The 230,686-nt window shown below is 52.4% G+C and carries 207 protein-coding genes, 5 tRNA genes, 1 other RNA gene and 6 pseudogenes (1 of these 219 running past the window's edge); 107 read left to right on the top strand and 112 right to left on the bottom strand.

Annotation, left to right across the window (positions count from 1 at the left end; genetic code table 11):
* A protein-coding gene (treB, locus tag HVX64_RS20120; protein WP_044253231.1) for a PTS trehalose transporter subunit IIBC crosses the window boundary here: on the bottom strand, positions 1-24 show its 5' portion. 1,395 nt of this gene lie to the left of the window's left edge; only the first 24 of its 1,419 coding nucleotides appear in the window; it begins with the start codon at positions 22-24; its stop codon lies beyond the left edge, outside the window.
* 145 nt (positions 25-169) lie between these two features.
* A complete protein-coding gene (gene treR, locus HVX64_RS20115) occupies positions 170-1,117 on the bottom strand; it encodes a trehalose operon repressor TreR (RefSeq protein WP_044253234.1) in 948 nt (315 codons plus the stop codon).
* 466 nt (positions 1,118-1,583) lie between these two features.
* On the opposite strand from treR, the gene mgtA reads away from it, so the two are divergent.
* From mgtA to HVX64_RS20085, 5 genes are all read left to right on the top strand, one after another.
* Positions 1,584-4,292 (top strand): magnesium-translocating P-type ATPase, encoded by a 2,709-nt coding sequence (gene mgtA, locus HVX64_RS20105; protein ID WP_181825148.1) that lies wholly within the window; start codon positions 1,584-1,586, stop codon positions 4,290-4,292.
* Between the two features lie 8 nt (positions 4,293-4,300).
* Positions 4,301-4,465: a hypothetical protein gene (locus tag HVX64_RS20100; protein WP_154299464.1), complete on the top strand. Its 165-nt coding sequence runs from the start codon at positions 4,301-4,303 to the stop codon at positions 4,463-4,465.
* A 183-nt stretch (positions 4,466-4,648) separates the two neighbouring features.
* A complete protein-coding gene (locus tag HVX64_RS20095) occupies positions 4,649-5,626 on the top strand; it encodes a TRAP transporter substrate-binding protein (protein ID WP_042999234.1) in 978 nt (325 codons plus the stop codon).
* 61 nt (positions 5,627-5,687) lie between these two features.
* Positions 5,688-6,197: a TRAP transporter small permease gene (locus HVX64_RS20090; RefSeq protein ID WP_044253240.1), complete on the top strand. Its 510-nt coding sequence runs from the start codon at positions 5,688-5,690 to the stop codon at positions 6,195-6,197.
* 30 nt (positions 6,198-6,227) lie between these two features.
* The gene (locus HVX64_RS20085; RefSeq protein ID WP_042999236.1) at positions 6,228-7,514 is read left to right on the top strand and encodes a TRAP transporter large permease; all 1,287 of its coding nucleotides are present in this window, start codon (positions 6,228-6,230) and stop codon (positions 7,512-7,514) included.
* 52 nt (positions 7,515-7,566) lie between these two features.
* Here HVX64_RS20085 and ridA read toward each other — a convergent pair whose 3' ends face one another.
* The 10 genes and pseudogenes from ridA to arcA form a co-directional block, all read right to left on the bottom strand.
* A complete protein-coding gene (ridA, locus tag HVX64_RS20080) occupies positions 7,567-7,953 on the bottom strand; it encodes a 2-iminobutanoate/2-iminopropanoate deaminase (protein WP_042999238.1) in 387 nt (128 codons plus the stop codon).
* Between the two features lie 76 nt (positions 7,954-8,029).
* Positions 8,030-8,491: an aspartate carbamoyltransferase regulatory subunit gene (gene pyrI, locus HVX64_RS20075; RefSeq protein ID WP_042999239.1), complete on the bottom strand. Its 462-nt coding sequence runs from the start codon at positions 8,489-8,491 to the stop codon at positions 8,030-8,032.
* 14 nt (positions 8,492-8,505) lie between these two features.
* The gene (gene pyrB, locus HVX64_RS20070; RefSeq protein WP_042999240.1) at positions 8,506-9,441 is read right to left on the bottom strand and encodes an aspartate carbamoyltransferase; all 936 of its coding nucleotides are present in this window, start codon (positions 9,439-9,441) and stop codon (positions 8,506-8,508) included.
* Positions 9,442-9,443: 2 nt separating this feature from the next.
* Positions 9,444-9,579, bottom strand: a pseudogene (gene pyrL / locus HVX64_RS20065) (pyr operon leader peptide).
* A gap of 98 nt (positions 9,580-9,677) precedes the next feature.
* Positions 9,678-10,157, bottom strand: a complete 480-nt coding sequence (locus tag HVX64_RS20060; RefSeq protein ID WP_043001817.1) for an ArgR family transcriptional regulator — start codon at positions 10,155-10,157, stop codon at positions 9,678-9,680.
* Positions 10,158-10,408: 251 nt separating this feature from the next.
* Positions 10,409-11,884, bottom strand: coding sequence for an arginine-ornithine antiporter (gene arcD / locus HVX64_RS20055; RefSeq protein ID WP_044253243.1), 1,476 nt, complete (start codon positions 11,882-11,884; stop codon positions 10,409-10,411).
* Positions 11,885-11,918: 34 nt separating this feature from the next.
* On the bottom strand, positions 11,919-12,998 hold the full coding sequence (locus HVX64_RS20050; RefSeq protein WP_042999242.1) for an alanine/ornithine racemase family PLP-dependent enzyme: 1,080 nt from the start codon (positions 12,996-12,998) through the stop codon (positions 11,919-11,921).
* A 65-nt stretch (positions 12,999-13,063) separates the two neighbouring features.
* The gene (argF, locus tag HVX64_RS20045) at positions 13,064-14,080 is read right to left on the bottom strand and encodes an ornithine carbamoyltransferase (protein WP_044253245.1); all 1,017 of its coding nucleotides are present in this window, start codon (positions 14,078-14,080) and stop codon (positions 13,064-13,066) included.
* Positions 14,081-14,190: 110 nt separating this feature from the next.
* Positions 14,191-15,123, bottom strand: coding sequence for a carbamate kinase (arcC, locus tag HVX64_RS20040; protein WP_044253248.1), 933 nt, complete (start codon positions 15,121-15,123; stop codon positions 14,191-14,193).
* Between the two features lie 10 nt (positions 15,124-15,133).
* Complete coding sequence (gene arcA, locus HVX64_RS20035) at positions 15,134-16,354, bottom strand: arginine deiminase (protein WP_042999245.1); 1,221 nt, start codon at positions 16,352-16,354, stop codon at positions 15,134-15,136.
* A gap of 677 nt (positions 16,355-17,031) precedes the next feature.
* Between arcA and HVX64_RS20030 the strand changes: the two genes are divergently transcribed.
* From HVX64_RS20030 to HVX64_RS20020, 3 genes are all read left to right on the top strand, one after another.
* Positions 17,032-17,484, top strand: coding sequence for a YhcH/YjgK/YiaL family protein (locus tag HVX64_RS20030; protein WP_042999246.1), 453 nt, complete (start codon positions 17,032-17,034; stop codon positions 17,482-17,484).
* A gap of 470 nt (positions 17,485-17,954) precedes the next feature.
* A complete protein-coding gene (locus tag HVX64_RS20025; protein WP_042999247.1) occupies positions 17,955-19,055 on the top strand; it encodes a NapC/NirT family cytochrome c in 1,101 nt (366 codons plus the stop codon).
* A 27-nt stretch (positions 19,056-19,082) separates the two neighbouring features.
* Positions 19,083-21,530, top strand: a complete 2,448-nt coding sequence (locus HVX64_RS20020) for a molybdopterin guanine dinucleotide-containing S/N-oxide reductase (RefSeq protein ID WP_044253251.1) — start codon at positions 19,083-19,085, stop codon at positions 21,528-21,530.
* 95 nt (positions 21,531-21,625) lie between these two features.
* Here the strand turns inward: HVX64_RS20020 and argF (HVX64_RS20015) are convergent, their stop codons facing one another.
* Positions 21,626-22,630, bottom strand: a complete 1,005-nt coding sequence (gene argF, locus HVX64_RS20015) for an ornithine carbamoyltransferase (RefSeq protein WP_044253254.1) — start codon at positions 22,628-22,630, stop codon at positions 21,626-21,628.
* Positions 22,631-22,793: 163 nt separating this feature from the next.
* Between argF (HVX64_RS20015) and rraB the strand changes: the two genes are divergently transcribed.
* The 3 genes from rraB to HVX64_RS20000 all read left to right on the top strand — a co-directional run bounded on the left by rraB (position 22,794) and on the right by HVX64_RS20000 (position 24,963).
* Positions 22,794-23,219, top strand: coding sequence for a ribonuclease E inhibitor RraB (gene rraB, locus HVX64_RS20010; protein WP_042999249.1), 426 nt, complete (start codon positions 22,794-22,796; stop codon positions 23,217-23,219).
* A 61-nt stretch (positions 23,220-23,280) separates the two neighbouring features.
* On the top strand, positions 23,281-24,045 hold the full coding sequence (miaE, locus tag HVX64_RS20005) for a tRNA isopentenyl-2-thiomethyl-A-37 hydroxylase MiaE (protein ID WP_042999250.1): 765 nt from the start codon (positions 23,281-23,283) through the stop codon (positions 24,043-24,045).
* An 87-nt stretch (positions 24,046-24,132) separates the two neighbouring features.
* Positions 24,133-24,963, top strand: a complete 831-nt coding sequence (locus HVX64_RS20000; RefSeq protein WP_044253257.1) for a hypothetical protein — start codon at positions 24,133-24,135, stop codon at positions 24,961-24,963.
* Positions 24,964-24,969: 6 nt separating this feature from the next.
* Here HVX64_RS20000 and HVX64_RS19995 read toward each other — a convergent pair whose 3' ends face one another.
* Complete coding sequence (locus HVX64_RS19995; protein WP_044253259.1) at positions 24,970-25,467, bottom strand: GNAT family N-acetyltransferase; 498 nt, start codon at positions 25,465-25,467, stop codon at positions 24,970-24,972.
* A 190-nt stretch (positions 25,468-25,657) separates the two neighbouring features.
* Between HVX64_RS19995 and HVX64_RS19990 the strand changes: the two genes are divergently transcribed.
* On the top strand, positions 25,658-26,857 hold the full coding sequence (locus tag HVX64_RS19990; protein ID WP_044253261.1) for a DUF898 family protein: 1,200 nt from the start codon (positions 25,658-25,660) through the stop codon (positions 26,855-26,857).
* A 54-nt stretch (positions 26,858-26,911) separates the two neighbouring features.
* On the opposite strand, the gene HVX64_RS19985 is transcribed toward HVX64_RS19990, so the two are convergent.
* From HVX64_RS19985 to pepA, 3 genes are all read right to left on the bottom strand, one after another.
* Complete coding sequence (locus HVX64_RS19985; protein WP_042999254.1) at positions 26,912-29,767, bottom strand: valine--tRNA ligase; 2,856 nt, start codon at positions 29,765-29,767, stop codon at positions 26,912-26,914.
* Positions 29,767-30,210 (bottom strand): DNA polymerase III subunit chi, encoded by a 444-nt coding sequence (gene holC, locus HVX64_RS19980; protein ID WP_042999255.1) that lies wholly within the window; start codon positions 30,208-30,210, stop codon positions 29,767-29,769. Before holC ends, HVX64_RS19985 begins: the two co-directional genes overlap by 1 nt.
* 100 nt (positions 30,211-30,310) lie before the next feature.
* Positions 30,311-31,822, bottom strand: coding sequence for a leucyl aminopeptidase (gene pepA / locus HVX64_RS19975; RefSeq protein WP_044253264.1), 1,512 nt, complete (start codon positions 31,820-31,822; stop codon positions 30,311-30,313).
* A gap of 153 nt (positions 31,823-31,975) precedes the next feature.
* Here pepA and ytgA point away from each other — a divergent pair, with 153 nt between their 5' ends.
* The 3 genes from ytgA to lptG all read left to right on the top strand — a co-directional run bounded on the left by ytgA (position 31,976) and on the right by lptG (position 34,271).
* Positions 31,976-32,026, top strand: a complete 51-nt coding sequence (gene ytgA / locus HVX64_RS24010) for a protein YtgA (protein WP_211180521.1) — start codon at positions 31,976-31,978, stop codon at positions 32,024-32,026.
* A gap of 62 nt (positions 32,027-32,088) precedes the next feature.
* Positions 32,089-33,189, top strand: a complete 1,101-nt coding sequence (gene lptF / locus HVX64_RS19970) for an LPS export ABC transporter permease LptF (protein WP_042999257.1) — start codon at positions 32,089-32,091, stop codon at positions 33,187-33,189.
* Complete coding sequence (lptG, locus tag HVX64_RS19965) at positions 33,189-34,271, top strand: LPS export ABC transporter permease LptG (RefSeq protein WP_042999258.1); 1,083 nt, start codon at positions 33,189-33,191, stop codon at positions 34,269-34,271. The genes lptF and lptG overlap by 1 nt, the downstream gene beginning before the upstream one ends.
* A 63-nt stretch (positions 34,272-34,334) precedes the next feature.
* On the opposite strand, the gene HVX64_RS19960 is transcribed toward lptG, so the two are convergent.
* From HVX64_RS19960 to idnD, 5 genes are all read right to left on the bottom strand, one after another.
* Positions 34,335-35,837 (bottom strand): helicase HerA-like C-terminal domain-containing protein, encoded by a 1,503-nt coding sequence (locus tag HVX64_RS19960; RefSeq protein WP_044253268.1) that lies wholly within the window; start codon positions 35,835-35,837, stop codon positions 34,335-34,337.
* Positions 35,838-35,915: 78 nt separating this feature from the next.
* The gene (locus tag HVX64_RS19955; protein WP_042999260.1) at positions 35,916-36,914 is read right to left on the bottom strand and encodes a LacI family DNA-binding transcriptional regulator; all 999 of its coding nucleotides are present in this window, start codon (positions 36,912-36,914) and stop codon (positions 35,916-35,918) included.
* A gap of 57 nt (positions 36,915-36,971) precedes the next feature.
* Positions 36,972-38,291: a gnt-II system L-idonate transporter gene (idnT, locus tag HVX64_RS19950; protein WP_042999261.1), complete on the bottom strand. Its 1,320-nt coding sequence runs from the start codon at positions 38,289-38,291 to the stop codon at positions 36,972-36,974.
* 63 nt (positions 38,292-38,354) lie between these two features.
* Entirely contained in the window at positions 38,355-39,119 is a 765-nt protein-coding gene (gene idnO, locus HVX64_RS19945; RefSeq protein ID WP_042999262.1) for a gluconate 5-dehydrogenase, read from the bottom strand.
* 11 nt (positions 39,120-39,130) lie between these two features.
* The gene (gene idnD, locus HVX64_RS19940; RefSeq protein ID WP_042999263.1) at positions 39,131-40,174 is read right to left on the bottom strand and encodes an L-idonate 5-dehydrogenase; all 1,044 of its coding nucleotides are present in this window, start codon (positions 40,172-40,174) and stop codon (positions 39,131-39,133) included.
* 217 nt (positions 40,175-40,391) lie between these two features.
* Here idnD and idnK point away from each other — a divergent pair, with 217 nt between their 5' ends.
* A complete protein-coding gene (idnK, locus tag HVX64_RS19935; RefSeq protein WP_042999264.1) occupies positions 40,392-40,934 on the top strand; it encodes a gluconokinase in 543 nt (180 codons plus the stop codon).
* 24 nt (positions 40,935-40,958) lie between these two features.
* Here the strand turns inward: idnK and HVX64_RS19930 are convergent, their stop codons facing one another.
* On the bottom strand, positions 40,959-41,978 hold the full coding sequence (locus tag HVX64_RS19930; RefSeq protein WP_042999265.1) for an NAD(P)-dependent alcohol dehydrogenase: 1,020 nt from the start codon (positions 41,976-41,978) through the stop codon (positions 40,959-40,961).
* Between the two features lie 201 nt (positions 41,979-42,179).
* Between HVX64_RS19930 and HVX64_RS19925 the strand changes: the two genes are divergently transcribed.
* From HVX64_RS19925 to HVX64_RS19890, 8 genes and pseudogenes are all read left to right on the top strand, one after another.
* Positions 42,180-42,264, top strand: a tRNA-Leu gene (locus HVX64_RS19925).
* 198 nt (positions 42,265-42,462) lie between these two features.
* Entirely contained in the window at positions 42,463-43,722 is a 1,260-nt protein-coding gene (locus tag HVX64_RS19920) for an integrase arm-type DNA-binding domain-containing protein (protein ID WP_181825147.1), read from the top strand.
* Positions 43,723-43,970: 248 nt separating this feature from the next.
* A complete protein-coding gene (locus tag HVX64_RS19915) occupies positions 43,971-44,198 on the top strand; it encodes a helix-turn-helix transcriptional regulator (RefSeq protein WP_001608810.1) in 228 nt (75 codons plus the stop codon).
* On the top strand, positions 44,198-45,697 hold the full coding sequence (locus HVX64_RS19910; RefSeq protein ID WP_181825146.1) for a class I SAM-dependent DNA methyltransferase: 1,500 nt from the start codon (positions 44,198-44,200) through the stop codon (positions 45,695-45,697). The genes HVX64_RS19915 and HVX64_RS19910 overlap by 1 nt, the downstream gene beginning before the upstream one ends.
* 5 nt (positions 45,698-45,702) lie before the next feature.
* The gene (locus HVX64_RS19905; RefSeq protein WP_181825145.1) at positions 45,703-47,187 is read left to right on the top strand and encodes a class I SAM-dependent DNA methyltransferase; all 1,485 of its coding nucleotides are present in this window, start codon (positions 45,703-45,705) and stop codon (positions 47,185-47,187) included.
* A complete protein-coding gene (locus tag HVX64_RS19900) occupies positions 47,180-48,394 on the top strand; it encodes a restriction endonuclease subunit S (RefSeq protein WP_181825144.1) in 1,215 nt (404 codons plus the stop codon). The genes HVX64_RS19905 and HVX64_RS19900 overlap by 8 nt, the downstream gene beginning before the upstream one ends.
* Positions 48,394-51,456 (top strand): HsdR family type I site-specific deoxyribonuclease, encoded by a 3,063-nt coding sequence (locus HVX64_RS19895; protein ID WP_181825143.1) that lies wholly within the window; start codon positions 48,394-48,396, stop codon positions 51,454-51,456. Before HVX64_RS19900 ends, HVX64_RS19895 begins: the two co-directional genes overlap by 1 nt.
* 110 nt (positions 51,457-51,566) lie before the next feature.
* Positions 51,567-51,896 (top strand): annotated as a pseudogene (locus HVX64_RS19890) (transposase); the annotation flags it as partial.
* 14 nt (positions 51,897-51,910) lie between these two features.
* On the opposite strand, the pseudogene HVX64_RS24190 reads toward HVX64_RS19890, so the two are convergent.
* The 7 genes and pseudogenes from HVX64_RS24190 to HVX64_RS19860 all read right to left on the bottom strand — a co-directional run.
* A pseudogene (locus tag HVX64_RS24190) lies at positions 51,911-52,090 on the bottom strand (hypothetical protein); the annotation flags it as partial.
* Between the two features lie 12 nt (positions 52,091-52,102).
* The gene (locus tag HVX64_RS19885; protein ID WP_181825142.1) at positions 52,103-52,600 is read right to left on the bottom strand and encodes a restriction endonuclease; all 498 of its coding nucleotides are present in this window, start codon (positions 52,598-52,600) and stop codon (positions 52,103-52,105) included.
* Positions 52,601-53,755: 1,155 nt separating this feature from the next.
* Positions 53,756-54,160, bottom strand: coding sequence for a putative zinc ribbon protein (locus HVX64_RS19880; RefSeq protein ID WP_181825141.1), 405 nt, complete (start codon positions 54,158-54,160; stop codon positions 53,756-53,758).
* A 404-nt stretch (positions 54,161-54,564) separates the two neighbouring features.
* A complete protein-coding gene (locus HVX64_RS19875; protein WP_181825140.1) occupies positions 54,565-55,098 on the bottom strand; it encodes a secretoglobin family protein in 534 nt (177 codons plus the stop codon).
* A gap of 123 nt (positions 55,099-55,221) precedes the next feature.
* A complete protein-coding gene (locus tag HVX64_RS19870) occupies positions 55,222-55,794 on the bottom strand; it encodes a hypothetical protein (protein ID WP_181825139.1) in 573 nt (190 codons plus the stop codon).
* 62 nt (positions 55,795-55,856) lie between these two features.
* Positions 55,857-56,057 (bottom strand): annotated as a pseudogene (locus HVX64_RS19865) (AlpA family transcriptional regulator); the annotation flags it as partial.
* Between the two features lie 103 nt (positions 56,058-56,160).
* Positions 56,161-56,742 carry an inovirus-type Gp2 protein gene (locus tag HVX64_RS19860; protein WP_181825137.1) on the bottom strand — a complete coding sequence of 194 codons (582 nt, stop codon included), beginning with the start codon at positions 56,740-56,742 and terminating at the stop codon, positions 56,161-56,163.
* 378 nt (positions 56,743-57,120) lie between these two features.
* Between HVX64_RS19860 and HVX64_RS19855 the strand changes: the two genes are divergently transcribed.
* Complete coding sequence (locus tag HVX64_RS19855; protein WP_181825136.1) at positions 57,121-57,918, top strand: hypothetical protein; 798 nt, start codon at positions 57,121-57,123, stop codon at positions 57,916-57,918.
* 232 nt (positions 57,919-58,150) lie between these two features.
* Here the strand turns inward: HVX64_RS19855 and HVX64_RS19850 are convergent, their stop codons facing one another.
* A complete protein-coding gene (locus tag HVX64_RS19850; RefSeq protein ID WP_181825135.1) occupies positions 58,151-58,690 on the bottom strand; it encodes a cytochrome b in 540 nt (179 codons plus the stop codon).
* A 595-nt stretch (positions 58,691-59,285) separates the two neighbouring features.
* Here HVX64_RS19850 and HVX64_RS19845 point away from each other — a divergent pair.
* Positions 59,286-59,930 carry a hypothetical protein gene (locus tag HVX64_RS19845; RefSeq protein ID WP_181825134.1) on the top strand — a complete coding sequence of 215 codons (645 nt, stop codon included), beginning with the start codon at positions 59,286-59,288 and terminating at the stop codon, positions 59,928-59,930.
* A gap of 370 nt (positions 59,931-60,300) precedes the next feature.
* Here HVX64_RS19845 and HVX64_RS19840 read toward each other — a convergent pair whose 3' ends face one another.
* The 4 genes from HVX64_RS19840 to HVX64_RS19825 form a co-directional block, all read right to left on the bottom strand.
* Positions 60,301-60,924, bottom strand: a complete 624-nt coding sequence (locus HVX64_RS19840; RefSeq protein ID WP_181825133.1) for a DUF2971 domain-containing protein — start codon at positions 60,922-60,924, stop codon at positions 60,301-60,303.
* A gap of 213 nt (positions 60,925-61,137) precedes the next feature.
* The gene (locus tag HVX64_RS19835) at positions 61,138-61,683 is read right to left on the bottom strand and encodes a tyrosine-type recombinase/integrase (RefSeq protein WP_249418906.1); all 546 of its coding nucleotides are present in this window, start codon (positions 61,681-61,683) and stop codon (positions 61,138-61,140) included.
* A 176-nt stretch (positions 61,684-61,859) separates the two neighbouring features.
* On the bottom strand, positions 61,860-62,726 hold the full coding sequence (locus HVX64_RS24185; RefSeq protein WP_249418886.1) for a hypothetical protein: 867 nt from the start codon (positions 62,724-62,726) through the stop codon (positions 61,860-61,862).
* Between the two features lie 126 nt (positions 62,727-62,852).
* Positions 62,853-63,551, bottom strand: a complete 699-nt coding sequence (locus HVX64_RS19825) for a DUF4145 domain-containing protein (RefSeq protein ID WP_099144055.1) — start codon at positions 63,549-63,551, stop codon at positions 62,853-62,855.
* Between the two features lie 570 nt (positions 63,552-64,121).
* On the opposite strand from HVX64_RS19825, the gene HVX64_RS19820 reads away from it, so the two are divergent.
* Positions 64,122-65,024: a DUF5677 domain-containing protein gene (locus HVX64_RS19820; RefSeq protein WP_181825132.1), complete on the top strand. Its 903-nt coding sequence runs from the start codon at positions 64,122-64,124 to the stop codon at positions 65,022-65,024.
* Between the two features lie 293 nt (positions 65,025-65,317).
* Here HVX64_RS19820 and HVX64_RS19815 read toward each other — a convergent pair whose 3' ends face one another.
* Positions 65,318-67,474, bottom strand: a complete 2,157-nt coding sequence (locus HVX64_RS19815) for a hypothetical protein (RefSeq protein ID WP_181825131.1) — start codon at positions 67,472-67,474, stop codon at positions 65,318-65,320.
* A 383-nt stretch (positions 67,475-67,857) separates the two neighbouring features.
* Here HVX64_RS19815 and HVX64_RS19810 point away from each other — a divergent pair, with 383 nt between their 5' ends.
* From HVX64_RS19810 to HVX64_RS19765, 10 genes and pseudogenes are all read left to right on the top strand, one after another.
* Complete coding sequence (locus HVX64_RS19810; RefSeq protein WP_181825130.1) at positions 67,858-68,721, top strand: GTPase family protein; 864 nt, start codon at positions 67,858-67,860, stop codon at positions 68,719-68,721.
* A gap of 93 nt (positions 68,722-68,814) precedes the next feature.
* Positions 68,815-69,639, top strand: coding sequence for a DUF932 domain-containing protein (locus HVX64_RS19805; RefSeq protein WP_181825129.1), 825 nt, complete (start codon positions 68,815-68,817; stop codon positions 69,637-69,639).
* 208 nt (positions 69,640-69,847) lie between these two features.
* Positions 69,848-70,546, top strand: a complete 699-nt coding sequence (locus tag HVX64_RS19800; protein ID WP_181825128.1) for a DeoR family transcriptional regulator — start codon at positions 69,848-69,850, stop codon at positions 70,544-70,546.
* Positions 70,547-70,583: 37 nt separating this feature from the next.
* Positions 70,584-70,757, top strand: a pseudogene (locus tag HVX64_RS19795) (DUF4339 domain-containing protein); the annotation flags it as partial.
* 62 nt (positions 70,758-70,819) lie between these two features.
* Positions 70,820-71,728: an Ivy family c-type lysozyme inhibitor gene (locus HVX64_RS19790; protein ID WP_181825126.1), complete on the top strand. Its 909-nt coding sequence runs from the start codon at positions 70,820-70,822 to the stop codon at positions 71,726-71,728.
* 98 nt (positions 71,729-71,826) lie between these two features.
* Complete coding sequence (locus HVX64_RS19785; protein ID WP_181825125.1) at positions 71,827-72,063, top strand: DUF905 domain-containing protein; 237 nt, start codon at positions 71,827-71,829, stop codon at positions 72,061-72,063.
* Positions 72,064-72,148: 85 nt separating this feature from the next.
* Positions 72,149-72,607 (top strand): antirestriction protein, encoded by a 459-nt coding sequence (locus HVX64_RS19780; protein WP_181825124.1) that lies wholly within the window; start codon positions 72,149-72,151, stop codon positions 72,605-72,607.
* A 12-nt stretch (positions 72,608-72,619) separates the two neighbouring features.
* Complete coding sequence (gene radC / locus HVX64_RS19775) at positions 72,620-73,162, top strand: DNA repair protein RadC (RefSeq protein ID WP_181825123.1); 543 nt, start codon at positions 72,620-72,622, stop codon at positions 73,160-73,162.
* 10 nt (positions 73,163-73,172) lie between these two features.
* A complete protein-coding gene (locus HVX64_RS19770; RefSeq protein WP_181825122.1) occupies positions 73,173-73,514 on the top strand; it encodes a type IV toxin-antitoxin system YeeU family antitoxin in 342 nt (113 codons plus the stop codon).
* 20 nt (positions 73,515-73,534) lie between these two features.
* Complete coding sequence (locus HVX64_RS19765) at positions 73,535-73,876, top strand: TA system toxin CbtA family protein (protein ID WP_181825121.1); 342 nt, start codon at positions 73,535-73,537, stop codon at positions 73,874-73,876.
* A 191-nt stretch (positions 73,877-74,067) separates the two neighbouring features.
* Here the strand turns inward: HVX64_RS19765 and HVX64_RS19760 are convergent, their stop codons facing one another.
* From HVX64_RS19760 to lsrA, 8 genes are all read right to left on the bottom strand, one after another.
* Positions 74,068-76,101 carry a hypothetical protein gene (locus tag HVX64_RS19760; protein ID WP_181825120.1) on the bottom strand — a complete coding sequence of 678 codons (2,034 nt, stop codon included), beginning with the start codon at positions 76,099-76,101 and terminating at the stop codon, positions 74,068-74,070.
* A 602-nt stretch (positions 76,102-76,703) separates the two neighbouring features.
* Entirely contained in the window at positions 76,704-77,450 is a 747-nt protein-coding gene (locus tag HVX64_RS19755; RefSeq protein ID WP_044256838.1) for an epimerase, read from the bottom strand.
* 10 nt (positions 77,451-77,460) lie between these two features.
* Positions 77,461-77,751 carry a (4S)-4-hydroxy-5-phosphonooxypentane-2,3-dione isomerase gene (gene lsrG, locus HVX64_RS19750; protein ID WP_042999272.1) on the bottom strand — a complete coding sequence of 97 codons (291 nt, stop codon included), beginning with the start codon at positions 77,749-77,751 and terminating at the stop codon, positions 77,461-77,463.
* Positions 77,752-77,799: 48 nt separating this feature from the next.
* Positions 77,800-78,675 (bottom strand): 3-hydroxy-5-phosphonooxypentane-2,4-dione thiolase, encoded by an 876-nt coding sequence (gene lsrF / locus HVX64_RS19745; protein WP_000774153.1) that lies wholly within the window; start codon positions 78,673-78,675, stop codon positions 77,800-77,802.
* A gap of 28 nt (positions 78,676-78,703) precedes the next feature.
* A complete protein-coding gene (lsrB, locus tag HVX64_RS19740; RefSeq protein ID WP_000155278.1) occupies positions 78,704-79,726 on the bottom strand; it encodes an autoinducer 2 ABC transporter substrate-binding protein LsrB in 1,023 nt (340 codons plus the stop codon).
* Positions 79,727-79,752: 26 nt separating this feature from the next.
* Positions 79,753-80,751, bottom strand: coding sequence for an autoinducer 2 ABC transporter permease LsrD (gene lsrD / locus HVX64_RS19735; RefSeq protein ID WP_044256833.1), 999 nt, complete (start codon positions 80,749-80,751; stop codon positions 79,753-79,755).
* Positions 80,751-81,797, bottom strand: coding sequence for an autoinducer 2 ABC transporter permease LsrC (gene lsrC / locus HVX64_RS19730; RefSeq protein ID WP_044256831.1), 1,047 nt, complete (start codon positions 81,795-81,797; stop codon positions 80,751-80,753). Before lsrC ends, lsrD begins: the two co-directional genes overlap by 1 nt.
* Entirely contained in the window at positions 81,791-83,344 is a 1,554-nt protein-coding gene (lsrA, locus tag HVX64_RS19725) for an autoinducer 2 ABC transporter ATP-binding protein LsrA (protein ID WP_042999275.1), read from the bottom strand. The genes lsrC and lsrA overlap by 7 nt, the downstream gene beginning before the upstream one ends.
* Before the next feature lie 249 nt (positions 83,345-83,593).
* Here lsrA and lsrR point away from each other — a divergent pair, with 249 nt between their 5' ends.
* The 6 genes from lsrR to HVX64_RS19695 all read left to right on the top strand — a co-directional run bounded on the left by lsrR (position 83,594) and on the right by HVX64_RS19695 (position 92,163).
* On the top strand, positions 83,594-84,550 hold the full coding sequence (lsrR, locus tag HVX64_RS19720; RefSeq protein ID WP_044256874.1) for a transcriptional regulator LsrR: 957 nt from the start codon (positions 83,594-83,596) through the stop codon (positions 84,548-84,550).
* 108 nt (positions 84,551-84,658) lie between these two features.
* Positions 84,659-86,251, top strand: a complete 1,593-nt coding sequence (lsrK, locus tag HVX64_RS19715) for an autoinducer-2 kinase (protein ID WP_044256829.1) — start codon at positions 84,659-84,661, stop codon at positions 86,249-86,251.
* Between the two features lie 12 nt (positions 86,252-86,263).
* Positions 86,264-86,614 carry a cupin domain-containing protein gene (locus tag HVX64_RS19710; protein WP_042999277.1) on the top strand — a complete coding sequence of 117 codons (351 nt, stop codon included), beginning with the start codon at positions 86,264-86,266 and terminating at the stop codon, positions 86,612-86,614.
* A gap of 245 nt (positions 86,615-86,859) precedes the next feature.
* Positions 86,860-88,827 (top strand): YjhG/YagF family D-xylonate dehydratase, encoded by a 1,968-nt coding sequence (locus tag HVX64_RS19705; protein WP_044256827.1) that lies wholly within the window; start codon positions 86,860-86,862, stop codon positions 88,825-88,827.
* Positions 88,828-89,156: 329 nt separating this feature from the next.
* Positions 89,157-90,536 carry a glycoside-pentoside-hexuronide (GPH):cation symporter gene (locus HVX64_RS19700; RefSeq protein WP_181825119.1) on the top strand — a complete coding sequence of 460 codons (1,380 nt, stop codon included), beginning with the start codon at positions 89,157-89,159 and terminating at the stop codon, positions 90,534-90,536.
* Positions 90,537-90,546: 10 nt separating this feature from the next.
* On the top strand, positions 90,547-92,163 hold the full coding sequence (locus HVX64_RS19695) for a glycoside hydrolase family 43 protein (protein WP_044256824.1): 1,617 nt from the start codon (positions 90,547-90,549) through the stop codon (positions 92,161-92,163).
* Positions 92,164-92,175: 12 nt separating this feature from the next.
* Here HVX64_RS19695 and HVX64_RS19690 read toward each other — a convergent pair whose 3' ends face one another.
* From HVX64_RS19690 to HVX64_RS19680, 3 genes are all read right to left on the bottom strand, one after another.
* Positions 92,176-92,937 (bottom strand): IclR family transcriptional regulator, encoded by a 762-nt coding sequence (locus HVX64_RS19690; RefSeq protein WP_044264503.1) that lies wholly within the window; start codon positions 92,935-92,937, stop codon positions 92,176-92,178.
* A 207-nt stretch (positions 92,938-93,144) separates the two neighbouring features.
* A complete protein-coding gene (locus HVX64_RS19685) occupies positions 93,145-93,861 on the bottom strand; it encodes an SLATT domain-containing protein (RefSeq protein ID WP_052443875.1) in 717 nt (238 codons plus the stop codon).
* A 196-nt stretch (positions 93,862-94,057) separates the two neighbouring features.
* Positions 94,058-94,930, bottom strand: a complete 873-nt coding sequence (locus tag HVX64_RS19680) for a phosphorothioated DNA-binding restriction endonuclease (protein WP_044253836.1) — start codon at positions 94,928-94,930, stop codon at positions 94,058-94,060.
* A 141-nt stretch (positions 94,931-95,071) separates the two neighbouring features.
* Between HVX64_RS19680 and HVX64_RS19675 the strand changes: the two are divergent.
* Positions 95,072-95,708, top strand: a pseudogene (locus tag HVX64_RS19675) (HNH endonuclease).
* A 48-nt stretch (positions 95,709-95,756) separates the two neighbouring features.
* On the opposite strand, the gene HVX64_RS19670 reads toward HVX64_RS19675, so the two are convergent.
* Positions 95,757-97,670: a sigma-54-dependent Fis family transcriptional regulator gene (locus tag HVX64_RS19670; protein WP_044253839.1), complete on the bottom strand. Its 1,914-nt coding sequence runs from the start codon at positions 97,668-97,670 to the stop codon at positions 95,757-95,759.
* A gap of 235 nt (positions 97,671-97,905) precedes the next feature.
* On the opposite strand from HVX64_RS19670, the gene HVX64_RS19665 reads away from it, so the two are divergent.
* The 6 genes from HVX64_RS19665 (at position 97,906) to HVX64_RS19640 (ending at position 103,130) form a co-directional block, all read left to right on the top strand.
* A complete protein-coding gene (locus HVX64_RS19665) occupies positions 97,906-99,102 on the top strand; it encodes a CoA transferase (protein ID WP_044253842.1) in 1,197 nt (398 codons plus the stop codon).
* An 11-nt stretch (positions 99,103-99,113) separates the two neighbouring features.
* Positions 99,114-100,031 (top strand): hydroxymethylglutaryl-CoA lyase, encoded by a 918-nt coding sequence (locus HVX64_RS19660; protein ID WP_044253845.1) that lies wholly within the window; start codon positions 99,114-99,116, stop codon positions 100,029-100,031.
* Positions 100,032-100,051: 20 nt separating this feature from the next.
* Positions 100,052-101,401: an MFS transporter gene (locus tag HVX64_RS19655; protein ID WP_044253848.1), complete on the top strand. Its 1,350-nt coding sequence runs from the start codon at positions 100,052-100,054 to the stop codon at positions 101,399-101,401.
* A gap of 245 nt (positions 101,402-101,646) precedes the next feature.
* On the top strand, positions 101,647-102,066 hold the full coding sequence (locus tag HVX64_RS19650; protein WP_042999289.1) for a hypothetical protein: 420 nt from the start codon (positions 101,647-101,649) through the stop codon (positions 102,064-102,066).
* A gap of 618 nt (positions 102,067-102,684) precedes the next feature.
* Positions 102,685-102,885, top strand: coding sequence for a hypothetical protein (locus tag HVX64_RS19645; RefSeq protein ID WP_042999290.1), 201 nt, complete (start codon positions 102,685-102,687; stop codon positions 102,883-102,885).
* A 20-nt stretch (positions 102,886-102,905) separates the two neighbouring features.
* A complete protein-coding gene (locus HVX64_RS19640) occupies positions 102,906-103,130 on the top strand; it encodes a hypothetical protein (protein WP_042999291.1) in 225 nt (74 codons plus the stop codon).
* On the opposite strand, the gene HVX64_RS19635 is transcribed toward HVX64_RS19640, so the two are convergent.
* The 8 genes from HVX64_RS19635 to HVX64_RS19600 form a co-directional block, all read right to left on the bottom strand.
* Positions 103,114-104,313, bottom strand: coding sequence for an MFS transporter (locus HVX64_RS19635; RefSeq protein WP_044253851.1), 1,200 nt, complete (start codon positions 104,311-104,313; stop codon positions 103,114-103,116). The two genes, HVX64_RS19640 and HVX64_RS19635, sit on opposite strands and share 17 nt — an antisense overlap.
* Positions 104,314-104,391: 78 nt before the next feature.
* The gene (locus tag HVX64_RS19630; RefSeq protein WP_044253854.1) at positions 104,392-105,156 is read right to left on the bottom strand and encodes a YjiK family protein; all 765 of its coding nucleotides are present in this window, start codon (positions 105,154-105,156) and stop codon (positions 104,392-104,394) included.
* Positions 105,157-105,350: 194 nt separating this feature from the next.
* On the bottom strand, positions 105,351-105,626 hold the full coding sequence (locus tag HVX64_RS19625; RefSeq protein WP_044253858.1) for a DUF3343 domain-containing protein: 276 nt from the start codon (positions 105,624-105,626) through the stop codon (positions 105,351-105,353).
* Positions 105,623-106,390: a putative 2-hydroxyacyl-CoA dehydratase activator YjiL gene (gene yjiL, locus HVX64_RS19620; protein WP_042999295.1), complete on the bottom strand. Its 768-nt coding sequence runs from the start codon at positions 106,388-106,390 to the stop codon at positions 105,623-105,625. Before yjiL ends, HVX64_RS19625 begins: the two co-directional genes overlap by 4 nt.
* Positions 106,391-106,399: 9 nt before the next feature.
* Entirely contained in the window at positions 106,400-107,551 is a 1,152-nt protein-coding gene (locus tag HVX64_RS19615) for a double-cubane-cluster-containing anaerobic reductase (protein ID WP_042999296.1), read from the bottom strand.
* A 96-nt stretch (positions 107,552-107,647) separates the two neighbouring features.
* Complete coding sequence (locus HVX64_RS19610) at positions 107,648-107,887, bottom strand: DUF2164 domain-containing protein (protein ID WP_044253860.1); 240 nt, start codon at positions 107,885-107,887, stop codon at positions 107,648-107,650.
* Between the two features lie 9 nt (positions 107,888-107,896).
* Entirely contained in the window at positions 107,897-109,180 is a 1,284-nt protein-coding gene (locus tag HVX64_RS19605; RefSeq protein WP_044253863.1) for a DUF445 domain-containing protein, read from the bottom strand.
* A gap of 50 nt (positions 109,181-109,230) precedes the next feature.
* The gene (locus HVX64_RS19600; protein WP_042999299.1) at positions 109,231-110,157 is read right to left on the bottom strand and encodes a LysR family transcriptional regulator; all 927 of its coding nucleotides are present in this window, start codon (positions 110,155-110,157) and stop codon (positions 109,231-109,233) included.
* 224 nt (positions 110,158-110,381) lie between these two features.
* Between HVX64_RS19600 and HVX64_RS19595 the strand changes: the two genes are divergently transcribed.
* Together HVX64_RS19595 and metC are read left to right on the top strand one after the other, a co-directional pair.
* The gene (locus tag HVX64_RS19595) at positions 110,382-111,620 is read left to right on the top strand and encodes a dicarboxylate/amino acid:cation symporter (RefSeq protein ID WP_044253866.1); all 1,239 of its coding nucleotides are present in this window, start codon (positions 110,382-110,384) and stop codon (positions 111,618-111,620) included.
* A 25-nt stretch (positions 111,621-111,645) separates the two neighbouring features.
* Positions 111,646-112,836 carry a cystathionine beta-lyase gene (metC, locus tag HVX64_RS19590; RefSeq protein ID WP_042999301.1) on the top strand — a complete coding sequence of 397 codons (1,191 nt, stop codon included), beginning with the start codon at positions 111,646-111,648 and terminating at the stop codon, positions 112,834-112,836.
* Between the two features lie 30 nt (positions 112,837-112,866).
* Here metC and mdtM read toward each other — a convergent pair whose 3' ends face one another.
* The 4 genes from mdtM to HVX64_RS19570 all read right to left on the bottom strand — a co-directional run bounded on the left by mdtM (position 112,867) and on the right by HVX64_RS19570 (position 117,478).
* Complete coding sequence (gene mdtM / locus HVX64_RS19585; RefSeq protein WP_162178929.1) at positions 112,867-114,099, bottom strand: multidrug efflux MFS transporter MdtM; 1,233 nt, start codon at positions 114,097-114,099, stop codon at positions 112,867-112,869.
* Positions 114,100-114,424: 325 nt separating this feature from the next.
* Positions 114,425-115,066 (bottom strand): LysE family translocator, encoded by a 642-nt coding sequence (locus tag HVX64_RS19580; RefSeq protein ID WP_042999303.1) that lies wholly within the window; start codon positions 115,064-115,066, stop codon positions 114,425-114,427.
* 48 nt (positions 115,067-115,114) lie between these two features.
* Positions 115,115-115,930 carry an AraC family transcriptional regulator gene (locus HVX64_RS19575; RefSeq protein WP_044253872.1) on the bottom strand — a complete coding sequence of 272 codons (816 nt, stop codon included), beginning with the start codon at positions 115,928-115,930 and terminating at the stop codon, positions 115,115-115,117.
* A 135-nt stretch (positions 115,931-116,065) separates the two neighbouring features.
* A complete protein-coding gene (locus tag HVX64_RS19570; RefSeq protein ID WP_044253875.1) occupies positions 116,066-117,478 on the bottom strand; it encodes a PLP-dependent aminotransferase family protein in 1,413 nt (470 codons plus the stop codon).
* A gap of 177 nt (positions 117,479-117,655) precedes the next feature.
* On the opposite strand from HVX64_RS19570, the gene HVX64_RS19565 reads away from it, so the two are divergent.
* The 4 genes from HVX64_RS19565 to HVX64_RS19550 all read left to right on the top strand — a co-directional run bounded on the left by HVX64_RS19565 (position 117,656) and on the right by HVX64_RS19550 (position 120,558).
* Complete coding sequence (locus HVX64_RS19565) at positions 117,656-117,820, top strand: DUF1127 domain-containing protein (RefSeq protein ID WP_071888362.1); 165 nt, start codon at positions 117,656-117,658, stop codon at positions 117,818-117,820.
* A gap of 149 nt (positions 117,821-117,969) precedes the next feature.
* Positions 117,970-118,434, top strand: coding sequence for a MarR family transcriptional regulator (locus HVX64_RS19560; protein WP_042999305.1), 465 nt, complete (start codon positions 117,970-117,972; stop codon positions 118,432-118,434).
* Positions 118,435-118,439: 5 nt separating this feature from the next.
* Positions 118,440-119,507 carry an HlyD family secretion protein gene (locus HVX64_RS19555; RefSeq protein WP_044253878.1) on the top strand — a complete coding sequence of 356 codons (1,068 nt, stop codon included), beginning with the start codon at positions 118,440-118,442 and terminating at the stop codon, positions 119,505-119,507.
* Positions 119,497-120,558 carry a DUF2955 domain-containing protein gene (locus HVX64_RS19550; protein ID WP_042999307.1) on the top strand — a complete coding sequence of 354 codons (1,062 nt, stop codon included), beginning with the start codon at positions 119,497-119,499 and terminating at the stop codon, positions 120,556-120,558. The genes HVX64_RS19555 and HVX64_RS19550 overlap by 11 nt, the downstream gene beginning before the upstream one ends.
* 68 nt (positions 120,559-120,626) lie before the next feature.
* On the opposite strand, the gene yjiA is transcribed toward HVX64_RS19550, so the two are convergent.
* From yjiA to btsT, 3 genes are all read right to left on the bottom strand, one after another.
* Positions 120,627-121,586, bottom strand: coding sequence for a GTPase (gene yjiA / locus HVX64_RS19545; RefSeq protein WP_044253881.1), 960 nt, complete (start codon positions 121,584-121,586; stop codon positions 120,627-120,629).
* Between the two features lie 12 nt (positions 121,587-121,598).
* Positions 121,599-121,802 carry a YbdD/YjiX family protein gene (locus tag HVX64_RS19540; RefSeq protein ID WP_024130742.1) on the bottom strand — a complete coding sequence of 68 codons (204 nt, stop codon included), beginning with the start codon at positions 121,800-121,802 and terminating at the stop codon, positions 121,599-121,601.
* 107 nt (positions 121,803-121,909) lie between these two features.
* Positions 121,910-124,060, bottom strand: a complete 2,151-nt coding sequence (gene btsT, locus HVX64_RS19535) for a pyruvate/proton symporter BtsT (RefSeq protein ID WP_042321961.1) — start codon at positions 124,058-124,060, stop codon at positions 121,910-121,912.
* Positions 124,061-124,356: 296 nt separating this feature from the next.
* Here btsT and HVX64_RS19530 point away from each other — a divergent pair, with 296 nt between their 5' ends.
* Together HVX64_RS19530 and tsr are read left to right on the top strand one after the other, a co-directional pair.
* The gene (locus HVX64_RS19530; protein WP_044253886.1) at positions 124,357-125,364 is read left to right on the top strand and encodes an Ldh family oxidoreductase; all 1,008 of its coding nucleotides are present in this window, start codon (positions 124,357-124,359) and stop codon (positions 125,362-125,364) included.
* A 165-nt stretch (positions 125,365-125,529) separates the two neighbouring features.
* Positions 125,530-127,194, top strand: coding sequence for a methyl-accepting chemotaxis protein (tsr, locus tag HVX64_RS19525; protein ID WP_042999311.1), 1,665 nt, complete (start codon positions 125,530-125,532; stop codon positions 127,192-127,194).
* Here the strand turns inward: tsr and HVX64_RS19520 are convergent.
* The 5 genes from HVX64_RS19520 to HVX64_RS19500 all read right to left on the bottom strand — a co-directional run bounded on the left by HVX64_RS19520 (position 127,191) and on the right by HVX64_RS19500 (position 131,661).
* Positions 127,191-127,706, bottom strand: a complete 516-nt coding sequence (locus HVX64_RS19520; protein ID WP_044253888.1) for a GNAT family N-acetyltransferase — start codon at positions 127,704-127,706, stop codon at positions 127,191-127,193. The genes tsr and HVX64_RS19520 overlap by 4 nt on opposite strands.
* Positions 127,707-127,804: 98 nt before the next feature.
* Positions 127,805-129,076 carry a TRAP transporter large permease gene (locus HVX64_RS19515; RefSeq protein WP_044253891.1) on the bottom strand — a complete coding sequence of 424 codons (1,272 nt, stop codon included), beginning with the start codon at positions 129,074-129,076 and terminating at the stop codon, positions 127,805-127,807.
* A complete protein-coding gene (locus HVX64_RS19510) occupies positions 129,073-129,546 on the bottom strand; it encodes a TRAP transporter small permease (protein ID WP_042999314.1) in 474 nt (157 codons plus the stop codon). The genes HVX64_RS19515 and HVX64_RS19510 overlap by 4 nt, the downstream gene beginning before the upstream one ends.
* A 66-nt stretch (positions 129,547-129,612) precedes the next feature.
* Entirely contained in the window at positions 129,613-130,584 is a 972-nt protein-coding gene (locus HVX64_RS19505) for a C4-dicarboxylate TRAP transporter substrate-binding protein (RefSeq protein WP_042999315.1), read from the bottom strand.
* Positions 130,585-130,755: 171 nt separating this feature from the next.
* Positions 130,756-131,661 carry a GntR family transcriptional regulator gene (locus HVX64_RS19500; protein WP_042999316.1) on the bottom strand — a complete coding sequence of 302 codons (906 nt, stop codon included), beginning with the start codon at positions 131,659-131,661 and terminating at the stop codon, positions 130,756-130,758.
* Between the two features lie 139 nt (positions 131,662-131,800).
* Between HVX64_RS19500 and HVX64_RS19495 the strand changes: the two genes are divergently transcribed.
* Complete coding sequence (locus tag HVX64_RS19495; protein ID WP_044253894.1) at positions 131,801-132,823, top strand: zinc-binding alcohol dehydrogenase family protein; 1,023 nt, start codon at positions 131,801-131,803, stop codon at positions 132,821-132,823.
* Between the two features lie 57 nt (positions 132,824-132,880).
* On the opposite strand, the gene opgB is transcribed toward HVX64_RS19495, so the two are convergent.
* From opgB to HVX64_RS19465, 6 genes are all read right to left on the bottom strand, one after another.
* Complete coding sequence (gene opgB, locus HVX64_RS19490; protein WP_061069596.1) at positions 132,881-135,172, bottom strand: phosphatidylglycerol--membrane-oligosaccharide glycerophosphotransferase; 2,292 nt, start codon at positions 135,170-135,172, stop codon at positions 132,881-132,883.
* Positions 135,173-135,444: 272 nt separating this feature from the next.
* A complete protein-coding gene (locus tag HVX64_RS19485; protein WP_042999319.1) occupies positions 135,445-135,936 on the bottom strand; it encodes a DUF2501 domain-containing protein in 492 nt (163 codons plus the stop codon).
* Positions 135,937-135,996: 60 nt separating this feature from the next.
* Entirely contained in the window at positions 135,997-136,734 is a 738-nt protein-coding gene (gene dnaC / locus HVX64_RS19480; RefSeq protein ID WP_042321989.1) for a DNA replication protein DnaC, read from the bottom strand.
* Positions 136,735-136,736: 2 nt separating this feature from the next.
* Entirely contained in the window at positions 136,737-137,276 is a 540-nt protein-coding gene (dnaT, locus tag HVX64_RS19475) for a primosomal protein DnaT (protein ID WP_044253900.1), read from the bottom strand.
* Positions 137,277-137,372: 96 nt separating this feature from the next.
* Positions 137,373-137,846, bottom strand: coding sequence for a threonine/serine exporter (locus tag HVX64_RS19470; RefSeq protein ID WP_042999321.1), 474 nt, complete (start codon positions 137,844-137,846; stop codon positions 137,373-137,375).
* Positions 137,837-138,613 carry a threonine/serine exporter ThrE family protein gene (locus tag HVX64_RS19465; protein WP_042999322.1) on the bottom strand — a complete coding sequence of 259 codons (777 nt, stop codon included), beginning with the start codon at positions 138,611-138,613 and terminating at the stop codon, positions 137,837-137,839. The genes HVX64_RS19470 and HVX64_RS19465 overlap by 10 nt, the downstream gene beginning before the upstream one ends.
* Before the next feature lie 295 nt (positions 138,614-138,908).
* On the opposite strand from HVX64_RS19465, the gene pobA reads away from it, so the two are divergent.
* From pobA to bglJ, 4 genes are all read left to right on the top strand, one after another.
* Positions 138,909-140,096 (top strand): 4-hydroxybenzoate 3-monooxygenase, encoded by a 1,188-nt coding sequence (gene pobA, locus HVX64_RS19460; protein WP_044253903.1) that lies wholly within the window; start codon positions 138,909-138,911, stop codon positions 140,094-140,096.
* A 12-nt stretch (positions 140,097-140,108) separates the two neighbouring features.
* Entirely contained in the window at positions 140,109-140,984 is an 876-nt protein-coding gene (locus HVX64_RS19455) for a helix-turn-helix domain-containing protein (protein ID WP_042999324.1), read from the top strand.
* Between the two features lie 274 nt (positions 140,985-141,258).
* Positions 141,259-141,981, top strand: coding sequence for a LuxR C-terminal-related transcriptional regulator (locus HVX64_RS19450; RefSeq protein ID WP_044253906.1), 723 nt, complete (start codon positions 141,259-141,261; stop codon positions 141,979-141,981).
* Positions 141,942-142,574: a DNA-binding transcriptional activator BglJ gene (bglJ, locus tag HVX64_RS19445; RefSeq protein WP_044253909.1), complete on the top strand. Its 633-nt coding sequence runs from the start codon at positions 141,942-141,944 to the stop codon at positions 142,572-142,574. The genes HVX64_RS19450 and bglJ overlap by 40 nt, the downstream gene beginning before the upstream one ends.
* Before the next feature lie 26 nt (positions 142,575-142,600).
* Here bglJ and HVX64_RS19440 read toward each other — a convergent pair whose 3' ends face one another.
* Positions 142,601-143,059 (bottom strand): YbaK/EbsC family protein, encoded by a 459-nt coding sequence (locus HVX64_RS19440; protein WP_044253912.1) that lies wholly within the window; start codon positions 143,057-143,059, stop codon positions 142,601-142,603.
* A 235-nt stretch (positions 143,060-143,294) separates the two neighbouring features.
* Here HVX64_RS19440 and HVX64_RS19435 point away from each other — a divergent pair, with 235 nt between their 5' ends.
* Positions 143,295-144,641: a PTS sugar transporter subunit IIC gene (locus HVX64_RS19435; protein ID WP_044253915.1), complete on the top strand. Its 1,347-nt coding sequence runs from the start codon at positions 143,295-143,297 to the stop codon at positions 144,639-144,641.
* A 28-nt stretch (positions 144,642-144,669) separates the two neighbouring features.
* Here HVX64_RS19435 and fhuF read toward each other — a convergent pair whose 3' ends face one another.
* Entirely contained in the window at positions 144,670-145,458 is a 789-nt protein-coding gene (fhuF, locus tag HVX64_RS19430) for a siderophore-iron reductase FhuF (protein ID WP_044253918.1), read from the bottom strand.
* A gap of 112 nt (positions 145,459-145,570) precedes the next feature.
* Complete coding sequence (locus HVX64_RS19425; RefSeq protein ID WP_042999330.1) at positions 145,571-146,635, bottom strand: GGDEF domain-containing protein; 1,065 nt, start codon at positions 146,633-146,635, stop codon at positions 145,571-145,573.
* Between the two features lie 244 nt (positions 146,636-146,879).
* Between HVX64_RS19425 and HVX64_RS19420 the strand changes: the two genes are divergently transcribed.
* Entirely contained in the window at positions 146,880-147,116 is a 237-nt protein-coding gene (locus HVX64_RS19420) for a DUF1435 domain-containing protein (protein ID WP_080343205.1), read from the top strand.
* 25 nt (positions 147,117-147,141) lie between these two features.
* On the opposite strand, the gene HVX64_RS19415 is transcribed toward HVX64_RS19420, so the two are convergent.
* From HVX64_RS19415 to rsmC, 4 genes are all read right to left on the bottom strand, one after another.
* Positions 147,142-147,228 (bottom strand) — tRNA-Leu (locus HVX64_RS19415).
* Between the two features lie 31 nt (positions 147,229-147,259).
* Positions 147,260-147,346, bottom strand: a tRNA-Leu gene (locus HVX64_RS19410).
* 28 nt (positions 147,347-147,374) lie between these two features.
* Positions 147,375-147,461, bottom strand: a tRNA-Leu gene (locus HVX64_RS19405).
* Between the two features lie 297 nt (positions 147,462-147,758).
* A complete protein-coding gene (gene rsmC, locus HVX64_RS19400; protein WP_044253927.1) occupies positions 147,759-148,790 on the bottom strand; it encodes a 16S rRNA (guanine(1207)-N(2))-methyltransferase RsmC in 1,032 nt (343 codons plus the stop codon).
* Between the two features lie 102 nt (positions 148,791-148,892).
* Between rsmC and HVX64_RS19395 the strand changes: the two genes are divergently transcribed.
* From HVX64_RS19395 to HVX64_RS19360, 8 genes are all read left to right on the top strand, one after another.
* On the top strand, positions 148,893-149,306 hold the full coding sequence (locus tag HVX64_RS19395; protein WP_042999333.1) for a DNA polymerase III subunit psi: 414 nt from the start codon (positions 148,893-148,895) through the stop codon (positions 149,304-149,306).
* Positions 149,275-149,721 (top strand): ribosomal protein S18-alanine N-acetyltransferase, encoded by a 447-nt coding sequence (rimI, locus tag HVX64_RS19390; protein ID WP_044253929.1) that lies wholly within the window; start codon positions 149,275-149,277, stop codon positions 149,719-149,721. The genes HVX64_RS19395 and rimI overlap by 32 nt, the downstream gene beginning before the upstream one ends.
* Before the next feature lie 14 nt (positions 149,722-149,735).
* Positions 149,736-150,413, top strand: coding sequence for a pyrimidine 5'-nucleotidase (yjjG, locus tag HVX64_RS19385; RefSeq protein ID WP_044254277.1), 678 nt, complete (start codon positions 149,736-149,738; stop codon positions 150,411-150,413).
* 92 nt (positions 150,414-150,505) lie between these two features.
* Positions 150,506-152,095 (top strand): peptide chain release factor 3, encoded by a 1,590-nt coding sequence (gene prfC, locus HVX64_RS19380; RefSeq protein ID WP_044253949.1) that lies wholly within the window; start codon positions 150,506-150,508, stop codon positions 152,093-152,095.
* Between the two features lie 414 nt (positions 152,096-152,509).
* Positions 152,510-153,127, top strand: coding sequence for a molecular chaperone OsmY (gene osmY / locus HVX64_RS19375; RefSeq protein ID WP_042999335.1), 618 nt, complete (start codon positions 152,510-152,512; stop codon positions 153,125-153,127).
* Positions 153,128-153,258: 131 nt separating this feature from the next.
* Entirely contained in the window at positions 153,259-153,420 is a 162-nt protein-coding gene (locus HVX64_RS19370) for a DUF1328 family protein (protein ID WP_003019081.1), read from the top strand.
* 121 nt (positions 153,421-153,541) lie between these two features.
* Complete coding sequence (locus tag HVX64_RS19365; protein ID WP_044253954.1) at positions 153,542-154,615, top strand: patatin family protein; 1,074 nt, start codon at positions 153,542-153,544, stop codon at positions 154,613-154,615.
* Positions 154,612-155,394 (top strand): metal-dependent hydrolase, encoded by a 783-nt coding sequence (locus HVX64_RS19360; protein ID WP_044253956.1) that lies wholly within the window; start codon positions 154,612-154,614, stop codon positions 155,392-155,394. Before HVX64_RS19365 ends, HVX64_RS19360 begins: the two co-directional genes overlap by 4 nt.
* Here HVX64_RS19360 and HVX64_RS19355 read toward each other — a convergent pair.
* Both HVX64_RS19355 and HVX64_RS19350 read right to left on the bottom strand, forming a co-directional pair.
* Positions 155,383-156,246, bottom strand: a complete 864-nt coding sequence (locus HVX64_RS19355) for a YjjW family glycine radical enzyme activase (protein ID WP_044253959.1) — start codon at positions 156,244-156,246, stop codon at positions 155,383-155,385. The genes HVX64_RS19360 and HVX64_RS19355 overlap by 12 nt on opposite strands.
* The gene (locus tag HVX64_RS19350; RefSeq protein WP_181825118.1) at positions 156,218-157,768 is read right to left on the bottom strand and encodes a YjjI family glycine radical enzyme; all 1,551 of its coding nucleotides are present in this window, start codon (positions 157,766-157,768) and stop codon (positions 156,218-156,220) included. The genes HVX64_RS19355 and HVX64_RS19350 overlap by 29 nt, the downstream gene beginning before the upstream one ends.
* A 261-nt stretch (positions 157,769-158,029) precedes the next feature.
* Here HVX64_RS19350 and deoC point away from each other — a divergent pair, with 261 nt between their 5' ends.
* The 4 genes from deoC (at position 158,030) to deoD (ending at position 162,428) form a co-directional block, all read left to right on the top strand.
* Positions 158,030-158,809, top strand: a complete 780-nt coding sequence (gene deoC / locus HVX64_RS19345) for a deoxyribose-phosphate aldolase (protein ID WP_044253966.1) — start codon at positions 158,030-158,032, stop codon at positions 158,807-158,809.
* Positions 158,810-158,915: 106 nt separating this feature from the next.
* On the top strand, positions 158,916-160,238 hold the full coding sequence (deoA, locus tag HVX64_RS19340; protein ID WP_044253969.1) for a thymidine phosphorylase: 1,323 nt from the start codon (positions 158,916-158,918) through the stop codon (positions 160,236-160,238).
* 51 nt (positions 160,239-160,289) lie between these two features.
* Entirely contained in the window at positions 160,290-161,513 is a 1,224-nt protein-coding gene (gene deoB / locus HVX64_RS19335; RefSeq protein WP_044253972.1) for a phosphopentomutase, read from the top strand.
* Between the two features lie 195 nt (positions 161,514-161,708).
* Positions 161,709-162,428 carry a purine-nucleoside phosphorylase gene (deoD, locus tag HVX64_RS19330; protein ID WP_042999343.1) on the top strand — a complete coding sequence of 240 codons (720 nt, stop codon included), beginning with the start codon at positions 161,709-161,711 and terminating at the stop codon, positions 162,426-162,428.
* 81 nt (positions 162,429-162,509) lie between these two features.
* On the opposite strand, the gene lplA is transcribed toward deoD, so the two are convergent.
* Positions 162,510-163,526: a lipoate--protein ligase LplA gene (gene lplA, locus HVX64_RS19325; protein WP_044253975.1), complete on the bottom strand. Its 1,017-nt coding sequence runs from the start codon at positions 163,524-163,526 to the stop codon at positions 162,510-162,512.
* 1 nt (position 163,527) lies between these two features.
* Positions 163,528-164,196: a YtjB family periplasmic protein gene (locus tag HVX64_RS19320; protein WP_042999344.1), complete on the bottom strand. Its 669-nt coding sequence runs from the start codon at positions 164,194-164,196 to the stop codon at positions 163,528-163,530.
* A gap of 117 nt (positions 164,197-164,313) precedes the next feature.
* Between HVX64_RS19320 and serB the strand changes: the two genes are divergently transcribed.
* The 4 genes from serB to HVX64_RS19300 all read left to right on the top strand — a co-directional run bounded on the left by serB (position 164,314) and on the right by HVX64_RS19300 (position 168,929).
* Positions 164,314-165,282 carry a phosphoserine phosphatase gene (serB, locus tag HVX64_RS19315; RefSeq protein WP_042999345.1) on the top strand — a complete coding sequence of 323 codons (969 nt, stop codon included), beginning with the start codon at positions 164,314-164,316 and terminating at the stop codon, positions 165,280-165,282.
* Positions 165,283-165,371: 89 nt separating this feature from the next.
* On the top strand, positions 165,372-166,754 hold the full coding sequence (gene radA / locus HVX64_RS19310; RefSeq protein WP_044253979.1) for a DNA repair protein RadA: 1,383 nt from the start codon (positions 165,372-165,374) through the stop codon (positions 166,752-166,754).
* 21 nt (positions 166,755-166,775) lie between these two features.
* Positions 166,776-168,008 carry a multifunctional transcriptional regulator/nicotinamide-nucleotide adenylyltransferase/ribosylnicotinamide kinase NadR gene (gene nadR / locus HVX64_RS19305; RefSeq protein WP_042999347.1) on the top strand — a complete coding sequence of 411 codons (1,233 nt, stop codon included), beginning with the start codon at positions 166,776-166,778 and terminating at the stop codon, positions 168,006-168,008.
* Between the two features lie 21 nt (positions 168,009-168,029).
* The gene (locus HVX64_RS19300) at positions 168,030-168,929 is read left to right on the top strand and encodes a LysR family transcriptional regulator (RefSeq protein ID WP_044253982.1); all 900 of its coding nucleotides are present in this window, start codon (positions 168,030-168,032) and stop codon (positions 168,927-168,929) included.
* 7 nt (positions 168,930-168,936) lie between these two features.
* Here the strand turns inward: HVX64_RS19300 and argP are convergent, their stop codons facing one another.
* A complete protein-coding gene (argP, locus tag HVX64_RS19295) occupies positions 168,937-169,830 on the bottom strand; it encodes a DNA-binding transcriptional regulator ArgP (protein WP_042322080.1) in 894 nt (297 codons plus the stop codon).
* A 159-nt stretch (positions 169,831-169,989) separates the two neighbouring features.
* On the opposite strand from argP, the gene rpiA reads away from it, so the two are divergent.
* Both rpiA and serA read left to right on the top strand, forming a co-directional pair.
* Positions 169,990-170,649 carry a ribose-5-phosphate isomerase RpiA gene (rpiA, locus tag HVX64_RS19290; protein WP_042322083.1) on the top strand — a complete coding sequence of 220 codons (660 nt, stop codon included), beginning with the start codon at positions 169,990-169,992 and terminating at the stop codon, positions 170,647-170,649.
* Between the two features lie 267 nt (positions 170,650-170,916).
* A complete protein-coding gene (gene serA / locus HVX64_RS19285) occupies positions 170,917-172,149 on the top strand; it encodes a phosphoglycerate dehydrogenase (RefSeq protein WP_042999349.1) in 1,233 nt (410 codons plus the stop codon).
* Between the two features lie 394 nt (positions 172,150-172,543).
* Here the strand turns inward: serA and HVX64_RS19280 are convergent, their stop codons facing one another.
* The 3 genes from HVX64_RS19280 to zapA all read right to left on the bottom strand — a co-directional run bounded on the left by HVX64_RS19280 (position 172,544) and on the right by zapA (position 173,716).
* Entirely contained in the window at positions 172,544-173,140 is a 597-nt protein-coding gene (locus HVX64_RS19280) for a 5-formyltetrahydrofolate cyclo-ligase (RefSeq protein WP_044253985.1), read from the bottom strand.
* Between the two features lie 20 nt (positions 173,141-173,160).
* Positions 173,161-173,344, bottom strand: a non-coding RNA gene (ssrS, locus tag HVX64_RS19275) — 6S RNA.
* Between the two features lie 42 nt (positions 173,345-173,386).
* Entirely contained in the window at positions 173,387-173,716 is a 330-nt protein-coding gene (gene zapA / locus HVX64_RS19270; RefSeq protein WP_042999351.1) for a cell division protein ZapA, read from the bottom strand.
* 166 nt (positions 173,717-173,882) lie between these two features.
* On the opposite strand from zapA, the gene HVX64_RS19265 reads away from it, so the two are divergent.
* The 8 genes from HVX64_RS19265 to HVX64_RS19230 all read left to right on the top strand — a co-directional run bounded on the left by HVX64_RS19265 (position 173,883) and on the right by HVX64_RS19230 (position 184,058).
* The gene (locus HVX64_RS19265) at positions 173,883-174,461 is read left to right on the top strand and encodes a YecA family protein (RefSeq protein WP_125339144.1); all 579 of its coding nucleotides are present in this window, start codon (positions 173,883-173,885) and stop codon (positions 174,459-174,461) included.
* A 28-nt stretch (positions 174,462-174,489) separates the two neighbouring features.
* On the top strand, positions 174,490-175,806 hold the full coding sequence (gene pepP, locus HVX64_RS19260) for a Xaa-Pro aminopeptidase (protein WP_042999353.1): 1,317 nt from the start codon (positions 174,490-174,492) through the stop codon (positions 175,804-175,806).
* Positions 175,803-176,981 (top strand): 2-octaprenyl-6-methoxyphenyl hydroxylase, encoded by a 1,179-nt coding sequence (gene ubiH, locus HVX64_RS19255; protein WP_044253993.1) that lies wholly within the window; start codon positions 175,803-175,805, stop codon positions 176,979-176,981. The genes pepP and ubiH overlap by 4 nt, the downstream gene beginning before the upstream one ends.
* Before the next feature lie 88 nt (positions 176,982-177,069).
* Positions 177,070-178,272, top strand: coding sequence for an FAD-dependent 2-octaprenylphenol hydroxylase (ubiI, locus tag HVX64_RS19250; RefSeq protein ID WP_044253996.1), 1,203 nt, complete (start codon positions 177,070-177,072; stop codon positions 178,270-178,272).
* Between the two features lie 450 nt (positions 178,273-178,722).
* Positions 178,723-179,817, top strand: coding sequence for a glycine cleavage system aminomethyltransferase GcvT (gcvT, locus tag HVX64_RS19245; RefSeq protein WP_181825117.1), 1,095 nt, complete (start codon positions 178,723-178,725; stop codon positions 179,815-179,817).
* A 25-nt stretch (positions 179,818-179,842) separates the two neighbouring features.
* Positions 179,843-180,232 (top strand): glycine cleavage system protein GcvH, encoded by a 390-nt coding sequence (gene gcvH, locus HVX64_RS19240; RefSeq protein WP_042999357.1) that lies wholly within the window; start codon positions 179,843-179,845, stop codon positions 180,230-180,232.
* Between the two features lie 131 nt (positions 180,233-180,363).
* Positions 180,364-183,237: an aminomethyl-transferring glycine dehydrogenase gene (gene gcvP, locus HVX64_RS19235; RefSeq protein WP_044254003.1), complete on the top strand. Its 2,874-nt coding sequence runs from the start codon at positions 180,364-180,366 to the stop codon at positions 183,235-183,237.
* Positions 183,238-183,314: 77 nt separating this feature from the next.
* The gene (locus HVX64_RS19230) at positions 183,315-184,058 is read left to right on the top strand and encodes an SDR family oxidoreductase (RefSeq protein ID WP_042999359.1); all 744 of its coding nucleotides are present in this window, start codon (positions 183,315-183,317) and stop codon (positions 184,056-184,058) included.
* A 104-nt stretch (positions 184,059-184,162) separates the two neighbouring features.
* Here HVX64_RS19230 and bglA read toward each other — a convergent pair whose 3' ends face one another.
* On the bottom strand, positions 184,163-185,596 hold the full coding sequence (bglA, locus tag HVX64_RS19225) for a 6-phospho-beta-glucosidase BglA (protein WP_044254006.1): 1,434 nt from the start codon (positions 185,594-185,596) through the stop codon (positions 184,163-184,165).
* Positions 185,597-185,715: 119 nt separating this feature from the next.
* Positions 185,716-186,444, bottom strand: coding sequence for a MurR/RpiR family transcriptional regulator (locus tag HVX64_RS19220; RefSeq protein WP_044254008.1), 729 nt, complete (start codon positions 186,442-186,444; stop codon positions 185,716-185,718).
* A 52-nt stretch (positions 186,445-186,496) separates the two neighbouring features.
* Here HVX64_RS19220 and yqfB point away from each other — a divergent pair, with 52 nt between their 5' ends.
* Together yqfB and HVX64_RS19210 are read left to right on the top strand one after the other, a co-directional pair.
* Entirely contained in the window at positions 186,497-186,808 is a 312-nt protein-coding gene (gene yqfB, locus HVX64_RS19215; RefSeq protein WP_044254010.1) for a N(4)-acetylcytidine aminohydrolase, read from the top strand.
* 162 nt (positions 186,809-186,970) lie between these two features.
* A complete protein-coding gene (locus tag HVX64_RS19210; RefSeq protein ID WP_042999363.1) occupies positions 186,971-187,630 on the top strand; it encodes a hemolysin III family protein in 660 nt (219 codons plus the stop codon).
* An 80-nt stretch (positions 187,631-187,710) separates the two neighbouring features.
* Here the strand turns inward: HVX64_RS19210 and ygfZ are convergent, their stop codons facing one another.
* Positions 187,711-188,691, bottom strand: coding sequence for a tRNA-modifying protein YgfZ (gene ygfZ / locus HVX64_RS19205; protein ID WP_044254013.1), 981 nt, complete (start codon positions 188,689-188,691; stop codon positions 187,711-187,713).
* A gap of 256 nt (positions 188,692-188,947) precedes the next feature.
* Between ygfZ and sdhE the strand changes: the two genes are divergently transcribed.
* Both sdhE and HVX64_RS19195 read left to right on the top strand, forming a co-directional pair.
* The gene (sdhE, locus tag HVX64_RS19200; RefSeq protein WP_042322123.1) at positions 188,948-189,214 is read left to right on the top strand and encodes an FAD assembly factor SdhE; all 267 of its coding nucleotides are present in this window, start codon (positions 188,948-188,950) and stop codon (positions 189,212-189,214) included.
* Complete coding sequence (locus tag HVX64_RS19195) at positions 189,195-189,602, top strand: protein YgfX (RefSeq protein ID WP_044254016.1); 408 nt, start codon at positions 189,195-189,197, stop codon at positions 189,600-189,602. Before sdhE ends, HVX64_RS19195 begins: the two co-directional genes overlap by 20 nt.
* A gap of 100 nt (positions 189,603-189,702) precedes the next feature.
* Here the strand turns inward: HVX64_RS19195 and fldB are convergent, their stop codons facing one another.
* A complete protein-coding gene (fldB, locus tag HVX64_RS19190; RefSeq protein WP_044254018.1) occupies positions 189,703-190,224 on the bottom strand; it encodes a flavodoxin FldB in 522 nt (173 codons plus the stop codon).
* A 100-nt stretch (positions 190,225-190,324) separates the two neighbouring features.
* On the opposite strand from fldB, the gene xerD reads away from it, so the two are divergent.
* The 5 genes from xerD (at position 190,325) to lysS (ending at position 196,428) form a co-directional block, all read left to right on the top strand.
* Positions 190,325-191,221, top strand: coding sequence for a site-specific tyrosine recombinase XerD (gene xerD, locus HVX64_RS19185; protein ID WP_181825116.1), 897 nt, complete (start codon positions 190,325-190,327; stop codon positions 191,219-191,221).
* 23 nt (positions 191,222-191,244) lie between these two features.
* Entirely contained in the window at positions 191,245-191,958 is a 714-nt protein-coding gene (dsbC, locus tag HVX64_RS19180; protein ID WP_042999368.1) for a bifunctional protein-disulfide isomerase/oxidoreductase DsbC, read from the top strand.
* A gap of 5 nt (positions 191,959-191,963) precedes the next feature.
* Entirely contained in the window at positions 191,964-193,697 is a 1,734-nt protein-coding gene (gene recJ, locus HVX64_RS19175) for a single-stranded-DNA-specific exonuclease RecJ (RefSeq protein WP_042999369.1), read from the top strand.
* 105 nt (positions 193,698-193,802) lie between these two features.
* Positions 193,803-194,901, top strand: a protein-coding gene (gene prfB / locus HVX64_RS19170) for a peptide chain release factor 2 (protein WP_099433741.1) whose coding sequence is annotated in 2 segments (ribosomal slippage) — positions 193,803-193,877 and positions 193,879-194,901 — 1,098 coding nt in all. Because the reading frame shifts where the segments join, the coding sequence is not laid out codon by codon here.
* 9 nt (positions 194,902-194,910) lie between these two features.
* Positions 194,911-196,428 carry a lysine--tRNA ligase gene (gene lysS / locus HVX64_RS19165; RefSeq protein WP_044254020.1) on the top strand — a complete coding sequence of 506 codons (1,518 nt, stop codon included), beginning with the start codon at positions 194,911-194,913 and terminating at the stop codon, positions 196,426-196,428.
* Positions 196,429-196,478: 50 nt separating this feature from the next.
* On the opposite strand, the gene idi is transcribed toward lysS, so the two are convergent.
* The 11 genes from idi to mocA all read right to left on the bottom strand — a co-directional run bounded on the left by idi (position 196,479) and on the right by mocA (position 212,176).
* Complete coding sequence (gene idi / locus HVX64_RS19160; protein WP_181825115.1) at positions 196,479-197,027, bottom strand: isopentenyl-diphosphate Delta-isomerase; 549 nt, start codon at positions 197,025-197,027, stop codon at positions 196,479-196,481.
* 134 nt (positions 197,028-197,161) lie between these two features.
* Entirely contained in the window at positions 197,162-197,287 is a 126-nt protein-coding gene (locus HVX64_RS24180) for a hypothetical protein (protein ID WP_099433739.1), read from the bottom strand.
* Position 197,288: 1 nt separating this feature from the next.
* Positions 197,289-198,737 (bottom strand): nucleobase:cation symporter-2 family protein, encoded by a 1,449-nt coding sequence (locus tag HVX64_RS19155; RefSeq protein WP_044254026.1) that lies wholly within the window; start codon positions 198,735-198,737, stop codon positions 197,289-197,291.
* Between the two features lie 63 nt (positions 198,738-198,800).
* A complete protein-coding gene (gene ghxQ, locus HVX64_RS19150; protein WP_042999373.1) occupies positions 198,801-200,168 on the bottom strand; it encodes a guanine/hypoxanthine transporter GhxQ in 1,368 nt (455 codons plus the stop codon).
* A gap of 32 nt (positions 200,169-200,200) precedes the next feature.
* Positions 200,201-201,517, bottom strand: coding sequence for a guanine deaminase (gene guaD, locus HVX64_RS19145; RefSeq protein ID WP_044254031.1), 1,317 nt, complete (start codon positions 201,515-201,517; stop codon positions 200,201-200,203).
* A 17-nt stretch (positions 201,518-201,534) separates the two neighbouring features.
* Complete coding sequence (locus HVX64_RS19140; protein ID WP_042999375.1) at positions 201,535-202,935, bottom strand: NCS2 family protein; 1,401 nt, start codon at positions 202,933-202,935, stop codon at positions 201,535-201,537.
* 162 nt (positions 202,936-203,097) lie between these two features.
* The gene (locus tag HVX64_RS19135) at positions 203,098-205,968 is read right to left on the bottom strand and encodes a molybdopterin-dependent oxidoreductase Mo/Fe-S-binding subunit (protein WP_044254034.1); all 2,871 of its coding nucleotides are present in this window, start codon (positions 205,966-205,968) and stop codon (positions 203,098-203,100) included.
* Positions 205,965-206,744 carry a molybdopterin-dependent oxidoreductase FAD-binding subunit gene (ygfM, locus tag HVX64_RS19130; RefSeq protein WP_042999377.1) on the bottom strand — a complete coding sequence of 260 codons (780 nt, stop codon included), beginning with the start codon at positions 206,742-206,744 and terminating at the stop codon, positions 205,965-205,967. Before ygfM ends, HVX64_RS19135 begins: the two co-directional genes overlap by 4 nt.
* A gap of 45 nt (positions 206,745-206,789) precedes the next feature.
* Positions 206,790-208,118: a putative aminohydrolase SsnA gene (gene ssnA, locus HVX64_RS19125; protein ID WP_044254038.1), complete on the bottom strand. Its 1,329-nt coding sequence runs from the start codon at positions 208,116-208,118 to the stop codon at positions 206,790-206,792.
* A gap of 2 nt (positions 208,119-208,120) precedes the next feature.
* On the bottom strand, positions 208,121-211,225 hold the full coding sequence (gene ygfK / locus HVX64_RS19120) for a putative selenate reductase subunit YgfK (protein WP_044254041.1): 3,105 nt from the start codon (positions 211,223-211,225) through the stop codon (positions 208,121-208,123).
* 378 nt (positions 211,226-211,603) lie between these two features.
* Positions 211,604-212,176, bottom strand: coding sequence for a molybdenum cofactor cytidylyltransferase (gene mocA, locus HVX64_RS19115; RefSeq protein ID WP_044254043.1), 573 nt, complete (start codon positions 212,174-212,176; stop codon positions 211,604-211,606).
* 48 nt (positions 212,177-212,224) lie between these two features.
* On the opposite strand from mocA, the gene yqeC reads away from it, so the two are divergent.
* Positions 212,225-212,992: a selenium cofactor biosynthesis protein YqeC gene (gene yqeC / locus HVX64_RS19110; RefSeq protein ID WP_044254046.1), complete on the top strand. Its 768-nt coding sequence runs from the start codon at positions 212,225-212,227 to the stop codon at positions 212,990-212,992.
* 48 nt (positions 212,993-213,040) lie between these two features.
* On the top strand, positions 213,041-214,666 hold the full coding sequence (gene yqeB / locus HVX64_RS19105) for a selenium-dependent molybdenum cofactor biosynthesis protein YqeB (protein ID WP_044254048.1): 1,626 nt from the start codon (positions 213,041-213,043) through the stop codon (positions 214,664-214,666).
* 89 nt (positions 214,667-214,755) lie between these two features.
* Here yqeB and arcC (HVX64_RS19100) read toward each other — a convergent pair whose 3' ends face one another.
* From arcC (HVX64_RS19100) to ygeW, 5 genes are read right to left on the bottom strand one after another with little or no spacing between them, the layout of a single operon-like run.
* A complete protein-coding gene (gene arcC / locus HVX64_RS19100; protein WP_042999383.1) occupies positions 214,756-215,688 on the bottom strand; it encodes a carbamate kinase in 933 nt (310 codons plus the stop codon).
* 13 nt (positions 215,689-215,701) lie between these two features.
* Positions 215,702-217,108, bottom strand: coding sequence for a dihydropyrimidinase (gene hydA / locus HVX64_RS19095; RefSeq protein ID WP_044254051.1), 1,407 nt, complete (start codon positions 217,106-217,108; stop codon positions 215,702-215,704).
* A 48-nt stretch (positions 217,109-217,156) separates the two neighbouring features.
* A complete protein-coding gene (locus tag HVX64_RS19090; protein WP_042999385.1) occupies positions 217,157-218,368 on the bottom strand; it encodes a YgeY family selenium metabolism-linked hydrolase in 1,212 nt (403 codons plus the stop codon).
* 56 nt (positions 218,369-218,424) lie between these two features.
* On the bottom strand, positions 218,425-219,621 hold the full coding sequence (gene dpaL, locus HVX64_RS19085; RefSeq protein WP_044254053.1) for a diaminopropionate ammonia-lyase: 1,197 nt from the start codon (positions 219,619-219,621) through the stop codon (positions 218,425-218,427).
* A 56-nt stretch (positions 219,622-219,677) separates the two neighbouring features.
* A complete protein-coding gene (gene ygeW, locus HVX64_RS19080; protein ID WP_042999387.1) occupies positions 219,678-220,865 on the bottom strand; it encodes a knotted carbamoyltransferase YgeW in 1,188 nt (395 codons plus the stop codon).
* Positions 220,866-221,332: 467 nt separating this feature from the next.
* Between ygeW and HVX64_RS19075 the strand changes: the two genes are divergently transcribed.
* On the top strand, positions 221,333-223,111 hold the full coding sequence (locus tag HVX64_RS19075; RefSeq protein ID WP_042999388.1) for a sigma-54-dependent Fis family transcriptional regulator: 1,779 nt from the start codon (positions 221,333-221,335) through the stop codon (positions 223,109-223,111).
* Positions 223,112-223,199: 88 nt separating this feature from the next.
* Here HVX64_RS19075 and xdhC read toward each other — a convergent pair whose 3' ends face one another.
* From xdhC to xdhA, 3 genes are read right to left on the bottom strand one after another with little or no spacing between them, the layout of a single operon-like run.
* The gene (gene xdhC / locus HVX64_RS19070; RefSeq protein ID WP_042999389.1) at positions 223,200-223,679 is read right to left on the bottom strand and encodes a xanthine dehydrogenase iron sulfur-binding subunit XdhC; all 480 of its coding nucleotides are present in this window, start codon (positions 223,677-223,679) and stop codon (positions 223,200-223,202) included.
* The gene (xdhB, locus tag HVX64_RS19065) at positions 223,676-224,554 is read right to left on the bottom strand and encodes a xanthine dehydrogenase FAD-binding subunit XdhB (RefSeq protein WP_044254056.1); all 879 of its coding nucleotides are present in this window, start codon (positions 224,552-224,554) and stop codon (positions 223,676-223,678) included. The genes xdhC and xdhB overlap by 4 nt, the downstream gene beginning before the upstream one ends.
* 10 nt (positions 224,555-224,564) lie before the next feature.
* Positions 224,565-226,862 (bottom strand): xanthine dehydrogenase molybdenum-binding subunit XdhA, encoded by a 2,298-nt coding sequence (xdhA, locus tag HVX64_RS19060; protein ID WP_044254058.1) that lies wholly within the window; start codon positions 226,860-226,862, stop codon positions 224,565-224,567.
* 321 nt (positions 226,863-227,183) lie between these two features.
* Here xdhA and actS point away from each other — a divergent pair, with 321 nt between their 5' ends.
* From actS to HVX64_RS19040, 4 genes are all read left to right on the top strand, one after another.
* Positions 227,184-227,921 (top strand): amidase activator ActS, encoded by a 738-nt coding sequence (gene actS, locus HVX64_RS19055; protein ID WP_042999392.1) that lies wholly within the window; start codon positions 227,184-227,186, stop codon positions 227,919-227,921.
* Positions 227,922-228,000: 79 nt separating this feature from the next.
* Positions 228,001-228,074: transfer RNA gene (locus HVX64_RS19050), tRNA-Gly, on the top strand.
* 114 nt (positions 228,075-228,188) lie between these two features.
* Entirely contained in the window at positions 228,189-229,790 is a 1,602-nt protein-coding gene (locus HVX64_RS19045) for a site-specific integrase (RefSeq protein WP_181825114.1), read from the top strand.
* The gene (locus HVX64_RS19040) at positions 229,783-230,424 is read left to right on the top strand and encodes a DUF4145 domain-containing protein (RefSeq protein ID WP_021563833.1); all 642 of its coding nucleotides are present in this window, start codon (positions 229,783-229,785) and stop codon (positions 230,422-230,424) included. Before HVX64_RS19045 ends, HVX64_RS19040 begins: the two co-directional genes overlap by 8 nt.
* The last annotated feature ends 262 nt before the right edge of the window (positions 230,425-230,686 follow it).

Genomic DNA, 230,686 nt, shown 5'->3' with positions numbered 1-230,686 from the left:
ATCCGCTTGTTTAACTTTGCTCATCATGAAGCCTCGTGGCGATGACAGTGAAAAGGGGGGGTTATGCGATGGCCACAGAGTATATCCGGGATAAAAAATTAAAAATGGGAACGTTCCCGAAACGCAGCGAAGATCACAAATTATCGTTCAGAAAGCGATCAGCAATGCTTCAGGAAAGGGTGGAAGGAATGACGATCTGGCGCAGCTCGCTGCGTCCGTTGATCTGCTCGATCAACTGGGAGGCCGCCTGGCGTCCGGCTTCGGCATAACCGGGATCGACCGTGACGATCTCCGGATGCAGGAATTTCATCAGCGGCGTATTACCGACGCTCGCCAGTTGCAGATTATCGACCCGCTGTTCTTGCAAATACTTACTGGCACCGAGCGCGAGAGTATCCGTGGCGCAGACCAGCGCGGTAGTGTCTGGTGTAATGACGCTCGCGGCATGCTCATAGCCTTGCTTCATCGCCAGACCCGGCAGGGCCGCGACAGGATGTAACTTATGCTGTTTGCAAAACGCGATATAGGCGTCATGGCGGCGTTTCCCGGTGGTGACGTCACTGTGCGGCACACCGAGAAAGCTGATGTGGCGATGCCCCTGATCGTACAGACGTTGCATGAGGATTTTAATCGCCCCGTCGTCGTCGTAGCAGACGGAAGCAAAGCCTTTAGCATCACGAGCCAGCAGCACCAGCGATGCCTGCCACGGGGCGATCATCGTGTCCGTGATGCCGGTAAAACCGAACAGCACCACGCCGTCGATATTGCGGCGTTTCAGCATACCTAAGTGTTCTTCCACTTTTTCCGGGGAAAACTGACTTTCCATCATGATCGGATCGTAACCCTGCTCATAAAACACCGGCAGCATCGTCTGTACGGCAAGGTTTTCCGACAGGGAGTCGAGACGGGTCACAATGATGGCGACGACTTTATCGCTCTGGCCACGCATGGCGCGGGCTGAACGGGAAGGAGAAAATCCGTGCTGATTCATCACGGCTTCGACACGCTCGCGAGTCCGTTCACTGACGCCGCTTTCGTTGTTCAGCACACGGGAAACGGTGGATTTCCCCACGCCGCTTAAGCGGGCGATGTCTTTGATAGTCAGCCGATTTTGCATCCTGTTTTCCCGTGGTACGCAACAAAAGATGATAAGAGGGTAACTTTACTTATAGAAACCACAATGGGCAAAGTCTGGTTTATACACGTCATCCTTCACGCTGCTTTTGCGTTGGCGTCGTTCATTTTCTGCCGGGATGCGAACCGAATGTTTTTGTGTATATGTTTTGTTTAATTGCCGGGGGTTATTATAACGCCATAAATGCCACAATTATTATGATCTACAACTTATTATCTGTGAGCTAACTCATTCAATTACCGGAGGCTTTATGGATCCCGATCCCACCCCTCTCCCGACCTGGAGAACATACGCTTTCCGGTAAGCCTGCCTTTCGCTGTCTTACCGGTGATGTAAGACAGTGACGCATTAACGTCCCTGTTTAAAAATGATGTTACCTGTCAGGTAAGGTTTTGCCACGCCTGAAGGATATTTCTGCGCCTGTCTTATTGGCGCGGAGGGGCTGCCTATGTTTAAAAATATCACTCGCCAGCTGTTTGCCCGGCTTGGACGCCATTTGCCCGATCGCCTGGTGCACCGCGATCCATTACCTAATGCACAGTCGATTGCCAGCACCCCGATACCTTCTTCACTGAGTGAACACTGCCTGAAAGTGGCCGTGATGGATGAAAAGACGCTATGGAAAACGTTTAATGCGCATCCGGAAGGACTCAATGTGGCAGAGGTGAACGCCGCCCGCGAACAACACGGTGAAAACCTTCTGCCGACCCAGAAACCGTCACCGTGGTGGAAGCATCTGTGGACCTGTTATCGCAACCCGTTCAATATGTTGCTGACTCTTCTGGGCGCGATCTCGTATGCCACGGAAGATCTGTTCGCCGCCGGGGTGATCGCTCTGATGGTGGTGATTTCCACGCTGCTTAACTTTGTCCAGGAAGCGCGCTCCACCAAAGCGGTAGACGCGCTGAAAGCGATGGTCAGCAACACCGCGACGGTGCTGCGGGTCATCAATGAGAAAGGGGAAAACGGCTGGGTGGAGCTGCCTGGCGATCAACTGGTGCCCGGCGACATCATCAAGCTGTCGGCGGGGGACATGATCCCGGCCGATCTGCGGGTGATTCAGGCGCGAGACCTGTTTGTTGCTCAGGCGTCATTAACCGGCGAATCGCTGCCAGTGGAGAAAGTGGCGCACACCCGCGACGCCAGCCAAAGCAACCCGCTTGAGCGCGATACCCTGTGCTTTATGGGCACTAACGTGGTGAGCGGCACGGCGCAGGCGATGGTTATCGCCACCGGCACCCATACCTGGTTTGGTCAACTGGCGGGGCGCGTCAGCGAACAGGAAAGCGAGCAAAACGCGTTCCAGAAGGGGATCAGTCGCGTCAGTATGCTGTTGATTCGCTTTATGCTGGTGATGGCGCCAGTGGTGCTGCTCATTAACGGTTATACCAAAGGTGACTGGTGGGAAGCGGCGCTGTTTGCGCTCTCCGTCGCCGTAGGCCTGACGCCGGAAATGCTGCCGATGATTGTTACTTCGACGCTGGCACGCGGCGCGGTGAAACTGTCGAAGCAAAAAGTGATCGTCAAACATCTGGATGCCATTCAGAACTTCGGCGCGATGGACGTTCTGTGCACCGATAAAACCGGCACGCTGACCCAGGATAAAATCGTGCTGGAGAATCATACGGATATCTCCGGTAAGCCCAGTGAACGCGTTCTGCACGCGGCATGGCTGAACAGCCATTACCAGACCGGACTGAAAAATCTGCTGGATACCGCCGTGCTGGAAGGTGTGGATGAAGGCGCTGCGCGCACGTTGTCTACCCGCTGGCAGAAAATTGATGAGATTCCGTTTGATTTTGAGCGCCGCCGGATGTCGGTGGTGGTGGCAGAAGAGACGGATGTGCATCAACTGGTGTGCAAAGGCGCGTTGCAGGAGATCGTCAGCGTCTGTACGCAAGTACGTCATAACGGCGAAATTGTGCCGCTGGATGACAACATGCTGCGTCGAGTGAAGCGCGTGACTGATACGCTGAACCGTCAGGGGCTGCGCGTGGTCGCCGTGGCGACCAAATACCTGCCAGCGCGGGAAGGGGATTACCAGCGTATTGATGAATCCGATCTGATCCTTGAAGGTTACATCGCCTTCCTCGATCCGCCGAAGGAAACGACCGCACCGGCGCTGAAAGCGCTGAAAGCCAGTGGCATTACCGTGAAGATCCTGACCGGCGACAGCGAACTGGTCGCCGCGAAGGTATGCCATGAGGTAGGTCTGGATGCCGGAGAGGTGATTGTCGGAAATGATATCGAAGACATGAGCGACGACGCGCTGGCCGCGTTGGCTCAGCATACTACGCTGTTCGCACGCCTGACGCCGATGCATAAAGAGCGGATCGTCCGCCTCCTCAGACGTGAAGGGCACGTGGTGGGCTTTATGGGCGATGGAATTAACGACGCGCCAGCGCTACGTGCGGCGGATATTGGTATTTCGGTGGATGGCGCGGTCGATATCGCCCGTGAAGCGGCCGATATTATTCTGCTGGAAAAGAACCTGATGGTGCTGGAAGAAGGCGTAATTGAAGGGCGTCGTACGTTCTCCAATATGCTGAAGTATATCAAAATGACCGCCAGTTCTAACTTTGGTAACGTCTTTAGCGTGCTGGTGGCGAGCGCCTTTTTACCGTTCCTGCCCATGTTGCCGCTGCACTTGCTGATTCAGAACCTGCTGTACGATGTATCTCAGGTGGCGATCCCGTTTGATAACGTTGATGATGAGCAGATCCAGAAACCGCAGCGCTGGAATCCGGCGGATCTGGGCCGTTTTATGCTCTTTTTTGGCCCGATCAGCTCCATCTTCGACATTCTGACATTCTGCCTGATGTGGTGGGTATTCCACGCCAATGTGCCGGAAGCGCAAACGCTGTTCCAGTCTGGCTGGTTTGTGGTGGGGCTGCTGTCGCAAACGCTGATTGTGCATATGATTCGTACGCGCCGCGTGCCGTTTATTCAGAGTCGCGCTGCCTGGCCGCTGATGCTGATGACGCTGGTGGTAATGATTGTGGGAATTGCGCTACCGTTCTCACCGCTGGCAGGTTATCTGCAATTGCAGGCGTTACCGCTGAGTTATTTCCCCTGGTTAGTGGCGATTCTGGTGGGATATATGACGTTAACGCAATGGGTTAAAGGCTTCTATAGCCGCCGCTACGGCTGGCAGTAAACAAAATAATGGCTGCTTCGGCAGCCATTCTCTTTTTTATCGCGCAAGAATATATTCTTTCCCTTCGTCGTGTTTTATTTTTTTTGAAAAACCAAAGAGGTGTGGTCGATCACAATTTAAGCCCGCTTCAGGACATCTTTTTTCCAGGAAAAAGACCTTCATTGCAAAAATGAAACAGCGTGCTAAAAAAAATTCCATCCATCGTCATTTTATGAACATAATCATCGTAATACTTTGTTACACCGACGAGTCTGCCTGGGCAATGTCATTCCTTACTGTCCCTTTTAATTAAGGCGGCCCTCTATCCTGCAAGTCGTTTGTATTAATGAAAATTATAAACCTCTGGAGATGGAAAAATGAAACTGACCAAAACCTTGTTAAACCTGTGCGTGGGGACTGCTTTAGTGCTGGCAGCGCAGGCGGCGTCTGCGCAAACGCTGCGTGCGGCAGATGTTCATCCGGCGGATTATCCGAACGTAGTTGCTGTGAAGCATATGGGCGAAAAACTCAGCGCTGCGACCGACGGACGTCTGGATATTAAAACCTTCCCGGGCGGCGTACTGGGGGATGAAAAGCAGATGATTGAACAGGCGCAACTGGGTGCGATTGATATTATTCGCGTGTCGATGTCTCCGGTTGCCGCAATACTGCCAGAGATTAACGTCTTTACGCTGCCCTATATCTTCCGCGATGAAGATCACCTGCATAAGGTTCTGGACGGGGCAATTGGTCAGGAAATTGGTGACCGGCTGACCGCCAACAGCCAGTCCCGACTGGTGTTTCTCGGCTGGATGGATGCCGGAACGCGTAACCTGATTACCAAGGCTCCGGTGGTGAAACCGGAAGACCTGAAAGGGATGAAAATCCGTGTTCAGACCAGCCCGGTCTCGCTCGATACCTTAAAAGCGATGGGCGCGAATGCGATCGCCATGGGAACCAGTGAGGTGTTCAGCGGGATGCAGACCGGGGTTATTGATGGCACAGAAAATAACCCGCCGACCTTTGTCGCGCATAACTATCTGCCGGTCGCCAAAAATTACACCTGGAGTAAGCATTTCATTATTCCTGAACTGTTCCTGTTTTCAAAAGCCAAGTGGGACAAGCTGAAAAAAGAAGATCAGGAATTAATTATTAAACTGGCAAAAGAAGCGCAAATAGAACAACGCCAACTCTGGGAAGCCTATAATGCGAAATCACTGGAAACCATGAAAGCAAATGGGGTGAATTTCCATGACATCGATACGGATTATTTTTATAAAGCCACACAGCCCGTCCGGGATCAATACGGTAAAGACCACCAGGATTTGATCAAGCGAATTCAGGATGTGAAGTAATTCATCAGGCGGATGACGGAGGTCATCTGCCTGAATCGGTTATTCGTTCGAGGTGATGATTATGGGTGAAGGTTATTCATCGGTAATGGATGTGCTGTATCGAATTTCAATGTGGATTGCCGGGCTGGCTTTATTGGTGATGGTGGCGGTTATTCCCGTGGGGATATTCGCGCGCTACGTGATGAACAGCGCGCTGTCCTGGCCCGAGCCGATCGCCATATTGTGCATGGTGACGTTCACTTTTATTGGTGCGGCGGTCAGCTATCGTGCGGGTTCGCATATTGCGGTCAGCATGGTAACCGATCGTCTTGGTGAAATGGGGCGCCGGATCTGTTTTATCGGTGCCGATCTGATGTTGCTGGCGATCAGTATTTTTATTCTTTGGTACGGTTCGACGCTCTGTTATGAGTTGTGGCAACAACCCGTGGCAGAATTCCCAATTTTGACTGCCGGGGAAAACTATCTTCCGCTCCCTATCGGTTCGGCGATCATGCTGCTTTTCATCATCGAGAAGATCTGCCGTGGCGCTCAGTATCAACGTCCTGTGGTCTTGCTGGGTTCAACCAGTTGATGACCGAACCGACTTCATAGGGGAAAGCAAATGGATGCATTTATTCTCGTTTTTACGCTCGGCATCATGCTGGCGATTGGGGTGCCGGTGGCGTACGCGGTGGGGATCAGCGCGATCGTCGGGGCGTGGTATATCGATATCCCGCTGGAAGCGGTGATGATCCAGTTGACCAACGGCGTGAACAAATTCTCATTGTTGGCGATCCCGTTCTTTATTCTGGCCGGGGCCATTATGGCGGAAGGGGGCATTGCGCGCCGGTTAGTCAACTTTGCCTATATCTTTGTTGGCTTCATTCGCGGTGGTCTGTCGCTGGTGAACATTGTCGCATCAACCTTTTTTGGCGCGATCTCAGGATCGTCGGTGGCGGATACCGCATCGATCGGTTCAGTGATGATCCCTGAAATGGATAAGAAAGGTTATCCGCGAGACTTTGCCGCAGCGGTCACCGCCAGCGGTTCCGTGCAGGCAATCCTGACGCCGCCCAGCCATAACTCGGTGATCTACTCGCTGGCGACGGGCGGTACTGTGTCGATTGCCGCGCTGTTTATTGCCGGGATCCTGCCTGGGCTATTGCTGAGTTTTACCCTGATGGTAATGTGCGTGGGCTTTGCGCATAAGCGCGGCTACCCGAAAGGGGAGCGCGTGCCGTTCCGACAGGCATTGAAGATCTTTCTCGATACGCTGTGGGGGCTGATGACGGTCGTCATCATTATGGGCGGGATCCTTTCCGGTATTTTTACCGCGACGGAATCGGCGGCGATCGCCTGCCTGTGGGCGTTTTTCGTCACCATGTTTATCTACCGCGACTATAAGTGGTCTGAACTGCCGAAACTGATGTATCGCACTGTGAAGACCGTGACCATCGTGATGATCCTGATCGGTTTCGCGGCAGCGTTTGGCGCCATCATGACCTATATGCAACTGCCGATGCGCATTACCGAAGCGTTTACCAGTATCTCGGATAACAAGTATGTCATTCTGATGTGTATTAACATCATGCTGTTGCTGATTGGTACGCTGATGGACATGGCGCCGTTGATTCTGATCCTGACCCCTGTGCTGCTGCCGGTCACCAACGCCCTCGGCATTGATCCGGTTCATTTCGGGATGATTATGCTGGTGAACCTGGGAATTGGCCTGATCACACCGCCGGTAGGGTCGGTGCTGTTTGTTGCCAGTGCGGTGAGTAAACAGAAGATCGAGCAGGTGGTGAAGGCGATGCTACCGTTCTACGCGGTACTGTTCCTTGTGCTCTTGCTGGTGACTTATATCCCGGCGATTTCGCTGTTCCTGCCGAAATTCTTTGGCGTGATGTAAGGGGATGGCAGTGACGAAAATCCGGGCTGGTATGCCCGGATTTTTTTATCGCTTAACGACGAACGGCGATCGCTTCGATCTCGATCTTCACGTCTTTTGGCAGACGCGCGACTTCCACGCAGGAACGTGCCGGGAAGGTAGCGTTGTGTTCGGTGAAGAACGCTTCGTAAGTGGCGTTGACGGTCGCGAAATCGTTCAGATCTTTGACAAATACGGTTGTTTTCACGATGTCGCCTACTTTCAGGCCAGCGGCTTCAACGATAGCTTTCACGTTTTCCAGCGACTGACGCGCCTGCGCGGAGACGTCGTCCGACACGCTGCCGGTTTTCGGGTCAACCGGGATCTGACCGGAAGTGATGATCATGCTGCCCAGATCTACGCCCTGAACATATGGACCGATTGCTGCGGGTGCATTTTCCGTCGCGATAGTTTTGCTCATGATTTCTCCTGAAGTACAGCGGTTAATGAAATTTCTCTGGCATTATAGGGAGCCACGAATTTTTAACCAACTGCAATTAGTTGGCCAGCACCACATAATGAGAAAACTCTTTTTCGCAGTATTTGCATTTAAGCGCGATGTCATCCGCGCGTTTTTTCACTGAAAAACTGGAAGAAACCGGTTCAGCGTGGCTGATGCAGTTACTGTTCGGGCAGACCAGCACGCTGTCGATGTGGTCCGGCAGGCTTGGACGTGATTTACCCACCACGTCGTAGTTGTCGATACGGTTGACAGTGGCCTGTGGCGCATACAGTGACAGTTGATTAACCTGTTCGGCGGTCAGGAAGGTGTTCTCGATCTTAATCAGGTCTTTACGTCCCATTTCACCGGAAGGCAGATTAAGGCCGATAGTGATGCGCTGGTCGGTTTCGGTCAGCTTGAACAGAGTCAGCAATTTAAAGCCGATTTGCGCGGGAATATGGTCGATTACGGTGCCGCATTTGATCGCTTCAACCTGCAGTTTATTATCGTGTGTCATCTCGTTATCTCCCCTTACAGTGCCAAATCGCTAGTCAGAACCAGTGCCAGTAACGCCTGGCGCGCGAAAATCCCGTTGCCTGCCTGCTGGAAATACCAGGCGTGAGGCGTTTTATCCACGTCCGTGGCGATTTCATCTATACGCGGCAGCGGATGCAGTACCTTCATGTTTTCCCGTGCTCCCACCAGGTCGCTGGCGCGCAGGACAAACTGGGCCTTCACGTTGGCGTATTCTGAAGGGTCCAGACGCTCTTTCTGTACGCGGGTCATGTACAGAATATCTACCTCCGCCATCACCTCTTCGATAGAGGCGTGCAGGCTCCAGGCAATGCCTTTTTCGTCGAGCATATCAAGAATGTACTGCGGCATTGCCAGCGCATCCGGAGCGATGAAGTAGAAGCGGTTGCCGTCAAACTTCGCCAGCGCCTGCGTCAGGGAATGCACGGTACGGCCATATTTCAGGTCGCCGACCATCGCCACATGCAGGTTGTTCAGACGCCCCTGCGTTTCCTGAATGGTGAACAGATCCAGCAGCGTTTGTGTCGGATGTTGATTTGAACCGTCACCCGCGTTCAGTACCGGCACCTTACCGGAGAATTCGGTCGCCAGACGCGCCGCGCCTTCCTGTGGGTGACGCATCACGATCGCGTCAACATAAGTGCTGATCACAGAGATGGTATCTGCCAGCGTCTCACCTTTCTTACCCAGCGACGTGTTGGCGCTGTCGGAAAAGCCGACCACGCTGGCGCCCAGGCGGTGCATTGAGGTTTCAAACGACAGGCGGGTACGGGTCGAGGCTTCAAAGAAGCAACTGGCGATGACCTTGTGTTTGAGCAGCTCCGGTTGAGGGTTCGCTTTTAATTTCGCCGCCGTCGCCAGCACCAGATTGAGGTCGTCGCGACTGAGGTCGTTTATGGAAATGATGTGTTTTTGATATAGCGGGTTAGCCATGTTTATCTCCTGACGCCAGGGCAAAAAAAAAGCCCCTCATTTGAGGGGCTGGGAATAGGTGAGCAACGGAAAGAAAAACGGCAGGCCAGCGTCTGTTTTCAGACGCGGTAAGACAGAATGTCGTACACACTGGACCATACTTCCTCCCGGCAAATTGTCCGCGATTATACTCAGCTCCGTTTGTGGATCAAGCAAAAAATGCCGTTTTTATTCAACGCAAACGGTTTTAGTGAATATTAATTCATTTTTAGTAAGTAGTTAATCTGTTTGTGGACAAGGCCAGTGCGCTGCACCACCCGTGGCGCAACCCAGACAATACTGCTACCCGCTACCACACCCAGGATTTCCGGCAGGGCATGATAATCGAGGATCCGGGCGACGGCGCGGCCATAGCCTGCCGCCGTATGGATAAGGATAAATTCGCTGTTATGCTCCACGCTCACCACCATTTCAGAAATGGAACGGGCGGCATCGGGGGCTGGACGCAATTGCGGATTGACGGAATAAATTTTTTGTCCTTTCGTATTTCTAATTTTTATGACGCCAAGAATTTTCAGCAGGCGGGAAACCGTTGACTGGCTGATGGTTTCAAAGCCGTAGTTTTGCAGATCGCGGCGGATCTCCTCCTGTGAGAGATAGCTTTTTTCGCCAATCAGGCGCTGACAAACAGAGAGTTGTAGTTCTTCTTTTTCTGAAGCGGGTTGGTAAAGTTTCATCATCAGTTAGTCCAGTGTAATCAGCCGAAGATAACAACCTGTAGATCTGCCCAATGTTTCTATTTTTATTTGATGACGCACTAAGCAAATGTTCTCCATTTCAACCGGGATGTGTTTGATCGGCTTATTGAAATTTGACTGGAGCGCGCTTCAGCATCCTGACGGATGGCATCTGCATGAAAAAATATTCCACTTAGTCGTCTAAGGGAAGGCGGAGTTTTGCCGTTTCGTCTTCCCTGTGTGGACGTGCTTCAACTGAGCGTGAGCACGCCGGTCGCCAACAGATAGACCGCGTAGATCCCTGCGGCCACCACCATAATAGCCAGAACGATCTCTATTGGATTGAAAAGTCTTCCATTTTTCTCCTTCCGCGCCCAGACATAAAAAACGATACCGAGTGCGTAGAGGATCATCGACAGCAGCAGATATTCCATCCCGGCGGCATAGACCAGCCAGGCACCATAGAGTGTTGCCAGCGCGCCGATGATGATGTCGCGGGTGATGGAATGCTGTTCATCACGGTTATAACCGTCCTTCTGCCACGCCACTTTCAGGGCATACAAACCGCTGAGAAAATAGGGGATCAGGATCATTGAGGTGGCCAGCAGCAGCAGCGCAAGATACCCCGCCTGTTGGAAATGGGCGATGATCAGGAACAGTTGGGTCAGCCCATTGGTCAGCAGCAGCGCATTGACCGGCGCTTTGTTGGCATTTTCTTTGCCCAGGAATTTGGGCATGGTGCCGTCTTTACCGGCCATATACGCCGTTTCCGCAGACAATAACGTCCAGGCCAGCAGCGCGGCGCCGACGGAAACGATAAGACCGATATTCATCAGGGCTGCGCCCCACGGCCCGACCGCCGCTGCCAGTACGCCTGCAGTAGAAGGGTTCTTCAACTGTGCGAGTTCTGGCTGAGACAGAACGCCGAGCGACAGCACCGAGACGGCGACAAACAGCAGGATTGAGATGAAAAATCCAATCATGGTGGCTTTACCCACGTCTGATTTTTTCATCGCCCGGCCCGAGTACATGGCGGCGCCTTCAATACCGATGAAAACCCAGGTGGTGACCAGCATGATGTTTTTCACCTGGTCCATAACAGAGCCAAGCTGTTCATTGCCCCAGAATTCAATCTTAAAGGTGCGAACCTGAAAGGCGACGCTGACCAGCACAACAAACATGATCAGAGGAACCACTTTCGCGACCGTGCCGATCAGATTGAGCAGGGCGGCACCCTGTACGCCGCGACAGATCAGGAAATGCAGACTCCAGAGCAGAATTGATCCCACAATCAGCGCAGAAAGGGTGGTGCCGTCGCCAAAGAAACCGAGCGCGCTGAAGGAGCCGAGTGCGGAACAGATCACCACATAGTATGAAACGTTGCCGATCCACGCCGAGATCCAGTAACCCCAGGCGGAGTTAAAACCGATGTACTCGCCAAAACCCGCGCGGGCATAACCATACACGCCGCCTTCCACTTCGCTTTTACGGTGCGCCAGGGTCTGGAAGACAAAGGCGAGGGTTAACATGCCGATAAAGGTAATTCCCCAGCCGATCAGGATCGCGCCAGCGCCTGCTTTGGCCGCCATGTTCTGCGGCAGAGAGAATACCCCGGCGGCGATCAGCGCGCTGACCACAAGCGCCGTTAGCGCCGGAAGTTTGAGCTTACCTTCGGACTGGGAGGTCGAAGCGTCCGCAGCCGGTTTGCTGGTATCAAGAGTAGTCATGAAGAGAGTCCTCAATCTGACAGAAAGTGATTTTTTAGAAGTAGCTGTATTGTTTGCCGACGTATTCGGAGGTCATGCACTGCAAGACGCCGCTGTATCCCAGGGAGAAATAGACGATGTCGCCCACCTGATATCCCGATGCGGCGTGGGTGACGTCGAGGATCAGGTGATCGGAACTGGCGCCGAGCACTTTGACGCCGGGATCAAATGGCCGGAGCTGGGAGAAGGAGACGTCCTGTTCGCCGAGCGCGGCCAGCGCCCGGTGATGTACGCCAAGATCTTCGAATACCGGCTTTCTCCCCATGGCATCCAGCGCCGTGGAGTGTTGCGGAACGGAGGGCTTGTCTTTCAGCTCGATGATCTCCACGCCGAGCTTGATAGCGTCCTGGCGGGTGTCGGGGATTGGCTCGTCATTCAGGCCGAACCCCATGATCAGCGACGCGCCAAGTCGCAACTGGTTGACGCCCGTCGGCAGCCCACCGTTGATCAGCAGGAACAGGGCGGCGGAGCTGGCACCGGAAATCGTGCGCAGTGCAATACCCAACTCGTCTTCGATCTGATGGGCGAGATCGACCAGCGCCTGTTGGTTTTCGGTGGTGGGTTCCACTCCGCCGTAGCAGGCAAGATTGGCGCCCAGTCCTTCCAGCGTCAGCCCCGGCAGTTCTTTGTGTACCAGACGCGCAAGGCGTCGTGTCTCCAGCGGATCCACGCAGCCTTCGCGCAGATCGCCCAGGTCATGCATCAGAATGACCCGGTGCGTTTTGTTCTGCGCTATGGCTGCCGCAGAGAGCGCCTGCAACGTATGTTCTTCGGAGTTCAGCGAGATATCCGCATAGGCCACGATGTCGTGCGCAAGGCTTATCTGCGGCAGACGCAGCAGCAGTTTGTCGACGGGCAGATCGGCGATTTTTTTGAGATTCTGGATGCGGGAATCTGCAATCGTGCTGATTCCTGCATCAATCATGGCTCTGGCGACATTTGCCGCTTCGCAGCTCAGCTTATTGACGCCGACAGGCTCTACCCCGTGCTGGCGACATAGCGCAATCAGTGTCCGGGTGTTGTCACGAATGACCGAAAGATTAACGAAGAGGCAGGGAAAGTCCTGATTTCGCATAATGGGTCTCCTAACGTGGGCGCGGGTCAGGAAGGCACCCGCACCCGGTGCATTCGGTCCAGTCGCTATCGTGTGAGTGAGTTGCCGAGCGTCGCCACCATCACCGCTTTGATGGTGTGCATGCGGTTTTCCGCTTCGTCGAACACGATGGAGTGTGCGGATTCGAAAACGTCTTCCGTCACTTCCAGCCCTTTCAGGCCGTAGGCGGCTTCAATTTCACGACCCACTTTGGTGTGTTCGTTATGGAAGGCGGGCAGGCAGTGCATGAACTTCACGTTGGGGTTGCCGGTGGCGTCGATGACCTTCTGGTTGATCTGGTACGGCGTCATCAGGCTGACGCGCTCAGCCCAGGCCTCTTTCGGTTCACCCATGGAGACCCAGACGTCGGTGTACAGAAAATCAACGTCGTAGACGCCTTCTTCCACATCGTCCGTCAGCGTGATGCGTGCCCCGGTGGTGCTGGCGATGCTGCGGCATTGCGCAACCAGCGCTTCATCTGGCCAGAAGGATTTTGGCGCGACGAGGCGAATATCCATGCCCATCTTCGCGGCGCCGACCATCAGGGAATTGCCCATGTTGTTGCGCGCATCGCCAAGGTAGGCGAAGCTCAGTTCGGGCAGCGTTTTCCCCGGCGCGTGCTCCAGCATGGTCATCAGATCCGCGAGGATCTGCGTGGGATGGAATTCGTCGGTCAGACCGTTCCAAACCGGCACTCCGGCGTATTGCCCCAGTTCCTCAACGATCTGCTGACCGAACCCGCGGTATTCGATGCCGTCGTACATCCGGCCCAGTACACGAGCGGTATCTTTCATCGACTCTTTATGACCGATCTGCGAGCCGCTTGGGCCGAGGTAAGTGACCTGCGCGCCCTGGTCGAATGCCCCAACTTCAAAGGCACAGCGGGTGCGGGTGGAGGTTTTTTCGAATATCAGCGCAATGTTTTTCCCGATCAGCGTTTGCTGTTCGCGACCGGCTTTTTTCGCCGCTTTCAGTTCAATCGCCAGATCGATAAGGAACTGGATCTCCGCTGGCGTAAAGTCGAGAAGTTTCAAAAAGTTTCTATTTTTCAGTGAAATAGCCATCAATGTATCCTTGTTAAAATGAACTGCCTGATGACGCTGCGCTTATCAGGCCTACGGACGTGAATCGGTGTAGGCCGGATAAGGCGAGGCCGCCATCCGGCAAAAAAGCCTTAAGCGTCAACATCGGCGGTTTCGCGCCGAATCAGGGTGCCTTTATCGCCGGCGAGAATGGCCGGGCCATCGGCCAGCGAACCGATGCCCGCAATGCCGTGGCAGCGGCTGACAAAGTCGGCGCAGGCGCTGACTTTTGGCCCCATCGAACCGGCGTCAAATTGCATTTCGCTTAAGCGTTCCGGCGTCACCTGTGCCAGCGGACGTTGGGTCGGTTTGCCCCAGTCGAGGTACACCGCGTCGGCGTCGGTCAGGATCAGCAGCGCGTCAGCGTGGATCTGGCTGGCGAGCAGCGCGGCGGAAAGGTCTTTGTCGATCACCGCTTCCAGGCCGTGGTAACCGTCTGCTTTCTCGACGACCGGCACACCGCCGCCACCGTTACAGATGACCAGATGATCGCGGGCGATCAGCGCCTGGATGGCGTCGCTCTCTACGATGCGTTTTGGCTGTGGTGAAGGCACCACACGGCGGAACGCTTTGCCATCCGCTTTGAAGACCCAACCTTTTTCAGCCTGCAACGCGTCGGCCTGGGCAGGGTCATAAACCGGACCGATATACTTGGTCGGGTTATGAAAGGCCGGATCGTCAGGGGCCACTTCCACCTGCGTGAGCAGGACACTGATTTCGCGCTGCGGCAGTTGGTTCTTCAGCGCCTGTTGCAGCATGTAGCCGATCATTCCCTGGCTTTCTGCCCCGAGAATGTCCAGCGGGTAGGGGGTGACGCGGTCGTAGGCGCTGTTTTGCAATGCCAGCAGGCCCACCTGCGGCCCGTTGCCGTGAACCAGCACCACCCGCCATTGCTGTGTGAGTTGGGCGATGGTTTTCGCCGCCAGGACGATGTTCTTGCGCTGGATGTTGGCTTCCAGCGGTTCGCCGCGCTTGAGCAACGCATTGCCGCCGAGGGCAACAACCAGAGTCGGTTTGTTTTGCATGGTGGGTTCCTTAAATGCCATCGCGTTCCAGTGGGCAACTCATGCAGCGTGCGCCGCCGCGTCCGCGCCCCAGTTCATCGCCAGGGATTGGCAGCACGGTGATGCCGGCTTTGTCATATTTCTCGTTGGTCCAGATGTTGCGCTCGTAACCCACGACGACGCCGGGGCGCAGCGTGAGGACGTTGTTGGCGTCGTTCCACTGCTCACGCTCGGCTTCAAAGGCGTCGCCGCCGGTGGTAATCAGACGCACCTGATCGATGTCGAGCGCTTTCTCAATGGCGTTAATCAACGTGCGTTCTTCGGTACGTTTCAGGCCACCGCGCCCGTCTGGCGTTAAGGTCCAGCACTGCACGTCCTGGCGCACCACTTCCGGGTAGACGGAGAAGGTGTCGATATCGATGTGGGTCATGACGGTGTCGAGGTGCATACAGGAGCGGTGTTTGGGAAGCTCAACGGCAATCACCCGTTCGGCCTGACGATGGTTAAAAAGCGACTGGGCAAGGAACTCAATTCCCTGCGGCGTCGTGCGTTCAGACATGCCGATTAGCACCGCACCGCGCCCGATGACCAGCACATCGCCGCCTTCTAAGGTGGCATGGTCGTAATTGATATTCTCGTCGCCGAAATATTTAATAAAATCGCCGTCAGCAAATTGCGGATGCCAGCGATAGATGGCCCGCAGATTATTCGTTTCACGCTGGCGAGCCGGTTTGGCCATTGGGTTAATGGATACGCCGTTATATATCCAGCAGGAGGTATCGCGGGTAAATAAATGGTTTGGCAATGGCTTCATAATAAAGTCATTAATATCGTGGGTATCCACCACCATATTTTTAATTGAGGCGGGAATTTCACCGTAGGTGAGTCCTCCGCTTAAATGACGGGCCAGTTCCCGGTGCGGCATATCGGCCAGCCAGGCGCGGATGTCGGTGGCGAAAGTCGGGCCAAGTCGGTAATCCGAGATTTGCGTTTCCAGTAGCCAGCTTTTGGCATCCGCGATATCCAGAGTTTGTGTCAGTAAATCAGTCAGTAACAGAACTTCGATACCCTGCTCGCGTAACGTGTTGGCGAAAATATCATGCTCTTCACCTGCACGTTCGACGGACAGTACGTCATCAAACAGCAGCTCCTGGCAGTTAGACGGCGTGAGGCGTTTCAGGCTGAGATTAGGGCGATGCAACATCACACTGCGTAGTTGGCCGATTTCAGAACCGACATAATGTTTTTCCATTACGATACCTTTCACTCTATTTCAGGAATAAAAAGGGGGTGGCTGCGAATAATGAAAATGCTCGCAGTCATAACTGTTCCGATATTTTTCGAGAGGCATCATTGAATTATTTAGAAGTCAGGAATGTGATGAATTTCACATCCATTCGGTTATTTGTTTTTTCTTAATTAATATATGACGGAGGTCTGAGAAATAACAAAAATAAAAAGTCTTTACCTGAATTACTACGCATTTATACGTCAGATTATTCTTTTGTGTTAATTGTTTGTTGGCTAAAGCAAAGAATGATGCCAATGTAACATCATGATTTTTATAGACTAATAATAATTTACTGCATAGATATGCGTATTGTGAATTATATTATTTTCGCTATAAAGTAAATTGAGCAATAAATATGGCGATTGTCATTGATTAAGCAGTGGAAATGAATTGTGATCGACTAATGGTTTTTCTTGTAAACCATTATATAACAATAACTTGATAGCATTGTCTATTGGGTGTGTTTACATTTTATGCATTAAAGATGCATAGATCGCTGTTTAGCGTTAACAGACAGTCAACAACTTCAGCGATAAACATGCGCTGACGCAAAACTTTGCATGATAGCGATGGCACGCTCGGGTTTTTTTCCGTATAACAACTAAAATTGAAACGATGTTTTGAATGAGGGGTATGAGATGATCGTTGGTAATATTCACCATCTGCAATCCTGGCTTCCTGAAGAACTCCGCCAGGCGATTGAGTACATTAAGGCAAACGTCACCGAGGCGACGGAGAAGGGGAAACATGAGATTGACGGTAGCCGTCTGTTCTACCTGATTTCTGAAGATATGACCGAACCGTTCGAGAAGCGTCGTGCGGAGTATCACGCGCGCTATCTGGATATTCAGATCGTGCTGAAAGGGCAGGAAGGAATGACCTTCAGCGTACTGCCTGCCGGTAAACCGGATACCGACTGGCTGGCTGATAAAGACATCGCCTTTTTAGCGGAAGGGGAGCAGGAGAAAACATTGATCCTGAATGAAGGTGACTTTGTCGTCTTTTATCCGCAAGAAGTGCACAAACCGCTGTGCGCCGTCGGCACGCCTGCGCCGGTGCGTAAAGCGGTGGTTAAACTGCTGGTGGCTTAAACAGAAAGGCAGGCATTGCTCAGCCGCTCCGCGAATCGGAGCGGCTGTCCTTTTTATGATTTATCCTGCATTCGTCCGTAACGATCCTTGCGTCTGCGCATGCGGTAAAAATAATAAACTGCATTTATCTTCATTCAGATGTTAACCGAACGGTAAAAACGGTTTATTTCAGGCATTAATAGTGCACCGCGATCACATTATTTACTTATATATTTAAATATATAACGGTGGCTTGATTTTAGTTAGTCGTTATATATTTAATTTCATATCGCTATCGCCATAACTTCAGTCACAACATACCGTTAGCTGTAACCTTTCCTGTTAACTTTCAAAAACTCGATCAAAAGCACGTTTAACTCTTTCTGGTTAATAACACTTTTGTGTTACATCAATTCTTGTTGAAAAATCATCCAGCAAAATACATTACACAAAATTAAATATTAACTTTTGAATTAATTTCAGGGCAAGGTATGAATAAAAAATGGAAGTGGATAGCGGGTCTTGTATTCGTGGGCATTCTGCTGGGGGGAGCACTCGTGCTGTCATCTATGTGGATGATGCATAAAACGTCAGACACCTCGTTTTGTCTCTCCTGCCACACAATGCAAGCACCCTATGAAGAGTACCAGGGATCTGCGCACTTTATGAACCAAAAAGGTATCCGTGCGGAGTGCCGTGATTGCCACATTCCGCAATCGGGTATGGATTACCTGATCACCAAAGTTCGGGCCAGTAAGGATATCTGGCATGAGTTTGTCACCGGCAAAATTGATACACCGGAAAAATATGAGGCGCATCGCCTTGAGATGGCGGAGACCGTCTGGGAGCAGATGAAAGCTAACGATTCGGCGACCTGCCGCTCGTGCCATCAGTTTGACGCCATGGATCTTCAAAAGCAGAGTGCCGATGCACAGAAAATGCATGCGCTGGGTATTAAAGAAAAACAAACCTGTATTGATTGCCATAAAGGTATCGCGCACTTCCCGCCTGAAATCACCATTGACACCAAAGCGCATGATGCGCTGATGGAAAACGCACGCCAGACGCCGGTTGATGCGAAAGAAGTGTACCCCGTCGCGCCTGCCGCACTGGGTAACCTGGGCACAGTTTATCCGGCCACCAAACTGAACGTGGTGGGACATTCCGGCGATGCGCGGGAAGTGGAGATTATCGGTAGCCAAATGCAAGGCGCTGAACAGGTGATTTACTTCGCGGCGGGTCAGCGTTTGGTCCTTGCCACACTTACCGACGAAGGTCAAAAAGCGCTCAAAATCTCCAGCGACTGGGAAAAGGATCCCTACGGAAACGCATGGCGCAATGTGTCTCTACGCGCACCTCTGGCTGAACCCGCACTGAGTAAACCCGACGTGATCTGGGATTACGCCAAAACTCTCGACAAAACGTATTGTTCCGGATGTCATGCGCCGATTTCCTCCGAACATTACACCTTAAATGCCTGGCCTTCCGTAGCAAAAGGGATGGGCGCGAGAACGGATATTAGCGCCGAGGATTTAGACATCCTGACTCGCTGGTTCCAGTATCACGCCAAAGATTTTACCTCTAAGGAATAACTAACAATTACGATTAAAGGAAAACCTATGAACCTTACACGACGTAACTTTATTAAGTATGCTGGCGGTTCCGCTGGCGCGATGATGATTACCTCGGCAATCCCGATGCCAGCGTGGGCCGCAGACGCGCCGGGTAATGCCATCCTGACCGCAGGACGTTGGGGGGCGATGTACATCGACGTTAAAGACGGCAAAATTGTGTCGTCGCGCGGTGCGCTGGCGAAAACGATTCCCAACGATCTGCAAACTACCGCACCCGATCAGGCGCATACCCCGTGCCGTATTCAATCTCCGATGGTGCGTAAAGGCTTCCTCAATGCGCCGGGCAAACCGGATGGCAATCGTGGTAAAGACGAATTCGTCAAAGTGTCATGGGAAGACGCTCTGAAGCTCATCCACGAACAGCACTCCCGTATCCGTGCCGAGCATGGCCCATCTTCCATTTTTGCGGGATCTTATGGCTGGCGCTCCAGTGGTGTGCTGCATAAAGCGCAGACGCTGCTGCAGCGTTACATGAGCATGGCGGGCGGCTATACCGGGCATACCGGCGACTACTCCACTGGCGCGGCGCAGGTGATCATGCCGCACGTCGTCGGCTCGGTAGAAGTTTACGAACAGCAAACGGCATGGCCGCTGATCCTCGAACATAGTCAGGTGGTGGTCCTGTGGGGTCTTAACCCACTGAACACCCTGAAAATTGCCTGGACCAGTACGGATGAGCAAGGCCTCGAGTACTTCAATAAACTGAAAGCTTCCGGCAAAACTGTTATCGCCATCGATCCGCAACGCTCAGAAACTATCGATTTCTTCGGTGATAAAGCACAGTGGATTGCGCCGAATATGGGTACCGACGTGGCGCTGATGTTAGGTATTGCGTCCGTGCTGGTAGAAAAAGGACTGCATGACAAAGCCTTCCTCGATAAATACACCACTGGCTATGGCGAATTCGAAGCGTATCTGACGGGTAAAAACGACAACACGCCGAAAAATCCGGCCTGGGCCGAAAAAATATGCGGCGTTCCGGCGAAGCAAATGGAAATTCTGGCGGAAATCTTTGCCAAGAATAAAACCATGCTGATGGCGGGTTGGGGCATTCAGCGTCAGCAGTATGGTGAACAGCGCCACTGGATGCTGGTTACCCTGGCGGCGATGCTCGGCCAGATTGGTACCGAGGGCGGCGGTTTTGGTTTCTCTTACCATTACTCTAACGGCGGCAACCCAACTCGCAGTGGCGGAGTGCTGTCGGCCATTTCAGCGACAATCGCAGGCGGCTCGTCTGCTGGCAACGACTGGGCAACCTCCGATGCGGTTGAAGCGTTCCCGGTTGCGCGTATCGTTGAAGCCCTGGAAAACCCCGGCGGCAAATATCAACATAACGGTAAGGAACAAACCTTCCCCGATCTGCGCATGATCTGGTGGGCCGGCGGTGGCAACTTCACTCATCATCAGGATACCAACCGCCTGGTAAAAGCCTGGCAAAAACCGGAACTGGTGGTGATCTCCGAGTGCTACTGGACGGCTGCCGCCAAGCACGCGGATATTGTTCTGCCGATCACCACATCGTTTGAACGAAACGATCTGACCATGACCGGTGACTACAGCAACCAGCATCTGGTGCCGATGAAACAAGCCATCCCCCCACAGTTCGAAGCCCGCAATGATTTTGACGTGTTCGCGGATATGGCTGAGCTGCTGAAACCAGGCGGTAAAGCTGTTTATACCGAAGGCAAGAGCGAAATGGACTGGCTGCGCGAGTTCTACGACGTGGCGCAGAAAGGCGCGCGCCAGCAGCGCGTCAATATGCCGCAGTTCACCGCCTTCTGGGAAGCGAACAAGCTGATCGAAATGCGTAAGAACCCGAAAGAAGAAGTTTTCGTGCGCTATGCCGATTTCCGCAAGGACCCGGTGATGAACCCACTGGGTACGCCGAGCGGTAAAATCGAGATTTACTCGAAAACCATTGAAGGCTTCAACTATAAAGATTGCCCGGCGCATCCGACCTGGCTGGAACCAGACGAATGGGCTGGCAACGCTAAAGAGGGTGAACTGCAGCTGCTGACCGCGCACCCGGCGCACCGTTTACACAGTCAGCTTAACTATGCGTCGCTGCGCAAACAGTATGCGGTGGCCAACCGCGAGCCGTTATACATCCATCCAGAAGATGCGAAAAAACGTGGCATTGCCGACGGCGATTTGGTGCGTGTCTGGAACACGCGTGGCCAGGTGTTAACCGGCGCGAAGGTTACTGATGGCATCAAGCAAGGTGTGGTATGTATCCATGAAGGCGCATGGCCGGATCTGGATTACGCAGGTACCGGGATCTGTAAAAACGGTGGAGCTAACGTGCTTACCAAAGACATCCCGACCTCGCGTCTGGCGAATGGCTGCGCGGGCAACACTGCGCTGGTGATGGCGGAGAAATACACCGGACCGGAGCTGGAACTTACCGCATTTACGCCGCCAATGGGCGCATAATTCACGGTTGTAATACTGGGCGAAAACGGTGATTTTCGCCTCAGACAGGTGATGAACCCCACAGTGTTATGTGGGGTTTTTGTTTGCGAACAATATTACTGCGCCAGCGTCGCCACCATCACTGCTTTAATGGTGTGCATCCGGTTTTCAGCCTGGTCAAACACAATACTGGCCGGGGATTCAAACACCTCATCGGTGACTTCCATTCCGCCGTGCAGACCAAATTCCTCCGCCATTTTTTTACCGAGCGTGGTCTGATCGTCATGAAATGCGGGCAGGCAGTGCAGAAACTTCACCTGCGGATTCCCGGAAAGCGCCATCATTTGGCTGTTGACCTGATAGTCGCGCAGCATGGCGATACGTTCCGCCCACATCTCTTTCGGTTCGCCCATCGACACCCAGACATCGGTGTAGATAAAGTCCGCCCCTTTCACGCCCGCCGCGATATCTTCGGTGAGCGTAATGTTACCGCCATTTTTCTTCGCCATTGCGCTGCATTCTGCGACCAGCGACGCTTCCGGCCAGCAGCTTTTGGGGGCCACCAGACGCAGGTCCAGCCCGGTGAGCGCGGCGGCTTCCAGCATTGAGTTACCCATGTTATTGCGCGCATCGCCCGCGTAAACCAGCGTCATCTCGTTAAACGCTTTACCTGGTAGATGTTCCTGCATCGTCAGCAGGTCAGCCAGTAATTGCGTAGGATGGAACTCGTTGGTCAACCCATTCCATACCGGTACACCGGCATATTCGGCCAGCGTTTCGACCACTTCCTGACCGTAACCGCGATACTGAATGCCGTCATACATCCGGCCCAACACGCGCGCGGTGTCTTTAATTGACTCTTTATGCCCAATCTGGCTGCCGCTGGAACCGAGATAAGTGACGCGAGCCCCCTGGTCGTAAGCGGCAACTTCGAAAGAGCATCGTGTACGGGTCGAGTCTTTTTCGAAGATGAGCGCGATGTTTTTGCCAGTAAGCTTTTGTTCTTCTTTGCCATTTTTCTTATCAGCTTTCAGTTTTGCGGCAAGCTGGACGAGTGCGGTGAGTTCAGCAGGGGTGAAATCGAGTAACTTTAAAAAATGCTTCTGATAAAAACCTGACATAGTTCCCTCCTATGGCGAATGCCATCTATTGAATTAAAATTCAATTTATATGGATGATTATGCATTTGCAACCCCGTTTCACAAATCTTTTCTGGAAAGGTGGAGGCAATGACGGCGGTATGTGACAATAAGAGTATCGGCAGGACATTATGAGGAACGAGCCATGGCAAACCCGGAACTACTGGAAGAGCAGCGTGAAGAGACGCGCCTGATTATTGAAGAATTACTGGATGATGGTAGCGACCCGGACGCGCTGTACACCATCGAACACCACCTTTCCGCAGACGATTTCGAAACCCTGGAAAAAGCGGCGGTAGAAGCGTTTAAACTCGGCTATGAAGTCACTGAGCCAGAAGAGCTGGAAGTCGAAGAAGGCGACACTGTGATTTGCTGCGATATCCTCAGTGAATGTGCGCTGAAAGCTGACCTTATCGACGCGCAGGTTGAACAGTTGATGAACCTGGCCGAGAAATATGACGTCGAATACGATGGCTGGGGCACCTACTTTGAAGATCCGAACGGTGAAGACGGTGAAGAGGGCGACGACGAAGACTACGTCGACGAAGATGACGACGGCGTGCGTCACTAAGATTACCAGGCGTTAAAAAGTACGGCAGCGCCTGCTGTCGTACTCTTCCAACAGGTTACTCATGAACTACCCGCAAATACTTTCTCCGGTGCTTAACTTTCTGCACTGTCCGACCCCGCAGGCATGGATTGACCAGGCGCGCGATCCGCAAAACCTCCCTCTGCTGCTCACCGATCATCTGATATGCGAACTCAAGGCGGCGCAAACGGCGATGCTATTGGTGCGTAAGTATGTAGCGGATAAACCGGGTGCGGATGCGCTGCTCGCCTGGCTACAGCCGTATGAAGCCTTTGCCTTCCGGGAAGGGCCGGAACCGGACTTTGTTGCGCTCCATAAACAGATTGGTAAAAGCGTAATGCCGGAAACGGACGATCCGTGGGGCCGCCAGCTTATCGACAGCATGGTGTTGTTGATAAAGGAAGAATTGCACCATTTCTGGCAGGTGCGCGAAGCGATGCAGGCCCGCAACATTCCTTACGTGAAGATCACCGCCAGTCGCTACGCGAAAGGGATGCTGAAAGCGGTACGCACGCACGAGCCGCTGACGCTGATTGATAAGCTGATTTGCGGTGCTTACATCGAAGCGCGCTCCTGTGAACGCTTCGCCGCGCTGGCTCCGTTTCTCGATGACGATCTGCAAAAGTTCTATCTGTCGCTGCTGCGATCCGAAGCGCGCCACTATCAGGACTATCTGGCGCTGGCGCAACAGGTTTCGCAGGAAGATATTTCTCCCCGCGTCCGCTATTTTGGCGACGTGGAAGCGGCGCTGATCGTCTCGCCGGACAACGAGTTTCGCTTTCACAGCGGTGTCCCCGTCGCCTCTTAATTTCGGTAGTTCTGCCCGCCGCAAGGTGACATCCCGACGTGGGCAGTGAAAAATGTCTCTTTTTCAGGGCAAGGAATACCAATACCGATGAACTGGACACATGTACTTCTCGCAGGCTACGTCGGCGCGGTCATCGCCGCGGTGATAGGGCTCATGCGTAAAAAAGGCTGGGTAGGGAAGGCTTCTGGCGCGGTGCTGATGATTGTGGCGATCGTCGCGTGGAACCTGTTTGACGTGCACTACCTGATCCCGCGAGAAAAAGCGGCGTCCGGTCAGACGGAAGAGCAGCAGTTTGATGCCGCGCTACTGCAAATGCCGACGTTTCAGGTACTGAAGGAACAGGAGCCGGCATTTTGGGTCCATCTTCGCACCCAGGCGCTGCAGCTGAAAAATGAAGGCAAAACCGAACAACAAATAATCGATACCATTCAACCGCAGGTGCTGCAAATTCAGATGTCGCGTTTACAGCAGGCGCCGGACAGTAATGTCATTGACTATATGAAGATCAATCTCGAACAGACTGCGGCGGTGCAGAAAAAAGGCGACGATGAGTGTTTCCGCTTTCTCTTCCCTCAGGTCAAAGGCGGCATTAACCCGACGCGTCTGATCTCACCGGATATTCTGAAACGGCGTATGGAAGGTGATGCGGCGATGATGCGAGCGGCATACGGTCCTAATAAACACACGGTAACCGACACCGAGAAGCAGCAGGCCATGCAGGATCTGCAAAGCGTCGTACCAGTACTGGTGCAGCGCTACGGGCAGGATGTTCAGCTTATGGCTGAGCCGGAGAAGGGGATCGGGAAAGAAAAGGTCGTCTGCAATCTGGTGCAGGATATGTGGACGGAAGTGCTGAAATTGCCAGCCGCGCAGGCCGCTGGCGTGATTCGACTTTCGGTATCGCCTGAGATGCAATAGTCGGTATTACAGGGGTTTGAGCATCCGCACTTCGCAATCGACGTGCCCGGTGCAGCCAAGCGGTTCGCTGATATGCTCAAACCCTAAATGTTCGTACAGACCAATCGCCTCGCGTAAAAAGGCGGTCGTTTCCAGATAGCAATGTTTAAATCCCAGCGCGCGGGCGTGATCCATCGCCATCAGCGCCAGCTTTTTCGCCATGCCTTGTCCGCGCGCCACGGGCAAAAAGTACATTTTTTGCAGTTCGCAAATATCGGGTTCGCTACAGGTTAACGGCGCAATTCCGCCGCCCCCCACCACTTCGCCATTACGCTCCACCACCCAATATGCATGTCCTGGTTGCGAGTAGAGCTGATACAGCTCATCAAGATTTGGATCGGCAACGGTATAGCCTTTATCAGCGGTAAGGCCATATTCGGCGGAAACCTGACGGATAACGGCAGCGATGACCTGGTTATCCCTGGCCGTCAGGCGACGTAACGTGAGCGCGTCAAAAACATTCATTTTACTACCCGGTTAAACAATACTAATAATTTGAACTAATAGCATCCCCGGCCAGGTGATGCAAGCACCTTATAACATAGCGGGTGGATGTTATTTATGCAGATAATAAGGTAATATCTCTATTGGCTGGTATTCCTATTGCCTGCTAATAATGTGTATTTTTAAGGATGATTAACGACAGGGATTTATTATGCAGGAATATCTTATAAAAGAAGAGGCACCATCACACGCTTTTGAATTTCGTGGCGATGGCGGAAGTTATTTTCTTATTTGTCTGGTCAATTCGTTGCTGGTACTGGTGACATTAGGAATTTACCTGCCGTGGGCATTAATGAAATGCCGTCGCTATATTTATTCCAATATGACCTTAAATGGACAGCCGTTTAGCTGGAAGGTGACAGGTGGCGATGTGTTCCTGAGCTGGTTTATGCTGCTGGTGATTTATATTGCAGGCATGACATTGATAAGCATGGAATATTTTGTCATTGGCGCGGCCTTACTGGCAGCACTGATCTTAGCAATACCTGTCCTGGTGATGAAAAATCTGCAATATCAGGCAGTGAAGACCTCGTTAAATAGTATCCGTTTTGGTTTTCGTTTCTCTGCGCTTAAGGCATTCTGGAATATTCTGTGTCTGCCCGTGCTGTTGCTTATGGCGCTGGGGGGGGTGATATTTTGCCTGCTACAGGTGTGTCCAACAGAAAGCCCGGGAGAAGTGATTTTCACGGTAATCGTGCTGGGGCTGACGGGCCTTGCCGGCGTGGGAGTGGTCAGCGGGGTGACGTACAGTCGGTTGATGAGGATGGTGGGGGATGGCGGCCGCTTTGGTGTCCACGCATTCTCTGTGCAGATAAATGTCTGGCATTGTATTAAATCCGCGATTCTGGCCATGGCAGCGCTGCTGCCTTTTCTCGCCGTGGTCGGTTTTATCGCGATTGCGCTGTTTAAATCGATATACGAACTCGATGTGACGGGGATGGCGGAAGAGGAAATTGAAGCGTTAATACTCATCGAATATCAACGACAGATTGTGATAAGCCAGATTATCTATTATCTGGGCATTGCCATTTCAATGAGTTATTTGATTGTGGCGTTTCGTAATCACTTTCTGAATAACCTGCAACTCGCCGACGGACACATTCGTTTTCGTTCCACGCTGACTTTCCATGGCATGGTTTATCGCCTGGGGGGGTTATATGTGATTTCTGCTATCACTGGTGGGCTGGCGTATCCACTGCTGCGCATGTGGCTGATTACCTGGCTGGCGAAAAATACGTACGTGGTGGGCGATCTCGATACGTTACCACTTGCTGACAGCGATGAGCGCGTGGATAACGGTCTGGTATCGCGACTCTCACGCGGCGTAATGCCGACGCTCAATTTTATGTAGTGATAAAAAAGGCCGGAGCAAGCTCCGGCCTTTATACATTATCGCTTTCCGCGATTACAGCGCGGCGATAACCGCCTGCTGCTCAATCAGTTTCGCTTTCGCCTCGGCATAACCTTCCAGCTTCTCACGCTCTTTGGCGATCACCGCTTCCGGCGCACGCGCCACAAAGCCTTCGTTAGCGAGTTTGTTTTCGATACGGCTAATTTCGCCTTCGATTTTCGCCACTTCTTTTGCCAGACGCGCCAGTTCATCGTCTTTATTGATGAGACCCGCCATCGGGATCAGCAGTTCGGCGCCGTCGATGATTTTAGTCACGGAGACCGGACCCTTGTCATCAGCAGGCAGTACGGTGATGCTTTCCAGACGCGCCAGGTTCAGCAGGAAGCTGCGGTTGTCGTTTACGCGACGCATCGCGTCATCGCTGCAACCCCGCAGCAGCAGCTCAAGCGGTTTGCCCGGCGCAATGTTCATTTCCGCACGGATGTTACGTACGGCAACGATCGCCTGCTTCAGCCATTCGGTGTCCGCGAGTGCGGCTTCATCAACCTGTGCGGCGTTATATTCCGGGAACGGCTGCAGCATGATGGTGTCAGCGGTAATGCCGGCAATCACTTTCACACGCTGCCAGATGGTTTCAGTGATAAACGGGATGATCGGGTGCGCCAGGCGCAGCAGACCTTCCAGCACGGTCACCAGCGTATGGCGGGTGCCACGCAGTTCAGCTTCCGTTCCGCCGGTCATGACCGGTTTGGTCAGCTCCAGGTACCAGTCACAGAACTGGTTCCAGGTAAACTCATACAAAATACCCGCGGCGATATCGAAGCGGAAGTTATCCAGTGCTTCACGGTACGCTTTGGTGGTCTGGTTGAATTCCGCGAGGATCCAGCGGTCCGCCAGCGACAGAGTCATCTCGCCGCCGTTGAATCCGCAATCCTGTTCTTCGGTGTTCATCAGCACAAAACGGCTGGCGTTCCACAGCTTGTTACAGAAGTTACGGTAACCTTCCAGGCGCTTCATGTCCCAGTTGATGTCGCGACCGGTTGAAGCCAGCGCGGCGAGGGTGAAACGCAGGGCATCGGTGCCGTGCGGTTCAATGCCGTCCGGGAACTGTTTTTCGGTACGTTTGGCAATTTTTTCAGCCAGTTGTGGCTGCATCATGTTGCCGGTACGTTTTTCCAGCAGTTCCGGTAACGAAATACCGTCGACCATATCCAGCGGGTCAATTACGTTACCCTTGGACTTGGACATCTTCTGGCCTTCGTCGTCGCGGATCAGACCGGTCATGTAGACGGTTTTGAACGGAACCTGCGGCTTGCCATTTTCATCTTTGATGAAGTGCATGGTCATCATGATCATGCGGGCAATCCAGAAGAAGATGATGTCGAAGCCGGAAACCATCACGCTGGTTGGGTGGAACTGACGCAGCGCATCGGTGTTTTCCGGCCAGCCGAGGGTGGAGAAGGTCCACAGCGCGGAGGAGAACCAGGTATCCAGCACGTCGTCGTCCTGACGCAGGGCAACGTCTGCGCTCAGGTTGTTTTCCTTACGCACTTCGTCTTCGTTGCGACCCACATAGACGTTACCGTCGTTGTCGTACCATGCAGGAATACGGTGACCCCACCACAGCTGACGGGAAATACACCAGTCCTGAATATCGCGCATCCAGGAGAAATACATGTTTTCGTACTGCTTCGGCACGAACTGAATATCGCCGTTCTCAACGGCTTCTACCGCCGGTTTTGCCAGTACATCGGCACGGACGTACCACTGGTCGGTCAGCATCGGTTCGATGACCACGCCGCCACGGTCGCCGTACGGGACGGTCAGGTCGTGCGGTTTAATTTCTTCCAGCAGGCCCAGCGCGTCGATCGCCGCAACCACCGCTTTACGTGCGGCGAAGCGCTCCAGTTTCTGGAATTCCGCCGGAATTTCGTTGGAGTAGACGTCGGACTCATTGCCTTTGGTGTCGTACACTTCCGCCGTTTCGCGGATATCGCCATCAAAGGTGAAGATGTTGATCATTGGCAGGGCATGACGACGACCGACTTCGTAGTCGTTAAAGTCGTGCGCCGGGGTGATTTTCACGCAGCCGGTGCCTTTTTCCATGTCGGCGTGTTCATCACCGACGATCGGAATGCGGCGGTTCACCAGCGGCAACACCACGAATTTGCCAATCAGATCTTTATAACGCGGATCTTCCGGGTTAACGGCCACGCCGGTATCGCCCAGCAGGGTTTCCGGACGGGTGGTCGCCACCACCAGGTAATCTTTGCCGTCAGCCGTTTTTGCGCCGTCGGCCAGCGGGTAGCGGATGTGCCACATCGAGCCTTTAGACTCGCGGTTTTCTACTTCCAGATCGGAAATGGCGGTGCGCAGTTTTGGATCCCAGTTCACCAGGCGTTTGCCACGGTAAATCAGATCTTCTTTGTACAGGCGGACAAAGACTTCTTTCACGGCATTGGAAAGACCTTCGTCCATGGTGAAGCGCTCGCGCTCCCAGTCCACGGAGTTGCCGAGACGACGCATCTGACGGGTGATGGTACCGCCGGATTCCGCTTTCCACTGCCAGATTTTATCGATAAAGGCATCGCGACCGTAGTCGTGGCGGGTTTTTCCTTCTTCAGCGGCAATTTTACGCTCAACCACCATCTGGGTCGCGATACCGGCGTGATCGGTCCCGACCTGCCACAGGGTATTTTTCCCCTGCATGCGCTGATAGCGGATCAGCGTATCCATGATGGTTTGCTGGAAAGCATGACCCATATGCAAACTGCCGGTGACGTTCGGCGGCGGGATCATGATGCAGAAGGACTCTTTGCTTTCATCGCCGTTAGGCTTGAAGTAGCCCTGCTTTTCCCAGTGCTCGTAAAGCGGCTGTTCGATATCTTGGGGGTTGTATGTCTTTTCCATTATTTCCAGGTTGCCGTATTCAGGTTAAAACCAGCCACGCGGTAGGCTTTGTAGCGTTCGCGTGCCGATTGTTTCAGAGAATCTTCGTAAGGGACGAAGTCTATCACTTCTGTGAAAGCGGTGGCAAAATCTGCAAAGCCAACGCGCAGGCTGATGAGCAGATCGCGCGGACTGCTGTTGCGTTTTTCCGGCCAGGCGATTTCTACCGGCGCACCGCCGCGCGGCCCTTCACCGGCCAGATTGTGCGGGACGAAACGGTCAGCCGGTCTGGCCCATAGCGCCTCATCCAGGCGAATCGCCTGTTTTTCGTCTTCGCAGGCAATCAACACGCGTTTGCCGCTGCGCCAACGTTCTGCGGCAATCTCACACACCAGTTGCTCGACGGCGCTAAGGCCATCGTGTTGTGTGTCGTTGTCCAGAAGATAGAACGTTGCGTTTCTCATGGTATGGGGCTTCTTGTGGTGGATTTAAATGCGTTGTCTTCTTGCACACCGTAGGCCGGATAAGCGCAGCGCTTATCCGGCCTACGGGGCAATTTCAAACTTACTCTTCGCCGGAAAAACCGGCACGATTGAGCAGGAACTGCGACAACAGCGCCACCGGACGACCGGTTGCGCCTTTAGCTTTCCCGGAACGCCATGCGGTACCGGCGATGTCGAGGTGCGCCCAGTTGTACTTGCGGGTAAAGCGCGACAGGAAACAGCCTGCGGTGATTGCGCCGCCAGGACGGCCGCCGATATTCGCCATATCCGCGAAGTTGGATTCCAGCTGTTCCTGATACTCATCACCCAGCGGCAGACGCCATGCGCGGTCGCCCGCTTGTTCGGACGCGCCGATCAGCTCGTGCGCCAGCGGGTTATGGTTCGACATCAGACCGGTAATGTGGTGGCCCAGCGCAATCACGCAGGCGCCCGTCAGGGTCGCCACGTCGATTACCGCTTCTGGCTCGAAACGCTCAACGTAGGTTAAGACGTCGCAGAGTACCAGACGGCCTTCGGCATCGGTGTTCAGCACTTCAACCGTCTGACCGGACATGGTCGTCAGCACGTCGCCCGGACGATAGGCGCGACCACCAGGCATGTTTTCACAGCCTGCCAGCACGCCGATGACGTTGATTGGCAACTGAAGCTCCGCCACCATGCGCATTACGCCATACACTGCCGCCGCACCGCACATGTCGTACTTCATCTCGTCCATGCCTTCAGCTGGCTTGATGGAGATACCGCCGGAGTCAAAGGTGAGCCCTTTACCGACCAACACAATCGGACGCACGTCTTCGGACGGACTGCCTTTGTACTCAATCACTGACATCAGCGATTCATTCTGCGAACCGTGACCGACGGCGAGGTATGCGTGCATTCCCAGCTCTTTCATCTGCTGTTCGCCGATGACGCGGGTGACCACATTCTTGCTGTAGCTGTCAGCTAACTGGCGCGCCTGAGAGGCTAAATAGGCGGCGTTACAGATGTTCGGCGGCATGTTGCCGAGATCTTTCGCGGCCTTAATGCCGGCAGCAATGGCCAGACCGTGCTGAATCGCACGCTCGCCGCTGGTCAGCTCACGGCGGGTCGGCACATTGAAGACCATTTTACGCAGCGGGCGGCGCGGCTCGCTTTTGGTGGTTTTCAGTTGATCGAAGCTGTACAGCGTCTCTTTGGCCGTCTCGACAGCCTGACGCACTTTCCAGTAGTTGTTGCGGCCTTTGACGTGCAGTTCGGTCAGGAAGCAGACGGCTTCCATTGAGCCGGTATCATTCAGAGTGTTGATAGTTTTCTGAATCACCTGCTTATACTGACGTTCATCCAGCTCGCGTTCTTTGCCACAACCGATGAGGAGGATACGCTCGGACAGTACGTTGGGGACATGGTGTAACAACAGGGTCTGACCCGGTTTGCCTTCCAGTTCGCCACGACGCAACAGGGCACTGATGTACCCGTCGCTGATTTTATCGAGCTGTTCTGCAACCGGAGAAAGGCGGCGTGGTTCAAAGACGCCCACGACGATGCAGGCACTCCGCTGTTTCTCCGGGCTACCGCTTTTTACACTAAACTCCATGCACTACGCTCCTGAATCTTAAAGACAACGGCGGCGCCTGCGGTTAGAATTGCAAGCTTTCGTAACTCATATCCGCAGTTGCGGTGACTTCGTGTTAATCTTAACGTTATTACGGCATTGGCACATCAGAACGCGTTCTGAGTGGCGAATCCGCTGAGTATAATAATTTTAGCGACGATTTCGACGACTCAAGAGAATAAATGACGTTTAAGCCATGAAACAAGCTAAATTCCTGCAAAAGACGAGTTTTTACGGGCGTATTTAAAGTGATAATCATAAGATATCTGGTGCGGGAGACGCTCAAAAGCCAGCTTGCCATCCTCTTCATTCTGCTTTTGATCTTCTTTTGTCAAAAGTTAGTGAGGATCCTCGGCGCAGCGGTTGACGGTGACATTCCGGCAAATCTGGTGCTCTCGCTGCTGGGCCTCGGCGTGCCTGAAATGGCGCAGCTTATCCTGCCGCTCAGCCTGTTCCTCGGATTGTTGATGACGCTGGGCAAACTGTATACCGAAAGTGAAATTACGGTGATGCACGCCTGCGGTCTGAGCAAGGCCGTGCTGGTGAAAGCCGCCATGATCCTGGCGTTGTTCACCGGGATCATCGCCGCCGTTAACGTCATGTGGGCGGGGCCGTGGTCGTCAAAACATCAGGATGAAGTGCTGGCCGAGGCGAAAGCCAACCCCGGTATGGCCGCACTGGCGCAGGGGCAGTTCCAGCAGGCCACCAATGGCAGCTCGGTACTGTTTATTGAAAGCGTTGACGGTAGCGATTTCAAGGATGTGTTCCTCGCACAAATTCGCCCGAAAGGTAACGCCCGTCCTTCTGTGGTGGTCGCCGATTCCGGACATCTGTCGCAGATGCGCGACGGTTCGCAGGTGGTCACGCTGAACAAAGGCACTCGCTTTGAAGGCACCGCACTGCTGCGTGATTTCCGTATTACCGACTTCCAGGACTATCAGGCGATTATCGGTCACCAGGCGGTGGCGCTGGATCCGAACGACACCGACCAGATGGACATGCGCACGCTGTGGTCCACTGATACCGATCGCGCCCGTGCGGAACTGCACTGGCGTATCACGTTGGTATTCACCGTATTTATGATGGCGCTGATGGTCGTCCCGCTGAGCGTGGTCAACCCGCGTCAGGGCCGCGTGCTGTCGATGCTGCCCGCGATGCTGCTCTATTTGATGTTCTTCCTGATCCAGACCTCCCTGAAATCCAATGGCGGGAAAGGAAAGCTGGACCCGGTTATCTGGATGTGGGTGGTCAACCTGCTGTATCTGGCGCTGGCGGTGGGTCTTAACCTGTGGGATACAGTGCCGGTGCGCCGTCTGCGCGCCCGTTTTTCGCGTAAAGGAGCGGTGTGATGCAGCCATTTGGTGTCCTTGACCGCTATATCGGTAAAACCATTTTCACCACCATCATGATGACGTTATTCATGCTGGTGTCGCTTTCCGGCATCATCAAGTTCGTCGACCAGCTGAAAAAAGCCGGGCAGGGGAGCTACGACGCGTTGGGCGCGGGGATGTACACCCTGCTCAGCGTGCCGAAAGATGTGCAGATTTTCTTCCCGATGGCGGCATTGCTTGGTGCGCTATTGGGACTCGGGATGCTGGCGCAGCGCAGCGAGCTGGTCGTGATGCAGGCGTCGGGTTTTACCCGTATGCAGGTTGCGTTCTCGGTGATGAAAACCGCGATCCCACTGGTGCTGCTGACCATGGCCATCGGCGAGTGGGTTGCGCCGCAGGGCGAGCAGATGGCGCGTAATTACCGTGCGCAGGCGATGTACGGCGGTTCGCTGCTTTCCACCCAGCAGGGGCTGTGGGCGAAAGACGGCAATAACTTTGTTTACATCGAACGAGTGAAAGGTGACGAAGAGTTAGGCGGCATCAGCATTTATGCCTTCAACGATCAGCGTCGTCTGCAATCCGTGCGCTATGCTGCGTCGGCGAAGTTTGACCCGGAACAGAAGGTCTGGCGTCTGTCGCAGGTGGATGAGTCGAATCTGACCGATCCGAAGCAGATCACCGGTTCGCAAATGGTGAGCAGTACCTGGAAAACCAACCTCACGCCAGACAAACTGGGCGTGGTGGCGCTGGACCCGGATGCGCTCTCTATCAGCGGTCTGCACAACTATGTGAAATACCTGAAGTCGAGCGGCCAGGAGGCCGGGCGCTACCAGCTCAATATGTGGAGCAAAGTCTTCCAGCCGCTGTCCGTTGCGGTGATGATGCTGATGGCGCTGTCGTTCATCTTTGGTCCGCTGCGTAGCGTGCCAATGGGCGTGCGGGTGGTGACGGGGATAAGCTTTGGTTTTGTTTTCTACGTGCTGGACCAGATCTTTGGCCCGCTGACGCTGGTGTACGGTATTCCGCCGATTATCGGCGCCCTGCTGCCGAGCGCCTCGTTCTTCTTGATCAGTCTCTGGCTGATGATGCGTAAGTCATAATCGTTCGCCGCCATCCGGCAACGTAAAGCGCAGTGCCTGATGGCGCTGCGCTTATCCTCAGTACTAGCGTTTTCTGCCGCCCATCAGGCTGCCTAACATCCCGCGAATGAGCTGATTGGTGACCTGACGCGCTGCGCTTTTTGCCACGCTCTGCACTACGCCATCGCGCTTGCCACCGCGCGGTCCGGTACTGCCGAAGAGAATATCCTTCAGCCCGCCGAGGATCCCGTCGTCAACCGCCACCTCTTTGCCTTTCGCCGTCGGGTTACTTTGCGCTTCGGTCGTTGCCTGGACACTTTGTTGCAGCATTTCAAACGCGGATTCACGATCCAGGTCGTCTTCATATTTGCCATAAACCGGAGAGTGGTTGATAAGCCCATTGCGCTCATCATCCGTCACCGGTCCCATCCGTGAGCACGGGGCGATCACCATTGCCCGCTCGACGACCGATGGACTGCCTTTGGCATCGAGGAATGAAACCAGTGCTTCACCGGTGCCCAGTTCCTGAATCGCTTTCTCTGTATCAAACGCCGGATTGGCGCGCATGGTCTGCGCGGCGGTTTTCACCGCCTTCTGATCTTTCGGCGTAAAGGCGCGCAGGGCATGCTGAACGCGGTTGCCCAACTGACCGAGGACGTTATCCGGAATATCCGACGGGTTTTGCGAAACAAACCAGACGCCAACCCCTTTCGAGCGGATCAGACGGATCACCTGTTCAATTTTATCCAACAGCACCTGCGGGGCGTCGTTGAACAGCAGATGCGCTTCGTCGAAAAAGAAGACCAGCTTCGGTTTTTCCAGATCGCCGGCTTCCGGCAGTTGCTCGTAAAGCTCGGAGAGCATCCACAGCAGGCTGGCTGCGTAGAGTTTTGGCATCTGGTAGAGCTTCTCGGCGCTGAGAATATTGATGATCCCTTTGCCACTGGCATCGGTCCGCATCCAGTCTTTGATGTCGAGCATCGGCTCGCCAAAGAAGTGCGTCGCACCTTGCTGTTCAAGCGTCAGCAGCCCACGCTGGATCGCTCCGACTGAAGCGCTGCTGATGTTGCCATACTGATTCTGGAAGGATTTAGCGTTATCGCCGATGTATTGCGTGATGGCCCGCAGATCTTTGAAATCCAGCAGCAACAGACCCTGGTCATCGGCAATACGGAAGATAATGTTCAGCACGCCGGACTGCACCTCGTTGAGGTTCAGCAGACGCGCCAGCAGCAACGGCCCGAGGTCTGAGACCGTGGCGCGAACCGGATGACCTTTTTCGCCGAAGATGTCCCACAGTACCACCGGATTGCTGTGCGGTTGCCAGTCGGTAATGCCGATATTTTTCAGTCTGGCGAGCAGTTTTTCGGAAGCCTGGCCTTCGGCAGCGATGCCCGTTAAGTCACCTTTTACATCGGCCATAAAAACCGGTACGCCAATTTCCGACAGCGACTCGGCCAGCTTCTGTAGCGTGACGGTTTTCCCGGTCCCGGTCGCCCCGGTAATCAGCCCGTGGCGGTTCGCCATCCCGGGGAGTAAAAACAGTTCAGTGTCTGGCGTGCGGGCAATCAGCAGGGGTGAGCTCATGAGATTTCCTCCATTTATCCTGCGTCGAGTATAGGCAATGTGAGTGCAAGAGAATATGCGCCGGGGAGAGAAAATCACTTATAGCGTATTGCCGTGGTAAATCTGGTATCCCAAATCGATCGTATTGTGGTTGTGGTCGTTGTTCTTGATTTTGCTCAGCAACATCTGCGCCGCCATGCGGCCAATGTCAAAGCGGGGGGTGATGACGCTGGCAAGACTTGGGATCATCTGTCGGCCCATCTCCAGACCGTGGAAACCGGCAATGGAGACCTGTTCCGGCACGGACAGGTCGCGTTCCCGGCAAAACAGCAGCGCGCCCATCGCAATATCATCATTGGTGCAAAACACACCGTCTAAATCCGGGTGGGCAATCAGCGCGTCGCGCATCAGTTGCATGCCCAGACGAATCGACGAGATCGCTTTCGGGTTCACGCGCAGCGGCGTCAGGCCTCGCCGCGTCATCGCATCGCAGTAACCGCGAAAACGCTGTTCATCACGGATATCGTCTTTCGAGCCGAGATAAAGAATTTTGCGCCGCTGGCGTTTATCCAGCATGGTGCTGACCATATCAAATGCCGCCTGGCGGTTATCAAACCCGACTTCCATATCCAGCCGATCGCCCTGAATATCCATTAGCTCGATAATGGGAATGGCCGCCGAGCGCAGGAATTTCACCGTGCGCAGGGTGTGATATTTCTCGGAAAGAATGATGCCGTCGATATTGTAGGAGAGCAGATTGATCACCGACTCTTCTTCCGACTCACGATCGTAGTTGTAGTTGGCAATCAGCGTCTGGTAGTTATGGTCGGATGTCACCGATTCGATACCGGCAAGAATGTCGGCGAAGAGCTGGTTCTGAAAGGAGGGAATGAGCACGCCAAGCGTGTAGCTTTGCGCGTTCAGCAACATGGCTGGCGCACGGTTCGGGATGTAGTTGATCTCCTCCATGATCTGCGCGATACGCTCGCCAGTTTCCTTTGCGACCTTTTTCGGCGAGCGGATATAGCGGCTCACCGTCATTTTGGTTACGCCCGCGAGCGTGGCGATGTCCTGCAAAGAAATTCTGTGGTTCCTCATCTTCTCTCCGGTACCGGGGAGCGGCGGCGACATCGCCCCCCGGTGGTTAATCACGCCTTAATGCAGAACCGCATTCAGTGCCAGCACGCCCAGCAGTCCCATGATTGAAATCAGCGTTTCCATCACGGTCCACGTCCGCAGCGTTTCACCGACGCTGAGGTTAAAGTAGCCCTTGAACAGCCAGAATCCCGGATCGTTTACGTGCGAAGCGATTACGCTACCGGCCCCGGTCGCCAACACCATCAACGCCGGATCGGCATGGGTGACGTTAATGATCGGCAATACCACGCCAGCGGTCGTGATCGCGGCGACGGTCGCCGATCCCAGTGCAATACGCAGTAACGCGGCCACTGTCCAGCACATCAGCAGCGGCGACAACGAGGTGCCGGTCATCAGGTGCGAGATATACTGACCCACGCCGCTGTCCACCAGAACCTGTTTAAACGCGCCGCCACCGGCGATGATAAACACAATCATGGCGATGGCACCGATAGAGTCACCGACGATATCCATGATCTGTTCAATCGTCCTGCCATTGCGTCGGCCTAGAGTGAAAATCGCCAGCACGATGGCGATAAACAGCGCGACGGCAGGGTTCCCGATAAACTCAAAGAATACCCGTACCGAGTTGGTTTTGGGCAGTGTAATTTCACAGACGGCAGCAACGGCCATCAGTATGACGGGGATCACCGCCGCAAAGATACTGTTCCAGAAGGACGGCATCTCCTCTTCGGTGAACAGGTGCGGGTTAAACAATCCTTCCGGCGGCGCTTTTTCAAAGCGGGTCAGCAGTTTTGAAAACAGTGGGCCTGCGACAATCACCGTAGGAATGGTGATAATAAACCCGTACAGCAACGTGGTGCCGAGGCTGGCTTCAAAAATCGTCGCAATGGCTGTCGGTCCCGGATGCGGCGGCAGGAAGCAGTGGGTGACCGAAAGGGCAGCGACCATCGGCACGCCGACATACAGCAGCGGCAAACCGGATGAGGCCACCACCGTAAACACCAACGGCAGCAGCAGTACAAAGCCGACTTCGAAGAACATCGCCAGCCCAACGACCAGTCCGGTGACGACCAGCGCCCACTGCACGCGTTTTTTACCAAACGTTCCGATCAGGGTGGTCGCGATGCGCTGCGCGGCCCCCGTATCAGAAATCAATTTTCCCAACATTGCGCCAAAACCGAGGATCATCGCCAGCCCGCCGAGCGTGCCGCCGATCCCGTTTTGAATGGAATGTAAAACGGCCTGTGCGTCCATCCCTTCGGCGAATCCCACGACGGCTGCGACCAGGACCAGGGCGATGAAGCCATTGACTTTAAAGCCAATCATCAGGACCAGAAGCAGCGCGACGCCTGCCGCAATTATGATTAATGGCATAATCTTATCTCTTATGTGTGCCAAAAAGGCAGCGCTGGCGCGCTGCGTAGGGTTGTTCAGTGGTTACACTGCGACCAGCATGCCGCCGTCGACGAACAGTAGATGTCCGTTGACGAAGTCCGAGGCTTTGGAGGAGAGGAATACCGCCGCGCCAATCAGCTCCTGCGGATCGCCCCAGCGGGCGGCAGGGGTACGTTTGCATAACCATGAGGTGAAGGCTTCATCTTCCACCAGCGCTTTAGTCATTTCCGTTTTGAAGTACCCCGGTGCGATGCCGTTAACCTGGATGTTATGGCGCGCCAGTTCAACGCACATACCGCGAGTCAGCATCTTCACCGCACCTTTCGAGGCGGCGTACGGGGTGATGGTGTCGCGACCCAGTTCACTTTGCATCGAGCAGATGTTGATCACTTTCCCGGCCTGGCGCTCCACCATTCGGCGGGTTACCGCCTGGGAGACGAGGAACACGGCGGTCTGGTTAACGGCGATCACGTCGTTCCATTCCTGCTCAGGGAATTCGGTAAATGGGTGGCGGCGCTGGATCCCGGCGTTATTGACCAGCACATCAATCGGGCCAATATCCTTTTCGATATGGTCAATTGCGGCGTCAATATCCTGTTTATGCGTCACGTTAAAAGGAGCGGCAACGGCACGGATCCCTTCCTGCTGCAGTTTAGCAACCGCGGCTTCTGCCCGCTCTGACGTAATATCGTTGACGATAATCTGCGCACCATACTGACCAAGACCCGTTGCCAGCAAATAACCGATCCCCTGGGCGGAACCGGTGATCAGAATATTTTTACCTGCCAGTGAAAAAAGATCGTTCATGATGTTATTCCTTATTTTTCATTCTCAAAGACGAGCTGAACTTTCGCCGCCTGGGTTTTGTCGCTGGCGAAAATCAGCGCCTGTTCCAGGTCGGTAAACGGATATTCCGCACTCAGTAGCGGCAGCGGATCGATAACGTTATGCGCCAGCCAGGAGACTGCGGTGTTAAATTCAGTGGTAAAGCGGAACGAGCCTTTCAGGGCGATCTCTTTGCCGATCAGCATCATCATCGGAAAGTCCGGAACGGCACCACCCATACCAACCTGCACCATCACCCCTTTTGCGCGGGTGACTTCCAGACAGGTGGTAATGGAGGAGGGATGACCGGAGACCTCGAAACTGATATCGAAATAGCCCTTCTCCGTTTTCCACTGGTCGAGCGCGTCATGCTGGGGATTAACCAGCGTATCTGCGCCCATTTGTTGAGCCAGCGATAGCGAACGGGGGCTGACATCGGCACAGACCACTTCCGCTGCACCCAGCGTTTTCACCGCGCTGACGATCAGGCAACCGATGGGGCCGACGCCGGAGATAAACACTTTCTTACCCTGGAGATCGCCAGCCTCATGCGCAGCATGGATGGCAACGGCCAGCGGTTCAGCAAAGGCCATGACCTTTTCGTCCGCCTGTTCCGGGTAAGGAATACACTGGGCGGTATCGACCGTTTTAAACTGGGTAAAGCCGCCGTCGACGTGCGGAAAATACATCGCACTGCCAAAAAAGCGCATTTCAGTGCACTGGTTTTCTTCATGTTGAAGACAGTATTTACAATGACCGCATGGTTTAGACGGATTAATGGCAATCGACTGCCCTTCGCGTAATGTTTCTGAATCGCTATGGACCACTTTACCAATAACTTCATGGCCTAAAATCATCGGTGCTTTGACGGTAAAATTACCGACTTTACCTTCCTGATAATAATGTAAGTCGGAACCGCAAATTCCTCCGCGGGTTATTTTTACGAGCGTGCCTTTATTATTCCATTCGATATTCTGTTGTGTTACGGCAACAGAGCGCTTACCCGCGACAACGCAGGATTGAGTTTTCACTTCCATAAATGCCTCACTGGGTCAGGTCTTCATCTCCGGTGCATTTAAGCGGTTTTAATTGTCCTTATTTGTGAGTTAGGTCACACTGGAAAATTGTTACACTACAATGTTACGCATAACGTGATGCGCTTTATAATTCTCATCTATGGAAACAAAAAAGCGTGAAATTGCCGATTGTGCAGGCGTAATATCGCGCCATGAAATATGACGCAGAGGGTTTTACATGGCCGGGGAAAGCTATATTTTGATGGGCGTTTCAGGAAGTGGTAAATCGTTAATTGGTAGTAAGGTGGCAGCATTATTATCGGCGAAGTTTATTGATGGTGACGATCTCCATCCTGCCAAAAACATTGATAAAATGTCCCAGGGAATACCATTAACCGACGAAGACAGACTGCCGTGGTTAGAACGCTTAAATGATGCATCTTATAGTCTGTATAAAAAGAATGAGACCGGGTTTATTGTGTGCTCATCATTAAAAAAGCAGTATCGTGATTTTTTACGTAAGGGCAGTCCTAACGTGCATTTTCTCTGGCTGGATGGCGACTACGATATTATCCTGGAACGGATGCAACGTCGGGCAGGGCATTTTATGCCGGTCGGTTTGCTGAAAAGTCAGTTTGAGGCGCTGGAGTGTCCATTGGCGGAGGAAGCCGATATTGCGCGTATCGACATTAATCATGACATTGAGAATGTGACGGCGCAGTGCCAACAGGCGGTTCTGGCGTTTCGCCAGGCACGAGAGCGACTCAGCACCTCACTCTGAGTTGAGAAGCGCTGAGTCAGACTGTCAGAAATCGGCTTTCAGCACCACACGGTAGCGGGCTTTACCGTCGCGCACGTGCTGGATTGCCTCGTTGATTTTCGACATCGGGAACAGTTCGGTGGTTGGCGAGACTTTGCTGCGTCCGGCAAACTTCATCAGCTTACGCAGTTCATACGGTGTACCAGTCGCCGAACCGGAGACGCTGCGATCGCCGGCAATCAACGTGAAGGCAGGGACCGGTAGCGGCTTCAGTACCGCGCCGACGGTATGGAAGTTGCCGCCGTAAGCCAGCGCTTCGAAGTAGGGTTGCCAGTCGAGATCGACATTGACGGTATTGATGATGAGATCGAACTGGCCTGCCAGCGCCGTTAATGCCTGCGGATCGCGGCTGTTCACCACTTTATCGGCACCCATCGCAAGCACTTCTTTCTCTTTCGCCGGGTTAGAGCTGAACGCGGTGACTTCACATCCCATTGCATGCAATAGCTTGATAGCGATATGTCCCAGTCCGCCAATACCGATCACCCCAACGCGGCTGGTGGCAGTGACGTGGTGCATCAGCAGCGGTTTAAACACCGTGATACCGCCGCACAGCAGCGGACCGGCGGATTCACTATCGATGCTTTCTGGAAGCGGGATCACCCACTGCCAGTCTGCGCGCAGCTTCTCGGCAAAGCCGCCACGATTAAGAATGGTGGGCACCGCTCCTTCCAGGCAGTTGATCTGATTACCGCTGATACAAGCATCGCAGTGACCACAGCTGCGCGCCGTCCAGCCAATCCCCACGCGCTGGCCGATCTTCAGGCCTTTCGCCTGCGCCGCGCTACCGAGGGCGGCCACGCGACCAATCACCTCATGTCCGGCAACCAGTGGATACTGAGAGAATCCCCACTCGTTGTCGATCATCGACAAATCGGAATGGCAGATACCGCAGTAATCGACCTGCACCTCGACATCCTCCGGCTTGAGTTCGCCTGCATCGTATTCAAAGAGTTCGAGTTCGCTACCCGCCTCTTTTGCGGCATAGCTTTTAATCATCGACATCGTGTTTCCCTCAGTGTGGTGTTGAACAGAAAAGTGTAGAGCATGGGAAACGGCGTCGCTTTGCAGAAGGGGGGATTAAGAAGAGCGCGGGATGGATGTATGCTGATTTTTTCGACACTTAACGGAGAAGACACACGCTAGCGCTTGCATGGTTGCGTGCTACAGGTATAATCCACAACGTTTTCCGCATACCTCTTCAGTGCCGAAGTGGCGAAATCGGTAGACGCAGTTGATTCAAAATCAACCGTAGAAATACGTGCCGGTTCGAGTCCGGCCTTCGGCACCATCGGAACATCAATAGACGTCAACAGACGTCTTTTTTTGTGCCTGAAATCCAGTATCCGCAAGGCTTTCCTCGCTTTTTCACTTAACGTAAGTCAACCTGATTCAATCTACATCAACTTACTGATGCGGGTACAACTGCGGGTATATCCCGGTTCGATAATGTTTGTACCCACACAGAACCCTTGAAAGGATACTCATCATGGCTCTGAGTGATGTGAAGGTTCGTTCGGCTAAGCCTGAAGCAAAAGCCTATAAACTAACTGACGGTGAAGGCATGGTTTTGCTGGTTCACCCTAACGGTTCCAAATACTGGCGGCTTCGTTATCGTTTTGGCGGTAAGGAGAAGATGCTGGCGCTGGGGAAATACCCTGAAGTCTCGCTGGCCGATGCCAGGGGGCGCCGGGATGAAGCCCGTAAGCTAATAGCTAATGGCATCGATCCCAGTGAGAACAAGAAAGCCGTTAAGGTAGAGCAGGAGCAAGAGGCTATAACGTTTGAAGTGGTAGCCAGAGAGTGGCACGCCAGCAATCAGAAGTGGTCTGCATCGCATAGTGCTCGTGTATTGAAAAGCCTCGAAGACAATTTATTTGCTTCAGTTGGGAAGCGAAATATCAAAGATATTGGTACTCGTGACTTACTGGTCCCAATTAAAGCAGTGGAAAAGTCAGGACGCCTTGAAGTGGCTGCGCGTCTTCAACAGCGAACAACGGCAATAATGCGCTTTGCGGTACAGAACGGCTTAATTGATTACAATCCTGCACAAGAGATCGCTGGTGCGATCGCAACAGCTAAACGAAAGCATCGCGCTGCGCTAGATCTCAACCGCATTCCTGAGTTACTCCATCGCATTGATAACTACACCGGCAGACCATTAACGCGGTTAGCTGTGGATTTGACGTTACTGGTTTTCATTCGTTCGAGCGAGTTACGTTTTGCTCGCTGGACAGAAGTGGATTTTGAAACGGCTATGTGGACGATTCCGGGCGAGCGTGAGCCACTGGAAGGAGTTAAGCATTCTCAACGTGGTTCGAAGATGCGTACTCCACATCTTGTTCCTTTGTCGCGACAAGCTCTCGCTATCTTGCAAAAGATCAAAAGCATGAGTGGAAACCGTGAGCTGATCTTTGTGGGCGATCACGATCCGCGTAAACCTATGAGTGAAAACACGGTGAACAAGGCGCTGAGAGTGATGGGTTATGACACGAAAACGGAAGTCTGTGGGCATGGTTTCAGGACGATGGCGTGTAGTTCTTTGATTGAATCGGGATTGTGGTCGAGGGATGCGGTGGAGCGGCAGATGAGTCATCAGGAACGAAATTCTGTGCGAGCGGCTTACATCCATAAAGCGGAGCATCTGGGGGAGCGTAGGCTAATGCTGCAGTGGTGGGCGGATTACCTGGATGCGAACCGTGAGAAGAGGGTGAGTCCATTTGAATACTCTAAAGACAAAAAACGATAGCAATGATTAGTTATAAGTTCCTGCAGGCCAAAGTGTCGCTAATTGGCATATGATCTCACTGGAACCTATGTCGGGTATTTATGCCCGACATGTATCCTGAATTTAAAAATGTTGAATATGCATGTTTTACTGTCCATACGTTCAATGTTTTCCCAACTGATGTAATTTCATTTCAGCTTGAATTTTTTTTGTTTTTTTCGCATTTTGGGATACGATTTGCATCGTTAAGCACAACGATAAGGACCATTATGATCCGTTGCCATCTTGCTCGGCTCATGGGCGAACATAAGATGCGAATAGCCGATGTTGTCAGGGAAACAGGCCTGAGTCGCAACACTATCACTTTGCTTTACAAAGAGACGGCTCAGAAGGTTGACCTGGATACATTAGAAAGGCTTTGCGTGCTTTTTGACTGTGAAATACACGATTTACTGCAAAAGGTTCCTGCTTCGCAGAATCGTACAGAGAAAAATTAATGACACTTATTAACCTAAAGGATCTCGAGGCCCATCTTTGGCATGCAGCCCATATTATCACTGGGCCTATTGATGCGTCAGATTACAAAACGTACATATTCCCAATCCTATTCTTCAAACGCATTTGTGATGTATATGACGAAGAATTTGCCGATGCGATTGAGAAGGTTGGAGATGCAGAGCTTGCCAAGGGGAAGATGTTTCACCGCATTCAGATACCAGAGAATTGCCACTGGCGCGATGTTTTCGCTGAGACCAAAGACATTGGCCAGGCCTTAAAAGACTCCTTCCGTGGTATAGAACTGGCAAACCCTAAACTGCATGGCATTTTTGGCGATGCCAGTTGGACCAATAAAGAACGCCTTTCAGATGAGTTACTGGCTACGCTACTTAATCACTTCAATAAGGTGAATCTGGGTGTTGCAAGTGTCCGTGATGATGTCATGGGCCGTGCATATGAGTATCTAATCAAACGCTTTGCAGACAAAGCTAACAAGAAAGCCGGTGAGTTCTATACCCCACGTACTATCGTTCGCTTGATGGTTAACATTCTTGATCCAAAAGCCGGTGAGAGTGTCTACGATCCCGCCTGTGGTACCGGTGGTATGCTGCTTGAGACTATCCACCATGTAAAAGATAACGGTGGCGATCCGCGTTTGCTAAAAATTAAAGGTCAGGAAAAAAACCTGACCACCGAAGCCATCGCGCGAATGAACCTGTTCCTGCACGGTCAGGAGGATTTCGATATTGTTCGTGGGGATACGCTGCGTGAACCTAAGTTTTTGCAAAGCGATCGTTTAGAAACTTTCGACTGCGTTGTTGCCAACCCACCATTTAGCTTGAAGGAATGGGGATACGATCTGTGGTCGAACGATCCCTATGGCCGTAAGCAATATGGTCTGGCGCCAAAAACAAATGGTGATTTTGCCTGGGTGCAGCATATGTTTGCTTCACTTAACGACAATGGGCGTATGGCTGTCGTGTTACCTCATGGTGTGCTATTTCGTGGCGGGGCTGAGGGAGTAATTCGAACCAAATTGCTGCAAGAAAATCGCATTGTGGCAATTATTGGTGTCGCTTCCAATCTGTTCTACGGCACTGGGATTCCTGCGTGTATTTTGGTGCTACGCAAATCACGCCCGGCAACGCATAAAGATCATGTATTGATCATCAATGCTGAAGAAATCTATACCAAGGGGCGCGCGCAGAATACGCTGTCCAACAAGCAGGCTGATGATATATACAAAATTTACCATGGCTTTGCTCAACAGGGGCCGGATGCAAAAGAAATAGAAGGCGTTGCACGTTGGGTACCTCTGAAGGAGATTGAAGAGAATGGCTTCAATCTTAATATTGCTCGTTATGTGCAAAAACCACTCGAAGAAGAAACCATTACTGTGGAAGAAGCGTTCAAAGATTTTCAACGGAAGCTGGCTGAGCTGGAAAAAGCAGAAGAGGAGCTGGAAGCCCTGCTTATCAAAGAAGGGTTCGAGGTATGAGTACTATGAGTAATAAGAAGCTGGAAGAGCTGCTCTGGGGAGCCGCCGAATTTCTTCGTGGCCAAATTGACGCATCAGACTACAAGCAGTATGTCTTTCCCTTGCTGTTTTATAAACGCTTGTCAGATGTCTATCTGGAAGAATATAACGAAGCGCTGGAACTTCATGAAGGCGATGCTGAATACGCCGCCATGCCGATGTTTCACCGTTTCAACATTCCCTCTGAGGCAGCTTGGGAAAAGGTCCGCAATACCAGTAAAAACATTGGTGAAGCTATCCAGAATGCTCTTCGACTAATTGAAGCCAATAACCCACGTTTACATGGCGTCTTCGGTGATGCACAGTGGACCAATAAAGAGCGCCTTCCCGATCATCTGCTGGCTGATCTGATTGAACATTTCAGTAAAATTCCGCTAGGCATTAAATCTGTCGCCCAGGATGACCTTGGCGAAGCCTACGAATACCTGATTAAAAAATTCGCTGATGATTCCGGCCATACGGCAGCAGAGTTCTACACCAACCGAACAGTCGTACATTTAATGACGCGCATTATGGGCTTAAAACCGGGTGAAACTGCCTATGATCCAACTTGCGGTACTGGCGGGATGTTGCTAAATGCAGTGATGGATCTCCGCTTAAGAGGTGAAGAGTGGCGCTCTGTGCACCTTTATGGACAGGAAGTGAATTTGCTGACATCCGCTATCGCACGTATGAATATGTTCCTGCACGATATTGAAGAGTTTGATGTGCTGCGTGGCGACACCCTGGCTGAGCCAAAGTTTATTGAAAACGATCGGCTCAAGCAGTTTGATGTAATTTTTGCCAACCCGCCATATTCCATCAAGAAGTGGAATCGTGACAAGTTTGCCGTCGATCCATATGGGCGTAATCTCTATGGCGTGCCACCGCAGGGCTGCGCTGATTATGCATTTTACACTCATATCATTAAAAGTCTGAAGCCAGAGACTGGTCGTGCCGCCATGCTTTGGCCCCATGGCGTGCTGTTCCGCGATTCTGAGCAGAGCATTCGTAAACAGGTGATTGAATCTGACATTATTGAAGCGGTGATTGGTTTGGGGCCGAATCTATTTTATAACTCGCCGATGGAATCTTGCGTGGTGGTGCTTAATTGCAATAAACCAGCCGAGCGCAAAAATAAGGTTCTGTTTATTAATGGCGTGAAGCATGTGACTCGCGAACGTGCCCATAGTAGTTTATCAAACGAAGATTTATTTGTGCTATGTGAGGCTTATTTTAAACCGGAGAGACAAATTGCCATTACCTCTTTGGTAGATATTGAGTCAATTAGGGAGAATCTCTACAATTTGTCGATTCCTCTGTATGTTCAAGCACAAGATACTAGTGAAGCATATGATTTTCAGCATGCTATTGAGACATGGAAAATTAGTCGGTTAAAATTAAAAAAACAGACTGATAAATTAATCGACAGCCTCGTTCAGTTAGGTTACGCGGTGAAGAAACATGATTAATCGAAAAGTAATTAAATTCGGTGATATTTGCCATGAAGTAAAACTCACAACCAAAGATCCTGTAGCTGAAGGTTATGAGCGTTACATAGGGTTAGAACACTTGGATTCTGGCTCGCTAAAAATAAATCGTTGGGGAGTTATTGCTGATGACAACCCGAGCTTTACTAAAGTTTTTAAAAAAGGAAATATATTATTTGGTCGTAGAAGAGCTTACTTGAAAAAAGCTGCAATAGCAGAATTTGATGGTATTTGCTCTGGCGATATCATAGTAATTAAACCTAGAACTAATACGAAGTTTTGTAAGCTATTGCCACATATTGTTCAGTCAGAATTATTTTGGAATTGGGCTATTAAGAATTCAGCTGGTGGATTGTCTCCTAGAACAAAATTTAAAAATCTTGCAGACTTTACATTTTATGATAAAACTGATACTGAGATTCAGTGCCTTGAAAGGAAAATTGCTTGTATAGAGAAAGTTCAGCGAGATTTTCTTGAACTGGATTCATCTACTTCCAGTTTATTCTTGACATTGGTGAACTCATTAACGCGATTTGGTACAAAACATGAGATTTTAAAAAAGACACCGGTAGGAATGATTCCAACTTCTTGGGATATATGCCAGTTCAAGGATTTATTAGCTTGTGATACCAAAAATGGACTTTATAAAGGCCAAGACTATTATGGGGCAGGATTGAAAATGGTTCATATGGGTGATATGTTCCATTCATCCAAAATAACAGAGAACAGTGTTGAACAATCAGTAAATGTAAATAATAAAGAAGTTAAGACGTTTGGGGTTATAAAAGGAGATTTACTATTTGCTCGCCGTTCATTAGTAAAAGAGGGGGCCGGGCTTTGTTGTATTTTTGATGGGAATGATTATTCAGCAACCTTTGAATCTTCAATTATTAGGGCTAGACTTGATCCTGAAAAAGCCAATCCAAGCTATTTTAATTATTTCTTTCGCAGTGATTATGGTAGATGGCTTATGGAAAGAATTGTTCAAACAGTTGCGGCTTCAGGGATAACGGGTACAGATTTAAAAAAAATGCTTGTTCCAGTTCCGTCAAAAAATGAACAAGACAAAATTGTAAATATTCTTGATGAGATAAGTAAGGTTAATTTACAAAAAATTAATAACCGATACTCTTATAACAATATTTTAAATTGTTTGGTCAGTGAATTGGTTGAATCTACGGAGTGCTAATGTTTAACGAACAAACCGTCACAGAAAATGGAATTATCGACCGTTTAAAAGGTTTAAGCGGGATCAAGTGGACATACTGCCACGGCGAAAACCTGCCTAAGCAAGCGCAGGATATCTTCGTTGATGTGTGGGTAAAAGACGCGCTTTGTTCGTTAAACCCTGATATCGGCAGACAGCCTGACTATGCCGATGAGGTCATCTACAAATTGCGGGGAGTGGTTTTAGAAGCCCGACATACCGGTTTGGTAAAGGCCAATGAAAACTTCCAGGAATGGTTGATGGCTGAGAAAACCTTGCCTTTTGGCGAGAATGGCGACCATACCACCATCAATCTGATTGATTTTGACAATATAGAAAATAACCACTTTGTGGTGGCACAGCAGGTCCACTATATCGCGGCCACTGAAGTCTATTTTGATATTGTCCTGTATGTGAACGGTATACCGCTGGTAGTGGGCGAAGTTAAAACCGCAACGCGCCCCAGCGTGACCTGGCAAGACGGCGCCGCCGACTTCATGGGCGGCAAAAAGTACTACTGGAAAAACGTTGAATCTTTCTTTGTTCCTAACTTGCTGTGCTTTGCCAGCGAAGGAAAAACCTTTGCCTATGGCGCAATTAATGCCCGAGTTAAAGACTGGGGGCCATGGCATAATACTGAGCTTCGTGATGAGATTTTACCGGGATTAGCATCGGTACTCCACAGCTGCGAGAGTTTGTTAAATCCGCAAACCTTATTGCAGTTACTGGAATCTTTTGCATTATTTTCAACAGTCAAAACGGGAAAAAATACTCCACCTAAACGCGTTAAAATCCTGCCGCGTTATCCGCAATTTGAAGCAGCAAAACAAATTGTTGAGCGTGTTCGCAGAGGCTATCCAAAAAAAGGTCTGATTTGGCATTTCCAGGGATCGGGTAAATCCTTGTTGATGCTTTACGCCGCTAAAATGCTGCGTGCCGACAATGCGTTAAAAAATCCGACGGTACTCATTGTTGTGGACCGGCGAGATCTGGACAGCCAAATTAACGAGACCTTTGGTGGAGCCGACGTTAAGAATCTGATTAAAGTGCAAAGCTGCAAAAAGTTGGGCGAATACATTGAGCAAGACAGCCGTGGCATTTTAATCACCACCATCTTCAAATTTAAAGATATCGAAATTGACGATAGCAACCCCAATGGCTTGAACAACCGTGACAACATCATTGTGTTGGTTGACGAAGCTCACCGTACCCAGGAAGGTGGGTTAGGCGAGAAAATGCGCTGGGCGCTGCCCAATGCCCACTTCTATGGCCTGACTGGTACTCCGATTTCTGGCATTGATCGTAATACATTCAAGTTGTTCGGTGCCGAAGAAGATCCTGGTCGCTATATGAGCCGCTATAGCTACAAGCAGTCGATCCGTGACGGCGCGACTAACCCAGTGAAGTTCGAACCTCGGCTGGCCGAACTCCGAGTGGATCGTGACGCCATCAACGAAGAGTTCGAGCAACTTGCTACTGAAAATAATCTGGACGAAGAAGAAAAAGCGGCATTATCCAGACGTGCTGGCAAGCTGGCCATCATGCTGAAATCTCCGAGACGCATGGCTGCGGTGAGTAATGACATTGTTGAGCATTTTACCAGCCATGTTATGCCGAAAAAGATGAAAGGCATGGTTGTGGTATACGATCGCGAAGCCTGTGTGCAGATGTATTATTTGCTCGGTGAAAAGCTCGGTTTTGATGCAGTTGAAGTGGTTATGAACGTTGACCAGGCTCCGGTTAAAGCTGAAGAGGGTGGTAAAAAAGATAAGCTCAACAAGGACTGGCTCAAATGGCATGACGAATTGGAGCTACCTGTTAAACAAGCTGATTTCGAACGCTGGCAGCACATTGATGCAGAAGAGCAGGTACAAAAGGAGCTGATTGAATGCTTTAAAGATCCTGTGCATCCGTTACAGCTTATCATCGTTACCGCCAAGCTGCTTACGGGCTTTGATGCGCCAATTTGCTACTGCATGTACCTCGATAAGCCTCTACGCGATCATACTCTTCTTCAGGCCATGTGCCGAACCAACCGGTTGTATGAAACCGATGACATACGCAAGGACATGGGATTAATTATCGACTACCTCGGCGTTTTCGAAAATCTGCGTACCGCTCTGGCCTACAACCCTGAAGAAATTGAAGGGGTTGTAGAGGGAATTGAGGCATTTAAAGAGCTATTGCCGTTACAACTGAATAAATGTCTGGCCTTCTTCCCTGGTGTGGATCGTTCCATAGAAGGTTTTGAAGGTATTATGGCTGCGCAAGAATGTCTGCCAACTAACGAGAAGCGTGATGAATTCGCTGCCAGCTTTGGAGTGTTATCTAAGTTATGGTCAGCTATCAATCCAGATCCTTTTTTAACCCCTTATCGTCAGGACTATAAATGGCTGGCGCAAATTTATGAATCGGTGCGTCCGGTGGGGCAGACAGGTGCGCTTGTTTGGGCTGCGCTTGGTCCTGAAACCATCAAAATGATCCATGAGCATACTGATATCAATCGTATTCGCGATGATATTGACGAGTTGATCATGGATGAGCACGCAATTTTTACCCTGACAGCTAAAGAACAGGAACAACGCGCAAAACGCCTGGAGATTGATCTTATGGGGCGTTTACGCGGTAGCCATGATCCTAAATTTGTGGCATTGGGCGAGCGCCTGGAAAAACTTCGTCAGGACTATGAAGCTGGTGTTATCAAGGCCATCGACTGGTTGAAAGGCCTGTTGGATGCTGCGAAAGATACCGTACAAGCTGAGCGCGAAACGGGCGAGCGCCCAGTAACTGAAGCTGATAATAAACAGGCTTTGACCAAGCTTTTCCTCGAAACACGCCCAGAAACTACCCCTAAGTTAATCGGTGATGTTGTTGAGCAAATTGATAAAATCGTGAAAGCTACCCGCTTTGATGGCTGGCAAAATTCCAACAGTGGCCCGCGTGAAATTCAAAAGGCGCTTTTGTTGACTCTGGCTCAGTTTGGATTAGGGAAAGATAAAGAGTTGTTCCGGAAAGCGTATGGTTACATTGAGGGACATTATTGAGTTTAATTAATTATCAGTTTCAAACCACCTTCTATGGAGGTGGTTTTTTATCTGCTTTAATAGCTGGTATGGGTATGTTATTTATACCATTGCAGAAAGATAACGACAGTTATCTATTGAAGATGCGGATGGACAATGGGCTGAAATTAGTCTCACTGGCTCTGGTGAAATAGGCTGAAGAGTATGGCGTGATGCAGAAATTTATTAAATCAAGTAAACCAACGAAGAATGATATTATCGAACGGTTTTAACTGGATCTATCTGATAGAAATATTAGATTATTATCTTTTTATAACCCTAAACGAGTCACGGGAAATCACAGAGCGCTGGCTGGTGGAGTATAACAGCGAGGAGCCTCATGAATCCCTGAATGACTGACACCGGGAGAGTACCGACTGATGACCGAAAACCTTGGGCTCTCAAAAAGTGCGTGGAACTAAAACAAATGTACTTACAGTTTTACTTCCCTTGCTTCAGAATATGCATACGGGTAATGTTGTCCCCCCGTTGTCAGTCAGTGTGTTGGCCTGGTATTCAAACCACGGGCGTTTCGTGTCGTATTCAGGATAGTATTGCAGCTACTGCCGCAGAGGTGATAGGTGTAGCGGTCGTAAGGAGCAGTCTGTGCAACTATAAAATCAAGACGTCAGATAGATAGCATACGGATTTCAATCAAAGCAAGTTTAACTTTATTCTGTGTAGTGTTGTGCCGTAAAAAATACCGTTTCCATTTTATTCGTTTAACATCAGGTAAAACTAACCACAGATGTACTCTATTCGTGGGCATATTACGGCTTATATAATTTCCTGCTTTATACAGGATATTTTCAATGGAGTTGCGAGATAGTGAAGATTTAAAAGCATGTTTGCACTGAACAAAAATAGTGTCATCCCCTTTTCGCAGAATAAGGTCGATACCGCCATCATTAAATCCTGCTGTGAGCCCTCTGTATTCCACTTCATAGCCCTCAGCCTCAAATGCCTGACCAGTAAATTTTTCGTAAAGAGAACCCCAGCCATGAGGATCAAGATCGGCAAAATGACCGGTAAACAAAAGAGTATTCTCTGTGAGAACTGAGTAGGTCTTCATACTGTGATCCAGTTTGAGGTATCCAGCCTGAAGTACAGTTCCAATACCCTTCATAATCAGCTTCCTGCAGTAAGTAATTAGGTAATGTCAAACGCATAGTGATTGTGAGAACAGCGCACTTCAAACGGTTCTCTCCCGTTAATAAATCATGTTAACTCGCGAGAGAATCTTCTTGGGGGCCTTCGGATGATGCTTGCTCCTCAGTTGGCGTTGCTGCAGAAGTATCAGGGTTCACATCGTTACACGGTGGATGGTTCCTGAGCCAAGTCTCGAATAAATGCCCAAATTTAGATCCCAGGTAGATATCTTCAATCTGGGAAATTATATAACCTATAACAGTAATAATAGCGGAAGCATAAATCAATAAAAACAAGATAAACAACCCTGTCTCTTTGCTTCTCCAGAAAGAAGAGATGGCATCCCATCCTGCATAGATAAACATAGCAACTGCAAATACCCCGAACAAGGTAGTTATCACGTAGGATCTGCGGACAACCTTAGTGTTAACCCCTGAACCCTTTCTCAGGATAGTGACCGATAATAGTGTTTTTCAGAAAACCTCGCAGACGTACATCCAGCGAGCTAATATTTTCAGCCGCCATACCAGTCAGGGAAAGATACTGGGGCTCTGTGTAATCGCTGCAGGTCGGAACGACAGGGCATTTTCCTGTAATAATTTATGCTCAGCGTCAGAGTGTCCTGCCTGGGTTCTGTCCACTCTGAATACGGTTATTTTTGTTTCATTACTCTGATACTGTTCATTCGTTATTCGGGTTGTATTGTATGCCTGACGGAGCAGAGTTTTCATTGTCTGGAAACACTTCTCCGGAAGTGAGTCGTGTCGGGAAAAGTAAAAAGTGTCCTGGTTGAGCATCAGTAGTGTCTGATATGAGTGGGGAGAAGTTTTGCTTCCAATCCATCTGAGAATTGTTGGTGGCGATGGCCTGCCGCTCAATTGTCGGGTCGCTGCCAGTTCACTTACTTGTCGGTAGACGGTATCCTGAAAACACCCTATTGTCTCAGGGCCTGGGCAGTCCAACGTCAACCGAAATACAGCCAGACGTGGGTACTGGTCGATGGCCTGTTGAACTACCCGCTTTACTTGCTGCATTTCTGTCAGCTCATCGTTTAAATACTCCATAAGATTTCCTGAAATAACATGAGTGTTAAAGCGATCTTCATCATATTAAGGAAATACCCCATGCCCAATCAGTTTGTATCTGATTGCTTGTCAGTTTCTTCGATACTGTAGATGCCTGTTCCGCATGAAGTGCAATGCTTTTTCCCACTGTAATGATTTCCGCACCACACGCAATGCCAGAACAGCACCATTACAGGTGCATCCAGATTGCCGATGATTCTGCGTAGTTTTTGGCATCGGGCTTCGGCTTTCACTTCAGGATCGAGATGGGTACATTGCATCAGAACGTTCGTCGTCACTGTTCGCTGGTCATGTTCAAACCAGGGGGCCTCACCAGATGAACCCGCATGAAGTATCAACTGACAGCCACAGGAAGAGCAGGTCCATACCCTGCTTGGTGACTGCATCGCGTCTTTAGCAGTCACAATGTGCCCATCACGATTATTGGCAAGGTAACATTTCAACATGCGCATGCCAGTACCTCGACCAGGATGTTATGTTCTGTAATGTATCTATCGGTCTGGCAGACCAGACTGCACCGTTTACCGTTGTGTGCTAGGAAAAATTTGGCAAACATCTTCAGACTCCTGAGGGTAGGCGCAAGTCGTCCCGAAAAGGGAAGTCTGCGTCTTGCGATTAGATGGATTAAAGGGATTAAAAGGGGATTGGTGTGGCTGTCACATAATGGAATGCTGACGTAAAAAACTGTCAGGTTCAGAAATCGATACTCCGTCGGCGCACGGTTAACTGATGGTCAGCTACTCCGTTACAGCCATACAGTAAGCGCGTATTTTTCTGCTCAATCCAGGTCATATGCTCCGGTACATTGCGCATGCCGCTCGGTACCGGATCGCTGTTACGGACAGGTATCCGACCTTCACAGTGGCCGGGTGGCACGAATGTAATCCTCAGTCAGTGCCGATAAACTATTGAACTCTTTTTGTCGTGTATTGATCCATTTCTTCAGCGTGGCAGGAAGCAGCAGATGCAGTGCGTACCATGCTTCCGGTTCAATCCCTTTCACCAACTCACACCAGCACAGCAACATCAGTGATTCACGTATACCGGGCTGTGGATACTGGCGGAAGAGCAGCGATAACTGCTCAGCAAGGGCACTGAGTCCCAGTCGGTAACATTCACTGCGCAACATCCCCGCCAGCGCTGGCCCCTCAGCACGTTTAATGATACGTCCCGCTACCGATTCTTCTTCCACACAAGCAGCCTGCGTTACCGTCAGCAAAAATTGCGGGATAATGAGCAGTCCGGTAAGCCCGTTCGGTAACGAGCAGGACGTCACGGTCAGCCTGTGCCACTTTTTAATTTCAGGCTGGCAGAGCCCATGAGTGACCTGCAGCCGGGTGAGGTCATCAAGCCAGGCCTGACAGTGTGCGGTAAAAATGGTTGAGTTCATCTGTAAATCCTTATCGTTGAATCGCAGACAGCGCCGTTCCGCCAGTGTGAAGCTGTGCGGGAAACGGCATCTGTGGAAAGTAATGCGGGATTGGGGGAGGAAGATGTGCTTTCGTCTCTGGCATCAGTTGCCGGTAAACAGCAGGTATTCATCTATCATCAGGGTTAAAACGGGATCACTATCCTGGCGGTCACCCAGCCAGAGATACAGCGCGTCGTCTGGCTGTCCGACCAGACGCTCCAGCCAGTCGCAAGGGTCATCCCCGCACATCAAATCGTGCCAGCACAGCCAGACTATTTTGTGTCGGATTTCCCGGCTGGTCAGTCGCTGTAACATCACCAGCAGTGCCCGTTGTACCAGGAACTGCTTCAGTCGGGCACATTCACTCAGCAATATGCCTTCCAGCATGGGATGGTGAAGCAGCAGCGTGGTGTCTGAATCCAGCCGGGTGGACATGTCCTCTGTCACCGTGATGACCGGAGGCTGATTACCGCAGAACAACCGGTACAAAGCATGGGGTACCACGGCAGTGACCTGCCCCGTACCCGTGAAGCGGAGCGAGCCTATGGTGAGTTGATGGCTGGCCTGGATGTTCGGGTGACACAACCCATGTCGTACAGCCAGACGCGTGAAATCGTCCAGCCAGCGCTGGTAATGCTGCAACAGGAAGTCATGACGGGAATACGGTGTTTTCATGACAACGCCTCCACGGGAGTTACGGTAAGTTTGTGGGGCATTGCCAGGGCGGAATTCTCTCCCCGGGATGCATCAATGCGGGCCTGTAGCCAGGCTTCGACTTCACTCTGTCGCCAGCGGGAACTACGACCAAACTTGATGGGTGCCGGAAACTCACCGTCTTTGATGAGCTTGTAGAACCATTTATCGGTTAATCCGGTGAGATGGGTAATGAAAGCCATATTGACGAACTGGTCTTCAGACAGGGAAGGTTTAATGGTCATGACGAGATTCTCCGGTAGCTAAATAAGTACCGGAGTCGTGTGATGAATCACTGTACCCTTCTCCGGCATAACAACCGGAACTGACGTAAAAAAGTGCGTCGTTTTATCGAAGCCCTCGCGGTCTGCCCAGTCCACTCGCGGGTGGTACCTCGCTGGCCCCGTAGTAAGTCTGCCCGTGTTTTGATTTCTCCTTGGCGAGATAGCTGATGATGTAGCGCAGGTTGTCGATGGCTGCAGCATCATCGTAATTGACGGGGCGGGTGATATCGGCTTCGTAGAATTTCTTACGATCACAGCGATTGTGGTACCCCTCATCCTGTGTAATCTTCTGCCAGACAGCCCCTGCCTGTTCAGCCACCGGAAAGGTGGCCTGGTTATGGTGACCATCAAGATACATCACGATATGGGCATGGCATTTGTGTCGGGAAGTACACTCCAGCACCCAGAAGTGACCTACAATGTTGCTCTCTAACATCAGATATTCTGTTAACTGGCGTACCTCCCGTTCTGTCTCGTACCATCCGTGATGGTTATAACGCCACGTGTCATTCTGATAGAACACATCGAGTCTGAGGGGCTGAAGGCGGGAGTAACGTTCCAGTAGCTGATCAAGATGGTGGTTCAGTAACGACAGTAGGAACCAGTTCATCGTGTATTTGCGGTTCCAGGGCCAGGGAAAGTCCATGATTTAATCCTCTGTAGTGTGTATACAAAGGAAGGTGGTGATATGTAATTTTTATGCTGGAAAGTCACAGTATTTCTGTTTACTGAGCAGTACTGTGGGGACAGGATATATACAGACGGGTTAAGCGGATCACAGCGGGAGGGGATATGAAGAGGAAGTTCTTAAAACATGAAGACCTTAATTATACTAAAAACCCAAATGTTCGTTCCTGGTATCCAGGCTGTCCTGACAGCATCATATTCAGCATTTTTACGTGAGTACATGTAACTATAAATCGACCATTTAAGATAAAATCGAAGTAAATTAATCTATTTGATAAGTAAGGAATTAAATCTAATTGTTATGCACTTTATCTAAAATGCTTAATAGGTGGTGGATATGTCAGAACGAATCACTTTCAATGCAACCAATTCTGAGACTCTGCGCGTTGTAGATGAATACAGCAAAAAACAGAAGATCTCACGGTCGCAGGTTATTTCCACATTGCTGGATGCTACCGTTCCGGTACTGAAAGATATTAATCGTTATTATCAGCTTGCGGACGAACTTAAGGCCCGGCTACTGTCTGGTGTCTACCAGCAGGATTTGCCTCGCCGAAGAAATGTTGTGACTGCTGAAAAGTACTGCATGGAGATCTGGGAAAGTAAGCTCCAGGTTGGAAAAGGGTATGACTTTGACAGCGTCAATGGCAAGGTGCATGTTCGCGAACATAAGCGACACTACCGTCGGGATAATGCAGTTGGCAGGGTCGAAAATCGACATATCAAAGAGCTCTGTCAGTTTATCCTGGCGAGGTCAGAACAGGATGCCCGTTACGCCTGTTTTATCTATACCGAAAGGATTATATTTGCTGATGCCGAGACCTCAGAACTCTCCTCATCGCCAGTCAAATTTGCGGCAGGTGACGCTGTGATTTTGCTGGCAAAAGATGTGGTTTTTAACGAGTTTTTCTTTGATATAGGTAAGGCGCTTTTTATCAATGTGGTTGATCTTATGTCATACGGTACAAGTGGTATCCCGGAGACGACAGGAGACCCACGAGTTCACTGCTGGGTGCCAATCCTGTTTAGTGGGAAAAATGCCGTGATAGTACCTGTGTACCTGATTGACCCTGCTACGGCCCCGACGTTAAGAAAACCAGACAACATAACAGTGGTCTACCTCGGTAAAAAATAACGTTGATTCTTGCTCCCGCCATGCTGTGCGTTTTCATCTATCCCGTGGCAACCTCAGACTCATCCAGGTTGAATTACTTTGTGCCGGTGAAAGTCAGCAATGTGATAAAGAATATACAGTGCTGAGCTGTAGGCATTCTGTCTGACATGAACCTAGGCTACAGGGGATATAACGAAGCGTTGAGGGCAGCAATATTGCTGCCGGGAAGACGCTCCCCCGGCAAAAACACAAATTAAATCGGCTTGTTGTGATCAGGAAGCATTCTACATAGTGTGTTGTCCTTCTGGACATAGTGATGAAACAACGCCGCTGCCGCATGGAAAGCAATAAAGAAATATCCGGCATTACCCAGTGTTTCGTGAATATTTTTCAGTACTGACTTCACCAAAGGGTCGGGTGTAGCAAAAGGAGAAATGGTGAGCCCCAGAAAAAACCAGTTCTTACCGTTAAAGGCCATCAGAGCGACCCCCAGTAATGGCAAAGCCAGAAAAGTTATGTACAGAACGATATGCATTACCCTGCCTGCCTTCATTTGCCAGCGGGGCGGAGGGGGAACTATGTCTGGTTCGGGATATCTGTGTCTGAGCCACAGTCGTAAAAACATCAGAAGCCAGACCACAATACCTGCATTGTAATGGGTTTCCCTCATGAAAAGGTAAGCTGCTGAACTTTTGGGAAACCACCCCCTGAGTTCCATTGCGGCATAAGTCACTGCAATTAACACCAGCGTTAGCCAGTGAAGTTGTATCTGTAAGCGGGTAAATTTTGTCATTTCCGATCATCCTGAAAACGCACGGTGTTAACAGCTTGTCATTCGTTTCTTAATTTTTTCTTAACGTCTTATTTCGGAAAAATAATCAGAACGACGATGTGAGAAACAACCATATGTGAGAAGACGTAGGTAAAAACCACTGTAAATCCGCCGGTAAGGTCTACCGGGGTGGGGTCAGTCCAGATAGCGTTGCATCGGCCCGTTGAACTCACAGCACGAAGCTGTCAGAACTAACTGTACTTGAGGTCCGCTGTGAGCGATCAGCGGACATAACAGCTAACGGTGACAATTGTCGGCTACGGTGATCACCCTACAATCTGAACGGCGTACTGATAGCCTGTAGCGGGCTAGGGGAATGTAGTAAAATCCAAAATATGCATTGCTATAAGCGAGGCCATATAAAAATGGTCCGCCGACAGAGTATTCTACAAGAAGTAGTGTAATCATCTTTCTTTATTGACAAAAACTCTATTGGATCTATTTGACCGTCACAATGGGGTATGATTATGAAATTTCGATGGGTGTTGGTATTGCATTAGATAGAATTTGTTAATATATTATTCAAGCCAATCCATTATATTAACATCCAAAAAAAATGAAAAATATTAATTTAGAAAATTTTAAACCAATAGAGATATTAACTCTTGTTATTTCATTTGTTGCCATGTGGCTATCCTGGAATGCTCAGGACTACGTTGAAGCTACGTATTCAAATAATCAGAAGATAATCATCTACAGTGAGAAATATAAAGATTTAGAAGGCGTCAGTAAAATTTCCGCGCTAGGAGAAAATAAGAGAATACTTTCAATTGAAATTATTTACCCAGATAATTTTAGGAACGAGGGAGATTATATTGATTCGCGTGGAGTGTATGAGAATGATCCTCAGGTCATAAAGAAATTAACTAAAATCCTCCCTGGAAACCTTACGAATGGTGAGTATTCTGCCTCCATTCCAGTTAGGCTAGTAACGCGTTATGCGGTGGATGGCGATTCTTACTTAGATATTTCAAACTATGTGATGGCTTTTTACTTTTATCTAAAAAATAATAATAATGCAAATCAATTATATGATTTGACTGTGCATGAAACCCAGTTTGTTTTCTCTTCAAGAAGGCCAAAAAGCCTAATTTATTTTATCAGTAGTTATTTTTGTGGTGAGGATGAGACCCAGGATATTAATAAGATGTTTAATGAAAAAGTCTTCTGGAATACCGTCAATTTTGCAGGAAAGATATAAACAACGGCATGTGAATGATGCCCTCGCGTACCCTGCATGGGCATAATAATTTTTTACATCCTATCCCGGTCAGTGGTATAAAGGGCCGGGAAAGAATTGCTCTGAACAAGCACGTTTGCGACGATGAAATGATACATAGCCAATGGGATACTTATTATTGCCAAATAATTTTTTGATCAAATAATCTACTGAAGTCACAACCCACTGCTATATGACCATTATTCATGTTTGATCCCTCCAAATGTAGCTTACACCCGCCACACGGGTAAAGTTTGAACATAAAAAAACTTTACCCGTGTGGCGGAAGATCGTTAAACTTTTTCATTGTCATAAACAATGGGTATTCGTGTTAGATCATATCTTACATTTGTTAGATGATACTATCGCCAATCCTACGCCATTCTTTATTATCAATTAGTGAAGACTTTCCGACCTTAATGTCTTCACAGCCATTAATATTTTTAATGGTTTCTCTAATAATATTAAAAAATGCATCTGGAGCCCATGGGTTAACAGATATTTTCCTTATGGCTGTTAAAGGTATATCCAAGTGTTTAAATGCAATATCAGTCGAAGATGGATAAATAATCCTATATTCAGACTCATCAGAAAATGCATATCTTTTTAAAAATGGCATATCATCTACAGTAGCAGTCCCTCCCCTCATTTTTGAAAGTTGCATGTAGTTGACAGGTCCATGCATGATATTTTTATTCTTTTTTAGATGGCTTTCTAGCTTATCTCTATCGAATACAATACAGACACCATTATCCGTATGAGTGAAAACACGCCAGTGATGATAGGTTTCATTTTTTTCTGACAAACACAAAGCTAAAGTCCGTTTCAATTTTTTCTTTTGTGTATATACGCTCAGGTAATGTGAATCATTTTTATCATCCCAGGTCGCTGGATCAAGCAATGTAAGCTGTTTATTAGTCAATATGCATAGTAACGATGGGATACTTGTATATCTACGTAACATTCCGTTATTCAATATTATTTCCTCACTGTAATAATGTTGCACTCATTAGAACAAATAGTACTCATAAGACCACCCTATAATTTTCACTCTTTTTGTCCGAAAATTCAATTGATTAGATATGCTTGTTAAAAAGATTACGAAAAAACCCCCCTTTATTGAGTAACGTAACACTGTGCAATCAACATCCGCTTCTGGCACAGGGCTGCTGTTGCAGCCCTGACAACCTTAGACTTCAATCGATTCAGAGATCTCTAACGCATCATCGACTTCAATGCCCAGATAACGGACTGTGCTTTCCAGTTTCTTATGACCCAACAGAAGTTGGATCACCCGGAGATTCTTGGTTTTCTTGTAGATCAGGTAAGGTTTTGTTCTTCTCATGGAATGTGTGCTGTAAAGTGAATCTTCGAGACCAAGCTTTTCTACCCACCCATGAAAGATTCGGTTGTATTGCCGGGTTGAAATGTGCTGGTTAGTTCCGACCCTAGACCGAAATAAGAAGTCTTTACTGCGCAAATTGCTAAGCTGTATCAATGCAGCAACAGCTTCTCTTGTCCCTTTGGTTATCTCAAATTGCACAGGGCCACCGGTTTTCTGTTGCAACACCGTTGCTCTGCTTGAAACAGAGCTACCATATGCAACATTAGATACTTTGAGTTTGACCAGATCACAGCCTCGAAGCTTACTGTCCAGGGCCATATTGAACAGAGCTAAATCGCGCGTTTTACCTTCCAGTTCGAGCCGGATTCGGATCCCCCAGATATGAGATATCTGAAGTGGTCTTTTTTAGCCGATGATACGGTCTTTGTTCAACGGTGACGTGTTCATACTCAAATCTCCTGCAATGTGGGAGATTTGAGTATGGTTGTCCCTTATGAGCGATGAGAAGACGCTGGGGTCAGTAACACAGAAGTGTAGCGGAAATTTGAACCACATAATTTGTTTTGTTAGATAGCTTTGCTTCGATATTCAATTTCTAAAATTGCCTTTGTCATTGCCGCAATAATTATAGCTTCTACCATAGTCAATTCAGGCTTGTTCAAGCTTCCGTGTCCAGCAGTAGGTAACTTGTTGCGTAAAACATAAATATCTTTAATTGCATCAATAAGATTCTGAGGTAATTTTGACATTTTTTCGAACTGTTTAAAAAAGCCACCCAATGGTTCATTTGACACATTCGGGTTTTGAGTGATTTCCTTAGCCATAGTTTCTAAAATATTAGAGGCTGCGTGCAGTGTACCTGCCGGATCATTAGTATCCAAACAATTATTCATTCTATCTATTTGCTGAACGATATTTGGGTGCAATCTCTTTAAGTAATCATTACCAAAATTTTCATTGAAATTTTTGACACTTTCAAAAACATCGCAATCTAAATAAAATTTAGGATTGACTGACATCCATGTATATTTCCAATCATTTTCCAAATTATCTTTTTCCGCAATACGCCTGCCTGTATCTTGATCTATTTCATCAACATATTTATGCATGTAATCAGCATAGTAGTGCAAATATTTGAATGATATTTCTGGGCAGAAATTACTAACTGATGAAAGGCCGCCAAATTCGTTTGTAGTAACTGCGGGGACTTCTTCATCACATAAAGATGAGAAATTGGTTCTTTTCCAAAATTCGCCCAGTTCCTTTTCTTTTTCAGTTGCCATACCAGCTATCATATTGCTGCGTGAGAGCAAAACTACACTCTCATAGTATCGAGGACATCTGTGTGAACTAGCGTATGGGCATATTGATGATGCATTACGATTTTTACGCTCTTTTTCCCACCAATTTTTATCAGGAACAATTCTTTGCATGATTTAGCTACTATCTCAGGACTGAATGAATGCTTAGCCTTCTGCACAGTTTATCAGTTCTGGCATGCCTTCGGCTACCTCACTGATTCAACCTCAAGTTATAGACTAAAGCGATACGATCTCCACTTAAACTGCTTGAGATTTATTTTGTAAGAACTTCTTAGCTTCATGTGAATGAACATAGATCTGTTTCATGAGTAACTCTATAATGTCCAATGATAAATTTAATTGTTCTCTAGATGGTTTAAAGGATTCATGTGCAGATTTGTTATAAAGGATTCTGAGTGAATGTAATATTACTTTGCTATCCCCGCTAATTTTTCCTTCAGTAAAAAGATTGTTTATTTTATCTTCAAGATTACGACCTTTAATCCCCTCTTCTTTGCAAATAATTTCAATTAACCCTCTAATGCCTATACCAGCAATTGTTAAACATTCACTATTTATTGCGCTGATAGTTTCAATATACATATCTCTTAATGCTGTAGGTAACCGGTAAGTATGTTCAAACTGAAGTAATTGCTGACGCTTAGGATAATAGTCGACAGAAATTTCTGGTTCGTTAGTATAGAAATCAATATTTTCCGAATCATATTCCTCAATTTTTAACGAAGGCTCCATGCAGCCTTGACATTGTAAAATTTTCAGATTTTTATAACATGTGACTGAGTTATCATACTGGTCATCTTCATGCTGAGTGGAACTTAACTTTACTTCGACCAATCTCTTATGATTAGTTATTCTTTCACAAATATGACAGTCAACAGACAAAAAAATATCATCGTTAAATTTAATTGTTGGATTTTCCCACGTAATTCTACTCATCTTAAAAATCCTATAGGTTAACAATATTTTAATATAGCGCAAGTTAGGAGTATTTTGAAGCTATGTTATTGATAGTAAGTTTTTTAGGCGGAAAAATGTGAGCGACCTTACAATAATCAATATAAAAAACTCCTTAGGGAACATAATTAGTATGTCGATTTTGCTCTAAAAGTGGATTGTTCAGTTTTACTGAAATGCTTACAATTCGACCACGATATTACAACTTTTCAGGACCACTAAAAGTCCGCTCCTGGCACTTAACGGAAAACTGCGAAGATCTAAAACTGGTTCTTGCAATACCAGAAACGGCAATAAAATATAAGGTTTCTGGTCAATTTTAGGCTATTTCGGCCAGTATAATCAGATCCTTTCATTTTTATGAAAATCAATATGATCAACGATATGAGTATATCTAAATTATCTGACATGATTAAATTGATTGCTTAATAAGCATTTTTATTTGGTGAGTTTTGCCACAAAAAATGAAATAATAGCAATTTCTGAAAAAAGTACTTTAGCCAAAGTATGCTATATGAATCACTAAAATTTATCGATATGGTGGAGTAAGCAATGCATGATCTTGTCAAGGAATTTATAAGGAAAAGAGCCATTTCAGAGGACATCGAGTTAAATGAACCTTTACATGACGGGTTATATTATCTCGAAAAACTGAATGAAATCATTGAGTATTGTTGTAGAGACAACGAAGCTAAACTTGTGGAAGAAGTTTATTGGTCATCAATGCATGATATGTACAGAAGGAATTATGAGTATTGTTGTGGAGTGTTCGGTGTCTTTTTAATTGGTCAGATTCCTTCATGTGAAGCCTTGTGCAGAACAGCAATAGAGGGAAGTGTTAATTTACACTATATAAGTCTTGGTGATTCAATGGCCAAGCAAATATCATATTTCAAAAATCACTTAGAAACTGAGCGCAAACAAAATCAAAATTGGAAACGTAGTATAGAAGACTCTTCATATTCTGATGAAGCTAAAGCTGACCACTTGCAGAGGATTGCTGATAAAGATCGGATTCTAGATCAGTATGAATATGCACTAAAAACATCACTTGCGTTAAACAATATTGATTTCGATGAGGTTGATCTAAAATGGCCAAGTATCTTTGATCGTTTCAAAGAAATAGGGCAAGAAGTAGAGTATAGAACCATTTATGCTGCCTTATGTTCTCAGGCACATAATGATGCAGAGGACTCTCTAAATAGAATAATGTCCAGAATTACAGCAAATGTAAATGGGATGGAAGAAGCTCAATGGATTGAACAATACAACTTTTCTCTATATATGGCTCTTACTGCTTTAGATTATCACGCTTTTGCCTCTGCAATGTACCTTGCGAAGTTTGGAATTGACGTAAAAGAAATAATAGAGTTAAAGAATAATATCATTCAGTCAATTCTTTATATAATTGAAAATGGTCCTCACCTGGTCTTTGAGAAAATAAAATTAAAGTGATTCTAATAAAGGTGTCAAAGGTTTTTGTTGTCCATGCTTTTTAATTGATTATAAACAAGGCATGAATCAAAAATAATATCATAGTGTGACTATTATGGAGTTCTCATACTAAATAATTACAAGCTAATAAGGGGGCCAGGTCCGCTCCTTGCACGGAGCGGACGTGTTAACGAAGCTGAAGGTCCGCTGTGAGCGAGGAGCGGAAGTTAGAACCATAAAAAACGGAATGGTGGTCTTACTAAAAAGGCTGCATTTTTTTTCGTAGCGACCACCGTGTTGTATATAAGGATAATTTATGGGAGCTGTTTCACATGCGAATACAGGGTTTTCAAGTGAGAAATTCCTAAATCTAGAATTGGTTCATACATAAATGAATTCAGATGGATGTTTTCTGGTGTCATTAGGTTTACCTGCTCAAGAACTGCGATGTCTTGTGTACAACCAAGAGCCAATCTCTTATATTCCTGAAGAAGCCTGATTGTCTGGTTTTCTGTAATTGAATTTACGAATGATTCATCATTAATGGTTCTGATCATATGACGTTCAGCAAATAATCTAATAGCTATTGAAAGAGTTATTTTTCCTTCAAGCTCAACAGTCTCATCCAGTGCATTGAATACTAACTCGGCCTCCTCATTTATTAAATCGATTACTAATTTCGTCTCTGGACGCAGAACTATATGCTGCTTATCCGCAAGGATTTTCTTATATATATCACAGAGTACATCAAGTGTCATAGTATCAGTATCCGCCTTTATATGAAGCAATGATGTAAGCTTGATATATTCGTTCTCCAAACCACAGTATTCGGCTAAGTTCCTAACAAATGGAATTGCAGAGATACAAAAAACATTCGTTGACAGATTATCTTTCCAGTGATTGAATGGATTTTTCTGATATTTCTCTTGAATCAGTGTTAGCTTTCTTCCGACTTTTGCTGCATGTAGCTTACAATTGCGTTTTAACCCAAGTCGCCCACTGATAGTTCTATAAAAATCAAAATTATGAGATAAGAAAAGGCAAAGGAATTTACCTGTGGCAGAAATGTCTTTCAGATATTCAATGATTGCGTACTTATTTTTATAATCGAATGAGTCTGCAATATCATCAATTACCAATATTGTATTTACTCCCTGTTTTCTTCTTGTCTCAATTTCGAACAATATATTAAGTATATAAAGTGCTCTTTTTTCCCCTTGACTAAGTACTTTCAGTAGAGAATCTCTCTGGATATCTCCTTCTCCATCGCAGTCATAAAATTTAAATGAAATTGAAGGCTGTGATCCTTTTAGTATTACATCATCTTGGTTTGATATGATCATCTTGAAAGGGACAGTAAACCTCTTGTTGAACGTTTCAACAACTGCCTCCCATTCTGTTCTCTCACTCTTTGCCTGCTCAATAGCTTCAATAATAGTGGCTTTATTTGTTCTATAGACCTCCAAGAACTCAGTGTAAAGTTCTTTTTGATCAATTAGATAAGAAATCCATAGGTCTTTTTGAAGTTGTTTGAAATTTTTCAAATAAGGAAGTATATGTTGATTGTCAAAGATATAATCCCTAAATTTTCTCAGTTCAATATTTTGAATTTTCTTATCTATAGCATCAAACTTTGAAGAAAGATCCTTATCAGTTAGTATCTTATTTCTTTCATCTTCAATCTTTTGTGAAAGTTCTTCTGCAGAAGAGATCTCTTTTACCCCATCTTTTGTTCGTAAATTTACTGTATGTTTAGCTTCAAAAAAACCATTGTCTTTTAGCTGCTTATTGACTGTAGACGCACAGTAATGATTGAACTGTTTACTTAATACATCTGATTTTGAAACCAGGTCATTATATTTTTGAATATACTCTTCAAGCTGTTCTTTGATTGTTCCTGATTCTAAGAAACCAACAGTTTTATCATTGAAAATCTCCGCATAAACCACCGTGGAAAGTTGTGATGGAGTCGCAGTTTGTATTTTTTCCTCTAATGACTCCATAAATTCAGCAAAAGTTTTCTTGCCGAAGCATTTTAGAATTTCAGTTTCAGGTGTAACTGCTCTCCCTGTCAGTCCTGATAACTGCTTAAGTTTAGCAAACAAAGCGGACTGTTTATCTGCAATATTCTTAAGCGCATCATCATATTTTTGTTTAACTATACTATTAACAAGAAGAAGTGATGACTTTGTAGATGAAAAATCTGCATTGTATGGTTCAACAACAAATACAGCATCAGCAGTAATATCGTTACCTGCTTCATCTTTAATACTTCTTCCTGATTCTCTATTTGGGAAAATTACGTCCTTTGTTTCTCTACCGTTAGCCAAATCGTCAAAGGTTTTAGAGAACGATGTTTTCATGAAACCATTTGGTGCATAGATGGCATAACTTTTTGTTATATTAAAATCAAAATCATGAACTAATTCACTAATTCCATAACAGTTCTTTAGATCTACTGAAAGCTTCATTGTTATTCCTTTAAGAAGATGAAAAAAATCGAGCCAATTTAGTGGGCCACTCAGTAGATAGGGATTTTATTAACGCCGATAAGTCACCAAAAAGTACCTATCTTTGAGATCGAAAATCAAGTTATAACTACTAACGTTGGCACAGGCAAGCATAGGATTGAAAAACCATGGCCCTCTATCGACCTTTTTACTTGGTGTAAGCAATGCAAGTTAGCGCTAAGGTCCGCTCTTGGCACATGCCAGTCTCTCGGCAGGACTTACAACTCGAAGGATTATGTGGTCGTTAACCCACATTCCAAATAATTTCAGACAGATATTATCTCCGTGAATCCCCCGAATCCATAATGGCTCGGGGGCTTTTGTTTTTTACGCTGAGTCTCTGTATGAATAAATTTGACGGCCTTCAGGCCATTGAGAAACCTCTGTTGTCACTCCCGGTAACCGTCCGCAGTCACATTCTTGACCATCTTTGTAGGCTTATTCACTACGAACCGGTCATCGGTATTATGGGTAAAACCGGAGCAGGGAAATCGTCGCTGTGTAATGCTCTCTTTGCCGCTGAGGTATCGCCGGTTAGTAACGTGACAGCTTGTACCCGTGAACCATTATGTTTTCGTCTGCAAGCAGGTGAACGTTTTATGACGCTGGTGGACCTGCCGGGGGTTGGTGAAAATTGTGCCCGTGATGCGGAATATGCCGAACTGTACCGCCAGCAGCTCCCCCGGCTCGACTTAGTGCTGTGGCTGGTTAAAGCCGATGATCGGGCACTGGCTGTAGATGAACATTTTTATCGTAAGGTAATTGGTGAAGCATATCGACATAAGGTGCTGTTTGTTATCAGTCAGTCAGATAAGGTCGAGCCCGCCAGCAATAGTGATAAATTGTCTAAAGAGCAGAAACAAAACATTAGGCGCAAAGCCTGCCTTCTGCATGAGCTATTTCAGCCTATAAATCCTGTGTGTGCGGTGTCGGTCCGACTAAAGTGGGGGGTGCGAAAAATGGCTGAACGGATGATTCGTTGTCTGCCGCGTGAGGCCAGCAGTCCGGTGGCTGTACAACTTAGTTCTCCACTTCGTACCGATGCCGTTAATAAAAAAGCCCGTGACGATTTTGGTGAAACGGTCGGCTCGGTACTGGACACAGTAAGTTCCATGCCCCTGATACCGGCCCCGGTTCGGACAGTCATCCAGTCTGTACGCGACATCGTGATTTCAGTCGCTCGTGCAGTCTGGAATTTCTTCTTCTGAACATTAACCCTTCTAACCCGCAGTTTCCTGAGCCCTGCTGCAATTGAGCTGCAGGGCTTTTTGTCTTTATTTTCCATCATGAGGAGTCTGTTTATGACCCGTCTGGCTTCGCGCTTTGGCGCAGCAAACTTTATTCGTCGTGACCGTCCGTTAACCCGTGAAGAGCTGTATCGCGTGGCACCCAGTGTGTTCAGTGAAGACAAACACGAGTCACGTAGTGAAAAATACACCTACATACCTACCATATCCCTGCTGGACAGCCTGCAGCGCGAAGGCTTTCAACCCTTCTTTGCCTGCCAGACCAGAGTGCGTGACCCAGGTCGCCGCGAGCATACAAAGCACATGTTGCGCCTGCGTAGGAAGGGGCAAATTACCGGCAAACAGGTCCCGGAAATTATTCTGCTTAATTCTCACGACGGCTCCAGCTCGTATCAGATGCTGCCGGGATTATTCCGTGCGGTATGCCAGAACGGACTCGTCTGCGGTGAGTCGTTTGGCGAGGTGCGGGTACCGCACAAAGGAGATGTCGTGAGTCAGGTGATTGAGGGAGCGTATGAAGTGCTGGGAATTTTTGACCGTGTGGAAGAGAAGCGGGACGCCATGCAGTCGCTGATGCTACTGCCACCTGCACAACAGGCTCTGGCACAGGCTGCACTGACGTACCGTTTTGGTGAGGACCACCAGCCGGTGACAGCACCTCAGATACTCTCCCCACGCCGCTGGCAGGATGAGAGCAATGATCTGTGGACCACATACCAGCGTATTCAGGAGAACCTGATTAAGGGTGGGCTCAGTGGCCGGAGTGCAAAAGGCGGGCGAACACATACCCGCGCCGTGCGTGGTATCGACGGAGATGTGAAGCTCAACCGGGCTCTCTGGGTGATGGCTGAAGCGATGCTGGGTGGGTTTCAGTCCTGAGCTTGTTATCGCTATGTTAACAAAGGACACTCCCTGTCCGTTTCCCCCTCACTGGATTGAGTGTTTTATCACCGCATTTCACGGTGTTCCGCGTCGGGCCTGCTTCTGGAGGCAGATAAAAAATAGTTCATTCCATGTCCATACCCTGTCCGCCCCCCTCTTTAGAATCATTTCATATTCAGTCAGTTAATTATTACGGAGATTCGAGATGACACAGGCAGAGCGCCGTCATGACCGGCTGGCTGTCAGGCTGTCACTGATAATCAGCCGCCTGGTTGCCGGTGAAACGCTGAACATGGCGCGACTGGCTGCAGAGTTTGGTGTGTCAGTCCGTACCCTGCGACGGGATTTTCGCGAACGGCTTATGTACCTCGACCTGGAGTATCGACGGGGGCAATGTCGCCTGCGCAGCACCGGTGGGGGCGTACAGGGCGAGCTCGATGCGCTGACCTTCGCGCACCGGGCCGGACTGACCGATATTTTTCCGGGGCTGGACCGGCGTCTGGCGGGCATGCTGCTCACTGCAGGAGGGATGCCGTGTCTGGTATGGCAGCCGCCACAGTCTGTGTCACCGGCCATCTCACTGGTGTTCTACCGTCTCGTCAGTGCCATTACCGCCTACCAGCGGGTACTACTGCTAGCCGAGGGAGAACGCTGTGACGGGCTGGCCCCATACCGCCTGATATCACTCGACGGCTGCTGGTATCTCACCGGTGAACTTAACGGGCATATCACCGTGCACCCTCTGGCGACTATCCATGCGGTGACAGTTCTGAACACCACTTTTACCCCGCGAAAACGTCTCAACCATTTAACCACACAGGCTGGCTTTATCCGGGCACTTCCTCACTTCTGCTGTATCCGTGAAGTTTTGTCACAGGCTGCCGATAACGGGGGATCGGGATGAGCTTTGGTTTAATGACCTCTGTTAACAAGGAAAAACAATGACCTGGCATTACGAGATAAAAGGCGTACGTCACGACAATGTGACCGAAGATGACATCACCGGCCTGATTGTTCACGGTGAACTGACGGCCGCCACTCAGGCTTGGCGACAGGGAATGACGGAGTGGCAACCGGTCTCCGCCACCCCACTAGCTTCGGTGCTACTTCAGAGCGCCATATGCCAGCATACGCCCACAGTCCCTGACGCATCAGGGGCTTTATAAGGAGTCTTATAATGAAAAGAAAATCTCTCTCTGCAAATGTGAAATGGAGTTGGTTGGCATTGTCTGTGGCACTGATGGCCCCGACTGCAGCCCAGGCAACCGCCAAAACGGCGGTAGAAGCCAAGAACTGTCAGTCAGAAAACAATACCTGCCCATATTCTTTCGACCTGTACAAAACCGACCCAGCGTACAAAAAGTCGTTTGATGAGACCATGAATCAGAATGGTTTACCGGCGATGCTCGACGAGATGAATGGTCCAGCGGGTCCGATGGAGCCAGTAAAAATTGACGGTAAAGTCTACCTGAAAGGTTTTATGTGTGAAGACGGTAACTGTGGTAACCACAATCTGACATTCTTGTACCAGCCTGACCTCCATAACTTCGTGGGCTTCTACAGCAACGGTAAAGATGGGCAGTGGGTTAACACCCCAAGTGATGGTGAATTGAAAGTTTTACGTGCATTAGTAAAAGAAACATCGGAACCATCACACACTCCAGCCGCCACTACCACGTCCAATGACGCACCACCAGCAAAAACCATCTGGGAATTTACCGGGGGTAACGGTGATACCTTGTGGAGCATGTGTGGCGGTAAACAGAATAGCTGTGTGATTGTCGGTAATACCAAGCATGTGGCCGCTGTGTTAAATCACAAGTCTGTCAGTGGGTGCGCATTAGGTGACTTTTACATCATCGATAAGGATGCCAGATCCTGGCAACAACGTGATACCGGAACCTGTAGTCCAAATGCCTGGGTGCGCAAAGGCTCCATTAAAGGTGGTCAATATCTGTCTGTTGACATCGGCGTTGGCAACGAAACGGTAATACAATATCCGATTGGGTATTGGTCAGATGTGAAAGAGTTCACTGGCCCAAACCGACCATCCTGGGAAAAAGCAAAACAGGCAGCTAAGCAGTAGTTTTATTGTTACGACACGAAACATACCCTATTTTTCCTTCCTCTCTTTCAGTCCCCTGTCGCTTTTGCAACAGGGGTTTTGCTTTTAAGGTACACCGAATGCCTGAATCTCACATGTTGCCACCGGGACCGTTCACCCGACAGCAGGCTGAAGCTGTTACTCGCCGGTATCAAAACATCGCTATTGAAGATGACCAGCGCAGTCACTTCCGCTTGGTGGTTCGCGACTCTGAAGGTCGAATGATCTGGCGGGCGTGGTGCTTTGAACCGGATGCCGGTGAAGGGCTTAACCGTTATATCCGCAAGTCAGGCATCCTCAGAGCATCCTCCTCCTGACCACCCCCATTCATCATTCCTGTATGTCCTTTATTTCCCATACGCCAGCCATCGTTGCTGGCGTTTTTATTGACGGAGAATATCCATGACGACACAAACGCAATGCGAATTGATGTCCGCTAATGAACCTCAATTTGACCTCACTGTAACACCAGTACCTGACGAACAGCGCCTCGATTTCTGGCCGCTGTACTTTGGCGCTATCCCGCAATGGATAACGCTGGAACCCCGTATTTTCGCCTGGATGGAACGCTTTTGTGATGAGTACAGCGGTGGTATCTGGTCCTTTTATACGCTCAGCAATGGCAGCGCGTTTATGGCCCCTGATGCTGACGATGGTGATAAATGGCATCTGTTCAACAGCATGAACGGCAATGATGCGGAAATGAGTGTGGAAGCCGCAGGTATCGCTGTCTGCCTGATTGAATACAGCCATCACGCCTGTCGCACCGAATGCGATGCCATGGCTGAACACTATTATCGCTTACGAGACTTCGCGTTGAACCATCCAGAGTGCAACGCCATTATGCATCTAATCGACTGAGGAAACCCGAGCATGAGTACTGCATTATTCCCGGTGTTATCGCAGCCCGAGCTCTTTCCGCTGACGACTATGGCCCCACATGGTTGCTTACTCCCCGCGACTTCCGTATTAACCCCCTATGCCCAACGGACCATTCGCCGCGCTATCAACTTGCTGGAAAAATATCTGCGCCAGCCCGGCATATCCTTTACCTCAAGTACTGCTGCCCGTGACTGGCTTCGGTTACAGCTGGCAGGACAAGAACGGGAAGTGTTTATGGTGCTTTATCTCGATAATCAGCATCGTTTACTGGAGAGTGAAACGCTATTTTCTGGTTCGATTAACCATGTCCAGGTCCATCCTCGAGAGATAGTGAAGTCAGCGCTTCGCTTCAATGCTGCAGCTGTCGTGCTGGCGCATAACCATCCATCCGGTGATCCGGAGCCCAGCCAGTGCGATCGCAACATTACGGGCAGGCTTAAAGAAGCCCTAGCACTAGTTGATGTGAACATACTCGATCATCTAGTTGTCGGTTCAGATGGCATAGTGTCGTTTGCAGAGCGAGGCTGGATATGAGGGTACTTCAATGAAATCTACTGGCTCAGAGAACGATTCATTTCTCCAGTGGGGGCTGAATCGTAATGTGACGCCTTGCTTTGGCGCTCGTCTGGTACAGGAGGGAAACCGGCTGCACTATCTGGTTGACCGGGCCAGCATTACCGGTGAATTCAGTAACGCAGAATCTTTGAAGTTGGATGAAGTATTCCCACATTTTATCAGCCAGATGGAGTCGATGTTGACTACTGGTGAAGTGAATCCTCGGCATGCCCACTGTGTCACCCTGTACCACAATGGTTTCACCTGCGAAGCCGATACCCTTGGCAGTTACGGCTACGTATACATCGCCGTTTACCCCACTCAACGTTAACTAACCCCACAAGAGCAAATATGAAAACTCTACCTGCAACAACTCCGCAGGCGGTGACGCTATGTCAGTCGTCTGTGGCAGTGTGGCAAATGCTGCTTGCACGCCTGCTGGAACAACATTATGGCCTGACACTCAACGACACACCATTCAGTGATGAAACGGTAATTCAGGAACATATCGATGCCGGTATATCTTTGGCCGATGCCGTTAATTTTCTGGTGGAAAAGTACGGGCTGGTTCGTATTGATCGCAAGGGATTCAACTGGCAAGAACACTCCCCATATCTGCGGGCAGTCGATATTCTGCGGGCGCGACAGGCAACTGGTTTATTGCGCCGAAGCCGTAAAAATGCTGTACGTTAAACAACATCTTTTTTATTACCTCCTTGATTATTGATTTTATAATGCACCTGCCGATAACGACCGGTGCATTTTATTTTCGCGTTTAAAAATCCTAAAATAAGAAATTGAAGTTTTTATCAGTAGTGATGGGATATTTTTTATCAATGTCGACTATATCCTTCGAATAATGGTCTGCTATGGCATGATTCAAGTCAGTAATATTTTACAAATTGATTTTGAAAGGCTCGTTTAACATGAGCCAATTGCTCTTCCCATCCCATGAAATGAATTTCGAATGTAAGTGAAACAACCTCATCAAAATCCTCCCCGAGATTGCTGGAGCGTTTTACTGACTCTCTACACATTGAATCGTAAACCTTTATCAAAGTAGGGCATGAAAGATAATCCCTGAAACGACTTTGTGCCTCTTCGAGACTTTGCCAAAGTGGGATGCCATACTGATGTTTGTCATAAGGTGCTGCTGCCATAAAACGCACCTCACGATCTCGAAGATAATGCAACAGAAGCGCTGAATCGATAATAGGTACGTTATTCAGAGGAAAACCCGCATGAAATTGACCATTGATTATTACTAATGGAACAACCTCAACGTCTTCTGTACCTGATAAGTGGGGGTAATAATCCCTACAAAAATGCTCAAGATGTTCCTTAACAAAGGCTGCTTTTCTAATGGCCTGCTTGGTTTTATGCACCAGCCCGTTAGAATCGAAAAGTTCATTGTCATAATCGAGTGGCGTGATAGATGTTTTACGGCTACGAGCTTCTACAACAATTAGTAAGTTTCCAAAAGAGAAGGTCAGGTCTATTTCTTCCTTATGTCCATGATAGTTTGGTTCAATTGCAGAGGTATAGCGCAAATGCTCCTTCATCACCGAGTTTCCATTTCGGCACTCTTCCAATACTCTAATCAAATCCTTCTCAAATAGTTTTCCACGGCGAGTATCATTGGGATCTATTTTAGTCATCCAACAATCTATATTGCGGGTTAGGCTAGCTGTAAGAAAAGCACTGATCGGGAAAATATAATTATCCTCTACAGACACCAGAGGCTGCACCCATAAATCCTCCTGCGGCGACTTTCCTCTCCAGGTCAATAAATCTAGGGCATCGATGATCTCAGTTTCACTATATTCACAACACTGTATTAGTGCAGCAATAAGATTAGAATGTTCAAATTGAGGTGCAAGATGAACTAGTTTTGACCAGTCGTTGATTTCCTCGTTTGTGTGCAGATGTTCATCAATCTGAACAGCCAGCACAGATAGATGAACCCATATATCTAAAACACTTTGTAATTTACGTTCAATACAAGGGGAGGATTTGCGTTTTAATAGTGATTTGAGGTGGTCGTCAAGCTGAATTAAAGCCGATAAAGGCTGATATCTGGCAATCACTTGCGAGCGTTGAGATAATGTTCGCCATGGTGCTGAGCTCAACGCTTTACCTGGCTCATAATGTAGATAATTTGACCAAGGATTGATATTCTGAAATTTATCCATTACGGTACGAGCTTCAGTTATTGAAGTGGCTAAAAAATGATCTCGACGGTATTCTGCAATTGTTTTCATGCGGTGATAGTCAGAATGACATTGCATGAAAAAGACTCGCTTCTGCTGGAAAGTGAATGCTGCACGACCATAGAGCAAGTCTTGCCACAGCGAAGAAAAGCTATGGTAGTGCTGAGACAGCCTCATTTCTGCGAGATAAAAGTCAAGTTTTGATAACTTGTTCGGGCGATCATCAGGAAAGAGTATATGCATACGGTCCTTATATTTAAATAGCTCGAACAATGGACCTCTTAGACTGTCAAGTCTATGCATATTTACACTGTTGACACTTACCGGGTCGCTTTTTCCTACCTTCGAAGTTTTTGAGATAATAAACTGCTCTATAGCTGTATTGCTTGTATCTTCAAAAATCTCTTTTTGTTCGTCGCATACCTGCCAAAATGCATAATTAGCACTGGCGATATGTGCCCTGATCATTTCATGATATTCAGGTCTGCAGCCCTTTAAAAAACAAATTTGCTTTCGAGTATTATGCACACTTTGAAAATTATTATTGAGCCACGTAGCACCTGAAATGTATGCTGAAGCCTCTGCAGTTAGCGGACCTATTTGGTCCATGAATTTAATCCAGTATTCTTGATTGAATTTATTCAACTGGGCTGGATGCGGTAATTTTTTATCTCTTGCCGCTTTGATAAGGGGGTGTATGGGTTGCATGTTTCCTCTCTGTCGGAACGTATACCGATTGACACTATAACTCTTTTGACGTCGCAATATGAACTGTATATGACAAAGAAAACATGAGGTTATGATCACAATGTTGGTAAGGCTCTATGGTGTAATAAAGACATTTACATACTTGTCCTCGATTAATTCATAGCAGATGCTCAAAGATTACCTGTTTGATGAGGACCTTTTAGTCGTGCATTTACTTGGGAAAGTATTAGTGATTTTCGAGGATAAGCCTCTGACTTTCTGAATCTTGCTTTGATAGCCATATCGATGTTCTACTGATATGGCTTTATACCCACTCGCGATGTCTGTTTTTTATACGGATTTTAACTTGTGGGTACAAGTGCGGGTATAAATATTTATTCCTGCTTATAAACTACATTGATATCAGTCTATTGGGTGTGAAATTCGAGTCCGGCCTTCGCACCAAATCTAAATATAAAGCCCTCAAAAGCAGTTTTTGTACCTTAAATCCGCGCCACGCAAGATTTCTCTTTCAATCTTAGCCAGCTATCATCCTTGTCAAAAAAATTAAACGAATTCATCAAGGTACTGCCCAAAAACGCCCCATCCAGCAGACCCCCTCATCACCCCTTTGCTGAATGTATCGTCGTTAGCCAGTGAGTGATGTTTTCATTCAACGCATCGTTTTTGAAGAGGGCGCTGCCGGATACTACGCGATCGACGCCGCTGGCGATTATCTCCGGCAGTTCTTCCAGTGCTAGCGAACCGTCGACGGCCAGCAGAATGGAATCCCGCTTCCCGGACGCATTGAGTAATGCGACAACCTGAGCGATGCGCCTGAGTAAGGCAGGCTTGCTGAGCTTGCTCCCGTAGCCCGGATTGACCGCCAGAATTTGTACGATTTCAACGACTTCAATGACCGGCAGAATGTGTTCCAGCGGTGTCGCCGGGCACAGACTGACCCCTCGCAACACCGGCATTGTGCCGCCGGAGACTTCCGCATTTTGCTCACCCAGCCAGTGGAGCATATGGTGCAGATGCGGCGAGTTTTCTACCTGCAACGTGACGCAGTGTGCTCCCGCCTTTACGCTTGCCTGCACGACGGGCCAGGGATTATCCACCATCAGGTGAACATCCTTAATTATCTGCGCTGGTAATTGCGTGATAGCCCAGGGACCGACGGTGAACTGAGGGCAAAAATGCCCGTCCATCAGATCCAGGTGAAGAACGGGTTGTTCAAGCGCGCGAAGCGTTTGCAGGTACTCACCGAGTTTGAGCCACTGACCGGCAAGAATACCGATGCTTAACGGGTAACGCTTCATTAACGAGACGCACTCTGCGCGATTCAACCCGGAAAAGGGACGGTTCATTTTGAGATCCTTATGGCATCAATCCATTGAAGACGCGTTTTTTTCGGGGGCAGCTCATCAGCGATTCCAGTTTTTCCACGCAGGCAAGGTAGTGGGGCGTGGTTTTATGGAACGCAACGGCGGCTTCATCCTTATAGGCTTCATAAATATAAAAGCGGCTCTTCACTTCCGGATCCTGTAACACGTCGAAACGGAGATTTCCCTCTTCACACACCGATCCCAGATGATTGAGGCGAAAGACGTCGATAAATTCATCGACTTTATCGTCGTGGACGTTAATTTCCACCAGAGTGACATGCATACTGTTCTCCTTGAAACGCATGGGCCCGCCTGGCAGGCCCATGACTTCTTAGTTTTTCTCGCTCAGATAGAGTTCATACGCGCGGTCTGCGGTTTCATTACGATGTACCACCGCGTGGACGGCCTTCATCATGGCGACAGGGTGTTCGGACTGGAAGATGTTACGTCCCATATCGACACCGGATGCGCCCTGGTCGATGGCCTGCCAGCACATCTCAAGCGCTTCGCGTTCCGGTAATTTTTTACCACCGGCGATAACAATCGGAACCGGGCAACCTGCGGCGATGCGCTCAAAACCTTTATCGACGTAGTAGGTTTTGATGATCTGCGCGCCCATCTCTGCGGCGATACGCGTGGCGAGCGAGAAGTAGCGCTGATCGCGCACCATGTCTTTCCCCACGCCAGTTACCGCCATCGTCGGCATGCCGACCTTGATACCGGCATCAATCAACTGAATGATATTTTTGATCGACTGGTGCTCATACTCACTGCCGATATACACCTGTGCCGCCACGGCGCAGCTGTTGAGACGAACCGCGTCATCGATGGAGAGCGCAACCGCCTCATTGCTTAACTCGGTGAGAATCGAGTTAGCGCCCGAGGCGCGCAGGACTACCGGTTTGTTGGTGGCGGGCGGTACCACACTGCGCAGGATACCGCGTGTGCACATCAGCACATCGGCGAGCGGGAACAGGGGGGCGATATTGATATCGATACGTTCCAGTCCCGTCGTCGGCCCCTGAAAATAGCCGTGGTCAAACGCGAGCATGACCGTTCTTCCCGTCTCAGGATTAAAAATGCGCGACAGTCGGGACTGCATCCCCCAGTCAAGTGCGCCGCACCCCTTTAATGTGAATGGGGTATTGCGTTGCGGCGTATCGGTATGGAAATCCTTACCATCTTTGATGTCATCTAAATCAGCCATTTTTTACTCCACGGTTAAGGAATGAAACTCAAAAATCGTACTTATCGATATTCTCTTTGGTGAACACCACGCGCTCAGGCAGCAGCACAATGCCGTTGCCTTTCGCCTCATAGCTGTAGCCCTGTACGCTGTTCGGCGAGACTTCAACCTGGCCCACGCCCGGAATGTCCAGCTTGTCGCCGGTATTCATGTCGCCTTTTTTCAGCAGCGCGTCAGCCACGTACACGGAGATCTTGCCCTGCTGGACCACGTCCCAGAGGCCAAACTCTTTCACCGTGCCGCGCTCAACATAAGGGCGCATCACGTTTGGCGTGCTGAAGCCGACAATCGCCACGCTGGTGTTTTTCAGGTTTTCAGCAGCCTGAGCGGCGGCGGGAAGGGCGTTGGCATCCGGCGCGATGATGGCGTCGAGATCGGCATAAGCCTTAATAATGCCTTCTGCGGTTTGCAGCGATTTGGTGGCGTCGTTATAACCAAACTGCGTGGTGACGACTTCCCAGCCAGGATGATCTTTGGCGATCTTGTCTTTCGCTTCTTTTACCCACTGGTTTTGATCGGTCACGGTCGGACTGGAGTAGAAGAAGGCCACTTTGGCTTTCTCTTTTTTGACCTGATTTGCGGCCATATCGACCAGCATGCCGCCTAACTGGGCAGGAGTGCCCTGGTTGATGTAGTACGACCGGCATTCCGGTTTGGTGTCAGAATCCCAGGTCAGCACCTTCACGCCTCGCTGCATGGCACGCTTTAACGCCGGGCATAAGCCATCAGGCGACACGGCGGACACCACAATGGCGTTATACCCCTGGTTGACGAAGTTATTGATGAGCTGAACCTGGCCGGACACGCTGGGCTCCGTCGGGCCATCGTAGGTGACATCGACGCCCAGCTCTTTGCCTGCCTCGAGGGCGCCGTTACCGCCGCTGGTAAAGAATCCCACGCCAACCAGTTTTGGGATAAACGCGATTCGCTCTGCGGCATAAGCGTTGAGAGTGAACGCCGCCAGGCTAAGGGTACTGATTACGGCAATTTTTTTAATGCTCTGAATAGTCATGTACTTTTCCTTTATGGCAATGGGTTTTAGGCCTGCCGGATAGCGCGACGACGCGCCAGCCAGTCTTTGATTTGCTGACGATGCAGGCTGACAGAACGACCTACGACAACGACAATTAGCAATGCGCCGGAGAGGGCGCTGGATACCTGATTGGGCACGCCAGCCATCTGCAATCCCTGCTGCAGATAGCCCACCAACAGCGCGGCGATGGCGGTACCGAGAATTGACCCGGAGCCGCCGTAAATATTGGCGCCGCCCAGGACGACCGCTGTAATGGCTGGCATCAGGAAAGAGGCGCCCAGATCGGAACGTGCAGAGCCGAAGTAAGAGACCAGCAGCACCGCCGCGACCGCCGACGCAAAGCCGGTCATCGCGTACAGCGCGTACAGCGTCCGGTTCACCGGGATAGCGCTATACAGCGCCACGCGGGGGCTCTGCCCAATCAGGAAGACATTGCGTCCGGCATGGGTCCGGTGCATCAGCAACCAGAAAAAGATCACGCTGACGAGAAAGAAGATCAGGGGGACGGGCAGACCCAGCACATCGAGATTGGCAAAATCGGTGAAGCCCTGCGGGAAGCCGCCGATACCTTCATAACCGGTCGCTCCCGCCATCCCCGACAACAGCAGTGCGCTGCCGCCGAACAGGTATAACGTTCCCAGGGTGATGACCAGCGGGTTCACACCAGTGTAGATAATCAGTCCGGCGTTGATCAGTCCGCACAGCGTGCCCAGCGCGAGCGTCAGAATAATGGCCAGCGGCAGCGGTACGCCGCCCTGGAACATCACGCCCAGCGCGATGGCGCACAACCCCATCGTCGAGCCAAAGGAGATGTCGATCCCGCCGCTGACGATCACCATGGTTAAAGGCAGGGCGACAATGCCAATGCAGATAAAGTCGCTGGTGCTGAACAGCAGGACGTTCAGATCCAACAGGCGTGGGTTCAGGGCGCCGAATCCCAGAATTTCAATCACCAGTAGCGCGGCGAGCGCCAGTTCCCAGCCGTAACGATGTAAACGAGTCATCAGGCAACCTCACGTTTTTTGGCAGTGCGCACAGAGTCGGTGTTTTTTGCCGACGGACGCGGTTGGGGCGGCGGCGTGAAGCGGGCATATTTTTGCCGACGGATATTGCGTTCCAGCGCGCAGCGCAACCGGCCGTCAAATACCAGCACCGCCAGCAGGACCAGACCGGCAATAAAGTCATTCCACCACGCCGGAATGCGCAGCAGGACCAGTACGCTGTCGATTTGCGTCAGGAAATAGGCACCGAGCACGGCACCAATGATCGTCCCGGAACCGCCCAGCAGGCTGATGCCCCCCAGCACGCAGGCGGCAATGGCTTTCATTTCCAGCCCGGTTCCCGTCTGATTCGGGATAAAGCCAATCTGTGAGGCAAAGACGATCCCGGCCAGCGCTGCCATGCAGCCATTGAGCGAAAAGGCCAGAATCCGAATGGCTTCGGTACGCACGCCCAGTTGCCGCGCGCCCTGTAAATTATCCCCGGTGGCATAAAAACAGCGACCAAAAGCGGTTTTTGCCAGCAGCCAGGCCATCAGCAACATCAGCAGCAGGGTCAGCCAGCCAATGGCGGAGATACCGAGGAAAACCGGGGCGGAGAGTTGCTTAAGTTGTGCCGGTAATCCTTCAATCCATTTACCGCCCGTCCACAGCAGCATGACGCCGCGATACAAGCCAAGCGTGCCCAGCGTGGCGACAATCGCCGGGATCTTCAGCCAGGCGACCAGCACGCCGTTGATAAATCCTGCCAGCAGTCCCAGCAGCAGCGTCGCCACGCAGGCCACCGGCAAGGGATATCCCGCGTTCAGCAACAGCCCCAGCAGTACCGCGCACATCCCGGTGATTGAGCCGACCGACACGTCGATGTTGCGGGTCAGCATCACCAGCGTTGCGCCCATCGCCAGCAGCATGAGGATTTGGGCGCTGCTGAAAATCATTGTCAGCGTCTGAACGCTGAGGTACTGGCTGTCCAGCATCCCTGGCAGCACGAACAGCAGCAGCACGGCTAACAGGGCGGTGGCCTCGCGGTTATTCTGGATAAATTTCAGCATGGCGCCTCCCCGGAATGTGGTGTAGCCCCTGACGTGCGGTCGCCGAACGCCACGTGCATGATGGTGTCGACATTAATCTCGTCGCCTTGCAGAGCATCGTTGCCCGTTTCTCCCTGGTGCATGACGTAAACGCGATCGGCCATCTGTTCTATCTCCTCCAGATCAGAAGAGATGAACAGCACCGCGACGTTCTGGGCGGCAATACTGCGGAGCAACTGATAGATGTCATTACGCGCCGAGACGTCCACACCACGCGTCGGCTCATCCACGATCAGCACCTGCGGCGAGGCTTCAAGGCATTTGGCGATCAGGATTTTTTGCTGATTACCGCCAGAGAGCGTGCGGGCAGGCTGTTCAGGATCGTTGAGCTTGATATTAAGCGCGCGGCGATAGCGTTCGAGCGTGGCGCTGTCTTTGGCCGGATTAGCCCAGAAACCGCTGTGGTTGTGGGTTAATGCGCAAACATTCCACGCCAGCGAGGCATCCAGATTCAGCCCTGACGATTGCCGGTCCTCCGGCAAATACACCAGACCGTGCTGTAGACGTTCGCGGGTGGAAAGTGAGGAGATATCCTTGCCGCCGAGTACGATGCTTCCGGCCCGTAGTGGTCGTAGCCCGTAAAGCGTTTCGGCAAGTTCGGTACGTCCGGCGCCGACCAGACCGGCCAGCCCTAAAATTTCCCCGGCGCGGACCTCGAAACTGACGTTCATAAACCCTTCGCCTGTCACATTCTCAAGACTCAACACCGGCGTGCCCGCCTCGTGCTGCGGACGGTTGCCGGGCAATTCCAGCCACAGTTTTTGCGTCGCGCTCAGCGCGTTGGTGCGTGAGGCAGGCGTGATGGCCTGGATAATCTCGTCAGTGGTCAGATCCGCCGTTTTTCCGGATAGCGCAATGATGCCGTCCCGCATCACGCTAATGTAATCCGCTATCTGGCGTATCTCTGGCAGCTTGTGGGAGATAAAGACGATCCCTACGCCAGTGCTCAGCAATTCACGCAGGCGGCTGAATAAACGATCGGTTTCCGCAGGCGTCAGTGAGGCGGTGGGTTCATCGAGGATCAAAATTCGTGAATCGCGCATCAGTCCGCGCATGATTTCGACCATTTGCCGGTCGGCCACATCCAGTGAACCCGCCGGGCTGTTGATATCAAACTGGCAACCCAGCGCGGTCAGCATCGCCGCCATTTTTTGCGCCGAGCTCTGGTGTTTGGGCAGGCCAAAGAGAATATTCTCCTTTACCGTCAGGCTGGGGAAGAGCAGAGGCTCTTGCGGGACAAGGTAGATGCCTAACTGATGCGCCAGAATGGGCGTCAGTTTTGTACAGCGGGCTCCCTCAATCTCAATGATTCCGCTATCCGCAGGGGTAATGCCGGCGATGATTTTCATCAGCGTGGATTTCCCGGCGCCATTCCCGCCCAGGAGCGCATGGACTTCGCCTTTGCGTAAGACAAAATCAATCCCTTTCAGGACGTTGACGCCGGAATACTGCTTGCAGACAGACTGCGCGCTGAGTAGTGGGGCGATCTTTTCTTGACTCATTTGCATGCCACCTCCGTTCGGCCTGGGTAGAATCAGGTTGAACAAATGTATTGTGCGATTCGAATTGTTCATAACCTTATGACCTAACTGCTCATAAAACCGACGAATAGATCACGTTTCATGCTAAAATGATCGTCAATATTAAATTTGTTCAAACGAAAGCCACTGAAATGTGGGTTTAATCACAGTTATTAACGACCAATGAATGAACAATTGTGTTCAGATATTCGATATGTTCAAAGTGAAGACAGAATGATGACTATTAATGACCCGATGATTTCCGAGCAAGGGATGTGTGAAGAAGAGCTGGTGGCACGTATTGCGTGGTTCTATTACCACGACGGTATGACGCAAAGCGACATCAGCAACAGACTGGGGTTGACGCGGCTTAAGGTGTCGCGCCTGCTGGAAAAGGGGCATCAGTCCGGGATTATTCGCGTACAGATTAATTCTCGCTTTGAAGGCTGTCTGGAATATGAAACCGAATTACGTCGTTGCTTTGACCTGAACAATGTGCGGGTCATCCCGGGACTTCCCGGCGCGGATGCATGTGTTCGCCTGGGGATCGGCGCTGCGCATATGTTGATGGAGTCACTCCAGCCACAGCAGATTCTGGCGGCGGGCTTCGGCGAAGCGACCATGAATACCTTAAAACGGCTCAGTGGGTTTATTTCTGCTCAGCAAATTCGCCTGGTGACGCTGTCGGGTGGCGTGGGGCCTTACATGACCGGGATTGGACAACTCAACGCGGCCTGTCCGGTCAGTATTATTCCGGCGCCGCTTCGCGCCTCTTCTGCGGAGATTGCCCGGACGTTAAAAAATGAAAATAGCGTCCAGGATGTCCTGCTGGCCGCCCAGGCAGCCGATGCGGCCATTGTCGGTATCGGCGCTATCAACCAGAAAGATGAAGCCACCATTATTCGCTCAGGCTATATCACGAAGGGTGAACAACTGATGATTGGCCGCAAAGGCGCGGTGGGCGACATTCTGGGTTACTTCTTCGATGGTGAAGGGCAGGTGATCCCGGAGATGAAGATTCACGATGAACTGATTGGGTTAACCCTCAATACCCTGAAGACGATCCCGACCGTGATTGGCGTCGCCGGGGGCGTGAATAAAGCGGAAGCGATCGCCGCCGCGATGAAAGGGGGTTATATCAACGCATTGGTCACCGACCAGGAAACTGCCGCCGCCATTGTCAGCGGACAGTAATGCGTATCTGTCGTGCAGGCGTACGGCAGGGGAGTAACAGAATTTCCGTTTGTACCGTGGAGAAAGCATTGACGACCTGACAGATATAATAAGCCGAGGACTAAAACGATGGCCCGACTCTGTACCCTCTCTGACTCAGAACATTACCTGATGGCACTGGACGCCGGAACTGGCAGCGTCCGCGCCGTGATTTTCGACCTGGAAGGCAAACAAATTGCGGTGGGACAAGCGGAATGGCGACACCTTGCCGTACCGGATGTGCCCGGCTCGATGGAATTTGATCTGGGAAAAAACTGGCAACTGGCCTGTGATTGCATTCGCCAGGCACTGCATATCGCCGGTATTGCGCCGGAAGCAATAGCTGCCGTTTCCGCCTGTTCGATGCGCGAAGGCATTGTGGTCTATGACGCAGAGGGAACGCCGGTCTGGGCCTGTGCCAACGTGGATGCCAGAGCGGCACGGGAAGTCAGCGAGCTTAAAGAGATCCACGACTACACCTTCGAAAGCGAAGTCTATCGCAGCACCGGCCAGACGCTGGCGTTGAGTGCCATTCCGCGTCTGCTCTGGCTGGCGCACCATCGTTCGGACATCTATCGTCGCGCCTCGACGGTCACGATGATCAGCGACTGGATGGCCTATATGCTCAGCGGCGAGCTGGCGGTCGATCCTTCCAATGCCGGAACCACGGGCCTGCTGGATCTCAAAACGCGCGACTGGAAACCCTCACTACTGCAAATGGCCGGACTGCGGTCGGATATTCTCTCGCCGGTCAAAGAGACCGGCACGCTGCTGGGTAGGGTGACGGCTCAGGCCGCTACCCTGTGCGGGCTGAAAGCCGGCACGCCGGTGGTGGTGGGCGGTGGTGATGTGCAGTTGGGCTGTCTCGGCCTTGGGGTTGTCCGTCCGGCGCAAACCGCCGTACTGGGCGGCACATTCTGGCAGCAGGTGGTGAATTTACCTGCGCCGATTGTTGATCCTGAGATGAACGTGCGCGTTAATCCGCATGTCATTCCGGGAATGGTACAAACCGAATCGATCAGCTTTTTTACCGGCCTGACGATGCGCTGGTTCCGTGATGCCTTCTGTGCCGAAGAAAAGCTGATCGCCGAGCGCCTGGGCGTCGACACTTATACACTGCTGGAGGAGATGGCTTCCCGGGTGCCGGCAGGGGCATGGGGTGTGATGCCGATTTTCTCCGACCGGATGCGTTTCAAGAGCTGGTATCACGCCGCCCCTTCGTTCATCAACCTGTCTATCGATCCGGAAAAATGTAATAAAGCCACGCTGTTCCGCGCGCTGGAAGAGAATGCGGCCATTGTGTCGACCTGCAATTTACAGCAAATCGCCGATTTTACCGGGATCCATCCCACGTCGCTGGTGTTTGCCGGGGGAGGCTCGAAGGGCAAACTCTGGAGCCAGATTCTGGCAGACGTGTCAGGGCTGACGGTCAACGTTCCGGTCGTCAAAGAGGCGACGGCGCTGGGCTGTGCGATTGCCGCTGGCGTGGGGGCCGGGATCTGGTCATCCATGGCTGAAACGGGCGAACGACTGGTGCGCTGGGAGCGGGAGCATGTTCCGGACAAGGAGAAACATGCGCTTTATCGGGAATCGCGCGAGAAATGGCAGGCGGTATATCAGGAACAGTTAGGTCTGGTCGATCACGGGTTGACGACCTCTTTGTGGAAAGCGCCGGGTTTATAACAGGAGATCGTCATGATTAAATCGAATGAAGCGCAGCATGAGTACCGTTTTGGCGACAGTGGCCCGAAATACCTCATTCGTGGCCCGGTATGTGACATGGGCGTCGTCATGCTCCAGCCCGGTCAGTCTTTTCCCAACCATCGCCACATCGAAGCCTGTGAAATTTTTTATACCCTGGCAGGCGAAGTGACGCTGTACCTGAACGGTGAACCCTACACATTAGGCTCCGGGGATGTGATGCACTGCGATCCCGGTGAAGCGCATTTTCTGGTGAACAAAGGGGAAGTGCCGTGGAAAGGGGTCTTTGTGAAATCGCCTCATATACCGGGTGACAGTCATCCGGTTGAGCCTGCCGGGTATTAGCTTTCGGGATCATCAACGGTCGGATAGTCAGTGGCTGTCCGACCATTTCGTTAGCGTAACCTTCTCGTTACATTTCGTTGCTTACCATTTTGTGATCAAGGCTAAAAAACGCACAGCCTGCTCCTCTCTCTGATTTACCTCTACGCATGGCCTGCATTACAGTGAATCTATAAATAAGAACGTTGTTCTATAATGTAGAACAATAATGGAGCGACCTGAACCCCGACGCTCGGGAGAGTGAGACAATGTCTATCAACACCATTTTTACGCCGCAGGATGAACCGTTCTATGCGGTGAAAACCCACGCTGCCGGCCCCCAGGGGGCATTGCCGCTGACGCCGCAAATGTTACTGGAGTCTCCCAGCGGCAACCTTTTCGGCATGACGCAAAATGCCGGAATGGGCTGGGATGCTAACAAACTCACGGGCAGAGAAGTGTTATTGATTGGCACGCAGGGTGGTATTCGCCACTCAGATGGCCGCCCTATTGCTCTCGGTTATCACACCGGGCACTGGGAGATTGGCCTGCAAATGTCGGCGGCGGCGAAGGAAATTACCCGTCTCAGTGGCATTCCTTTCGCGGCATTTGTCAGCGATCCGTGTGACGGTCGTTCGCAGGGGACGCACGGCATGTTTGATTCGCTGCCTTATCGTAACGACGCGGCGATTGTCTTTCGCCGTTTGATTCGTTCGCTACCGACACGGCGGGCGGTCATTGGCGTGGCGACCTGTGATAAGGGGTTGCCCGCAACGATGATTGCGCTGGCGTCAATGCACGATCTGCCGGTGATCCTCGTACCGGGCGGGGCGACATTACCGCCCACCTTCGGCGAAGATGCCGGAAAGGTACAAACCATCGGTGCTCGTTACGCAAATAATGAGTTGAGTTTGAAAGAGGCATCCGAACTGGGGTGTCGCGCCTGCGCGTCGCCCGGCGGCGGATGCCAGTTCCTGGGGACCGCAGGGACATCACAGGTAGTGGCGGAAGCGTTAGGACTGGCGCTGCCGCACTCAGCGCTGGCACCGTCAGGCCAGGATGTGTGGCTGGAGATTGCGCGTCAATCGGCGCGGGCAGTGATGGCGCTGGATGAAAAAGGGATTACTGCCCGCGACATCCTCACCGACAAAGCGATAGAGAATGCGATGGTGGTGCATGCGGCCTTCGGAGGCTCGACGAATCTGCTGCTGCATATACCGGCGATCGCCCATGCCGCCAGATGCCGCCTGCCGGATGTGGCGCAGTGGAGCGCGATCAACCGCAAAGTGCCGCGCCTGGTCAGCGTGTTGCCCAACGGCCCGGATTATCACCCGACGGTGCGTGCATTCCTGGCGGGGGGCGTGCCGGAGGTGATGCTGCACCTGCGTCGACTGGGACTACTGCATGAAGATGTGATGACGGTAACCGGGCAAACACTCGGTGAAAACCTCGACTGGTGGGAGCACGCCGAACGTCGGGCGAAATTCCGTCAGTGCCTGCGCGATCAGGACGGTGTGGATCCTGATGACGTAATCCTGTCGCCGGAAGGGGCAAAAGCGAAAGGGATGACCTCCACAGTGGCGTTCCCGGTGGGTAATATCGCGCCAGAAGGGTCAGTGATCAAAGCGACGGCGATCGACTCGTCTGTGGTGGATGATGACGGTGTTTATCGCCATACGGGCAAGGCGCGCGTATTTGTCTCGGAAGAGGCGGCGATCAAAGCCATCAAACAAGGGCAGATCCAGCAGGGCGATATCATGGTGATTATCGGCGGTGGGCCATCCGGCACTGGCATGGAGGAGACTTACCAGCTCACTTCGGCGCTGAAGCATATCTCATGGGGAAAAACCGTATCGCTCATTACCGATGCCCGTTTTTCCGGCGTATCCACCGGCGCTTGCCTGGGGCACGTTGCGCCGGAAGCGCTCGCGGGAGGGCCGATCGGCAAATTGCGCACGGGGGATGTGATTGAAATTGTGGTCGATCGCTTGTCATTGAAAGGAAGCGTGAACTTTATCGGCAGCGCACAAGCACGACTGACGCCGGAAGAGGGCGCGACAGTTCTGGCGGAGCGCGAGTTACATCCCGACCTGAAGCCCCATGACTATCTGCCTGACGACACCCGACTGTGGGCTGCATTGCAGGCGGTAAGCGGTGGAACCTGGAAAGGGTGCATCTACGATACGGATAAAATTATTGAGGTGATTAACGCTGGGAAAAAAGCACTTGGGCTTTGAATAATTAAAATTAATTAATCAGTCGCCGGAACACTATTTTCGGCGACGAATAATATTGTCCTGAAATATATTATCCTTCACGGGAGGATGTCTTTTTTTTATTTTCTTGAAAAGTGCATCGTTATCACAGAAGTTAAAATACATAACCGCTAAAGCAAATATGACAATTGTTGTCTCATCGAATCCCTCTCTACAATCTTCCTCGTAAGCATCATCTGGTAAGCATACGGATAAAGGGTGTATTCCTCACAAAGTTCACGTTCAGATATTTAATTTTGTAGGTCCCGGTCATTCGGAACGTATTTCTCTCATATTCTCTGGAGGTAGAAATGCAGTTAACAATGAAAGATAAAATTGGTTATGGACTGGGGGACACCGCCTGCGGTTTCGTCTGGCAGGCCACGATGTTTTTACTGGCCTACTTTTATACCGATGTTTTTGGTTTGTCGGCAGGCGTAATGGGCACATTATTCCTGATTTCACGCGTGCTGGATGCGATAACCGATCCATTAATGGGGTTAATGGTTGACCGAACGCGTACCCGCTACGGCCAGTTTCGTCCCTATTTGTTGTGGGGAGCGATCCCGTTTGGTATTGTCTGCGTATTAACGTTTTATACGCCTGATTTCTCCGCTCAGGGCAAAATCATTTATGCCTGCGTCACCTATATTTTATTGACGCTGGTTTATACCTTTGTGAATGTCCCTTATTGTGCCATGCCCGGCGCCATTACCGCTGATCCAAAAGAGCGTCATGCTTTACAATCGTGGCGTTTTTTCCTGGCCGCTGCCGGTTCATTAGCCATTAGCGGCATTGCCCTGCCGTTGGTAAAAATTATTGGCCAGGGGGATGAACAGGTCGGCTATTTCGGCGCGATGTGTGTATTGGGTATTTGTGGCGTAGTGCTGCTGTTCGTGTGTTTCTTTACAACGAAAGAGCGTTATACGTTCGAGATTCAACCTGAATCATCGGTTAAGAAAGACCTTAAATTGCTGATGGGGAATAGCCAGTGGCGAATTATGTGCGCCTTTAAAATGATGGCAACCGGTTCGAACGTGGTTCGCGGCGGCGCAACGCTCTATTTTGTCAAATACGTGATGGACCATCCTGAGCTGGCAACGCAGTTCCTGCTCTATGGCAGCCTGGCGACGATGTTTGGTTCTCTTTGTTCGTCTCGTCTGCTTGGCCGATTCGATCGCGTGACGTCGTTTAAGTGGATCATCGGCATTTATTCACTGATCAACCTGAGTATTTTCTTTATTCCGTCGGACAATATCGCGCTGATATTTGCGCTGAATATTGTGTTCCTGTTTGTCTTTAATACCACCACACCGCTGCAATGGTTAATGGCCTCTGATGTGGTCGATTACGAAGAGAGCCGAAGTGGACGTCGCCTCGATGGTCTGGTGTTCTCTACCTATCTCTTCAGCCTGAAAATCGGTCTGGCCATTGGCGGCGCGCTGGTGGGCTGGATCCTTGCCTTCTCCAGCTACTCGGCAAGCAACGCCGTGCAGCCAGATAACGTCCTGATGACCATCAAAATCCTCTTCTGCATCGTACCGGTTGTGCTTTACGTCGGTATGTTCACACTGCTTTCGTTCTACAAACTGAGCAGCAAGCGTGTGGAAGAGATCAGCCAGCAGCTGCAACGTCAGCGCACCGCGCAGCCTGAGAGCAAACCTGCCGATGCCGCTGTGGCAGTGAACTGAGGAGAGAACCATGTATCAGATTGAAAACCCGATCCTGACCGGCTTCAACCCGGACCCGTCTCTGTGTCGTGTGGGCGAGGATTACTATATCGCCACCTCAACCTTTGAATGGTTTCCCGGTGTGCGAATTTACCATTCTCGCGACCTGAAACACTGGTCTCTGGTCAGTACTCCGCTCGACAGCGTGGCGCTGTTGGATATGAAAGGCAATCCGGATTCTGGCGGCATCTGGGCGCCTTGCCTGAGCTATGCCGATGGCAAATTCTGGTTGCTGTATACCGACGTAAAAATCGTTGATTCGCCGTGGAAAAATGGCCGTAATTTCCTGGTTACCGCGCCATCTATTGAAGGGCCGTGGAGCGCTCCTGTGCCAATGGGCAACGGCGGGTTTGACCCTTCACTCTTTCATGATGCGGATGGACGAAAGTATTACATCTATCGCCCGTGGGGGCCGCGTCATCACAGTAATCCTCATAACACCATTGTGTTGCAGGAGTTTTTTGCTGACACGCAAACCCTTTCGCCGCAGCGTTCAACGCTCTTTACGGGTACTCCATTGGGCTATACCGAAGGGGCGCATATTTATCGTCGCGAGGGCTATTACTATCTGATGGTGGCGGAAGGGGGAACCAGTTACGAACATGCCGTGGTGGTATTGCGGGCAAAAAATATTGATGGGCCGTACGAACTGCATCCCGATGTGACGATGATGACCAGTTGGCATCTGCCGGAAAACCCCCTACAGAAGAGTGGTCACGGTTCACTGCTGGAGACCCATACCGGCGAATGGTATCTGGCGTATTTGACCAGCCGTCCGTTACATCTTCCGGGAATTCCGCGATTAGCGGCAGGCGGGCGGGGATACTGTCCGCTCGGGCGTGAGACAGGGATTGCGCGTATCGAGTGGCGTGACGATTGGCCCTATGTTGAAGGGGGCAAACACGCGGCGCTGACGGTGCCGGGGCCACGTATGACAGAGCAGGCTAGCGTTGGAACGGGAGCGTGGCGAACGGATTTTGACAGTGAAAGGCTCGATCCGGAATTGCAGACCCTACGTATTCCGTTTGATGACCAGCTTGGCTCGCTGACCGCCCGACCTGGATTTTTACGTCTGTATGGCAATGATTCGCTGAACTCCACCTTTACCCAGTCAACGGTCGCTCGCCGTTGGCAGCATTTCTGTTTTCGTGCTGAAACGCAGCTGGCCTTTTCTCCGCGCTACTTCCAACAAAGCGCGGGGCTAACCTGTTACTACAACAGTAAAAACTGGACGTACTGCTTTATGGACTGGGAAGAGGGGCGCGGACGAACGCTGAAGATTATTCAACTCGATCACAACGTGGCGCACTGGCATCTTTACGATAATCCGATTCTGGTGCCGGAGAATGCGGAAAACGTCTGGCTGCGAGTGGATGTGGACAATCTGGAATACCGCTATAGCTATTCATTTGATGGTGACCACTGGCAGACCATTCCGCTAACGTTTGAGGCGTGGAAACTGTCAGATGACTATATTGGCGGCAGAGGCTTCTTTACCGGGGCATTTGTTGGTTTGCACTGTGAGGATATTAGCGGCGACGGCTGCTACGCCGATTTCGCCACCTTCTCTTATCAACCGAAAGTTTAGCGAGACACAGGGTCAGGGTTGACGATAGCCCAGCGTTATCGACAGCCCCAGCCCGGCATCCATCAGTTTCTGACGCCAGGCGGCCAGCTCGGCGTCGTTTACGCGAGAAGTGAGAGTGGAGAGGCTAAGGGCTGCGATAACCCGTGATTCATGATTCCAGACCGGTACCGCGACGCAGCGCACGCCGGGCTCATTCTCTTCGTTATCCATCGCATACTGGTTATGGCGGGTTTCTTTCAGCGCGGCAAGTAGCGAGGCGCGATCGGTAAGGGTGGCGGGGGTAAAGCCATTGAACTGATACCCCTCCAACACCGCAGCAAGTTCTTCCTCATCCAGCCAGGCGAGCAATACCTTACCGATAGCCGTGGCGTGAACAGGCAAGCGGCGACCAATTCGTGAATAAGCGATGGCAGCCTGCTTACCTTCTATTTTCTCAATATAGACGCCTTCGTTGCCGTCCAGAATACCCAAATGGGTGGTTTGTCCCGTTTCCTGCGAGAGCCGGATCAACCAGCTTTTTGCCTTCTGGCGAATATCCATTGTGCCAACGACAAAGTGGCCACGCTCGACCAGTTTCATTCCCAGACGGTATTTTCCGTTTTCCGGGTTCTGATCGATATAGCCATGCAACTGAAGCGTTTTAAGAAGAGAGTGGAGGGTACTTTTGCTCAATCCCATCAGTTTGCTTATCTCGGTGATTTTGAGTTCCGTAGCCTGTTCATTAAACAAGTCGAGGATCTGCAAAGCACGTTCAACAGACTGAATTATTGGCATAATTTTCCACCGTCCACGAAGAATTCTTCTTGTGTGACCGTACTATTTTCGAGGGTGAAAAGCAATGCCGGACACGCTGGCATGATGCAGTTTCAGGGCAGATAAGTGCAGGTGTTACAGGGCACGCTGAGTTGAGGAATCGTTCTGTGTGGGCGACCTGCACCGGTTTGATTGAGAACGGGCTTAATCGCCCGTTGTACGATGAGATTAACAGGATAATGTCAGATAGCATTTCACATAGCGTAAATAATCTCTTTTCCTGATGATTTTTAATGACCATAATACGTAGGCGATTTTTATCTTTATATTCACACTTACAATAGTACTTAGCTTTAATGTCGTACGTTTTTTCTTGGTGCTAAATTTTATAATATCCTTTTCCATCTCAGCTAGTTTTCCTTTGATGGCATTGCGTCGGTAAGCATTCATACTCATCGCTTTGAATGAGTCGCTATTATTCGTCGGACATGACTCACCCTCTTTGTTTATCTCCAGATACTTTTCTAATAAAGGTTCGTATTCTTTTATTTTCTCATTATAATTGTTTTTATTGATTTCATTTAAAAGAGATCTTGCTTTCCTGGATATTTCAATATAGGCATTGCCGACATATCGATGTTGTGCCGTTTGTTTCTCTAAACCAAGAAAACCGATAATTGCAGTTGAAATACCAACTAATAATGGAAGAATATGACTCAAAGCCGTATCCCAGGAGGCCCAATGTTCTATTTGAAGATAAGAATTTAGTAATTCTAATATGCTCTTGCCTATTCCAGATGATATTACAGCGGAGCCTACGACGGCAAATAAACCCAGATAGATTCGCCATTTGTTTTTTCTGTCGGCAGCAATAAAGTGCCTGTCCTTGCCAATTTTACAATCATTTTCCAGATTCGCAATTTCAATGATTTTTTTCTCATTCATAAATATTAACTCTATGCTGTGAAAAGGGTGATTTTTGTGCTTTTCAATGATGTTAGCCTTATAGAAAGACCACTTGTGAGATATATGATAAAAGAGTTTTGACCTAATCTAACGCAAGTTAAACGAAAGTATCATACCCTATTTTTTGTCATGGCTACTGAAAGTTCTAATGTTTCCTGAGCAAGCCTGATCTTTATCATCTCCTGAACACCTCTCTCCTATGCCAATCCACGAATTCGTCCTGCGGGCAGTATGCTTTTACCTGCGGTAGAGAAATGATCTTCCCCTGAAAATCCCAAAACAGCCTGCCGACGATCCCGCTACCGTTAACCGCTTCTGAAACCTGTACTCGCATACTCTCATCTAATCCAATGGATCCCTTATCAAAAGCTTTATGATGGATTGCGCAGAGGGCCAGACCATTCGGAATTTCGCAAGGACCACCGTACTGCTTCCATTTGATATGGGCAGCTTCCAGCGCGACAGAGGTATTGTCGTGCCGCATGTTGTAGCCGCAAATGGCGCATTCATAGTTGTAGGCTCGCAGTACCTGCTGGCGGAACAGGGGATCGCGCTGTTTACGAAGCAACTGGAGTTCAAATCCCAGTTCATCGGCGAGTTCTTCCTGAATACTTTCGGTAAAATGGGCTTCGAGGATTTGTCGGGCGAGTGAATTAATCAGTTTCTTACTTTTTATCAGATGGTCGTAATGTTGCTTATCAAAGCCGCCAGCAACGTTAAATTCAACCAGTTCACCAGCGGGAGGTTGTCGGCTACTGCCAAATGTGGAACAGCGCTCCGCGTTTTGCAGTTGCCAGAAACCGTCTCCCTGTAAACGCCAGAAGGGCATGTCCGGTCGGTACTGGGCGCGTTGGGGGCCAAATCGCTCCAATAGACTACGTAGGTTATCGCGAACTTCCGAAGCATAATCAAACAGACGCCCGTGACCTTGCTGATAACCCGCCAGTACGTATAACAGCAGTAATGGCTTATGCGGCGCGCGCTGCTCGCCTTTGCGCCAGATCGTCATGTCGGCAATTGCCTGTTGCAGCATCTGAATGGAACCCATTGATTTCATTACTCGAGAAATAATTGCGATGATGCTCGCAAAATACGGCCTGATCAAGCGGTGAAGGAGGGATACACTGGTGGGGTCACGGAGTCTTGCCAATGAGACAAGCAAAGCCCCGGATTACATGGATCATATCAAATGAATGAATTACCCGATCGATTGCCACGGAAATACATTATTAAAGCCATTCGAGCCTACGATGACGGGTTCCCTCATCTTTTCAAAGAGGCCCGACGTTATGAGGTAGTGTTTGATGGCCGCCGCTATCGCTTCAAAAGCGATCGTGGGGATCGCGGCAACGTTGATGACCGGGAAAACATTCACGCCGCAGGATTTCTCGGGAGGTATCAAATCGAAATGCGTGCGTTTGTTGATTGAGCAAGGATTTCACATCGTGCAGGGAGAAAAGGGGGCTGCAACTGTCAGCGATACCCTTTTCCCCGATGAGCTAACATCGCAAATCGACTATGTGGAAGGAGCGGCTACGCAGGTGGTGGTGAATTGTTATGAACGCGATCGCAATGCTCGGCAGAAAGCGCTTGAGTATCATGGCTATCAATGCAAGGTGTGCGGCCTCGACATGTCAAAGGTATACGGCGAAATCGGCAAGGGGTTTATCCATATTCACCATCTGGTACCGCTTTCGGCGATTAAAGAGGATTATCATCTGGATCCCATTGACGATCTGATACCAGTCTGCCCGAATTGCCATGCGATGTTACACCGACATAATCCGCCATTGACCCCAGAAGAATTAAAGCAACGAATGAGTTGAAATAATATTGGACTCAGCAGGCGACCGGCATTGCGTCGTTGCCCTCCCTTAGCGGTCCATCTGATTATATTTTCGCCATAAACTCATTTTGCTGATCCCCAGATGGGCGGCGACTTTCTCTTGATCCTGTTCAAAAAGATCCATGTAGAACGCAATAATCTGTCGCTCGAGATCTTTAATGATGACTTTCAGTTGTCCTTTACTCAGATCCGCGACGATCCTCCCATTTGTCTGTGACGCGTTGCAGGATTTAAGCGCGTTAAAACCGGTCAGATTTAATATCTCAAACAGCGAAGCGTCCGGAAATCCGGCCGATAATAGTGCCAGCCGCTCAATAATAAAATTCAGTTCACGCACGTTTCCCGGCCAGTTGTAAGTGGAAAACAGGGCGATGAACTGCGCCAGTTTATGCCCGCAGCCCGATTTTTCGAGGAAGTGCTCAGCCAGAAAACGGACGTCGCCGTCTCTTTCCCGTAGCGGAGGCACCATTAGCGGTAAGACGTTCAACCGATAGTAGAGATCGCCGCGAAACGAGCCTTCCTCCGCCATTTTTTCCAGCGATCGGTTAGTGGCACCGATAATACGCACATCGACAGGGATAATATCCTTTCCCCCCACCCGCATAATTTCGTATTCCTGTAAGACGCGTAACAGGCGGCTCTGAATAGGCAGTGGCAGTTCACCAATTTCATCGAGAAATAAGGTTCCCTGGTGCGCCAGTTCTATCAGACCTTCTTTTCCTTCGCGCCGCGCGCCGGTAAAAGAGCCCCCTTCATAGCCAAACAGTTCGCTTTCCAGCAGGGTTTCCGGAATGGCGGCGCAGTTAATGGCGACAAATGGACCCCGGTGGCGTTTACTCTGGTTATGAATACTCTGCGCGAATAGCTCTTTACCGGTGCCGGATTCCCCATAAATCATCACCGGGGAGTGGGTATTGGCATAAATTTTTGCCAGATGAATGACCGACTCCATGTGTTTATTTTGCGTGAGGATATGCTCAAAACGGTAACGGGCGGTGAAGCCTTTTTTCATCAGCTTGCCGCGAATAATCCGCTCCACTTTTTGGATTTGCGGCGTATCGGTAAACGAACACACCACCCCAATACACTGCGTACCACGAAATATTGGCACCCGGCTGGTAATGATGGAGGTATTGTCCAGATCCATAATCTCCCGGATCTCGGGGGATTTTGTCAGCAATACCTGGTTAATCCGCGTATTTTTAATGACCGTATCCACCGGTTTGCCAATCACCTGCGAGGCCATCAGGCCAAATATGTTCTCGGCGGATTTATTGAAGATCTGGATCTCGTTATTTTCGTTGGTGACGATGATCCCTTCCGTAATTGAGGAGAGAATGATCTCCAGTCGCGCCATATCCTGTTGCTTGCGGCGGGTCGTCTCCACGATTGCCATCGCTTCGCGCAGCGCGCTGTTCACCGATTCCAGACCATTTTCGATCAGAATCCCGTGCATCTCATAGTGTTCCGCCGTGTCTGAAACCGGTAATCCTCCCGCCACCGTCTGGAAATTACGTGCACGGCATTTTTTGAGTTTATCCACCATATCGGCATGCGATAAAAAGATAAATTCTTCTATCTCCACTTCCAGTGCGGTTGCCACCAGATTTACGTCAGATAAATAGTTCTGATAATTGAAAAAGGCGATTTTATGCGGATGTTTTTTCAGTGGTGTGAGCGATTTAAGCAAATCCAGCGCGGACGTGAGAATACGTACTACCGGAATTTTGGTTACGCGATCGATATAGTCCGCCGTACCGCCACGGCTGATAATGATGTCATAAAAATCAGGGTCGAGATTTCGCGCAATCCCCGCGGCTTTTTCCAGGCTTCCGTGAAAAACATGGCAGTTAAAAATACCGGCGCACTGCTCAGTCACCACGGCTGCCAGTGCCGGATAGGGGGTTATTAAGGCCAGATTCGGTAACGTTTTATGTGACATAAATCACCATGGAAAATTTGTGGCTATCACAAACCAATATCACAACTGTTATGAATTTCAAAATTGAAAGCCATTTTCCTTTCTCTCAGATAAATAGCAAAATGCAATAAATCTATTTGTTTCATTTGGTTAGATTAAATACTTCCGATTTATTCATTCCTGGCACACATATTGGATTAGACAATCTATAAGGCAAGCGGCCTTGTGCTTTATCTACTAAAAAGTGAGGGAAGGAATGAACAAACAGTCTGGTGTATTAAGCGGTGTTCGTGTGCTGGATTTAACCCGGGTGCTGGCTGGCCCTTATTGCGGAATGATGCTGGCGGATTTTGGCGCGGATGTGATTAAAATCGAATTGCCGGGGAAAGGGGATGATTCACGGGCCAACGCGCCGCAAATTAATGGCGAAAGCGCCTACTTTATGAATTTAAACCGCAATAAGCGCGGAATGACGCTGAATCTTAAATCTGAAGAAGGTCGGCAGATATTTCTCGATTTAGTTCGCGACAGCGATGTGGTTCTGGAAAACTACCGTCCGGGTGTGATGGAAAAACTGGGACTTGGCTATGAGGATTTGCGTAAGGTGAATCCAGCGATTATTTACGGCGCCGTTTCCGGCTTTGGTCATACCGGCCCGTATTCGAAACGCGCGGGTTACGACATCATCGGCCAGGCCATGAGCGGACTGATGAGCACCACCGGTTGGCCTGATACGCCGCCTACGCGCACCGGGACTGCTATTGCGGATGTGGTCGGGGGGATGAGTTGCGCTATTGGCGTGCTTGCCGCTTACGTCAATCGCCTGAAAACCGGTGTCGGCGAAAAAGTGGATATTGCGCTGGTCGATTCGATGGTGTCGTCGCTGGAAATTATCAACATTATTTACCTTAATACAGGACGTATTCCGACACGTATTGGTAACCGCTATGAAGCGATTTATCCGTATGACTCTTTCCAGGCGCGTGACGGTTACGTCATTATTGCCTGTGGCAACGACAAATTATATGGCCTGCTGAAAAACGTTCTGCAAATCAGCGCGCTGGAAGATGAGAAATTTAAATCTAACCTCGACCGCGTCGCTCATCACGCCGAGCTGAAAGACATTATCGAATGCTGGACCCGCGATTTAGATATCGACACCATCGTGTCGATGCTACTGGATGCCGGTATACCTTCTGCGCCGATCAATACCATCGACCGCGTGACTCAGGATCCGCATATTGCTGGTGCCCGCGAAATGTTTGTCGATATTGAACACCCCGTCGCCGGGAAAATTACCATGACCGGCAATCAGGTTAAATTCACGAACAACAAGGCGACCATCAGAATGCCTGCGCCCACGCTTGGTCAACATAATTACGAAGTGCTTAAAGAACGTCTGGGCTATTCAGATGAAAAAATTGAGCAGCTTATTCGTTCCGGCATTCTGTAAGGGGTTCTGCCATGTCGACATTTATCCAGATTACTGAAGTCGGGCCAAGAGATGGTTTTCAGAACATCAAAGCGTTTATTCCTACTGATTTAAAAATAAAAATTATCGATCGTCTGGTCGAGTCGGGGATCGGCGCGATGGAAATCACCTCAATGGTTAGCCCTAAGGCGATTCCACAAATGAGTGATGCCCATGAGGTTATTCAGCATGTTCTGAACACGCATCCGCATATTATTCCGTCAGTGTTAGTACCGAACGTGAAGGGGGCCAGTCTCGCCAGTGAGGCCGGCATTAAAAATATTAACTATGTGGTTTCGGTCAGTCCGGCGCATAACAAGGCCAACATTAACCGGACGCATGCCGAGTCGCTGGAGGATCTTTATAAAATTCGCCACACGTTCCCGGATATGACTATTACGCTGTCGCTGGCGACGGTATTTGGCTGCCCGTTTATTGGCGAGACCAGTCGTGAAACGCTGATGGATATGATCAAGTTTGCCGATGATCTCGGGATTTCGGCGGTAACCCTGTGCGACACCATCGGCGTCGCCAATCCGACTCAGACATTATCTGTACTGCGCGGGATCCAGCAGAAATTCCCCAAAATGGACATTGGTTTGCATCTGCATAACACCCACGGTATGGCGCTGGCCTGTATGTTTGCTGGCGTTCAGTCGGGCATAACGCGCTTTGAGACCGCTGTCGGTGGACTGGGCGGGTGCCCGTTTGCGCCTGGGGCCGCCGGTAATGCCGCCACCGAGGATGCGGTGAATATGTTTAACCGAATGGGGTTCGATACCGGTATCTCACTGCCTGACCTGCTGGATATCGCAAACCTGATCCGCAGCACGATTGAACCGACGTTGTTGAGCAGTCTTTCGCGAGCCAGAACCTACAGTGAATTTGATTTTTGCAGCGAAAAAATCTGACCTCTGATACGGAAACAGACATGATGAATAATAATATCGGGAAGCCGAAGATGACCCATTACAGATGGTGGGTCATGAGTTTTATTTTTGTAACCTACACCGTAGCTAACGCCGATCGCGCAAATATCGGCTTTGCTATTCCGTTTATTCAGGAAGAATTTCAAATCTCAAATACCATGGCAGGACTGTTAATCAGCCTGTTCTTTGCCGGCTATGCGTTTTTTCAAATTCCTGCCGGGTACTTGATTAAGAAGTTCGGCATGCGTAATGCATTTGCGATGGGGATGTTATTAACCTCCGTATTTACGGGGTTGATGGGAATGGTGAATAACATTTTCCTGCTGAAGATCCTGCGTTTTATGGTGGGCGTCTGTGAGTCACCGGTGGTTATTGGCTCGACGGTGACTATCAACCAGTGGTTTCCCCCGAAGGAAAAAGGGACGGCAACCGGGCTGTTTCTGGCAGGATCCAAGTTTGGTCCACTGATCGTCCCGCCGCTGTGCGCCTGGATCATCACCGTCTGGGGATGGCGCTATATCTTTGTCTTCTTTGCCATTCCGGGCTTGCTGTTGGCGATCTTCTGGTATCTGATGGTTCGCAATAAGCCGGAAGAGAGCCGCTTCGTGAATGAGCAAGAGGTCGCTTACATCCGCGAAGAACAGCTTCCGGCGACGACTCAGGAAGCCGCCGCACCGGCCGTTCCTGAGTTCAATTACTGCTGGCTCGACAAGCTAATTCGCACAAAGCAGGTTGAAGAACTCTCCTGTTCAAAACAGGTCTTCCGCTGCTGGGATATTTATGGCGTCGCGCTGGGATACTTCTCGATGGTGGGGATTGTCAGCGTGCTGATGTCATGGCTGCCCAAGTATCTGATCACCGAACGCGGATTCGATCTGACGAGTTCTGCCGCACTGGCAGCCGCACCGTTTCTCGGGACGGTCATGGGCAACTTTATTGGCGGCGTGCTCTCTGACCGGGTGCTGAATAAGCGTCGTAAACCGCTGATGTTGCTCAGCGCCGGGGCGACGATCTTTACCATGTACTCGCTGGTTTATGCGCCAGAAAGCAAAATCGTTCTGTCGCTGATGCTGTTCCTGCTGGGGCTGATGCTGTCGCTGGGCTATTCGGCTTACTCGGTCTACGCGATGGGGCGGGCGAATAAAGACATTTATCCGATCGCTTACAGCGTGATCAACATGGGCGGGCAACTGGGTGGCATGTGTATGCCGCTGATCGTGGGTATTATTCTGGATGCTTACAACTGGGATGCGGTATTCATGGCGATGACCGGGTTCTGTGTTCTGTGCTTTATTCTGGTCTCCACGGTCATTGAACCGTTGTCGAAAAATATGAAGGTCAACTACCGGTAACCCGTAAGATACTGTGCGGGTAAGCGCGTGGGCTGCTTACCCGCACGTTGAACGGCGCATCTGTAGGCGCTATCGCGTCAGGTCAATGAAAGGTATGAAACGGCACGCGCTGATTACAACTTTCCTGTTATGGAGCGCGGCCGCAGAGTTCATAAAAATTAGTGTTACCCCTCCTGTTCGTCATCGTTTTATCCGGGCGGCCTTTGGCGGCCTGCATAACTGTGTTTGCGCAAAGGTGATGATGTATGGTTGATCGAATGTGCGTTCCGCCACTGGCTTCACGACGGGTGAAGCGAACTCAAATTCGCTCACGCGATAAATGGGTTGAAACGGAGCTGTTTGTTGAGCAGGGCGTCAGGTATTTCTTTCATGTCACCGGAAAGTGGTGCGATATGGGGCATTATTGTGACGCGAACGGTTACACCGTCGGCTATTTGAATTTTGCCCGACTCTGGCTGCGTTGCCGCCACGAATCTGCGACCTGGTTTACCCTGATTGGTACTATTGATAAATCAACCGATACCATGTTTGTGATTGGCGACGGCACCCGGCTCAATAATGGCTGGATTGCGCCCCGCAGCGGTGAGTTAGTGGTGTTTGCAAATGATATGTCGGGGATGTACTGGAATAACTTTGGTTCCGTCGTGCTGGAAGTGTGGCGATGAAAAGTAAAGTCAATATCACCCGCGGATGACAGGCATGTCTGGTGGCGTAAAATTTAGTGTACAAAAGCAGTCGGTATTTGTGCGCTTCATCAGATTCTTACCAAAAGCTGGCAAAATTCAGCTTTTAAAATTGATCCATGTCAATTGATACGCACTTAATTTGCGTCGTTAAAAAATGTCCTTATTTACGACTTGTTTACCTTTATTGCGTTTATGGTGGCGGTGGTAAGACGTCTGATAACAAAGAAAAGAAGTGACGTTAGCGAAAATTATTGAAAGAGATCGTCGTAACTCTCTCTAAAAAAGCCAGTTATTGCCTTCAAAGTAAACATTTATCCTGGAAGTAACTTATTGGCGCATAGGAATTTTCAATAATCGTGGTGAATGTTTTGCCGGAAGCGCAGGGGCTGAAATGCACTGAATTAATCAGAACATGTAAATAAACCCTGACATCATTAGCCTGCTACGGGCTATCTTTCACTTGAAACGGCGTTCCATTTTAAGGCGTTTTCTTAACATTTCTATCACCCGGCTGCTGAAATTTTGTACGTTGACTTGTTATTCGACCAACTGCATATTCCTCCCCAGTTAAGACGACATAGCCTTCAGGAGCCGACGATGCCTTCCCGCGATTATCCCGATACCCGTAAAGCCAGGGGAACCCGTTCTAAAGATATGGTGCTGTTAAGCGCCCGTGTTGAGACTACGCTATGGGACTACGTTCGGGCGTTGGCGTTAGAAACGCGTAAAAGCAAACAGGACATTATTGCCGAAGCGCTCATGCTGCATCGCACCGCCAATGAAGGCGGCCGTGAATAAGTGCGGGCGGATTTTACAGGATGATGTTTTTACCTCTCTGGCGCGCCATGGCGTGTATTACCGTCACCGCATTAGGACTGACCCTGGTCGTGACAACCGTCTCGCTCATGACGTGGGAACTCAGCGTAACGCTCTTTCCCTGGTCAACCGCGACAACCAGTAAAATCGTCACGGCTTCGCTGCTTTACGAATTACTGGAGTGGATCCACCAGGTCCCCCGCATTATGGTCAGCGCATGTCTTTGATGCGGCACGCCAACAAACGCTTTTGTTTATAGAATTGCAGGGCGCTGATCGTCGCGGCGATAAATAACGCCAGCGCGCCGCACAGCGTGGCATCGGTAATCGCCTGCGTGCCACTGCCTAACAGCGTGGTTAACAGCGGACCCAGAATCTGGCCGATACCGTAGGTCAGCGTCACAAACCCGAGCAGGTTGAGGTTTCCCGGCACAATAAGCTGTCGCGCGAGGGTCATGACCAGCGAGGTGGTGCCCATAAACGTTGCGCCGAACCCCACGCTGCTCAGCACCAGCAACAGCGGAGAGCCGCTGGCCAGCGTCAGGATCACACAGGCCCCCTGAATCACCAGGTTTGCCGTCAGGCATTGCAGCACTCCCCAGCGTTTCGCGGCCCACAGCCAGGCGAAGCAGCCCGGCACAATTGAGACACCGACCAACGTCCACAGATGAACCGTCAGCAGTGGAGAACCCGCCCCTTTCGCCATAAGCGGTAAATAGGTGGCAACGATGATGTAACCGAATCCTGCCAGTCCGTAGAGCAGCGCCAATAGCCACCAGCGCATCGGCTGTGGGTCACTTTTTGCCTGGGTGGCGGCAGGCAGCGTGTGGGCGTGGGACGGAAGCAGCAGCACCAGCAACATCGCCAGGACGGCCGAGAAGACCACCGCCCCGATCCACAGCGCGTGGGAGGAGAGCGCAAAGTGCAGACCAGCAATCACGTACTCGTTACCCAGCGCAATCCCGACGCCGACGCCAGAAAACAGCGAGGCAATGACAAAAGGATTGCGGGTATGTTGTAGCACCAGCGTGGAGCCAAAGATCAGCATCCCGGCGCTGGCGACTCCCGCCAAAAAGCGCACCAGCATCACCACCATGGGATTGGAGAATAGCGCCATCGCGAGGATCAGTACGCCGGTCGCCACCGCTGAACTCAACAGCATAGGGCGTAAACGTCCCGGCAGATGAAAAAGTCCGAACGAGAACAACAGGCTGCCGACCAGGTATCCCGCATAGTTGACGCTGGCTATCCACGACAGTTCGGAAAACGTGAAGCGCCCCTCAGCCAGCAGTACGGGCAGCATTGGGGTATAGAGAAAACGGCCAATTCCCATGCCCAGCGCGAGGACCATCATCCCGAAAAGGGCGGTGCGCAGTGAATACCGGTCTGCGATATGCGGTTGCTGGCTCATGCCGTACCCATTGTTATTTGTCGTGAGCGAAATGCGAGAGTAACAAATTTATAACAAATGGGTAAGGCGATGGCGGTATTATTGTGCGCTCTTAGACGTGAAGCGGTAAAACAGGTTGGGCTCTGCCACGATAAACAGCGTCCCCTGGTTATTCATCGCGATCCCTTCAGCCTGCTGTATGGTGTGCGCCAACCCGTGGTGACCTTCGGTTAGCGGCATGACGCCGAGAACGTTGCCGTCGGTTCTGACCTCTTTGAGCACTCGTGATTCGTGAGATAGGATCAGCAGGCTGTTCCGCTGCGGATTAAACTCCGCGCCTGAAATATCCTGCACACCTAGCTGTTGTTGCAGCGCATGGTCTTTACTGATGGTCAGATTGTCATTATTGAGCAGCCCCGTCACTTTATAGATCCCAATCGGTCTCTTTTCTTTAAAAAACCAGAATGTCTCTTTTTCACGTGACCAGGCGAGGCCCTCAAAACCGTCGTTGGTCGGGGTTTCATACAGATTAAGCGTTAACTTTTTGATGATGTTGACCTGTGACTGCGCGTTGAGGGTAATCACGTAGATGGAATAGTCACTTTCATCGCTGATGACAAATGTGTCGTTACCAATGAACTCGATCGTCTCCAGATCGCGAATAAAATCGAGTGGGATGGTACGCAGCAGTTGACCCTGGCGGGTTAATTCAATAATCGCGGCGGGTTTATTGATTGTGCTGAATAACGTATTCGTTTTATCGGACCAGGTGAGTGAGGAGACATTTTTTTTCACGCCCGCGATCTGTTTAGCGTCTATCGTCGCGCGATAATCGGCAAGGGAGTTATTGTCATTGTCGGGCATGGCGTTACCCGATATGACATAACTCGCCCCCGCAATGAGTAAAGTAAGAAGAAGCATGATTCGCAGAGGTGAATTCAGATATCGGGCGGACAATCTCATTATTCTTCCTTAAATAAAATCAAAGACATTAAGGGAGAAAGTATAAAGATTAATCTTAATGAATCCTTAAACGGGTGATAATTGCATAGTGACATTTATCGTGGTTTCGCGGGGTAACGTGCTGGCGCGTCGAAGGTTGCCACACATTGCCAGTCGCCCTGCTCAAGGCGGTAGATTGATTCGGTGTGACCGGGGATCACCCATCGATCTTGTTCACCGGGCTGGCAATGCAGGTAGACGCACAGTCCGCAGCCCCCGCGCAACTGGCGGGGTATGTCGGCGACCCGAAAGGTCACGCCTGCGGCCTGCAACGCTTTGCGGGTCTGGATCACGCCAACCGTCGAATGAAATAAAAACAGGTATTCCGTCATCCACGCGTTCTCTGCCGCTGGCCGATCAGCGCCGCGCCGATGGCGCCGGCAAACTGCGCGTCCGGGTGGGTGTTTACCGGGATACCGACATGGCCTTCCAGCATCCGGGCAAACGCTGCGCAGTGGCTGACGCCGCCGGTAAACAGCAGTGGCCCTTCTGAAGAGAGTCGACCAATGAAATTGGCGCTGCGTCGCGCCATGGCATTGATCACCCCCGCGAGGATCGCTTCCGGGGCGATACCCGCAGAGCGCAGGCTAATCACTTCGGATTCGGCAAAAACGGTGCACATACTGCTGATGGCGTGCGGCGCAACGCCAGCGGTAATGGTATCGAGTTGCTCCACGCTGGCGCCCAGGGTGCGTGAAATGACCTCCAGAAAGCGCCCGGTGCCCGCCGCGCATTTGTCATTCATCAGAAAGTCGGTGAGGTTACCATCGTCATCCAGTTGGATCACCTTGCTATCCTGTCCACCGATGTCAATGACCGTGCGGGTGGCAGGAGCGAGCAGCCGCGCACCCAGTCCGTGACAGGAGATTTCCGTCACCTGCTTGTCGGCAAAATCAACCAGCTGGCGGCCATAGCCGGTTAAGGTCAGGTAGGGGCGCGTTTCCAGACCTTCCGCGAGAACCTCCCAGGCCTCGCGGATGGCATCGGCAGGGCGGAATGGCGTCGGGCACAGGAAACGGCGCTCAATCACACCGCCGGTGAGTAAAATGCCTTTGGTCGCCGTCGAGCCGGAATCAATTCCTATCGAATACGTCACGCCTGCTCCTCACAGCATTTCAATAAAGGCCGCGACGCGGGTGCTGAGCTGGCCGACATCCGAGGTAGAGTAGTCGGTTTCAATGGCGATATAAGGAATGTTGTGTTGCTGGCGAACATGGCGCTTAATTGCCAGTGATTCAACGGCATAGGTATGACAGGCCTGCAAAATCACGTCCACCACGCCGTCTGCATGGTACTCTTCCACCATCTGGCTGAGCAGCGTCAGGCGCTGATCGTTTGGAGAGATGCACGAACAGCCGATGGCGAGATATTTGTCGGTGAGCGCCTCGTATACGTCACCAGTTTCCGCGACGCACTGCTCGGTCGCCTTCGCGCCGGTACAGTTTTCGTATCCCACCACCCAACCGCCGTTTTCCTCAATGGCGCGCACCACTTTTTCTGCCGCGCCGCCGATCGGACAGCCGGTGATCAGAATACGCGGACGGGCGTCCAGTCGTTTACCATCCTGCCATGCCTGGCGTACGCGTTCAGCCATGCTGTTCAGTTCGTCGATAAGGGCTTCTTTATCAAAGCGGAAGGTCGCGCCGTACACCACTTTCAGGATATCGCTGCCGCTCAATGCAGGGGGATTAAGCTGCCCGAGACGATAGAAATTCGCCAGCGCACGACGCTCACGGTTTTTGAGGACAATGGCGTCACGCAGTGCCGCTTCGGTAACCGGCGTCCCAAAGCGTGCTTCCACAGCCTGTTGCAGACGCAGAATTTCTGCTTTCCACAGCGCGCGTGAGGCGGCATCCTGGCTGCTGTTTGGCAACTGCATGACGTGAACGGCTTTGAACTCCGCCATGTATTCGTACATTTTCTTTTTGCCATCGCAGGTGGTTTCACCCACTACCAGGTCGGAAAAGTAAAAATAGGGGCATTTGTCGGTTTTGCCGAAACCGTAGCTGCTTTTGATCAGCGGGCAGAGGTTGCGCGGTAGATCTTTTTCGGCTTCTTCGATGGTTTCATCCGACGTTGAGCACAGCGAGACCACCACCGCACCCGCCGCCATCGGGATCTCCTGCGGCATGAAGGTGCAATAGGTTCCCACCAGCGGGATACCCTGCTCTTTGAGATCCATCACGGTGAGAAAGCCTTTCTGGCGGGCTTCAGAGAACTGGTCGAAAATGGCGGGCAGATCGGTGATAAGCGACATGGATTTTCCTTCCCCGTGACACGGGAGATGTTAAAAGTGCTCGCATTATAACCATGTCAATGTTATGGGTTTATTGATCTCCCGCCAGGTAAGGCATTATAAAATCTTCTTCAGATCCATCTCTTCCTGGATGCGCTCGCTCCAGGCCAGATGCGTGCGAATCGCCTCCTCAATGCCCGCGTTGTAGTACACAGGCCCTAGTTTTTCGCTAATGAAATCAATAAAAAACTCAGCGTCGAACTGTTCCAGCTCCAGTTCGAAATGATCGCGGCAGTAGTCTCTGAGCGCATCGCGCAGACCGTCGCGCTGCGCCAGGGAAAGGGTAATGTCAGCCATTTTTTCTCCTTAAAAAGTGGACAGTGCGGGCAGCAGTGAGGGAAGTTGCGATAACAGGTATAAGACCAGCCCGATCGTCCCGCCCACCAGCGTGCCGTTGACGCGGATAAACTGTAAATCTTTCCCGATGTTAAGTTCAATCTGCCGCGACATATCGCGGGCATCCCAGCTTTTCACCGTATCGCTGATGTGGCGGGTCAGGAAGGCGGCAAACTCCGGCGCCACCCGATGGGCGGCCTGCTCCAGATGGCCGTTGAGCGAAGCGCGCAGCGCATCGTCGGCGATCAGCGTTTCGCCAAACCACTGTCCGGCATGGGCGATTCGCTGCTTCACCCTGGAATCGTCGGCGTTGATATCCTGCTTCAGCCACTGACGTAAATCCGCCCACAGCTCGCCGAGGTAGCGGTTAAAGGCTTCATCTTCTTTCAGGTAATCTTTGATGCTTTCTGCCCGGTTCGCCATCTCCGGATCGTTTTTCAGTTTGTCGATAAGCCTGAACGTGGCGCGATCGAAGGCGTGGCGGATTTGATGCGCGCGATCGTGGCTGATGTCGTCGAGCAGCGAGTTCACCGCTTCCGATACCAGCTCCGCGCTGTGCTCGCCCAGCCATTCGGTAGGCAGAATTTTAGCCTTCAGCGGATGCTCGGTCTCCAGCCAGTGGACGATTTGCCGGGCGATAAAGGTCCTCGAACTGTCGCGCTGGAGGAGGGATATCAACTGGGCGATCAGCGTATCGAGCAGAACCTGATGGCGATCGTTTTTGGTCATGCTTTCCAGCATCAGGGCGCTGGTGCCGGAGAGATCGACCTTATCAATCGCCTTATGCACCGCCCGTTTTAGCAGGCGCTGGATACGGGCATCGTCGGTCAGTTCCAGAAAGCCGCTCATGATCTGCAACAGATGCTGTCCGACCCGCTGGGCGTTTTCCGGCTGGCTGAACCAGTTGCCAATCAGCAGCGCGGGTTGATGGCGGCGGATCAGCGCAACCAGGGACTGGGTGTCGAGGAATTTCTCCTGCACAAACTGCCCCAGATTCTCGCCGATGCGGTCCTTATTGCGGGGAATAATCGCCGTGTGCCGCGAAATGAACGGGAGAGGGACGCGGCGAAACAGCGCCACCACCGCGAACCAGTCCGCCAGGGCACCGACCATCGCCGCCTCGGCAATGGCTTTGATCCCGCTGACCCAAAAACCAGGCGGCAGGAAGAGGGTGATGACGAACGTGGTGGCCGCGATCAGCAGTAACGAAAGCGCCAGCAGTTTGGCGCGTTTGAGTTCAGCAATTTTATTCATACGCTTAAGGATAGAGCCAGACGGAGGGATCGTGCAAAAACAACCGGGGATCAGCCGGGGATCCAGTTGTCCCACGCTGGCAGTGTCCCTAATTCCGCGACCAAAAAATCAATAAACGAACGCACCTTCGGATTGCTGTATTTGCTGGGGAAATAGAGCGCGTAAAGGGTGTGCGTTTCGCAGGCGATCGTGCCGTCGAGCATCAGCGGGGTGATCTCCTCTTTCTGGATATGATCGCCAATCAGATAGGTCGGCAGATAGGCCACGCCCTGATCTTCCAGCACCGACTTCAGCAGGACCAGGCTGCTGTTGGCCTGGATCGGCATATGCAGTTTTAGCTGATGCAGGCGATCCTGCTCGTCGGCAACCTTCAGAACCGGGGTCAGGCCAGGATAAACCAGACAATCGTGATCGACCAGATCGGTACGACGCAGCGGCATCCCTTTCTTCGCGAGGTAACCGGGGGAGGCGCAGTACGCCCAGCGGATCGGCACCAGTTTACGCGTGGCATAGTTTTGCGGCGGGGCGGTGGAGATGCGCAGGGCGATATCGAAATCCGTGTCGTTCAGATTGACGAAGTTATCGTTGAGATCGATATACAGGTTCACATCCGGGTATTGGGTGCGATATTTGTCCACCAGATTGACCAGTCGGGAATAGCCGAAGGCAATCGAACAGGTAATGCGTAATTCACCTTGCGGATTATGATAATAACCAGAGGTAGTATTAAGCGTTTCATCAAATTCTTTCAGTAATTTATTGGCCCGGTTAAACAAATATTGCCCGGCGTCGGTCAGCGTAATACTGCGGGTCGTGCGCTTAATTAATGTTGTCCCCAGCGTATCTTCCATTGCCGCCAGACTTTTACTGACCGCGGACGGTGACACGTTAAGTTGCACCGCGGCTTCAGATAAACCTCCGCAGTCCACAATCCGGACAAAAAACTCTAAGTGCTTGAGAGAAATGGGTGTGCTCATTGTTTCCTTTTGCTCACAAGTGATTTGCAAAAACGGTACGAATAGGCCGTTACATTGGGTTTTGAAACATGTAACTATTGAATCACAGGAAACGACATACGCACAAAATGAAAAAATAACAACTTAAGTGAGGTGCGTCACAAATAGTAAGGAGGCAAAAACAGAACGTCGCCAAATTGTGAATTTACTCTCATTTAATTCCATTCTTATAAAAGGTACCGATTATGTGGACACGACTCGAACCCTACAAATCGTCAATTATTTTATTACTTGCTCTGGTGGCAGGTGGTTTATTAGGGATTTTAGCCCCCGCGTTTGCCAGTAAACTCCAGCCGATAGGTCAGATTTTCCTGAACCTGTTATTTATGATTATCGTTCCGCTGGTGGGAATCAGCGTAATGTCCTCTATCGCCAGTATGACCGACCTGAAACGCTTAGGGCGAATTATGGCGATTATCTTTATCGTTTCCATCGCGATGGCGTTTATTCCGGCGGCCGGCATCGTGGCGTTAGCCCTGTGGTACAACCCGGCGCAGGGGGTCACTATCGATCTCTCGCAGTCCGTGCAGGCGGGCAGCGGCAAGATGGATTTTGTCAGCATGATCACCACCAACGACTTTATTGGTCTGTTTTCTAAGTCGAATATTCTCGCGCTGATCGTGATGGCGATCATTGCCGGGATCGCGATTGGTCAGTCAGAACAGGCGGGTAAACGTATTGCCTCGCTGCTGGACGATGCCAACACCGTCATTATGAAGATCGTGTCGATCATCATGAAGGTCGCGCCGCTGGGGCTCGGTTGCTACTTTGCGGCGACGATGGCCAGCCAGGATTCCGGACTGCTGCTCACCTTTGCCCGGGCAATTGGTCTGTTCATGGTTGCCACGCTGGCTTACTACATTTTCGGCTCTATTCTCTACTCTTACATTGGCGGCGGAGTACCGGCGGTGAAGGCCTTCTGGCGTCACGCCATTGAGCCTTCTGTCACGGCGCTGGGTACCTGTTCTTCGCTGGGCACGCTGCCGGTGACGCTGCGCGCGGGCAAAGCGATGGGGATTAACCCGGAAATTGTGGATGTCTCGATCCCACTGCTGGTCAACCTGAACAAAGGCGGCGTGGCGATGATTGCGGCGCTGAAGATCGTCTTTATTTACTCGGTGCTGGGGATCCCATTCACCACGGAAACCTTCTTCCTGACCATGCTGATCGCCGTGCTTTCCGCGATTATCGTCGGCGGCGTACCGGGCGGGGCGTTCCTTGGGGAGATCTTTATCGTCACCACGCTGGGACTGCCGATGGAAACCATTCCGATGTTGGTGGTGCTGGGTACCATTACCGATGCCCCGGCGACGCTAATTAACGTGATTCATGATTTGAATGCGGCACAAATTGTAGAACGCTTCTCCGGGAAAAAGTCGGTGAATGCAGAGATGAATGCGACGGCGACGGCCGCCGAGGTTTAACGCACGGATTAAGGATAAGAAGGTTATGAAAGATTCAGTGAAACTCGAAACCCAGTTGGTCATCGCCGGACGCGATAAACGCTATACCCAGGGCGCGGTAAACCCGGTTATCCAGCGCGCCTCTTCGCTGGTGTTTGATACCGTGAAGGACAAAAAATTCGCCACCGCCAATCGCGCAAACGGTGAGTTGTTTTATGGTCGTCGCGGCACTTATACCCACTTCGCGTTTCAGAAAGCGATGAGCGAACTGGAAGGCGGCGTCGGCTGTGCGCTCTATCCGTGCGGTGCGGCGGCGGTGACAAACGCGATCCTTGCGTTTGTACAACGTGGCGATCATCTGCTGATGACCGGGGCGGCATATGAACCAACACAGGATTTCTGCAATAAGATCCTGAGCAAATTCAACGTCGAAACGACGTACTACGATCCGATGATCGGCGCCGGAATTGTCGATCTGATCCGCCCAGAAACCAAAGTGGTGTTCCTTGAATCACCGAGTTCGATCACCATGGAAGTGCAGGATGTACCGGGAATGGTGAAGGCTATTCGTGCGGTGAACCCGGAGATCGTCATTATGATCGACAACACCTGGGCGGCTGGCGTGTTGTTTAAGGCGCTGGACTACGGCGTGGATATCTCGATTCAGGCAGGCACCAAATACACGATTGGTCACTCTGACGGCATGCTGGGAACGGCGGTATCCAACGCCCGTTGCTGGGACCAATTGCGTGAAAACTCGTATCTGATGGGGCAAACGCTGGATGCCGATACCGCGTATAACGGCAGTCGCGGCCTGCGTACGCTGTCGGTGCGTCTGAAGCAGCATCAGGAGAGTAGCATTCAGATTGCCCGTTGGCTGTCGGCACGCGCAGAAGTGGCGCGGGTGAATCATCCGGCACTGCCGGAATGTCCGGGCCACGAATACTTCACGCGTGATTTCAGCGGCAGTTCTGGTTTGTTCTCGTTCGTGCTGAAAAAGCGACTGACGGATGAACAGTTAGCGAACTTCCTCGATAACTTCTCGCTGTTCCACATGGCTTACTCATGGGGCGGATTTGAGTCGTTGATTCTGGCGAACCAACCGGAAGAGTTGAACAGCATTCGCCCGGCCGGTGAGGTTGATTTCAGCGGGACGCTGGTGAGGGTGCATATCGGCCTGGAAGATGTCGGCGATTTGATTGCCGACCTTGAAGCCGGATTTGCCCGCATTGCTTAAAAAAACGGCCCCGCATGGCGGGGCCTGATTTTACTTCTCTGTTGCCAGTTCCGTTGCGTGATACTGGCGTACCCGCGTTAACAACCCTTTCAACGTGAATACCACCGCCACTCCCGCAATGACTGCCAGCAGGTGAAACGGGATCCGGCCGCCGTTAAACCACAGTCCGCGACCGATTTCGACGGAAACGGCCATCACCGCCAGAATGACCATGTTCAGCGAGGCCGACACGGTTCCTTTCGGCAGGTTGTTGGTAAACAGCGTGAAGCGGAACAGCGTCGGGAAGATTAGCCCAATGCCAAACGCATACAGACTGGTGCCCAACACCGACCACAGCCACACGTGAGGCCAGAGCAGGTTCCCGGCGATCAGTACAAACAGGCCGCTGAGCTGAATGGGCACCGCACGCCAGATAAAGCGCGGGTTGGTCGGATCTTTCACAAAACGAGCAACGACCATGTTGGCGACGATGACCGCACCGAACACCGGAACCTGTACCCAGGCGAACTGGGAGGACGTCATGCCACCCGCGTCGATCAGGATCACCGGGGAAACGGCGACCCAACTCATCATTGGGATGTAACTTAGCGAGATCGTGGCGACGCCAAAGAGGAACACGCGGTTGCGAAAGACATCGCGAAAATCGCGTACGACGCTGATCGCACTAAACGGCACCGCGCCGCGCTGGACCGTCTCCGGCATCGCCAGCAACAGGCCCATAAAGGCGATAAAACCCATTACCGCAATAATGGCGAACAGCACCTTCCAGTGGACGAAGTGCATCAGCGCCGCACCGGAAAGCGGGCCAATGATCGGCGCTACCAGCACGATAGAGGTGATGATTGCCATCAGCTTGATGGCTTTCGTTTGTCCGAACGCCTCCTGCACCGTGACGTAGCCGACCGTCGCGATAAAGCAGATGCTGGTGCCCTGCACCACGCGCGCGACCAGAAACTGTGTCATTGAAGTGGTGAACAGCGTGGCGGTACAGGCGAGGGAAAAAATGAGCGCCCCCGTGACCAATACCGGACGACGACCGATCCGGTCGGAAAGCGGCCCCAGCAGCCATTGCAGCGCCATCCCTCCGGCGAGATAGAGACTGACCGCCGCCGGCGCCAGACTGACATCGGCATCAAACTCCCGCACGACGTTGATGATGCCCGGTTGAATCAGGTCCGTCGACAGATAGGCGGCAAAATCGTACAGAATCAGCGCCATCGGAAAGAACAGCGTCGTGGCGTGCCGCTTGAAAAACTCAATAATCCATTGCATACAAAACGAACTCCATGTGGAGAACCCCTTAACGGGAACAACGAAATTCAATACTGTCACAGGGACATCAGGCAGAAAAGAGAGAACAGCAGACTGCGGATGTACTGAATTTCATGTAATCAAAAGCACTGCCCATGAGAATCACAGACAGGGGAACACATTCTGACGCTTGTCAGAATGTGTAGCGATTACAGATGGTTATCAGCACATCACACCTCGAGAAAAGTAAGTTGAACGGAAAATATACACCTTAAGTGTCATTATAATTTGATGTTAGTCAATAGAATGGGCTGAATTCATTCAGTATCTCAATGAGCTACGGGAAGAGAAAGCGCCAGACGATCCCGCAGCCAAAGGCGATCAACACGACCCCGGCGAGACGTTCGATCCACACGATCCCGTGGCTTAGCCGTCGCTGGATAAACGGCAGGCCAATCCCCATCACAATCAACAGATCCCAGCACAGTACGACGCTGGTCATCCAGATCCCGCTGACGGCCTGCTGCACCAGCGTCACTGACGGGCCAAGCAGGGCGGTCATCAGCGCCAGATAGAACAAGGCATTTTTCGGGTTGAGCAGCGACGAACCCAGCCCCAGCAGCACTTGTTTGCCCAATCCCGGACGCGTGGACTGGGCATCTGCGCCCGTCAGCGTTTGCGGACGACTGCGTAGCAGCAGGCTGCCGATCCACAGTAAATAAAGTGCGCCCAACAGTGCGATCAACGTGAAGAGCTGGGGAAGCTGACGGAGGATCCCCCAGCCGGCAATCGCCAGAAGGATATAAATGCCGTTACCGGCGGCGATCCCTAGGCACAGCCCGGCACTGCCGCGCAGTCGATAGCGAACGGCGTAGCCCACCAGTAAAAAGAAATCCGGTCCGGGGCTGAGCAGCGCCACAAAGTGAGCCAGCGCCAGGGCGGGAAAGGCAGGGGGAAAGAGTACAGACAACGGTTCCATAGTGACCTCAGTGTGTAAACCTGAGTTCACGCTACGCCCGGTGAAACGCTAATTATTGTCTGATATTGATCGCCCCCGCGCATACTGACGCGGTGTGGCGGCGGTATAGCTGACAAAGGTGCGGTGGAAATGGCTCTGGTCGGCAAAACCACTCTGATAACCGACGTCGGCGATATCGTCTCCGGCGCGCAGTCGCGTCCTGGCAAAATCGATCCGCGCGATGTTCAGATAGCTGCCCGGCGTCAGACCGGTGTCCTGCTTAAAGGTGCGAATCAGCGTCTCTTTGCGCATGCCGAACTCTTGCGCGATATCATCTAGCGACGGTGGAGAGAGCAAATTGTTGTGCAGCCGCGCTTTCAGAGACTGACTGGTCGCTCGCGTGCGCGGCGGATTTCCTGACTGCAAGGGGAGTGCGCGCAGCAGGAGACGGACGGCATCGATAAGCGGCGCGGTTTGTTGTTTCTCCATTAACGCCACAAGGTCGAGAAAGCGCTGAAAGCGTTGTGGATCGCGGATCACCGGGTTCGGGGCGAAAAACGGTGCAGGGATTGTCTGTTCGGGCAACTGGGCAACACACCAGTCCGCGTCCAGGTAGAGCATATGGTAGCTGCGACACTGTCCATCGACCGGATTACAGCTGTGCGGCACATGCGGTGGGATCACAATCAGATCGCCTGCCTGCAAACGGTATTCTTTGCCATCGCTGACACAGCAGGTTTCACCTTCCACAATGGCCCCAATGGAGAGCTGCGGATGATGATGGCGCTTATAGGCCTGATGGCTGCGCCAGGTGCTGCGCAGCTCCAGCCATGCAAGTCGCTCATCGCGCCAGAACGATTGTGGAATATCTCGGGTGTGGGTCACAATTAGTGCCTCCGGCATAGTCATGCTTTGTTATATCACGGTACAAAGACTTACCGGACTTTCCGCAGAAGAGCTGCAGAGTGTGATTCACTGAATACGCTGTGTCGCGTTCAGGCCGTCCGGTAAGTCGAATGTTTACTCCATCGCGACTTTGATCGCCTCGCCCAGCTTCTGCATCACGTCCCGGTGCTTCTCGCTGGGCGGGAGCGCACAGTTTATGCGCACACAGTTGCGGTATTTCCCTGATGCGGAAAACAGTGAGCCCGGCGCGACCTGAATTTTCAGGCGGCAAAGCTGTTTGGCAACGCAAACCATATCCACTTGTTCCGGCAATTCGACCCACAGCATAAAACCGCCTTTTGGTCGCGTAACGCAGATGCCGCAGGGAAAATATTCCCGCGCCCAGCAGGTATAAATCTCCATATTACGCTGATAAATCTGGCGCATACGCCGGACGTGGCGATGGTAGTGTCCTTCCTGGACAAACGTCGCAGCCGCCAGTTGTGTGGCGGGAACGTTGGTACCAATAACCGCATACTTCATATGCAGTAATTTGTCGTGATAACGACCCGGAGCGACCCAGCCGACGCGCAGGCCAGGGGCGACCGATTTGGTGAATGAACTGCAAAGGATAACCCGACCGTCGATATCCCGGGAGTGAATGGTTCTGGGGCGGGGATACTCTGTCGCCAGTTCACCGTAAACATCATCCTCGAAAATCACAATGTCGTGGCGTTGAGCGAGCGCCAGCACCGCCCGCTTACGGGCGTCCGGCATGATAAAACCGAGCGGGTTATTGCAATTGGGCACCAGGATAACGCCTTTGATCGGCCACTGTTCAAGCGCCAGCTCCAGCGCTTCAATACTGATGCCGGTATCCGGATCGGTCGGGATCTCAATCACTTTGATCCCTAAACCGCGCAGCAATTGCATGGTGCCGTAATAAGCCGGGGATTCCACAGCGACAATGTCTCCTGGCTGGCAGACGGCCAGCAGGGCCAGTGACATGCCGCTTTGACTGCCGCTGGTGATCACCAGATCGTCGGCGTTAACCACCGATCCGCCATCCAGCATCAGCCGGGCGATTTGCTGGCGTAGTGCGAGGCTGCCAGCCAGTTCATCGTAGCCCAGAACCGCACTCAGATTGTGTTGTGCTACGCGACTGAGTTCGCGCCAGAGCGGTTTCAGGCTGGGTTGGCTAACATCCGGAATACCGCTGCTAAGCGGGACAACCGATTGGTCGTGATGGCCTTCCAGCATGTTCAGTACCTGCTCCCATTGGGTAATCTCAACCGGACGCTGTACCGGACGCGACATCGGCGGGACCGGCGGCAGCGCTTTCTGAGGCGCGACGAAGTAGCCTGAACGGGGCTGTGGCGTAATGAGTTGCAATGATTCCAGTACCTGATACGCCTGCTGTACGGTGCTGATACTGACACCGTGCTCCTGACTCAGACTGCGTACCGACGGCAATTTCTCTCCGTGACGATACAGCCCTTGTTCAATACGCTCGGCCAGAATATTGGCCAGATGTTGGTAACGCGTCATGCTGTATCCCTCGAAGATGCCATACAGATGTAAAAACCAGTACAGACAGGTGCAAAATGTGCGATGCAGAGACAGTATTAGCGAATCTGTATGTTAAATAAAAGCTGTTTTTGAATCTGTATTGATCCACTCGAAAACCGCCAGAATACAGGCTCTGGTATGAGAGGGGGGTGGAGTATGGAATTTCATGAAAACAAAGCAAAGCAGCCGTTTATTGGCTTTGTCCTGATCTGGCGAGCGTTTAAAAAATGGCATCTGCAGGCGCAAACCCGACGGATCCTGCAACAGATGAGTGATGAGCGACTCAAGGATCTGGGATTACGCCGGGATCAGATTGAATAGCGTGACTGTAGAAGTCAGAGGCTGGAGGTTGAACCCGTCCGGCCTTTGTTACATTCATAAAATTTATCAATTCATGCTTACAGACAGTGTGTTTCTTGATACTTATCCTGATAAGTATTATTTTCCTTTCGCTTAGAGAGGAAAGAGACATGACTGAAGATGAGCTGTTTGCCCGCCGCCCGTTGGGGATGCGTATGGCGATGGTCGTGCGTCAATGGCGGGCCATTATTGATGCGGCTATTACCGATACCGGCCTGACCCAGTCCAGCTGGACGGTGCTGATGCAACTGTATCAACTGGGCGATAACGTTTCGGTCAGTGAACTGGCACAGGTGCAGGGTATTGAACTGCCACCGCTGATGCGCACGCTCACACAACTGGAAAATCAGGGCTATCTGGTGCGTTCCACATCGCCTTATGACAAACGCATCCGTCTGCTAATGCTAACTGCGGAAGGCCGTGCCCGGCTGGTAGAGTTGAACCGGATGATTGAAGCCTATCAATGTCGCGTCACGCGTACCATTCCTGAAGCAGATCTCGCTTCCTTCAGCGCCACCTTAAATGTAATCGCCTGCAATCTGCGGACAATCCGCGAAGAAGATAATCAACACTAAAAACTATGATGACCCCAGAACAGAAGTTTGCCCGTTGGGTAAGGGTGAGTATTGCCGCTTTCCTTGCCATATTCGCCTGGTTTATCGTTGCCGATATCTGGATCCCGTTGACGCCGGACTCCACGGTGATGCGCTCGGTCACGCCGGTTTCGTCGCGTGTTTCCGGATACGTCTCGCACGTTTATGTGCGCAATAACAGCCAGGTAAAAAAAGGCGATCTGCTTTACGAGCTGGATCCCACGCCATTTATCAACAAAGTCGAGGCCGCGCAAATCGCCTTTGCGCAGGCCAGACTGAGCAATCAGCAACTGGATGCACAGATTGCTTCTGCCCGCGCCAACCTGCGTACTGCTGAATATACGGCGCGTAATGACAAGCTGACGTTCGACCGCTATCAGCGGCTAAGCGCGATGCAAAACGTTTCGCAGGCGGATCTCGACAGGGTGCGGACGACCTGGCAGACCAGCGAACAATCGGTAACCGCGCTGCATGCCAACATCCAGAATCTGCTGATCCAACGCGGCAAGCGCGAAGACAGCCATAACGTGACGCTGCAAAAGTATCGCAACGCGCTGGAAGAGGCGCAGTTGAATCTGGCATGGACAAAAGTGCGCGCAGAGACGGACGGAACGGTGAGTAATCTCCAGCTTAACGCCGGGCTTTACGCTACCGCCGCCACGCCACTGCTGGCGCTGGTCAGTAATCAGACGGATATCGTGGCCGATTTCCGCGAGAAGAGCCTGCGCCATACCCGCGTCAATACCGATGCCGCCGTGGTGTTTGATGCCATGCCGGGTAAAGTGTTCCGTGCGCGTGTGACCAGCAGCGATGCGGGGATCCTCGCCGGACAGGAAGAGGTCAACGGTCAACTGTCGCAGCCAGAGCAATCCACCCGTTGGGTGCGCGATGCGCAGCGGATGCGTATTCACGTGACGCTGAGTGAACCACTGGACAAACCGTTACCGACCGGTGCCCGCGCCACGGTGCAGTTGTATAACAGCGAAGGCCCCTTTGCCCGTACTTTTGCTGGCGCGCAAATCCGCCTGGTCAGTTGGCTGCATTATGTCTATTAACACCCTGGCGCGCGTATTCACGCCACATGACAACATCGTCTATACAGCCAACGACTTTCGCCAGACTCTGCGGATAGCCGTTGCCGGGACGATAGCGCTAAGCATTTCGACCTTTTACAACGTCCAGTACGGCGTTTTCTTCGTGGTCTATCCGTTGATGCTGATGTCGCTGGTACCGGTGTTTAACCGCCACGTAGCGCGGCAGTTTGTGTTCAGTGCGGCGGTGAACTGCGTCGAAATGGTATTGATTGTCGGTTATCTCTCGCAGTGGCCAGTGATCATGACGCTGGTGGTGTTTGGCCTTTACGTGATGCGCTTTCGCTTTATGAGCAAGGGGCCGCTGTTTCTGCTGGGGTCAATGGGTGTGGTCTGCCAGAGTACGATGCTCAATTTTATGAGCTATCCCACCACAGACTGGCACACGCTGATGTTTTCCAACATGGAAGCCTGCGTGATGGCGGTAGCGCTGAGTGCGCTGCTGCACTATTTGATCCCCGATGTGGAACCGCGTAACTCGCCGCCGCGCATTGAGAAAGACGACGCCCGCATTCGCCACGAATCGCTGCTTTCCGGCACCGTGGCGACGATGATCTTTGTGATCTTCCAGATTTGCGATCTGAGCGATTCGCTGTCAGCGCTGATGGCGGGGATTTTGATCCTCTTTCCGATGCACTATCGCGGCGCGGTCCTGAGTTCCCTCTGGCGCGTCGTCGGTGTGGTACTGGCCTGTCTCTATATTCTGGTGGTGCAGTTGCTGATTTATGATTTCAGTAATCACATGCTGTTAATGATGCCACTGATCGGTCTCGGATTGGCCTTTAGCGCCCGCCTGCACGTGATGGAAAAAGTGGGTGCAGGCGTGGGGTTCGCCAGCATCACCACCATCGGCATTATGTTCGGCCAGAACCTGCACCCGAACAGCGACCTGGTGTTCAGCGATTTGTACCGCATCACCTCAGTCACCGTCGCGCTGCTGGCAACGCTGACGATGGTCTTTCTGGTCCACCGAATACTGAACTGCTTTGCGGCGACGCGGTTTGTGGTGGAGTGAGTGTCGGATGGCTGCGGCCTGGGGAAGAACTGTAGGCCCGATAAGCGTAGCGCTATCGGGCACGGGAATCACGACTTCTTCAGCCCCGCAAAGGCGGCTCTGATGTCGTCTTCCGGCAACTGAATGCCGATAAACACCAGCGTGCTGTGCGGTTGTTCGTCGCCCCACGGGCGGTCCCAGTCGGCGCTATAGAGTCGCTGTACGCCCTGGAACAGCAGACGGTTCGGTTCGCCTTCAATCCACAGCATGCCTTTGTAACGCAGCAGTTTTTCGGCGGATTCCAGCAGCAGGTTTTCCATCACGCGGGAGACGTCGCCGATATCCACCGGGTAATCCAGTTCCACCACAATGGAAGAGATATCGTTCTGCTTGTCGGCGATAAAGTGGAAGCGCGGTTTGGTGCTGACGACGTTCTCTTCCAGCATAAAACCGTTGGTGTCGAATAGCAGAGAAAGATCGATATCGCCGTGCGTAACGGTATACACCGGGGCGCGGGCGTTGATGCGCGCCAGACGTTCGCGAAGCTTTTCACTTTCGCCAGCGACGTCGGTTTTAGTCAGCAGAATGCGATCGGCATAGCCGACCTGCGACTGGGCGATGGTGAACTGGTTCATTTGATCGTCGGCATGAACCGCATCGACCAGCGCAATCACGCCGTCCAGCAGATAGCGCTGACAAATCACGTCGTGGGAGAAAAAGGTCTGAATAATCGGGCCGGGGTCGGCCATGCCGGTGCACTCGATCACCAGACGATCAAAATTGATGGTGCCTTTATCGAGGTTATCGAGCAGGTCTAACAGCGCGTCTTCCAGCTCGTTGGAACGGGTACAGCAGATGCAGCCGTTGGTCAGGGTTTTGATCTGCGTGGCGCGATCGCCAATTAGCTGATCGTCCACGGACACTTCGCCGAATTCGTTTTCGATAACGGCAATCTTGTAGCCGTGTTCTTCGTTGAGGATGTGGCGTAGCAGGGTGGTTTTACCTGCGCCAAGAAAACCGGTGAGTAGGGTGACTGCAATCGGGGTCATTCACTTCTCCTTCTAACAGCAGCGCATGCCGCCTTTACCGTCGCCGCCGTAGCGCGCCTGCTGGCGCTCGCGGAAGAATTCCTCATAGCTCATGTACGGCTTGTCCGGATGGTTGGTTTGCATATGCTCGACATAGTTGTCGTAGTCTGGAATACCAATCAACATCTTTGCCGCCTGGCCGAGATATTTTTTTGCCTGACCTAAGTTACCAAACATTGTGCCGCCTCGTGAATGATTAAAGCCGGATGGCGGCTTTCGCCTTATCCGGCCTACGCTTACAGCATTTTGTAGGCCGGGTATGCGAAGCGTTACCCGGCATCAGCTTAGTGATGTGAAGAGGTCTTCACGCCGCCTTCAGGAATCGGAACGTACGGTGTTTCTTTATCGGTACGCTTGTCGACGTTGCGCACATTCATCCAGGTTTTGAAACCATAGAAGATGATGCTGTACACCACCACCAGGAACAGAATACTCAGGCCGGCGTTGGTGTAGTTGTTCACAACGATGTGATTCATGTTAGCAATCTGCTGTGCGGTCAGTTCGCCGCCGTTGGCAATCTTCTCTTTGTACTGGTTAGCCATGTAGAAGAAGCCTTCCATCTGCGGGTTGGAGCTGAACAGTTTCAGGCCCAGCGCCCAGGTGGTGCAGATCAGCAGCCATACTGCCGGGATAACGGTCACCCAGATGTATTTGGTGCGCTGCATTTTAATCAGTACCACGGTACCCAGAACCAGCGCCACGGCTGCCAGCATCTGGTTAGAGATACCGAACAGAGGCCACAGGCTCTTCACGCCGCCCAGCGGATCGACCACGCCCTGATACAGCAGGTAACCCCACAGACCCACGCAGCCCGCCGTACCGATGATACCGGCAACCAGAGAGTCGGTTTTCTTCAGGAACGGAACGAAGTTACCCAGCAGGTCTTGCAACATAAAGCGACCAGAACGGGTACCGGCATCCAGCGCGGTCAGGATGAACAGCGCTTCAAACAGAATACCGAAGTGGTACCAGAAGCCCATGTCCGCCATCGGCAACACTTTGTGGAACACGTGCGCGATACCTACCGCCAGCGTCGGTGCACCACCAGCACGGTTCAGAACGGACGGTTCGCCGATGTCTTTCGCCGTTTGCAGGATCTGCTCTGGCGAAATCACGAAGCCCCAGGAACTGACGGTTGCCGCCGCATGCGCGGTCACGTCTTTTAGCTGTGCCATGATAAGCGGCGCGTTCTCACCCCCCATTTCATGCAGGTTCGGCATGGTAATGCCTAGGCCTGCCGGTGGGGTGTTCATCGCAAAGTAGAGACCCGGTTCGATAATGGACGCCGCAACCAGCGCCATGATCGCCACGAAGGATTCCATCAGCATCGCGCCGTAACCGATGAAGCGGGCGTCTGTTTCACAGGCCAGCAGTTTCGGCGTGGTACCGGAAGAGATCAGGGCGTGGAAGCCAGAGACCGCACCACAGGCGATGGTAATGAACAGGAACGGGAACAGCGCACCTTTCCACAGCGGACCGGTACCATCGATGTACTGGGTCATGGCCGGCATTTTCAGCTCTGGGTTGAGGATCACGATACCCAGCGCCAGGCCGACGATCACGCCGATTTTCAGGAAGGTGGCCAGATAGTCGCGTGGAGCGAGGATCAGCCATACTGGCAGCAGTGCAGAAACGAACGCATAGCCGATCAGTGCAAAGGTAATGGTGGTGTCTTTAAAGGTCAGCGCCGGGCCCCAGTACGGGTCGTGAGCAATCACGCCGCCGAAGTAAATAGACGCAACCAGCAGAACAATACCAATCACCGACACTTCACCCACACGCCCCGGACGCAGGAAGCGCATGTAGATCCCCATGAACAGCGCGATAGGTACGGTGGAGCAAACGGTGAAGACCCCCCACGGGCTTTCTGCCAGCGCTTTTACGACGATCAGCGCCAGTACCGCGAGGATGATGATCATAATTAAGAAGCAGCCAAACAGGGCAATGGTCCCCGGCACGGAGCCCATCTCTTCTTTAATCATCTCGCCAAGCGACGCGCCGTTACGGCGAGAAGAGATAAACAGCACCATGAAGTCCTGGACCGCACCCGCCAGCACCACACCCGCCAACAGCCACAGGGTACCAGGCAGGTAACCCATCTGCGCTGCCAGAACCGGACCGACCAGCGGACCAGCGCCCGCGATTGCGGCAAAGTGGTGTCCGAACAGGACATAGCGGTTGGTCGGAACGTAGTTCAGGCCATCGTTATTGATGACCGCAGGTGTCGAACGTGTAGGGTCGAGCTTCATCACCTTCTGGGCGATGTACAGGCTGTAGTAGCGGTAAGCCACCAGATATACCGACACGGAAGCGACCACGATCCACAGGGCGCTGACGTGTTCACCCCGGCGTAAGGCGACAACCGAGAGGCAGAATGCCCCGATGATCCCGAGGATCACCCAGGGTATGTGCTTGAATATCTTTTTCGTATCCATAGTAAAACCTGGTTTTATAAGATGAATAATTGGCCGAAGCCGTTTGGTTTGGGTTGCGTTTGAAGAGGTAATTTGACTGCTATGTTGGTGACGATCTTGCCAGAGAGTCGCGCGTGTAAAGTAAGGTAAATAAGTGAGCGGTCAAATGGTGAGTTAAGCGGTCAGAAGTGTCAGTAAGCGGTAAAGAGGATCGCCGGGCGGTAAATATTATGTGACTGAGATCACAAAGAAAAATCCGCCAACGAAGGGTGAATACCGACTACGCTTATTGCCGACAACATTATAAGGAGAACAACATGGAAACAGTAAACCTCACTTTATCTGAGGCTTACACGCTGGCGCGTGAGGTGCTGAGCAGCAACGGCTTTAGCGCGGAACATGCGGATGCTATCGCGCGCAATGTGACGGCGGGCGAGCGCGACGGCTGCGCGTCTCACGGGTTATGGCGCTTGCTGGGGATCGTCGAGACCCTGCGTAAAGGAAAAGTCTCCGCTGATGCCCGTCCGCAGATTTTCGATCAGGCGCCCGCTATCGTCAAAGCAGATGCTGGCGGCGCGTTCTCGCTGGTGGCCTATGAACAGGCGCTGCCGTTGCTCATCAGTAAAGCCAGCGCATGCGGAATTGCGGCGCTGGCGATCAACCGCTGCGTTCACTTTTCCGCATTATTTGCAGATATTGAACCTCTGACGGACGCCGGACTGGTGGGCTACGCCTGTACGCCAAGTCACGCCTGGGTCGCACCGTCAGGCGGTACGCGTCCGCTGTTTGGCACTAATCCCATCGCGTTTGGCTGGCCGCGCAAAGGCAAACCGCCTTACATTTTTGATATGGCGACCAGCGCGGCGGCGCGCGGCGAGATCCAGTTGCATCTGCGAGCTGGAAAAGCGATTCCGGAAGGGTGGGGTATCGACAGCGAAGGGCGACCGTCAACCGATCCGCAGGCGGTATTAAATGGCGCGATGCTGACCTTTGGCGGACACAAGGGCTCGGCGTTTGCGGCAATGGTTGAACTGCTGGCAGGGCCGCTCATCGGTGATATGACCAGTGCGGAATCGCTGGCCTGGGATGAGGGGGCAGGCGGTCTGCCATACGGCGGCGAGCTGATTCTGGCACTTGACCCGTCCCGGTTCCTCGGGGATGAGGCGCATCATCATATGGATCGCGCCGAAACCCTGTTTGCCGCAATGCAAGAGCAAGGCGCACGCTTACCAGGAGAAAGACGCTTCAGTTCGCGTGAGAAATCGTTGCTGGAAGGGGTGACGATTACCCGTTCCCTGTTTGAGGACATTTCCGCACTGAGATAAGGCAGAACGGGCGAGGCATCCTCGCCTGATTCCCGTTCGGGTAGAGGGTAATCGCATTTTTTGCCAGTTAATTGAACAAATTTCCTGTGATACCCCTCGCGATTGCATAAAGTTTTCTCGTTCCAGGCCGACAACCAGAGTATCTGTCTAGCGGAAAGAGAAAACATGTTAAAACGTATCAAGATTGTGACCAGCTTATTGCTGGTTCTGGCTTTATTTGGCCTTTTACAACTCACTTCGGGCGGTTTGTTCTTTAACGCATTGAAAAATGACAAAGAGAATTTCACCGTTCTGCAAACTATTCGCCAGCAGCAGTCTACGCTGAACGGCAGTTGGGTGGCTCTGCTGCAAACGCGTAACACCCTTAACCGTGCGGGTATCCGCTACATGATGGATCAGAACAATATCGGCAGCGGCGCGACCGTTGCGGAGCTGATGCAGATTGCCAGCGCCTCTTTGAAACAGGCGGAGAAAAACTGGGCGGACTATGAAGCGTTACCGCGTGACCCACGTCAAAGCGAAGCGGCATCGGCGGAAATTAAACGCAATTACGATATCTATCACAACGCGTTAGCCGAACTGATCCAGTTGCTGGGGGCCGGGAAAATCAACGAGTTTTTCGATCAGCCAACCCAGGGGTATCAGGATGGTTTTGAGAAGCAGTATGTGAACTACTTGCAACAGAACGACCGTCTGTATGACCTGGCGGTAGAGGACAACAACAGCTCTTACAGCCAGGCGATGTGGGTTCTGGGCAGCGTGTTGTTAGCGGTGCTGGTGGTCATTATTGCCGTCTGGTTTGGCATCAAACTGTCGCTGATCGCGCCAATGAACCGCCTGATCGCGAGCATTCGTCACATTGCCAGCGGCGATCTGGTGAAGCGGATTGATGTAGAAGGCACCAATGAAATGGGCCAACTGGCGGAAAGCCTGCGCCACATGCAGGGTGAACTGGTGCGTACCGTGGGCGATGTGCGTAACGGCGCGAACGCCATTTACAGCGGCGCCAGCGAAATCGCGATGGGTAACAACGATCTCTCTTCCCGTACCGAGCAGCAGGCAGCCTCTCTGGAAGAGACGGCGGCGAGCATGGAAGAGTTGACGGCGACCGTTAAGCAGAACGCCGAAAACGCCCGTCAGGCCAGCCATCTGGCGCTGAGCGCGTCCGAAACGGCGCAAAAAGGCGGAAAAGTGGTGGATAACGTGGTGCAAACCATGCGCGATATCGCCTCCAGTTCACAGAAAATTGCTGACATTATCAGCGTGATCGACGGCATTGCCTTCCAGACCAACATTCTGGCGCTGAACGCAGCGGTAGAAGCGGCACGTGCAGGTGAACAGGGACGCGGCTTTGCTGTGGTTGCCGGTGAAGTACGTAACCTCGCGCAGCGCAGTGCGCAGGCAGCGCGCGAGATCAAGAGCCTGATTGAAGACTCCGTGAGCCGTGTTGACGTCGGTTCTACGCTGGTAGAAAGCGCCGGTGAAACCATGGATGAGATTGTGAATGCGGTAACCCGCGTGACCGACATCATGGGCGAAATCGCGTCGGCTTCCGATGAGCAAAGCCGTGGGATTGACCAGGTCGGTCTGGCCGTGGCGGAAATGGATCGCGTAACTCAGCAGAACGCCTCGCTGGTGGAAGAGTCAGCCGCCGCCGCTGCGGCGCTGGAAGAGCAGGCCAGCCGTCTGACGCAGGCCGTCGCCGTATTTCGTATCCAGCAGGAACAGCAGCGTGCGCGTGACGTTGCCAGCGTGAAGTCCGTTTCCACAACGGTTCAACCGCGTAAAGCCGCTGTAGCGGAAACCGGGGATAACTGGGAAACGTTTTAATTAAGCATCAGGCGCATGGCACAACGCGATTCAAACGGGATGCCATGCGCCGTTTCTTCCTCTCGCTTCTGGCGTAATGCCGCCGGCAACGCGTTCTCTTCCAGTATTTCAAATCCCAGATGTTGATACAGCGGTGCGTTCCAGGCGACATGGCGAAACGTGGTGAGCGTCAGGGAGGTAAAGCCCTGCTCACATGCCCATTGCGCGACGGTGTTGATTAACTGGCGGCCAATGCCTTTACCTTGCCACGCCAGATGCAGCGAAAATTCGGCAATATACAGCGACGTCTCCATCGCTTCGCCCAGCAGAAATCCAACGGGCCGATCGTCAACCAGCGCCAGCCAGCTCAATCCTTTAGCGGCATATTCACGGTGCAGTTCCGCACTGACAATGTGATCGTCCGCGATCCATGCCAGCGCTGGCACCGTTAAAAAACGCTGTCCTGCTGAGCGTTCAATCGCAGGCAGAACGGCAGCGTCTGCCAGTGTAGTGGGGCGAACCGTAATGTCCATAACGATACCGGGAATAAGGTGACAATGAGGGCAGTATAACGCGCTGTCCGGTCACAGGGAAAAGTCCCCGCGAGCGGGGACACTATGGGGTTAACAGGTTAGACGAGAAATAACGAAATAGCCGGTATGTAGGTCACCAACATCAGCATGAGTAACAAGGTACCCAGTAACGGTAGAGACTGGCGGAAAAACTGTCCGACAGAAACCTGCGTAATATTGCAGACCAGTAACATGACGGTGCCAACCGGCGGCGTGAAGGCGCCAATAGAAAGGTTGAAAATCATGATGATACCGAAGTGTACCGGGTCGATTCCAAAATGCGCCACGACAGGTTTAAGCAAGGGAACCAGAATCAGCAGAATGGCATTCCCTTCAAGAAACATCCCCAGTGTTAGCAAAAGAATATTGATAATTAACAGGAATATGTATTTGTTTTCTGTCAGCGTCGTGACAAAGTTCGCCACCGCGACGCCAGCATGTTCCATTGAGAAGATCCAACCGAGCGCGGCACTTGCCATGATGACTAACATGACCGATGCCGTTGCCCGTGCCGTTTCTCCCAGCGCTTTCACGACATGGCCGAGAGTCATTTGACGATAAATGAAGAAACCGATAATCAACACGATGAGCACCGCTGCCGCACCGGCTTCTGTTGGGGTGAAGATGTTGGCGCGAATCCCCCCGACGACGGCAAAAATCAAAAACAGAGCGGGCCATGCCTGCCCAAGCGAGAAGAGCGCTTCCTTACCGGTAGGCCAGGTGTCGCGTGAGGGCTTAGCGTTGGTTTTACGGGCAACCAGATAAACCGTAAACATTAACAACACCGCACAGAGCAGGCCCGGAATCAGACCAGCCATGAACATTTTCCCGATGGAGACGTCTGCCACCAGCCCATAAATAATCAGGGCAATTCCCGGTGGGATAATCGGGGTGACAAGCGATCCCCCGGCGGTGATCGCCGCTGCAAAGGCGCGGTTGTAGCCTTTACGCTCCATCTCGGGGACCATCATGCGTGACAGCATCGCTGCGTCGGCCAGATTTGAGGCGCTGACCCCTCCCATCATGGTACTGACCAGAATATTAGCGACACCGAGTCCACCCCGCATTTTACCGACCAGAATATTCGCCACCTGCAGGATACGTTCTGCAATACCGGTATAACTCATCAGCGTACCCAACAAGATAAAGAAGGGTATTGCCAGCAGGGATGGGCTTTGGGTTGGCGCAATCAACCGCTGAACCGCAATTTCAATCGGAACCGTGGAAAAGAAGAGGAAATAGGCAATAATGCCGATAAACATTGCCAGATAAACACGAATATTCAGAAATAAGCACACGATCATTAGTGGAATAATTAATAACCAGCTCATTGTTTTTCCTCACCGACATCGGCCTGTTTAACGTCATTAATTAACCAGTAGAGCGTGTACGCTGCCGTTGCCAGGGTACCGACCGGAACGGCGACATCAATCCAGAACCAGGACACTTTTAAGATTTGCGTGACCTTGTACTGCGCCATTTCCGCCAGTCGATAACCCAGCCAGGCCATATAAACCAGCAATCCGATGGACAGTACAGCAACCAGCGAGGCAATAATGCGTTTGATTTTATGCGGGAGCATATCGACGACAAAAGGAATCGTCAGATGCGCCCGGTCGCGCTCAGCCACCACGCCCCCCAACATCACTACCCAAATCATCAGCAGTCCGGACATTTCCTCGGTCCATTGAATGGGCTGTCCGACAAAATAGCGCATGAATACGGCGGCAATGGTCATGATCACCAGGATAAACAGTGCCAGTGCTGCGCTCAGTTCTACAAGCTTGCCAAAGAAACGCATTAATCCTCCTTCAGAGAGTCGCCCTGGCCTTGAGAGAAAAAGGTTTAGGGCGATCTGGGCCTGTATTTATTGCAGTTGCTGTTGAATGGTTTCATACAAACCCGGCGTCCACTCCGGGAATTGCGTGTACACGTCGCGAGCTTTCTGGCGGAATGCTTCAGTATCCGGGTAAATTACTTCGACGCCTTCCGCTTCCATGGCCTTCAGCATTTCGGCGTCGCGTTCAATCGTTAATTTTTGGCTATAGAGACCCGCTTCATAACCCGTTGAGTGAATCAATTCCAGCTGCTCAGGAGAGAGCGTACTGAAAAAGGCTTCGCCACCAATCCACACCGAGGTGTTGGTCAGGTAATTGACCATCGACAGATATTTCGCCTGCTCAAACAATTTTTGCCCTTGCAGAACAGAAATCGGGTTTTCAACGCCATCAATAACGCCCTGAGTCAGTGCAGGGTAAACTTCACCCAGCGGCATAGGGGTTGGCGTGGCGCCCATTGCCTGAATGGCTTTAATTTGCATGACGTTATTTGGTACGCGGATTTTCATCCCCGCCAGATCTTCCACTTTGCGAATCGGTTTTTTAGAAATAATCTGACGGGTGCCGTACAGATAATTGTTCATCACCACATGAATCCCTTTTTTCTTCAGGTCTTCATTTTTTTGACGGAACCAGTCGCTCTCATAGATTTTGAAGAGTTTTTGCGGATCGTCAGTCAGATAAGGTCCAAACAAAATACCTAAATCAGGTTCATAATCGGCAAGGAAAGCCACGTCGGTGAGCGTGATGACGTTCATTCCCATCATGGCTTGTTCAGTCACATCTTGTTTTGACCCTAGCTGTGAGCTGGGATAGAGAACCAGGGTTATTTCTCCATTACTTTTTTTATTCAGAATGTCAGCCCAGTAGCGCATCACCACATCTAATGGCTCGCCTGGATTATTCTCATATGCGACTTTAATAGAAAGCGGTTTAGCCTGAATGGTGAATGGCAGAAAAAAAGTACAAACAGTAATCAGCACGGCTATTATCTTGTTCATTTTCTACTTGCTCCCAGGGGTCAACGAATAAAACCAACTTTTTTACTGGCGAAAAAATTCAGAGTGAATCCTGCCTAATCAGAAAGTAAGCAGAAAGTCATCATGGTGCTGTATGCGTTGTATGAAATCGTGCTCTTGCTAAAGGTTTGTTGTTTTTAATGTGTTTTTAATTTACTCGTTTTCTTGTCGAATAGAGCGAATCATCGATTGCTTCGCCGTATTCAGGTGGTTACGCAGTGCAAGGAGCGCATCGAGATCGCTGCGGCAAATCAGCGCGCTGAGGATGGTCATGTGCTCATCAATGGCGATGATATTGCGTTGTTTAAGATCGCGCTCATCCCACTGGTAATGGAAATGGAAGATTACTGAAATAATCTCAAGTGATTGATTGAAAAATATATTATCGGCAGCGGAGAGCAGCAGTGCGTGAAAATCACGGTCCAGCAGGGAGAACATACGGAAGTCGCTGCCGACGCTGTCGCGCAGCGTACGGTGGCGTTCCAACAGCATTTTGGCCTGCAGCCAGCGCGGATCGTCATCCGGCAGATTGAGAAAATGCTGTAGCGCATGGGTTTCCAGCATCTCACGCAGCTCAAAAAGCTGTTCTGCATAGGACTGATCGAACTTTTTCATGCTCCATTGGCCGCGTTTCTCGCTCTGGATGAGATCGTAACGTCCAAATTTTAAAAGGTATTCTCGTACCACCACCGGGCTGACCCCAGCCGCTCTGGCCAGTTGAAGTTCAGAGAACGTCTCGCCAGCGCGAAGCTGGCGTTGGTTAATCATCGTATAAAACGCCTGCTCAAAAATACGGTTCTGCTCGGCCATGGAGGCGGTGGTACAGGCAAAACCATCATCATGTTCGGGGCTTCGGGTAATGACGTGGTCGTTGCCGACCAGAGTCAACACGCCGCACTCGCTGAGGTGGTTCAGCATGTGGCGCACGGTGGTACGGCTGATGTTGTACATCTCAGCTAAGGCGCTTTGCGACGGCAACGGTGAAGGAAGGTGGCCGCGCGCCATATCATCGATCACCTGGTTAATAACATTGTGACGTAAATTTTGCGAACGGCTCATCGGGATCTCCTTTTGACTGCATTAAAACCCGATTTAAAACATTTTAATGCGCAGAGTTTCACAAATTAGCTTTCTCGTTACGCGGCTATTTCTATTTTCATCAATATCTGAAGCAACAAAGAAACAGGAGCGCATAACGATGTCCACAATGAATATGTTGATTTGCCAGGAACCCAAAAAATTAATTCATGAGAAACGCGCAATTCCAATTCCGGATAAACAGGAAGCGCTAATTAAAATTAAGTCTGTCGGTATTTGCGGAACCGATATTCATGCCTGGGGAGGTAATCAACCTTTTTTTAGTTATCCGCGCGTGCTAGGCCATGAAATATGTGGGGATATTGTGACGCTCGGCGAGAAGGTGACGCAGTTTAAAGTGGGTCAACAGGTAGCGGTGATCCCGTATGTCGCCTGTCAGCAGTGTCCGGCGTGCCTGGGAGGACGAACGAACTGCTGCGAGAAGATCTCGGTGATCGGCGTGCATCAGGACGGGGGGTTTAGCGAGTATCTCAGCGTGCCGGCGACCAATCTGCTGTTGGCGGAGGGGATTGATCCTCAGGCTGCGGCGTTGATCGAGCCTTACGCGATTAGCGCGCATGCGGTACGCCGTGCCGCTATCGCCCCCGGTGAGCAGGTATTGGTCGTTGGAGCCGGACCGATTGGGATCGGCGCGGCGGCCATTGCCAAAGCAGAAGGGGCGCAGGTGGTGGTGGCCGATACCAGCGCTGCACGTCGCGAACACGTTGCTTCTCGTCTTGACCTGCCGGTGGTGGATCCCTCTGCGGCAGATTTTGAGGCTCAACTGCGCGCGCTGTTTGGCGGTCCACTGGCGCAGAAAGTGCTCGATGCGACGGGGAACCCGCATGCCATGAACAATAGCGTTAACCTGATCCGCCACGGTGGCACCATCGTTTTTGTCGGGCTGTTTAAAGGCGACTTGCAGTTCTCTGACCCGGAATTTCACAAGAAAGAGACCACCATGATGGGCAGCCGTAACGCCACGCCGGAGGATTTTGCGAAAGTGGGAAGACTGATGGCAGAAGGCAAACTGAGCGCTGAAATGATGCTTACGCATCGCTATCCGTTCAGCCAGCTTGCGGAGATCTTCGAACAGGATGTGATTAACAACCGGACGTTGATCAAAGGAGTGATTACGTTCTGACGATTGCCATGCAGCGCCCGGAGTGGTGTTGGGCGCTGTTTTTTTTATTGTCAGTGGTCAGCCCTGAGCGCTGACCACTTTGATTTCAACCATTCCGATCCCCAGCTTACGCGGTGAGTGACCGAGGATGTTGCCTTCGTTGGTCGGGACCGGATCGGGCGGGACAATCACCAGCGTATCGGCCTCTGTCGGGTTGTCGAAATGCAGCGTGGTGGTGGTGACATCGTGACCTAGCACCAGCGTCTGCTCTTCCTTGCCTACGCGCACCGGAATGGGGCGATTCGCATTGTCGCCGAAGGCTTTCGCGGTGATCACCAGATCGAATTTTTTCGGCAGCGGCTGTTTGTACTCGATCTTCACTTCTTCTGCCAGTTGCGCGTTAGACCAGCGTCCCCAGGATTCCGGACGAGAAATCCCGCTGAACTGCTTCACCTCTTCCGGCGCGCCTGCCACGTTGAAGATAAAGCTGTCGGCTTTATAGCGGATGTCGTTGTCGACAATTTTCAGGGTATCGACGTTGCCTTTATAGCGTTCCATGTCGATCATTGTGTCTTTAAAGGCCGTCCTACCTTTCCACTGCGCTTTATCAACATGCTGGACGATTTGCTCGCCGCCAAGCTGCCCCTGCGAGACACACCAGTCGGTTGAGAGCGCCAGTTCCGGTGACCACAACTGGCCCATCTTGTAGCAGCGATCGACCCAGACGAAGTTATCGCGTGGGGCAAAGTCGGCAAGCTGGTAGCGCAGCGGAGCGGAGTATTCACTTTCCGGCAGTGGCTCGACGCGCTTATCCGACACCCGCAGCAGCAGCGGCAGACGGAAATGGCTGCCGGAGAAGGCGATCATATTTTTATCCCGGTCGACGGTGAAATCTTTCATCTCTTTCGGGAAGTTCCACAGGCGAATGATGTCCGGCTTCATGGCGAGGATCTTTTCTTTGCTGTTGAGGAACACTTCCGACATCGACTGACCTGACAGGCTACTTCGCCCCAGGCCAATAAAGTTATCGCCGCCGAGAATATCCAGCACCGTGGCGCCGTTGTCCATGGTGTTACGTTTGACCGCCAGCGTCTCCTGCTGAGGCTTGTCGCCACGAATCACGAAAAACAGATTGTTGCGGTCCTGTTTGTTCAGGTATTTCCATGCGCTGTTGTTCATCGCCAGATGGTCCGAAGAGACCACGATCACCGTATCTTTAAACCACGGTGATGCTTTGATTTTATTGATAAATGCCGCGATATTTTCCTGACTACAGCTGACGGCGCTAAAAGACTGGTTAGGTTTACCGTCGAAATCATAGCGTTTTCGCTGACAGGCACGTGAGATAAAGCCGTCCGGATGATGGGTATCGACGGTCAGGGTAAACAACGAAAAACGCTGGCCGGAACGGGAGAGCTCTTCGAACTTCTTCCACGCTTCATCCAGTACCGTATCGTCATAGAAGCCCCAGTCATTGCGGTAATTCGGATCGGCGACGACGCTTTTTAACTCTTCGGCGCCATACAGATAATCGAAGCCGTGGGACTTCAGGAACACGTCTTTCCCGGCAAAACGCAGGTTTGCCCCTTGCACAAAGTGGTTTTGATAGCCGGAGTTTTTCAGGATATCCCCGAGGCAGATATTTTGCGGGAAGAAGCTGGAGACTGACGCTGACGCGTTGCCTTCAAACGGCGCGAACAGGGGAATACCGCACTGGGAAGCGACCATTCCGGCGATGGTGTAGTCTGTACCCGGTAACTGCTGGGTGTGGCTGAAATCCATACCTTCGTTTTTCAACGCGCCGAGTTCCGGGGTGAGTTCCGGGAAGGCCTCATTGTCGAAATAGGTACGCTCCAGGCTTTCACCGTAGATGTACACCAGATTCAGTTTCGGGTTGGGGATGCTTTTCGCCGGTTCTTTATAGTAGGCCGCGAAATCGGGATCGCCCTCGCGGGTCTGGGATTTAACCAGTTCGCTGATCTGACGAAATGCCGGGCTGGCATCGACGGAGCCCAGCGCCAACAGCAGTGCCAGCAGGCTGTAACCAAAATGGTGGGGATGATGGCGACGACGACGCAGCACCCAGCCCAGCGTGCCAAAGACCGCCACGAGCGCTAATGCAATGCCGATGCCCGGCAGAATGTATTTGCCGACACCGGCCCCTGTCAGACTGTTCGTCAACGTGTAGAGTACGGCATCGTTAATTCCATCACCGGTGAAATAGTCGCTGGCGAAAAGCGTGATATTCAGAATCACAAAAAGTCCCAGCACCGTCAGGGTAGCGATAAACCACCAGGTGTTGCGACCCGCTTTGCAGGCATAAATCAATACAGAGGCAAGAAACAGCGCGATGGAGAGTAACTCAGACAACGGACGATCCTCACAAATAGCCTTGTGATTAGGCTTTAAACCAGGCCTTCGACTGGCAGATTAGCGTTTACAGAAAGTACAATGTAATGGGGTTGTCACTTAGCTGCAATTCTAGTGACATTTAATTACCTTGTTATTCAGAATTGGTTTAGAAAGAGGCTTTTTTGATCGCCGTCACTTCCCTCCATGCCTGGGATGAGCATGAAAGAAGGGCGAAAAGGGGGGAGAAGCGCCGCGACTGGCGGAAAACGACCAAAACGCGGCGTCGGGGATCAGGATATAAAGTTCATACCCTGTTTGAGTACCAGGTCGCAGGCTTTGGTTTTCACTTTTTCTGCGAGCGGCGTGCTGCCGATATTGTTCAGGTTAAGCTGCTGACCGTCTTTGGTATTGAGCAGACCCTGAATACCGTCCAGATAGTTGGTGTCCTGCTTTTGCTCGGTAGCGCCGAGGCCAAGCTTATCCAGTACCTGATTTTTCACATTTTCCGCATCGGTAACGGACGCCAGCTTCTGCTTCGCGCAGTATTGCAAAATCCCGGCGGCGTTATTCATATTGTTCGCACTCAGCGCCTGGTTGCCGCCGTTCAGCAGGCTGGTCAGGGAAGAGAGCGAGGTGCCGCTTTGCGATGAGGTGGTACTCTGCTTGCTCAGTTCGCTGGCGGCGCTGGAGAGCGAGTCTTGCCAGGAGGCGGCGAAAGTATTGGCGGCGAAGCAGGCACTGGCCGCGATTACGCAGCACAGCAAACGTTTTGTCGTTTTCATTGTGATTACTCGTGTATAAACCCTGGTCGGAGTATAGCGCCGCTCAGTCTAAGAATGGTCTTAATACTCTTTGCCGGTTACCCGACTGCGAAAACTGTCCCAGTTGAAGATCACCCACAGGCTATTGCCCAGTCGCATGCGATCCATCACGCGTTCACCCAGCAGTTTGGTCATTTCTTCCATGTTACTGTTAGTGAGCATGCCGGTCGGGCGTTTTGAAGAGGAACGACGATCGACGATCTGGTTGATGATCACCTTTTCATAGCGCGATTCGGTTTGCACGCCGATCTCATCAATGACCAGCAGATCAACATTGCTCAAATCGTTGAGCAACTGCTCTTCACTGGTTTGGCGATTGCTGAACGTCTCTTTCATCGCCGACATGATGTCCGCCACGGTGATTATCAGTACCGACTTTCCGCGCAGCAGCAGCTCGTTGCAGATTGCCGCGGCGAGGTGGTTTTTCCCCGTTCCCGGTTTGCCTGAGAAGATAAAACTGGCGATGTTGCCGTCGAACTCTTCCACGTACTGACGCGCTTTGCTTAGCGCATTCATCTGGCCTTCGCATTCCACATGATAGTTATCGAAAGAGCAGTTTTGATGTAACGGACGGATGCCGGAACGGTTAAAAGTGCGCTGCATTTTCATCGCCCGATTTTCGCGAGCCAGTGCGGCGGCGCGAATTTCACCTTGCTCTTTCTGCCATGCCAGCAGTTCTTCACCCGTTTTAAACGCCGGTTCGATATGGGCGGGCATCATTTTTTGCAGACGTTTCATCAGATCGCCAACGTTTTTCATGGTTAACCTCTAAAGCCCGGTGGAATTTGATTATCTGGTTCGCTGACCGTATTCACATCACGTTTCGGCAAGCCGCCGTTGCTTGCGCGGCCGATCTGGACGCTGCGCGCCAGTTTTTGCTGCCACTGCACGTGATGAAACACTTTGCCTTCCGCTTGCCAGTAAGTCACGAACGAAGCCAGCTCTTCAGCGGTGACCGGCTCTCTTAACGCCACGCCCCACAGTGCGGCCTGACGCTGAAAGTCGGCATCCGGCTGCCAGGCGGGATACATGGCGAATTTCCCCAGCGGTACGGCGACCGGCACCGGTTGCGGTTCTTCATAAAACTGTGCATCCAGCGTCACATCGCTCCCAGGACGAGCGAGCTTTTCTTCGAGCGCCAGCAGTTGCGCCAGGCGTGCGGGGGTCAGCGCATAAAAAGCCGGGGCGTTATTGGCAAACACCGCCACCGCGCCAGCTTCAGACTTCGCCAGCACCGTCTGGTGATCGTGTAATAAGGCGTCAATACCAATGACGTCCGGGGTCAAAATTCTGGATGACATAACGTTTCTCAATACCGACTACAACCGAGAAGGGACACTGCTTCTATAGTAACACACCGATGAGGAGGAGCGGCAGGGATGCGCCTGCCGCGGCGATTAAACGCGTGGGCGTTTTCGGTAGAGCCACAAGCCGGGCACGGAGAGTCCGATCGAAAGCGCGCCCACAATCGACGAGGCTTTCAGGAAATTGGTCAGCAGCGTAATCATCAACGGTTCGCTGTAGCCGAAGTGGCCGATTTTCACCGCAGAGATCATTGCCGTGTAGGCTGAAATTCCGGGGAACATCGGGATCACCGCCGCAACGGTAAACACTTTGGGATGCGCCAGATACCAGCGCGACCATTGGATGCCGATGCTGCCGACAAGCAGCGAGGCAACAAACGTTGACCATTCAATATTAAACCCGGCGGTCATCATCACCATACGCGAACCGTGACCGAGCGCACCGAGCAGCGCGCACCAGGGCAGGGCGCGGTGGGGGACGTTAAAGACCATCGCAAACCCCAGTGCCGGGATCGCGGAAAGCAGCATGTCCTGCATCAGCGCGAGAATGAAATCGATTATACCCATCCGCGAAGCCCCCAAAGTGTCAGCGCCATGACCACGCCCACGCAGGTTGCGAGCGTCAGCAAGCTGGCGATCGCCCAGCGCGCCAGGCCGGTATTGATGTGTCCTTTAAACATATCCGCCACCGCGTTGATCAGCGGAAAACCGGGAACCAGCAGCAGGACGCTGGCGGCCATCGCCACCGTGGGCGTCTGGCTAAAGGCGGGAAGGTGTAACATCAGACCGGAAATGGTGGTCGCGACAAAAGCCGTGACGCAAAAGTTGATCTGTGGATGCAAATGGCGATGCGCCAGGATTTGACGAATATACATCGCCACCATGCTGGCAAAAAAGGTAATCACCGCGCCGTCCCAACCGCCGTTATTCAGCTTACAGAAGCAGGCGCAGGAGAGGCCGACCATCAACGCGACCAGCCAGCGCGGATAGCGCAGGGGTCTGACCTGGCTGAAACGCTTCTCGACGCCTTTGTAATCCAGCAGCTTGTGTTCGGCGAGAATGACAATGTGCTGAACCTCGGTGACCACGTGCATATTAATGCCGCGATCCTGGTTTTTTCGCGTGGAGGTCAGGCATTGCCCATCTTTAATAGTGGTCAGAACGATAGCATTGGAGGAGATAGCGCTTTCGACGCTGTCCATCCCCAATGCCAGTCCAAGTCGGGTAGAGAGTTCATCAACCAACGCGCTTTCCGCGCCGTGTTGCAGTAAAAAAAGCCCACACTGAATGCATAACCGTGTAACCGTTCGCTGTAATGACTGCTCTTCTTGCATGACTCGCCCTGGCTGAAAAGACGCGTTACGTACTGTCGAATGACGAAAGACATCTTTGTATCACGAAGTGCGCGTTTTTTGGCTCCGGCTGAGATCAATCTTTCTGTTGAAAAAAGAACCCGCTCTACGGTGGCCGGAATTTGAACTGCGCCACAGTTTTGCTAAATCGGTGAAAAGTGCAATTTTTAACCGCATTTAGCCCTTCTTTTTCTGTGTCTGCTTATCAAAAATGCAATTTGAAACTTTTATTCAACATTTATTAAACAAATAATCAACGATGCAGATGAGGAATGTGATGAAAACTCAGGTCGCAATTATTGGGGCAGGACCTTCCGGCCTGCTACTGGGACAATTACTGCATAAGGTGGGGATCCGCGCACTCATCATTGAACGTCAGACGCCGGAGTATGTGCTGGGGCGCATCCGGGCGGGGATCCTCGAGAGTGGGACGGTTTCGCTTTTGCGGGAAGCTGGTGTGGCGCAGCGCATGGACAGCGAAGGTCTCGTACATCATGGCGTTGAGTTTATTTTTGATGGCAAACGCATTCCCGTCGCGCTGAGTGAATTGACCGGCGGCAAAAGCGTGATGGTCTACGGACAAACGGAAGTCACACGGGACCTGATGCAAGCGCGTAGCGACTGTGGTGCGCCTACGATTTATGGCGTTCAGCAGGTAGACATTCACGATGCTAAAAGTGACCGTCCTTTTGTCACGTTTGAGAAAGAAGGGGAGAAGTGCCGCATTGAGTGCGACTTCATTGCCGGGTGTGATGGATTCCACGGCGTTTCCCGACAAAGTATTCCGCGTGATGTCATTCGCGAATACGAAAGCATCTGGCCGTTTGGTTGGCTGGGGCTGCTGGCCGATACGCCGCCAGTCAATCCGGAGTTGATTTATGCGCATCATGAGCGCGGATTTGTACTTTGTAGTCAGCGCTCACTAACACGAAGTCGCTACTATTTGCAGGTCCCGCTCAGCGAGCAGGTGGACTCCTGGAGCGATGAGCGTTTCTGGGGCGAGCTGAAACGGCGTCTGCCTGATGAACTGGCCATGAAGTTAGTGACTGGTCACTCACTTGAAAAGAGTATCGCACCATTACGTAGCTACGTGGTGGAACCGATGCAATATGGCAAGCTCTTTCTGGTTGGTGATGCGGCGCATATCGTGCCGCCGACCGGTGCAAAGGGACTGAATCTGGCCGCGTCCGATGTGCATTATTTATGGCGTATTTTGACGCAGTACTATCAGCACGGGCGTAACGACCTGCTGGCGACCTATTCCCGACTGGCCCTGAACCGGGTATGGAAGGGGGAGCGTTTCAGCTGGTTTATGACCCATCTGCTGCATGATTTTCAGGGAAAGAGCGATTTTGATCGCAAGATGCAGGAGGCGGACCGTCAGTACTATCTGGGCTCGCAAGCGGGACTGACGACGATCGCGGAGAACTATGTCGGACTGCCTTACGAAAAGATTGGTGAGTAATGAGGAAAAATGATGCCACCGGCTGACATTGTCCCTGTTTTTAAATTGTATGGTGAACACCAGGGATGGCCCACTCCCGACCTGCTGCACTGCGAATCAATTCATCAGCGCAGCAGTTTATATGAGTGGCATATTCGGGTGCATCAGCATGCGGAGATCGTCCAGTTGCTCTACTTGCATCGGGGGGAGGCAACGATTGAAATCGAGGGGCAGACGACGGTGATGCGTGATGCCTGTATTCAGGTCGTCCCTGCGCTTTGTGTCCACGGTTTTCGCTTTTCCCCCGGGACGCAAGGTTACGTTCTTTCTCTGGCGTTACCGCTGATTGGCCGCCTGGAGTCTCAGTTCCCACAGCCGTTGTCATTGCTCACTACCCCTCAGTGCGTGCCGGTGGCTCAGTCTCGCAGCCACATCCGCACGTTGTTTTCCGCCTTGCAGAGGGAGTATCAGACGGATAACGAGGCGCGGGAAATGATGCTGTTTTCATTGCTGAGCGCGCTGCTGGTCTGGCTTCGTAGGCAGCGTCTGCCGGTTCAGCCACCGAATGACACCCTGGCGCGCCGGCGTAGCGCAATACGCCTTTTTGCCCGGCAGATTGAGAGCCACTATCGCGAACATCTTCCCCTTGCAGAATACGCGCATCGAATCGGGCTTTCCGCAAATTACCTGAATCAGTTATGCCGTGAATTTCATCATTGCAGTGCATTAAGCGTTTTGCATCAGCGGTTGATGCTCGAAGCCAAACGTAGCCTGCAATATACCAGCATGACGGTAAGCCAGATCTCCGACTATCTGGGATTCAGCGATGTTACCTATTTTTCCCGCTTCTTTAAAAAACACGCCGCGTTGTCTCCGAAGGCATACCGGGAATATATTAAGAATAAATAGCTTGTCCAAATTTGGATAAATAAAAAATTCATATATAAAATAAGAATGTTTAATATCCTGTTCTGGAATGCGACGTATCTATCGACAATATCGACTTGTATTATACCCCGTGATAGTTGTATAACCGCATTTTACGGAATTAACGTTAAAACACCAGGGATAAACAATTCATATTGTCTATTGTTTTGTTTTTTGTATTGCATAATTGTATGTGTTAATTCAAATGCGATTCATTAATAACAGAAAGATAAAAGCATATGAATATGGAGGATATATGTTGCCAGGATGCTGCAAAAACGGAATTGTCATCAGTAAAGTTCCCGTGATACAAGCGGGACTCCACGGGGTTATGCAACTGCATTTCCCGGAGTATGAACTCACCATCTGTAGTGTCGTAGAAGAACTCACGCCACTACAATTGCGTCGGACGGAATTGGTGATCGTGGATTTAACCGGTGACTGCCATCACCCGCGCGCTGTTTGCGAGCGATTCTACGCACTTCTTTCTCAATACCGTGATATCCACTGGGTTTTCATGGTGTCGCGCGCGTATTACGCGCAGGCGGTCGAATTGTTGATGCGCCCCTCCAGTACGCTGCTGTCTGATGTCGAACCGATTGAGAGTCTGGTAAGTACTATCCGCTCGGGACACAGCAGCCCTGACCGAATCAGCAAAATGCTGTTGTCACCCCCAGAATTAGAACCTCTGGAATTTGGTTCTCACGCCATTCTTTTAACGCTATCAGAGCGAAAAGTACTGCGCCTGCTGGGGAAAGGTTGGGGGATTAATCAGATTGCGGCATTACTTAAAAAAAGTAACAAAACCATCAGCGCCCAAAAAAATAGCGCGATGCGCCGATTATCAATACACAGCAATGCGGAAATGTACGCATGGATTAACAGTTCTCAGGGAGCCAGGGAGCTGAATTTACCTTCAGTATATGGAGAGACAGCAGAATGGAAAATAGAAACTGTACGCGAAATGTCGCACTCATAGAAAAATGTGTTATGAGTGGTATTGGTATTCAGAGTTTATTTAACGCAACGTTTGATAGCCAATATAAATTACACCTCTATTTGACGCTGGATGATTTTCAACAGGCGATGGGTACGACTGCTTTTTCTGCCATTATTTTCTCTCTCTCCTCGATCAGAAAAGACAGGCGGGTGGGGTTGATGAGTCTGATCGAACTGGCTGAAAATTATCCCGGCATGCGTCGCCTGGTGATCGCGGATGATGATGTTGAAGCGCGTTTAATCAGCGCACTGTCGCCCTTACCGTTGGATGGCGTACTGAGCAAAGCCGCTTCGCTCCCCGCGCTGCAGGAGGCGTTATTTACTGCGCTAGGCGGTACGCGGCGGATCAGCGAAAGTAACAGCAATCTCTGGTATCTCAATCAGAGTCGTATGCTGAGCCCGACAGAGCGTGAGATTTTGCGCTTCATGTCCTGCGGTTATTCAATGCCGCAAATCGCGACAGAACTGGCGCGAAATATTAAAACCATCCGGGCGCACAAGTTTAATGTGATGTCGAAACTGGGCGTCAATTCTGACGCCAGTTTACTGCATGCGGCGGATATTCTGCTTTAATCGCCGCGAAAGCAAAGGGTTGATGTTTACTGGCACACATCAACCCAGGTGGCGGAAGTCAGCTCAGCCATGCGCTCTGGCGTAATACGCACTGCGCTATGAGTGGCACCGGCGGCCGGAAGGACTTCGGTGAACGATCGTAAAGAGACGTCACAATAAACAGGCAACGGGGTTTCCAGCCCGAAAGGACAAACCCCGCCAACGGGATGTCCTGTCGCGTTGACGACTTCATCACTGCTCAGCATACGGGCTTTGGCACCGAAAGTGCTTTTGAGTTTTTTATTGTCCAGTCTTGCATCGCCTTTGGCGACGACCAGGATGATGGCGTCCTTAACCTTCAACGAAAGGGTCTTCGCTATCTGTCCGGGCTGTACGTTATGCGCTTTTGCCGCCAGCTCAACCGTCGCGGTGCTTTGATTTAATTCAATGATTTCAATATCCGGGGCATGTTCGGCTAAAAATTGCCGTACCGATTGCAGACTCATTTGATTCTCCTGACACCATTTCTACAGTCCTCAACGCTTCAGAAAACTGCTGGCGTAATTTGGCATAAGTCTTCCAGTACTGTAAATATTTTAATGTAACAAACCAGCAACATGGGCGATTTTTCGATCCTCTTCACATTCACGGAAACCGGTTACCGTAACCGGTTGCAGTCCTCGAAAGAGCGATTAATACTGGAGCTGTCACTTCCTCTGTATCACATAAAAAGAGCCACTTATGAAATCTACCAACCATGCAGTCTTTAATGTGATTTTCCGGTTTGTTGAAAACTATGTCAGCCCGATTGCCGGGCGCATTTCTTCACAGCGTCATGTTATGGCTATCCGTGACGGCTTTATCTCTGCGATGCCATTTATGATTGTCGGATCGTTTTTGTTGGTATTTGCCTATCCTCCGTTTTCACCCGATACCACCTGGGGCTTTGCCCGGACCTGGCTGGATCTGGCGAAGCAGTTTGAAGGGCAGATCCTGACCCCCTTTGATATGACCATGGGGATCATGTCGATCTACATCTGTGCCGCCATTGCCTATAACCTGGGCAAACATTACGTCAAGTCATATCAGTTGGACCCGTTCATGTGCGCCATGCTCTCTATCATGGCGTTCTTACTGGTCGCCGCGCCTAAAACAAAAGGCACTCTGCCGGTGGACAGCCTCGGCGGAACGGGGATTTTTACGGCGATTCTGGTGGCGCTTTACTGCGTAGAAATGATGCGCTTTCTGAAAGCGCATAACATCGGCATTCGTTTACCCGATCAGGTCCCGCCGATGATCAAAAACTCATTCGATCTGCTGATACCGGTGCTGGTGGTGGTGTTGACATTATACCCACTCAGCCTGCTGATTCAGGCACAGTTCGACATGTTCATCCCACAAGCCATTATGTCCATCTTCAAACCGCTGGTATCCGCTGCCGATTCTCTGCCAGCGATTTTACTGGCGGTACTGATTGGCCATCTGTTGTGGTTTGCCGGTATTCATGGTGCGGCGATCGTCTCCGGGATGCTGCAAATGTTCTGGCTGACCAACCTGGGTATGAACCAGACTGCGCTGGCGCAGGGGGCACCGTTACCGCATATTTTCATGGAGGCATTCTGGACGTTCTTCATCGTGATTGGCGGGTCGGGTGCGACGATGGGGCTGGTGATTTGCTATCTGCGCAGTCGTTCCGTACATCTGCGCTCAATAGGCCGACTGAGCGTAGTACCCAGTATCTTTAACATTAACGAGCCGGTGATTTTCGGTACGCCAATTGTTATGAATCCGGTGTTCTTTATTCCTTTCCTGTTAGCGCCGATGGTGAACGCCGTGCTGGCATGGGCGGCGATGAAACTGGATCTGATTGGTCGTGTAATTTCGGTTGTGCCATGGACTGCGCCAGCGCCAGTCGGAGCCGCGTGGGCATTAGGCTGGGATTATCGTGCTGCAATTCTGGTGGTGCTTCTGGCAATCGTTTCAGCCGTCATCTACTTCCCGTTCTTTAAAGTGTACGAGAAGCAACTGCTGGAACAAGAGGCGGAAGAGGCACAACGTTCAGACGCGGAAAACGAGCAGATTGCGTAGTTATCATCAGGGGGCGAACGCTCCCTGACTACTTCAGCGTACAGTCACCACACTGCTGAACGTCCGGCAGACGATAACGCTGACAGCATGTTCTGCGTACCAAGACGCCTTCACGAGGGACGACCGTACGCCAGAGCGGGTTGTCAGCCCCACAGGACAACTGCTTTTCAAAGAAGCAGGTCTGGCGCAGCGTATTCAACAATGTTTCACCCAGCAGCGGTTTCATTTCAGTGAGATACCAGTTAATCAGATAGCCGGTATTGCTCCAGATAAGTTTGCCGTTGATCTCTCCGGTCGCCTCTAGTGCCTGGATGACCGGCGTCAGCGCCTGCTTAACCAGCGTTTCCATGCGTGCCTGCGGGGATTGCGTTGTCGCCAGTTGATCCTGATGTACGTCGATCCAGAAGCACGCAGCACGCCCGGTTTCGTGAAACTCAACGTGGATATGTTCGGGCGAGACATCAATGGCTGTTTCCTGCGTGAGCAGGGCTAGCATGAGGGGAGGTACCATCAGACCGATGTACCACTGCGCCCACAGCGAGATTAGCGGCTTATTTTCGCGCGACTGCGTGGGATGGTTGCGATAAATATGATCGGAGTAAATTGCCAGCAGAGACTGAAGCTCGCTGGGGCGACACCATTGTGCCAGCGTCATCGCACTTTGTGGTGCGGGTTCATCCAGACGGATAAAATCCAGCAGATGCTCACGCGTCTGGGCTATGGTTGCGCGTACGGCTTCGGCCAGCGAGGGCATCGGTGGCTGGAGATGCGTTCGCCAGATGACATCGTCAATGATCGGTGCGGAACGATAGGCCATAGTCTGGATAGTAATCTAAATGATAATGATTGCCAATCCTAACGATAGCGATAACCGATAGCAAGATCTTTGTCAGCTGACGTTTAACGGCGCACGAATGCGTCATCGTGCGTCAGGCGATACCCGGATCGTCACTGACTAAAATATGGTTACGGCCCAAATCCTTAGCTTTATAGAGCGCCTGATCGGCATGAAGAATGGCCCCTTCGACATCGCTCCCCACCAGAGGCGCAATACCGATACTGATCGTGACGTGAGTTGCGACGCTTTCATTGAACATATGGGGAATTTTGAGATCGTAAACATTCTGTCGGATGCGTTCCGCTACCGTGCGGGCGGTTTGTGGGTCGATCGCCGTCAGTAACACCATAAACTCTTCCCCCCCAAACCGGGCGACGACATCACGTGAACGTACAGCGTTGCGGATCGCAGCAGAAACGCGGATCAGCGCCTGATCGCCCATCATATGCCCATAGTGATCGTTGTAGGCTTTGAAATGGTCGATGTCGATCAGTAAAACGTAATGTTCATGCGTGTCGAGTTCCAGCACGGCTTTCAGCTTATGCTGGAGTCCCCGCCGATTGTACAGACCCGTTAATGGGTCAAGCATGCTCAGGTCAGTCAGTGTCTCTTTTTCGGCGAGCAGTTTGAACATCAGTTGCTGGGCGAAGTCGTCATAGCGCTTTTGAATCACATGCTGAATCGCGATACCGGCCATGGGCAGGGCCATAAAAAAGAGTAACTGCAGGCCATGTTCGTGGCCGTTTAGCCATAAACAGACGAATAAGGATGGCAGCGAATGAAGGGTGAAAGCGATGATATTATTGGCAAAAGCAATTGAGCCAATAAATAACACCGTTAGCAGTGCAACCAGTAAAAAAGAATAGTCAGGATTCTGCTGAGCCAGGTATTTCAGCGTAATGTGCGCTGCCCATAACCCACCAAAGAGTAGCGAGATAGCATGGAGATTAATCCGCTTCTTCGCATACTTTACATGCCATGTCAGTAACGCAGTGCTCAGCACAAGGATGAGAGATCCTGGTGTGGAGATGGTTTTACTGGGAAAGATCGGAAAGGCTACGGCAAACAACGCGGAAACAGCGTTGAGAAACAAAAAGAGTCGCAGAGAGAGTTGGTATTTTTTCGTGCGCAGAGTTTGCCAGGATTGTGCAGTCATATCTTAACGTCATTATTTATCTAACAATTACACTGTTCAGGTCACACAAATAATGGGCGAGAAGATGCTCGCTTAAGTTCAGATTATTGTGTCTCTATGTTTACCGCTGTGCAATTTATCACCTTAAATAATTCGTGTCATCATTACTTAAGTAAAGCTCATGTAAGTGGTCTATGGATTACTGACAAATGAGAAAATTTATCATATGATATTGGTTATCATTATCGGTATGAGAGGTGAAACCATGTTGCAACGGGCGCTGGGCAGTGGATGGGGAGTCTTGCTGCCGGGGATCGTGATTGCCGGGCTGGCGTTTGCCGATCTTTCTCTCGGGGCATGGAAGACCATTATTGTATTCGGGTTACTGCTGACACCGGCTATGCTTTATCACAAACATTTGCGGCACTTTGTATTGTTACCATCATGTGTTGTGTTGATCGGCGGAATGATGCTGGTGATGATGAACTGGAATCAGGGATGAATTTTGGAGAGGAAGGTAAGATAATTGGTGCGAGGGGGGGGACTTGAACCCCCACGTCCGTAAGGACACTAACACCTGAAGCTAGCGCGTCTACCAATTCCGCCACCTTCGCACAGTTATCTTACTTTTTGATATCGCCTCGTTGGTGCGAGGGGGGGGACTTGAACCCCCACGTCCGTAAGAACACTAACACCTGAAGCTAGCGCGTCTACCAATTCCGCCACCTTCGCCCAGTGCGAGCAATATCAACGTGGTTTATGGTGCGAGGGGGGGGACTTGAACCCCCACGTCCGTAAGGACACTAACACCTGAAGCTAGCGCGTCTACCAATTCCGCCACCTTCGCATACCATCGATTCTTAAAAAGAATCGCTACCACGGAGGCGCATTCTAGTGGTTTTCAGTTTTTCGTCAATAGTTAATTACGTAGGATAGCGGTGATTGCTGCAAAAACGGCCATTCACATGGCCGTTCAGACTGCTGACAAAGAAGGAAAAAACGTGGTTTTTCCTTCTTTGTGGTTATCAGCCGAAAATCAATGAGTTGATTTTCCTTGTTTTTAATGAGGTGTTCTCTGCTTGTCAGGTATCGGGATGAGGTTTGTCATCCCTCTCAACGGCCATTCGCATGGCCGTTATCGCGACTAGGCTTTTTTCGCCTGGCGGGTCATGACCGTACGATACACTTTGAAGCGTCCGGTCTGGGCGATGACCTCGTGGAAGCCAAAGGTCTCATCCAGTACCTGCGGATACGGCAGGAAGGCGTTAGCAACTATGCGCAGTTCACCGCCACTGTTCAGATGACGTACGGCACCGCGAATCAGAGATTGTGCGGCATCAAGGCTGGTTTGCATGCCGTCATGGAACGGTGGGTTAGAGATGATCATATCAAAGCGTCCCGTCACTTCAGAGAAGACGTTGCTGGCAAAGACTTCACCCTCAATGCCGTTCGCCGCCAGGGTGGCGCGACTGGCTTCCACCGCCGGCGCGGCGACGTCGCAGAGCGTTAAACGCACTTTCGGCGAGTGACTGGCCAGCGCGACAGAAAGTACACCTGCGCCACAGCCGACGTCCAGCACTTTACCTTTAGTGTGTGGTGTCAGCGTGGAGAGCAGTAACTGGCTGCCGACATCCAGACCATCGCGGCTGAAGACGCCAGGCAAGGTTTTGATCGTCAGCCCATCAACGTGGTACTCGCCCCAGAATTTATCGGCATCAAACATCGGCTGCGTTTCCAGACGACCATGATACAGGCCGCAACGACGCGCGCTGTCAATTTTGTTCAGCGGGGCATATTCCGCCAGCATTTGCTCGGCGCTACGTACGCCACTGCGGTTTTCACCGACTACGAAAATGTCGGTTCCCACAGGAAGCAGCGACAGAATATTCATCAACTGGAACTGGGCTTCCGGCTTGTTTTTCGGCCAGTAATAGATAAAGGTGTCGCAGTCGGCAACGTCTTGCGCTTGTGCGACAAGGCTGAAACGTGCGTTGTCGTCCATCTGGCGGCTCAGCACCTGCCAGTGGTGGAACTGTTGGGTATGCACGCGGCGGTCTGCGCTTTCAAAGCGCGCGGGCAGGTCATCCTGCAAGTCTCCGGCAAACAGAATACGGCTTTGTTCGAAATCATCACTGTGGCGCAGCAAGACTTCACTTGCCGGGGTAAAAGCAGACATGGAAAACTCCTTAATTCATACAGCGGGCGATTATAGACGTTTGATGGCGTCTATTCGACTAATTTGCTATATTTGCGCCCCTGAATACAGGAGCGATTCGCTATGACAACCCGACGAGACTGGCAGTTACAGCAACTGGGCATTACCCAGTGGTCGCTGCGTCGCCCCGGCGCGTTGCAGGGAGAGATCGCGATTTCCATTCCTGCGCACGTCCGTCTGGTGATGGTCGGTGAAACACTGCCGCCGCTGACAGAACCTCTGGTCAGTGACATTCTGCGAGCCTTAACGCTGAGCCCCGATCAGGTATTGCAGGTGACGCCCGAACGCGTCGCGATGCTGCCGCAGGGCAGCCGCTGCAACAGCTGGCGACTGGGTACAGATGCGCCGCTGACGCTGGAAGGCGCGCAGATTGCAACGCCGGCATTTGATGAATTGCGGGTAAACCCAACGGCACGCGCCGCACTATGGCAACAAATCTGCACACATGAACACGATTTCTTCCCTCAGTCAGAGTGATTTACCCGCCGCGTTTCAGATTGAAAAGCGCGCCCATGCGTTTCCCTGGAGTGAGCACACGTTTGCCAGTAATCAGGGGGAGCGTTATCTCAACTATCAATTGACGGTAGAGGGGAGAATGGCGGCGTTTGCCATTACGCAGGTAGTGCTGGATGAAGCTACGCTGTTCAACATTGCCGTTGATCCCGACTTTCAGCGCCGGGGAATAGGGAAAGCGCTGCTGGAACATCTCATTGATGAATTAGAAAAACGCGGCGTCCTGACGCTGTGGCTGGAGGTTCGCGCTTCCAACGTTGCCGCCATCGCACTGTATGAAAGCTTAGGCTTCAACGAGGCAACGATTCGCCGCAATTATTATCCGACCGCTGACGGTCGTGAGGACGCCATCATAATGGCACTGCCAATCAGTATGTAAAAGAAGGTGTAATGATGAAGTGGGACTGGATTTTCTTTGATGCCGACGAAACGCTGTTCACGTTTGACTCGTTTACTGGCTTACAGCGGATGTTTCTCGACTACAGCATCACCTTTACCGCTGAGGATTTTCAGGACTACCAGGCCGTGAATAAACCGCTATGGGTGGATTATCAGAACGGCGCGATCACCTCATTACAGCTTCAGCATGCTCGCTTCCAGAGCTGGGCAGAACGGTTAAAGGTGGAACCGGGCTCGCTTAACGATGCCTTTATGAACGCGATGGCCGAAATTTGCGCGCCGCTGCCAGGGGCCGTTTCGCTGCTCAATGCGATACGCTGCAAAGCCAAAATTGGCATTATTACCAACGGTTTCACCTCCTTACAGCAGATACGCCTGGAGCGCACGGGACTACGCGACTACTTTGATTTGCTGGTCATTTCTGAAGAAGTAGGCGTGGCGAAGCCGGATCCGAAGATTTTTGATTACGCCCTGGCGCAGGCGGGCAATCCCGATCGCGATCGGGTGCTGATGGTTGGAGATACCGCTGCGTCCGATATTCTTGGCGGCATCAACGCCGGGCTTTCTACCTGCTGGCTGAATGCGCATCATCGCGAGCAGCCCGAAGGCATCGAGCCGACCTGGACCGTATCGTCATTACACGAACTGGAGCTGCTCCTGTGTAAACACTGATTGCCTCCCCCCCGCTGATGGGTAAAATAGCCGCAATTTTTCGTATTCAACATGCGCGGTGCGATGCCGCGTTTACTCAAGAAGAATGAACTATGACGTTGTCTCCTTATTTGCAGGAGGTGGCCAAGCGCCGCACTTTTGCCATTATTTCTCACCCGGATGCGGGTAAAACGACCATCACTGAGAAGGTGTTGCTGTTCGGACAGGCGATACAGACTGCTGGTACGGTAAAAGGCCGGGGTTCCAGCCAGCATGCGAAATCAGACTGGATGGAAATGGAAAAGCAGCGTGGGATCTCCATTACCACCTCCGTGATGCAATTTCCGTATCACAACTGCCTGGTTAACCTGCTCGACACCCCGGGGCACGAAGACTTCTCCGAAGATACCTATCGTACCCTGACGGCAGTGGACTGCTGTCTGATGGTGATCGACGCCGCGAAAGGTGTTGAGGATCGTACCCGTAAGCTGATGGAAGTCACCCGTCTGCGCGATACGCCGATCCTGACTTTTATGAACAAACTCGACCGCGACATCCGTGACCCGATGGAGTTGCTGGACGAAGTTGAGAACGAGCTGAAAATCGGCTGTGCGCCGATCACCTGGCCGATTGGCTGCGGCAAGCTGTTCAAAGGGGTTTATCACCTCTATAAAGATGAAACCTATCTGTATCAGACGGGTAAAGGCCATACCATTCAGGAAGTGCGCATCGTTAAAGGTCTGGATAACCCGGATCTCGACGCGGCCGTTGGCGAGGATCTGGCGCAGCAGTTGCGTGACGAACTGGAACTGGTGAAGGGCGCCTCTAACGAGTTTGATAAAGCGCTGTTCCTGGCGGGCGAAATTACCCCGGTCTTCTTTGGTACCGCACTGGGTAACTTCGGCGTTGACCACATGCTGGATGGTCTGGTGGAGTGGGCGCCAGCGCCAATGCCACGCAAGACCGATACGCGCGTGGTGGAAGCGGAAGAAGAGAAGTTCACTGGCTTTGTCTTTAAAATTCAGGCCAACATGGATCCGAAACACCGTGACCGCGTGGCATTCATGCGCGTTGTTTCCGGCAAGTACGAAAAAGGCATGAAGATGCGTCAGGTCCGTATCGGCAAAGACGTGGTGATCTCTGACGCGCTGACCTTTATGGCCGGTGACCGTTCGCATGTAGAAGAGGCTTACCCGGGCGATATCCTCGGTCTGCACAACCACGGTACAATCCAGATTGGCGATACTTTCACCCAGGGTGAAATGATGAAGTTCACCGGTATACCGAACTTCGCGCCGGAACTGTTCCGTCGTATTCGCCTGAAAGATCCGCTGAAGCAGAAACAGTTGCTGAAGGGGCTGGTACAGCTTTCCGAAGAAGGTGCGGTACAGGTGTTCCGCCCGATCGCCAATAACGATCTGATTGTGGGCGCGGTCGGGGTACTGCAGTTCGACGTGGTTGTTGCCCGTCTGAAGAGCGAGTACAACGTTGAAGCCATTTATGAATCTGTCAACGTGGCGACGGCACGCTGGGTGGAATGCGCTGATGCGAAGAAATTCGAAGAGTTTAAGCGTAAGAATGAAGTTCAGCTGGCACTGGATGGCGGTGATAACCTGACCTACATCGCACCGACGATGGTGAACCTCAACCTGACGCAAGAGCGTTATCCAGACGTTCAGTTCCGTAAGACGCGCGAACACTAATTACCCCTTCAGGGCGCGGCTACCGCTGCGCCCTGCGACTTTTCCAGCCTTATTATCCCCTTGCGGAATGTTCTTAAATCCCTCTGTTTTGCTTATGACTGCCTGTTTTTTATGCAATCCTCCGCGCTTTTTCAAAATTGTGATCTATATTTAACAAAGTGATGACATAAACATTGGCTTTAAATACCGTTCAACTCGTGAATCTAAGTAGTTAAAGCTAATGTCTGGTGTAGTCACGATATTAATAACTGACTCAGAGGGGCACCTGTCAGCGTATCATCATCACCTTTTCTGTTGCGTGATTGTGACCGCCGCCATTGACTTCTGAGCTGGGTGAATTTTTCACCACATTCAGCAATGCAACCTTATGTTGCCTGAGCTCAAATTATGAGCAAACCATACAGGAAAAAATCGATGACTATGACAAGACTGAAGATTTCTAAAACTCTGCTGGCCGTGATGTTGACCTCCGCTGTGGCAACGGGTTCTGCGTATGCAGAAAACACCACAATGGATAAAGCGCAATCCGGTGTAGAAAGCGCAGGGCAGAAAGTCGATAGCTCTATGAATAAAGTCGGTAATTTCATGGATGACAGCGCCATTACCGCCAAAGTGAAAGCGGCACTGGTGGATCATGAAAACATTAAGAGCACCGATATTTCCGTCAAAACCGAGCAGAAAGTCGTGACGCTGAGCGGCTTCGTCGAAAGCCAGGCGCAGGCGGAAGCGGCCGTGACCGTGGCGAAAGGTGTTGAAGGCGTAACCTCCGTCAGCGACAAACTCCACGTGCGCGACAGCAAATCAGACTCCGTGAAAGGCTATGCCGGCGATACGGCAACCACCAGTGAGATCAAAGCGAAACTGCTGGCGGATGACATCGTTCCTTCTCGCAAAGTGAAAGTAGAAACGACCGATGGTGTGGTCCAGCTTTCCGGCACCGTGGATTCCCAGGCGCAAATCGAGCGCGCTGAGAGCATCGCGAAAGCCGTTGATGGCGTAAAAAGCGTCAAAAACGATCTGAAAGCGCAGTAAGTCTTCGTTTTCTCCTCCGGCCCTGGTCGGAGGACGTCATGAGCACTAGCACTACACAAACAATAGCGTGAATGAGCAGCCTGAGCGCTCATATCAAGCGGTCGACATTAACTATGGTAAAGGAGAAGCGTATGTTTCGTTGGGGCATTATATTTCTGGTTATCGCGTTAATTGCCGCCGCTCTGGGATTTGGTGGACTGGCCGGTACGGCAGCGGGCGCGGCGAAAATTGTCTTCGTCGTCGGGATTATTCTCTTCCTGGTCAGCCTGTTTACAGGGCGTAAGCGGCCCTAGCGCGTAAGGCGTACAATGATTTTGCTGTCAAGCCAGTCCAGTGGACTGGCTTTTTCGGTTTTAGCCGCCGTCTATTTGCGTTATTTTGGCACATTACGTAATAAGAAACAGGAAGGCAGAGGTGGGGCAGCGTATACCCGTCACGCTCGGCAATATTGCGCCGTTGTCATTAAGAAGGTTCAAACCGGGTCGCCTGGCGTTGGTCTGCGAGGGCGGCGGGCAGCGTGGCATCTTTACCGCAGGTGTACTGGACGAGTTCATGCGCGCGCAGTTTAATCCGTTCGATCTCTATTATGGCACCTCGGCGGGGGCGCAAAACCTGTCGGCCTATCTGTGCAACCAGCCCGGCTACGGGCGCAAAGTCATCATGCGCTATACCACCAGACGGGAATTCTTTGACCCGGTACGCTTCGTGCGCGGTGGGAATCTGATCGATCTCGACTGGCTGGTGGAATCTACGGCCAGTCAGATGCCGTTACAGATGGATACCGCCTCGCGCCTGTTCGAAACCGGGAAATCGTTTTACATGTGCGCCTGTCGGGGTGATGACTACACGCCCTACTATTTCTCTCCCAATACGCAAAACTGGCTCGATCTGATCCGGGCGTCCAGCGCGATCCCAGGGTTCTATCGTAGTGGCGTATCGCTGGAGGGGATCAATTACCTGGATGGTGGGATCAGCGATGCCATTCCGGTGCGTGAGGCCGTGAAGCAGGGGGCGAAAACGCTGGTGGTGATTCGAACGGTGCCTTCGCAAATGTATTACACCCCGCAGTGGTTCAAGCGGATGGAGCGCTGGCTGGGCGAAAGCAGCCTGCAGCCGCTGCTCAATCTGGTTCAACACCACGAAGCCAGCTATACGGAAATTCAGCGATTCATTGAAAAACCGCCGGGCAAGCTGAAGATCTTTGAAATCTACCCGCCGAAGCCGCTAAAAAGTATGGCGCTGGGAAGCCGGATTCCGGCATTGCGGGAAGATTATAAAACCGGGCGGCTGTGTGGGCGCTACTTCCTGGCGACCGTGGGAAAACTACTGGCAGCGGAACCGCCGTTATCACGCCATCTGCCGCAAAACGTCACGCCGACGCCAGTGGTGGTTCCACCAGCACCGGTGGCCAACGATACCCATGCGGCGGTGGTGAGCGATGCGCCGCAGGCTAACGATACGACATTCAGCAATGAGGATCTGGCGTGAGTTTTCGCTTTATCGATACCCACTGTCACTTTGATTTTCCGCCTTTTACCGGGGATGAAACCCACAGCCTGCAACTCGCGGGTGAGGCGGGCATTGAGAAGATCATCATTCCGGCCACCGCAGCGGAAAACTTTGCCCGCGTGCAGGCGCTGGCGGAACGCTTTTCCCGGTTGTATGCCGCGCTGGGACTGCATCCCATCGTGATTGAGAAACATACCGATGAGGATCTTGCACGTCTGCAGCAGGCGCTGGCGACGCGCCCGACAAAAGTGATCGCCATTGGTGAGGTTGGCCTGGATCGGTATCGCGACGATCCGCAGTTCGCGAAGCAGGAACGGTTTCTGGAAGCCCAGTTGCGGTTAGCAAAACGCTACGATTTACCGGTGATCCTGCATTCCCGACGTACGCATGACACGCTGGCGATGCACCTTAAGCGCCAGGATTTGCCGCGTACCGGGGTGGTACATGGTTTTGCTGGCAGCCTGCAGCAGGCAGAACGTTTTGTGCAACTGGGCTACAAAATCGGGGTGGGCGGGACGATTACCTATCCGCGCGCCAGTAAAACCCGTGACGTGATGGCACGATTGCCGCTGGAGGCGCTGCTGCTGGAGACCGACGCGCCGGATATGCCGTTGAATGGTTTTCAGGGGCAGCCAAATCGCCCGGAACAGGCTGCGAGAGTGTTCGATGTGTTATGCGAACTGCGCCCGGAACCCGCAGAGGCGATCGCTGAGGCGCTGTATCGCAATACGACAGCATTATTTACTCTAGAGATATAGCGCAGGGAAGATAAGCTCAGTCACGCCGCGTTCCCGTAATGCCTGCGCCAGCGTCTCCACCTCTTGTGGCGTCGCGCTTGGCCAGGATTTTGCCTCACCGTATACCCCGTGCGCATGAAAGGCATTCAGTCGTAGCGGGACATTTCCCAGTTGTCCGATGAATGCGGCGAGTGAATCAATGTGCAGCAGATAATCCACCTGCCCGGGGATGACCAGCAGGCGCAGTTCTGCCAGCTTTCCTCGCTGCGCCAACAGCGTAATACTGCGCTTGATCTGCGCGTTATCCCGACCGGTGAGTGCGATGTGGCGCTCACTATCCCAGGCTTTGAGATCGAGCATCACACCATCGCAAACCGGTAGCAGTTTCTGCCAGCCGGTTTCGCTCAACAGCCCATTGCTGTCGACCAGACAAGTCAGCGACCGGAGCTGCGGGTCGGCCTTAATCGCCGTAAACAAATCCACAACGAAAGGCAACTGCGTCGTGGCTTCGCCGCCGCTGACGGTGACACCCTCAATGAACAATGATGCTTTGCGGATCTGGCGCAATACCTCGTCCACGCTCATTGTTTGCGCCATCGGCGTTGCCTGCTGCGGGCACATCTGCAAACAGGTATCACACTGTTTGCAGGCCTCGGCATGCCAGACAACATTCCCGTCACTGAAACTCAGCGCCTGGTGCGGGCACTGCGGAACGCATTCGCCGCAGTCGTTGCAGCGTCCCATCGTCCACGGGTTATGGCAATTCTTACAGCGCAGATTGCACCCTTGCAGAAAGAGGGCCAGACGACTGCCCGGCCCGTCCACGCAGGAGAACGGGATAACCTTACTGACTGAAGCGCATCTGCTGTTCATGACTGACGACACGAGGTTGGCGTTCCAGAATATGCGTATTGCGTGCGGCCTCTTCCCCCAGCCAGGTGGTATTGGTCCGCGAGCCTTCGGCGCGGTATTTTTCCAGATCCGACAGGCGCACCATGTACCCGGTAACGCGGACCAGATCGTTGCCGCTGACGTTGGCGGTAAACTCGCGCATTCCCGCTTTGAACGCGCCCAGACAGAGTTGCACCAGCGCCTGCGGGTTACGCTTGATGGTCTCATCGAGCGTCAGAATGTCGCTGATACCGGACTGATAATGCGCGTGGTGCGGTGCGACGGTTTGCAGGTGGGTGATCGGATCCGGTTCATCGCCATAGGGCAAACGTGCGCCCGGCGTAGTGCCAATATCTGAACTGATCCCCGACTGGGCATGCAGCATGGCACGCTGCTGCCAGCCATATTTCACCGGCGTGTTCTCGACAAAATCCGCAAGCTGGGCGCTGATGCGATAGCCCAGATCGTTCGCCGTCTCATCTTTGCCGTAGCGCGCATTCATACCCGCTTTTTCGCACAACAGGTTAACCGCCTCCGCCAGGCCGTACATACCGAACATCGGCACAAAACGTTGTGGATCGATCAGACCTTCCTGCACCAGGAAGCTATTCTCAAAGAAATGTGATTTTTCATAGAGGAACTCACATCGCGCATCGATGATGGCAATTTGCTGCTGACAATAGTACGGCAGTGTGCGGTTAAAGAAGTCATAGACAGAAGTGCTGCGCTCGGCAATGGCTTTCAGATTGAGACGAACCAGCGTGCTGCCGCCACCGGCAAGCGGCAGAGAGTTGTAACAGCTGACGATACCATAGTGACCTTTTGTGAAAATTTTATCATTTACCGGCCCATTGGAAATATGCGGCTTGCTGCATTCACAGATGTTTTTTGCCACTTCCAGCAGCAGATCATCGGGGGTGATTTCCGGGTCGTAGATGAACGTCAGATTAGGCGCAACCTGCTTTAGCTCTGCGTCGGTGCGTAAAATAGCCCGGGTGATGGGGGTATCTGCCGGGCCAATGTTGGCGTGCATAAAAGCGTCAGGCAGCGTTCTGTCGAGATACCGCCAGAAACGTTTTATTCGAATATCGATCGCTTCTTGTGTTAGAATTTTCACATATGGTTGCAGCAGCGTATCCAGTTGCCCCAGGTAAACCGGCATCGATGTGACGGAAGGCACGTGGTGATACAGAATGGTCAACAGAGACAGTGCATCGTCCAGATCTTTCGCCCCTTCCAGTTCCAGCCATGCTGAACCGTTGGCCAGAAAACGCGCGTAATCGGGAAGCACATAGCGCGGTTTATACGGTGCGTGACCTTCGAACATATCGCAGATAACCCCGTCGTCCAGCGCCTGGCGCGCCCCGGCGGGCAGTGAAGGGTAAGGCAGGTTGTTCTCTGCTTCCAGCGCGAGAAAATGACGTTTCTGTTCCGGACTGAGGAGTGAGCTGGTGACGATTTGTTGGCAACGTTGTTGCAGCGCGGTTTCATGGGTCGTAGGCATCGTAATTCCTTTATAGGCCGAAGATCATAACGTCATTGTAGAAAGATGCGCTGTCAGCACTTTGATCCTGATGCGCCTGAGTGGAGAAGAAATCGACAGAAAAAGACTATTTTTTGAAGCTGATCTCATTACAGTAATGCAAATTTGTACGTAGTTTTCATTAACTGTGATGTATATCGAAGTGTAACGGTGAGTCGATGTTAGAATACTAACAGACTCGCAAGGTGAGAATTTTATACGGCGACGCCGTTGGAGAATGTTATGAGCGATTTAACTGCAAGCAGCCTGCGCGCACTGAAACTGATGGACCTGACCACCCTGAATGACGACGACACCAATGAAAAAGTGATCGCCCTGTGTCATCAGGCGAAAACTCCGGTTGGCAACACGGCAGCAGTCTGCATCTATCCGCGTTTTATCCCGATTGCGCGTAAGACGCTGAAAGAGCAGGGCACCCCGGATATCCGTATTGCGACGGTGACTAACTTCCCGCATGGCAACGACGATATTGAGATCGCGCTGGCGGAAACCCGCGCGGCGATTGCTTACGGGGCGGATGAAGTGGACGTGGTCTTCCCGTACCGTGCGCTGATGGCTGGTAACGAGCAGGTCGGCTTCGATCTGGTGAAAGCCTGTAAAGACGCGTGCGCGGCGGCAAACGTGCTGCTGAAAGTGATCATCGAAACCGGTGAGCTGAAAGAAGAGCAGCTTATTCGTAAGGCCTCTGAAATCTCTATCAAAGCAGGTGCGGATTTCATTAAAACCTCTACCGGTAAGGTACCCGTAAACGCCACGCCGGAAAGCGCTCGCATCATGATGGAAGTGATCCGCGATATGGGCGTATCCAAAACTGTGGGCTTCAAACCTGCGGGCGGCGTGCGCACCGCCGAAGATGCTCAGCAGTTCCTGGCTATCGCTGATGAACTGTTCGGCGCGGACTGGGCGGATTCTCGTCACTATCGCTTTGGGGCATCCAGCTTGCTGGCAAGCCTGCTGAAAGCGCTGGGTCACGGCGATGGTAAGAGCGCAAGCAGTTACTAAATTTGAATTGCCCATCGTAGGCCGGATAAGGCGTTAGCCGCCATCCGGCATCAATACGACTCGCCGGGGAGCACATGGCTTACCCGGCCCTAATCGGGAGGTTATCGTGTTTCTCGCACAAGAAATTATTCGTAAAAAACGTGATGGTCATGCGTTGAGCGATGAAGAAATTCGTTTCTTTATCAATGGTATTCGTGACAATACCATTTCAGAAGGGCAGATCGCCGCCCTGGCGATGACCATTTTCTTCCACGATATGACGATGCCAGAACGCGTTTCGCTGACCATGGCAATGCGGGATTCAGGAACCGTCCTGGACTGGAAGAGCCTGAATCTGAACGGCCCGATCGTGGATAAACACTCCACCGGCGGTGTGGGCGACGTGACGTCGCTGATGCTCGGCCCAATGGTCGCAGCCTGTGGCGGCTACATTCCGATGATTTCAGGTCGCGGACTGGGTCATACCGGCGGTACGCTCGATAAACTGGAAGCTATTCCGGGATTCGACATCTTCCCGGACGACAACCGTTTCCGCGAAATCATTAAGGACGTGGGTGTGGCGATCATCGGGCAAACCAGCTCGCTCGCACCGGCGGACAAACGTTTTTATGCCACCCGCGATATTACTGCAACGGTGGATTCCATTCCGCTTATCACCGGCTCCATTCTGGCGAAAAAACTGGCGGAAGGGCTGGATGCGCTGGTTATGGATGTGAAAGTCGGCAGCGGCGCGTTTATGCCGACCTATGAGCTCTCTGAAGCGCTGGCGGAAGCGATTGTGGGCGTGGCGAACGGTGCTGGCGTGCGCGCCACCGCGCTGCTGACCGACATGAACCAGGTACTGGCGTCCAGCGCGGGTAACGCGGTGGAAGTACGCGAAGCGGTGCAGTTCCTGACCGGCGAATACCGCAACCCACGCCTGTTCGATGTGACGATGGCGCTGTGTGTTGAAATGCTGATCTCCGGCAATCTGGCGAAAGACGACGCTGACGCGCGGGCGAAATTGCAGGCGGTGCTGGATAACGGTAAAGCCGCTGAGATCTTTGGCCGGATGGTTGCCGCCCAGAAAGGCCCGACCGACTTCGTGGAGAACTACGCGAAATACCTGCCGACGGCAATGCTCAGTAAAGCGGTTTACGCTGATAGCGAAGGGTTCGTCAGCGCGATGGATACGCGTGCGCTGGGTATGGCGGTGGTGTCGATGGGCGGCGGTCGTCGCCAGGCGTCGGATACCATTGATTACAGCGTCGGCTTTACCGATATGGCGCGTCTTGGCGACAGCGTAGACGGGCAGCGTCCGCTGGCGGTGATCCACGCGAAAGATGAAGCCAGCTGGCAGGACGCGGCGAAAGCCGTCAAAGCGGCAATTATCCTTGACGATAAAGCGCCTGAAAGCACACCAACGGTCTATCGTCGTATCACCGAATAGCTATATACTGATCTGATCGCTTTTTTGCAGCGCAGATGAATGGAGAACAAGATGAAACGTGCATTTATTATGGTGCTGGACTCCTTTGGTATTGGTGCGACGGAAGACGCAGATCGCTTTGGCGACGTCGGTTCCGACACCATGGGGCATATCGCTGAAGCCTGTGCCAAAGGCGAGGCTGACAAAGGGCGTAAAGGCCCACTGAATCTGCCAAACCTGACCCGCCTGGGTCTGGTGAAAGCGCATGAAGGGTCTACCGGTAAAATCGCAGCCGGTATGGACGCTAACGCACAAGTGATTGGTGCATACGCCTGGGCGCATGAGCTCTCTTCCGGTAAAGATACGCCGTCTGGCCACTGGGAAATCGCCGGTGTGCCGGTTCTGTTTGACTGGGGCTATTTCAGCGACCACGAAAACAGTTTCCCGCAGGAACTGCTGGATAAACTGGTCAAACGGGCAAACCTGCCGGGCTATCTCGGTAACTGCCACTCTTCCGGTACGGTGATTCTGGACCAGTTGGGCGAAGAGCATATGAAAACCGGCAAACCGATTTTCTATACCTCCGCGGATTCCGTGTTCCAGATTGCCTGCCACGAAGAAACGTTTGGTCTGGATAAACTTTACGAGCTGTGCGAGATCGCCCGTGAAGAGCTGACCGAAGGCGGCTACAACATCGGTCGCGTTATCGCGCGTCCGTTTATTGGCGATAAAGCGGGTAACTTCCAGCGTACCGGCAACCGTCACGATCTGGCCGTTGAACCGCCAGCGCCGACCGTGTTGCAGAAACTGGTTGATGAGAAAGACGGCCACGTGGTTTCCGTCGGTAAAATCGCGGACATCTACGCCAACTGCGGCATCACTAAAAAAGTGAAAGCCACCGGCCTGGACGCGCTGTTTGACGCCACCATTAAAGAGATGAAAGAAGCCGGCGATCAGACGATTGTCTTCACCAATTTCGTGGATTTCGACTCCTCCTGGGGCCACCGTCGTGATATCGCCGGTTATGCGGCCGGTCTGGAATTGTTCGACCGCCGTCTGCCGGAGCTGATGGAGCTGGTGGGTGAAGATGACATTCTGATCCTGACCGCTGACCATGGCTGCGATCCGAGCTGGACCGGTACCGATCACACCCGTGAACACATTCCGGTGCTGGTGTACGGCCCGAAAGTAAAACCGGGCTCGTTAGGCCACCGCGAAACTTTTGCGGATATTGGTCAGACTCTTGCTTCGTACTTTGGCACGTCGCCAATGGAATACGGTAAAAACATGCTGTAATACCCGTTGTCTTTCGCGCTGTAGATGCGTTGACTTCATTCGCTCACCCCGGTCACATAGTTAATCTATGCTCCCGGGGATTCACGAATTCGTCGCCTTCCTACAACGCGAAATCCTTAGGGTATTTGAATACATTTTGTAGGCCTGATAAGGCATAGCCGCCATCAGGCAATAACAACGAAATAAGGATAAAAGATGGCAACTCCTCACATTAATGCAGAAATGGGTGATTTCGCTGACGTCGTTTTGATGCCGGGCGACCCGCTGCGCGCAAAACACATTGCGGAAACTTTCCTTGAAGATGTACGCGAAGTAAACAACGTTCGCGGCATGTTAGGTTTCACCGGGACTTACAAAGGCCGTAAGATCTCCGTCATGGGTCACGGTATGGGTATCCCGTCCTGCTCCATCTACACCAAAGAGCTGATTACCGATTTCGGCGTGAAGAAAATCATTCGCGTAGGGTCCTGTGGTGCTGTGCGTCCGGACGTAAAACTGCGTGACGTGGTAATTGGTATGGGTGCCTGCACCGATTCCAAAGTGAACCGCATTCGTTTCAAAGACCATGATTTTGCCGCGATTGCTGATTTCGGCATGGTACGTGACGCGGTTGACGCGGCAAAAGCACTGGGTGTGGACGCACGCGTTGGCAACCTGTTCTCTGCGGATCTGTTTTACTCTCCGGACGGCGAAATGTTCGACGTGATGGAAAAATACGGCATCCTGGGCGTGGAAATGGAAGCGGCGGGTATCTACGGCGTGGCGGCAGAATTTGGCGCGAAAGCACTGACTATCTGCACCGTGTCTGACCACATCCGTACGCATGAGCAGACGACGGCGGCTGAACGTCAAACCACGTTCAACGACATGATTAAAATCGCGCTGGAATCCGTTCTGCTGGGCGATAAAGCGTAAGACCTGGGTGCCGGGGGGAGGCTTCGCCTCACCCGACCTACGGTTTTCCAGGCCCGCTGAGCAGTGCCAGCGGGCTTTTTATTAGCGCACCGCCTGTGCAATCCACGCCGACAATTCCCGCAACTCTTTTTCCTGCTCCGGAAAATCCCTCGTCAAAGATTCGCACTCCTGCTGTACGACACTGGCACGATACAGGCAGCCCTGAAGACGTGCGGCCAGCGCTTCTAGCGGTGCCGGATTGAGACTGTCCGTAAACACCTGCGCACGGGTGATATGCCCTTTCTCAACGTCAAAGTGCAGTTCGACGCCTCCCCAGGTAAAACGTTCATCCAGCAGATGCGAGAAGGCTGGTGCCTGCCCGAAGTTCCACTCCCAACTGCTCTGGCGGGCGAAGGTTTCGACAAAGTTCGGCAGATCGGGCGTGTTGTCCGGGGAGATCACCTCCGCTTCAACGCGTTCGCCGTAGTGGGCAAAAAAGGCCTCGGTTACCGCCGCACACACCTGATCATGGGTGATGCCCGGCAACAGTTCGGTGAGATTCGCCACGCGCGAGCGTACAGAGGTAATGCCTTTGGCCGCCAGTTTCTTTTTGTCTGGATTCAGGTAGTTTGCCAGTCGGCTGAGATCGGCGTTCAACAATAGTGTGCCGTGATGAAAACCGCGATCTTTGGTTTCGCGGTAGGCTGAGCCAGAAACCTTACGGTCGCCATCCGCCGTTTTCACCACCAGATCGTTACGTCCTGAAGCTTCAGCCGTCACGCCCAGTGCGTTAAGCGCATTCAGGACAATGGACGTCGAGATGGTCTTATCGTATTCCGGCTTCCCGGCCATAAAGGTGAAACAGGTATTGCCGAGATCGTGGAAGACCGCGCCACCGCCGCTGCTGCGGCGCGCCAGGCGCACGTTGTCCTCTTCCATCCGCCGCGTATTGCACTCTTTCCACGGGTTTTGCGCACGCCCAATGACGACCGTATCGGCATTGCGCCACAAAAACAGCACGCGCTGAGTGGCGGGCATCTGACGGAAAATACACTCTTCGACCGCCAGGTTAAACCAGGGGTCATAAGAGTCAGAAATAAGCAGGCGAAGTGTCGACATGTCAGTTTTCCTTTCCTGTAACGAATGACTCTTTTTTCTCGCTCTCTTCCTCTTCCGGCACCGACTTGTTGGCGGTGAGCAGGAAGGGCGATTGCTGCCAGCGGGTTCGTTTACCCTGCAGCAGAGTGCGGGTCAGCACCACGCCGATGGCCAGTGAAAGCAGCAGCATCAGGCGTAAAATGTTAGTAGTGTTGTCCACCTGCCGGGCTTCAGTGGCTAAGGTATGCGTATCCAGCGTCAGGCGAAGATAGCCCAGTGGGCCATTTTTCCCCTGGATGGGTTCAACAATCTGCTGGTTGAAGTAGCCGCCGGCTTTTTTACCGTCCAGCGCCAGACGGTCGCGCACATTTACGCTTTCGCCTGCGCGGGCAATCATATCGCCTTGTTCATCATAAACGCCGGCATCAAGTATGCGGCTTTCCTTCGTTAACTGCTGCAGAATCGTCTTGATGCGTTTTTCGTCAGGCGTTTCGGTACGCATCAGCGGCGCGATGTTCAGCGTGACCTGGTGCGCCAGCGTGCGCGCCAACTCTTCAAGCTGCGGATTACGCTGTCTCTGGTGATTTTGACTGAACCAGGAGGCGCCCTGCATGAGCGCAACAAGCAGTGCGAGACAGAACAATACAATCACTGCACGATGAAGTCGGAATTTCAGTTTTGCGCGAGCCATATTCCACCTGCTGAAAATTTGAGGCTTAATGTTGCCAGAAGCGATGGTTACAGGGTAGCCTCATGCGTTATTTTCCCCGTGAACCTTCCCGGCCCGAACGATTTTACAGGAGCTTTAATGCCTAACATTACCTGGTGCGATTTGCCTGAAGATGTCTCTTTATGGCCAGGTTTGCCCCTTTCTTTGAGTGGTGACGAGGTGATGCCACTGGATTACCACGCTGGACGTAGCGGCTGGCTGCTGTACGGACGCGGGCTGGATAAACAACGTCTCACTCAGTACCAGAGCAAACTGGGCGCGGCGATGGTGATTGTCGCGGCGTGGTGTGTCGAGGACTATCAGGTCATTCGCCTTGCCGGTTCGCTCACGCCTCGCGCGACGAAACTGGCGCATGATGCGCAATTAGACGTTGCGCCGTTGGGGAAAATCCCGCATTTGCGTACTCCTGGCCTGTTGGTGATGGACATGGACTCCACCGCGATTCAGATCGAGTGCATTGATGAGATCGCCAAACTGGCCGGTACCGGCGAAAGGGTCGCGGAAGTGACCGAACGGGCGATGCGCGGCGAACTCGACTTCACCGCCAGCCTGCGCAGTCGTGTGGCGACGCTGAAAGGTGCGGATGCCAATATTTTGCATCAGGTACGTGAAAGTCTGCCGCTGATGCCAGGCCTGACGCAACTGGTGCTGAAGCTGGAAACACTAGGCTGGAAGGTGGCAATCGCCTCCGGCGGCTTTACCTTCTTTGCCGAATATCTGCGTGAGAAACTGCGGCTAACGGCGGCAGTGGCGAATGAACTGGAGATCATGGACGGTAAATTTACCGGCAACGTGATTGGCGATATCGTCGATGCGCAGTATAAGGCCAAAACGCTGACCCGACTGGCGCAGGAATATGAAATCCCGATCGCGCAGACCGTGGCGATTGGCGATGGCGCCAACGATCTGCCGATGATCAAAACGGCGGGGCTGGGGATTGCGTACCATGCCAAGCCGAAAGTGAATGAAAAGACGGAGATTACTATCCGTCACGCTGACCTGATGGGGGTGTTCTGCATTCTCTCCGGCAGCATGAACCAGAAATAATTGAGATACCGGCTGGTATTAAGGTGTAGGCCGGGTAAGGCGCCGCCGCCATCCGGCACACAGGCGGTACAGAGATAACGAGGTAAACCGTGGCAAAAGCTCCAAAACGCGCCTTTGTATGTAATGAATGCGGGGCGGATTATCCGCGCTGGCAGGGGCAATGCAGCGCCTGTCATGCCTGGAACACCATCACCGAGGTGCGCCTGGCTGCATCGCCGACGGTGGCGCGTAATGAGCGACTGAGTGGTTATGCCGGGAGCGCTGGCGTTGCAAAGGTTCAGAAGCTTTCCGATATCAGCCTGGAAGAGCTGCCGCGTTTTTCCACCGGTTTTAAAGAGTTTGACCGCGTGCTGGGCGGCGGCGTCGTTCCCGGCAGTGCGATTCTGATTGGCGGTAACCCCGGCGCGGGTAAATCCACGCTGTTATTGCAGACGCTGTGCAAGCTCGCGGAGCAGATGAAAACCCTGTACGTCACCGGGGAAGAGTCCCTGCAGCAGGTGGCAATGCGCGCGCACCGCCTCGGTTTGCCGACCAACAATCTCAACATGCTTTCGGAAACCAGTATTGAGCAGATTTGCCTGATTGCAGAAGAAGAGCAGCCGAAGCTGATGGTGATCGACTCCATTCAGGTTATGCACATGGCGGATATCCAGTCATCACCCGGCAGCGTGGCGCAGGTGCGTGAGACGGCGGCCTACCTGACGCGCTTTGCCAAGACGCGCGGCGTGGCGATTGTGATGGTGGGCCACGTGACCAAAGACGGCTCGCTGGCCGGGCCAAAAGTGCTTGAGCACTGCATCGACTGCTCGGTATTGCTGGATGGCGATGCCGATTCCCGTTTTCGTACCCTGCGCAGCCACAAAAACCGTTTTGGCGCGGTGAATGAGTTAGGGGTCTTCGCGATGACCGAACAGGGACTACGCGAAGTGAGCAACCCTTCGGCGATCTTCCTGAGTCGTGGCGATGAAGTCACCTCCGGCAGTTCGGTGATGGTGGTCTGGGAAGGGACGCGACCGCTGCTGGTGGAGATCCAGGCGCTGGTCGATCACTCGATGATGGCCAACCCGCGTCGCGTCGCGGTGGGGCTGGAGCAGAACCGTCTGGCGATTCTGCTGGCGGTGCTGCACCGTCACGGCGGTCTGCAAATGGCCGATCAGGACGTGTTCGTTAACGTGGTGGGCGGCGTCAAAGTCACAGAGACCAGCGCGGATCTGGCGCTGCTGCTGGCGATGGTCTCCAGCCTGCGCGACAGGCCGCTGCCGCAGGACCTGGTAGTGTTTGGCGAAGTGGGGCTGGCAGGAGAGATTCGCCCGGTGCCCAGCGGTCAGGAGCGTATTTCCGAGGCCGCAAAACATGGTTTCCGTCGCGCGATTGTTCCGGCAGCTAACGTGCCGAAAAAACCGCCGGAAGGGATGCAGGTTTTTGGTGTCAAGAAGCTGGCGGATGCGTTAAACGTGTTTGACGACTTATAATGAGTGAAACGGAGGTTACCCATGTCGTCATTTGATTATCTGAAAACCGCGATCAAGCAAAAGGGCTGTACCCTGCAACAAGTGGCGGATGCCAGTGGAATGACCAAGGGCTATCTCAGTCAACTTCTCAATGCCAAGATCAAAAGTCCCAGCGCACAAAAGCTGGAGGCGTTGCACCGTTTTCTGGGGCTGGAGTTTCCCCGGCAGCAGAAAAATATCGGTGTGGTGTTCGGCAAATTTTATCCGCTGCACACCGGTCATATCTATCTGATTCAGCGCGCCTGTAGCCAGGTGGACGAGTTGCATATCATCATGGGCTATGACGATACGCGCGACCGCGCGCTGTTTGAAGACAGCGCCATGTCCCAGCAACCGACCGTGCCGGATCGTCTGCGCTGGCTGTTACAAACGTTCAAATATCAGAAAAATATCCGCATTCATGCCTTCAACGAAGAGGGGATGGAGCCGTATCCGCACGGCTGGGACGTCTGGAGCAAGGGTATCAAAGCGTTTATGGCGGAGAAGGGGATTGCGCCAAACTGGATCTATACCTCAGAGGAAGCCGATGCCCCGCAGTACCTGGAACATCTGGGTATCGAAACGGTGCTTATCGACCCGAAACGCACCTTTATGAGCATCAGCGGCGCGCAAATCCGTGAAAACCCCTTCCGCTACTGGGAATATATTCCGACTGAAGTGAAGCCGTTCTTCGTGCGTACCGTGGCGGTGCTGGGCGGAGAATCGAGTGGGAAATCGACGCTGGTCAATAAGCTGGCGAATATCTTCAATACCACCAGTGCGTGGGAGTATGGCCGGGATTATGTCTTCTCTCACCTCGGGGGGGATGAGATGGCGCTACAATATTCTGACTACGATAAAATCGCGCTGGGCCACGCGCAGTACATTGATTTTGCAGTGAAGTACGCCAATAAAGTGGCGTTTGTCGACACCGACTTCGTCACGACTCAGGCCTTCTGCAAAAAGTACGAAGGGCGAGAACATCCGTTTGTGCAGGCGTTGATTGATGAATACCGCTTTGACCTGGTGATCCTGCTGGAAAATAACACGCCGTGGGTGGCGGACGGTCTGCGCAGCCTCGGTAGTTCAGTGGATCGTAAAGAATTTCAGACGCTGCTGGTGGAGATGTTGCGCGAAAACAATATCGACTTCGTGCATGTCGAAGAGGCGGATTACGATGGCCGTTTCCTGCGTTGCGTCGAGCTGGTCAAAGAGATGATGGGTGAGCAGGGGTGATCCTCGCCAGGGGTGAACGCGATGTTTAAGCACTTGCAGGATATGGCGCTATTTGCCCTGGTCGCCGAACACGGCAGCTTTACCGTCGCCGCGCAAAAGGCGGGGCTGCCGAAGTCGAGCGTCAGTCAGCGTATCAGCCAGCTTGAGCAGCACGTTGGCATTCGCCTGATCAACCGTACCACCCGCAAACTGAACCTGACCTACGCCGGTGAACACTATCTGGTGCACTGCCGGGAAATACTCGCTGCCAGCGAACGCGCCGATTATGCGGTTCAGCGCCTGCGCGACAACCCCAGCGGACGATTGCGCATCACGTCGCCGGCGGGCATTGGCGCGACACTGCTCGCGCGCCTGAACACGCAGTTCCAGCAACGCTACCCCGATGTTTATCTTGAGGTCAGTATCTCCGATGAACTGCTGGATTTGGTGGACAGCGGTTTTGACGTCGCGTTGCGCACTGGTAAGCCGCAGGATTCCTCGCTGATCGGACGTATGATTGGCCATTGCCCGCGCTATTTGCTGGCCTCGCCCGATTATCTGTCACGTTATGCGCCGTTGAACCATCCCCGTCAACTGGTCGAACACCATTGCATCGCGCACAAAGCCTGGGCTGAGTGGTTATTTCATCGCGGTGATGAAGACTATCAGTACATGCCTGAGCGGGTGCATCTGACGGATAATCTGGTCTATGCCCGCGAAAGCGCCATCGCAGGGGCGGGGATCACGCTGCTGCCGGCGTTTATGCTGGAAGATAAAATCGAAAAGGGCGCTCTGATACCGGTACTGGCGCCATGGACAGTGGCGGGAAACGATCTTTGGCTGGTGTATCCCAGCCGTAAGCTGAACTCTCCCGCGCTGATGAGCTACATCGAATTTGCCATGCAGTTCGATGAGCTCAGACACTTCTACACCGTGGAATGAGACCGGCTCAGTCCTGACGCAGTACCTTGTGACCGTAGGCCAGCAGCGCGTCGGTGACGTTGCGCATCATCCGGCTTTCAGGCGCAAACCGATGCCAGTAGAGCATCCGGCGCTGAAACAGGCCTGGCGTGAGATCGATCAGTTCACCGCTTTGCAGCTCTTTTTCAATCTGCAGGTGCGGGATCATACAGCAGGTGGTGCCCTGACGCGCCAGTTGCACAAAGGCTTCCGAAGAGTTGACGATGTGGCACGGAACGCTGCCCGGCGGCAGATCAAAGTTCTGTTGCAGGAAGGCCTGGTGCATATCGTCCAGATGGTCAAACGCCACCGCAGGCGCTTTCAGCAGCGCGGAGCGGGTGACACCGTTCGGGAAGTAGCGTTCGGCAAACGCTTTGGAACCCACAAACAGATAGTCGAGCGCGCCGAGTTTATCCACCAGACAACTGGGCAGCGCCTGATGCTGAATACTCACCGCGCCTACCACTTCGCCGCGACGCAGACGTTCCTGGGTGCGGGTTTCATCTTCCACCTGCAGGTTAAGACGAATAGGGGAGTCAGCCAGTACCGGCGCCAGGGCCGGTAACAGCCAGGTCGCCAGACTGTCGGCGTTAACCGCCAGCGACAGCAGCAACGGCGTGGAGCCGGTCTGCTCATCGCCCAACCATTCCTCTTCCAGCAGTTCGACCTGACGAAGCAGCGCCAACAGTTTTTGCCCCTGCTCGGTCGGACGCGGCGGAACGGTGCGGACCAGCAGCGGTTGTCCGAACATATTCTCAAGCTGCTTGATGCGTTGCGAAACGGCAGATTGGGTGATGCACAGCTTTTGCGCCGCGCGCTCAAACCCGCGTTCACGTATAACGGCATCCAGTGCTTGTAGTGTTCTGTAGTCCGGACGTTTCATTGATCTGACACACTCCTGAAATTTTTGCTTGTTCTGCACTATGACATAAATTTGCATTGGGTAAAGACGAAATCCGCAGCCTGCGAGCGGGTCGGGAAGATTTTTCCGCGCAATGGTCTATAATGCGCGTGAATTTTTCTCCACAAAGGCGAGACAATCATGACGCAGGATGAACTGAAAAAAGCAGTAGGATGGGCGGCACTTCAGTATGTACAGCCCGGCACCATTGTAGGGGTAGGTACCGGTTCAACAGCCGCGCACTTTATTGACGCGCTGGGCACCATGAAAGGTCAGATTGAAGGCGCGGTTTCCAGCTCGGATGCCTCAACCGAAAAACTCAAAAGCCTCGGCATCCCTGTGTTTGATCTCAACGAAGTGGACAGCCTTGGCGTTTACGTTGATGGCGCGGACGAAATTAACGGTCACATGCAGATGATTAAAGGCGGCGGCGCGGCGCTGACCCGTGAAAAAATCATTGCCTCCGTGGCGAAGAAATTTATCTGTATCGCCGACGCGTCCAAGGAAGTGGATATTCTGGGTAACTTCCCGCTGCCGGTTGAGGTTATCCCAATGGCGCGCAGCGCAGTGGCCCGCCAGTTAGTCAAACTGGGCGGTCGTCCGGAATACCGTCAGGGTGTGGTGACTGACAACGGTAACGTGATCCTTGATGTGCACGGCATGGAGATCCTCGATCCGGTGGCGATGGAAAATGCCATTAACGCTATTCCCGGCGTGGTGACTGTCGGCCTGTTTGCTAACCGTGGCGCGGATGTGGCGTTAATCGGGACCGCTGACGGCGTCAAAACCATCGTGAAATGATCTGACCAGGGGAGCGCTTCCCCGGTTAAAATTTTTTTGCAGGGCAAATTTGGTGACATGTATCACGTTTTGAATCTTGCCCTGCTGATTTCTCCAAAGAAAAACTTATCCCCAGCATTTTCCTCTGGCATTTGCCACTGAATGAACGTTCCTCAACAGAGCGACGCAAACGTTCATATTGCCGCAATAATTATTTTTGATATGTTGAAAGGCGGATGCAAATCCACACACACAATATCAGATTGCATAAAAAGACAGGGTCGGGAAATGGCAAAGGTATCGCTGGAGAAAGACAAGATTAAATTTCTGCTGGTTGAAGGCGTGCATCAAAAGGCGCTGGATAGCCTTCGGGCAGCAGGTTATACCAACATCGAATTTCACAAAGGGGCACTGGATGCTGAAGAGCTGAAAGAGTCCATCCGTGATGCCCACTTCATTGGCCTGCGATCCCGTACCCATCTGACAGAAGAGGTGATCAACGCGGCGGAAAAACTGGTCGCTATCGGTTGTTTCTGTATCGGCACCAACCAGGTAGACCTGAAGGCGGCAGCAAAGCGCGGTATTCCGGTGTTTAACGCGCCGTTCTCTAACACCCGTTCCGTGGCGGAGTTGGTGATTGGTGAGCTGCTACTGCTGCTGCGCGGCGTACCGGAAGCAAACGCCAAAGCGCACCGCGGTGTGTGGAATAAACTGGCTGCCGGTTCGTTTGAAGCACGTGGTAAAAGACTCGGCATTATTGGCTATGGCCACATCGGGACTCAGTTGGGTATTCTGGCGGAATCGCTGGGGATGCACGTTTACTTCTACGATATTGAAAACAAGCTGCCGCTGGGTAACGCCACTCAGGTTCAGCATCTGTCTGAACTGCTCAACATGAGCGACGTGGTCAGCCTGCACGTGCCGGAAAACGCCTCAACGAAGAACATGATGGGCGCGAAAGAGATCGCGCTGATGAAGCCTGGCTCGCTGCTGATCAACGCCGCACGTGGCACCGTGGTAGATATTCCCGCGCTGTGCGATGCGCTGGCGACCAAACACCTGGCAGGGGCAGCAATCGACGTGTTCCCGACCGAGCCGGCAACCAACAGCGATCCGTTCACTTCACCGCTTTGCGACTTTGATAACGTGATTCTGACGCCGCATATCGGAGGTTCCACTCAGGAAGCGCAAGAAAACATTGGTCTGGAAGTGGCAGGTAAACTGGCGAAGTATTCCGATAACGGCTCTACGCTTTCTGCGGTTAACTTCCCGGAAGTGTCGCTGCCGCTCCACGGCGGGCGTCGTCTGATGCACATCCATGAAAACCGTCCTGGCGTGCTGACTTCCCTGAACCAGATTTTTGCCGAGCAGGGCGTCAACATTGCCGCGCAGTATCTGCAAACGTCGGCGCAAATGGGTTATGTCGTTATCGACATTGAAGCGGATGAAGCAGTCGCCGAGAAAGCGCTGTTGGCGATGAAGGCCATTCCGGGCACTATTCGCGCGCGCCTGTTGTACTGATCCTTACCGATGCGGGCAGGCGCTGAGTCTGCCCGTCATTTCTTCCTTTCTCCTTTCGTTTTCCCGACATCGCCATCCTTTTTGTAACGTATACATCTTGTTTTCGAGCCTTGCCGCAATTGATGATTAAAGGCTTCGCTACGCGTTGTACATCAACAAAAGGAATTTACGATAGAGGCGCAGCACGACGCTGAAACGGGAAAGCCCCTACCGAAGCAGGGGCTCTAAAAAGGAAAGGGACGATGATGAGTTATGTCATCATGCTGCTTATCCTGTTAATCATCGCCTGGCCAGCATATTAACAGCGAAAACGCAGGAGGGAGGTTCGCCTCCCTCACCCTTACCGAGGAAATTTAGGTCAAAAAAACGGCGGTGTCAATCAGCAAAGAAGCGCTTACCACTCCCACACTTTTGACGGCGTTACGACGGCCGGTAAGGGGACATCCCACTCTTCTGCCGGCAATTTCTCCACACGCTGACAGTCGTGGGCATACCCTACGGGCGTCAGACCATGCTGTTGCCAGTTTTGCAAGGTGCGATCGTAGAATCCGCCACCCATCCCTAAACGCTGACCGTACTCATCAAACGCCACCAGTGGCGTGACCAGCACGTCCAGTTGCGAAAGCGGCAGAACATCACGAACGTCGAGTTTAGGTTCCTGAATCTTCAGCCGATTAGTGATCAGTTCACTGTGCGGGTGATAGTGCAGAAACAGCAAATTACCGGGGCTGAATGGGTGCAGGACCGGGAGATAGACGCGTTTTCCCGCGTGCCAGAGTTGTTCGATTAGGGGCTGAGTATCGAGTTCGCCATCAAATGACAAAAACACGGCGACCGTGTGCGCCATCACTACGGGAGGGTATGCAAGCATGCGTGTTGCGGCCTGCTGACCGAAGGTGATTTGCTGCGATAGTGTGAGCGCACGACGACGTTGCCTAATCATCTGGCGAATGGTTTGTCGTGATAAAGGGAGTTCAGAAAGTAATGTCATGGCTGTCGCCAGGTAGAAGGAGAATCTCCGAGATGCCGCCGCAGGCTGTAACCCTTGAACCCTTGGTTCAAGGTGAATGCGTCGTCACAGTTTTAAGGCTTCTCGGACGGACCGAGCATGCTCACCAACCATGGATCGCCACATTCTTGTGGTATGAAATATCGGCTCAGGGGACTGGCCCGCTTGCAAACATCTCAGAGAAATTTTTGTCTTCACGGTCACTCTACCATAGTAAACCGAAAAGTGTTATTCAAAGTTTTGGTTCGTTTTTTCGGTTATGCGACCCTGATCAAGCAGTGCCTGTTCAATGGTCTGTTGGAGCATCCGAATACGTTGTTCCATGCTCGCCGCGTAGTCGCGGGTCTTCGCTTTTTCCTGAGCCAGTTCGTAGCTAATATTCAGTGCAGCAATGAATACCAGTTGCTCAGTATTTGTGACTCTAGTGCGAACTTTCAGATCTTGCAACCGCTGATTCAGATCGTCCGCAGCCTGATTCAACGCATCCCTTTGTTCAGGCGGGCAATTCACTCGCAGTGAACGGCCAAATATTTGGATATCGACGGGTTGTGCAGACATGCCACCTTCCTGCTGATTGACTGTGCTGCCTTCGTCTCCAGACCCTGGGTCCGCGAAGGGGCGACACTATAGCTACCCTGGTGTGAAGATACAAGCCCTATTCTGGTTCACCAGGGTCCAAAGTGGTAGCATACCATGAATATCCTCCCTTTGATGACGAATGCTTATGTCTATACAGAACGAAATGCCTGGTTACAGTGAAATGAACCAGTATTTGAACCAACAAGGGGCCGGACTGACCCCAGCGGAAATGCACGGTTTGATCAGCGGGATGATTTGCGGTGGTAATAACGACAGCTCCTGGCAGCCGCTGCTTCACGACCTGACGAACGAAGGGCTGGCCTTCGGTCATGAACTGGCTCAGGCGCTGCGTAAAATGCACTCCGCGACCAGCGACGCGCTGGAAGATGATGGTTTCCTTTTTCAGCTTTATCTGCCTGAAGGCGATGACGTGAGCGTTTTCGATCGTGCAGACGCACTGGCGGGATGGGTTAATCACTTCCTGCTTGGCCTCGGCGTCACGCAGCCGAAGCTTGATAAAGTGACCGGAGAAACGGGCGAAGCTATCGACGATTTGCGCAACATCGCGCAGCTCGGCTATGACGAAGAGGAAGATCAGGAAGAGCTGGAGATGTCGCTCGAAGAGATCATCGAGTATGTGCGTGTCGCGGCGCTGCTGTGCCACGATACCTTTACCCGCCAGCCGCCGACCGCACCGGAAGTGCGTAAACCGACCCTACACTAAAAAGTAAAACGATAATGGAGGCCACGTCATGACACCGCAGGAATACCAACGTCGTCGCCAGGCACTGCTTGCGCAAATGCAGCCAGGCAGCGCCGCGCTGATTTTTGCCGCGCCGGAAGTAACGCGCAGCGCGGACAGTGAATACCCGTATCGCCAGAGCAGCGATTTCTGGTATTTCACCGGTTTTAACGAACCGGAAGCCGTTCTGGTACTGATTAAAAGCGACGATACCCATAACCACAGCGTGTTGTTCAACCGCGTTCGCGATCTGACTGCAGAAATCTGGTTTGGTCGACGTCTGGGGCAAGATGCCGCGCCGGAAAAACTGGCGGTGGATCGCGCGCTGGCCTTCAGCGAAATTAATCAACAGCTTTTTCAACTACTTAACGGTCTGGACGTGGTGTATCACGCGCAGGGCGAATATGCGTATGCGGATGAGATTGTCTTCACCGCGCTGGAAAAACTGCGCAAAGGCTCACGCCAGAACCTGAAAGCGCCGTCGACCCTGATCGACTGGCGGCCGATGGTGCATGAAATGCGCCTGTTTAAGTCGCCTGAAGAGATTGCGGTGATGCGTCGCGCCGGAGAAATTACGGCACTCGCGCATACCCGGGCGATGGAGAAATGCCGTCCGGGGATGTTTGAGTATCACCTGGAAGGCGAAATTCACCACGAATTTACTCGCCACGGCGCACGCTATCCGTCCTACAACACCATTGTGGGCAGCGGTGAAAATGGCTGTATTCTGCATTACACCGAAAATGAAAGTGAACTGCGCGACGGCGATTTGGTGCTGATTGATGCAGGTTGTGAGTACCAGGGCTATGCCGGGGATATCACCCGAACGTTCCCGGTGAATGGCAAATTTACCCCGGCGCAACGTGAAATCTACGACATCGTCCTGGAATCACTGGAAACCAGCCTGCGTCTGTACCGTCCGGGCACCTCGATTCAGGAAGTCACCGGCGAAGTCGTGCGCATTATGATTACCGGGCTGGTGAAGCTGGGTATTTTGCAGGGCGAAGTGGATCAACTGATCGCCGATAATGCGCATCGTCCGTTCTTTATGCACGGTCTGAGCCACTGGCTGGGGCTGGATGTCCATGATGTCGGCGAATATGAGCAGGATCGTTCCCGCATCCTGAAGCCAGGAATGGTGATTACCGTTGAACCAGGGCTGTATATTGCGCCTGATGCCGATGTCCCGGAAGCGTATCGGGGGATCGGGATCCGTATTGAGGATGACATTCTGATCACCGAAAACGGCAACGAAAATCTGACCGCTGGCGTCGTCAAAAAGGCGGATGAGATTGAAGCGTTAATGGCGGCGGCGAAAAAGGCATGAGCGTGATCATTGTTGGCGGTGGCATGGTGGGCGCGACGCTGGCGCTGGCGATTTCCCGGTTGAGTCAGGGGATGCTGCCGGTTCATCTGATTGAAGCGACTGCCCCCGAAGCGGACAGTCATCCCGGGTTTGATGCCCGGGCGATTGCGCTCGCGGCGGGGACCTGCCAACAACTGGCACGCATTGGCGTCTGGCAGGCAATTGCCGACTGCGCCACCGCGATCAATACCGTCCACGTCAGCGATCGGGGTCATGCCGGTTTTGTGACGCTCCACGCTGAGGACTATCGCATTCCGGCGCTGGGTCAGGTGGTTGAGCTGCATGACGTGGGGTTACGCCTGTTTGCTCTGCTGCGAAAAGCGCCTGGCGTCACGTTGCACTGCCCGGATCGGGTTGCCAGCGTGTCGCGTACCGAAGACCAGGTGAATGTCACGCTGGAGACGGGCGAAACGATCGTCGGACGCGTTCTGGTGGCAGCGGATGGTACCCGTTCAGCGCTGGCCACCGCCTGCGGCGTTGACTGGCAACAGGAACCCTATGAGCAGTTGGCGGTGATCGCTAACGTCTCAACCGCCGTTGCACATAATGGCCGCGCGTTTGAACGGTTTACGGCGCATGGACCATTGGCGATGCTGCCGATGTGTGAAGGGCGCAGTTCGCTGGTGTGGTGCCATCCGCTGGAACACCGTGAGGAGATTCTGAGCTGGTCAGATGAACGTTTCTGTCGCGAACTCCAGACGGCATTTGGCTGGCGGTTGGGGAAAATCACGCACGCAGGCAAACGGAGCGCGTATCCGCTGTCGCTCACCACGGCGGCGAAGGCATTCACGCACCGTACCGTGCTGGTGGGTAACGCCGCGCAGACGCTGCATCCGATTGCAGGGCAGGGGTTCAACCTCGGACTGCGCGATGTTATGAGCCTCGCCGAAACGCTGACTGAAGCGCAGGCAACGGGCAGGGACGTCGGTGATTACGCCGTGCTCTCGCACTATCAACAGCGTCGTCAGGGGGATCGCCAGGCTACGGTCGGCGTGACGGACAGTCTGGTCCATCTGTTTGCCAACCGCTGGGCGCCGCTGGTTGTTGGGCGCAACATGGGACTGATGACCATGGAATTATGCCCTCCCGCCCGCAATGCGTTTGCGCAGCGGACGTTAGGCTGGGTGGCGCGGTAAACATCTCCAGACCGGATAAGCGAAGCGCCATCCGGTATTTATACGAACATGACGCCCGATGGCGGTTTCCGATTTCCAGGAGTAAACAGTGCAAAGTGTTGATGTAGCAATCGTGGGTGGAGGCATGGTTGGCCTGGCTGTCGCGTGCGGGTTACAGGGCAGCGGTTTACGTGTCGCTGTGCTCGAACAGCGCGAACCGCAGCCGTTGGCGATGGATGCCGATCCTGCGCTTCGCGTGTCGGCAATCAATGCCGCCAGTGAAAAACTGCTTACCCGTCTGGGCGTCTGGTCAGACATTGTGGCTCGTCGCGCCAGTTGTTATCACGGGATGGAAGTGTGGGATAAGGACAGCTTTGGCCGCATTGAATTTGATGACCAAAGCATGGGCTACAGCCATCTGGGCCATATCGTAGAGAACGCGGTGATCCATTACGCGCTGTGGCAAAAAGCGCAGCAATCCTCCGATATCACGCTGATGGCGCCTGCCGAATTGCAGCAGGTGGCGTGGGGGGAAAACGAAGCCTTCCTGACGCTGAAAGATGGCGCAATGCTCACCGCGCGTCTGGTGATTGGCGCCGATGGGGCGAATTCGTGGCTACGCAATAAGGCAGACATTCCGCTGACCTTCTGGGATTACCGCCATCATGCGCTGGTCGCGACTATTCGCACCGAAGAAGCGCACGGTGCTGTTGCCCGTCAGGCGTTTCACGGTGAAGGCATTCTGGCGTTTTTGCCGCTCAGCGATCCGCATTTGTGCTCCATCGTCTGGTCGCTTGCGCCGGAAGCGGCTGAACGGATGCAGCAGCTTAGCGATGAGCAATTTAATCAGGCACTGAACATCGCGTTTGATAATCGTCTGGGGCTGTGTCAGGTGGAAAGCGACCGCCAGGTGTTTCCGCTGACAGGGCGCTATGCGCGTCAGTTTGCCGCGCATCGTCTGGCGCTGGTGGGCGACGCTGCGCATACTATCCATCCGCTGGCCGGACAGGGCGTAAACCTCGGTTTTATGGATGCAGCAGAACTGGTGGATGAACTCAAACGTCTGCATCGTCAGGGTAAAGATATCGGTCAGTACCTTTATTTGCGTCGCTATGAGCGTAGCCGTAAGCACAGCGCCGCGATGATGCTCGCGGGCATGCAGGGATTCCGCGAGCTGTTTGCGGGGACGAATCCGGCGAAAAAACTGCTGCGTGATATAGGGCTGAAACTGGCTGATACGCTCCCGGGCGTTAAACCGCAACTTCTCCGTCAGGCAATGGGATTAAACGATCTGCCTGAGTGGCTTCGCTAAGCATTCCCTCTTTTTAAAGAATTTGAAACCCGTCACATTTCCTTCTCCCGGCGTCTTCGCCGGGAGGCTTTCCTCATTTGAAATAAACTAATTTCACTCTTCTTTTCGCATTATATTTTCTAATGTCATGATTTTCTCGCAACGCCAGTTTTGACATTTTTTTAGCGTTTAATATTGATATGTGCGGCTGTTATGGATGAGTGCTTATCATTTATCTGTATTAATGGCCTTTTCAATGGTTTTTTATGCTGATGGTGTTTTGGCGGTTTTTGGTCATAAGCTAATGTGATGGTTAATTTTGTTTTATGGTTTAGCGTGGATTTCGGTGGTAAGTTCAGGGGCAAAGAGAACGTTTGCGTCGGAGTCCAGGAGTGACGTCGATGCCGGGTTTCGTGGCGACAATTTTCGCTGCGAAAGGGTGGTCAGCCCCGCTTATTCAATGAGGACAAGATGGCTCAACAGACGCCTTTGTACGAACAACACACGCTATGCGGCGCGCGCATGGTCGATTTCCACGGCTGGATGATGCCGCTGCATTATGGTTCTCAGCTCGATGAACACCATGCGGTTCGCACCGATGCCGGAATGTTTGATGTGTCGCACATGACCATCGTCGATCTACGCGGCAGTCGCACTCGGGAGTTCTTGCGTTATCTGCTGGCGAACGATGTGGCAAAGCTCACGAAAACCGGCAAGGCGCTTTATTCCGGTATGCTTAACGCCTCGGGCGGCGTGATAGATGACCTGATTGTCTATTACTTTACCGAAGACTTCTTCCGCCTCGTTGTTAACTCCGCCACTCGCGAAAAAGACCTCTCCTGGATTACCCAACACGCTGAACCTTATGCCATCGACATTACCGTGCGTGATGACCTGTCGCTGATCGCGGTGCAGGGGCCTGACGCGCAGATGAAGGCGGCATCTCTGTTTACTGACGAGCAGCGCAAAGCCGTTGAAGGCATGAAACCGTTCTTCGGCGTGCAGGCCGGCGACCTGTTTATCGCCACGACCGGTTATACCGGTGAAACGGGCTATGAGATTGCGATGCCGAATGAAAAGGCGGCGGATTTCTGGCGTGCGCTGGTGGAAGCGGGGGTGAAACCGTGTGGTCTGGGCGCGCGCGATACGCTGCGTCTGGAAGCGGGTATGAACCTGTATGGCCAGGAGATGGATGAGGGGATCACTCCACTGGCGGCTAATATGGGCTGGACTGTTGCCTGGGAACCCGCCGATCGCGACTTTATCGGTCGTGAAGCACTGGAAGCGCAGCGTGAAAAAGGCCACGAACAGTTGGTTGGCCTGGTCATGACCGAAAAAGGTGTGCTGCGTAACGAACTGCCGGTACGTTTCACTGACGCCCAGGGTAATCAACTGGAAGGCGTTATCACGAGCGGTACCTTCTCACCGACGCTGGGCTACAGCATCGCGCTGGCGCGCGTCCCTGAGGGAATTGGCGAAACGGCCATTGTGCAGATTCGCAACCGCGAAATGCCGGTAAAAGTCACTAAACCTGTTTTTGTGCGTAACGGCAAAGCCGTCGCGTGATTCATCCTTTTCTGGAGATTGATTGATGAGCAACGTACCAGCAGAACTGAAATACAGTAAAGAACACGAATGGCTGCGCAAAGAAGCTGACGGCTCTTACACCGTTGGCATTACCGAACACGCTCAGGAACTGTTGGGCGACATGGTTTTTGTTGACCTGCCGGAAGTCGGCACGACCGTGAGCGCGGGTGATGACTGCGCGGTTGCCGAATCTGTCAAAGCCGCTTCTGATATCTATGCGCCGATCGGCGGTGAGATCGTGGCCGTTAACGATGCGCTGAGTGACTCCCCGGAACTGGTGAACAGCGAGCCGTACGCCGATGGCTGGATCTTCAAAATCAAAGCCAGTGATGAGAGCGAACTGGACTCGCTGCTGGATGCCACTGCGTACGAAGCATTGTTAGAAGACGAGTAAATCTGCCTTTGCCGGATGGCGCTGCGCTTATCCGGCCTGGAAGGCATGCGTAGGCCCGGTAAGCGTTAGCGCCACCGGGCTCGCAGACAGAGACAATCACGATTCACTGCACGTTTCAGGAACCATCGCCCATGACACAGACGTTAAGCCAGCTTGAAAACAGCGGCGCTTTCATTGAACGCCACATCGGACCGGACGCCACGCAACAGCAAGAGATGCTGAATGCCGTTGGCGCCGGGTCGTTAAACGCGCTGATCGGCCAGATTGTGCCGAAAGACATTCAGCTCGCAACCCCGCCGCAGGTGGGCGAGGCGGCGACCGAATACGCCGCGCTGGCAGAATTAAAGGCCATCGCCGGGCGTAACAAGCGCTTCACGTCATACATCGGCATGGGTTATACCGCCGTGCAACTGCCACCGGTTATCCTGCGTAACATGCTGGAAAACCCGGGCTGGTACACCGCCTATACGCCTTATCAGCCGGAAGTGTCTCAGGGCCGCCTGGAAGCGCTGCTGAACTTCCAACAGGTGACACTGGATCTGACCGGTCTGGACATGGCTTCCGCTTCGCTGCTCGATGAAGCCACTGCGGCTGCAGAAGCGATGGCAATGGCGAAGCGCGTCAGCAAACTGAAAAACGCGAACCGTTTCTTTGTTGCCGCAGATGTGCATCCGCAAACGCTGGATGTTGTTCGTACGCGTGCGGAAACTTTTGGTTTTGACGTGATTGTGGATGATGCGGCGAAAGTACTGGATCACCAGGATGTGTTCGGCGTGCTGTTACAGCAGGTGGGTACCACCGGTGAAGTCCACGACTACAGCACGCTGATTAGCGAACTGAAATCACGCAAAGTGATCGTCAGCGTTGCTGCCGATTTTATGGCGCTGGTGCTGCTGACCGCGCCGGGCAAACAGGGCGCGGACATTGTTTTCGGCTCTGCGCAACGCTTTGGCGTACCGATGGGCTATGGCGGTCCACACGCGGCATTTTTTGCAGCAAAAGATGAATTCAAACGCTCCATGCCGGGTCGTATTATCGGCGTATCGAAAGATGCGGCGGGCAATACCGCGCTGCGTATGGCGATGCAGACGCGTGAGCAGCATATTCGCCGCGAGAAAGCGAACTCCAACATTTGTACCTCACAGGTACTGCTGGCAAACATCGCCAGCCTGTATGCCGTGTATCATGGCCCGGTTGGCCTGAAACGCATTGCGAATCGTATCCACCGTCTGACCGATATCCTGGCCGTGGGTCTGCAACAAAAAGGGCTGAAACTGCGTCATGCCCACTATTTTGACACACTGTGCGTGGAAGTGGCGGACAAAGCCGCAGTGCTGGCGCGTGCGCAAGCGGCAGAAATCAACCTGCGCAGTGATATCCATAACGCAGTCGGCATTACGCTTGACGAAACCACCACCCGTGAAAATGTCTTGCAGTTGTTTACGGTTCTGCTGGGTGACGGCCACGGTTTGAACATCGACACCCTGGACAAAGAGGTGGCGCACGACAGTCGTTCAATTCAGGAAAATATGCTGCGTGATGACGCCATCCTGAGCCACCCGGTATTCAATCGCTATCACAGTGAAACTGAGATGATGCGCTACATGCACTCGCTGGAGCGCAAAGATCTGGCGCTGAATCAGGCGATGATCCCGCTGGGTTCCTGCACCATGAAGCTGAATGCGGCAGCGGAAATGATCCCAATTACCTGGCCGGAATTTGCCGAACTGCATCCGTTCTGCCCGCCAGAACAGGCGGAAGGCTACCATCAGATGATTGGTCAGCTTTCTGACTGGCTGGTCAAACTGACCGGTTACGACGCCGTCTGTATGCAGCCGAACTCTGGTGCACAAGGGGAATACGCCGGTCTGCTGGCGATCCGCCATTATCACGAAAGCCGCAATGAAGGGCATCGCGATATCTGCCTGATCCCGGCCTCTGCGCACGGGACTAACCCGGCTTCCGCACAGATGGCGGGGATGCAGGTAGTGGTCGTGGCCTGTGATAAGAACGGGAATATCGATCTTGGCGATCTGCGTGAAAAAGCCGCTCAGGCGGGCGAAAATCTCTCTTGCATCATGGTGACCTATCCGTCTACCCACGGCGTTTACGAAGAGACGATCCGCGAAGTGTGCGAGATCGTGCATCAATTCGGTGGTCAGGTTTATCTCGACGGCGCAAATATGAATGCTCAGGTGGGTATCACCTCGCCGGGATTTATCGGCGCTGACGTTTCGCACCTGAACCTGCACAAAACCTTCTGCATTCCGCACGGCGGCGGTGGCCCAGGCATGGGACCGATTGGCGTGAAATCGCACCTTGCGCCGTTTGTACCAGGCCACAGTGTGGTGCAGATTGAAGGGATGCTGACCCGTCAGGGCGCGGTGTCTGCCGCACCGTTCGGCAGCGCATCAATTCTGCCAATCAGTTGGATGTACATCCGCATGATGGGCGCCGAAGGACTGAAGCAGGCAAGTCAGGTGGCAATTCTGAATGCCAACTACATTGCCAGCCGTCTGAAAGACGCATTCCCGGTTCTGTATACCGGCCGCGATGGTCGCGTGGCGCACGAGTGTATTCTCGACATCCGTCCGCTGAAAGAAGCGACCGGTATCAGTGAACTGGATATTGCCAAACGCCTGATCGACTACGGCTTCCATGCGCCGACCATGTCGTTCCCGGTCGCGGGTACGCTGATGGTTGAGCCAACGGAATCAGAAAGCAAAGTGGAACTGGATCGCTTTATCAACGCGATGCTGGCGATTCGTGCGGAAATCGATCGCGTGCAGAGCGGCGAATGGACGCTGGAAGATAACCCACTGGTTAACGCGCCGCATACCCAAAACGAGCTGGTAGCAGAGTGGAATCACGGTTACAGCCGTGAAGTGGCGGTCTTCCCGGCGGGTGTAGCGAACAAGTACTGGCCAACCGTGAAGCGTCTTGATGACGTTTATGGCGACCGTAACCTGTTCTGCTCCTGCGTGCCGATGAGCGAATACCAGTAATTGTCCACGGTAGTAAATCATTTGTAGGCCGGGTAAGGCGAAGCCGCCACCCGGCTTTTTCATATTGGGAGAACGCTATGGGAATCGCACTGGTTACCGGCGGCAGTCGTGGCATTGGGCGGGCGACCGCGTTGCAGCTGGCAGATGAGGGTTACACGGTTGCCGTTAATTTTCATCATAATATTCGGGCTGCCACCGAGGTGGTGAATAAGATAGTCGCCGCCGGCGGGAACGCGTTTACCCTGCGTGCAGATATCAGTGACGAAGCGCAGGTCGTGGCGATGTTCGAATCGATCGACCGTGAAAATGAGCCGCTGGTGGCGCTGGTCAATAATGCCGGGATTTTGTTTGAACAAAGTACAATCGAAAACCTCTCTGCCGAGCGGATTAACCGCGTGTTGGCGACCAACGTGACGGGGTATTTCCTCTGCTGTCGCGAAGCGGTCAAGCGGATGTCGCACAAACACGGCGGTCACGGCGGGGCGATTGTGAACGTGTCGTCAGCGGCGTCGCGGCTGGGCGCGCCGGGGGAATATGTTGACTATGCGGCGTCGAAAGGGGCTGTCGATTCTCTGACGACGGGACTGGCGCTGGAGGTGGCGGCGCAGGGTATACGGGTCAACGGTGTGCGTCCGGGGCTAATTTACACCGAAATCCACGCCTCCGGCGGCGAGCCTGGACGGGTGGATCGCGTGAAGTCGATGTTACCTATGCAGCGCGGCGGACAGCCGGAAGAGGTGGCGCAGGCCATTGCCTGGCTGCTGAGCGAGAAAGCGTCGTATGTCACGGGCAGTTTTCTGGAACTGGCGGGCGGGAAGTAATGTAATGTTTGCCGGATAACGCTGCGCGATATCCGGCTTATATTCCCTTTCCCGAAAGAGCATGTAGGCCGGATAAGGCGTTTACACCGTCATCCGGCAAAAGCTCACAGCACCTCGCCGTTGCTGGCGATCACGGCTTTGTACCAGTCGAAACTCTTCTTGCGTGAACGGGACATGTCACCCGTACCGTCGTCGTGCTTGTTCACATAGATAAAGCCATAACGTTTGCTGTACTGGCCGGTGGTGAAAGAGACGCAGTCGATACAGCCCCATGGCGTGTAACCCATCAGATCCACACCGTCATACGTGACCGCCTTCATCATCTCTTCGATATGGGCGCGCAGATAGTCAATGCGGTAGTCGTCGTTAATGCTGCCATCGTCTTCTACTTTATCGTAAGCGCCAAAGCCGTTTTCAACGATGAACAACGGTTTCTGGTAACGTTCATACAGTTCGCACAGCGAGTAGCGCAGACCCACCGGGTCAATCTGCCAGCCCCAGTCGGAGGCTTTGACGTGCGGATTCGGTACGCTGCCTTCGAACCCCGAAATGGCATCGCCACTGCCGCCTTCGGCCTTCACTGCGTTGGTCATGTAGTAACTGAAGCCGAGGTAATCGCAGGTACCTTCACGCAGAATCGCGGTATCGCCGTCTTCCATTTTAATGTTAAAGCCGCGACGCTCCCACTCGTTGAGGACATAGGACGGGTAGTAACCGCGCAACTGAACGTCAGTGAAAACATAACGCTCGCGCATGGATTCCTGGGCGAACATGACGTCTTCTGGCTTGCAGGAGAACGGATACAGCGCGACCATCGCCAGCATACAGCCCACCTTCATCTCCGGATTGATGCGACGCGCCGCCTTCACGGCTAACGCGCTGGCAACAAACTGGTGGTGCAGCACCTGGTACATGGTCTCTTCCGGGTTTTCGTGCTCGGTATAAACAACGCCAGAGCAGCAATAGCCAAACAGCGGCGCACGCCAGTTGCGCTGGTTGTTGATTTCGTTGAAGGTCATCCAGTATTTGACCTTATGCTTATAGCGTTCAAACACCACTTCGGCAAAACGAACAAAGAAATCAACGACCTTGCGGTGAGTCCAGCCGCCGTACTGCTGAACCAGGTGCAACGGCATTTCAAAGTGAGAAAGGGTAATGACCGGTTCGATATTGTACTTGAGCAATTCATCAAACATGTCGTCGTAGAATTTCAGCCCTTCTTCATTTGGCTGTGTTTCGTCACCTTGTGGGAAGATTCGGGTCCAGGCGATGGACGTGCGGAAGCATTTAAAGCCCATTTCGGCAAACAGCTTGATGTCTTCTTTATAGTGACCATAAAAATCGACCGCTTCGTGGTTCGGGTAATATTTACCCGACACCACCTGCTGAGTGATTTCACGGGGTACGCCATGCGCGCCGCCGGTCAGAACGTCACAAATGCTCGGTCCTTTACCGCCTTTGCTCCAGCCGCCTTCAACCTGATGTGCAGCAACCGCGCCGCCCCAGAGAAAATCTTTTGGTAAGGTGAGTTTTTTCATCGTTGCGTCATCTCAAATTAATACAAACTGATTTGAGTCTAACAAAGGGAAGGTAAATGTCACGATATAACAAAATAGCGAAACGGTAATTTGTTACCGCCAAAAAACAGTCTGTTTTTTTACGCTATTTTTTTCGCCAGCTTTCGGCCAAGGGATTCGAGAATATAAATAACGGGAATTTGCGTGGTGATATCGTACACGCCAGCAATGCGGGTTTGCGGCACATGCCAGGAGAGATTAAAGTCCGCCAGTTTGGCGAGGCGCGAGTGTTCATGGCTGGTAATCGAAAGCACTTTGCAGTTATGCAGGCTGAACTGGCTGGCAAAGCGCAGGATCTCTTCGGTTTCGCCAGAGACCGATAACACAATCGCCAGCGCATTACGCGCCATGTCGTTCGTCACCGGGAAATAAGGATCATCAATGTGGTTGCTGAATTTCCCGACGTTTGAGAAAAAACGCGCGCCATATTTCGCCAGGGCCCCTGAGGTACCGGCACCGACAAATATAATGCGCTCGGACGATAAAATAATCTCTATAGCCTGATCGAGTAATTGATCAAATTCATCGTTATTTACCCCTTTAAAGAAACTGATAATCTCGCTGGCACCAAAATTAGCCTGTTGCGGTTCGTTCTGCTCTAAATATAATTTAAAGCGTACGCGAAATTCAGAGTAGCCTTCACAGTTAAGCTTGCGACAGAAACGCAACACGGTGGTGGTCGATACACCCGCCGCTTCAGCCAGTTCCCGAATGGTCATGTACATGACTTTGTCACGGTTCTTGATGACATAGTTGTAGACCAACATCTCAATGTTGTTGAGACTGGCGATGGCAGCGTGGGAGAACATACTCACAATGGCAATACTCACTCATCAGATTTTACCTAAAGGGAATAATAACATGCAGCCAAATGACATCACTTTTTTTCAGCGTTTCCAGGACGACATTCTGGCAGGGCGTAAAACGATCACCATTCGTGATGAGTCAGAATCTCACTTCAGGGCCGGTGACATTCTGCGGGTAGGGCGTTTCGAGGACGATGGCTACTTTTGCACGATTGAGGTGCTGGGAACGTCAACCGTCACGCTCGACACGTTGACGGAAAAACATGCACAGCAGGAAAACATGACGCTGGAGGCGCTGAAGCGGGTGATTGGCGAGATTTACCCGAATCAGTCACAGTTTTATGTGATTGATTTTAAATGTCTTTGAATTAAATGAACAACTGTTAGTTGAAAAGTGTGTTTCAACATTATGATTTATAACGGTTAGTTTAAAAATAATATTTATTTTAGCTAACAGGTGTTCACTGGAACCATTCTCAGTTACGCTAGAGACGCAATCACGAACGTGTTCGTTTCTCCGGAGTAAGTTATGGTTCAGAAGCCACTCATCGCGCAAGGATATTCACTGGCAGAGGAAATCGCCAACAGCATCAGTCATGGCATTGGGCTGGTGTTTGGTATCGTCGGTCTGGTGTTGTTGCTGGTGCAGGCGGTGGACATGAATGCCAGTGCGACAGCGATTACCAGTTACAGCCTGTACGGCGGCAGCATGATTTTGCTGTTTCTGGCGTCGACCCTGTATCACGCGATACCACATCAGCGGGCGAAGATCTGGCTGAAAAAATTCGACCACTGTGCGATTTACCTGCTCATTGCCGGGACCTATACGCCGTTTCTGCTGGTTGGGCTAAATTCACCGCTGGCGCGTGGGCTAATGATCGTGATCTGGAGTCTGGCGCTGCTCGGCATTTTATTCAAACTGACGATAGCCCACCGGTTTAAAGTGCTGTCGCTGGTGACCTATCTGACGATGGGGTGGCTGTCACTGATTGTGGTGTATCAACTGGCGATCAAACTGGCGGTGGGCGGCGTAACGCTACTGGCCGTAGGCGGTGTGGTCTATTCGTTGGGAGTGATTTTCTACGTCAGTAAGCGTATTCCCTACAACCATGCTATCTGGCACGGGTTTGTGCTGGGCGGCAGCGTATGCCACTTTCTGGCCATCTATTTGTACGTAGGACAGGCGTGATGTGATGCTTTACCGTCTTATCCGGACTACGACTTTTCCCCGTAGACCGGATAAGCGAAGCGCCATCAGGTGCTGATGAATTACTCTTCCAGTGAATAGGGCAGCGGTTCGATGTGCAACGTGTTGGCATCGTCGCGCACGCGGAATACGCTGTCGGCCTCCATATCGTTGTTCATCACCACCTGTACCCGTAGCTGACCGTCATCCAGTTGCACTGCCGCGAGGACGGTGCCAGTACGACGCCAGTTCTCACCCATTTTCATTTCAAGATCGTCACCCGCTTCCGGTACACGACTGGCCTTACCCGCCAGAGACCATAACGCGCGTTTGTTCGCCCCGCGGAATTTCGCTCGCGCCACCATCTCCTGACCGGTATAGCAGCCTTTCTTAAAGCTGATACCGCCCAGCGCCTGGAGATTAGTCGCCTGCGGGATAAACTGCGCGCTGTTTGCTGAATCAATCACCGGCAGACCGGCCTCAATATCCAGTGCCAGCCATTGCTGACTGTTATTCAGTTCGGCTTCACCACGCAGTTTTTCGGTTACGGTTTCCGCGGTTGCCACATCGGTAACCAACAGGAAGCGTTCTACCGGATGTTCAAACCACAGCAGGGTCGTCGCTCCTTCACGCGTGACAGGCTTTTCGCTGTCGGGCAGTTCGCTGAACAGATTCACCAGTGCGGCACGCGCCTGGAAACCCGCCACACCCAGCAGTATGCGTTCGTCGTCTGGGGCAATCGTCACTTTCGAGAACACAGCGTATTTTTTCAGTTCGCCTACCTGCGCATCACGCAGACTACGGCGTTCAATCCAGGCAAAACCGTCGCCGTCGCGGAACAGCCGCAGGTTGCTCCACATTTTTCCTTTAGCGTCGCAGTGGGCGGCCAGGACGTGTTGGTGTTCAGTCAGTTGACTCACGTCAGCTGTCACCTGACCCTGGATATACTTCTCGCTGTCAGCCCCGGTAATCGTGGCCAGCGCCCAGTCATCTAACGTCATCAGCGTCACGGGCAAACGCGCTGAAGCTGAGGGTTGACGAGGTGGAAATGGAGTAAATGCCATAAAAATGTCCTGATTTGCTTAACGCAGTGATAATGACTAATGGTAAAAGAGCTATGGCCCAATGCAAGCGCTTTGATAGTCCCATTTGTGCCTTATCTTACAGATTGCGAGGCGGCATCCAGAAAACATGAACCCATTGACTTATTGGGGATTTAATTAGCGATCGCGCTTGTGGTTACGGATATTCCCGCAAAACAGGATGAAAAACACGTTACAATAGCCGGGTAGTTCATTTGAGTGAGACAGGAAGAAGAACATGGATATTAACAATAAAGCACGTATTCACTGGGCATGCCGACGCGGTATGCGTGAACTCGATATTTCCATCATGCCGTTTTTCGAACATGAATACGACACGTTGAGTGATGATGAAAAACGTATTTTTATCCGCCTGCTGGAGTGTGATGACCCGGATTTATTCAACTGGTTGATGAATCACGGTAAACCGGCAGATGCTGAACTGGAGCAGATGGTACGACTCATCCAGACACGGAATCGGGATCGTGGTCCTGTGGCAATCTGATCTCCGCGTCTCATGGCGCGCACAGTGGCTATCACTCCTTCTGCATGGGCTGGTGGCCGCGGCGATTCTATTAATGCCATGGCCGCTGAGCTACACGCCGCTGTGGTTGATACTGCTTTCGCTGGTGGTATTTGACTGTGTCCGCAGCCAGCGGCGAATTAACGCCCGTCAGGGAGAGGTCAAACTTCTGATGGATGGACGACTCCGCTGGCAGGGGCAGGACTGGCTTATCGTCAGTGCACCGTGGATGATCAAAACCGGCATGATGCTGCGCTTGCGCTCAGAAACCGGTAAACGCCAGCATTTGTGGCTCGCGGCTGACAGTATGGATAAGGCGGAATGGCGGGATTTACGCCGCCTGATGATGCAACCGTCGACGCAAGGGTAGTGCCGACGAATGCCTGATGGCGGGCAGCTTTAAGGCCTACGATGCGGTGTGTCATGTAGGCCGGATAAGGCGTTCACGCCATCATCCGGCAAAACGGTTATCAGGAATAGTGCTCGGCCATTTCACCGAGAATCTGCTCGCACCACGCCTGAATACGCTCATCGCTGAGATCGTATTGATTGGTTTCATCCAGTGCGAGACCGACGAACAACTGCCCATCGGCAATAACCGGTTTAGGGCTGGTGAACTCGTAGCCTTCGGTAGGCCAGTAACCGACGAATTTGACGCCTTTGGTCGACAGTTTGTCATGCAACATGCCCAACGCGTCAAGGAACCACTCGCCGTAGCCTAACTGGTCGCCCATACCGTAAAGCGCGACAATTTTGCCTTCGAGGTTGAGTTCGTCCAGTTGATCCCAGACGGCTTCCCAGTCCTCCTGAATTTCACCGAAATCCCAGGTGGGAATGCCTAAGATCAGTACATCGTACTGCTCCATCAGGGTCGGGGCATCATCTTTCAGATTATGCAGCGTCACCAGTTCCGGGCCGATGATGTCACGAATTTTCTCCGCAGCCATCTCGGTGTAGCAGGTGCTGGAACCGTAAAAAAGACCAATATTCATCGCGTAAACGTCTCAATACTTGCTATGACTTTGCGCGTAGTGTACCAGAAACCCGTATCATTGAGTCATAATGGCAGACTGCAGAATCAAAGGAGCAGATGTGGAACAGGATCTTGCGCGCATCGAACAATTCCTTGATGCGCTCTGGCTGGAGAAAAATCTGGCGGAAAATACGCTGAGCGCCTATCGCCGCGATCTGACCATGCTGGTGGAGTGGCTCGCGCACCGTCAGGTGTCGCTGGAAACCGCGCAAAGTGACGATCTGCAGGCCTTGCTGGCCGAGCGGATGGACGGTGGGTATAAAGCTACCAGTACCGCACGACTGCTGAGCGCGGTGCGGCGGCTATTCCAGCATCTTTACCGCGAGAAAATTCGCACCGACGATCCAAGCGCGACGCTGGCATCGCCCAAGCTCCCGCAGCGTCTGCCGAAGGATCTCAGTGAAGCGCAAGTAGAACGGTTATTACAAGCTCCCGTGGTTGACCAACCGCTGGAGTTACGCGATAAAGCCATGCTTGAGATTTTATATGCCACCGGACTGCGCGTGTCTGAACTGGTCGGACTGACGATGAGCGATGTCAGCTTGCGTCAGGGCGTAGTGCGGGTGATTGGTAAAGGCAATAAAGAGCGTCTCGTGCCATTGGGCGAAGAGGCGGTGTACTGGCTGGAGACGTATCTGGAACATGGGCGTCCGTGGCTGCTGAACGGCGTGTCGATTGACGTGCTGTTTCCCAGCCAGCGCGCGCAGCAGATGACGCGCCAGACCTTCTGGCACCGCATTAAGCACTATGCCGTCTTAGCGGGAATCGACAGTGAAAAGCTGTCGCCGCACGTTTTACGCCACGCATTTGCCACGCATTTGCTCAATCATGGCGCCGATTTACGCGTGGTGCAGATGTTGCTGGGTCACAGCGATCTCTCCTCCACGCAGATTTATACACATGTTGCGACAGCGCGCCTGCGTCAACTTCATCAACAGCATCACCCAAGAGCGTGAATGCTGAGCGAACAGGAAAGGTTATGAAAAAAGGTTTAATGCTGTTTACCCTGCTGACCACTGCGTTTTCCGGCCTGGCACACGCCGACGACGCCGCGATCCGTCAGTCTCTGACGAAACTGGGCGTGCAGAGCACGGATATTCAACCCGCCCCGGTTGCCGGGATGAAAACGGTGCTGACCAACAGCGGCGTGCTGTATGTGACTGAAGATGGTAAACACATCATTCAGGGGCCAATGTACGATGTCAGCGGCGCGACGCCAGTCAACGTGACCAACCAGCTGCTGATGAAGCATCTGAACGCGCTGGAAAACGAAATGATCGTCTATAAGGCGCCGCAGGAAAAACACGTCATTACCGTCTTTACCGATATCACCTGCGGCTACTGCCACAAGCTGCATGAAGAGATGAAGGACTACAATGCGCTGGGCATTACCGTGCGCTATCTCGCCTTCCCGCGTCAGGGACTGGATAGTCAGGCCGAGCAGGATATGAAGTCAATCTGGTGCGCGCAAGACAAAGCCAAAGCGTTTGACGACGCGATGGCAGGCAAAGGCGTGAAAGCGGCGACCTGCGAGGTGAACATCGCGGATCACTATGCGCTGGGCGTACAGTTTGGCGTAAGCGGTACACCGGCGATTGTGCTGAGCAACGGCTATGTCGTGCCAGGCTATCAGGGACCGAAAGAGATGAAAGCGTTTCTTGACGAGCACCAAAAACAGACCAGTGGTAAGTAATTCGCGTGAAACAACAGATACAACTTCGTCGGCGGGAAGTCGATGAGTCGGTAGAACTGCCTGCCGACCTTTCGCCGCTGCTACGTCGCCTGTATGCCAGTCGTGGCGTACGCAGTGCTCAGGATCTTGAGCGCAGCGTCAAAGGCATGCTGCCATGGCAGCAACTGAGCGGCGTCGAAAAAGCGGTCGAAATTCTCTATAACGCCTTTCGCGAGGGGACGCGCATCATTGTTGTCGGCGATTTCGATGCGGATGGGGCGACCAGTACCGCCCTGAGCGTGCTGGGTATGCGCGCTCTGGGCTGCGATAACATCAGCTACCTCGTGCCAAACCGCTTTGAGGATGGTTACGGCTTAAGTCCGGAAGTGGTCGATCAGGCCCATGCGCGTGGCGCGCAGCTGATCGTCACCGTCGATAACGGTATCTCTTCCCATGCCGGTGTGGATCACGCCAGGGCGCTGGGGATCCCGGTCGTGGTCACCGATCACCACCTGCCGGGCGAGACGCTGCCCGCCGCCGAAGCCATCATCAACCCGAATCTGCCCGATTGTGATTTCCCCTCGAAATCGCTGGCCGGTGTGGGCGTGGCGTTTTACCTGATGCTCGCCCTGCGTACCTTCCTGCGCGACAAAGGCTGGTTTGACGAACGCGGCATTGCGCCGCCAAACCTGGCGGATCTGCTCGATCTGGTCGCGCTGGGCACTGTGGCGGACGTGGTGCCGCTGGATGCCAACAACCGAATCCTCACCTGGCAGGGCTTAAGCCGCATTCGTGCCGGGAAATGCCGTCCGGGGATCAAAGCGTTGCTGGAAGTGTCCAACCGTGATGCGCAAAAACTCGCCGCCAGCGATTTAGGGTTTGCGCTTGGCCCGCGTCTGAATGCGGCGGGTCGGCTGGATGATATGTCCGTCGGCGTGGCGCTGCTGTTGTGCGATAACATTGGCGAAGCGCGGGTACTGGCTAACGAACTGGATGCGTTAAACCAGACCCGTAAAGAGATTGAACAGGGAATGCAGGCGGAAGCGCTGACCCTGTGCGAGAAGCTGGAACGCAGTCGCGAAACGCTGCCCGGAGGTCTGGCGATGTATCATCCTGAGTGGCATCAGGGGGTGGTCGGGATCCTCGCCTCGCGCATTAAAGAGCGTTTTCACCGCCCGGTGATCGCTTTCGCACCGGCTGGCGATGGCACGCTAAAAGGCTCCGGACGTTCCATTCAGGGACTGCACATGCGTGATGCGCTGGAGCGGCTGGATACGTTGCATCCGGGGTTGATGATTAAATTCGGCGGCCATGCGATGGCGGCGGGACTGTCGCTGGAAGAGGCAAAATTCGACCTGTTCCAGCAGCGTTTTGGCGAGCTGGTCACGGAATGGCTGGATCCCTCGCTGTTACAGGGGGAAGTGGTCTCTGACGGCCCGCTCAGCGCCGCGGAGATGACGATGGAGGTTGCGCAACTGCTGCGTGATGCCGGTCCGTGGGGGCAAATGTTCCCGGAACCGCTGTTTGACGGGCGTTTTCGCCTGCTTCAGCAGCGTCTGGTTGGCGAGCGACATTTGAAAGTGATGGTCGAACCCGTTGGCGGAGGACCGCTGTTAGACGGCATCGCCTTTAACGTCGACACTGCCTGCTGGCCGGATAACGGCGTGCGCGAAGTCGAGCTGGCCTACAAACTGGATATTAACGAATTTCGCGGCAACCGCAGTTTGCAGATCATCATCGATAATATCTGGCCCGTGTAATCTGACCAATTTCCCGTCACTATTCTCTATAAATAAGCGCGTGGATTGGGTACAATCCCGCTCTTATCACCGCATTTTGACAAGTCCAATAAAAGAAATCAGACCATGTTTGAAATTAATCCGGTAAAAAACCGCATTCAGGACCTCACGGAGCGCTCTGACGTTCTTAGGGGGTATCTTTGACTATGATGCCAAGAAAGAGCGTCTGGAAGAAGTAAACGCCGAGCTGGAACAGCCTGACGTCTGGAACGAACCCGAACGCGCACAGGCGCTGGGTAAGGAACGTTCCTCGCTTGAAGCGATTGTCGACACCCTCGACCAAATGTCTCAGGGTCTGGAAGATGTTTCCGGCCTGCTGGATCTGGCTGTAGAAGCCGACGACGAAGAAACCTTTAACGAAGCCGTTGCTGAACTCGATACGCTTGACGAAAAACTAGCGCAACTGGAGTTCCGCCGTATGTTCTCCGGCGAATATGACAGCGCCGATTGCTACCTCGATATCCAGGCCGGTTCCGGCGGTACTGAAGCGCAGGACTGGGCAAGCATGCTGGAGCGTATGTATTTGCGCTGGGCAGAAGCACGCGGCTTCAAGACCGAAATTATTGAAGAGTCAGAAGGGGAAGTGGCCGGGATCAAGTCCGTGACCATTAAGATTTCTGGCGAATATGCCTACGGCTGGCTGCGTACGGAAACCGGCGTTCACCGTCTGGTGCGTAAGAGCCCGTTCGACTCCGGTGGTCGTCGCCATACCTCGTTTAGCTCCGCGTTCGTTTACCCGGAAGTGGATGACGATATTGATATCGAAATCAACCCGGCGGACCTGCGTATCGACGTGTATCGCGCATCCGGTGCGGGCGGTCAGCACGTTAACCGTACGGAATCCGCGGTGCGTATTACCCACATCCCGACCGGGATTGTGACGCAGTGCCAGAACGACCGCTCCCAGCACAAGAACAAAGACCAGGCCATGAAGCAGATGAAAGCGAAGCTTTATGAACTGGAAATGCAGAAGAAAAACGCTGAGAAGCAGGCGATGGAAGACACTAAATCCGACATCGGCTGGGGAAGCCAGATCCGTTCTTACGTCCTTGATGACTCCCGCATTAAAGACTTGCGTACCGGGGTTGAAACCCGCAACACGCAGGCGGTGCTGGATGGCAGCCTGGATCAATTTATCGAAGCAAGTTTGAAAGCAGGGTTATGAGGAACCAACATGTCTGAACAACACGCACAGGGCGCTGACGCGGTAGCCGATCTTAATAACGAACTGAAAACGCGTCGTGAGAAACTGGCTGGCCTGCGTGAGCAGGGTATCGCCTTCCCGAACGATTTCCGTCGCGATCACACCTCAGACCAACTGCATACTGACTTCGATGCGAAAGAGAACGAAGAGCTGGAAGCGCTGAACATCGAGGTGTCCGTTGCAGGCCGCATGATGACCCGTCGTATCATGGGGAAAGCGTCCTTTGTGACGTTGCAGGACGTGGGTGGCCGCATTCAGCTGTACGTTGCCCGTGACGATCTGCCGGAAGGTGTTTACAACGAGCAGTTCAAAAAATGGGATCTCGGCGACATCCTCGGCGCCAAAGGAAAGCTGTTCAAAACCAAAACCGGCGAACTGTCTATCCATTGCACCGAATTGCGTCTGTTGACCAAAGCGCTGCGTCCGCTGCCGGATAAATTCCACGGTTTGCAGGATCAGGAAGCGCGTTATCGTCAGCGCTATCTGGATCTCATCTCTAACGATGAATCCCGCAACACCTTTAAAGTGCGTTCTCAGATCCTGGCAGGCATCCGCCAGTTCATGGTCGGTCGCGGCTTTATGGAAGTTGAGACCCCGATGATGCAGGTGATCCCAGGCGGCGCGTCTGCGCGTCCGTTTATCACCCATCACAATGCGCTGGATCTGGACATGTACCTGCGTATTGCGCCGGAACTGTACCTGAAGCGTCTGGTGGTTGGCGGCTTCGAGCGCGTATTCGAAATCAACCGTAACTTCCGTAACGAAGGGATCTCCGTGCGTCATAACCCAGAGTTCACCATGATGGAACTCTACATGGCCTATGCGGACTATAAAGATCTGATCGAACTGACCGAGTCTCTGTTCCGTACGCTGGCGCAGGACGTGTTGGGTAAAACGGAAGTGCCTTACGGCGATGAAGTGTTCGACTTCGGCAAACCGTTCGAAAAACTGACTATGCGCGAGGCTATCAAGAAATACCGTCCGGAAACGGAAATGGCTGAACTGGATAACTTCGACTCCGCCAAAGCGATCGCTGAATCTCTCGGTATCAAGGTCGAGAAGAGCTGGGGTCTGGGCCGTATCGTGACGGAAATTTTCGAAGAAGTGGCCGAAGCGCATCTGATTCAGCCGACGTTCATTACCGAATACCCGGCAGAAGTGTCTCCGCTGGCGCGTCGTAATGACGAGAACCCGGAAATCACCGATCGCTTTGAGTTCTTCATCGGCGGTCGTGAGATCGGTAACGGCTTTAGCGAGCTGAACGATGCGGAAGATCAGGCGCAGCGCTTCCAGGATCAGGTTGACGCGAAAGCGGCGGGCGACGACGAAGCGATGTTCTTCGACGAAGACTACGTCACCGCGCTGGAGCACGGTCTGCCGCCGACCGCGGGTCTGGGTATTGGTATCGACCGTATGGTGATGCTGTTCACCAACAGCCACACCATCCGTGATGTGATCCTGTTCCCGGCGATGCGTCCGGTCAAATAAGCTTCACGGCGACGGCTAATAAAAAACCCCGGCTGCCATGCCGGGGTTTTTTATTTCTGACGGCTAAAGTTAAGGAGTAACGCTCGCGCCGTATCGTTTGACGCCTGCATCACCATCCACGGGCTGAAAGCCCACGGCGTCGCGTCAATTCCGCGTAAAACCGCCTCCAGATCGCTCCACTGATAATCCATCACTTCATCGCGATTGACCTGCAGTTCACTGGTCACCCGTGCTGCATAGACCGGGCAGACCCCATTCTCGACGATCCCACTGGGATCGGTCGCGCGATAGCGAAATGCCGGGTAGACGGGAGTCAGACTGGCAATCTCTACGCCCAGCTCATAACGACAGCGGCGGATAACAGCCTCTTCGTGACTTTCACCTTGTTGAGGGTGGCCGCAGACCGAGTTAGTCCAGACGCCTGGCCACGCTTTTTTTTCCAGCGAACGGCGAGTCACCAAAAGCTGTCCCTCTGTATTGAACAGCCAGGAGGAGAAGGCGAGATGCAATGGTGTGTTAACGGTGTGGGCGGTATATTTTTCCAGCGTGCCGGAAGGGGTGTCCTGTGCATCCAGTAAAATGACGTGTTCCTGTCGCATAATGTCTCACTGTCAATCTCAAGCGCACACCAGTATATGAGATCTCACGATGAAATGATTAACGCCGGGAGCGTTTAACACAGGAATGTGACATCCGCATCTTGCGGTACGGATGTCGGGAGCGGGGCGTGATTTTAGAAAAACAGCAGCATAAACCGGAAGCGACTTTCGATACCCAGCGCAATGCCGTCAGAAATGGCGGGTATCGACATCAGCATGAGCAACAGCAAGGTAATCAGGCAGCGCCAAAAGAGATTCATACTATTCATCCTGCTGATTTTTTTTCAGCTTACGCATCAGTAACCACATTCGAACCGTTCTGACCTTCAGGTTTTTATCCGAGACGGATTCCTGCACCAGCCCGGTATGGTGGTGGTAGCCATTGAAAAACAGATTCAGTACGACAGCGCTGAAGGTGGCAAGCATAATTCCGCTGTGCAGTAACGGCTGGAGAACGGCAGGCAGGCGAGAGAAAAAGTCATGCGATAACGTCGGCGTCATGCCGACGCCCAGGCTGATGGCCACAATGTAGAGGTTGTAACGGTTCGTGTTGTAATTGCAGCGCGAGAGAATGCGGATCCCGGTTGCCAGTACCATACCAAACATCACCAGACCCGCGCCGCCGAGGACGAACTGCGGAATGGAGGCGACCAGAACCGCCATTTTCGGCACCATGCCAAACAAAATTAAGATGACGCCGGAAGCGATGCAGACCCATCGACTGTGCACGCGCGTGACGCTGACCAGGCCAACGTTTTGGGAAAATGAGGTGTGGGGAAAGCTGTTAAACAGTCCGCCAATCATTGTCCCGACGCCATCCACGCGCAGGCCGCGAATGATATCCTGCGATGAGAGTTTGCGACCGACGATTTCGCCGAGCGCCAGGAACATCCCCATCGATTCAATAAACACAATGATTAACACAGCCGTCATGGTCAGAATCGACACCGGATCAAAGACAGGGGTGCCGAAGGCCATCGGTGTGACAATCGCGAACCACGAGGCATCGTGCAGGCCTGACAAATTCACTTCATTCATCATCCATGACAACGCAAAGCCAAAGATGATCCCCAGCAGGACCGCGACGTTGGACATGAAGCCTTTGGCAAATCGGGTGATTAATAAAATAAAGATTAAGACCGCAAATGAAATCCCTAAATAGACCGGATTCCCATACTCAGGATTACCTTTTCCGCCTGCAGCCCAGTCAACGCCCACCTGAATAATGCTCAGACCAATCGAGGTGATCACCACGCCCGTTACCAGCGGTGGAAATAAGGGCATCAGGCGACCGACAAGCGGCGCTAAGAGTGTGGTGATCGCGCCAGCGGCAATGGTTGAGCCAAAAATGCCCAACAGACCGATATCCGGATTGATGCCAATCGCAATCATCGGCGTCACCGCGGCAAACGTCACCGACATAATCACGGGCAGGCGAATCCCCATAAAGCGACCGATGCCAATACATTGCAGCAGGGTCACGATCCCGCAGCAGAAGAGATCCGAGCTGATTAACAGCGCAATAGCTTCTTTGCTGAGGCCGAGTCTGTCGCCAATCATCAGCGGTACAGCGACCGCGCCCGCGTACATGACCAGCACATGTTGCAGACCGAGGACGACCAGCTTGCCAGGCGATAATATACGGTCGACCTCATCGGTGGCGCGGCCCTGCCCCGACGGTGAGGGAAGTTGGGAATCTATGGCGCTCATGCGTTTTCTCCTGAATGGCGAGGCCGATAGAACAGCTCCGCGCGCGTTGGCGCGGAGCCTCGCTTAAATAGCCCATCCGCCGGCGTAAAACGCCACCAGCGCGACGGTAATGATGACGGTACCGATGTTCAGCTTCTGCCATTCCCGGGCAAAAACGCGACCGACAACCAGCGTCACGAAACCGAGCATAATGCCGGTGACGATATTGCAGGTCAGGACGATAAAGACCGCGCAGACCAGACCAGCCATCGCATCGATGAAGTCATTGAAATCCAGTTTTGAGACATTACTGAGCATCAGTAAGCCGACGTACATCAGCGCAGGCGCCGTCGCATAGCCGGGTATCAGGTAAGAGAGAGGCGATAAGAACAGGATAAGCAAGAACAAACAGCCGACGATGGCGGCGGTCAGTCCTGTTTTTCCACCGGCGGCGGTTCCCGCAGCGGATTCAATATAGACGGCGGCCGGCGCTGCGCCCACCAGACCGGAGAATACGGAGCTGATGGAGTCGCTGGTCAACGCTTTACCGCCGTTGATGATTTGGTTGTCTTTATCCAGCAGATTCGCTTGTCCGGCGACGGCGCGAATGGTGCCGGTGGCATCAAATACCGCCGTCATCACCAGCGCCAGTACGCTGGGCAGCACCGCAGGCTGTAAGGCGCCCATGATATCAAGACTGAAAATCAGAGACTTACCGTCTTCACCGCTCAGGCTGGGCATGGCGACCAGGCCGTGATATTTAACGGCAGGGTCAAATATCAATCCGATAATCGAGATGGCGATAATCACCAGCAGGATCCCGCCAGGGACGCGGCATTTCTCCAGCCCGAAGATGACCGCCAGACCCAGCAGACTCATCAGAACCGGAAAAGAGGTAAATGCGCCGAGTGCCACCGGAAGCCCTTCCAACGGGTTTTTAATCACCATACCGACGCCGTTCGCCGCGATCAGCAACAGGAACAACCCGATGCCAATCCCTGTGCCATGCGCGATACCCATGGGTAAGTTTCGTAAGATCCAGGTCCGGACGCCGGTGACCGAGATAGCGGTAAAAATGACCCCCATCAGGAAAACCGCGCCGAGGGCGACAGGAATCGAAATGTGTTGTCCCAGCACCAGGCTGAATGCGGTGAAGGCGGTCAGCGAAATAGCACAGCCAATCGCCATCGGCAGGTTGGCCCACAGGCCCATCAACAGCGAGCCGAAGCCTGCGACGAGGCAGGTGGCGACAAAGACGGCGGCGGGTGGGAATCCCGCTTTCCCCAGCATTCCGGGCACGACTATGACCGAATAGACCATCGCCAGAAAGGTGGTCAACCCGGCCAGTATTTCCTGACGCACGGTACTGCCACGCGCCGTAATCTTGAAGTAATTATCCAGCGCGCTGCGTGGTTTCGACGCGCCGGGGGTTTGCAGAATATCTCCAGACATAATGATGTCCTCAGCAGGATGTTAGCGTTCTGTCAGGTCCGTTCGTACACCAGACGTCCGTCGACGTAAGTGCGGTAAATTGAGCGATCGTCGCCCAGCGTCATCATCACGAACAATTTGTCGACCAGGGATGTTGAGTTGTCATAGCGCAGTTGTTGCAGCGGCGTCGCTGTCGGTTCCAGCACCACAAAGTCCGCCTCTTTGCCCGGCATAAAGTTACCAATCTGATCGTCGAGGCCCAGCGCTTTCGCGCCGCCGAGCGTCGCCAGGTAAAAGGCTTCGTATGCCGAGAGTCGGTACCCCTGTAGTTGCACCACTTTGTAGGCTTCGTTCAGCGTTTGCAGCATGTTGAAGGTGGTACCGGCGCCGATATCGGTTCCCATACCGACGTTGATCTTCTTCCTCCAGGCTTTTTGCAGATTGAACAAACCGCTACCGAGGTAGAGGTTTGAGGTCGGACAAAAGGCGATGCTGGAGTGGGTTTCGCTCAGGCGATCCCACTCTTTCTCTTCCAGATGGACACAGTGGGCGAAGACGCAATTTTTGCCGGTCAGCCCGTACTGGTGGTACACATCCAGATAGCCGTCATGTTCAGGATAGAGTTTTTTAACCCAGGAAATTTCGTCTTTGTTTTCACAGAGATGGGTATGTACCCAGGTGTCGGGATATTCTTCCCGCAGACGCTGCGCCATCGCCATCTGTTGCGGTGACGAGGTCGGGGCGAAGCGCGGCGTGATGGCATACAGCAGGCGGCCATTTTTATGCCAGCGCTCAATCAACGCCTTACTTTGCAGGTAGCTGCTCTCGGCGTCGTCCAGAAGATAATCCGGCGCGTTACGATCCATCATCACTTTGCCGGCGATCATGCGCATATTGATATGGCTGGCGGCTTCAAATAGCGCATCCACGGACTGCGGATGCACCGTGCCAAAAACCAGCGCGCTGGTGGTGCCGTTACGCAACAGTTGCTTGATGAAAAAAGCTGACATCTCGCGTGCGTATTCCAGATCCTCATAGCGTCTTTCGGTCGGGAAGGTGTGCTTATTCAGCCATTCCAGCAACTGCTCGCCATAGGCACCGACCATTTCACTCTGGGGGTAATGGATATGCGTATCAACGAATCCCGGCACGACCAGTTTTCCGCGATAGTCACGGACACGGATGGCGTCAGGGATCCGCTGTTTTCCTGCTTCCCACTCACCAAACCATTCGACTTTTCCCTGGCGAATCAGCAGCAATCCGTCTTCCAAAAATCGCAGCGCTGAGGCGATCTCTTCCGGGTTTTCAACGGTGCGGATGACATCAATAAAGCTGCCGCGTACCGCTTTCAACGTGTGTTCTCCAGACATCGTAAACTCCTTTACCGTTAATCCGTTTCCTCCGGGGAGACGATGCCCGGCAGCACTTCTTCAGGCCGGTAGCCTCCTGGGAGAATGATATTCAGTAGAATGGCGGTCAGACCGCCCGCGCAGATGGGGTTTTCCACCAACACATAAATTGAGGCCGGCAGGATTTTGAATATTTCCGGGTCATAGGAGACGCCCAGCCCCAGTCCCAACGAGGTGGCAACAATCAGCGTTTCACGGCGCTTAAGCCCGTTCGTGATGATGATGCGGATCCCGGCGATTGCGATCATCGAGAACATTAGCGTCATCGCGCCCCCCAGCACCGCCGAAGGAATAGTGGTAAAGAAGCCGCCAATCATGGGAAACAGTCCAAGCAGCACCAGCATGACGGCGATGGTGCGGCCGATATAGCGAGAGGCGACGCCGGTCATCTGGATAACGCCGTTGTTTTGCGCAAAGGTCGTCAATGGCAGTGAACCCACCGCAGAGGCAATAACGGAGACCAGCCCATCGGCCAGTACTCCACCCTTCAGGCGTGACTGGTATTCATCTCCCTGAATGGGGCGTCTGGACACCATCGCGGTCGCGGTAATGTCGCCGACGGCTTCCAGCACGCTGAGCAGATAAATGGTCCCCACCACCAGAAAGTGATGAAAGTTGAACTGGAAACCGTACTTAAAAGGGGTCGGGATGGTGACCCACGGCAGATTGCGCATACTGCTGAAATCCACCATGCCCAGGCACAAAGAGACGATATAACCCACGCACAGCCCGATCGCGATGCCGCCCATTCTCAGTAACGGACTGCGGCAGCAGTTAAAACCGATCACCACGATCAGCACCAGCAACCCGACGCCGATATTCTCGTAATTTCCGTAGGTGCCGCTGCTTTTCGCCGCAAAGCCGCCGCCAAAATCGATAATCCCGACTTTAATCAGGCTCAGGCCAATCATCAGCACCACAATGCCGCTGACGGTCGGCGTGATGACCCTGCGCAAGTAAGGCAAAATGAAAGACGATCCCACCACCAGAAATGCCCCGACAAATGAAACGCCAAGCAGCGATGACATGATCAACTCTTCGTGGAATCCATCGTTTTTCATCCCGCTGCCCAGTGCAATCATTACCGTGACAAACGAAAAGTTGACCGACTGAATCGAGAGTAAGCCGGAACCGACCATGCCATAGCGATTGACCTGCAGCCAGGTGCCGATGCCAGATGCAATCATCGCCATTGAGACCAGATAGGCGGTGGTTTCCGTTGAGAGTTGCAGCGCGGTGCCAACAATTAATGCGGGCGTGACCATGGGGACAAAGATGGCCAGCAGGTGGGTGATCGCGCCGATAATAGACTGATGAAAGGGAGGGCGATCCTCCAGTTCGTAAATCAGATCTGAGCCTGCACGTGATATATCAGACATCCCTTCACTCCTTAATAAGTAAATTTGATCATCTGAATCAGCAGAATTAAATTCTGCGAATTTGAGGCGCAGGTTGCCCTGAGAACGGCTTATCTCATTTCCGCAGACGGCATTTAATCGTTATTGAGTCATGTGAGCGGGCCGCCTGAGCGGCCCACGTTGTTACATTTTTTCCAGCGCGGTCAGTATTTTCTCCGGTGTGAAATGCCATTCGCGTAACCATACGCCACAGGCATCATGAATAGCGGTGGCAATGGCCGGTGCCGCGCCGTTAACGCCAATTTCAGAGATCGATTTGGCACCAAAGGGGCCAACCTTATCGTCGCTTGGCACCAGAACGGCACGAAAATCCCGAGGGATGTCGCCAATTTTTGGCGCACCGTAACTGCGCAGATCGCGGGTCAGCGGATGGCCTTCGGCATCATAGAGGATCTCTTCGCTCAGACTATGGCCAATGGCCCGCATTGACGCACCGTAGATTTGCCCGAGTGCGAGTTCCGGGTTGACCGGTGTGCCACAGTCCAGCAGTGCGTAGAACTTGTCGAGACGGATTTCGCCGGTTCGGGTATTCACCGCGACTTCGGCGAAGTTCGCCCCATACGGAAATGCGAAGTCTGCGGTGATGTAACTGGCCGTGGCGACCAGCGTGCCAAAACCAGTTCCCGTCTCCGCTTTGTGCGCGATCTCAGCGTAACTCACTTCGCCCTGCTTGCCGCGTACAACGCCAGGTGCTACCAGTTGAACGTCAGCAACGGGTTCACCCAGCATCTGCGCCCCATGAAAGAGGATTTTCTCACGCAGGTTTTCTGCTGCCTTACGCGCCGCGTTCCCCGAGAAGCAGGTGCCGGATGAGGCGTAAGCGCCTTTGTCGAAGAGTGCATGGTCAGTATCGCCGGAAATGACATGCACTTCCTCTGGCGCACAGTGCAGCACTTCCGCCGTCAGTTTAGTGACAACCGTATCCAGCCCGGTGCCAATATCTGCGCCGCCGGAGTGGACGATGAAAGTGCCATCGGACTCCAGTTTGATCATGCAGTTCGCCTGATCGATGTCCGGGATCCCTGATTTCTGCATAATAATGGCGACCCCGCGACCGGTACGCCAGTCACCGTCCTGTGGTTTGGGCGACGACCAGTCGATCATCTTCCGTCCCTGACGCAGGATCGCTTCCAGTGCGCAACTGGCGGCGGAAGGAACGGAGGTTGGCGCTTTCCCTTCACCGATCGCGCCGAGAATTTTCAGTTCCTGTCCTTCGTGAACCCGATTGCGTTCGATGATTTCCAGTTGGTCAATTTGCAGTTGTTCGGCAAGCTCGGCTAACGCCATTGTCATCGCAAAGGTGCCTTTCGGTGCGCCATAGCCCTGATACGCCCCCGTCGGACAGATATTGCTGTAGTAGGTGGTGACCTGGAAATCGACGTTGTCGCAGGGGTACAGCGGTAACGAGAGCGCCGGGCCGTTGCTCGGCACGGTCAACGAATGGTTGCCATATGGGCCAGTATTGGCGCGGAAGTCCATTTTGACCGCCGTCAGGCGACCATCTTTCTTCGCGCCAAGTTTGACCGTGACTTTTGCAACGTGACGGGAGGTATTGGCAATAAACTCCTCTTCACGGGTATAGCGGAAATAGACCGGGCGTCCGGTCACGCAGGTCGCCCATGCGCAGACTTCTTCCAGCAGGATGTCCTGTTTAGAACCAAAGCCGCCGCCGACGCGTTCCTTAATGACGTGGACTTTGTGCTGCTTCATGCCAACGAGACGGGCAACCTGGCGGCGAAGGTGCCACGGTACCTGAGTTGAGGCGTGAATGATCAGGCGATCGCCGTCCATGCGCGTAAAACAGATGTGAGGCTCTGCCGGACACTGCTGCGCCTGTGTGGAGTGATAAGTGCGCTCGATGATCACATCCGCTTCGGCAAACCCTTTCTCCATATCGCCGATATGACCATGAATGCTGGCGGCGATATTTTTCCGCGGGCGTGAACCAATCGGGAAGTTGATGACCATGTGCTCGCCACGTTGGGCGGCATGGCGGTTATCTTCTTCCAGTGTCTGTGGCGCGCCTGCGACGTACACCACCGGTTCATCGTGTACGACGGGTGCATCGTCTGCCATGGCTTCGTCTATCGACAATACCGGCTTAAGCACATCATATTTCACATCAATGAGTTCGAGCGCGGCCAGCGCAATCTCTTCGCTCTCTGCAACCACGGCGGCAACACGATCGCCGACATGGCGCATTTTTTTGCCGAACATGCGGCGGTCAAGCGGGGAGGGTTCAGGCGCGCTCTGCCCGCCGGGCGTATAATAGATGTCCGGGCAATTGCGGTGGGTGATCACGTGAACCACGCCAGGCAATGCTTCGGCTTTGCTGACGTCGAGATGAGTGATCAACGCATGGGCGTGCGGACTGCGCAGCATTTTAATTACGCAGGCGTCTGGGGTGATACGGTCTTCAACATAGCAGGGTTTGGCCTGGACCATTTTGGCCGCATCGGTTTTTGGCCAGGGTTTACCAATCACCGCGAGATCGTCGCGGAAAGTGGGGGCGACAGTCATACGGGCTTGCGGATCGTTTTTACGCGCCACCGCCAGTTCGATCACCTGATAATATTGCTGCCAACCCGCATCACGACTGAACAGGCCGGACAACGCATCGTCAATCTCTTCACGGGTAGGATTCGCGATTCGTTCCAGCAGTTCGGTGATGATCAATGCGGCCGCCGGATCGTTATAACCGGACTGCACGACGCCGACATCCACCATCGCCTGTTGTACCAGGCTCAACGCATTCCATTGACCGAGTGATTCGCTGGTGCGAATCTCCGCGTGATCCAACTGCGCGGCAATCAGTAATGAGGCATTGACGATGCGACCGTTGTAGAGAATCGCGTCCGAACCGGCGAAACCGAATCCGTCATCACTGTTGCGCACGGAGTGCATGCCGAGGCTAAACAGCAGCTTCTGTACGTTTTCGCCCGGGTTAATCTTCATTTCACGGGCCACGCCGTTCAATGTGAAGTGAATCATCATACAACGTCCTCCCCGGCCATCAGACAGTCGGCATACAGATCGGCGACAACCACGCCGGTGATATAGCGCTTATAGGCCGCGCTGCCCCGAATATCATCCTGTGGGAACAGGGCGTTTGCGACCGCCTGTTCCAGTTCCGTACCTTCTCGCGTTTGTGTTTCCACGTCACGCAGGCGCAGTGCTTTGTCCGCCACGCCGTCCAGCGCGATGCACATGCCACCGTGTTCAGTCAACGCGACCGCCGCTGTCACGACGGTTAATCCGGCCTGTGAACGGCTCACTTTGCGCGTGGCGCAAGGGCGGAAGGGATCTTTAATGATAATTTCGGTGAGCAGGCGATCGCGTGGATCGGCGAGATAGCTTTCCAGCGACAGAGTTTCGCCATCACCACACACCAACTGGGCGTCCAGCGCCAGCAGGACGGGGAGTAACACGGACTCTTGCTGTTGCGCGGCAATCTCGCCGCCGAGGGTCGACTGGTTGCGAAGATGGCGGGAGTAGATAAAGCCTATCGCCTCACGCAGTGCCGCCGGGAGATAGCGGGCGTCATGCAACGGTTGCAGGCGAGTCATCGCCCCGATACGCAATGCGCCATTGTCCCAGTCGATCCACTCCAGTTCCAGATCCTGCAATGAAATGGCAATCCGCTTATCGGTACGCGTTGGCGTGGCGTTAAGTTTGCTGCCCCCGGCAAACCAGACGGCGTCCTCCTGATAGCGGCGCTTGAGTTCCAGCGCCTGGTCAACGGAGTCGGGCCTGAAAAATTGTTCAATCATCATCATTCCTCATCACTCCCTCTCCCGTTCAGGAGAGGGTATGGGCTATGCCAGCGCATCCATTCGCCGCCACATGTTGGCGGCGGCTTTTCGGGCCTGCGCATAAATGGAATCGGTATCGAAAGTGAACTGACGGTCTTCATACACCATCACGCCATTCACCATCACGCTGTGCACGCTGCCTGAACCGAGACCGAAAGCGATATGCCCGGCAACGTTTTCAGCGATCAGCGGCGTCGGCGACGAATAGTCGAGAAGGGTTAAATCGGCTTTATAACCGGCTTCCAGTTGGCCAAATTTTTCTCCGAAGTTGCGGTGCAACAGTTCGTTGCCGTTCGCCAGTGCTTTCGCAAAGCTGTCAGGCCACAGAGGACCGCCCGCGTCGCGATGTTTGAAGAAGGCAAATTTCATCTCTTCAAGCATGTCGGAGCCGATGCCGTCCGTCCCCAGCGCCAGATTGCGTATATGGGTAAGGTGGTGGTTATAGCCCACATGGTTGTTCATGTTGGAGCGGGCATTGTGTACCAGGAAGGCATCTTGCTGATTCAGCAGGGCGATATCTTCCGCAGACAGGTACAAGCCGTGTGCGACCAGCGTTTTACGGTCAATGAGCCCATATTCCGCCAACCTGACCAGCAGGTCTTTACCGTACAGATGATGACTGTGGGAGACATCGTAGCGGTCTTCCGCCGCATGGATGTGAAGCCCGCGCCCGGTCGCGTTGATGGCCTCGCGTAGCATCTCCAGACCGGCATCGGGCACGGTAAAGGGGGCATGCGCGCCAATGTGCGCTTCCACCAGGTACGGCTCGCTACCGCTCTCTCGCGCATGGTCTATCTGACGGGCGAAGCGAATATTCTCTTCGACGCCTGCCTGTAGCTCTTTGATACCTTCGTTACGGTCGGTGGTTTCAAAGCAGGTCATTGCCCGAAGACCGACTTTTAAAAAGGCTGAACGCAGCGTAGAGAGCGAGCCCTGGATGTAGCCCGGTGAAGCATGGTGATCGATAACCGCAGAGCATCCGCTCTTAATCGCTTCCAGTGAGCAAATCAGCCCGCTGTAGTAGAGCGACTCTTCGTCCAGCGCCCGATCCAGACGCCACCACAGGTTTTTCAACGTTGAGATAAAGTCCGGGCTGGGGGCGATATTGGCCTGGATCCCGCGCGATAAACCGGAGTAGAAGTGGTTATGCGCACAGACCAGGCCTGGCATCACTATTCGCCCATGCATCTCTTTCCATTGCGCTTGCGGATAGCGCTGCGTCAGGGCGTCACCCACCTCAACAATAACGTCTTTGTCGATTGCAATATCCACCCCTTCACGCACGCTGGCCGGATGAAGTTGTACGGCGGTGACATTTTTCAGAATCAACATGATTACACCTCCACGCGGCCTAACAGGTAATGGTGATGCTGGTGGACATAGCTAATGACGCGGCACATGTCATCCAGTTCCGGCGGGATGCTGGCGAACTGCCCATCATGGCTGATGTTTAATACCCAGCTTTGGTCATTCAGCCGGACCCTGACCCGATCGTCTTCCACCAGGAAACCCGGGTTACTGCTGTTGTCGAAATCCTGTGGCAGGCTAAAGAGCGTGACTTTGTCTTTATACGGCTTGCCCTGCCACGGACAGAATTGAGCGCAGTTACCGCATTCGTTGCAGTAAGCATCCAGATGTAGCGTCTGGAAGCGATTCTGGAATCCCGGCACGGGAATTGACACATTGGCGCGGTTCGGACAGACATCCACGCATTTGCTGCAGACATAGTTGCATTCAAGGCAGCGGGCCGCTTCCTGGGCGACAAAGGCGTCACGGTCATCTTTATCGACCTTCGCGACCGCGATCTCGCCTTTACGCTGATAGATTTCAGCGGGGCTGACGTTATTCCAGCGTTTATCGCCATGGTGGGAGCGGATATTTTCCCGCCAGAGGATGGTATCCGTGGCCCGACGCGCAGAGCCGATGGCGGCAACAATGGATGATGGACCACGCTGGACGTCGCCAATCATGAACACGTCGGTGAGGCGGGTTTCGCCGTTGTGATTCACCTCTGGCCAGCCTTTGCTGTCAAGCGGAACACCCATTGCATTCAGTGCTTCGGTATCCTGCTGTTCACCAATGGCGGTAATCAGACTATCGATGTGCAGCGTCAGCGTTTCGTCGGTTTCAACCGGGCGGCGCCGTCCTTTCTCATCCGGCTCTCCGAGCGTCATGACGCGCAGGGTGAGTGTACCATCCGCATCAAAACGTTCAGGGTTGTTGAGAAAACGGAACTCAACCCCATCGTGCAGGGCTTCTTCATACTCTTCACGCCAGGCGGGCATCTCCTGCAACGAACGGCGGTAGACCACGGTGACTTTCTCCACACCCGGCACGCGCAGTGCCGCACGGGCACAGTCCATCGCCGTGTTGCCCGCGCCGACGATCGCCACATGCTTACCGAGCGTCAACGCAGTTCCCTGATTGTATTCACGCAGGAAGGGAAGCGATTTCCAGATGTTGGGGTTATCGCCGTCGAGCTTCACGCCGCTGTTTTTATCCGTACCGGTTGCGATCAGAACGTAGTGGAACCCCTTTTCTTTCAGGCTCTGTACGGTCAGATCAGGCGCACAGCCATATTCGAACTTCACGCCGTGATCGGCGACAAAATCGATATCGTGCTGGATGAGTTCTGCCGGAATACGGAACTGAGGAATGATATTTTTCACCACGCCGCCCGCGTTGGCTTCGCGTTCAAATAGCGTCACCGGGTGTCCTGCCCGGGCAAGGAAGTAACCGGCCGCAAGCCCGGCCGGGCCCGCACCGATGACTGCAACCGGATGACGAGAGCCTGAGCCTGCGGGTTTGTGCCAGCGCTGTTTGTATTCATCCCACCCCTTTTCCAGCGCCACTTTTTTCAGTTCACGGATGTTCAAAGCGCTGTCATAGTCCAGACGGGTACAGTTGTACTGACACTGATGATCGCAGATATGACCGGTGATTGCCGGGAGGGCGTTTCGCTGATAAATCAGTTCCAGCGCGTCGGCATAACGCTGCTCGCCCAGCAGGCGAATATACTCCGGAATGTCCTGTTTGATGGCGCAGGCCGTAATACACGGGGCGACGTAGCAGTCGGTCAGCGGCAAGCCGCCGGCCACGTCAATGCGCTCTTCAGGTTTCCAGTGTTTTTGGGTATAGGCCATCGTGACGGCCTCTTCCGCCAGTCGATTCAGTCGTTCGACATCGACATGTTCCATTCCCCACGCATCTGAAGACTCCAGCTCACGCATACAGGCGCTGAGTCGCAGGTAACCGCCTGGCTTTAACAGGTCGGTCGCCATGGTGATCGGACGAATGCCGGTGTCAAAGATATCGCGGATGGTCAACTGGCTGGCGCCGCCGGAATAGGAGATGGGTAATTGGCCGTCGAAGGCCCGGGAAAGCACGGCCGCCACGTTGATTGAGAGCGGGAACAGCGCCCGGCCAGACATATACATTTCTTCGCCGGGAAGCGCACCTTTGTTATTGACGGTGCCCAGGGTGTTGGTGAGTTTTACGCCAAAACCCAGCGACTTTTCTTTTGCCAGCGCCATCAGGCGCTGCAACATTTCCAGCGCCTGGGTGAGCTTCAGATCGTGCTCAAATGACTCTTCTTTTAAGCCGATATAACCGAAGCCACAGCTGTCCAGAATTTCACGTACGCGTGAATAGCCCAGCAGCGTCGGATTCAGCTTCACAAAGGTATTCAGCCCTTTTTCTTCCAGCATATAGCGGCAGATGGCTTCGATTTCGTGCGGTGGGCAGCCGTGCATCGTGGACAGCGTGACGCCCTGCACCAGTTTTGTGGGAATGCGTCCCGGCAGCGCCTGTAGACGTTCCCGATGTGCGTTCAATCCGTGGCGCGCGAGGAATGTTTCATCATGCAGCCATCGCTGTAGCGTGTCGCGGTACTGCACAAATTTAGGGTGCGCGGATGCGTCCATCATGTTGTCGATGAACGCCTGCATGGGCGGTTGATTGATGCCGTCGAGGTTATACCCGACGCTCATATTAAAAATGAACGATTTACCAGTCTCGCTACCTGAAGGTTGCAGCAGTTGCTCCAGTAAATGCAGGGCGAACCAGGCTTTAAGATACTCATCCCATGCTTTCAGCAGGGTAAATTCCGTCGACCATTCGGTATTGAAGCACTCATCTTCCGCATCAATACAGGGTTTTTCCAGTTCGAGCCGATCGAGAATTTGCACTGTTTTGAGTTCAATAAACCGACCGCCAGTCAGCCAGGAGGTGATGATATTTTGTGCGAGCTGGGTGTGCGGGCCGGCGGCGGGGCCGACGGGGGTGGCACAGGTTTCACCAAATACGCTTATCGATTTGCCTTTTTCCGGTGAATAGAACTGCTGCTCAGGAATACCAAAGATCGAGCGCTGCTGCTGATATTCATCAAATAGGCGCGTCAAAAGTTCCTCAAACGGAATCGGACGCATTATATCCCCCATACCCCTCTCCTTAGCTTTACTCGGCTTTCTTCAGGTCGTGGCAAGACAACCGGAAGGTGCGCGTGTTCATAGATGTCATTGGTTGACCGGGACTGATAAAGCCGGCGGTTTGGAGAAATAGAGCAATATTCGCACCACTACTCACAAAGCAGAGCCATAAAAATATAATTTTGTGAGGCGCTTCTAATCTTAAGTCCGCTTTGTGAAATATCTCACAAACGCTAAATGAGAATGAAAATCAGCCGGGAGAGGTATGGCGATAAGGTATTGCATCATCGCATTCTGTTTTCTCAAAAATGGCGATCGCTTATCATTATGATAAGTGAAAAATGAATCGGGAAATATTTGATCGCAATCGTTTAACTCCGTATTTCCTATTTATTTGTGTCGATTCTGCGCATTGATAAAATCCTCTGGTGTATCAATATCCAGAGTGATTCGGGCATCGTTTATTTCAATAAGATTATGTTTTCCGCGCAGCAATGCCTGACGCATATTGCTGACATCCGGTTGTGAGATGGCCTGCAACAGGCATTTTTTGGAAAGTAATACAGGATGGCCGGGCTGGCCATGATAGCATGGGATAAGTGCGTTATCGTTACGTAACGCCCAGATTTTATGGAAAATATCGTTATTCAGTTCAGGCATGTCACCGTGCGTGATGAAGCAGTGCCCGCTGTTCACGGCGGCAGCGCCAACCTTAATTGACGTAAATAAACCCTGAGCATAATCCGGATTGTACGTAATAATAATATTAGGCTGATTCGCATAGCGATTATGTATCTCCGTGGCGCGGTAACCGGAAACTAATATCACCCGGTTACAAAATTGCAGCGCGTTTTTGATACTTGCATCAAGAATTGTTCCTGCGTGCCAGGGTAACATCATTTTCCATTTTCCCATTCTGGATGATAACCCAGCAGCAGTAATTATACAGTCGACGACAGGCATGGCGATTCCATAATGTCTATTAGATGTTATGTCACTTCAGAGAGGCTTATGAGTATACCGGGGCATGCTTCTTTATTCTTTGATTTAGGTGCACAGAAACGGCCAACGGTTATTTCAATTGTCGGTGCGGGTGGGAAAACCAGTACGCTTTTCTGGCTCGCTCATCTCTTTCAGTTATCAGGTCGACGGGTATTCATCACCACGACGACGCATATGTTTCTGCCTGACCACTCCTGGCCGACCCTTTTCTGTCGGGAGCCCGCCGGGTTGCCGTATCACGTGTTAATGCAACCCATCATTACCTGCTTTCGGTCGTGGAAAGCGCCATTGGGAAAAGCACGTGGTTTCTCACCCGACGCCATCGATGCCTTAGCCAGACGATCGGAATGTGACGTGGTTCTCGTCGAGGCAGACGGCGCACGCGGAATGCCGCTTAAAGCGCCAGATGAGCACGAACCTTGCATACCTGAAAGCAGTTGCTGCGTGATTGCCGTTATGGGTGGACACCTGCTGGGGAAACGCGTGGGGGCAAAGCAGGTGCATCGCTGGTCGCCGTTCGCCGGGATGACAGGCCTGACGGAGGGATCCCCCTTATCGCTGAAGGCGCTGGTTCGCCTGGTTCAGCATCCACAGGGAGCATTCAAAAATGCCCCGCCAGCCAGTCGACGCGTCTGGTTTCTCAATCGTTTTTCTCAATCTGAGAATGCCATTGATGAACGCGAGCTCATCCAACTGTTGTCAGACGGTGATGTGCAGGCTATCTGGCTGGGGAATGCACAGGAAACGCCTGCAATCACGCGCAGATTTGTGAGATAGCGACGCCGGGAACACCGGGTTCCTGAAAAGATATCCATTGAGGTCTGTATGAATATTTTCACAGAGGCTGCAAAACTTGAAGAGCAAAACCGCCCATTTGCGCTGGCGCAGATTGTCGATAGCCGGGGGTCCACGCCCCGCCATTCGGCACAGATGCTGGTACATCAGGATGGGTCTATCGTCGGGACTATCGGCGGAGGCATGGTGGAGCGCAAGGTGATCGACGAAGCGCTGCTGGCGTTACAGGAAAGAAAGCCGCGTATGTTTCATGGCCGGATGGCCCGCAACGGCGCCGATGCCGTTGGCTCGGACTGCGGCGGCGCGATGTCGGTTTTTATTAGCGTGCACGGCCTGCGCCCGCGACTGGTGTTAATCGGCGGCGGGCATGTCAACCGGGCGATTGCCCAGGGGGCAGCGCTGTTAGGGTTTGATATTGCCGTAGCGGATGTTTATCGCGAAAGCGTTAACCCGGACGCTTTTCCTCCCTCGGTACAGTTGTTACATGCCGATTCTTTTACCGCGGCAGTGGATGCGCTGGAGATCCGTCCGGACAACTTTGTGCTTATCGCGACGAACAATCAGGATCGGGAAGCGCTGGACAAATTGATCGAGCAACCCGTCGCGTGGCTGGGCTTGCTGGCAAGCCGTCGTAAAGTGCAGTTGTTTATGCGTCAGTTACGGGAGAAGGGCGTCTGTGAAGAGCACATTGCCCGCCTGCATGCGCCGGTGGGTTACAACATTGGTGCTGAAACGCCGCAGGAGATTGCGGTCAGCGTGTTGGCGGAGATCTTACAGGTTAAAAATAATGCGCCTGGTGGACTGATGATGCGCACCGCGCATCCGTCCGGCCATCAGCGGGTGGTGATTCGTGGCGCGGGAGATATCGCCAGCGGCGTGGCGCTGCGATTGTTCCATGCCGGTTTCAAAGTGATCATGCTGGAAGTGGAGAAACCGACCGTCATTCGCCGCAGCGTTGCGTTCGCGCAGGCCGTCTTTGATGGTGAAATGATCGTGGAAGGCGTGACGGCAAGACTGGCCACCTCGTCAGCAGAAGCGGCGGCGTTAGCCGAGCGTGGTTTTATTCCGATTCTGGTCGATCCTGCCGGTTCGCTGATTGACGCACTGAAACCCGTCTGCGTGGTGGATGCGATTCTGGCAAAACAAAATCTGGGTACGCGAAAAGATATGGCTCCCGTGACCATTGCGTTGGGACCTGGATTTTCTGCGGGTGAAGACTGCCATGCGGTGATTGAAACAAATCGTGGACACTGGCTGGGGCAGGTGATTTACGCCGGTTGTGCACAGGAAAATACCGGGATACCCGGCAATATCATGGGGCATACCGCACGACGGGTGATTCGTGCACCCGCCGCAGGCATCATGCGCGCCAGAGTGAAATTAGGCGATCTGGTAGAAGAGGGCGAGGTGATTGCCTGGATTGGCGAAAACGAAATCAAGGCGCCGCTGTCGGGGATGGTGCGCGGCCTGTTAAGTGACGGGCTGGCGGTGGTGGGCGGTTTTAAAATCGGCGATATCGACCCGCGCGGCGAGACGGCGGATTTTACCAGCGTCTCTGATAAAGCGAGAGCGATAGGCGGCGGAGTGCTGGAAGCGCTCATGATGCTGATGCATCAGGGGGTGAAGTCAACGAATGAGGTGCTTGAAGTGGCGTAATGCGAATGACCAGATGGCGCTATGTTTATCCGGCCCGGGAGGCGCCAGGCCGGGTACGCAAAGCGCCCCGGCGAATAAAACGCATCAGATTACTGGCAGATAACCGTTCCGGTTTTTCCCTCAATCCCTTCTTTCGCTTTACTGAGCACCGTGATCAGGGCTTCCCGACCGGGACGGGAGCGGGCGAACGACGCTGCGGCCTCCACTTTCGGCAACATAGAACCTTTAGCGAAATGCCCTTCGCTGATAAAGCGTTCCGCATCGCTCAACGACAGGCGATCCAGCCATTGCTCATTTTCTTTACCGAAGTTAATAGCCACTTTTTCGACCGCCGTCAGGATGATGAGCATATCCGCGTCGATCATCTCTGCCAGGCGGGCACTGGCCCAGTCCTTATCGATCACCGCGCTGGCCCCCCGCAGATGGTTGCCTTCGCGAATCACCGGAATACCGCCTCCGCCCACGGTAATAACCACCTGTCCGGCCTCAACCAGCGCCTTAACGGTTTCTTTCTCAATGATGTCCACCGGCTTAGGCGAGGCCACGACACGACGATAACCACGTCCGGCATCTTCTCTAAGCGTATAACCTTGTTTTTCCAGCTGTTCCGCTTCCTGCTGTGTGAAGAATGAACCGATGGGTTTGGTGGGGTTCAGAAACGCAGGATCGTGGGCGTCGACTTCTACCTGCGTCACCAGTGTGGCGACAGGTTTGTGCATCCCGCGTGAGAGCAATTCTTCGCGCAGCGCGTTTTGCAGATCGTAACCGATATAGCCCTGGCTCAATGCCACGCAGACGGACATCGGTAGCATTGGCGAGTGCGCCTCTGTTTTTGCCGCGGCTTCGAATGCCTGGTTGATCATACCCACCTGCGGCCCGTTACCATGAGTCACGATAACCTCATGACCCTGCGCAATGAGATCCACAATGGCCTGCGCGGTGATTTTGACGGCCTGCATCTGTCCGGCCAGATCCTCACCCAACGCGTTACCACCCAGCGCGAGAACAATTTTCTTCCTCATTTTTCCTCACTTATCATACACAGTTATCTGTTTCACCCACGCCGGGCGGGGTAAACGGCTTACGTCGTAAGAAGCGGCCCCGGCCTGCTTTCCCTGTAAAGACGCCATCGCAGAAGATCGTTTCACCACGCGACAGCGTTCTGACAATCGCACCCTGACAGCGGAACCCCTCCCAGGGCGAATAATCAGCGTTATCGTGCAGGTGAGCATGATGGATCGCCTGGCTCTGGCGGGGATCGATAATCACCACATCGCCATCAGCGCCAGGTGCCAGTTGCCCCTTCTGCGGCCATACGCCGAACAGCCTGGCAGGCGTCGCGCTGGTTAACGCGACAAAGCGTTCAGGGGTAATTCGCCCGCTCATCACACCTTCAGAAAAGAGCAGTTGCAGGCGGTTTTCCACGCCGGGCAAACCATTCGGGCAGCGGCTGAAATCGCCGCCTGAGATCTGCTGGCGCTGCGCCATTGAGAAGGTGCAGTGGTCAGTCGCCACCACGTCAATGGCGCCGTCACTGATGCCGCACCAGAGCTTGTCCTGCTCGCGTACATTGCGTAACGGCGGGCTGAGAATGAAGTTCAGGCCGTCTTCCCCGTCATAACGGCGTTCATCCAGCAGCAGATATTGCGGACAGGTCTCTATCCACACGGGCTGATGATTCGCTTTCGCCAGGCGTAAATAGTCCAGTCCCAGGCCATTGGACAGGTGGACGATATACAACGGCGCGTTTCCCGCTAACTGCGCAAGGTTAATCATCCGGGCGATGGCTTCGGCTTCACATTCCAGCGGTCTGCTCAGGGCGTGATAGCGTGGCGACGTTAAGCCAGCGGCAATGAACTCGGCCCGTTTACTGGCGATGGCGGCGTCGTTTTCCGGGTGGACGGTGGTCAGCGCGCCGGACTTGTGCAAACGGCGCAGCACCTGCAAGGTTTCATCATCGTTGAGTTTGTACTGGTAGGTCAGATAGAGCTTGAAGCTGCTGATGCCTTCTTCCACCATCATCGGGATCTCGTCGAGGATGGCATGATTGACGTGCTGAATGACGCCATGGAAACTGTAGTCGATCGCCGCTTTGTGCGCGGCGTACCCCTGGTAGACTTCCAATTGATGGCGCAGGCGACAGCCTGACGGGCCAAATCCCATATGGTCAATAATGGTTGTTGTACCGCCACACGCCGCGGCGCGGGTGCCGGTAAAAAAATCATCACAGCTACGGGCGAGGCCGGTGTCGATATTGAAATGCGTATGTACATCCACGCCGCCGGGAAAAACGTAACATCCCGCAGCATCAATCACTTCACACGAAGGGGGCGGCGTAATCTCCGCATCCCGTTGACGAACGATACCGTTCTCAATCAGCAGGTCCTGTTTAGCCTGTCCGTCGGCGTTAACGGCAATGCCATTTTTAATCAATACGCGCATAGCACACTCCAGAAATCCCCCGGTAAACCGGGGGAGACAGATGGATCGTTATTTCGTTGCCAGCCAGGACAGTGGAATGGCAGCGTACATCGCGGCGCAGGTCACCAGATGTGATTTCCAGGTTTTTTCGTTTGGCGCGTGGGCTTCGGGTTCTTTACCCGGACCAAAACCGATCACCGGAATACCGTGACGTCCCATAATCGATACGCCGTTGGTGGAGAACGTCCACTTGTCGACCACCGGTGCTTTGCCGAACAGACCTTCATAGGCATTGACCAGCGCTTTGACGGTGAAGTGATCTTCTTCCACTTTCCAGGTTGGGAAGTAGCATTCGGTCGGGTAAACCAGCCCGGTCCAGGAAGGGCGGTCATAGTTGTACATCGAGACCACCGCATTGGCTTTTTTTACAGCCGGCAGGGCGCGAATCTCTTCCAGCGCGCCTTCCCAGGTTTCACCCCAGGTCAGACGACGGTCGATGGAGACGGCGCAACTGTCCGCCACGGCGCAGCGGCTTGGCGAGGTGAAGAAGATTTCGGAAACGGTTAAGGTCCCTTTACCGAGGAATTCGTCATAAGCCAGATGTTGTGACAATTCCTGTAACTCGTTGAGGATTGGTCCCATTTTAAAAATGGCGTTATCGCCGCGTTCCGGGGCGGAACCGTGACAACTGACTCCCTGCACATCAATGCGTATTTCCATGCGCCCGCGCTGTCCACGATAAACCTGGCAATCAGTCGGCTCGGTACTGACAACAAACTCCGGACGGATACCGGATTGCTCAATGATGTACTGCCAGCACAGACCATCGCAGTCCTCTTCCTGTACCGTGCCGGTGACCAGCAGCGTGTACTCATCTTCCAGACCGAGATCTTTAATGATCTTCCCGGCGTAAACCATGGACGCCATGCCGCCTTCCTGGTCAGACGTGCCGCGTCCACCGATCAGTTCATCGGTCTCCATCCCTTCATAGGGATCAAAATTCCAGTTGTTGATGTTGCCGATACCGACCGTGTCGATATGCGCGTCCATTGCGACCAGGCGCGGGCCATGGCCGATGTATCCCAGAATGTTGCCCATCGGGTCGATCTCGACTTTATCGAAACCGACTTTCTCCATTTCTTGTTTGATGCGATGGATAACCCGTTTTTCATCGCAGCTTTCGCTGGGAATGGCGACCATGTCGCGCAGGAAACGCGTCATGTCTTCTTTGTAGTCGTTTGCTTTTTCAAGAATCAGTTTAAAAGGAATGTGCTTAGCCATGACTTTTCTCCAGTGTTCGCTCCCGAATCTCCTGGGGAGCGTTTTCCAATAGGGGGTTACAGTGCGACCGGATGTTTGCCTTCCCAGACCACTTCCCGGTAGTGCTTCACATCGGTATCGCCTTCGGTACTGATGACCAGCACAACGGCATCTTTATCTAACGCCAGTTTGTCCATCAGGGCCTGGCGCTGTGGGTGATGATGGACGGCAGCCAGAACGCCCAACCCTACGGCGCCGGACTCGCCGGAGATCACCCGTGGGTCGCTGCCAAAAGGATTACCCAGCACGCGCATGCCCAGCGCGGCGACGCTGTCCTGGCAGGAGATAAATTGGGTGGCGCAGTTGCGCAGAATTTCCCAGCCGAGCGGGTTAGGTTCACCACAGGCCAGACCGGCCATGATGGTTGCCATATCTCCCCCAACGTTGACGATGTCGCCTTTCACGCCGGAACGATAAATGCAGTCCGCTTTGTCCGGTTCGACGATAATGCTGTGCAGGTTTTGCGGGCCATAGACGTCGACCAGATAGCCCAGCACGCCGCCCGCCATGGCGCCAACGCCAGCCTGTAACAGCACGTGGGTCGGTGTGACGTCCAGGGCGCGCATTTGCTCAACGGCCTCATCGGCCAGCGTGGCGTAGCCCTGCATAATCCAGGTGGGGATTTTGGTGTAACCTTCCCACGCGGTGTCCTGCACCACTTCCCAGCCGTTTTGTTGGGCGTGCTGCATGGTCAGACGAACGGTATCGTCATAGTTCATGTCGGTGACAATGCACTCCGCGCCGAGGTTGAGAATGGCGTCCACGCGTTCTTGCGCTGAGCCTTTCGGCATGTAAACCACCGCATGTTGTCCGAGTTGTTGTGCCGCCCAGGCAATACCGCGACCGTGGTTACCGTCGGTGGTGGTGGCAAACGTCATTTTTTCGCCGATGGCGTTTTTGAGCTGTTCGAAAGAGAGCGTCTCAATATCAAGATGATATTTCTCACACAACAGGCAGGCGATGGCAAAAGCCCCGCCGAGCATCTTGAACGCGTTCAGTCCAAAGCGTTTTGACTCATCTTTGACGAGGATTTTTTTCACGCCAAACAGTTGGGCGAGGTCATCCAGCGCACAGAGCGGCGTTGGGTGGTAGCCAGCGATCTTTTGATGGAACTGGCGAGCCACTTTGGCCTGTTTTTGCGAAAAAAGGGGCGATGTTTCACCGTTGTAAAAGCGGTTATCGGCAATATCGATCTTCAGTGAGAAAACGGACATATCCTATCCTTTTGGCCTCCGGAAAGGAGAGCCGACCGGCAGGTCGGCTCAGGGGGTTATTTCACGCGTGGTTGCGCTTCTTTCAACAACTGCTCCAGCAGTACGCCAGGCTTCGGATATTTGCGGGAGAGGATCATCGCGGCGATGATGTAGGGCTTCCAACTGGCTTCTTTGTACGTTGCGATGCGGTATTTTTCGAATACGGCGTCGGTGACTTCCCCTTCTTTGCAGGAGACGCCGCTGATATCCGCGGGCAGGCAGTGCATATACAGCGCTTCGCCGTCGCGGGTGAGTTGCATCATTTCTTCAGTGCAGTGCCAGTTTTTATGCTTTGCGTTTTGCTCAAGACACTGTCTTTCCAGCTCTTTCAGGGCCGCGTGATCGTTGGCGCGCAGAAGTTCGGTACGTTCTTCCATCACTTTGTAAGGCGCCCATGATTTCGGATAGACGATGTCGGCATCTTTGAAGGCTTCTTCCATGCTGGTGACCTGGCGGAAGCTGCCGCCGGACGCGTTCGCGTTGTTTTTCGCCACTTCAATCACGTCCGGGATCAGGTCATATCCTTCCGGATGCGCCAGGGTGACGTCCATACCGAAGCGGGTCATCAGACCGATAATGCCTTGTGGCACAGAGAGGGGTTTGCCGTAGCTGGGTGAGTAGGCCCAGGTCATGGCGATTTTTTTACCCTTAAGGTTTTCCAGCGAACCAAAATGTTCACGTAGCCAGGCCAAATCCGCCATCGCCTGTGTTGGATGGTCGATATCGCATTGCAGGTTAACTAACGCCGGACGCTGCGGCAGCACGCCCTGTTTGTAGCCGTCATCCAGCGCGGCGCCGACTTCACGCATATAGGCGTTGCCCGCACCAAGATACATGTCGTCGCGAATACCAATGGCGTCGGCGCAGAAGGAGATCATATTGGCCGTTTCGCGGACGGTTTCGCCGTGCGCGATTTGTGATTTTCCTTCGTCCAGATCCTGCTGAGCCAGGCCGAGCAGGTTAAGGGCGGACGCGTAAGAAAAGCGGGTACGGGTGGAGTTATCGCGGAAAACGGAAATCCCTAATCCACTATTGAAGACTTTGGTCGCGATGTTTTCGGCACGCAGCATCTTCAGCGCAGCAGCGACGTCCAGGACTTGTTTCAGTTCATCCGGCGTCTGTTCCCACGTAAGCAAAAAATCCTTCTCGTGAAGGTGTGAGGTCAGCGAATTGATATCCTTTATCAGCTCATTAACAGTTTTCATTGTAAGGTCCTGGTAGTGGAATGACGGCAAGGTGGCTTATTCGCGGTAATGACAAGCGGCATCACCGATATACCAGGGACTAACAATAAGCGTGCCAAAATGAATCCGACGGCGGATAAATAGGAAATCATCAGGCAATATGTGGCACTGATCACAGAATAAAGCTATCTGTAATTCGTCATGAATATACGAAAACGTTTGGCTTAATAAATAACGCAATGTGTCAATGAACTGACTGACAGAATAATACCCGGAAGAAGAGTAAATACCGTCAGTTTGATAAACTCACTGCGCTGATTCTCATATTGATATAGAAATGTGATTTCTCTTGCATATTTTCATTATAAAATGATAAAGAGCCTGTGTTTTTATCAAAGCAAATTTTGTCTGAGTTAGTATCCTTATATTCTACGAACCATCAATGTCTTCAATGATCAATCATTTAAGTGATTCCGGAAGGTAAGACTATGGTGCTTGCAACAACGCAGTCCATTTTGATGCAGATTCAACCTACCATTCAGCGTTTCGCCAGAATGCTTGCCAGCGTTTTGCAACTCGAAGTTGAGATCGTCGATGATAACCTCTGCCGCGTCGCGGGAACCGGCGCTTACGGGAAATACCTCGGACGCCCGTTGAGCGGTAACTCCAGACTGTTGCGCTATGTACTGGAAAGTAAAAAAGAAAAGGTTGTGACGCATTCCCGCTTTGACCCGCTCTGTGAAGGCTGCGATAGCAAAGATAACTGTCGCGAGAAGGCTTTTCTGGGAACCCCCGTCATTCTGCAGGACCGCTGTGTAGGAGTGATCAGTTTGATTGCCGTAACGCATGAACAGCAGGAACATATCAATGACAACCTGCGCGAGTTTTCAGACTATGTTCGCCATATATCCACTATTTTTGTTTCAAAACTTCTCGAAGATCAGAGTGGGAGTGACAACATCAGTAAAATATTTTCGACAATGATCGAGAATATGGATCAAGGTGTATTGGTCATTGATGAAGACAACCGCGTACAGTTCGCGAATCAAACCGCGTTAAAAATTCTTGGTGCGGTGCAGAATAATATGGTGGGAAAGTCGGTCAGGTTTCGGCCATTAACGTTTGAAAGTAATTTCACGCACGGGCATATGCAGCATATCGTCTCCTGGGATGATAAAAGTGAACTGATCATTGGTCAGTTGCATCATGTGCAGGGACGGCAGTTATTCCTGATGGCCTTCCATCAGTCGCATACCAGTTCCTCTGTATCGATTGCCACCGATGAACCGCATATTGAACAACTGGTGGGTGAATGCCGGGTTATGCGCCAGCTTAAGCGGCTGATCGGCCGTATTGCCCCCAGTCCGTCCAGCGTCATGATTGTGGGGGAGAGCGGCACCGGAAAAGAGGTGGTCGCGCGCGCCATTCACAAACTCAGCGATCGACGCAATAAACCGTTTATCGCCATCAACTGCGCGGCGATACCGGAGCAGTTGCTGGAAAGTGAACTGTTTGGCTATGTTAAAGGCGCATTCACCGGCGCCTCCGCCAATGGGAAAACGGGCCTGATTCAGGCGGCAAACAGTGGAACGCTATTTCTCGATGAAATTGGCGATATGCCCTTGATGCTACAGGCTAAACTGCTCAGGGCGATTGAAGCGAGGGAAGTGTTGCCGCTTGGCGCGAGCAGTCCGGTTCAGGTCGACATCCGCATTATTTCAGCTACCAATCAGAACCTCGGGCAGTTTATCGCCGAAGGCAAATTCCGTGAAGATCTGTTCTATCGACTGAACGTCATCCCACTGACTCTGCCCCCACTACGTGAACGACAGGACGATATTGAGCTACTGGTGCACTATTTCCTGCATCTGCATACTCGCCGTTTAGGGCTGGTCTATCCGGGGATTGCACCGGATGTAGTGACCCTGCTCAGACACCATCAGTGGCCGGGAAATCTGCGTGAATTAAGCAACCTGATGGAATATCTGGTCAACGTGGTCCCTTCAGGCGAGGTGATCGACAGTACGCTTTTACCGCCAAATCTGATCAACAACGGTAAAGCGCCGGAATCCGTTGGAGCGGTCGCTCATGCGGCGCAGTTGCTGTCTGAGGATACCGGCGGAACCGCGCTGGAAGAGATGGAAAAGCAGATGATTCGCGAAGCGCTATCTCGCCACTCCAACAAAAAACAGGTGGCGGATGAGTTAGGCATTGGGATTGCCACGCTTTATCGCAAAATTAAAAAGTACGAGCTGCTGAACGCATAACTCAACGCACAACCGCGTTCAGGTTGCATCAGGGGGCGAGTATGTGAACGCTACTGACCCGGAGGCAGCCTGAAGGATGCGGTGTTAATTATTCAGGCTCAGTGCAGCGCTGGACGGTATCGACAATCATCTGATAGCCAGTACAACGGCACAAATTCCCCGCCAGACCACGACGGATCTCCAGAATGGTTAATGGTTTTTCCCGCGGTTTTGCCAGCAATGCGGTGGTCGCCATAATCAGACCCGGCGTGCAAAAACCACACTGCACGGCACCGGATGTCGCATAAGCCATCTGAACACGCGAGAGCTGACTGCCAGCCGATTCACCTTCCAGGGTACGGATCTGTTTTCCGGCTGCCCACGCGGCAAGGTACAGGCAACTGTCGATGGCCGTACCGTCAACCAGCACCGTACAGGCTCCGCATTCACCGACACAGCATCCCTGTTTGACGCTCAACAACCCTTGTTCGCGCAGGAGTTCAGAGAGCGGCATCCCCGGCATGATGCTGAGCTGAAAAGGGTGATCATTAATGACGCATTCCAGCGTGATTCGGTTAGTGTCATTCATTGCAGCTTTCCTCCCGCCGCGACAACGGCTTCAGTAACCACTTTCCGGGTCATCGTCTGGATGAGATGCAGACGAAATTCCTTACTTGCCCGCCAGGAAGATCGCGGGGCGACGTCCTGCAGAACGGATTCAGCGATCGCGTCCAGCGTCTGGTGGGTCAATGGCGCATTTTGCGCCGCGCTCTCTGCATGCTGACAGCGAACTGGTGTCGGAGCCGCAACGCCGAATGCCAGACGAAGTTCTTTAAAACCGCCGTTATCCAGTTGGCATCGTGCCGCACAACCAATGGTCGAGATGTCCATCGCATCGCGCATGGCATATTTAAAATGCGCGCTGCCAGTATGCGCCCTCGGCTGCGGTGGAAAATGAAAGGCGACAAGGATTTCATCTTGCTCAAGAGCAACTTTTCCGGGGCCGGTGTGAAAACCGTTGATGTTGGTAAAACGCACCCCTTTTGGCGAGGCGATCTCAAGCGTGGCGTCATAAATCAGCGTTGGCGTGGCCGAGTCTGCGCTGGTTGCGCCATTACAGATATTCCCGCCGTAGGTCGCGACATTACGGATTTGCGGTCCGGCGATGGAGGTAGCTGCCGCACACAGGGCTGGCAGATGTCGTTGCGCGACGGGATGCTCGATAATCTCGCTAAAGGTGGTAGCGGAACCGATACGCAGCCTCTCTTCCTTCGACAGGGTAATGCCTCGTAATTCGGGCAGATCATGGATATCGACGATATGACGGTAACGCGCATTGTGATGATGAAGTTGGATCAGTACGTCGGTTCCGCCGGCGAGCAGTTTCGCCTGCGGATAGCGCGCCAGCAGGCTGACAGCCCCGGCAATGTCTGAAGCGCGATGATAAGAAGCAAAGTCAAACATGATCATATCCTCAAATCAAGCCAGCCTGGTGGAACTCCGCATATAACCGCTTTGGCGTCAGTGGCAGCGTATCAATCGCAACGCCTGTGGCCATTTTCACTGCGTTACGAATGGCTGCAGCAACAGGAATAATAGGCGGCTCGCCGAGGGATTTATGTCCATACGCCGACTGCGGCTCCTGCGTTTCAACGAATGCGCTCTCCAGTTGCGGCAGGTCAGGCATGGTCGGCATTTTGTAATCAAGGAGATTCGGGTTACGCACCAGACCACTTTCCCCATCGATGATCATCTCTTCAAACAGCGACCAGCCAATGCCCATTCCCATCCCGCCATGCACCTGACCTTCCGCCAGTTGAGGGTTCAGAATATGGCCGGAATCGTGGACATTGAGGATGCGGTTGATGGTGACCTTGCACAGGGCGATATCGACGCTCAGATCGACAAACGTGCAGCCAAACGCCGGTGGGTTAGTGGTGGTTTTCACCGAGCATTCCGCAGACAACTGACCGCCGCGCTCCGGATGATAAAACGCATCCATCGCCAGCTCTTTTAAGGACAGCAACGGTGAGTCCGGGCGATCGATAAGGACGATGTGGCCTGCCGTCAGCGTCAGGCTCATGACGGACTGATGCAGCATGTCGGCAGCGTGAAGAAGGATCTTATCGCGCAGTTGAAGTGCTGCCTTGCGCAGTGCCGGTGCGGTGACATAGCTTTGGCGAGAGGCGAAGGCGCCAGGGTCGAAGGGGGTAATGTCGGTATCCTGGGTGGAAATAACGTGCACATCGCTGACCGGTACGCCGAGAGTTTCCGCCACCATCTGTGAGAAAACGGTATCCGCCCCCTGACCGATTTCCGTGGCTCCGCTCTGCACGTTGATCGTTCCGTCCTGATTCATCAGCAGACGGGCACCAGCGATCTCCACGCCGACCGGCCAGGTGTTGGAGGTATAACTAAAACAGGCGACGCCGACGCCCCGGCGGATGTTGCCTTGCTGGTGCAGACATTCAGCGCGACGGGCGTCCCACTCAAACAGCGCGCGGCCTTTTTGCAGGCATTCCGGGAGCCCCGCGCTGTAGATGCGTTTGCCGGTAATCGGGTTCGTGTCGCCTTCGCAGGCCGCATTGCGCAACCGAACCTCGACCGGATCGAGACCCAGCGCCGTTGCGGCGTCATCCAGCATCGATTCTACGGCAAAGATCACCTGCGGCGCGCCGTAGCCGCGCATCGCGCCAGCGGAAGGAAGATTGGTATAGCAGGTGGTGGAACGGTAAGCGTATGCGCTACGGGGATAGAGGTAGGCCACTTTGTTGCCGCCCGCCGAGGCGATGGAATGCCCGTGTGAGGCGTAAGCGCCAGTATTTGACAGAACATCCAGACGATAGCCTTGCAACGTGCCGTCGCGATTGAGCCCTATCTGTCCATCCATCGTGAACGCATGGCGGGTACGGGAAGCGAGAAAACATTCTTCACGGCTGAGAGAGACTTTCACTGGAATACCGCCCAGTTTGCGCGTCAGGAAAGCGGCCATGGGTTCTTCCAGCACATCCTGCTTGTTTCCAAATCCGCCGCCGACGTAAGGTTTGATAACCCGCACGCATGACCACGGAATGCCCAATGCCTGGCCCACGACCCGGCGTACGATGTGTGGGATCTGCGTGCTGGAGACGATGGAGATTCGCGAGTCATCTTCCATCCAGGCCAATGAAGTGATGCTTTCCATATGGCAATGTTGAATCACCGGCGTCTGGTAATGTCCCTGGAGTTGGTAATCAGCGGCATCAATGGTCTGCTGGACATTCCCGGTGGTCATTTCACTGCGATTGAGCAAATTACCGCCTGGGTGAATAGGGACTGCGTCATCCGCCAGAGCCGCTTCTGGCGTGGTGATCACCGGGAGTTTTTCCCATTCCACATTCACCAGTAAGGCCGCTTTCTCTGCGGTTAACGCGTCCCTTGCCACAACAATCGCGACCGCATCGCCATGATGGCGTACGTGGCGGGTCAACAGAAAACGGTCGGCGGTGTCACGTTTGTTCTCATCCAGCGTCCAGGCGTGCCCTGCCGTGGCGAAGGGAATATCCGGTACATCTTCCCAGGTAAACACGGCCAGTACACCGGGCAGGCTTTTCGCCTCGTCACAGTTGATGCTGGTGGCGTAACCGTGGGCAATCGGACTGCGAACGTATTTGGCATAACACATGCCCGCCATCATGTAATCATCAGTATATCGAGCCCGCCCGGTCACTTTAGCGATGGCATCCACGCGCATGCATGACTCTCCGGTAGCGGTTGCTTCCCGCGCATCCATAAACGTCCCCTTGATTTAACAATTCGGTTCCTGAACAACCGTTAAATCAGGCAAGAATTACGCCAGAAGCGCAAAGTTGCGCCGTGAGAAAAGGGAAGTGTGACGGAGATAATAATATGGTCTGTCGGGAGAGGGATCCGACCTTTGACGATGAGCACCTTGCGTATCATTATGAGTTTAATCAACTCATTGTGATACACGGTAAGTGGCGGTGATAGCGTTTATCAGGCGGTCCATGAGGGGACTAACCGATTCAATAAATTTGGCATCCGGATTATGGCTGTTATCATATGGCGTCTGTGAATATTGCGAGGAACGGTTTTGAGCGCAGGACGCCTGAAGAAAAATAGCCTGGGTATTGCCATGCTGCTTTGTGCGGGATTGCTTGTCGTGGGCTGCTCGGGGAGCAAATCGTCTGATTCTGGCGCCGTTTATACCGTCAAACGGGGAGATACCCTTTACCGTATTTCACGCACGACAGGCACCAGCGTCAAAGACCTTGCGCGTCTGAACGGCATTTCGCCGCCGTACACCATTGAAGTTGGGCAAAAGCTGAAGCTCGGTGGTTCGAAAACGGCCTCATCGAAATCCACTAAAAAGTCGTCTACCAAAACAGCCTCCGCGAGACCGTCTTCTTCCGTGCCGCAATCGTCCTGGCCACCGGTAGGGCAACGTTGTTGGCAGTGGCCTGCCAGCGGTAAGGTGATCCTGCCTTATTCCACTGCGGATGGAGGGAATAAGGGGATCGACATTTCCGCTGCCCGCGGTACGCCGGTTTATGCCGCCGGGGCAGGGAAGGTGGTCTACGTGGGCAACCAACTGCGGGGCTACGGTAATCTCATTATGATTAAACACAGTGAAGATTACATTACCGCCTACGCTCACAACGACACGATGCTGGTGAATAACGGGCAAAGCGTGAAGGCGGGACAGAAAATCGCCACGATGGGCAGTACTGATGCGGCCTCGGTGCGGTTGCACTTCCAGATTCGCTACCGTGCGACGGCCATCGACCCGCTGCGTTACCTGCCGCCGCAGGGCAGCAAACCGAAATGCTGACGGTGAATTAATCGCCAGTCAGCTGGTCTGTCCCTTGCCAACAAGAGCGTAAGGTTTATAATGCCTTACGCACTCCAAAGCGGGCGTAGTTCAATGGTAGAACGAGAGCTTCCCAAGCTCTATACGAGGGTTCGATTCCCTTCGCCCGCTCCATGACACTTCTTAAAGTATTCTAACTAACTGAATCCCAAGGGATGCGGCTTCAAGCCTTCTTGCAGAGTTACTTACTGTAACCCACTGTGTAACCCTCTCAGGGCATACAGACATATGATTCAGCTATCCAGCAGCCACAAACTCCCAGTTGTCACCTATCTCTACCAGCGTCACTGTATCTACTATTTCCGTCTTCGAGTCAGACAACCAAACAATGATAGAATGACCTCAGTATCATTACGGACCAAGGATAGACGCACCGCTATGGCCCATTCACGGCACATCAAGGCAGCACTCAAGGCAATACATGCGGACAGACCGAACGCCACCTATGAGGAGATGAGGGAACACCTTAAAGACATCGCCGAGTGGGAGCTTTCAACGGGGCGTTCTGACCTCTTCGAACCTGACATGAGGGAGACGTACAGCGGACTCTATGTAGAACTCGGTGAGAATCTTGTTGATGCACTTGCCAGTGAACCACTCAGTATTGACCAGCATCGTTACATTCATGAGGCTCTGGGAGTGCTTCAGGCGTGTATGAAGCGTATCGACGCAGGAGACAGTAAACCTCTTATAGATTACATCGATGAATTTGATGGTATTCATCGGTCAAATGAGAGTAACTCGATGTCCCTATCTGTTAATGCTCCAGAGGTAAAACCCAAAGTTACCGTAGCGAGTCTCTTTGAGCAATACGAAGTGGAGAACTCTCAGAACTGGAAGCCTGCCACCTTAAGAGAAAACAAAGCGTCATACGCTGTATTAATCGAAATATTCGACTATCTCGGTCTTAATGCTGACGCTGATAGGGCTGACATACTCAGGGTCCGTGATATGCTCCAGAAGTTACCAAAGAACCGTAAGCAGCGCTTCAAGGATGCTTCATTGACTGACTTGCTAAACCGGGATGATAAGACAGATTGTTTGGATGTTGTCACCATCAATAACAAGTATCTCATCAAAATGGCGGCAGTCTTTAAGTGGGCTGTCCGTAATGACCTGATTAAAAAGAATATGACTGAGGGGCTGGAACTGAAGGTCCCTCAGCGTAAAGCATCTGAGGCCCGTAATGCTTTCTCTACGGAGCAGGTGAGGCAACTACTGGTCGCCGCTAAATCGTACTCTCTGAAGTCCTCTGGTAAGCCCTATCACTACTACGTTCCCGCTTTGGCTGCTATCACTGGTGCGAGGCTCAACGAGGTGGCTCAACTTCAGGTCAAAGACGTTAGGACCACTAAGGCTGGGACCGTCTATATCCATATCAATGAAGATGATAGTAGCCTGCCCGGTAAGAGCATCAAGAACGTTCACAGTGATCGCTGTGTGCCTCTGGTTGATGAGGTCTATGGTTTCGTATTGGCTGACTTTATGGCGCTTGTAGAGACCCGTAGAGGCACTGATGGTGATGACGCTATGGTGTTTGATGGTCTGCGCCTGATGAAGAACGGTTACGGTGAGCAGGTGAGTAAATGGTTTAACAGAACGCTGTTACCTAAGGTTCTGGCTGACCGTGACGGTTTGGCGTTTCATTCGTTTAGGCATACAGTTGCGACTCAGTTAAAACAACATGGTGTCGAGTTAGCGTATGCTCAGGCGATTATGGGGCATAGCTCAGGATCTATTACTTATGACCGTTACGCTAAAGAGGTTGAGGTGGATAGATTGGTTATTGTGATGACTGATATTTATAAGGAGAGTAGAGTAAATGGCTGAGTATTACCCTGCGGAATACGGAAAAGAAAACTTTAACTGTCCCCGATGTGGTGTCTACGCACAACAACACTGGAAACAGCTTCTTTTTAGACCGATGGATGGTTATTCCAATACAGAAGCTGCTCCTATGCATATGGCGATTTGCGAGCATTGCGATGGTTTAAGTTTCTGGTTTTCAGAACAAATGATCGTTCCTGCGTCTTCTAATATTGAAATGCCAAACCCGGACATGCCAGAAGACTGCAAGTCTGACTACATGGAAGCACGCAGTATCGTCAATCTATCACCTAAAGGGGCTGCGGCACTCCTTCGTCTATGCCTCCAGAAACTGATGGTTCATTTAGGAGAGCCGGGGAACAATATTAACGCTGACATTAAGTCTCTAGTTGAGAAAGGTTTACCTCCTCGCATCCAGCAAGCAGCCGACATTTGTCGCATTGTTGGCAATCAGGCTGTACACCCCGGAGAGATTAGCCTTGAGGATGACCCACAGTTAACGCATAGTCTCTTTAAGCTGTTGAACATCATTGTCGATGACCGTATTACGAGACCAAAAGAGATCGAAGCGATGTTCCAGAGTATGCCAGAGGGACCACGGCAGGGAATCGAAAAGCGCGACAAAAAGACAGCTTAGCAATCAATACGACTCACTTTAGGGAGAGGAACTCTGAGTAACTAACAGAAAGTGTGGCTCCATGCCTTCAGTCGCTAATTTTCATTCACAGATTCACCTTTAAGTCAATAAAAATCAATGCGACTCACTATAAGGGAGAGGGACGACAAAGAGTTTCCCTCTATGACAACTAACCGTAGCTTATCGCATCCTTTCAGGGGCGGGATGACCAATTACGGACACCAAGCGTTCAACTTAAAGTGAATGCTTCCTGTGTGCTCTG

The organism is Citrobacter sp. RHB20-C16, assembly GCF_013890155.1.
GTDB lineage: Bacteria > Pseudomonadota > Gammaproteobacteria > Enterobacterales > Enterobacteriaceae > Citrobacter_A > Citrobacter_A amalonaticus.
The sequence above is the reverse complement of the archived record's forward strand: the minus strand, read 5'-3'. Positions and strand labels throughout refer to the sequence as shown.

Excerpts from the sequence above, each read along its gene's own strand:
- treR (WP_044253234.1), bottom strand. The coding sequence starts at position 1,117 with ATGCAAAATCGGCTGACTATCAAAGACATCGCCCGCTTAAGCGGCGTG.
- mgtA (WP_181825148.1), top strand. The coding sequence starts at position 1,584 with ATGTTTAAAAATATCACTCGCCAGCTGTTTGCCCGGCTTGGACGCCAT.
- HVX64_RS20100 (WP_154299464.1), top strand. The coding sequence starts at position 4,301 with ATGGCTGCTTCGGCAGCCATTCTCTTTTTTATCGCGCAAGAATATATT.
- HVX64_RS20095 (WP_042999234.1), top strand. The coding sequence starts at position 4,649 with ATGAAACTGACCAAAACCTTGTTAAACCTGTGCGTGGGGACTGCTTTA.
- HVX64_RS20090 (WP_044253240.1), top strand. The coding sequence starts at position 5,688 with ATGGGTGAAGGTTATTCATCGGTAATGGATGTGCTGTATCGAATTTCA.
- HVX64_RS20085 (WP_042999236.1), top strand. The coding sequence starts at position 6,228 with ATGGATGCATTTATTCTCGTTTTTACGCTCGGCATCATGCTGGCGATT.
- ridA (WP_042999238.1), bottom strand. The coding sequence starts at position 7,953 with ATGAGCAAAACTATCGCGACGGAAAATGCACCCGCAGCAATCGGTCCA.
- pyrI (WP_042999239.1), bottom strand. The coding sequence starts at position 8,491 with ATGACACACGATAATAAACTGCAGGTTGAAGCGATCAAATGCGGCACC.
- pyrB (WP_042999240.1), bottom strand. The coding sequence starts at position 9,441 with ATGGCTAACCCGCTATATCAAAAACACATCATTTCCATAAACGACCTC.
- HVX64_RS20060 (WP_043001817.1), bottom strand. The coding sequence starts at position 10,157 with ATGAAACTTTACCAACCCGCTTCAGAAAAAGAAGAACTACAACTCTCT.
- arcD (WP_044253243.1), bottom strand. The coding sequence starts at position 11,884 with ATGACTACTCTTGATACCAGCAAACCGGCTGCGGACGCTTCGACCTCC.
- HVX64_RS20050 (WP_042999242.1), bottom strand. The coding sequence starts at position 12,998 with ATGCGAAATCAGGACTTTCCCTGCCTCTTCGTTAATCTTTCGGTCATT.
- argF (WP_044253245.1), bottom strand. The coding sequence starts at position 14,080 with ATGGCTATTTCACTGAAAAATAGAAACTTTTTGAAACTTCTCGACTTT.
- arcC (WP_044253248.1), bottom strand. The coding sequence starts at position 15,123 with ATGCAAAACAAACCGACTCTGGTTGTTGCCCTCGGCGGCAATGCGTTG.
- arcA (WP_042999245.1), bottom strand. The coding sequence starts at position 16,354 with ATGGAAAAACATTATGTCGGTTCTGAAATCGGCCAACTACGCAGTGTG.
- HVX64_RS20030 (WP_042999246.1), top strand. The coding sequence starts at position 17,032 with ATGATCGTTGGTAATATTCACCATCTGCAATCCTGGCTTCCTGAAGAA.
- HVX64_RS20025 (WP_042999247.1), top strand. The coding sequence starts at position 17,955 with ATGAATAAAAAATGGAAGTGGATAGCGGGTCTTGTATTCGTGGGCATT.
- HVX64_RS20020 (WP_044253251.1), top strand. The coding sequence starts at position 19,083 with ATGAACCTTACACGACGTAACTTTATTAAGTATGCTGGCGGTTCCGCT.
- argF (WP_044253254.1), bottom strand. The coding sequence starts at position 22,630 with ATGTCAGGTTTTTATCAGAAGCATTTTTTAAAGTTACTCGATTTCACC.
- rraB (WP_042999249.1), top strand. The coding sequence starts at position 22,794 with ATGGCAAACCCGGAACTACTGGAAGAGCAGCGTGAAGAGACGCGCCTG.
- miaE (WP_042999250.1), top strand. The coding sequence starts at position 23,281 with ATGAACTACCCGCAAATACTTTCTCCGGTGCTTAACTTTCTGCACTGT.
- HVX64_RS20000 (WP_044253257.1), top strand. The coding sequence starts at position 24,133 with ATGAACTGGACACATGTACTTCTCGCAGGCTACGTCGGCGCGGTCATC.
- HVX64_RS19995 (WP_044253259.1), bottom strand. The coding sequence starts at position 25,467 with ATGAATGTTTTTGACGCGCTCACGTTACGTCGCCTGACGGCCAGGGAT.
- HVX64_RS19990 (WP_044253261.1), top strand. The coding sequence starts at position 25,658 with ATGCAGGAATATCTTATAAAAGAAGAGGCACCATCACACGCTTTTGAA.
- HVX64_RS19985 (WP_042999254.1), bottom strand. The coding sequence starts at position 29,767 with ATGGAAAAGACATACAACCCCCAAGATATCGAACAGCCGCTTTACGAG.
- holC (WP_042999255.1), bottom strand. The coding sequence starts at position 30,210 with ATGAGAAACGCAACGTTCTATCTTCTGGACAACGACACACAACACGAT.
- pepA (WP_044253264.1), bottom strand. The coding sequence starts at position 31,822 with ATGGAGTTTAGTGTAAAAAGCGGTAGCCCGGAGAAACAGCGGAGTGCC.
- lptG (WP_042999258.1), top strand. The coding sequence starts at position 33,189 with ATGCAGCCATTTGGTGTCCTTGACCGCTATATCGGTAAAACCATTTTC.
- HVX64_RS19960 (WP_044253268.1), bottom strand. The coding sequence starts at position 35,837 with ATGAGCTCACCCCTGCTGATTGCCCGCACGCCAGACACTGAACTGTTT.
- HVX64_RS19955 (WP_042999260.1), bottom strand. The coding sequence starts at position 36,914 with ATGAGGAACCACAGAATTTCTTTGCAGGACATCGCCACGCTCGCGGGC.
- idnT (WP_042999261.1), bottom strand. The coding sequence starts at position 38,291 with ATGCCATTAATCATAATTGCGGCAGGCGTCGCGCTGCTTCTGGTCCTG.
- idnO (WP_042999262.1), bottom strand. The coding sequence starts at position 39,119 with ATGAACGATCTTTTTTCACTGGCAGGTAAAAATATTCTGATCACCGGT.
- idnD (WP_042999263.1), bottom strand. The coding sequence starts at position 40,174 with ATGGAAGTGAAAACTCAATCCTGCGTTGTCGCGGGTAAGCGCTCTGTT.
- idnK (WP_042999264.1), top strand. The coding sequence starts at position 40,392 with ATGGCCGGGGAAAGCTATATTTTGATGGGCGTTTCAGGAAGTGGTAAA.
- HVX64_RS19930 (WP_042999265.1), bottom strand. The coding sequence starts at position 41,978 with ATGTCGATGATTAAAAGCTATGCCGCAAAAGAGGCGGGTAGCGAACTC.
- HVX64_RS19920 (WP_181825147.1), top strand. The coding sequence starts at position 42,463 with ATGGCTCTGAGTGATGTGAAGGTTCGTTCGGCTAAGCCTGAAGCAAAA.
- HVX64_RS19915 (WP_001608810.1), top strand. The coding sequence starts at position 43,971 with ATGATCCGTTGCCATCTTGCTCGGCTCATGGGCGAACATAAGATGCGA.
- HVX64_RS19910 (WP_181825146.1), top strand. The coding sequence starts at position 44,198 with ATGACACTTATTAACCTAAAGGATCTCGAGGCCCATCTTTGGCATGCA.
- HVX64_RS19905 (WP_181825145.1), top strand. The coding sequence starts at position 45,703 with ATGAGTAATAAGAAGCTGGAAGAGCTGCTCTGGGGAGCCGCCGAATTT.
- HVX64_RS19900 (WP_181825144.1), top strand. The coding sequence starts at position 47,180 with ATGATTAATCGAAAAGTAATTAAATTCGGTGATATTTGCCATGAAGTA.
- HVX64_RS19895 (WP_181825143.1), top strand. The coding sequence starts at position 48,394 with ATGTTTAACGAACAAACCGTCACAGAAAATGGAATTATCGACCGTTTA.
- HVX64_RS19885 (WP_181825142.1), bottom strand. The coding sequence starts at position 52,600 with ATGAAGGGTATTGGAACTGTACTTCAGGCTGGATACCTCAAACTGGAT.
- HVX64_RS19880 (WP_181825141.1), bottom strand. The coding sequence starts at position 54,160 with ATGCGCATGTTGAAATGTTACCTTGCCAATAATCGTGATGGGCACATT.
- HVX64_RS19875 (WP_181825140.1), bottom strand. The coding sequence starts at position 55,098 with ATGAACTCAACCATTTTTACCGCACACTGTCAGGCCTGGCTTGATGAC.
- HVX64_RS19870 (WP_181825139.1), bottom strand. The coding sequence starts at position 55,794 with ATGAAAACACCGTATTCCCGTCATGACTTCCTGTTGCAGCATTACCAG.
- HVX64_RS19860 (WP_181825137.1), bottom strand. The coding sequence starts at position 56,742 with ATGGACTTTCCCTGGCCCTGGAACCGCAAATACACGATGAACTGGTTC.
- HVX64_RS19855 (WP_181825136.1), top strand. The coding sequence starts at position 57,121 with ATGTCAGAACGAATCACTTTCAATGCAACCAATTCTGAGACTCTGCGC.
- HVX64_RS19850 (WP_181825135.1), bottom strand. The coding sequence starts at position 58,690 with ATGACAAAATTTACCCGCTTACAGATACAACTTCACTGGCTAACGCTG.
- HVX64_RS19845 (WP_181825134.1), top strand. The coding sequence starts at position 59,286 with ATGAAAAATATTAATTTAGAAAATTTTAAACCAATAGAGATATTAACT.
- HVX64_RS24185 (WP_249418886.1), bottom strand. The coding sequence starts at position 62,726 with ATGCAAAGAATTGTTCCTGATAAAAATTGGTGGGAAAAAGAGCGTAAA.
- HVX64_RS19825 (WP_099144055.1), bottom strand. The coding sequence starts at position 63,551 with ATGAGTAGAATTACGTGGGAAAATCCAACAATTAAATTTAACGATGAT.
- HVX64_RS19820 (WP_181825132.1), top strand. The coding sequence starts at position 64,122 with ATGCATGATCTTGTCAAGGAATTTATAAGGAAAAGAGCCATTTCAGAG.
- HVX64_RS19815 (WP_181825131.1), bottom strand. The coding sequence starts at position 67,474 with ATGAAGCTTTCAGTAGATCTAAAGAACTGTTATGGAATTAGTGAATTA.
- HVX64_RS19810 (WP_181825130.1), top strand. The coding sequence starts at position 67,858 with ATGAATAAATTTGACGGCCTTCAGGCCATTGAGAAACCTCTGTTGTCA.
- HVX64_RS19805 (WP_181825129.1), top strand. The coding sequence starts at position 68,815 with ATGACCCGTCTGGCTTCGCGCTTTGGCGCAGCAAACTTTATTCGTCGT.
- HVX64_RS19800 (WP_181825128.1), top strand. The coding sequence starts at position 69,848 with ATGACACAGGCAGAGCGCCGTCATGACCGGCTGGCTGTCAGGCTGTCA.
- HVX64_RS19790 (WP_181825126.1), top strand. The coding sequence starts at position 70,820 with ATGAAAAGAAAATCTCTCTCTGCAAATGTGAAATGGAGTTGGTTGGCA.
- HVX64_RS19785 (WP_181825125.1), top strand. The coding sequence starts at position 71,827 with ATGCCTGAATCTCACATGTTGCCACCGGGACCGTTCACCCGACAGCAG.
- HVX64_RS19780 (WP_181825124.1), top strand. The coding sequence starts at position 72,149 with ATGACGACACAAACGCAATGCGAATTGATGTCCGCTAATGAACCTCAA.
- radC (WP_181825123.1), top strand. The coding sequence starts at position 72,620 with ATGAGTACTGCATTATTCCCGGTGTTATCGCAGCCCGAGCTCTTTCCG.
- HVX64_RS19770 (WP_181825122.1), top strand. The coding sequence starts at position 73,173 with ATGAAATCTACTGGCTCAGAGAACGATTCATTTCTCCAGTGGGGGCTG.
- HVX64_RS19765 (WP_181825121.1), top strand. The coding sequence starts at position 73,535 with ATGAAAACTCTACCTGCAACAACTCCGCAGGCGGTGACGCTATGTCAG.
- HVX64_RS19760 (WP_181825120.1), bottom strand. The coding sequence starts at position 76,101 with ATGCAACCCATACACCCCCTTATCAAAGCGGCAAGAGATAAAAAATTA.
- HVX64_RS19755 (WP_044256838.1), bottom strand. The coding sequence starts at position 77,450 with ATGAACCGTCCCTTTTCCGGGTTGAATCGCGCAGAGTGCGTCTCGTTA.
- lsrG (WP_042999272.1), bottom strand. The coding sequence starts at position 77,751 with ATGCATGTCACTCTGGTGGAAATTAACGTCCACGACGATAAAGTCGAT.
- lsrF (WP_000774153.1), bottom strand. The coding sequence starts at position 78,675 with ATGGCTGATTTAGATGACATCAAAGATGGTAAGGATTTCCATACCGAT.
- lsrB (WP_000155278.1), bottom strand. The coding sequence starts at position 79,726 with ATGACTATTCAGAGCATTAAAAAAATTGCCGTAATCAGTACCCTTAGC.
- lsrD (WP_044256833.1), bottom strand. The coding sequence starts at position 80,751 with ATGACTCGTTTACATCGTTACGGCTGGGAACTGGCGCTCGCCGCGCTA.
- lsrC (WP_044256831.1), bottom strand. The coding sequence starts at position 81,797 with ATGCTGAAATTTATCCAGAATAACCGCGAGGCCACCGCCCTGTTAGCC.
- lsrA (WP_042999275.1), bottom strand. The coding sequence starts at position 83,344 with ATGCAAATGAGTCAAGAAAAGATCGCCCCACTACTCAGCGCGCAGTCT.
- lsrR (WP_044256874.1), top strand. The coding sequence starts at position 83,594 with ATGACTATTAATGACCCGATGATTTCCGAGCAAGGGATGTGTGAAGAA.
- lsrK (WP_044256829.1), top strand. The coding sequence starts at position 84,659 with ATGGCCCGACTCTGTACCCTCTCTGACTCAGAACATTACCTGATGGCA.
- HVX64_RS19710 (WP_042999277.1), top strand. The coding sequence starts at position 86,264 with ATGATTAAATCGAATGAAGCGCAGCATGAGTACCGTTTTGGCGACAGT.
- HVX64_RS19705 (WP_044256827.1), top strand. The coding sequence starts at position 86,860 with ATGTCTATCAACACCATTTTTACGCCGCAGGATGAACCGTTCTATGCG.
- HVX64_RS19700 (WP_181825119.1), top strand. The coding sequence starts at position 89,157 with ATGCAGTTAACAATGAAAGATAAAATTGGTTATGGACTGGGGGACACC.
- HVX64_RS19695 (WP_044256824.1), top strand. The coding sequence starts at position 90,547 with ATGTATCAGATTGAAAACCCGATCCTGACCGGCTTCAACCCGGACCCG.
- HVX64_RS19690 (WP_044264503.1), bottom strand. The coding sequence starts at position 92,937 with ATGCCAATAATTCAGTCTGTTGAACGTGCTTTGCAGATCCTCGACTTG.
- HVX64_RS19685 (WP_052443875.1), bottom strand. The coding sequence starts at position 93,861 with ATGAATGAGAAAAAAATCATTGAAATTGCGAATCTGGAAAATGATTGT.
- HVX64_RS19680 (WP_044253836.1), bottom strand. The coding sequence starts at position 94,930 with ATGGGTTCCATTCAGATGCTGCAACAGGCAATTGCCGACATGACGATC.
- HVX64_RS19670 (WP_044253839.1), bottom strand. The coding sequence starts at position 97,670 with ATGTCACATAAAACGTTACCGAATCTGGCCTTAATAACCCCCTATCCG.
- HVX64_RS19665 (WP_044253842.1), top strand. The coding sequence starts at position 97,906 with ATGAACAAACAGTCTGGTGTATTAAGCGGTGTTCGTGTGCTGGATTTA.
- HVX64_RS19660 (WP_044253845.1), top strand. The coding sequence starts at position 99,114 with ATGTCGACATTTATCCAGATTACTGAAGTCGGGCCAAGAGATGGTTTT.
- HVX64_RS19655 (WP_044253848.1), top strand. The coding sequence starts at position 100,052 with ATGATGAATAATAATATCGGGAAGCCGAAGATGACCCATTACAGATGG.
- HVX64_RS19650 (WP_042999289.1), top strand. The coding sequence starts at position 101,647 with ATGGTTGATCGAATGTGCGTTCCGCCACTGGCTTCACGACGGGTGAAG.
- HVX64_RS19645 (WP_042999290.1), top strand. The coding sequence starts at position 102,685 with ATGCCTTCCCGCGATTATCCCGATACCCGTAAAGCCAGGGGAACCCGT.
- HVX64_RS19640 (WP_042999291.1), top strand. The coding sequence starts at position 102,906 with ATGATGTTTTTACCTCTCTGGCGCGCCATGGCGTGTATTACCGTCACC.
- HVX64_RS19635 (WP_044253851.1), bottom strand. The coding sequence starts at position 104,313 with ATGAGCCAGCAACCGCATATCGCAGACCGGTATTCACTGCGCACCGCC.
- HVX64_RS19630 (WP_044253854.1), bottom strand. The coding sequence starts at position 105,156 with ATGCCCGACAATGACAATAACTCCCTTGCCGATTATCGCGCGACGATA.
- HVX64_RS19625 (WP_044253858.1), bottom strand. The coding sequence starts at position 105,626 with ATGACGGAATACCTGTTTTTATTTCATTCGACGGTTGGCGTGATCCAG.
- HVX64_RS19615 (WP_042999296.1), bottom strand. The coding sequence starts at position 107,551 with ATGTCGCTTATCACCGATCTGCCCGCCATTTTCGACCAGTTCTCTGAA.
- HVX64_RS19610 (WP_044253860.1), bottom strand. The coding sequence starts at position 107,887 with ATGGCTGACATTACCCTTTCCCTGGCGCAGCGCGACGGTCTGCGCGAT.
- HVX64_RS19605 (WP_044253863.1), bottom strand. The coding sequence starts at position 109,180 with ATGAATAAAATTGCTGAACTCAAACGCGCCAAACTGCTGGCGCTTTCG.
- HVX64_RS19600 (WP_042999299.1), bottom strand. The coding sequence starts at position 110,157 with ATGAGCACACCCATTTCTCTCAAGCACTTAGAGTTTTTTGTCCGGATT.
- HVX64_RS19595 (WP_044253866.1), top strand. The coding sequence starts at position 110,382 with ATGTGGACACGACTCGAACCCTACAAATCGTCAATTATTTTATTACTT.
- metC (WP_042999301.1), top strand. The coding sequence starts at position 111,646 with ATGAAAGATTCAGTGAAACTCGAAACCCAGTTGGTCATCGCCGGACGC.
- HVX64_RS19580 (WP_042999303.1), bottom strand. The coding sequence starts at position 115,066 with ATGGAACCGTTGTCTGTACTCTTTCCCCCTGCCTTTCCCGCCCTGGCG.
- HVX64_RS19570 (WP_044253875.1), bottom strand. The coding sequence starts at position 117,478 with ATGACGCGTTACCAACATCTGGCCAATATTCTGGCCGAGCGTATTGAA.
- HVX64_RS19565 (WP_071888362.1), top strand. The coding sequence starts at position 117,656 with ATGGAATTTCATGAAAACAAAGCAAAGCAGCCGTTTATTGGCTTTGTC.
- HVX64_RS19560 (WP_042999305.1), top strand. The coding sequence starts at position 117,970 with ATGACTGAAGATGAGCTGTTTGCCCGCCGCCCGTTGGGGATGCGTATG.
- HVX64_RS19555 (WP_044253878.1), top strand. The coding sequence starts at position 118,440 with ATGATGACCCCAGAACAGAAGTTTGCCCGTTGGGTAAGGGTGAGTATT.
- HVX64_RS19550 (WP_042999307.1), top strand. The coding sequence starts at position 119,497 with ATGTCTATTAACACCCTGGCGCGCGTATTCACGCCACATGACAACATC.
- yjiA (WP_044253881.1), bottom strand. The coding sequence starts at position 121,586 with ATGACCCCGATTGCAGTCACCCTACTCACCGGTTTTCTTGGCGCAGGT.
- HVX64_RS19540 (WP_024130742.1), bottom strand. The coding sequence starts at position 121,802 with ATGTTTGGTAACTTAGGTCAGGCAAAAAAATATCTCGGCCAGGCGGCA.
- btsT (WP_042321961.1), bottom strand. The coding sequence starts at position 124,060 with ATGGATACGAAAAAGATATTCAAGCACATACCCTGGGTGATCCTCGGG.
- HVX64_RS19530 (WP_044253886.1), top strand. The coding sequence starts at position 124,357 with ATGGAAACAGTAAACCTCACTTTATCTGAGGCTTACACGCTGGCGCGT.
- tsr (WP_042999311.1), top strand. The coding sequence starts at position 125,530 with ATGTTAAAACGTATCAAGATTGTGACCAGCTTATTGCTGGTTCTGGCT.
- HVX64_RS19520 (WP_044253888.1), bottom strand. The coding sequence starts at position 127,706 with ATGGACATTACGGTTCGCCCCACTACACTGGCAGACGCTGCCGTTCTG.
- HVX64_RS19515 (WP_044253891.1), bottom strand. The coding sequence starts at position 129,076 with ATGAGCTGGTTATTAATTATTCCACTAATGATCGTGTGCTTATTTCTG.
- HVX64_RS19510 (WP_042999314.1), bottom strand. The coding sequence starts at position 129,546 with ATGCGTTTCTTTGGCAAGCTTGTAGAACTGAGCGCAGCACTGGCACTG.
- HVX64_RS19505 (WP_042999315.1), bottom strand. The coding sequence starts at position 130,584 with ATGAACAAGATAATAGCCGTGCTGATTACTGTTTGTACTTTTTTTCTG.
- HVX64_RS19500 (WP_042999316.1), bottom strand. The coding sequence starts at position 131,661 with ATGAGCCGTTCGCAAAATTTACGTCACAATGTTATTAACCAGGTGATC.
- HVX64_RS19495 (WP_044253894.1), top strand. The coding sequence starts at position 131,801 with ATGTCCACAATGAATATGTTGATTTGCCAGGAACCCAAAAAATTAATT.
- HVX64_RS19485 (WP_042999319.1), bottom strand. The coding sequence starts at position 135,936 with ATGAAAACGACAAAACGTTTGCTGTGCTGCGTAATCGCGGCCAGTGCC.
- dnaC (WP_042321989.1), bottom strand. The coding sequence starts at position 136,734 with ATGAAAAACGTTGGCGATCTGATGAAACGTCTGCAAAAAATGATGCCC.
- dnaT (WP_044253900.1), bottom strand. The coding sequence starts at position 137,276 with ATGTCATCCAGAATTTTGACCCCGGACGTCATTGGTATTGACGCCTTA.
- HVX64_RS19470 (WP_042999321.1), bottom strand. The coding sequence starts at position 137,846 with ATGGGTATAATCGATTTCATTCTCGCGCTGATGCAGGACATGCTGCTT.
- HVX64_RS19465 (WP_042999322.1), bottom strand. The coding sequence starts at position 138,613 with ATGCAAGAAGAGCAGTCATTACAGCGAACGGTTACACGGTTATGCATT.
- pobA (WP_044253903.1), top strand. The coding sequence starts at position 138,909 with ATGAAAACTCAGGTCGCAATTATTGGGGCAGGACCTTCCGGCCTGCTA.
- HVX64_RS19455 (WP_042999324.1), top strand. The coding sequence starts at position 140,109 with ATGCCACCGGCTGACATTGTCCCTGTTTTTAAATTGTATGGTGAACAC.
- HVX64_RS19450 (WP_044253906.1), top strand. The coding sequence starts at position 141,259 with ATGTTGCCAGGATGCTGCAAAAACGGAATTGTCATCAGTAAAGTTCCC.
- bglJ (WP_044253909.1), top strand. The coding sequence starts at position 141,942 with ATGGAAAATAGAAACTGTACGCGAAATGTCGCACTCATAGAAAAATGT.
- HVX64_RS19440 (WP_044253912.1), bottom strand. The coding sequence starts at position 143,059 with ATGAGTCTGCAATCGGTACGGCAATTTTTAGCCGAACATGCCCCGGAT.
- HVX64_RS19435 (WP_044253915.1), top strand. The coding sequence starts at position 143,295 with ATGAAATCTACCAACCATGCAGTCTTTAATGTGATTTTCCGGTTTGTT.
- fhuF (WP_044253918.1), bottom strand. The coding sequence starts at position 145,458 with ATGGCCTATCGTTCCGCACCGATCATTGACGATGTCATCTGGCGAACG.
- HVX64_RS19425 (WP_042999330.1), bottom strand. The coding sequence starts at position 146,635 with ATGACTGCACAATCCTGGCAAACTCTGCGCACGAAAAAATACCAACTC.
- HVX64_RS19420 (WP_080343205.1), top strand. The coding sequence starts at position 146,880 with ATGTTGCAACGGGCGCTGGGCAGTGGATGGGGAGTCTTGCTGCCGGGG.
- rsmC (WP_044253927.1), bottom strand. The coding sequence starts at position 148,790 with ATGTCTGCTTTTACCCCGGCAAGTGAAGTCTTGCTGCGCCACAGTGAT.
- HVX64_RS19395 (WP_042999333.1), top strand. The coding sequence starts at position 148,893 with ATGACAACCCGACGAGACTGGCAGTTACAGCAACTGGGCATTACCCAG.
- rimI (WP_044253929.1), top strand. The coding sequence starts at position 149,275 with ATGAACACGATTTCTTCCCTCAGTCAGAGTGATTTACCCGCCGCGTTT.
- yjjG (WP_044254277.1), top strand. The coding sequence starts at position 149,736 with ATGAAGTGGGACTGGATTTTCTTTGATGCCGACGAAACGCTGTTCACG.
- prfC (WP_044253949.1), top strand. The coding sequence starts at position 150,506 with ATGACGTTGTCTCCTTATTTGCAGGAGGTGGCCAAGCGCCGCACTTTT.
- osmY (WP_042999335.1), top strand. The coding sequence starts at position 152,510 with ATGACTATGACAAGACTGAAGATTTCTAAAACTCTGCTGGCCGTGATG.
- HVX64_RS19370 (WP_003019081.1), top strand. The coding sequence starts at position 153,259 with ATGTTTCGTTGGGGCATTATATTTCTGGTTATCGCGTTAATTGCCGCC.
- HVX64_RS19355 (WP_044253959.1), bottom strand. The coding sequence starts at position 156,246 with ATGAACAGCAGATGCGCTTCAGTCAGTAAGGTTATCCCGTTCTCCTGC.
- HVX64_RS19350 (WP_181825118.1), bottom strand. The coding sequence starts at position 157,768 with ATGCCTACGACCCATGAAACCGCGCTGCAACAACGTTGCCAACAAATC.
- deoC (WP_044253966.1), top strand. The coding sequence starts at position 158,030 with ATGAGCGATTTAACTGCAAGCAGCCTGCGCGCACTGAAACTGATGGAC.
- deoB (WP_044253972.1), top strand. The coding sequence starts at position 160,290 with ATGAAACGTGCATTTATTATGGTGCTGGACTCCTTTGGTATTGGTGCG.
- deoD (WP_042999343.1), top strand. The coding sequence starts at position 161,709 with ATGGCAACTCCTCACATTAATGCAGAAATGGGTGATTTCGCTGACGTC.
- lplA (WP_044253975.1), bottom strand. The coding sequence starts at position 163,526 with ATGTCGACACTTCGCCTGCTTATTTCTGACTCTTATGACCCCTGGTTT.
- HVX64_RS19320 (WP_042999344.1), bottom strand. The coding sequence starts at position 164,196 with ATGGCTCGCGCAAAACTGAAATTCCGACTTCATCGTGCAGTGATTGTA.
- serB (WP_042999345.1), top strand. The coding sequence starts at position 164,314 with ATGCCTAACATTACCTGGTGCGATTTGCCTGAAGATGTCTCTTTATGG.
- nadR (WP_042999347.1), top strand. The coding sequence starts at position 166,776 with ATGTCGTCATTTGATTATCTGAAAACCGCGATCAAGCAAAAGGGCTGT.
- HVX64_RS19300 (WP_044253982.1), top strand. The coding sequence starts at position 168,030 with ATGTTTAAGCACTTGCAGGATATGGCGCTATTTGCCCTGGTCGCCGAA.
- argP (WP_042322080.1), bottom strand. The coding sequence starts at position 169,830 with ATGAAACGTCCGGACTACAGAACACTACAAGCACTGGATGCCGTTATA.
- rpiA (WP_042322083.1), top strand. The coding sequence starts at position 169,990 with ATGACGCAGGATGAACTGAAAAAAGCAGTAGGATGGGCGGCACTTCAG.
- serA (WP_042999349.1), top strand. The coding sequence starts at position 170,917 with ATGGCAAAGGTATCGCTGGAGAAAGACAAGATTAAATTTCTGCTGGTT.
- HVX64_RS19280 (WP_044253985.1), bottom strand. The coding sequence starts at position 173,140 with ATGACATTACTTTCTGAACTCCCTTTATCACGACAAACCATTCGCCAG.
- zapA (WP_042999351.1), bottom strand. The coding sequence starts at position 173,716 with ATGTCTGCACAACCCGTCGATATCCAAATATTTGGCCGTTCACTGCGA.
- HVX64_RS19265 (WP_125339144.1), top strand. The coding sequence starts at position 173,883 with ATGTCTATACAGAACGAAATGCCTGGTTACAGTGAAATGAACCAGTAT.
- pepP (WP_042999353.1), top strand. The coding sequence starts at position 174,490 with ATGACACCGCAGGAATACCAACGTCGTCGCCAGGCACTGCTTGCGCAA.
- ubiH (WP_044253993.1), top strand. The coding sequence starts at position 175,803 with ATGAGCGTGATCATTGTTGGCGGTGGCATGGTGGGCGCGACGCTGGCG.
- gcvT (WP_181825117.1), top strand. The coding sequence starts at position 178,723 with ATGGCTCAACAGACGCCTTTGTACGAACAACACACGCTATGCGGCGCG.
- gcvH (WP_042999357.1), top strand. The coding sequence starts at position 179,843 with ATGAGCAACGTACCAGCAGAACTGAAATACAGTAAAGAACACGAATGG.
- gcvP (WP_044254003.1), top strand. The coding sequence starts at position 180,364 with ATGACACAGACGTTAAGCCAGCTTGAAAACAGCGGCGCTTTCATTGAA.
- HVX64_RS19230 (WP_042999359.1), top strand. The coding sequence starts at position 183,315 with ATGGGAATCGCACTGGTTACCGGCGGCAGTCGTGGCATTGGGCGGGCG.
- bglA (WP_044254006.1), bottom strand. The coding sequence starts at position 185,596 with ATGAAAAAACTCACCTTACCAAAAGATTTTCTCTGGGGCGGCGCGGTT.
- HVX64_RS19220 (WP_044254008.1), bottom strand. The coding sequence starts at position 186,444 with ATGTTCTCCCACGCTGCCATCGCCAGTCTCAACAACATTGAGATGTTG.
- yqfB (WP_044254010.1), top strand. The coding sequence starts at position 186,497 with ATGCAGCCAAATGACATCACTTTTTTTCAGCGTTTCCAGGACGACATT.
- HVX64_RS19210 (WP_042999363.1), top strand. The coding sequence starts at position 186,971 with ATGGTTCAGAAGCCACTCATCGCGCAAGGATATTCACTGGCAGAGGAA.
- ygfZ (WP_044254013.1), bottom strand. The coding sequence starts at position 188,691 with ATGGCATTTACTCCATTTCCACCTCGTCAACCCTCAGCTTCAGCGCGT.
- sdhE (WP_042322123.1), top strand. The coding sequence starts at position 188,948 with ATGGATATTAACAATAAAGCACGTATTCACTGGGCATGCCGACGCGGT.
- fldB (WP_044254018.1), bottom strand. The coding sequence starts at position 190,224 with ATGAATATTGGTCTTTTTTACGGTTCCAGCACCTGCTACACCGAGATG.
- dsbC (WP_042999368.1), top strand. The coding sequence starts at position 191,245 with ATGAAAAAAGGTTTAATGCTGTTTACCCTGCTGACCACTGCGTTTTCC.
- lysS (WP_044254020.1), top strand. The coding sequence starts at position 194,911 with ATGTCTGAACAACACGCACAGGGCGCTGACGCGGTAGCCGATCTTAAT.
- idi (WP_181825115.1), bottom strand. The coding sequence starts at position 197,027 with ATGCGACAGGAACACGTCATTTTACTGGATGCACAGGACACCCCTTCC.
- HVX64_RS24180 (WP_099433739.1), bottom strand. The coding sequence starts at position 197,287 with ATGAATCTCTTTTGGCGCTGCCTGATTACCTTGCTGTTGCTCATGCTG.
- HVX64_RS19155 (WP_044254026.1), bottom strand. The coding sequence starts at position 198,737 with ATGAGCGCCATAGATTCCCAACTTCCCTCACCGTCGGGGCAGGGCCGC.
- ghxQ (WP_042999373.1), bottom strand. The coding sequence starts at position 200,168 with ATGTCTGGAGATATTCTGCAAACCCCCGGCGCGTCGAAACCACGCAGC.
- guaD (WP_044254031.1), bottom strand. The coding sequence starts at position 201,517 with ATGTCTGGAGAACACACGTTGAAAGCGGTACGCGGCAGCTTTATTGAT.
- HVX64_RS19140 (WP_042999375.1), bottom strand. The coding sequence starts at position 202,935 with ATGTCTGATATATCACGTGCAGGCTCAGATCTGATTTACGAACTGGAG.
- HVX64_RS19135 (WP_044254034.1), bottom strand. The coding sequence starts at position 205,968 with ATGATGATTCACTTCACATTGAACGGCGTGGCCCGTGAAATGAAGATT.
- ygfM (WP_042999377.1), bottom strand. The coding sequence starts at position 206,744 with ATGATTGAACAATTTTTCAGGCCCGACTCCGTTGACCAGGCGCTGGAA.
- ssnA (WP_044254038.1), bottom strand. The coding sequence starts at position 208,118 with ATGTTGATTCTGAAAAATGTCACCGCCGTACAACTTCATCCGGCCAGC.
- ygfK (WP_044254041.1), bottom strand. The coding sequence starts at position 211,225 with ATGGGGGATATAATGCGTCCGATTCCGTTTGAGGAACTTTTGACGCGC.
- mocA (WP_044254043.1), bottom strand. The coding sequence starts at position 212,176 with ATGCCTGTCGTCGACTGTATAATTACTGCTGCTGGGTTATCATCCAGA.
- yqeC (WP_044254046.1), top strand. The coding sequence starts at position 212,225 with ATGAGTATACCGGGGCATGCTTCTTTATTCTTTGATTTAGGTGCACAG.
- yqeB (WP_044254048.1), top strand. The coding sequence starts at position 213,041 with ATGAATATTTTCACAGAGGCTGCAAAACTTGAAGAGCAAAACCGCCCA.
- arcC (WP_042999383.1), bottom strand. The coding sequence starts at position 215,688 with ATGAGGAAGAAAATTGTTCTCGCGCTGGGTGGTAACGCGTTGGGTGAG.
- hydA (WP_044254051.1), bottom strand. The coding sequence starts at position 217,108 with ATGCGCGTATTGATTAAAAATGGCATTGCCGTTAACGCCGACGGACAG.
- HVX64_RS19090 (WP_042999385.1), bottom strand. The coding sequence starts at position 218,368 with ATGGCTAAGCACATTCCTTTTAAACTGATTCTTGAAAAAGCAAACGAC.
- dpaL (WP_044254053.1), bottom strand. The coding sequence starts at position 219,621 with ATGTCCGTTTTCTCACTGAAGATCGATATTGCCGATAACCGCTTTTAC.
- ygeW (WP_042999387.1), bottom strand. The coding sequence starts at position 220,865 with ATGAAAACTGTTAATGAGCTGATAAAGGATATCAATTCGCTGACCTCA.
- HVX64_RS19075 (WP_042999388.1), top strand. The coding sequence starts at position 221,333 with ATGGTGCTTGCAACAACGCAGTCCATTTTGATGCAGATTCAACCTACC.
- xdhC (WP_042999389.1), bottom strand. The coding sequence starts at position 223,679 with ATGAATGACACTAACCGAATCACGCTGGAATGCGTCATTAATGATCAC.
- xdhB (WP_044254056.1), bottom strand. The coding sequence starts at position 224,554 with ATGTTTGACTTTGCTTCTTATCATCGCGCTTCAGACATTGCCGGGGCT.
- xdhA (WP_044254058.1), bottom strand. The coding sequence starts at position 226,862 with ATGGATGCGCGGGAAGCAACCGCTACCGGAGAGTCATGCATGCGCGTG.
- HVX64_RS19045 (WP_181825114.1), top strand. The coding sequence starts at position 228,189 with ATGATTCAGCTATCCAGCAGCCACAAACTCCCAGTTGTCACCTATCTC.
- HVX64_RS19040 (WP_021563833.1), top strand. The coding sequence starts at position 229,783 with ATGGCTGAGTATTACCCTGCGGAATACGGAAAAGAAAACTTTAACTGT.